Here is a 230,686-nt window from a genome sequence, read left to right as displayed (position 1 = left end):
GACAGACTGAAACCAAAAACTATCTCAAGAAGGCTCTAATCCGCCTACTATCGGAAAAGGATTTTGAAACGATTACTATCTCGGACTTGACCAAGACAGCGGGGATTAATCGCGGAACTTTCTATCTTCATTACTTGGATAAATATGATATGGTCAATCAGATGAAAGAGGAAATGCTGACTCAGCTCTTTAATATCTTACTGCAGGAAGATTTAGATGAGGATCCTAGACCTGTGATAAAAGAGGTGCTTGACTATCTTGTCAGGGATTTTGACTTTGTCTCTGTGATTGCAAAAACTTCTTATGTTAATTTCTCCCAAATCATCAAAGATTTTGTTTTTCAGCTTATTATCAGCTACCCTAACTGGAAAAAGACTATCGCCCAGCATTACGATATTCCGGAAGACTATGCCTTAGAAGTTTACCTAGCCAGTAGTGAAAGCCTCATTACCTATTGGATCAATCAAGGAGCCGACAAAAGTACAGCTGATATGGCTGATATCATCGTAAAAGTACTATTTGTAGATGAACCTATTTAAAAACAGCTCACATTGAAGTGAACTGCTTTTTTAGAGATACCAATTGAAATAAAGATACGCTAGTCTTTTTATATGGAATTGAAATGCATTAACTAAACTATCACACTAATAAGATACCATAGACTAGCAAAACACTGATGATGCTGAATAGGGACCCAATCAGGTAATATTCTGCAAAAGCTTGGTTTTTCGAAATCCTATCGTAACGAGCAATAGATTTAGCCGTAAATACCAGACCTATGGCTGCAAATTGCCCAAACAATAAGAAAATCCCCATAATAAGACGCTCCAACAAACCAATAAGAGCACCAGCACCAGCTACAGTTGGTTCGTGGGGTTCCTCAGAAACTTGATACTTGCTGAAAAAGAGTTTAAACACAATATTAATCGGCTTAGTAATCAAAGTCAAAAATAAGCCCAAACGAATCAGTTCACTATTCTGGCTGATAAGCAATATGGTATCAGGTTTAAAGCAAATATAGGCAGAAAAGATAGCCAAATAATGCAAAATCTGGTCACCAACAAAAATCACTTGCTGCCAGGATTGGCTGTGCATATTTGGTACAAAATAAAACTTAGCACTATCGATAACGACATGGCTAAGCCAAACAACCAAAAGATAGATTCCGGCTGCAGGATTCAAAACAAAACAGACTAACAGAGGTAAGGCGACAATAATAAGGTGCTGCGATAGCACTCGTATACTGTAAGATTTCTGATCAGCCATTCTTTGGCTTTGCCATTGAAAATCTGCTAGAAAATGGGCCAATAAGGTCAAGGTTAGCAAAGGGTTCTCTATGAGGTAGTCCGAGAAAGTTAAAATTTCAAGCATGGTTCTCCTCCTCGCTACTTTTTTGTTGATCATTGCTTCTACTTGCTGCAATAATCAAATGCGCTGCTGCCTTGCGGCTGCGTAAATAATGCTTTAAACCGCTGGCTTTCAGCCGTTTGCTAAAGCCACTGGGTTTAATTCCTAAAGCATCTGCAATCATTTGATGTTCAAATTGTTCTTGATAGCTCTGCTGTTCCAGCAGGGCTTTTAAAATAGCCAGTTGATTTGCAGTCCATTTAGACTTAATAAAATCTCCAGAGGCCAGCAGGCTATTAACACTTTCTTGAATCAGCTGATTATCACAAGACAGTGCGATACGCGCAACCCCATAATCAGTCTTATCATGAACATGGTTGATAGCTTCACGAGCCCGCCAAAAGGCTGGCCCATCCGAACCGATACTTTGTTTCTCATTAATCGGAGTCAGCATCTCCCCTAATCCTAATCCAAAACGAATCTGAGTAGGAAACAGCTCCATCTGTATGCTATCAATAATCTGGAAAATATTATCATTAGGTCGTAACAAAGCCTGAAATTCATCACCCGTTGTTACTGTAAAGGGTGAGACGATTACAGAAGCATAGTCCTTATTAATGACCTGCATCAAATTCAGCAGCTCCTCCTGCACCCGAGCGCGATCTTTGAGTCCTTTAGAATTGATAATATCGCCAATAAGAGCAAGGTAGGTCATGGTCTTCTCCTTTTATTTTTGTCTATTGTAGCAGACAAAAACAAAAATGTCTATCAAAATAGACATTTTATGGATTTTCCCTTATCAACCTATATCTTATTTATCGCTCAGTTGCAGCTGAATTCCATTCAGGGTGATAAATCACTAGGCCGTCTTTTCGGAAGATAAGAATTCCTCTGTCAGCTAGTCCGTAGGCAATAGCATAAAGAATAATAGACAGACAACTGATCACTGAAGCTGCCCAAGCTACGCGAGCCAACTGAGTATAATGGTAGGTTATCTTGATCTCATGAGTTCCCTCGGGAAAATGAATGGTCGTAGCGCCAGCTTTACTAAGGGTTGTCGGAACTTCTTGACCATCAACGGTGACGACCTGTCCCTTATAGCGATAAAAAGGAAGTTCAATCCGCTGTTCACTGCCCGTATCATTAGTGATAACCCCAGTCGCATAGCTATCCCTAAAACGAAATTTGGATTCTAAAAGAACATCACTGTCTTTAACTATAACCTGATGTCCTAGCTTCTTACCAGTATCAGCTACTTCATTTTTTTCTCTAGTCGACCTATTGGCATAGTCTCTGAGTGATATAGCGTTAAGAACCCTTTTTTGTTTATTACGATGAGATAGTTCGCTAAAAATGATCGGTTTATGACTGGACAACGTCTTAAATATAGTTACTGAACTGCTGATATTAATAGCAGACAAAGCAACCAGAACTGCTATAGTCTCAACATAGAAAAGTCGCCGTCTACCTACCGATGGATTTCTAAGAAGAAAAAGTTTGGATGCTAAAAACGTAGCAAAGAGGGTGAGAAAACTATTAACTCGCCAAGCAAACTGAATAACACTGACACTACTATTAGGACTATCAGGCCATTTGATAACCTTGCTCTCCAATAAAATAAGCAACACTATCCAGCCTATGAGATAGTAGTCTTCAATTCTTAATTTTCGAAATTGAAGTAAAATCAGAAGGAGACAGACAATGACAAGAATTCCAGGCACTAACTCCTTAATGGCATTATTAAGGCTAAAGTGAAAAATATCACCGAGCGTTCTGGTAGAATCGTTTAGTGATATCCCCCCAGGATTATCAATACGACTGTAGCGAAACTGCTCTAACATGGTAAAAAACTGAAAAGCACTCAAAGCTAAACTAGCCATCACGGCAATAAAGAAATTCCAACAGCGCTGAAGCCTATTTTGCTGAAAAGCAATTGTTGTGATAAAGATTAGACCAACTACAGCTGAAGCCATAAAAGCCGTTAAAATATGGCTATAAATAAGCAAAGCCATGCCAAAAGTCAGAGGATACCATTTATGATAATTGCCTCTAACGATATTATAAAGCCCATAAAAAGCTAGGGGAAGAAAGCTCATCGCGATAACCTCGCCAGTTGCAAAGCGAATCACAATATTGCCAAGGCGATAGGCCGAAAATACGTAAAATATGGCAAAAATATGTGAACTAAAAGGGTTATGGGTAATTCCTTTGCCTGAATAGTAAGAAATTAGGTATGTTACCGCTGTTAAGCCATAAATATAAAGTATCCAACCACTGTAAAGACTGCCAGTCAACCTATAAAGCAAATAATAAGGATAATAGGTTAAGTAAGGATAGAAAAAATTAACCCCTTGTCCGACCTTATAAAAAGCTTTGAAATTGACTGGAGTTTCATGGATGCTGGCCAGACTGAGGACACGGTTAAGATGAAAGTGCAAATCATCACCATACAAGGCACCGTTGCTCATCATCAAAGGAATGATATAAATCAAACTGATTAATAGAGCTACTAAAAACACCTTTAGCGGATCAGAAGCACGGACTTTAAGATACTTGATTAGCATCTGGCAGGTCTCTTTTAAGATAAGCCATAATTTCCTTAGGATATCTAAAACATTATCCAATTGCTTTCGATTAGAACTGTGATTATTTGGCTGGGGTTGTTGCATTGTATTATTCGTCATTGTTTTCCTGTTATGAGGTGTTATGAGGCTGGGACACCTAGCCCAGCCTCATGTATTTTTATAGTTTTAATTGCAAGAATAGCGTTTTTTCTGACTGTAAACAAATTACCGGTTACTACTTCTTCTTGCCGCGTTTTTTCTTGGCTTTTTTAAGTTTATTGGCCTGACGTTTCATAGCTTGATTAACAGCGAACTGACCAATTTTCCCCTTCAAGCCACCGCCAAGCATTTGACTCATATCGGGCATACCATTAGTACCAGCCAAGGCTGACATATCAGGCATACCTCCTTGTCCCATCATACCCTCAAGGGCTGACATGTCCATACCAGAACCATTTTTAGGCAATTGATTAGGATCCAAGCCCATTTGTTTCATAGCCTTGTTCATATCACCGCTCATAACGCCCTGCATCATAGACTTAGCCTGATTAAAATCCTTGATAAATTTATTGACATCAACAAAGCTATTTCCGGACCCTGCTGCGATTCGGCGGCGACGGCTTGGGTTGAGCAAATCAGGATTCTCACGTTCTTCTGGTGTCATCGATGAGACAATCGCACGCTTGCGAGCAATCGCACGCTCATCTACTTTAAGATTGCTAAGTGCAGGATTTCCAGCCATGCCAGGAAGCATTTTCAGAAGATCTTCCATCGGTCCCATACTTTGCATTTGATCCAGCTGCTCAATAAAATCATTAAAATCGAAAGTATTTTCGCGCATTTTTTCAGCAATTTCTGCTGAGCGCTTTTCATCGTATTCTTGACTGGCCTTTTCAATCAGTGTCAGTAGGTCTCCCATACCCAAAATACGGCTAGACATCCGATCTGGGTGGAAGGTTTCGATGTCAGTAATCTTTTCACCAGTACCGGTAAATTTAATCGGACGGCCAGTAATTTGGCGAACAGACAAGGCTGCACCACCGCGTGTATCACCATCAATCTTGGTGAGGACGACACCTGTGATATCCAGTTTCTGGTTGAACTCACGGGCAACGTTGGCTGCTTCTTGACCAATCATAGAATCAACAACCAAGAGAATTTCATTGGGCTGGGCCAAGTCTTTGACATCCCGCAGTTCCTGCATCAGGGTCTCATCAATCTGCAGACGACCAGCCGTATCGATCAAGACATAGTCATTATGATTTTCCCGAGCTTGAGCCAGACCACTTTTAACGATTTCAGTCGCAGGGACATCAGTTCCCATATCAAAAACTGGCACGCTAATTTGCTGACCTAAGGTTTTCAGCTGATCGATAGCCGCTGGACGGTAAATATCAGCTGCAATCATCAAAGGACGGGCATTTTCTTCTTTGACTAATTTATTAGCCAATTTACCAGCAAAAGTTGTTTTACCCGCCCCTTGAAGACCAATCATCATAATAATGGTTGGAATCTTAGGAGATTTTTCAATTTCCGCCGTTTCAGAACCCAGAATTGCTGTCAATTCTTCATTGACAATCTTGATAATTTGTTGAGTTGGATCCAAGGTGTCAATAATTTCATGGCCAACAGCCCGTTCGCGTACCCGTTTGATAAAATCTTTAACAACTGGTAATGCGACATCAGCTTCTAGCAGAGCCAGACGAATTTCCTTAGTAACCTCTTGGACATCTTTGTCAGAGAGCTTCTTCTTGCCGCGAATATTTTTGAAAACGCCTTGTAAACGTTCAGTTAAACTTTCAAAAGCCATTGTAATTCCTATTCCTTTATTTTACTAATTAATCTCGATTATCAATACTGGTTAAGAGAGAAATATTTTCCTGCAGATACGCATCATTAGGATAGTTCTCTAAAATACTGTCGAAAATCTGGCTACGAACAATATAATCGGAATACATGTGGAGCTTTCGCTCATAGTCTTCCAAAATTTTCTCAGTTCGCTTGATATTATCATAAACCGCCTGACGGCTGACGCCAAACTCATCAGCAATCTCAGCTAAGCTATAATCATCTGCATAGTAGAGCTCAATATAGTTCATCTGCTTGTCCGTCAGGAGTGGAGCATAAAACTCGAAAAGCGCATTCATGCGATTGGTTTTTTCAATTTCCATAAGCCTTATTATAGCAAAAATTTCACACATTTTATAGCCGTTTAGATTTGTCCATACTAGATATTTTCTCTATAATAGCTTTGACTGATTAAAAATCCAATAGGAGGCATCCGCAAAATGATTGAGTATCATGATTCTTATTTTCCAGCTGTTGGTAAGTGGCGAAAATTGCATATTTACCTGCCTGACGATTACTATAATAGTCAGGATACCTATCCTGTTATGTATTTCTTTGATGGACAGAACCTTTTCTTTGACCAGATGGCAACTTATGGCAAATCTTGGGGACTTTACGATTTCCTAGAAAACTGGCCGAAGAAGATGATTGTTGTTGGGCTTGAATGCGGTCACGAAGGCAATGAACGCTTATCAGAATACAGTCCTTATGATATTGACTCAGATTTTTTTGGCGGTCATATTAATGGCCTAGGCCAAGAAACTATGGATTGGCTGGTTAACGATATCAAGCCCTATGTTGACAAAACTTATCGCACCTATGTCTTTCGTGAAGCTACAGCTATTGCTGGCTCCTCAATGGGAGGCTTGATGGCCATTTATGCTCTGGCTAAATATAATCATATTTTCTCAAAGGCGGCCTGCCTCTCCTCTGCCATCTTGGGCGACTTGCAAGCCGATGTTGCAGCAAGCAACCTTGATTCTAATAGCCGAATCTATCTGTCTTGGGGACGCCTTGAGGCTGGTCATACTCATGGTGACCCTTTGGACAGTCCGACAGCTAAGGCAAATCTAGCCATTGAAGCAGCTTTTCAAAGTTACGGTGCTGCTACTTATATTTACTGTCAAGAAGGCGGTCGCCACCGTGAAGCGGATTGGCAGAAGCAAGTTCCCATCTTTATGGATTTCCTCTGGATGCGATGACAGTCATTTCCCCTTGTTTTCCAGAGCGACAGAAATAATACATATATATAATTATGTAAATATTGTATTCCCATAACACTTAAAAGAGCCGATTAATTAAGTCGGCTCTTTTAGTGGTTTTCTAAATAAAATTCAAAACGTCCAGCTACATATTGACTGCGGACAAATTCAAAAGCTGTGCCATCATCTAGGTAGGAGGTCTGCGTTAAGGACAAAATAGCATGTCCCTGTTCAACAGCTAGCTCTTTGGTCAGTTGAGGATCAACAATGTCAGCAGAAATAGTTTGTTGACTCTTCCCAATAATATAACCATGGTCTGTCAATGTCTGAAAAAAATGATTGGTAACTTCGTTTCTCTTAAAGTTGCGAATTAGCCGTTCAGGAATACTGGTTACCTCATAAACGACAGGGATATTATCGGCATAGCGAACCCGTTCCATCCGAATAATATAAGATTTAGGTGTGACACCCAGATGACGGATTTCTTGTTCATTTGGATAAGTTCTTTCATAAGAAATCAATTTGCTCGATGGCTCTTTGCCCTGAGCTTTGATGATCTCTGTGAAACTGGTTGTTCCGCGGATTTTTTCTTGGACTCGTTGGCTGGCCACATAAGTGCCACTGCCTATCCGTCTTTCTAAGATGCCTTCATCAACCAAGAGTGTAACGGCCTGTCGCAAGGTCATCCGACTGACTTCAAACTGATCAGATAAATCCCTTTCACTGGGCAGACGGCTGCCAATTTTCCAAACCCCCTGATCTATTTCATTCTTGATGGCATCATGAATCCGAATATAAGCTGGTAACATAGCTTCCTCCTGCTTAATCTATACCAATATTGTAGCACAAAAAAGCAGAAGAGCTCTGGCTTTTTTCTAATTCGAGAAAAGCACACACAGAGCTTCTGCCCAAGCAAATCTCATATTCAAATACGAAAATAATCTACAACTCCCACTGTCGCTCAACTCCCCAACTAATTAGTTGTGTTGCCATAGACAGACATTGATGAACTTGGTGTAAAATGAATAGGTTTAAACATCCAGTTATTATCTTGATGGAAACGGCTGGTTAAAGTATCAGTAAGCGTGTTTCCAGATACCGTGACATTATTAACATCTCCAGAATGCTGACCGATGCTAGCACCGTAAGCAATAATTTTTCCTGACCCATCCTTATAAGGGATAAAGGAATTATTAGTTACACTGATGTTGCTAGTAACTGCTTTTGTTTGATTGAAATTACCATAATTAGGGTCGATATTTTTCAAGAAATTGCCATCCCATTCTCCCCTATTGTCGGAAGTATCAAACTGAATAGCCTCAGCGTAAATATCATGATCTTTGCTGACTTCCGATAAATCAGTTTTATCAGTCAGCTCTGGTGCATAGCCCTCGAAGGTATTGCCATCAAAACTGGAGTTTTGCAAGCCGCCTAAGTCAAAAATATGACTCCCCATTTTATGAACCATGATAAAGGTATTATTGTCAACAGTCCAGTCGCTACCATGATTAACCATAATCATAAATTGGTTTCCTTTTTTTAAATCTTTGGCTTTGACAGTGATATCTCTCATAGTAAAGTTTTGTACGCCATCTGTTGCACCAGGCCCTGTCGCAAAACCGAACCAATATTGAGCACCATCAACAATGAGATTGGTATTATCACCGCGAATCTGTGTATCTGATGCTAAAGTAATATAGTCTGTTTCAGGAGTCTGTGTTCCGATGGTGAAATCTCCACTTGGAAGACCAAGGATTGTTCCAGGATTCTCTTTGGCGTAATTAAAGGCGTCTTTTAATACCTGATTATTATCTGCTGCAGAATTTTCTTCTTTTAGAGGGACGTGGTAAATATCGTTGACACTGGCTTCTGCGATATTAGAAATATCTGTGCCATCATCCAGCTTAACATCATACTTATAACCGCCGCCAGATGTATAATTGTAGCTAACCTTTTCGACCTTTGCTGCGTCTCCCTGATAATTGCTTAAATCATAACCATCCAAGTCAGATTCTGCTGAATGACTAATCTGGATGGTCGCATCCTTTTTAAATTTAGCATCTGGTGCTTTGGTCAAATCAGATTCCTTAACACCGTTTAGACTATCGCCATTTTCAAATGTAATGGAATAGGTCATGACCGATTTACCATTTTTGGTATCAACCTGATTTTCAGATTTGACCTTACCGATCCAATTGTGATAGTCAGTCAAATCCTTACCGCCGATGGATTGCTTGGCTTTGTCTGAAAGTTGTACGCTTTCATCAGCTTGATATTTCGCTTTTAGATTTTCAGAGCCAATTTGCAGATGGTTGGTAATACTTCGAACATCCCTTTTGAGCACACCAAAACTATGAGTAACAGCTAAAAGGATAATAACAGAAATGACAAGAACTCCTAAAGCGATCAGTTCTTGAGGCCGAAAGAGCCCCTTATGATTTTTCTCCCTGAGAAGAGATTCCTTACGACTTTCTTTTCTTCTTTGTGTGGGTGGCATTTCTTTACGCATAGGTCATATTATAACATAGATTAATCAGCTAGAATAGGGATATGGCAGGAATTTTCACCCTGAATTTCTGGTGCACTTCCACTCAAAGTGTGTTACAATGGATTCAATAATCTGTCGACTTAATCGACAAAATTGGAAAGGCTTATTGATGACTGAATTTAACAATCTTGAAAAGATCATCGTTTTGGACTACGGTAGTCAATACAATCAATTGATTGCTCGTCGAATTCGTGAAATCGGTGTTTTTTCTGAACTCAAAAGCCATAAGATTACTGCCCAGGAAGTTAGAGAAATAAATCCAATTGGTATCATCCTCTCTGGTGGTCCTAACTCTGTCTATGCAGAAAATTCTTTTGGTATTGATGAAGAAATCTTCCAGCTTGGTATTCCAATACTGGGTATTTGTTACGGCATGCAGCTCCTTACTGACCAACTAGGTGGTAAGGTAGTACCAGCTGGTCAAACTGGAAGCAGCGAGTATGGTCAATCCACCTTGCATCTACGTCAGGACTCTGAACTCTTTACTGATACACCTAAGGAACAAGTTGTTCTCATGAGCCATGGCGATGCCGTCACCGAAATTCCTCAGGGCTTCCATCTCGTTGGTGACTCAGCTGATTGTCCCTATGCAGCCATTGAAAATTCCAATCGAAAGATCTATGGCATTCAGTTTCACCCCGAGGTTCGTCATTCAGTCTATGGTAATGATATTTTGAGGAACTTCGCCCTAAATATCTGTGAGGCCAAGGGTGATTGGTCTATGGATAATTTTATCGAAATGGAAATCACTAAGATTCGCCAAACAGTTGGTGAGCGGAAGGTTCTCCTCGGTCTATCAGGCGGTGTCGATTCGTCTGTTGTTGGTGTCCTTTTACAAAAGGCCATCGGCGACCAATTGACCTGCATTTTTGTTGACCATGGCTTACTTCGGAAAAACGAAGGTGATCAAGTTATGAATATGCTAGGAGGAAAGTTTGGGCTCAATATCATCCGTGTAGATGCTTCAGAGCGCTTTCTTAACCTTCTAGCTGGCGTTGACGACCCTGAAAAAAAACGCAAGATTATTGGAAATGAATTCGTCTATGTCTTTGATGACGAAGCCAGCAAACTCAAAGGGGTTGACTTCTTGGCGCAGGGTACGCTCTACACAGACATCATTGAGTCCGGAACCGAAACAGCCCAGACTATCAAATCCCATCATAATGTCGGTGGTCTGCCAGAAGATATGCAGTTTCAATTAATTGAACCCCTTAACACCCTCTTTAAAGATGAAGTTAGGGCTCTAGGTACTGCACTAGGTATGCCTGATGATATTGTCTGGCGACAACCCTTCCCTGGTCCCGGTCTAGCTATCCGTGTCATGGGAGATGTCACAGCTGAAAAATTGAAAACGGTTCGGGAATCCGATGCTATTCTTCGAGAAGAAATCGCCAAAGCCGGTCTTCAACGTGATGTTTGGCAATACTTTACGGTTAATACTGGTGTACGATCTGTCGGTGTCATGGGCGACGGTCGAACTTATGACTACACCATTGCCATTCGTGCCATCACTTCCATCGACGGTATGACTGCAGATTTTGCCAAACTCCCTTGGGATGTGCTACAAAAAATCTCAACCCGCATTGTCAATGAAGTTGACCACGTTAACCGCATCGTTTACGACATTACCAGCAAGCCACCAGCAACTGTAGAGTGGGAATAACAGAAGCAAGTATGTTACTGTTATAAAATCATTGAAAACAGTGGGCTTTATCTATATGTGGAAGAAAAAACTCTTGAGTGATACTATTTTGATACTAAAAGCTAAAAAAGCAGGTTCAAAAGGGAGTTGCTGAATTGAAACCTTCCATCGTTTTGGTGGGATGTTTTTGTGGAAATTATAAATGGTAAATTGGTATGAGCGTATGGACAATAAATATATCAAATTAAATATCTTTCCCATTATTACTGAGGTATTATTTGTATTAGTATGTTTGCTGTTTCAAGGATATTATATATACATCAATTTTTTGTTTTATATAGTATTGGCAATTTGTTTTTGGTTAAGAGAAGATTTTTCCATTCAAGAATGGTTGGATTCCTTTAAAGGAGGGAAAAATTTTTGGAAGCAGGTAGCGTTGACGATATTGTTCTTTTGTCTTGCTTTCGTATTTACAAATATCTTAGAAAATATGTTCCCATATCTTAATACGGGAATGATTAAATTAAAAGCGGATAACTGGTTAAAGCTTATTCTGTTTACAGGTTCTACAATAATATTGCCACCAATCGTAGAAGAAGTGTTTTATAGAAAAAATCTTACATCTTTTAAAAATGGGAAAACTTTAATTTTGACAACGCTATTCAGTATGTTTGCATATGCTTTAGAGCATGCATTTACAATTTGGGGAATTTTCTTATGCATGATATGGGCTTTACCGTTGAGCATTTCCTATATCAAAACCAAAAACATATATGTTGCAATGACAGCACATTTTATATGTAATTTTGTTATAAACGGAATTGCTGTTGTAGAAGTATGTGGTTTCCTATTGCATTGATTATCTGTACAAAAATAATATTGATATTGTTAAAGCACATAACTTTAAGATCTAAAAATCTTTCAGCTATGTGCTTTTTCTGTGTTTATTTTATATCCGGTGGAATCTTAGCGGATATGTTCATATGTTTTTTCTAGACGAGGTTCTGATTATTATAAGATTACTGGAGATAGTGAAAAACCTCTCAAGTATGTATATATTGAGAACGGAAAAGAAATTTTATGTTTTGAGATTCTCCATTATAAAAGGGAGTTCATATTACATAGAGCCTCTTTTTCTACTCTTCTTCCTTCTCCAAGTCTAAAACAGAGAGGAAGTCATAGATAGCTTTGTCTCGTTGTTTGCTGCTCATGAAGTCTGACCAGTTGGTAATGAGGCAATCGTGTTGATAATTTTCTAGGTTCTTCTCATCATTAAAAACAAAATGGCGCATAAAGTAGAAATGATTCCAGCGCTCGTGCTCGAGAGCTGTTAAGAAATTCATAACGGCATTAGCTTCAATGATGTCCACCTGTTCTGCTACTGGTTTGCCTTCTAAATTTTCTCGCCAATCTTTGAGCAAATCTGCCTTAGAATCTACTTGATCAGGTAGTTCGGTAATTTTATCTAGCAACATCTTCTTAATAGGTTGGTGGAAAGCTTGATAGTCCAAATCAATCGTTCCATAAGGCTATTTAAGCCAGCGGGACTTTTGCCAAGCCTAAATCAATATGGCAATAGCCATTTGGATTCTTTTTCAAGTAATCCTGATGGTACTCTTCAGCATCAATAAAGTGACGAAGCGGTTCTAGCTCAACTGCTAGAGGACGACCGCCATGCTCTTGGCTGACCTTTTGCATGATAGCTTCCGCGATAGCCCTATCTGCCTCATCTTCATAATAGATGCCGGTACGGTACTGCCTGCCAATATCGTTTCCTTGACGATTAATCGAAAATGGATCGATGATACGGAAGTAATGGGCTAGAATCTCTAACAAACTCACACGCTCAGGATCATAGGTCACAGCCACTGTCTCAGCGTGATCAGTCGCATCGACAAGTTCGTAAGAGGTAACCTCAGACTGACCATTGGCATATCCGACACGGGTAGCTGTAACGCCATCGATCAAGTCAAAGTATCCTTCAACACCCCAAAAACAGCCACCAGCTAGATAAATTTTTTTCATAAGTAGCACTCCTTCTTTTATTTTAATCATCAAAGAGCTTCAAGTAGTCTGCGTAACCTTCTGTTGCCATATTCTCATAGGGGACAAATCTAAGGGCTGCAGAATTGATACAGTAGCGTAAACCTCCCTTATCAATCGGGCCATCATTGAAGACATGCCCAAGGTGAGAATCTGCTTCTTGACTACGAACTTCAATACGTCTCATCCCGTACGATAAGTCCTTGTGGTTGGTCACCTTCTGCTCTTCAATCGGCTTAGTAAAAGCCGGCCAGCCACAACCTGAATCATACTTGTCTGTCGATGAAAACAGAGGCTGTCCACTAACGATATCTACATAGATCCCTTTTTCAAAGTGCTCATCGTACTCTCCTGTAAAGGCACGCTCAGTAGCAGCGTTCTGTGTCACCTCATAAGCTAGATCTCCGATACGCTGGCGTAACTCTTGTTCATTTTCTTTTGCCATAGAAAGTCCTCCCTCTTTCATAAGATACAAAAGGCGTCTGTGGACATTGCTAAGTCTCTCCCACTAACGCCGTTTGGTCAGCAAGATCAACTAACCAACGTTATACCACTAAGCCATTAAGCGACTCAAAGAAATTTAGGAAGCCTGACAAGGAATCGCTAAAGATTCTAGGAAGACGTACCTAATTTCACAAAGTCCGTAGGCGTGTTCAATCAACAAGATACCAAGCCGTGAAGCGATGCCCCAGCTTGTACTTAGGTTGATCTTGTGGAATCAGTTTAACTCAATCGGTTTTGGATTTCAAGAATTCGGCTCAGAAATTTTTATGAGAAGCTATGGGAGAGTGATACGGAAATTAATCATTCGGAGAATGTGATTGTCCTCGCTTCCTTATTTTAAAACTCAGGTAGAAATCCTTCAGTGAAGGATTTTGACACTTGCTTTGCAAGCTTTATTTCCCAATTAAAAAGGTCTACTAGACCTTTTTAACCCACCTCCGAACAGCTCAAAATGCCCGGGAGACCTTTTAAGGTTGGAAATAAGATGAACAAGGTTCATGGTATTAGATAACTTCTGAATAGTTTCCCAAACTGTTGAGGCTATCACTTGTATGATCCTTAAACAGTCCAGTGAACTGTTTAAGGGGGTGGCTGAAAATGGGACTGCACCCCACCAAGATAAGGAATTCCAATCAGTAGTGGTTCATTGGTGCTGAAGCACCTCATGAACTGTGCAGGGGTAAGACTTCTCGGTAGAGCCAACAAGTCTTGCCCCTAACCACTGCGCCTAGCAAATAAAATTGACCAAATAAATAAGGCTGAGAACTTTTATCTCAGCCTCTAACCATTTATCATCTTAATCAAGAATTTCCAGTAGTCCCTGATAAGTAGCTACGATGTAGGTCGGCTGAGCCTGACTGGTATTCTCCTTACCATTTGGATTGTACCAAACCGTATCAATCTCAGCATTGTTGCCGCCTTGAATATCACTGAGAAGTCCATCACCAATCATCAGTGCTTGCTTTTTATCAAAGCCGTTAATTTGATGAGCAATGCTATCATAGTATTCCCTCTGGGGTTTTTGATGCCCCAGATCATCCGAGATAAACACCTGCTCGAAATAATCTCTGATTCCAGAGCGATCTAAACGGCCGTTTTGGATAAAGGTCACCCCATTGGTCGCAGCAAAAAGACGATAACCACGCGCCCCAAGGATTCCCAGAAGTTCTTTAGCCCCCTCTAAAACCTGTCCCTGCTGGCTGAGGAAGTGCTGATAACGCTGGGCATAATAGCGGCCATCCACATCTTGATTAAAGTGGGCAAATAGTCGGGCAAAACGTGTATCGATCAATTCTTGCTTGCTGATCTGGCCCAAGCTCAAATCATCCCAAAGTCCACGATTCATGGGAACATAGTAGTCCATATAAGCTGCAATATCCGACACTTGCGCCTCAAGCAAAAGCTGGTGCAACGCAAGGCTTTCCGCCGCATCAAAATCTAACAAAGTATGATCAAGATCGAAAAGAAGGTATTTGTAGGGCATGATGGTCCTTTCAAAAGTTTTTAATACGCTTATTATAGCAAAAACTTCAATCGCGGTCTTGACTGTTAATTATTCTAAGTCTTCTCCATTAGAAGCAATAACCTTCTTATACCAGTAGAAAGAGTCTTTTGGTACTCGGTTAAATGTACCATGGCCTTCATCATCTTTATCAACATAAATGAAGCCATAACGCTTACGCATTTCCCCTGTATCGGAAGATACAATATCAATACAGCCCCAAGTTGTATAAGCAATTAAATCAACGCCATTTGCTATCGCCTTTGCCATAGCAGCAATATGATTTCTATGATAATTGATGCGATAATCATCATGAATACTGCCATCTTCGGATACTGTATCGATGGCTCCGAGTCCATTTTCGACGACCATTAATGGAATTTCATAACGATCATAAATTTTTTCAAGATAGTAGGTTAATCCAAGTGGATCTTCTGCCCATCCCCACTCAGAATAAGTTAGGTATTCATTACGAGCCCCAGTAGAATAATTTCCGTCTACCATATCTTTAGCATCTAAATTATGAGTTGTCACATTGTTTGACATGTAGTAAGAAAAAGTATACATATCCACACATCCTTCACGCAACTCTTCTAAATCTTTGTTTGTGATATCAAGCTCCACATCATGCAGCTTCCAAAGGCGCTTAGCATAGGTAGGATATTGCCCTTTCACCTGCACATCTCCACAATAATAAATTCCTTGTTGCCACTTATGTTCATTAGCCAGAATATCATTAGGGTCGCAAGTAGCTGGATAAAATGTAATGCCGCAAATCATGCAACCAATCTTATTTGTAGGGTCAATTTCATGTCCAATTTTAACAGCACGGGCACTGGCCACCAATTGATAATGGAGCTGCTGATAGCCCTGTTGATACATCTCTTTAGTAGCTTTTCTGCCAAACATATTCAACATCATGACTGTATTATTAATTTCATTAAACGTTAGCCAATACTTAACAAGACCTTTGTATTCTGTAAAGATTACTCTGGCATATCTTTCGTAAAAATCAATCAATTGACGATTGTTCCAACCACCATATTTCACTTCTAGATTTAAAGGTGTATCAAAGTGCCAAATTGAAACCAAGGGCTCTATACCATATTTATGACACTCTTCAAATACTTGGCGATAAAAATCTAAACCCTTTTGATTGGGCTCTTGGTCATCACCATTCGGGAAAATGCGACTCCAAGAAATCGACAATCGAAAAATGGAGTAGCCCATTTCAGCAAAGAGCTTAATATCTTCCTTATAGCGATGATAAAAATCGACCCCATCGTGATTAGGATAATAGTAATCCTCCAAAACTGCATAACGCGCTCCTTCTGGAATAACTGCATGGTGACCACGACCCGGTGCCTCACCAGAATTGCCATCTTTATCGAGGTAAGTTGTCATACGAGGAGTATCTTTTGTTCCCCCTGTAGTCACATCGAGTTTGATTAAACCACGCCCATCTTCCTTGTAGGCTCCTTCTGCTTGCGTTGCAGCAATTGCACCACCCCATAAAAAATTTTTTGGAAATTTATTTGACATTCTGAATTCCTTTCTTTAAAACAATTGTTGCATGACTAATTGTGCTATAAGATAAATTACTGGTATTGATATAATACAAGTCACAATCGAGAGACCAATTTCAATAATTGAAAACTCAGGATTTCCTTTGGCTTGGATTATAAATAAAGTAACTAAAGACCCGATTGGACAAGCGAATAAAATGACATTTGCAAAATAGTCTATTCCTTTTATTCCCAGAAGTGCAAATATCAATACTCCAATAACTGGCATCAATAGATTACGGTAAAACACTGTTACAATCATCCAAGGTTTGACAACTTTTCTATCCATCGCTATATTTGCCAAACTATTCCCTATCAAAAACATTGATAAAGGAGTATTGGCACCCGCCAGATATCCCAGACCTTGATTAAGGGGAGTTGGAAGTCTTACACCTGAGAAAAACAGCACCAGACCTACACCTATTGCTATGGTGTTAGGATTTTTAAACATCTTTAGAAGCTTCTCTTTTGAACTTCCGTCACCATTCTCAAAAAGAGTCATTCCGTGTGTCCAGACAAAAGTATTGTAAACCATAATACCAATGGCTGAATAAAACACTCCTCTGTCACCAAATAAAGCACTTGCAATCGGTATTCCAACAAAGCCAATATTAGAATATACTGTTCCCATAATTGCACTACGTTCATGTCTAAAGAGTGTAAATGTGAAAAGCTCGCATTAGATAGCAAAATAGCTATAAAATAGAGAATCACCAGAGCAATAACAACAAGGGCAATTATTTTTAAACTATAGGAACTCCGATCTTGCTGCATTGACTTTAGTATAAGCGCTGGACTTATGACATATAGCAAAATATTGGTTAAATCAGAACCTGTCTCTTTATGAAGAAATTGAATTTTATTTAGTATAAACCCAATTCCAACCAATACAAACATCAAAAATACTTGATTAAGAATATTAGTAAACATTCTTCCTCATCTCTAATCCAAGAAAGAGTCTGAGATATTTCCAGACTCTTATTTTCTTAGTTACTTGACTGTCTTCATCAAGAAATCACCAGAATTAATGGTACCTGCTACTGTCGGCTCAATAGCCTGATACTCTGAAGCGTTGGTAATGACAATAGGTGAAATAACTGACAATTTCGCTTCCCTGATTTCTGACAAGTTAAATTCAAGCAATTGATTACCCGCTCTTACTTTATCACCAGGTTTAACAAAAGACTTGAATCCTTTACCAGCCAATGACACAGTATCCATACCAATACCAATATGGATCAGAATTTCTGCACCGTGCTCAGTTTTCAGTCCAACAGCATGACCAGTTGGAAACACTAAAGTAATCTCACCAGCAGCCGGCGCAACAACTGTACCGTCTGTAGGATTAATCGCAAGACCTTGCCCCATGGCACCAGAAGCGAAGACCTCATCAGGCACTTCAGAAAGTCGAACGACAGAGCCAATCATGGGACTTTGGATTTCTTCTCCAATTGGTTCAACCGCTGAAGTTGTAACTTCAGACTCTTGCTTAACAGTAGATTTTTCATCAGGTGTCCCATATAAATTTGGAACAGGAACAAACATTTGAATAGTAAACGAAATCAGAACGGCAAGAATATCAAGAATGATAAGAATAAACATAGGACGCAATCCTTGGCTAGGGCTGACATAACCAGGGACTCCAAAAATACCGAGCGCACCCATTGCATAATTCTTTAGTCCAAAAAACTGAGTCCATCCACCTAAAACAGCTGAAACAATACAAGAAATCAAAAACGGTGTTTTCATTGGTAAAGTGATACCATAGATAGCTGGTTCTGTCACACCAAATACAGATGAAATTGCTGCGGGCCATCCAAGGGCTCTCACTTTTGATTCTTTAGTTTTAAATAAAATCGCTATTAAAAGTCCTGTTTGAGTAAATACAGCTGCTTGACTTGAAACTAATATATTAGTCCAACCGTTTTGTGCAAATTGCAAGATGCCGAGTGGTACTATCGCCCAGTGTAGACCAAAAATAACTAACACCTGCCATAAACCACCCATCACAATACCATATAGTACAGGGCTAAAATCTAAAATACCAGTAAAAATTTTAGAAAGGATATCTGACAATACATTCGCTACTGGTCCGATAATCATAAACGCTAATGGTACAGTCAAAATCAAAGTCACGAATGGTATTAGAAACATTTTCATAAAATCTGGTGATACTTTTTTAATGATTTTTTCAACATGTGAAGCAAACCAGACAGCCAAAATAATTGGTATTACTGTCGATAAATAGCTTCCAGAAGCTGGAAGGCTAAACGGAATTCCCAAAACACTGGTAATGCCTACTTTTTGAAGAGCCTCAACCCCATCTGGTAAGGTAGGATAGACCATAGCGGCACCAATAGCTGCCGCAGTAAATTCTGACATTTTGAATTTTCTAGCAGCAGTAAATGCTAGGATAATTGGTAAAAATTGATAAAGTCCATCACCAGCTGCATTCAACAAGAGTGCTATGATAGAATTATCTGGAGAAATAGTGAATACGACTTTCATCAAGGCTACCAAACCTTTAATGATCCCAGCCGCTGCCATTACCCCAAGTACTGGTTGGAAAATACCAGAAATTACATCAATCAGTTTATTCAACCAATTAGTATTCGTATCTGCTGTATTATCTGCATCAGTATTTCCAGATACTGTAATGCCTTGTTCTAACACGGCAGCATAAACATCAGGTACATGATTGCCGATTACAACTTGATACTGTCCACTCGCTTGAACTACCGTTACGATTCCTTCTCTCTTTTTGAGATAATCAGTATCAGCTTTGGATTGCTCTTTTAGTGTAAAACGCAAACGTGTAACACAATGGCGTAAATCAATGATATTATCTTTTCCACCAACATGCGCCACAATATCCTTGGCTAAAGCTGAATAATCTTTTGCCATATTTTAGGCTCCCTTCTGTGTTTTTTATACTTTTATTATAGATAAGCACGCACTTGTGTACAATGTCAAAAAGATAGTTGATTACTATCAAAAAGTAAGATAATATAGGGGTATGAATTTTGAACAAGATATAAACTCTTTGGAAAAGCATTTATTTGCCTATACAGAAAATGAAAATTACTATCTTTCCAATCCTAATAGCCTTTCCAAGCGTTATAACAATGGCAGTACTCCCCAGCGAATATTGAATGGAAAAGAAATTTTTGAGATTAACGATTACAAGTTAAGAGTATCACCTCTCCATATTCGTAAAGATTCTCGTTTCACCCCCATGCCCCCTCATATTTATTCCAACATTAATCTTAATTTCATCTACTCTGGCAAATGCACCTATGTTATAAATAATAAGGAGGTAACACTGGAGGCTGGAGACATTTGTTTCTTTGATACACAGGTTATACGTGAAAAAAAGAAACCAAATTATGATGATATTATTATTAATATAGTGATGAAAAATAGTTATCTTAAATCATTACTAACAGTAGATACTTCTAATTTATTGTCTACTTTTATTAGTAAGACTTTATACTCAAATACTAGCCACAATAACTATATTATTTTTAAAACAAAGGACAGTAACAAAATAAGACGGCTATTTCAAGACCTTCTCCTTGAACACTATAGTGATAGAGACTATAAGCACCAAGCTATCCAGTATTATTTTTCGCTAATTTTCCTTGAGTTGCTGCATATTGGGGAACATCAGAATCAAACAGAAATTCATTTCTCAGATGCATTATCCAATAATATTTTTAATATCGTCAATTACATTGAAATAATTATAAAGAGATTAATCTTAAAAAGCTTGCCAAGCTATATGGTTACCACGAAAAGTATCTCTCGAGTCTTTTGAAAAACTCATACGGTAAATCTTTTAAAGAAATACAGATGACTAAACGAATAGCCGAGGTAGAAAATTATCTTGTCAACTCCACATATACTATCTCTGAAATCGCTGAAAAAGCAGGCTTCTCTAACCAAAATCAACTCTATCAGAAATTTAAAGATAGGTATGGTATGCTACCAAATGAATATAGAAAATTAAACCAAAGATAAAGAAATGCCTAACGTTTTCGTCAGGACGAAATTATACACTTATTTGAAAAAATACTGAGTATAGTACAATAAAGCAGAAAAGGAGCTGGACGGCGATCCAACTCCAATGTAGAACTGTTAAAAAATGGCAGCTTGTTTTACAGAATAATTCCGTCCAACTAGCCAAAAGTGGGGGCGGATTTATTTTTTGTCTCTATCTTTGAAGATTTTATAGCACAAGCTAATCAAAGCAATAGTAAGCTACCAAAACCAAGAGTCGTTTCTACGACTTCAAGCTGCCTATTTGGTGGTTATTTAGTTTCAATTCCCCCAGAGAGTATAAGGTTGAGAGGATTTAAAAATAATATATTAGTCAATTATTTAAATCTCCTATTAGAACTCTACATACAATGTCACAAATTTATTATACCCTAAATGCCCCAATAAAACTTTATCACTAACAAGATCTAGACTTTCTTTTGTTTCTTCTTTCAGATTTACAAGTTCTGCAACTGAAGGCTGTTTGTTAAAAGTAATTTCTGGCGAAACCTCTTCATCGTATTGTCCATTATAAAGACGTAAAATATAACCTGAACGCTCTTCTGCTTTTTTAACAACACTGAGAATTCCATCTGAATTTAACTTGAATAACTCGTTCTTAACATCTAGTGTTTTTTCAACTTCAAATTGTGTAAAACGAAGACGCGTATTTAGATAATCTGAATATTGATAAATCTGAACACCTTTAAGATAATCACTCACCACATTTGCCAAATGATAATTATTCATATCTCCTTGATAGTAGATAGCAGAAAATTGATAACTCATGACCTTATGGCACTGAGCATCTGGTGTTTCAATGACTGTTTCACCTGAAGCACGTCCTGGTCTATATAACAAGTTTTCTCGACCCATGTGACCATAGGTTCTAAATAGTGTTAAACGAATGGTATCAAAATTGTCTCCTACTATTTCGTATTCACGAACACCTTTAGGAATAACAGCAACACCTCGTTCATCATCATCTAAGGTGACAAATGACTGACAGGTTTCAATCGCAATTGGAACTTCATTCCATTTCTCCGGCTCTTTTTCCCACAATGCCATGTTATCAGTAATTACTGGACGTTTGATAGCACCGAATTGGTGGTCTGCTTTAGAGAATTTAGAAGCAATTTCACTATTGAATAACACGCACATGCGATGACTATCTACAAAACGATTATCTACCTCAAAGTTAAACTCGATAATTGGTGACTTATCTTTTAGAGTAATATCCAATTTGACTGGCAGATCTGTTGTTTTAAGACCTTTTGCACGCTCTTCAAGATTTCTTGGAACCTTGAAATCATAACTTAAACTCATTGTACTGATTAACTTAGAAACTTTTGTTGAAGCAGCTGGTACAAACTCATTAGAGTTAATGACTAAATCTTCACGTGGTGGAGAATAGTTAAATGAATCTCCACCATCTCCATTTTCTTGTAAAACTGCCTGGTTGCAGTAAAGTTTACCAGATATTTTATCTAAAATATTAACTGTATTTTCAGCATTCAAAGTAATGCTATAATACTGATTTTCAATAGTTGTTGATTGAGAAATTGCTTGTTCCTGATGAGTATCTGCATTCAAATCAAGATAGAAGGACTTATAACCAAAAGATGGTAAATTCTCAAACTTGATAGCAATTTTAACCTTAAAGACTTTTGATGGTTTATAAGTCTCTTTAGTAGAATCTAGAACATTTCCTTGCCCTAGGATGTAGTCCGTTTGGTCTTCGGAAGAAGTAATCGTGTACTCATAACTATTTCCTTCAGCATCTTTAATAGCAAAATGATGCTGAGGTACATAGAATGTTGTCTCGAAAACGCCCGATTTTTCTCTACCTGATAGATTAAACACCGTAGCCGTAATATCTCGGTCAGCATCGATCCTCATGACAATTTCACGCATCTTCAATTCTGCAAGATTTTCAGCTAAATCACGCGCTTTCTTATATCTCAGATAGACATCTTCATTTGTAGTATCGGAAACACAGGAACCAATTGAATCATGAGCTGCATTTTCAAACATCAACTTCCAAATCTCTTTGACTACTTCTACTGGATATTCAAAACCTAAAGATTGAGAAAATGATAATAATGGTTCAAGAACGTTTACGAGGTAGTTTTGTACCTGAGTATTCAATTTTTTTAAGTCAGAGCGAGATGAAAAGATTGACTTATGAATACGCATCAACTTGCCATTTAGTAACTCACCAGCAGCTTCTTCTAACTCAGGATGCTGTTCTTTAATAGCTTGGATATAGTCAGTGTAAGTTGAAATTTTAAATTCAAATTCTCCTTCATAAAATTTCTTCATACGCTCAACTAATTCAACGAGATTTTCCCTAGCCGGCGCTTGATCAAATCCGTTTGGAAAAACAACCTGATCCGTGCTACTTCTTGCCCAAATTCTGCTATAGGGCTCTTTATGTAGGTATTCTTTTAAGCGCTTATCATCTTCTGGAATATCTCCACCGATGTAATAACCTGCTTGAATTTGATAAGCATTAACGGTTGTTCCGTCTTCACCACGCCACTTGAACTCTGATTGCTTGACATCATCATCACTGACACCACGCCAAAACAGAGTGTCTTCAATACCAAATTCTTTATAAATTTGTGGCATTGCTGCTGATTGACCAAAAGAATCTGGGACATAGCCAACATTCATGTAATTACCAAACTCTTTGGAAATATTCATGCCATAGAGCATATTTCTGACAATACTTTCCCCTGAAATAACCATTTGGTCAGTCTGTGTATACCATGGACCAATAATTAACTTACCTTCTTGGACTAATTCTTTAATAACTTCCCTATCTTCAGGACACCAAGCTAGATAATCATCCAATAAAGAAGCCTGCCCATCCAGAGTATAAGTATCATAACCATTTTCTTCTTTTAATAAGGAAATAACTTTCTTTAAATTATTCATCAAATAGATTTTTGAACGACTTGTAGTAAAATACCACTCTCTATCCCAATGAGAGTGAGGAACAATGTGTATAGTTTTTTTCATGATTAAACCTTCCTATTAAAAAAGCACATACCTCTTATGATATGTGCTAATAATACGTATTTACTCGAAACTAATCTCGATATCATCAACACTAATGTCTTCTGTTGAAGTACTTTCTTTAAAGTTGACAAATATTGGGGCTACCAATCCGATAAATGCTGCTCCAGCAAATAGACCGATGAGATAAGCCCATCCATTGCCTACTGTAAAGAAACCATACACACCACCAACTGGAGGCATTTTAGCATACATGCCAAGAGCAATACCGATAGCTGACGCAAGAGCACCGCCAATCATATTAACTGGAACCAACTTAAGTGGGTTTACCAGTGTAAATGGGATGGCACCTTCCGTGATACCAATGAACCCCATCACATAGTTATTGCGACTTGCATCCAACAATTCATCACTCATTTTATTTTTGTGGAAAAGTGAGGCAAAAGCATACCCCATTGGGACGGCACAGATGGCAACATTTACGATAATTGCTGGAAGATAAATACCTTCCGCTAGCAAAACATTACCAGCCATCCAAGATGCTTTGTTGATTGGACCACCCAGATCAGAACCAATCATAGCTCCCATAATAAGGGCCAGAACAACTTTATTGACATCATTTTCAATCATGCCTTTAATCCATGCGACAAGTCCCGTATTAATCGCGCCAAGTGGATCTGCAAGTAGAACTCCCATAACCAAAGCAACGGACATTGTTCCAAAGAGCGGAAAAACAATCAAAGGTAAAATGCCATTATATTTTTCTGGTACTTTGATATGATTTTTACACCAGACAACAACATAACCGGCTACAAAACCTGCAATCATAGCTCCTAAGAAGCCGGCATTTGTTTTTGAGGCAATCGCACCACCGATAAAACCTGCTCCAAGGGCTGCTTTGTCCGCAATTGAGTAAGCAATAAACCCCGCAAGAACTGTATTAATCAGGCCAATACCAGCCCAACCAACCTGTTCAATTTGATATAAATAATGCGTGAATCCTGACGTTTCAGCATAGGGATCTAAGCTTGTAATTCCCATTACAAGAGCAATCATTTTAGGAATTGCTACAACTAATGACGCTCCAATAATCATAGGGAGAGCATAACTAATCCCTGTCATTAAATGACCTTTGGCCGTGTTAAGAAATTTTTTCATCCCAATCACTCCTTTATTTATTCGACCTTAATTACTTTTTTAATACTGCATCTACACATTTGGTTAGTACAGCCTCTGGTGCTTTAATACATGTTGCAATATTTACTCGAATTTGTTTTTTTCCTTCGAAACGTTCTTGATCTACAATTTTTTGGTCCGTCGCTAACAAAACAAACGCTGCTTCAGCAATTTCCTGAGCAGTCAGCTTATTGACTTGTCCCATAGAACCCTGTTGCTCAATACGTACTTTATAACCTAATTTAGAACCAGCTTTTTCCAATGCCTTAGCAGCCATTGGTGTATGAGCTAACCCAGCTGGACAAGAGGTGATTCCTACAATTTTCATTTTAATAAGCTCCTTCCATTGCTTTTTTGATTTGTTTTTCTAATTCATCCTTATCTGATGAATTTTTGACTGAGGTAATGAATTCTTCTTCTAAAAGAGATGTAGCAATTTTACTAATCATTTCTAGATGCAATATGCCTCTGTTTTTACTAGGAACCAGCAATACAAAGACATTTGATACTGGTTTCTCATCAAATGTTTCCCATTCAATGGGTTCCTTTAACTTAAGAAAGAGAACTGTTGGTACTTTTATAAAATCCGACTTTGCGTGTGGTATGGCAAATGAATCTTGCAATCCCGTCGAGACCTCTTCTTCCCTTTCAAGAAAGGCTGCCACTAATGCAGATTCATTATCAATAATATTCTTTTTCCCAGCATACTGAGCAATATAACGAAACAGTTCTAACTTATCTTTAACGTTAACATTTAATAAAATATTGTCTTTTGTAAATTCCATTACTCGACCTCCTTTCATTTTACAGATACATCTTAACATCAAAATACGGAGACGTCACTAACACCTTTTTCCACTTTATTTCCGCAAGAAGCAAAAAATATTTTTTACTTTTTTCAACTTTTTGTTTGAAAAACATCAAAATTTTCAAAAATGATTTTATGATAAAATAAAAATAGCCTAAGAATAAGGAGGTTCTTATGTCTTTTTTTGACTACCAAAGACTTGATGATATCGTGAATCTATTATTGAATAAAAAAGAGGCTGTTCACATTAATGAATTAAGTTCATACTGTAGTGTTTCTGACAGAACCATCCGTTCGGACATCAATACTATCAATGATTATATTAAAGACCATGGTGCGCATGTCATTTTAATCAGGAAAAAAGGATATGTCATAGAATACTTTGATAAAAAGGCCTTTGATGAATTTTGGTCTCACCAAGATACTGGAACATTTCTTTTTACGACTTCTGAAGCCCGACTAACCTTTCTTATTCGCCTATTTTTAACTTCTGAGGAATTTATCAGCCACAACTATCTTCAGTCTGTGTTATTCGTCAGCCAAAATACACTCTACAGTGATTTACGCGCTTTAAGACAATCCCTAACTGGATATAATCTTAAAATTCAAAATAAAAGTAATTTAGGATATAAAGTACTTGGTCAAGAACAAGACTTTAGAAGTGCCATCATAGATCTCATTTTCAAAAATAATTTTACAGAATATCTCACAGCTTCCACTTCTGCCGAGAAAGACGTCTGTAGCAATATCAACTATGATCAATTTAATAAGATTTATGAGGAACAACTTTCTAAAGAAATATTTATTGATTCTGATTACTTCCAAAGAAATATTTTTACAAGCTTATTGTTAACTGTCAGTAGAGTTAAAGCTGGGCATACGCTATCTAAATTTGAGCAAAGTATTAGACTTAGTCAACATTTCAAACCAGTAATTAACCAGTTCATTAAAATCATTGAAAAGCAATTTGATTTAAAGCTATCAGCTATAGAAAGAAGTTATATTAATTTTTGCATAGCTGAAAATTCTCCGCATCTCATCGATGATTCAGCAATCAACGAAAATCAAGAGCTTGCTGAGAATATCCTTGAACTCATCCACAATACTTTACAAAAGTTGACTGATTCAAATTGGATTGATGATCTTACCTTAGAAAACAATCTGCTAGAACATATAAAACTTTTTCTTAAGATTCAAACCATCAAGGGCAATCGAAACAATCCTTTATTGAATACTGTCAAAAATAATTTCCCTTATGCCTTTGATTTAGCAATTGGCTGCAGTAGAGAAATTGTTAAAAGGTACAATATCCATTTTACAGAAGATGAAATTTCATATATCGCTTTGCACTTTGCAAATGCTATAGAACGTAACAGCGCAGAAAACCACAAACAAGTATCTTTAGCTATTATTTGCGGAACAGGACAAACCCTTAGTTCAATCATTGAAGCTAAGATAAAAAGAAGATTTCCCAATACCTTCTCTAGCATTGAAAAACTCTCCTACACTACTTTTTTAACCTATGATAAGTCATCCAATAGATTTGATCTAATTGTGTCTACTATACCTATTAGAGAAAATAGCTCTAAAATTGTTTTTATCGACATTAATGATTTAGATGCCTCAATGACCCAAATTGGTAATAAAATAAACGAGTTAGTGGTTCATTCAATCAACACTCCTGAAGGATTACTTTCAGCTAAATACTTCCATGTTATACATGAGAAATCGACAAAGGAAGATGTTCTAAGTTACTTACATACGGAACTACTCTCTCAAGGATATGTCAAAGAGAACTTTTTAACTGAAATTTATGAAAGAGAAAGTATCTCATCTACCATCATTTCAGACTCTGTTGCCCTACCACACCCACTCGGTGATGCTGTCATAACAAGTACCATTTTCCCTGTAATTGCACCAAAAGGGATTACCTGGGATAGTAAGCTAATAAAATTCGTTTTCTTATTTGCCATAAAGGCAGAAGAACCTGAAAAAATGGAATTCATCTATGAGCGACTTTTAGATTTCATAACTTCAGAAAAGCTACAAGCCAAATTATTAAAAGAACCCACCTTTGACTCTCTGCTTTCTATTTTGGTGAAAAATAAACATCAGTAATCGATTCTTAAATTTCAATTTTCTATTCTGAGTAGGGGGCAATGATGCCTCTCTATTAACCATTTAAAGAATTGATACTTTTATTGTACTAATTTAGACCGACCTCAAAATTAAATTACTTCTTGATAGAGTAAGACAGTAATCAATCGCTATTTCAAAACATCCAAAAAGTCCTTAAAACCGAGCAATTTTAAGGGCTTTTAATTGTTGATTTGTATATCACGTATAGTTGTGGAACAGAGCAATTTATAAATTCAATTGAGAATAACTCCAATAAAAAAGAAGATCTAAGTGACCTTCTCTGACTATTTTACACTTTCTCCTCACTCCGCCACATGTCTATCGCCTAAGAGATAGTCCTTTGGACTTTCAAACATTTGGGCAACTGTAATTGACCGCCTTCCTGTTAGTTTAACAAAATCACTAGCTGCTACATCTAAGAACCCTTGAGTAACAGTCGTACCAAAGCTGACCATTCCTTCAGATGTTGCCTGAATAGGACTCTTACTGAAATCACCATCAGTATCACGAGGCACACCAATACTGTCAAAGTAAGCATAAAGCTCTTCATCCGTGAGTTTTGTATAAGTAATATTATTTTGAGTTGCCTGATTCGCAATATCTAAAAAGCGTTGATAAGACACCGGTTCCAGACCATTGATATTCAAGATTTCTCGGTGTAATAAATCATTTGCCAAAGCACAGCTAGCTGCAAGTGCAGCATCTTTTCTTGAAATGAACCAAACACGACCATCTCCCATATTTTTTGAAATCGTATCTTCACCAGTCTCTACAGCTCGTAGATAATCACTAATAAAGGCTTCCGCGAACAAAGAGTTTCTCAATATAATATAATCTAATGGTGAGTTTTCAATCAATGCCTCTGTATAGCTGTGATCGACATTTTCAATACTTGGATTGAAGGGATGACTTGCTGAAAGAACTGAGGTATAAATCATTTGTTTAACATTTGCTTTTACACAAGCTTCCACCACGTTTTTATGAGCAAAACGACGTTTTTCACCAACAAATGGCATCGATACGAGCAATACCTTATCAGCATTATCAAAGACCTCAACTAAATTTTCCTGAGAGGTAAAATCGGCAACAGCTGTTGCAACTCCTTCACGCTTACACCACTCTAATCCATCTTCTTTGGGTGCTGTAAAGAGTAATGATTCCTTAGGCAATAACTCTAAAACATTTTTGGCAACTTGAGCCCCAAAATTACCGTCAACTCCATTAACCACAATTTTAGTCATCATATTTCTCCTTTAATTAAGCGACAAAAGTGTGCGACACACAGCAAAATAGGAAACCTAACATAGACGCTTGAAGCGGCTAGGAAGTCTTTATATTTTGCAAGAGGTGTTGTCGCTGTATTATTTAATTATCTTGAGAGTGTCGCTCTCCAACTTGGAATTCTGCTTCATGTTCAAACATATACCGAACAGTCAAAGCCTTGTCTCCCGTAAGATTTTCAAAATCATCAGTACAAAGATCCATCTTACCTTCACGAATGGCTTGAGCAAACGTCACCATACCTTCCGATGAATAAGGGGCTTCAGAGTTATCTTTAAAATCACCATCGGTTGTACGAGGGACACCCATAGCATCAAAGATAGCATAATTTTCATCGTCGGTAATTGCTTTATAAGTAATATTATTGCCAGTAACGTCATTACCAATGGCCACAAACTCTGCCATAGTCAAAAGCTCTGGTCCATTAATATTTTGTATAGATTTATGCAAATCATCTGCTAACAAAGCGTAAGCCACTGCTTTTGCACAATCCCTTCGAGAAATATAAGCCATCTTGCCATCGCCCTGGCTATTAGCAAGCGGTGCATTTGCGTGAACAAAGGTGAAATAGTTTGTAATCATGGCTTCAGCATACTGTGAGTTCCGTAAGAAAATATAATCGAGACCAGATTCTTCTATATATTTTTCGGTAAAAGCATGGTCAATCTTTTCCTTACTAGGATTGGTTGGGTCAGATGCATTGACTAAAGAGGTGTAGATAATTTTCTTGACCCCCGCTTCTTTAGCTGCATCTACAACATTTTTATGAGCGGCTTGTCGTTTTTCACCAACAAATGGCATAGAAATAAGGGCCAAAACCGCTACATCTTCAAATTTTTCAGCCAGACCTTTGTGGTTGAAATTCATTTGGCGAGTCTCAACTCCTTGATTTTCATATTTTTCAAGAGCTGACTTGCTATAGCCGCCAAAGATAAGGCTAGATTTTTCTGCTAGGCTAAGCAGATAATCCGCAGCAAGACTACCCAAATTTCCGTCAACGCCTGTTAATAATAATTTGCCCATGTGAATATCCTCACTTTCAGTAGATAAACTTATTATAGGTGAAACGCTCCCAAAATGCCAATTCTGATTTGTGATGAGCTATAAATTTTTATAATATGTAAGTGCTTAACTGCCTTATAAACTGGGCTAATGCTTCATTCTCAGTGTCATCCTTATAGGCTAGCACAAGTTCATAAGTATGCTGACTACTATTTATGGGAATACTCTTGATAATTCCTTTTAAATTATCAAGAGCATACTCATCAATCGCAAATCCAATCAACTGCTCAGTGAGGATATAAAAGAAACCTTCTTCAAAATCATCTACAGTTCTGGCTATATTTGGATAAAAGCCATCTTCCAAGGAACGTTCCCTCATTGTTTGATAAGGCTTTCCCATTTTTTCTTCACTTAGCATAAGCAAAGGATACTTATATAAATTCTCGACATCAATACTATCATATTTAAAAAGATCGTGTCCTTTCGGAACTAAAGCTCTGTAAGTCCCGGATTTAACGATCATTTTTGATATGTCCTCGTTCATAAACTCCTCTGAAAATGATAGTGCCATATCAGCCAATCCTTTTAAAAGATAGTTCTCAATATCCTTGCAGTCAACTTTTTCTAGCTCCACACTGAAAACTTGTGGTTGATTCTTTAGAAAGCTAATAAGAGGTAGCAGTAACTTTATATCACTTAAAGATGTATAAGCTAAAGTAATTTTGGGAATTTGTTGACTTTGGGAACGACAAATAGCCTCTTGGGTTTCTTCATACTGCCTCAGTAATAATTGTGCATGATCATAAAATATTTTTCCTGACTCTGTAGGTCTTATGGGATTTTTAGAACGATCGAAAAATACTGTATCAAACTCTTTCTCTAAGCTAGAAATGTATTGACTAATGGTAGCTTGAGAAATATAGTTTTTTCTCGCCGTTTCAGTAAAGTTTCTACAATCGTATAGGTCAATAAAGTATTTAAGTTTTTCGATGTACATATCTTTCTCCCGTTATAGCACTAAATATTAATAAAACTTTTTCCCAACTAATCTTCTATACTTTCATCATAATCGGATCGCAGAAATAACCTTCTTGTGCCTTCTCCCGTTCTTTCGTTGGTCTGCCTCCATTTCAACACTCGAGTCGATTTTAAGCGTCTCTACTTTAAATCTCATGCGCTTTTTTAGCCATATATTTATAAAGAGCTGCATAGCGGGTAGTATAATTAGGTTTCCAAGGTTTGTCTCGACCAGCAAAGTGCAAAAAGACTGTATTTTCAATGACCCAGTCAATATCCCAATTGCCACTGCTGCGTGCTTGGTACAAACGACTGTATCTGGCATCGTAATTGTAAATCTCATCAGGAACAGCTTGTACTCTGTCTGCATAGAGGCCATTTAAGACATCCTGATCAGGCAAAATCAGCTTGGTCCGATTTTTTTCGATATACTCTAAAATATCCTGACGCTCTACAGTTTGACGAATCATAGGAAGATTCATAAGGAGAACACCTGTATTGAAATAAAAGGACTCCATCTCATAATTCTGAAGGCGCAGCTGATTGATCACATCCATAACTTTACTGTCAGCATTATGACTGGCTGCGGCATAGAGATTTAGCCCCAATTCTTGCTGGTAAAACTCTCTAAAATCATTGAGACAGAGGATATCCGCATCCAGATAGAGAATCTTGTTCATATCTTCCGGTAAAAACGCGTGCGCCAGAAGGCGATAATAAATAGTATCAGGATAGCGATCTGTCGTCGGGGCATCCTTGAAAGGTTGATCCCCTACAATAATAGGATGGTAATGATAATCTAACGTTTGACAAAAACGAGCTAGCTGGTCGTTTTTTCTTAGGAGTGTTTTTTGCAGAAGATAAACATGCACCTCAGCAGCAGATAGATTTCGCTTAACAGAATAGAGCGTTACTTTAAGCTGCTCGACATAGGCATCATCGACAGTGAACAACAAATTGACTGGCTCCATAACTCAATTCCTTCTTTTTAATGCTAGTGTCATTGTAACACGCTCAACCTAAAAATAAAATACGAGTAGAATGATTGCCCAAATGATAGCTACAAAAAATTCTATCCAAACTCGGATAGAATTTTATACAAATCTTGTGTTATTTGGAAGGCCGATAACCACTAATATCTCCCCATGAGTTATACCAAATCTGCAATCCCGCTCATGAGTTTATCCATAATAACAGAAATTGGAAACACATTTTCCATAGTAACTGGCCCCTACTTAAATAAGGAATCTTTCTAGGGGTGTTTTGAGGTATTTATCGACGATAAAGACACCGATGACGGCAATCAAGAAGTTTGAAACACCTACAGAAAAGACGCTGAGGGCAAAAGCCTTGCTTTCAAATGGAATCTTGGTTACGTAAAAAATGACACTTGAAACGACGAGACCAGCTGTTAGGGCGTATAAAAAGCTCTTAAGGTAGGCTGATTTGAAGATTTTATTATAGACGAATAGAGATAGAGTTTGGATGACAAAGCCACCCAAGACATCAATCAGACCGAAACCTGTAAAAAAGTTACTGACCATGACCCCGATCACGAGACCATAAGATAGCCTTGGAAAGAAAAAGGGAACTGCCATCAAGAGTGTTGATAGGCGAAATTGGAAAATCCCACTTGAGATAGGGTTGATGAGGGTCAGCACTAGATAGATGGCTGCGATCATAGTATTTTGTGCGATGAGTTTGGTAGATAGTTTGCTCATGGTTCACTTCCTAATCTTATTCTATAATTTCTGTCACTGCTATTACTTGCAAGCTTATAACTGACAGGATTATTATTGTAACAAGAATATCAGATTAGGTAAAGAACTGTTTATGGGGAACTAGGGCGTCAGCATGTTTATAGCCTTGACTAAACAATAGAATTTTAGCCGGTTTAGCTTCATTTTATGCGGTCATGACCACGGAATGGCCCTTTTGGGATACCCAGTTTTCTTTTTTTGTGATCGCTTTCATCATGTCTAGCGTGTCTGACAACTTGCACAAATCAGCCAGATAGGTATGAAGTCTAGCATTCTCTGTATTCTCCTTAATCTCTTGCAGGGTCGCCTGCAATTTATTGGGATTGCGACCGTGTAAGATAACCTCATGGCCTTCGCTGGCTAGCTTGGCGGCTAAGTGTTTGCCGATACCGTCTGTTGATCCAGTGATGAGGATGGTTTTAGTCATGTGACACTCCTAAGAAATCCTCTAAGTCCTTAGCAAATTGATCAGCATACTGAAAGAGTGAACCATGACCAGCATTGGGATAGATGATCAGCTGGCTATTGCGAATTTTTTTGTGCATGATGTAAGAATTTTCCGTCGGCACCATCATGTCCTTATCCCCATTGGCGATAAGAGTCGGTTGGCTGATAAAGGTTAAATCATCCTCAACAGCCTTGCCCCAGCGTTTGATGGCTTTAAGCTGACGCAGGAAAGACGGAACTGCCATGGCCTTGTCCGTATAAGCCTGATCACGGCTGTCTAAACGACTGAGAACCTTATCCGCCTCTATTTTGCCCTTAGCATCATGCCCGTAAAAAATATAGCGTTTAGGATCTACGCGGTGGAGACCAGCACGCGCCATGTAACGAAAGGTCGTTGCCGTTACTTTATCAATACCGACGCCGCCTCGGTGCCCTGTCCCAACTAGAACGAGTCGGTTGACTAGATTGGGCGCAAGCCGCACGACTTCTTGAGCGACCATACCGCCCATGGACAGTCCCAGTAGATTGATGCTGGTATAACCCATGGCCTTGACAATAGCAATCACCTGCTCAGCCATGCCTGGAATAGTTGGGGCAACCTTACCTTCGCTTGCTCCAACACCTGGTAAGTCAAGTAGGATAATATGTTGTTTTTGAGTCAAAAGGTCGATCAGCTTAGGATCCCAATTATCCATGGTTGCTGCTAAGTGAACCAGCATGACCAAAGGCCGTTCTGACTTACCTTTTGCGATTTCACGGTAGGCGATTTTATTGCCATTAACAGTAATATATTGGTTTTTAGTTGTTAAATAAGCCATGTTTTACCCTTTCATGCTGAGGACTGTTTTACCACGTGAGCGACCATTAGCGATTTTGTCTAAGGCTTTATTGACATCTGAAAAGGCAAAGACGCTATCTATAGACGGCTTGATCTGGCGCTCGGTAAAGATATCTGCCACTTCTTGCAGCTGTTTACCATTGCTTTTCACGAAGATAAAGTCATAATGGACCCCATATTTATCAGCCATTTTATCGAATTTACGACCAGCTTGAGCAAAGAGAAGCTGCTTATATTTGGGAAGGTTCATACGCTTGGCAAAGGCCCCATTGGGCATAGCACGAAGCGACACTAAGTGACCAGCAGGTTTTAAGACAGTCATCTGTTTCTCGGTCTCCGCACCGCCTAGTGTGTCTAAAACCAAGTCAATATCTGACAAGAGCTCGGTATAATCCTGTGTCTTGTAATCCAAAAATTGATCCACACCTAGTGATAGGACACGATCACGACTATCAGCTCCGCCATTGGTGATAACATTTAAGCCTTTAGCCTTAGCAAGAGGGATAGCCATAGCTCCGACGCCACCAGTTCCACCTGAGATAAAAAGGGTCTGCCCGGCTTTGGCATCCATCAGCTCTAAGGCCTGCATAATGGTTAGAGCAGTCAGTGGCACACCAGCGGCTTCTTCATCTGTCAAATAATCTGGAACGATAGCCAAGGCTTCAGCGTTCACTGCCACATATTCGGCAAAAGCACCAATACTATCTAACGGCAGGCGTCCAAAGACACGTTCCCCCTTCTTGAACTGGTTCACATTGCTGCCGACCTCCTCGACAATCCCCACAACTTCATTCCCTGCAATCAAGGGCGTCTTATAAGGAACGATCATCTTGATCTCACCACGAGTAATCATGTTATCCAGTGGGTTAACACCGGCAGTCAATACTTTGATAAGGACTTGGTCTTGCGCTGGTGTTGGCTTTGCGATATCGACTAAGTCAAGGTTGAGATTGTTTTTGTTGTAGGCGTTTAATTGTGCTGCTTTCATGATTTTCTTCTTTCTAATTTTTGGAAATAGCAGAGCTGGGTCTGCTAGTAATTATTGAGGTAATTGTCAACTCTGTCTTGTTCTTGTTTTTAATACAGATACAAGATGGTTTTAATAATTAGCCAAGCTCATCACTTGGCTAAACTCGCTTGTTTGTAGAGGTTGGAAATGACATCTGCCAAGCTTTGACCGGCTAGCTCCTCAGCTAGTTGTCTTTCTGCTTGTTGGAAAACTGGGCTGATGGCCTCTCCGATATGCTTGCCAACAGGACAATCCATATTGGCATGCTGGTGGACTTGAAAAAGCCTGACCTGCGCCACTTCTTGAGTCGCATAATAGATGTCTAACAAGCTAATATCTGAGGGAGCCTTAGTGAGCTCATAGCCGACCTTGCCCTGATGCGAGGTCAATAAATTAGCGTTTTTTAAAAGAGCAATGACCTTTCGGATATAGCTAGCATTGGTTCCTACGCTTGTTGCCAAAGCTTGTGAAGATAAGCTTTCCTTGGTTTCAGCAATCATAGCTAAAATATGGATGGCCACTGAAAATTTCGTATCCATAGCACTCCTTTCATGAAATCCTAAACCATTATGTACTTCAAAGAAGACAAGTCTCTTTTAACAAAAAAAGAAATATCTTCAATTCCACACAATCAGCAAGTTGTTCCTGTTGATGATACAAGTATAACTTATATAAAATAAAAGTCAAGCATATTGGATCGATTTGGCATAATTTTTATGATTCTAAATTCAAGTACAGTTAGCTATTGTTCTTGTCTTTCAAGAAATAATCCTTGCCTTTTCTGAATCTCACAAACTATTGCTACACTAGTGATTGATAGAAATTTATCATAATGTAAAAGTGCACCTATAAAGAAGATAGAAAAAACACTTCTGCTAACATCTAGTAACCTAGAAATCAGAAGTGTTTTTTTATTTGTTATCTCTGCTATATCTAATCTTGCAGAGATCTTTTCTGTTGGCCGTTGGCATCAAAATTATCAGGTGAGAGCCACCGCTCAAAGCGTACTTTCTGAGCAGGCCATTCCTTATCAAGAATGGAGAACCAATTCGTATCACGGCTGCGTCCCTTATAGACCGTGTGCTGACGGAAGGTTCCTTCAAAGGTAAAGCCCAAGCGAAGGGCAGCCTGATGCGAACGCTGGTTGAGGGCATCACACTTCCATTCATAGCGGCGATACTGCAACTCTTCAAAGACATAAGACATGGCCAGATATTGAGCTTCTGTCGCTGCGATGGAATGCTGCAAGACCGGAGAATAAACAACCCATCCCATTTCAATAGTACGGTTGGCAGGATTGATACGCATCAGAGAAAAGAGGCCGACGACCCTATTCCTTGCTTTATCCCGAATGGCAAAGAAATAGGCATCTGTCTTGTACGATAAACTCACTAGCCAATCAGACACTTCTTGACGCGTTTCAAAGGGACCGACAGGTAAATAGGTCCAATCTTGTGGCTGTCCATTGGTAACAGCAAAGTCATAGATATCATCCAAATGCTTCTCAATATCTAAGTGCTCCAAGACAACTGTCCTTCCAGTAAGCACCGCAACATCTGGAAAAGCACCGGGAGTGAAGTTGGGGAGAGACTCTCCGATTTTTTGATGAAATTCATTATAAGGCATAGCAGTCCTCCTTATACTAAGATACAAAGCCGTTAAGCGACTCAAAGGAAAATAGGAAAGTCGACGCAGATGCAGTAGGCATCTAGGAGACCTTATCTTTTTCCACAGAGTCGTAGGCGTGTTCAGTTACTAAGATACAAAGCCGTTAAGCACTCCAAAGAAAAATAGGGAACCTGACGATGAATCACTAAAGATTCAAGGAAGGTGAGTCTTTTTTCGCAGGAGTGTAGGCGTGTTCAGTTACTAAGATACAAAGAAGCGATTCGCTTAGCGAAAATCTCTGACCGAAAAATAGGCGACAGACGCCGTGTCCTTGGACACAAAGAAGTCGGTCTTTTTTCCGAAGAGATTAGCTTCATGTTCAGTTAATTAAGATACGGCAGAGGCTTGTTATCTAAGAGCTTCGCACTTGATACCAAACGCCAATCACTATGGTGAATTGGCTACCTCTCCCACTAACTTCGTTTGGTTAGTAAAATCGACTAGCCAAACGAAGTGTCGCAAAGCCGTTAAGTGACTCAAAGGAAAATAGAGAATCAGCAGAAAGTCCTAATTTTCTAAACCATTTATCTTTTTTATACAGTCTTTAGATCGTATCCGATTTGCTCATCATTATAGCACCCGTTCATTAAAAAAACAAGTAACCTCACTAGAAGCGCTGCACCTGTCTTACATTAAGCAGGCCAAGCTTTTAGGGCAGGCAATGCAGATGGCTAAGGAGAAAATGACTTTTAATCTCTTAGTCGACGCGATACCTTTTAGCCGTTATCAAATGATACTTTTGCTATTCCTATTACTGCTACTATAATAGGTTTTGCAAAGGAAAGCGATCTAAATGAGAGCCGTTTCTTTCTACTACCCCCAAAATTCGTCGAATGACTGTTTTTCCAATCTTTAATAGAGTTCAAACACTGCTTAATCCTACTTTTTTGCCCTTCATCTGGCGGCTTATAATAAACGGCACCCAGAAGAACATTGATGTAATCTGATTGCTATCGATCACATCTGGCGTAAAAATTCACCTTCTCCCCACCAAGTGTGTCTGGCCGATAAAATCTTCCAAAGTCGTTGGAGGAACACGACTGGCTAAGGGGGCCGCTTCCATATCTTGATCAAATAGAGATGTTTGTGCCATTTTGGGCCTCTTCTAATAAAACAACATGTTTTCCAAGATTGTGGCTATCATCCATTTGACGATGAATATCTGGAAGGTCTTCTAAGCGGTGAATTCCCGCTGGCTTGACATCAAGCTGATAATAATCAATGAAAGCAAACAGTTCCTCTACAGTCCCTTCATCAACAAGGCCTGAATAGGCCGTTGACAGATACTTATGATTTTGCAGAGCCATAATGGGATCAAAATCTTCTAAAAACCATTTACCACCGAGTTGGCCGACACTTGAAACAATACCAAAAGGCTGCAAGTGACCGAGGCTATCCATAATCGTTGCGGGACCAACTAGTTCCAGTATTTTGCTGTAGGTTTGCTCGGTCTGCAGCTGACCATCCCTATCCTCAATAATATCTGTAAATCCCAGCTTTTTCAACTGGGACTTTTTGGACAGGACTCTCGTCGTAGCCGTTACGGTCATCTGTGGATATTTCGCCTTAGCTAACTGCAGAAAGGCCAGACCTAAACCGCTCGTACCACCACGGACTAGGACGGCATCCTCAGCCTTTAGCTGTAGATTTTTCATCGCCAGAAACGCGGTATAGTAAGTTTCAGGAACGGCAGCTAACCGTGCCCAGTCTAACCTAGTCTCAATAGGATAGATTTGATGATTAGGGACCAACACATACTCTGCGTAACTGCCATCAAAATCTCTGCCCATCTCACCCATAAGTGATACCACCGTTTGCCCAACTGGTAAACGTTTTTCATCGGTCGTTTGCTCTATTAGTCCGACCACCTCGATCCCTAAAATTCTCGGAAAGGTGACACTGGGTGAATAACCCTGCCGCGTAAAGATTTCTGAGCGATTAACACCGAATCCCTTCACCTTAATCAACGACCAACCCTTCCTAAGTTTAGGCTTGGGAACTTCCTTTAGCTGAAGAACCTCAGGGCCGCCCGCTTTTTCCACAACAATAGCTTTCATAACTTCCTCCCAGTTTAATATTTCTTCTCTTCAGACTCCAGATTATTAAGAATGCGCTGAAGGTAGCCTTCAACAGCCGTAATTTCCTCTTCTGTAAAACCTCGGTAAAAGACATCACTCAATTTTTGACTGACAGATTGGCCAACCTCTTGCTGGCCTAGTCCCAGTGAAGTCGTTTCATAATAACGCTTGCGCTTATCACTGGCAGAGGCAAGGCTTGTAATCAAACCTTGTTCTTCCAAGCGTTTTAACATCAGGGATAAACTGCTGGTAGCTAGTCCTGTCACCCTAGCTAAGTCCGTTGCTGTCTGGGGCTGCCGTTCCCAGAGAGCAGATAAAATTTTCCCTTGTTCTGCCTTATACAGCGCTCGCTGATCCATTGCGAGATAGCGGTTAAACAGCCGCCCATTCAACAATCGTATCTTGAGTGTCAGATATCCCCCATCCTTACCCGGCATTTCCAATCTCCTTTATTTCTATCTAAAACAATTTAGTTGCTTAAAAACAAACTATAAAGACCAGTTTTCTACCATATTTATTTTTATATAAAACTTTCTGTCACCTAAATCATAGTACACAAAAAAAAACTTTGTCAAAGATTTACCCAATAAAATTTCCCATACAATCAAGAGAGTCACCAAAAAGCGGCAAGTTCGTGATATCCTCCTTTTCTCATTTCTGATATAATCTATTTATAGTTACTACCTTACTGTCATCTAAAAAGAACATTTATTTTAGTAAAACTAACCCGTTTAAAATTGTACGGCTTTAAAACAGAACTGTCTTACTTTCCTGATTTTGAGGTTCACTCTCGTCTACCGCTTTATATTCTAGGTAGAGTCTTACTAGATACTTTTTCAGCTAGTGTTCAGTCAACAAAAAACTACCCTTGCTTAAGTTGCAAAGATAGTCTTAGACTAACTCATATCATCTGTGTTGTAAGAGCATGATTGCTTGCCTAGCATTGCTGTTTTTATTTTTAAGGAGTTTACCATGACGTTTGAACAACTGCTCTACGCAGAAATTTTAGCACAGCACCATTCCATGCAAAAAGCTGCGGATGCACTTCATATCAGTAAATCCGGTCTAAGCTTAGCCATTACCCAACTTGAAAACGAACTGGGCGTCAAACTTTTTGAACGAACAGCCAAGGGAACTTACTTGACTAAACAAGGTAAGCAGCTTCTAGCTTCAATTTCAGATATTCTGCGATTTAAAAATAATCTCGAAAGCACTGCCAAACAAATCGTTGCTCGTGATTATCAAAAAGTCACTATTCATTATATGAATACCTTATTAAAGCCTTTTATGACTCCTTTTACCAGGAATTTCCACACAAAGTACAGTCAGATTCAACTGGACATTAGCTGCCATGAATTAGGCTCCATTATCAGGCGCCTGCACAGTCAGGAAATTGATGCTGGTTTTATTGCTGTCCAACAAAGTGACAATGACTGGCTGCAGCATCTGGTCTTTACACCTATCTGCGATACCAAGTTAAAGCTCATCTGCTCTCTTGATAATCCGTTGAGTCAGCTAAAACGACCTATTAGACTGGAGGATTTGAAGTCACAAAAATTTAGCCTTTTTAATGACCGCTTCCACGATATCCTGTTTGAACGTCTACAATTTCAAGGCGGCCCCTTACAGCTTGTTCTACGCGTTGACGATGCTTGGGCTATGAAAGAAGCCATCAGCAAACTCAATACTGTCTGTTTTGGCAGAACCCTGCAAGAAGAGCTCTCCAGCAGTACTGATTTTTCGGAATTCGTCAGCATTGATATCGGACATCTGATTGATGATAATTTTAAACTCGGTTGGCTGACTAATCCCAACCACATGCTATCAAGCAAGGTTCAATATTTAATGGCAGACATCACAGCCGAGATTCAATCTTTTCAGTCTTAAGCCGACCAATAGTCTAACACGCTGAACACAAAAACAGCCGTTCTTTACCAGAGCGGCTGAAACAAAATAAATGGAAGCTAGAAGCCTTATTATCAGCCACCAGCCTAGCTGGTGGTTTTCTTGTTTTTCTCTCTGAGAAAACTGGCTGGAAGCCATGATTTAAAAAGGGAATACAGCCAAAATCAAATTCTTTGCTGCTTGACTGCATTCTCTTTTTGTGTTTTTACAGTCAGCTGAAACCAAGCTGGAACAACCGGCAAAGACCATTGTTTCAAAAGCTGACAATCTAAATTTAGTTCCAAAAAACAGTATTATTGTGTACCATCATGGGTGACAACATCATCAAGGCTGGTTGTTGATAGGGTTTTGAGATAATCAATACCCGGCATAGCAAAGTATTCAGCATTTGCCAGCAGATCAATCAAGCCCGGTGTCAGATGAGAATTTTTAACCGATTCTTCGCTGAATTCCAAGAAAATCTTATCTGCCTGACCGGTCTGCAATTTATAAGCGATTTGCGGATCAATCAGCGTTGCGCGGCCAAGTGATACAATATCCACATAGTTCAGAGCGTCTTCCATTTTTTCAACAGTGTGAATACCGCCGGCAATCAACTCTAAAGTTGGTGCTTGAATCCCTTCGCCCAGCAATTGGGCAAAATTCTTATCCGAATCAACAGGAGTCGACGTATAGTCATTGGTTGAGAGATGAATATAGTCAAACTCAAAGGTTTCCGTCAACTTTTTGACCAGCTGCTGTGATTCATGCCAGGTATAGCCGACATTATCGCCATGGATTTCTTCAGGACTAATACGGTAGCCAACGATAAAGTCTTTAGGTGCAAATTCTTCGGCAGCCTTGAACACTTCACGCGCTACTTCAATAGCAAAATTCATACGTTTGTCCAGCGATCCACCCCAGAAATCTGTACGAAGATTGGAAAAAGCCGAGAAAAATTCCTGATGGAGATAGTGGTTAGCACCGTGAATTTCAACACCGTCAAAACCGCAGTCAATGGCACGTTTGGTCGCAGCACCAAAATCTTTGACAATTTGCCAGACTTCATCTTCAGTCAACTCATGCAAAGGGTAGTCAATCCAAGGAAAATCCATAGCAGATGGCACTTCCACACGACCACCGAGGACATGGCGGTACTGTGCTTCACGGCCAGAGTGCACCAACTGCAAAATCGCTTTGTTGCCATCTTTTTTAAGAGCATTAGCAATTTTAGTCAAACCCGGTTTAAAATCGTCATTGTAAATGGCTAATTGTTCACGGTCCTTTGCCCATGAGCGTGACGGTCCGCCATTGGGACTAACGCTGGTGTACTCCACAATGACCATTCCTGCAGACTGCGAACGTGCTGCATAATAATCGATGGTGTCCTGTGTCACCTTCTCATCCAAACCACTGTTAGTCAGCATGGGGGACTGAGCTGTCCGCGTTTTAATACTTGCGCCATGGCGAAAAGTTACAGTATCTGTCAATTTTTTCATAATGAAAGCGCCTCCTTATTCTGATAAATCAAGTTTAACATTTCACAAGTTATTTAGGAAGTTCACGAAACTTGATACAGTGTTGACTGTAACTAAACACTGAAAGTTACCGTACGATATCATAAAAATAAGACTAGAACCAACACATTTCCAATCCCATTTTACTATTTATTAGTCAGATAAATTTTATAGCACCTAGTCCTTTAAAGGTAAGCTGAGGGTCACTTCCCCTTGCCCCAGAAGCTACTTGGCCTGAAAATAGTCAAGTTTCATATAAGACCGGCTATTGGAACCGTAGGAAATTACTAACTTATATAACCTATCTCTATCAATAAAGATCTGCATTTTAGCAGGGACCAAAGGTAGCTTGAATTAATGCTTCCCCAATGTTACGGTTGTATCAGCCTAAGATTGACTATCAATAATATACAGTTTGTTAAAATCAGCTGAATGTCTTCATAGTCAAAAGCAGTCCAGACATGAAAAAACCTCCATCAGCTATTAAACTGACAAAGGATTTTTAAATATCCCAAAAGGTCATCTTCAGCCTGCAGCATTAATATGATGATCTTCCTATAACCCTAACAGCCGTGTTGTAGCTTTCAGAGCATCGCTAAGCCATTCCTTACTTTTCTCTTAGGAGTAAAAGAGTCTCCCATGTTTTTAATGCCATTATTCTGATTTCAAGAGCGGGGTCAATGTTGCCCATAGCATATAAGTTTGGGTTGGGAAGGACATAATCATACTGTTAAGATCCTTAGCCGTCATTTTCTTCTCAATGATCGGTGTTAACCAATCGAGCCATGAACCAACCTGACTGGAAATGGCTGCTGCTCCTACTAAGTAATTTTCACGATCAAAAATCAAGGTCAGTCCTGAATCTAATTCATGGTTGTTGACCCAGTCATTTAGCTTGCCCCATGGAATTTCAACCAATTTGTATTGCTCAGACTTGGCTGCGGCCTCATCAATAGTCACACCCACTTGTCCGATACGAGGAAGGGTAAAGACTAGATTTGGCACGACGGGATAATCAATTTCAGGTCCTTCAGGATTTAGAATATCACGCCCGATATAATTGGACTCAAACTCAGCTGTCGGAGTCAATTTAGGAATGGTTTTATCGACCACATCACCTGAAGCGTAGATGTTAGGGACAGCAGTACGCATGTAGCTATCTACCTTAATACCGCGTCGGCTGGCTTCAATACCAAGCTCTTCTAAACCAATATTTTCAATATTAGCCACGCGGCCTGTTGCATCAAGAACAAAATCCCCAACGGCACTGATACCATCCTTACTGGACACCCGTAAACCACCGTCAACTTCTTCCACAGAGGATACTGCTTGGTTAAAGTGGAATACGGCACCTTGTGATTTAAATTTGTCGACAATCTTCTTCACGTATTTTTCGGGATAGGCGAGCAGGGGGCGATCAGCATACTCAAAGAATGTCACTTTCTTCCCAGCTAATAAAGCCATAGAAGCAAATTCCATCCCGATAATACCTGCTCCAATCACTATCATGTGATCAGGTAAAACGTCTAAATCTAGAAATTCTGTACTGCCATTCGTTAATTCCTTACCGGGAATATCAAGCTTAGCATTTCGAGCACCTGTACCGATGACAATGTACTCTGCTGAGAATTTCTGATCACCGACGGCCACAGTATGAGCGTCTTCAATACTGCCGCGACCGCGAATAATATCAACTCCCAGTTCCTTAAACATAGCTGCAGAAGCCACTTGAAAGCCTGCCAAAGTCTGGCGCTTATGAGCCATAAGCTTTGTCCAGTCAATCTGAACATCTGCTTTAAGGCCCAAATCCTGATAATTAAGCAGGCCATCTAAATATTCAAATGGCCCATCCAAAAGAATTTTGGCATCACAGCCATAATTAGTACAAACACCACCAATTTTATCCGCTTCGATCATCGCAACCTTTTTACCAGCTGCTGCAAGAAGTCTAGCACCGTGATTATTAGCGTGCCCGCTTCCAATAAATATTACATCATAATCCATGATTATTCCTCCCTATTGCTCTAGTTCAATTACTGGATTAGAGAGTGACAACAAAATCAAGAGGTTGGGCAAAACTTGTCCAGTCTCCCTGTTTTGAAGTACACTCTTGGCGCAGTGGTTGGGAGCAAGACTTGTTAGCCACACCAAGAAGTCTTCCCCCTGCACAGTTCATTAGAGAGTGAGACAGAAGTCAATTGACTTCGTCTTCCCACCTCCGCACAGTTGATTAGGAATTGACATGAACTAACGTTCATAGAATTGGATATCCTCCAACAGTTCCCCAAACAAACTGTTGGAGCTATCACTTGCGGAGCAGTTAAACAGTCCACTAGACTGTTTAAGGGGCGCCTGAAAATAGGAATGCGCCCCGAGATAAGGACCTCCAATCAACCACTGCGTCAAACTGTTATTACTGCAAAAATAGAAGGCTGGAATACTTTTTTTCCAGCTTCAAAGAACCACTGCTAGCTAGTTTTCCTTTTACCACAAGGCCAAAGCGGAAAACTTAAACGAATGTGATAACAGCCTCCATCTCATTTCCAACCTCCAAAGGTCCACCGGACCTTTGGAGCTATGCGGGGTAGGTTAAAAAGGTTTGAGAAATCTTTTTAATTGGGAAATGAAACTCGCAAAGCCAGTGTTAAAAACGCTCTGGCAAAAGACCCTTTCAGGTCACTACTTTAAAACTCGGACGTGGTGAGAGTCAAAATTCTCAATTTTGAGGTTGATCCCACTCCCTACTGATTAGGTCCTACTCTTTGTTCCTTTGCTGAGCAAGAACACCAACGATTTACTAATTAATGCCATATTGTTACCAAACAGACTTAGTCTGCCAAGACGTGATAGCTGTTAACTTTACGAGTAACATGCTGACGAACTTCTTTTACCTCAGGCTTTTGGTGCCTTTGAGCATGCTCAGGACGGTTGAGCCAAGCTTCGAAGTCTTCCTTTTTATTCCATTTTGACACAAGAACGAAGTCAACTGTTCCGTCTTTGACTTCACCCTGCCAGCCTTCGGCAGCAAGGTTGCCTTCCCAGGCTTTCAGTGACGCTACATCGCGTTTAATTTTTTCAAGAAATTCTTCTTGATAATCTTTTTCTACTGTAAATACTGCGGTTTGTACGATTGCCATAATTTTATCTCCTTATTTTTATCTCCTATTTTCAAGGCTGTTAATGACTCGAAATTTTTTATAGATTCTTCAAGGCTTGAGTCAAGGCTTTCAAGTCTTCTTCAGTGCCCACACCATCAAGCTTAGCTAAAACCGGTACCCCGTAAGCCTTACTGATATTGTCAGCCGCATAGTTAAAGGTTGCAGCATGTTTTTCCATAGAACCACTGCCAACGACTGCCTGAACACCGGGATTATGGCTCAAAAACTCTTCAACCGGTTTAGGTGTTTGACCTTTTCCAGTCGAGTAAGTAAAGATCACATAGTCTCCATCAATGCTCTCATTTCCTTTTTCAATTTTTAAGGTATCGGCATAACCAAGCTGATTCACAATTTTTTCGACGTTCCCTGAACGACTGGCATAAACAATTTTCATCTAACTACCTCACTTTCTTTTACGTTCTTGCTGAAAGAAGTCCATCATCTCTTGCAGGGACTGCATTAGGCCATCCACCTCACCCATGCCCTTGAATCCCTTGGCAATTTCTGCCTGAATAGCCAAGGCAGCTGTTTTAAGAGCTTGTCCTTCCTCAGTGATAGTAACCACCAAATCACGAGCATCTGTCTTTGAACGGGCTTTAGTGATGAAGCCTTTATCTTCAAGTTTTTTCAATACTGGTGTTAAAGTACCACTATCCAAAAATACCCTGTCACGAAGATCCCTGGTAATCACTTCTTGCTCCTCCCACAAAACCATCATGACCACATATTGGGTGTAGGTCAAGCCAATTTCGGCTAATAAGGGTGTATAGCGGTTGATAAATTCCCTTGAAGTCACATAGAGTGAAAAACAGAGGTTATTTCCTAATAATAAAGATGACTCCTTTGCGCCAACCAACTCATCCGCCTTACTTTGTATATTAGTAGTCACATCATCCCCCTCTTCAATCAGTTGCTTTTAATCGATTTTATGAGATCAGTTTAGCACAATCGATTTACTCTGACAAAAAATTTGTCTGACAAATATGATGTCAAAAGAAAAAGACCTTTTCAGGCCTTTTCAATTAATTCCCATTCTTCTTGGCAGGAGCGTTGTTTAAATCTTGAGTGTATCTATCACGGCTTCATAAATTCACTAGCTCCTGCTACAACGATCACATGAGTCAACCAAAAATCCTTAGTTGTCCCATACCAGTGTCTGACACTCTAATCCGTTCACCTAGTTTTGGCATCTTCCAGAATTACTTGACTGCCTTAAAAATCATAGTCATTTTGGTTCCCTTACCTTCTTGGCTGTCAACGAGGATTTGAGCATCATGCATTTGTACGGCATGCTTGACGATAGAGAGACCAAGTCCTGTACCACCGACCTTCTTGGAGCGGCTTTTATCGATGCGGTAGAAGCGTTCAAAGATGCGCGACTGGTCCTGTTCGGACATACCAATACCGTTATCTTCCACTTCTAGGATGACTTGATTAGTCTTGGGAGCGATACGGATGTCCACCTTGCCGCCATCATGATTATAGGTAATAGCATTGTCGCAGAGATTGTAAATAATGGATTCCAACAAGGCCGGATTCGCCTTAATCGTGGCTGACTGGCCAATGAGATTGAGAGAAATCTCATGCTCATCAGCCTTAGGCAGGAGAGTCTTGATAACATCTTCTGCCACTTCGTGAACATCCACCAAAGACATTTCCACTTGTTCCCGCTCATCTAAATGGGAGAGATTAATGATGTCTTCAACCAGCTGAATCATTCGTTTGGATTCTTGATAGATTTTCTGAGCAAATTTTGGCACATCCTCTCCCGTGACCAGCCGATTCGCCATCATTTCGGAATAACCTGAGATGACATGGAGGGGTGTTTTGAGTTCATGAGAGACATTAGCTGTAAATTCACGACGCATCCGCTCGATCTGCACCTGATCGGTAATATCAAAGAGCAAGAGGACTACGCCAGTCACCGCGTCGTACTCACCAACCGGCCTAGCTAAGACACGAAAGACGGCCTGGTCCATCTCCAGGTAGCCTTCCCCTTTATGACCATTTAACCCTTTGTCAACTAAATCATTAAGCTGATAATCCCTGCTAACATCTATAATATCACGACCGATACTAGTCTCATCCGTTTCAAACAGATGCTGAGCTGCTCCATTGATACTGATAATCTGACGGTTGCTGTTGAGGAGGATCATCCCCTCTTTAATCCGCGAGGTAATGGTGTCAAACTCCTGCTGACGCTGAGCTAAAAGATTTTCACGCTGACTGATTTCTTGCTGGTGATGGTCAATGCGGCGCAAGAGTGGCGATAACTCTTCATAAGCATCATTCTCAAGGGGGGTCTCAAGATTGAGTTGATTGATCGGTGCTACCAGACGATTGGCTGTCCTGCGGGCTAAAAAGACTGACAAGAATACGGCTACCAATACGACTAAAAAGATCGGTTGACTCATTCGTATCAAGAGTAAGAGGATTGTATGCTGAGTCACAGATAGACGAACCACTGTCCCATTCTCTAACCGCTTAGCTGTATAGAGAGAGCGCTGCGTTAGCGTTGATGAGTATCTGGAACTTTCTCCAGTCCCGTGCGCTAGAGCATCTTTGATTTCCTGACGGTTGGCATGATTTCCCATTTTTGCTGTATCCGTCTCACTATCATAAAGGACTTGGCCTGACTGATCGATCCAAGTCACCCGAATCAAGGAAGTATCCAAGTGCTCAAAGTACTCCGGTCCAGATAAATCGATTCCTTGAGCTACTAAACGAGTCTCTGTGCGCAATTGGTCAAACTGATTTTCAGTGAAATAGCGATAGAGCACACCTGAAATCATTAGTAAAGTCGCTAATAACACCCCTAGAGTGGCCAATAAGGTTGCGCTGAAAATCCTACGTGTCATCTTCTACCTCCATCCGATACCCGATACCTCGGACTGTCTGGATGGAGGAACCACTCTCACCCAGCTTGGTACGCAGCGTTCCAATATGAACATCAACTGTCCGTGTCTCAAGAACCGCTTGCTCTCCCCAGACCGCATCTAATAGCTCCTGGCGGGAAAAGACACGTTTTGGATAACGCATCATAAGCTCTAAGAGGTCGAATTCCTTTCGAGTCAAGGTCAGACGCTGATCATCTACTGTTACCAAATGCTGCTCACTATCAAGACTGATAGCCCCCAGCTTGAGCTTACTTATCCTTGGCTGACTCCGACGCAGCACTGCTTTGATGCGAGAAATCATTTCCATCATGCCAAAAGGCTTAACCAAATAGTCATCTGCTCCCAAGTCCAAGCCTTTAACTTTATCAAACTCCGTCCCTTTGGCCGTCGACATGATAACTGGAATATCCTTGGTTGACGATTTTTCTTTTAGCTTCTTGAGAATACTAAGCCCATCCTCATCTAACATCATGATATCTAATAGAATGAGCTGAGGCTGCTGCAGTTTAAGAGCTGCCCAAAATGGAGCACTGCTCTCAAACCCTTTGGCATCAAATCCTGCTGTCTGCAAACTATAGACAACCAGTTCACGAATGTCATCATCATCTTCCACGCAATAAATCATGCACTATCTCCATCTAACTGTCCTGTAATTGAGTAGAGCACCCACTTGGCAATATTCACCGTATGATCACCGATACGCTCGACATACTTAGCCACCATTAAGAGATCCACAGCGTACTCCCCATCTGCATTCGGCTGAGAAAAGTAGGTGATGAGTTTTTTCTTTATTGTATCAAATTGTTGGTTGACTTTCTCGTCGTCTTGAATAACTTTTTGAGCTTTCTCCACATCCTCTTCGACAAAGGCATCGATACTAGCTGTCACCATTGTACTCACTCGCTTGGTCATATCTTCAAGGAGCTCTACTTCTGGTCCTGAAACAATGTGCTTTTGCGACATGATGGATGCCATTTCACCAGACTGAGCACCAATACGCTTCATATCGTAAACCATCTTAAGAGCAGCCGAGATACGGCGCAGGTCCTTAGCCACCGGTTGCTGCCGCAACAAGAGTTTCAGGCACTGAGACTCAATATCTCGCTCTAAATGATCGATACGCCTAGCTGTCTCAGATACTTGTTCAGCTAAGTGAAACTCATCGTCTTTCAGGATATCTAATGACAGGGTAATAGCTTCTTCACAGAGGGACCCCATAATACTGAGATCCTTATCTAGGTCATTCAACTGATGATCAAATTTACTACGCATTAACCAAACCTCCCTGTAATGTAGTCTTCGGTGCGTTTATCTTTAGGGACTGAAAAAAGTTGGCTGGTTTTGCCATATTCAACCAACTCACCAGATAAGAAGAAAGCTGTCTTATCTGACACCCGCACTGCCTGCTGCATATTATGAGTGACCATGACGATGGTGTAGTTCTTCTTCAACTCCAGAACCAATTCTTCAATTTTGGCAGTCGATACAGGGTCCAAAGCACTAGTCGGCTCATCCATAAGCAGAATTTCTGGTTTAATGGCAAGGGCTCTTGCAATGCATAGACGTTGCTGCTGTCCACCAGAAAGTCCCAGAGCCGACTTATTAAGCCAGTCCTTGACTTCGTCCCAGATAGCCGCTTGGCGCAAAGAGCGCTCTACGATTTCATCTAGCTTAGCTTTGTTATGAATCCCATGCGAACGAGGACCAAAAGCGATATTATCATAGATGCTCTTTGGAAATGGATTCGGCTTTTGAAAGACCATACCGATCTTTTTGCGCAGAATATTCGTATCTACATCCTTATAGATATCTTGCCCATCCAAGGTCACCAAACCTTTAATCCGACAATTTATGACCAAGTCATTCATACGGTTGAGGCTTTTGAGAAGAGTGGACTTTCCACAACCAGAAGGTCCGATAAAAGCGGTAATTTCTTTCTCAGCAATAGCCAGATTAATATTTTTTAGGGCATGATGCTCACCGTAGTAGAGGTTTAATTGATTGATTTCTAATTTATTCCCCATTGATCTTTCTTTCTAGTTGCTTAGCAACAAACTCTGATAGTAAATTGATGACAATTACCAAAACCAGCAAAATTACAGCTGTAGCATAGGTCTGGTTGATATAGAGACCTTCTCCGGAAATGGCATACATATGGACCGCTAAGGTACGGCTAGAACTAAAGAGGCTCTTGGCCACTTCTGCGACCGTACCAGCTGTGAAAATCAGAGCAGCTGATTCCCCGACAATACGGCCAATAGCTAGGATAATGCCTGAAAAGATACCTGCCATTGCGCTAGGCAGAACAATCTGAAAAATGGTCCGAAGTTTGCCGACGCCAAGAGCAAAACTTCCCTCACGATAGCCATCGGGTACAGATAAGAGCGCTTCTTCGGTCGTCCGCATCACTACGGGGAGAACCATGATAGCAAGCGTAACTGCTCCAGATAAGAGCGAGAGGCCCATGTGGGCATACTTAACAAAAAAGAGGGCACCGAACAAACCATAGATAATAGATGGAATTCCTGCCAAAGTTTCCGTCGCAATTCGTATAACTGCTACAAAAGGATTGTCTCGTCTAGCATATTCTGTCAGGTAAATTGAAGCCCCAACAGCCACCGGTACAGCAAAAATGAGAGCTAAAAAGGTCATAAAGACTGTATTAATCATAGCCGGCATGAGACTGACATTTTTCGTTGTATAGGTCATGGAAAAGAGCTCAGGTGTGATATTAGGAATTCCTTTAATCAAAACATATCCTACAATAGTCAAAATAGAGAGTGTCGTTAAAACGATTCCAAGGTGGACCAAAACTGCTAGGATAAGAGAAATCGGATCTTCCTTATAACACAACCACTTCTCCTTCATCTTTTTTGATATTCTTACTGGCTTCATACTCACTCCTCTTTACGCATCAGCGAGAAGCTGACATTGATCAACAATACAAACACGAACAATACCACAGCTGTCCCAATGAGAGCTTCACGGTGAAGTCCAGTCGAATAGCCCATTTCCATGACGATATTAGTCGTCAAGGTTCTGACCCCAGAGGTGACAGATGTCGGGATAACAGCCTGATTTCCCGCTACCATAATCACTGCCATAGTCTCACCAATAGCCCGTCCCAAACCTAAAATAACCGCAGCGAGAATACTACGCTTAGCTGCCGGGACTACGATAAAGAAGATACTGCGTTCATGAGAAGCCCCAAGCGCTAAGCCCCCTTCATAATAGGACTCTGGTACCGCCTCTATCGCTGACTCTGACACCGTAATAATGGTCGGTAATATCATCAAGCCCAGCAAGACTGATGCTGTTAGCACGCCTGTTCCCATACTCAAGGTCTGTTCTCTGACGAAGGGAACCAAGACTACTAGGCCAAAGAAACCATAGACAACCGATGGAATCCCTGCCATGAGATTAATGGCCATCTTGAGTGGCTTATAGATCTTATCCGGACAAAACTTAGCCATATAAATAGCACTCAAGATCCCAATAGGGACTCCAAGGAGTAAGGCTCCAGCAGTCACATAGATAGAGCCGATAATCATAGGAAAAATACCATAGCTATTATTAGCTGGCTGCCAAATCTTGCCAAAGATGAAGTTTCCAAAACCAATTTTAGTGATAGCTGGAATTCCATTGGCAAAGAGGAAGATACAAATTAATAAAACCGATAACACAGAAATGCAGGCAGTCAGAAAGAAGACCGCTTGCATCACTTTTTCTTTTGTTTGGGCCATTTAAGACTCCTTATTTATCAAGTGCACCCCAAGTGCTGGTCTTACCGGTGTAGATAGCTTTAACTTGGTCACTTGTAATATTGTTAAGTTTGTTATTTTTATTGACGATAATAGCAATACCGTCAAGGGCAATAGCTTGTGATTTGACCCCCTTGTCAGTTTCAGACTTATCCAGTTCACGTGAGGCCATACCGATATCACAAGTTTCATCAATGGCACTGGTTACCCCTGTTGTTGAGTCGCTTTGCTGAATCTCGATGGTCACATTCGGATTTTCTTTGACATAGGCTTCCTTGAGTTTTTCCATAACTGGAGTGACCGAGCTTGAGCCAGCAATGACGATCTTACCACTCTGAGCCTGAGACTTGTAAGCACCTGTATTGGAATCCGAGATGTAGCCATTATCTTCGACAATCTTTTGCCCTTCTTCACTCAGGATATAATTGATAAAGTCCTTGGATTGGCTGTTGATATTATCTTTAGTGACGATATTAAATGGACGAGAAATCTTATAACTGCCATCCTTAACAGCCTTAGCACTAGCCTTGGTTCCATCGACTTTGAGAACCTTGACCTTGTTATTGACAGAACCAAGTGAAGCATAACCGATAGCATTCTTATCATCGGCTACAGTGGTCAGCATAACTGCTGTAGAGTTAGTAACCGTGGCTTGTTGAGTTGTATGGTCAACCTTTTTACCATCGCTGCTTTTTTCTTCAATACCGAAAAGTTCAATGAAGGCACTGCGTGTTCCTGAACCATCTTCACGGGTAATGATATTAATGGGTTGATTATTAGAACCTGATTTAGAACCGCCACAAGCTGTTAGTATACTAAGACCAGTCAATCCAGCTAAGGCAATGAGTGAGAGACGAGTAATTTTTTTCATCTGTAAAATTCTCCTTATTTCTTATTTTGACAAGTCTTATTCTAAGTCCCAATTATCAAATCTATCCCCATAGTTTTGTAAAGTTTTTGTAAAATCAGCGGAAGTACAATTTTCAATGATTTTACAGGAATTTGATAAGAACATTGAAATTGATTGATAGAATGTAGTCATCACAATTGAAACGAGGTTTGATATGTTTACACTTAATCGTCACGACAAACGTTTGTTAACCATAACTTATGTTAGTGCTATCTTTTTCCTTATATTGGCTAGTCTTTTTGACCAGCAGATTTCCCAGAACTTTAGTAGCCAAGATTCCATCTTTGGAACACTTTTTCAAAACTTTGGGATGTTTCCTGAACCTTTAGTCCTCTTCTTATCAGCTAATATCTTAGGTTTTGCAGGCTATCAGCGAAGTCGATCCACAGGACTTAAACTTATCCTGACACTGGCAGGATTACTCCTATCATTCTGGGCCATTCTCCACATGGTTGATGACTGGCTTTACTATGGATACTCTACCATGGCCAATATTGATAAAGGACTCCCAATCGCTACTGCTAACAATGATACTGGCAGTGCCATTAGCTACCCTATAAGTTTGAAATACAGTGTCAGCTTGGTCATTTGGGCATTGGGAACTTTCATTCAATTCAAATGGCTAGCCAAAAAAGATCCAAAAGCTCTGCACTATCTAATTTCAGTCGCCATCATGGGAATTGCCTTTCATTTCTTATCTGAAAGTATCATCGATACCATGAAAGAAACGTGGGGACGCTTTCGCCCTTACGAAGTCTTTGGTCATGTCGATGGGGCTCACTTTACCAACTGGTGGCAAATCAATGGGGTAAACGGTCATCGTTCTTTCCCATCAGGACACACACTAGCTGGGATGAGTGCCATGTTCTTCCCGTTTCTTGTTAGCCGTGAGAATATCAAAGGCCAAAAGATCGTAACTTATATTTGCTTAGCTTACGGTTTTCTGATGGCGCTCTCACGTGTGCGTGTACAAGCACACTTCCTATCGGACGTCGCTGTCAGCGCCATGATTACTTTCTTTATTATCTTTGCTCTGGCAAAAGTTATTGGATACAACTTTATTGAAGAGGATTAATGCTAAAAAATTGATGGTTTATAAACCTCCAACTTTTTGCATCTATACATACACAAAATAACACCACCTCAAACGAGATGGTGTTATTTCTCGGTTTTAAACCGCACCGATATAGGACTCACGCGTTTGTGATTTTTAACTCATGGATTTGGCCGATTTTTTAAGTTAAACTGCACAGCTATAATTGCTAGGAAACCAGTCACTATAGCACCAATTACCATTAAAATAGAACTGCTGGCTAGGAAAAGACAACTCAAGATAAGGCCCATCAGCCAAGTCACTGAGCATCTGATAACGAGTTTCCGTGTAAACCGATGACTTGGCTTGTTCACTGATTTCAACTGATAGATTCCTAGCAATAGTGAAAAGACACCGAGGTAAAACAGTGTGACAGCAAAACAATTATGAGCTTTTGCATTGCCCAAAAATCCAAGAGCCACCGTTACAAAGCTCAGACCAAAGATGATAGGATAATGCCAATAGATAAACCGATTTTCATCAGGATTGGAGATATCAGGGTCAATCAGGTGATCAATTTCAACAATTACTATCGATGATTCATTCTCCTCAGATTTCCTTAGCCAATCCGAAGGCTGACCAAGCTTTGGGCCAACCAACGTAGAAAGCGATGTGAGTAATAATTTCTGAAATTTTTTCTTTCGTTACACCATTACTTTTAGCGGTATTCAGGTGATACTTAAGCTGTTCCCAATTGCTGCCTGTGATGAGAGCTGAAGCTGTTACGATAGAACGGATCTTAGGGGATAATTCTTCCTCACGCGACCAGACTTGGCCAAAGAGGACATCATCATTGAGTTCTGCAAACTTAGGGGCGAAATCTCCTAAATTATCACGTCCTGCTGTTTGTTTTTTAGCCATATTAACCTTCCTCCTTATTTGCGGCATCGTATGCTTCATCTGTAACGGGCTCATAAAACTCACTAGCGCCTGCTGTGATAGCAATATGGCTGAGCCAATAATCCTTACTACCTTAAAAATTTATTTGCATTTTAGTTTTAAGATTTAACTTTTACATCTTGACATCTAAGAAAGAAATTGCTAAGCTATAAATGTTCAACGTTGAATAAACAAAGGAGGTTGTTGCGTGATTAAGCTTTTAGTTCTGGCTATCTTAAATGTAAAACCCATGTCTGGTTACGATATTAAATCACTATTGGAGATCAGCGATACACAGAGGTGGGCGGGAGTGCTACCAGGGTCCATTTACAATGCCTTACGGAAACTGGAAAGAGATGGCTACATTGAAATCGAAAGTATCGAAGCTAACGGAAACAGGCAAAAAGCCATCTACAAAATAACGGAATCAGGGAGAAAGCACCAAATTGAACTCATCAAAGAATGTCTGACGGCTAACAAAATTCACTACCCTACTCAACTTTACACTGGCATCTCTTTTGCCGACCAGCTTCCTCTGCAAGAAGCAATAGACGATCTGCAAAAAAACAAGGAGCAGCTTGAAATAGAATATGATATGTTAAGTAAGGGGATGGACAGTAAGAAAAGATCAATGGGCAATCATATTCCAGAACTAACGCAAATTATTTTTGAACATATGTTTGAGACGGTCAGGTCTCAAATCGAGCTAATCGATAAAACTCTGACTATCTTGAGCCGGCAAAAAAATGAGTTATAGACCGGCTTTCTTTTTACCAATATAGTCAAAGTTGATTATACAAAGGAGAATAATATGAATCTAGTAGAATTTCACCATGTTTACAAGCAATTTAGAGATCGCAAAATTATCAAGGATATGAATTTTACCATCAAAGAAAATGAGATCCTTGCCCTACTAGGAAAAAACGGAGCTGGGAAAACAACCGCCATTCGGCTCCTGCTTGGGATTATTAAGCCGGACACGGGGCAGATCAGCTCTGGAATGCCAGACTTTAATAAAAAGGTTGGCGCCCAGCTGCAGACAACACCCTTCTTTGAAGCACTGAATATTGTCGATAACCTCAAATTATTTGCAACCTTTTACGCTGTTTCTTTGTCTGAAGATGAGATTGAGAAGCTACTAAAAGAACACAATCTCTATGAAGCAAGGAAAACCAAGGCTGCTAAATTGTCACTGGGGCAGCAAAAAAGACTGGCGATTATCATTACAACGATTCACCAGCCAGACTTGGTGATTCTGGATGAACCCTCAGCCGGTCTTGACCCAAGCGGACAAAGAGAGGTTCAGCAAATGATTCAACGCTTAAAACAAGATGGGAAGACTGTCCTTTTTGCTTCTCATGATATGATTGAAATTAAGAATACAGCCGATCGCGTAATGTTTCTTCACGAAGGAACCATCTTAGAAAGCGGGGATCCCGATGAGCTAATTAGAAACTATCAGGTCACGAACCTAGAAGAATTATTCTACGAATTAACAGCCAATAAGGAGGACGCTCATGTTTAATGTATTCACCATTTCATTAAAAAACAGCTTAAAGGACATTGTCCTCTTATTCTGGTCGATTTGCCTGCCCTTGGCCTTTATTATCGGACTTCACTATTTTAAAGTCACTCTAGGCGCAGACACTCTCTTTGGTATCATAACCTTTAGTATTTTTTGTCAGGCCTGCATTACACAGTCCTTCTCCATCTTTTCGCAAAGAAAGCGGGGCGTATTTGAATTGCTGTCTGTCACCCCCTTTTCTATCTGGAAGTATCTAAGCGGCATTGTTCTCAGTCAGGCATTGCTGGCCAGCCTCATTGCCTTGCTGCTCTTAACCATTGAGGTTAAATTGTTTTCACTAGCCATAACTTTTGGAAAAATATTGTTCTTCGTTCCTCTATTTTTGACAGAAGCTGTCCTGTTTAGTTTATTTAGCTTTGTCTTGTCACGGTTTCCAAAAGACGAAGCGCATTTAAGTACCTTTACTAACTTAACCATGTTTGCTTTGCTTTTACCAAGTAGTATTTTCTGGTCCTTGAATCATGCTCCCCGATTCGTTCAGGCAATCTCATGGATCAACCCCTTTGAATGGCTCCAAAAAGGCTACCGAAGCATTCTTAGCCATGAATTTTCAGCCTATATGACCATCTTTGGTCTACTGGCTATATCTATCCTGTTAACAGCATGGCTTGCACAGAAGACATTTCGGTTAAAAGAAAGGTAAGGGGCATGACCATGACTGATTAGCAGAAAAAATTAGAGGCGATAGACGGCAAGGGATGGGGCGCATATAAGCAAATCAGTGGGATTTACGCCTATCATGAATTTACCTTCTGCATTGAGCTGGGGCAAATTGATCCCTATACTCAGCCCTCAACCGTTGCTGAGGGCTGAGCGTACGAGTCTCAGTGGCTATTTGCTGACTGTCATTTTTTAGATCCAAAAAAGCGCCATTCACTCTTTTCAATGGCGCTTTTTTCGTTTTATAGTTTTTTAAAATACCTTGCAACCGGCCAAGGTTCAAAGCCAAAAGCTTCGTAAGTTTGGCGGGCGGGTAAGTGTCCCGGATCTCCGCCAGTTTCCACCATAACCATCTTCATGCCAGCTTGAGTGATTTTCTGACAAGCAGTTTCCAGCAGCCTTGTAGCAATCCCCCTACCTTGGTGTTTTGGTGAAACGGCCACAACATAGATTTCCCCCATCCTATCTTCTGGGTGTATGCGATAAGCAAGCCAGCCTGCTAGTTCGTCATCTGAAAAGGCCAGCAGAGTCTGACTGCTTGCTTCATCCAAGACCTGCGACAAATCTGCTGTTTGACGGGATTCCCACCCTTGAGGATAAAAATTATCATAGACAAAAGCCGGTACAGCAGAGCGCATTTGGTAAAAGACCGTTGCCCAGCTTTCAATTGACAGAGATAAGATTGCGTCTTTGTAGCGATGTTGGTAAGGTTTGATGGTAATGGTCATCATATCATCCTCCTCTTTTTTGACGTAAATATGTGCTGGTATTCTATAAAACTTAAGCCGATGAGTTATGAAAAAATGAGACTTTGTCTTCAAACTCAAAAGGCCTACTGGCCTTTTCTATTCTTCCCCCCAGATTTCCTTGGCTAATCCAAAAGCAGACCAAGCCTTGGGCCAGCCGACATAGAAGGCAATGTGGGTAATGATTTCTGAAATCTCTTCCTTAGTGACGCCATTATTTTTAGCCGTATTCAGGTGGTACTTAAGCTGTTCCCAATTGCCGCCTGTGATGAGAGCTGAAACTGTTACGATAGAGCGGATCTTAGGGGATAATTCTTCCTCACGCGACCAGACTTGGCCAAAGAGGACATCATCATTGAGTTCTGCAAACTTGGGAGCAAAATCTCCTAAATTATCACGTCCTGCTGTTTGTTTTTTAGCCATATTAACCTTCCTCCTTATTTGCGGTATCGTAGGCTTCATCTGTAACGGGCTCATAAAACTCACTAGCGCCTGCTGTGATAGCAATATGGCTAAACCAAGAGTCCTTGGTTGCCCCATGCCAGTGCTTGACACCCTTGTCTGTCACGACCACATCGCCTGCTCTCAGATGACGTGCTGGCTTTCCTTCCTCCTGATAGAGCCCTTCTCCGCCTGTCACTAGCAGGATTTGATAGCCATCCAAATGGACATGCCAGTTGTTGCGGCAACCCGGTTCAAAGGTCACATTTCCAACACTGGTTTGTCTATCTGGTGCTTGGGCTAACATAGCCAGATAAGATTGGCCTGTAAAGCTAGCGCCATAAGGGTTCTCTTCACCAAAGGCAAATAAAGGATGTGCTTTTACTTCTTCATGTTTAGCCATGAATTATCACTTCTTTCTCTCAATAGTTATTTTTTACCATTAGTATAGCTCTGTGTAAATTAATTTACAAATACCAAGAACAACTAACTGCCATGCTTAAAAGGCATTTCAGTTGCACGTTACCCTCTGCTTGATAAAGGCTTGAATAAATTAGCCTCTATTAACCAGCATGTCACCAGTCAAGACTTGCAGGGTCTTGTCTAAAACAAGGTTGCTGCTTTTTGCAATATAATCTTTGAAATGGGAGGTTCCCCGATGAGCCTCATAGGCAGCCTCATCTTCATAAACTTCAAAGAAATACCAAGTATTGGGATTCTCAATGTCTCTACCTGCGTACATGACAAGGACACCAGACTCCTTGTCCATACTGGCCTGCATCTCTGGTAAGACGATAGCTGCGAAAGCCTGACTGTCACTGACTGTCACTCTTGCCAGACGCACTGAAAAATCGTTTGGCTCCAAAACTCTCAATGCTGTTGGTTTTTGGAGAAAAATCTCAGGCTTTAATGTCACTACTTCACGGCTGGTGATGGCCTTTTGCGCCAAACCGGCAAAGGCTTTAAAATGCGGTGAGTCTACATGTTTTTGGTAGGCCTCATCACTGGCATAGCACTCAAGAACAACCTGCTGACTCTTATCACTGGGGACATGACTGCCATACATAGCCAAGGTTCCTGGCTCCAGCTCCATTGACTGGGTAAAGTTGTTATAGCCGATTTGGTTAAAATCAGTCTCATAGGACAAATCGAGCCCCAATCTAAATAATCTAAAAATCTCTGTCATATTAATCTTCCAATCCGTATAATTTTTGAGCATTACCCGTGAAAATCTGCCGTTTCTCTTCATCACCGAGCGCAAGAGTTTCAATCGCTTGGGCAATGACCTCCGTCGCACCCGCCGGCAGGATTCCTAAGGGCGCATCTGTTCCAAAGAGAACATGGTCAACACCATAATAATCCACACAGAGTTCGAGGGCTTTAGGATTACCAAGGAGAGCAGTATCCACATAAAACTTCTTAAAGTCAGCGGCCTGATCTTCTGGCAGAATCCGCTCGATACGACCGGCAAAGTAAGGAACCATGGCGCCGGCATGATGAACCAAGATTTTCAAATTTGGAAATGCCTGAAAATAACCAGCCTGTACGATCTCAAGCATGGCTTGAGTCAGCTCGTACTCCCAGCTAAAGATAATGTTATTGTCGGGCTTTCGGGCATCAAAAACAGGATGGAGCCAGATTGGCACATCGTGCTTAGCCGCTGCTTCAAAGACAGATTTAAACTCCTCATCCGCCACAGACTTCCCTAGATGACGGGTAAAGAGCTGAATTCCCAGTATCTCAGGATGGGCTGGGACAAATGCTTCCACCACGCGCACGGCTTCCAGAATATGATTCATGGCGACCATGGCGACACCGCCAGTAAAGATATCGGGATTGGCCTGCACTGCTGCTAACAATTCTCCATTGGCTTCGGTTACTAAGAGGGCCGCCATCTCACCTGCCATATAATCCTCTGGATTGGTATTGACATAGCTGATAATCTGCTTAGTGTCAGCAGGCATGGTCTCACGGCGCTTGTTCAGATCGGTCAGGACTGGATTTTGGATAAAAGGCATCTTCTGTGCTAACGCCTTATCCAGCGTAAGCATTTTTTCATAAAAATTAGGCAAGAGCACATGAGCAAAGGCATCAATTTTCAAAGTCATCTAAGCGCTCCTTCCAGCTGCCGTCTTTATCGAAGATGATCCCATATTCCTCATAGTAGGTGTCTTTATTGAGAATTTCTCCCGACTCGTAGAGACCTATTTTATGGGTCAGGCGATCAATCGAACGCTGGAGATTCCTTTTCTTATTTTCAAGGTTCTCTAACTGCTCACGAAGCAATTCTTCACGTGCCTCGACTGTCTGATCGCCCTGCATGAGCAACTGACAGTAATCTACTAAGACCTCGATAGAAACACCCGAATGACGCAGACAAATGACCATCTCTAGCCACTTATTGAGATCATCTGTAAAATAGCGATTGCCGTTTGCCTGACGAGGAATCTCAGGCAAGAGCCCAATGCGCTCGTAATAACGCAAGGTATTGGGCTTAATATCGTACATTTGAGAAACCTGAGTAATAGTGTAAGTTCCTTCTTTTGGCATATTCGATCACCTTTCAATATATACACATCAGTTTAACTATCTGTTCAGTATACACAATTTTAAACCTTTTGGCTATGATTCTTGTAAACAGCCAACATAATTAGCCGCCTCTTGAGCCAGTTTTTCATTCGATAAATTGAGTACGCCAGATAGAACAAAAGGCTCTTCAAAAACGAGACCCGTATGGTACTTGATGGTCTCTATTGGTTTGAGCAATTCCTGTGTGGTTACATGGAATCGGCCGTTAGCTGTATAATCCTGCGCTCCTGCTCCTTGAGTGACAGCAAGCAGGACTTGCTTGCCTTGGAGGGCGTCACCAGATGAACCATAAGCCCAACCATACTCTAGTATCTGGTCCAGCCACTCCTTCATCAAGGATGGCATAGAATACCAGTACATTGGAAACTGTAAGACAATGCGGTCTGTAGCTGTCAGCGCAGCCTGTTCCTTCTTGACATCAATCTTACCATCTGGGTAGAGGGCATAGAGATTACGTACCTCAATGCCTTGCTCAGCAGCTGCTTGAGCCATGGCCTTATTGGCTCTAGATTGGTCAGGATTAGGATGGAATAAAAAGATTCTTGTTGTCATCTTAGTCTCCTTCGATATCATCTGCTACCAGATTGGCTTTAAATTCGGCCACGTCATAAGTGGCATAGTCTGGGTAATAGGCATCTTTGGCAATCATAGCATCCAAATCATCTCGTGAATCAGCCTTGGCAATGACAATCCCTGCCATGCCACGATCTTTAAGAGGGCCAACAATCTTGAAGTTACCTGCATCAAATTCTGACTTGAACCAAGCTCTGTGTTTGTTCAAGAGTTCATCGGCCTGGTCTTGAGGGACTTGATCGGCTTTGATAGTAATGGTAATTAAAAACATTATAGACTCCTTTTGATTGATATTAGGCTTGACCTTCCCAGCCACCACGTGTATCAACACCTGATTGAGTCGCTAGATTTTCAAGATTAGCCATTTCTCCATTTGTAAGGTACACATGACTAGCCTTAGCAGCATCTTCGACTTGCCCTACTTTTGTCACACCAAGAATTGGTGTTGTGCCGCGTCCAATAGCCCAAGCGGTCGCAATTTGAGCTGGACTGACCTTGTAATAGTCTGCCAAACGCTTCAGCTCAGCCAGTAAATCACTCAAAGCTGGGAACATTGGATTATAGGTTTTACCACGGTTAGAGTCAGCAGGCATTGGATGCTGACTATCATACTTACCAGACAAAGCCCCTTGTTCCAAGACCATGTATGAGAAAAATTGGATATGATTTTCTTTACAGTAGTCAAGAAGACCATCATTGATAGAATGACGATAGAGAAGGCTGAAGTGATTTTGCACGGCTGAAATTTGTACACCAGCTGGTTTCAAGATTTCTTGCACACGTTTAACCTGCTCAAGGCTGTGGTTAGAAACACCGATGCGCTTAACTCGGCCTGACTTGACCAAGTCAGCCAAGAAGGGTGTCCAACGTTCCACGTCGGCAGAATTGTGAATCCAATAAATATCAATGTAATCAGTACCCAGACGTTTGAGGCTGCCTTCCAGCATATCTTCTACAGGATTTTCCTTCGTGTCATCTTGCATACCAGGGGTAAACTTGTCTGATAGGATTACTTGCGAGCGATCATATTGACCAGTAAGTTCACCCAAGATACGTTCAGCTTCACCATTAGCATAGGCATAAGCTGTATCAAAGGTGTTGAGCCCTTCATCCATAGCTGTTTTGAAGACATCCTTGAGATCTGCGGTGTCAAGGCTATTGCCAAAGACTACGTTCCCACCGGCAAATCCGCCAGTTCCCCAAGACCAAGTTCCAAGTACGATTGGTGCTGTTTGGTTAGTTGACATAAAAATTCTCCTTTTTTCTTTATGAGATTACTCTACTACTTCTAGTGAACTGTAAGTCAAGACTTTTTGATCAAACATTAATTTTCTTATCTGAGAACTCCTACAATATGATGTGAGTGGTGTGAAATTTATCTAGATAGACTATCATCGGCTGTAAGAATAGTATCAGAGTGTTTATATAATCATTTAGATAGCCTTCTTTAGTCACACTGACAATAAGCGCAACCACTTCTTTTGTCAAAGCTAAGCTGAGGGATTTTTGCTCTATATTAATGTAACTCCCTTAGTTTAATTGCTTTAGCCAACGTTTCATGGCCGCTGTACTATTCAAGACATCACCTGCAATATGATATTTAGCTGCATATTGGTTAAAGATCGGCTGTGCTTTTACATAGGTTGAACCGCCTGATGTCGAAAAGCTGCCTAGAATTTTGTCGGAAAAGTCCATTTGATCCATAACCGTTTGGACAACCCTTGGGGGAATTCCCCACCAGGTCGGATGGCCGATTAAAATGCGCTCATATTGTGAAATATCTGGCAGATTCCCTGCAAAATCAGGACGGCTGTACTCATCGTATTGCTCAAGATTGCAGCGACTGGAATCATCATACCAATTCCTATCTTGGCTAGTATAAGGGATTTTCGCCTTGATCTCATACAAGTCTGCCCCTAGTTCATGCGCAATAGCTTGTGCACGCTCTTTGGTTGTTCCTGTTTCAGAAAAATAAATAATCAGTGTTTTCATAATAGAACCTCCTGTTAGAAACACACCGTCATACAAGGCGGTATCAGCATAAAATCAACAATGGATTTCAAACCTTTTTACCTTTAGCAACTGTAGTGTATCACTTATAGTCAACTATAAGTCAAGATTTTCCTTCACCTTTTCTAAATTTTTTCCGATAGCTAGCAAAAAATCTGAGCACGTTGTCCCAGATTTTTAAATACTATATATCCCATTCTCTACTAATAATGCCCCAGCTAGCTGGCAAGGGATTCCTTTCAATTACTGTTTTTTACTCTACCGCATTCTTTGCCAGCGACATTGCTTTAGTTTCTACTGGCAGAGACCAAGCAGGGCTAGCTACGACTTACTCTCTTAGAGAATTTCCGATTATACTTCAAAACTTGCCCAATTTATTTAGCTGAGCACATCACGAATTTCTAGAATTTCAACCATACTAAAAGCACTAAAACAGCATCATCTAGGAATTTACAAAATCTTAGCAAACCTCGGGCAAACTGATCTGCATATTGAAATACAGAACCGTATTCAGCCTTGGGATAAAGATCTAATTGGCTATGTTGAATTTTTGCCTGCACCTCCAAGAGTTTTGAGCTGAACCCATACGATCAGCATCTCCTATTAATGATAGTCAAAACCATTCAATTGGTAAATACTAAGCAGGCCATCAACATTGCTATCAAGAGATAGTTTTTGCCCCAAGAAGTCTGAGTAGACTCTGCTAGTCATTGTAAACAATCCTTCATTCACAAAGATCTCTATAGCGGATGTATCTGAGTAAATGACCAAATCAGACAGATTGTCTATCCTTGCCACTCTCTCATTTCTACCATATCCAGATTTGCCAAGACTTAATCGCAAAAGATTATTCTTGTAAGATAGTTTGACACCTTCTCTCAGTTGGACGGAAAAACTTTTAGGATTCTCAGTAAATCTTATTCGCATTTCAAAAGTGGAATTCTCTGTCTGCCATCCTGTAAACGAAGTCAATTCCCAATGATGCTCATCCAACCTGAGCTGCTTAAACTCATCCAGAGGTTTTTGGTAGATATGATGATCTTTATAGACCAACTCTCTTGGCATGGTTAGGGCATGGATCCAACCGTATTCTATTGTCGGTTGGTTGCTATAGCCTGACTCCTCAGGCATCCCCATCCAGGCTATTAAAATGCGTCGTCCCTTATCATCTAAAAAGGTCTGGGGGGCGTAGAAATCAAAGCCATAATCAAATTCTTTGAAGACTGACAAGTCATAATCTCCTAGCCAACCATCCAGCAGGACATAGCCATTTTGAAAAACGTTTTGAAATTTTTCCTTCTGAGCGGGGAGGCCTTGGGGGCAGAATGATAGGACCTTTTGACCGCTCAGTTCGAATAAGTCAGGGCATTCCCACATGTAACCCAAGGGGCTGTCTGTTTCAATGCGGCCAATATAAGACCACTCCCTTAAATTATGAGATTTAAAGCAGATCACACAGCCGGTATCTGCTAGGGTCCTTGCTCCGAGTACCATGACATAGCTGCCATCTACTGGGTAAATTTTAGGATCTCTCACGTGCTTACTGAGATCAGTAGGATAGTCTTCATTTTTCAGTACCGTCTCCTTGACATCAATCTGATAGCCGTCTGGGCTCTGAATATGAATAGTATTTTGCTCACGACCATTGGTGATGTAGTCATACTCTTGATCAAGCAGCTTGACATTCCCCGTGTAGAAAAAATGCACCTGATCATCTTTTTTGAAGGCTGAGCCACTGTAAGCACCGTCACGGTCATCCGCAATATCAGGAAACAAGAAGGGCTCTTCTTCTACATAATGAATCCAATCCTTGGTCGTATAATGCCCCCACGATTTGATTCCCCAGCTCGCCTTAAAAGGCGTGTATTGAAAATAGATATGGTTTCTTCCTTGATGCTGAAATAAGCCATTGGGGTCATTGAGCCAGCCAGTTGGTGGCATGAGATGGAAGGCAAGCCGATTAGGATCTTTATTAACCTTTTCTCTCATATAGGAATACTCTTTGCACTCGTTTAGATAATCTTGTTTGGTATACATGTCTTTCTCCCAAATAGACACAAAGAATCTGAGACAAGCAGTGTCAGATTCTTTTGGTCATTTCAGTTAATACACTTGACAATCAAAATATAGGCCCTTGACTTATCTTGCCTGACGCCAGTACTCTCTATGCCCTATCGCCTAGTTTATTTTTGATTGTCTTTGAGTCTAACGATTAATTTTCTTGTGTTTTATCTTTATGAATGGTACTGAGCAATAGGGTTGCTACTAGACCAGCGACAAATCCGATCAGATGGGCAATAATATAATTAATATAGCCATTATGTGCAGGATCTGCAATGGCAATTCCTGGTACAGCTGTTGTCCCGAATCCTAGGGATGTCAATTTTGAGAAGTAAACATAGACACCTGCTAGCGCTCCTCCAATACAACCCCCGATTAGTGGATAACGGTATCTAAGATTGACCCCAAAGATTGCCGGTTCACTAATGCCAAACAAGGTAGAGGCAAAACTTGGTAAGGTTAATTCACGGACCTTGGTATCTTTCCAATGGGTTACTAGGTAGCCGATCACCGCACCAGATTGACCAATCAATGCCACAGACATCAAGGGATTGATAAAGTTATGGCCGGTGTCAGCCAGTAACTGCGCTTCTACCGCACCGATGATATGATGCAGACCAGTGATAACAAGGAGCTGCTGGACACCTGCAAACAAAGCAAATCCTACAAATCCTAGGTGTGAAGTTGACCATACCAATCCGCTCGTCAAACCAGTTGATAAAAATCGACCTACTGGTCCAACGATAGTAAAGAGCAAGACTGTTGAGATAAAGACAGTGAGCAAAGGAGCAACTAGGAGTTTGATAGAGTTTGGAACTTTCTTATTAAAGAAAATATCGAGCTTAGCCACCACAAAACCAATCATCAAAGCAACTAGAATACCGCCTTGAAAACCAATCATATTGATAGGAAGACCAAATAAGTGAATGGTTTCCACCTTAACCGTTCCCTGTGCTGCTGAGTAGGCATTTGCCAGTGTTGAATCCAGCATAATAGCACCGACCACCATACCAAGTACGGGATTTCCGCCAAAGCGTTTAACGGCTGAATAACAGACAACCATGGGTAAAATCGCAAAGATACCATTGGCTGCTAGGCTTGCCAGTCTATTGATAGCATAGAGAGTATCATTCTCTTTAACCATATCAAAATTACCGAGCACACCTGTAATTCCCATCAATAAGGCTGCCGCTAAGATAGCAGGAATAATAGCAACAAAGACATCGGAAAGGGATTTAATAATCGATTGGAAGATGTTATTTTTCTTAGCACTCTCTTCCTTTAGATCGTAAATATTCATGTCCTTGATGCCAACATAGTCAGAAAAAGCCTCATAGACGTCATTAACCAAGCCAGGTCCAATGATCAACTGAATTTGATCGCCTGCAACAAAGGCCCCTTTGACGAGATCCACTGTTTCAAGTTTATCTATTTGCGCCAGGCTATTGTCCTTTAGCACAATACGCAAACGTGTGGCACAGTGGGCGACACCCACAATGTTTTGACGACCGCCGACATATTTTTCAATATCTTGACACATCTTTTTGTAATCAGCCATAATTGCCTCCAAATTATTTTAGGAACCGGTTCCATGTTGTTTACGCTTTCATTATACCATCAAATAAAAATAATGCAATAGATTTTTTTTGGAACCGGTTTTGTTTATTTTTAAAATTAAGGAATCTGAGACAAAAGCCCAGACTCCTTAACATTATGGTAGGTTTAACCAGATTGATGTAGTGATTGGCAGTCCTTATCTTAGGTGAGGGCGCAGTCCCATTTTCAGGTGCCCTCTTAAACAGTCCACTGGACTCTTTAACTACCATGCAAGTCATAGTCTTTCAATAGCTAGTGGCTATTGAGAACTTAATCAACTGTGCGGAGATGGGTTAAAAAGCTCTGGTTGAGTCTTACTCTCCCTCCTTTTGAACAAGACTAGCACGTTCAAATAGCTCAAAAGGAATCACTTGAATATTGCTCACTGGTTTTCCTTGAATCATTTGAAGAATACTTTCACCACTGATAATACCTGTACTATACCAGTCAAATTTAACAGAGGTTAGAGGCGGATTTAGCAGGGCACTTGTTTCGTACTCCCCAAAACCTACAACTGAAATATCCTTACCAATGGTAATGTGGTAACTCGGTAATACCTTGTAGGCCGCTTGAGCTAGACGGTCTGTCGCACAGATGATAGCATCAGGAAACCGCTTGGGGTCAAGGGAGCTTTTAAGTGACTCAATGGCCTCTCTATAGTCAAATGTCGTATAAACAAATTCCACATCTGAAATCCCTCTTGCACTCAAACCATCCATCACTCCCTGCTTACGAACTTGCCCAACGGCTATATCATGAGGGTCAACCCATAGACAAAGAACAGCCTTGGCTCCTGATTTCCCAACCAGTCCACCTACTGCTCTACCCGCTGCGTAATCATCATTAATGACCGTATGAAGATGGGCATTACTTTGCCCCACAAATAAGACGGGCTGCGCAATGGTTTTAATAATTTCCTCATGTGTTGGTGTAATCCCAGTTGACAGGACGATAATGCCATCAACATTCATTTTACTAAGACGAACAATACTCTTAATTTCTTCATCAGTAGATTGGTCCGTGTGCATCATCAAAGGTGTATAGTCATTTTTCTTAAGATAAGCCACAATCACTTCAACAATTCGTGGCGTTGTCACCGAATTAAAACCAGGTACTACTAAACCAATAATGTGACTATTTTTAGCACTCAATCGTGCAAAGACATTTGGTTCGTAATTATATTCATCCATTATTTTTTGGATGTGTTGTGCCGTTGATTCTTTGACACTGCCACCGTTTAAATATCTAGATACGGTACTCTTAGCGACCCCTGCAAGCTTAGCGATATCATTAATAGTCAATTTATTTTGCATAGCTACTCTCCAAGCCTTTGTTTCCCATTATTATATCATATATCAGAACTTAGACTGGGAACATTTTTCGTGAATCTTACCCCTTCAATACCAGTCCGACCTAGGTAACGATGGACTCGACAAACATGAAGGCCTTAGAATTTCTTGGATTATGCTTAAAGAACAGCCTTATGGTTGGCATTAGTTGGATTGGATCAGTGGTCATCACAAGTCCATTATAAAAACAATTTTCCCTTTGGCATGTTCTTGACAGAGGTAAGCAATGGCTTTTTTTGATCTCTTTAGCAGAGTAGATTTTTGTCCAGCCTTTATCTTACTGTCTGCTAATACTTCGAACACTCCTACCATCTTTCATCAGCTAGACAAAATCTACTGTTTTTAGGGAAATAAAACGTTAGAAATCATCGAAACTAAAAAGCCCTAAGACAAAAACACTGTGAGCTAATACCATAACTCCGTATCCCTATCCCTAAGGCAGGCGGTACCAAACCACTGCAAACTGACCTAAGCCGGTTAGCAAGCCAAAACTCAGCATTAAAATGGGACTATTAGCATAAAGCGTCAGAAGTCCCAAAGGCAGAGCCAGAATGACTAAGTGAGCAGCCAGCCATTTTGGTGTCAACGTTAGATCCCTGCGATTATAAGGAGCCAGCAATTGCAAACTGCCGTAAAATAGACCCAGACCTAAGATAAGCAGATTTTTCATATCATAGAAATAATGTGGATCCCCAGCCATCTCAATCATCAAGGTTGTAAAAAGAATACCGATCAAGAGAACGACATGGACATAAACCATCTGAAGCCCTGTACGCTCTTGGTGATGCTTCATAATGACAGCGGTCTGTGTGATGTAGCCGATAAACATAAGGCCAATCATGGCAAAGCTGATGACTGCTTCTAGGGGATGTGTCGCTAAATCAAATGTTTTGATACTAGCAATGAGCGTTTCTCCAAAATAAATGATAGTAATTAGTTGAACACGCTCCACCAGATGAGGAAAATTGGCTTTATCATCTTCCTTCTTAGCGCGTGTCAGATAAACAAATAGGAAACTCATCCCGTAGAGGAGGTAGGCCCAAAAGATATTCATGTGCGGATTTACTGTCAACCAGATAAACCAGATGATCTGGACTGCCATGTCTACCCCGATATCCTTCATGTGATAAATCATCGTTTGGCTGAAAGCGCCCAACCTTCGAGCACGCAAGACATACTGGAGCAAGACCGAAACATTGCTCAATAAAAAGAGCACATTAAAGGAAACGTAAGTCTTTTGCCAATCCAGCGTCAACTCTCTAGCCATGTAACCAATCACAAACATATTGAGGATAATGGTCACAATATCCATGAGATCACGCTCTCCATACTTATTGAGATACATAGTCTCATGGTACCAAAGTTTAATCAGCATGATAAAGGAGATAATGAATTGCAAGTAACTAAAAAAGGTGAGGTGGACACCTTTTCCGTGCATCATCCCCGTCAATACTGAAACAGCAAAAACAAATACTAAGTCGTAAAAGAGTTCATAGTTAGATACTTTTTTAGGAATAATATTTTTCATAGATTTATCTTACCATTTTCCATTGGTTAGGAAAAGTCAGAGATACTAGCCCATAAAACTTGGCTGAATTAATTGAGTATAAGGTTTACTAAACATCATCAGACACTAGCTCAAAAGAAAAATTTCAAAGCACCAGCATTGGCTTATAAGAAAAGTCCGAATACTAGTGCTTCCAGACTTTCAAGGTTATAGAGGCAGCTTAATGCCGATACATCTTAAATTGCAGATAGAGATCATTGTAGGTGCCCAACCACTTAGGCCCGAGATTATCATAGACTTCCAGATGGCTAATAACCCGATCAGACGGATAAAAAGCCGGATCAGAAGTCACTTCCTTTGGCAGGAGAGCTTGAGCGGCCTTATTAGGTGTGGCATAACCGATATACTCAGCATTTTGGGCTGCATTTTCAGGGTTCAGCATAAAATTGATAAAGGCGTAGGCGGCCTTTTTATTTTTGACCGTCTTAGGAATGACGATATTATCAAACCAGAGGTTAGACCCTTCACTTGGCAACACATAGTGAAGATGGGGATTGGCGTCCAGCATATCTCTGGCTTCACCCGAGAAAGTCACACCTAGGGCAGCATCACCATTTTTCAAATATCCTTTCATCTCATCCCCAACGATGGCCTTGATATTAGGTGTTAACTGGCTTAACTTATCAGAAGCCTGATTTAACTGCCCCATATTCTTGGTATTGAGGCTGTAGTCTAGAGCGTTAAGCCCCAGTCCCATCACCTCTCTAGCGCCATCAACCAGCATGATGGCATTCTGATACCGAGAATTCCAGAGATCTGTCCAATGCTGGGGAGGATTTTTGACCTGCTGATCATTGTAAACAATCCCAACTGTCCCCCAGAAATAAGGAATGGAATAATCATTTTTGGGGTCAAAAGACTTACCCATAAACTGCGGTCCAAGATTGTTCAGTCCCTTAATCTGTGATTTATCCAGTTTAACTAAGAGGTCTTCTCGACGCATTTTATCAATCATATAATCGCTTGGGATGGTAATATCATAACGAGTTCCTCCCTGCTTAATCTTAGTGTACATGGCTTCATTGGAATCAAAGGTTTCATATTGGACATCAATCCCTGTTTCCTTCTGAAACTTTGTAACGAGATCAGGGTCGATATAGTCTCCCCAGTTATAGACGACTAAACCATCGGATTTTGAACTACTGCTACTCTTTTTCTCCATAGTCACCATAAGCACGGCTAAGCCGATAATCATCAGGATAATACCGATAAGAAAGGCATTTAATCTACGCATGCTGATCACCTTCTTCCTTGCTGATGAAATAATAGCCAATCACTAAGAGAATGGAAAAGATAAAGATGATAGTGGATAGCGCGTTAATTTCTAAGGAAATCCCTCGCCTAGCACGTGAATAGATTTCAACTGAGAGAGTTGAGAAACCATTTCCTGTCACAAAGAAAGTCACTGCAAAATCATCAAGGGAATAAGTAAAAGCCATGAAATAGCCAGCGATAATGCTGGGCGTTAGGTAGGGCAGCATAACTTCTTTGAGCATCTGCCAATAACTAGCGCCCAAGTCATAAGCGGCATGAATCATATCCTGATTCATCTCCTTGAGCCTTGGCAAGACCATAAGAACGACAATGGGAACAGAGAAGGCAATATGACTAAGCAATACCGAACTAAAGCCCAGCCGGAAGCCGAGGACCGTGAAAAGAATCAAAAAACTGGCGCCCATCATGACATCTGGCGAAACCATGAGGATATTGTTGAGAGAGAGCAAGGTATTCTGCTGCTTACTTCTAGTTTGATCGATAAAGATGGCGCCCAAGGTACCGATAACTGTCGCCAGCAAGGCACTCAGAAAGGCCAAAAAGAAAGTCTGAACCAGAATCAAGATGAGATGGCTATCGGAGAAAACCTGCTGGTAATGCTCCCAAGTGAAGCCAGAAAAGCCAGCCATGTCACCGCCACTATTGAAAGAATAAAAAATCAAATAAAAAATCGGCAGATAGAGGAGGGCAAAGACCAGTCCCAAGTAGAAATGACTCAACTTTTTCATAAGCTTTTTCTCCTCTCCTTAGTAAGAGCCATAATAACCAGCATGGCTAGGATGAGCACCACACCGATGGTAGAGCCCATACCCCAATTCTGAGTGGTCAAAAAGTGCTGTTCGATGGCAGTCCCCAGTGTGATCACACGATTACCGCCAATTAGACGGGTCAGCATAAAGAGACTGAGACTGGGAATAAAGACCGACTGGACACCCGAGCGCACGCCAGACATAGAAAGTGGAAAAATCACCCGACTAAAGGTCTGCCAGCCACTGGCTCCCAAGTCGCGACTGGCATTGGTTAAATTGACATCCAAGTCATCCAGAGCATTAAAAATGGGCAGAATCATGAAGGGCAGCTCGATGTAGGCAGCGACAAAGATAAAAGAAAAATCTGTAAAGAGCAATTGCTTAGGGCCAAGGCCCACAAAAGTCAAGAAATGATTAACCCCGCCTTCTTGGCCAAAAATCCCCATAAAGGCATAGGCCTTGAGCAGAAGATTTATCCAAGTCGGCAGCACGATCAGCATGAGCCAAAGCTGTTTATGTTTGAGTTTCGTTAAGGCCAGAGCAGTCGGATAACTAAGCAGAAAGGTCACTAGCGTAATAATCCCTGCATAGAGAACAGAATTAAAACTCATCCGGAGATAAGTCCAAGAGCTAAAAAAGGTTTCATAATTGGCAATACTAGCCTGCCCCTGCAGATTGAAAAAAGATTGATAGACAATCAAGACTAGAGGAGCTAAAACAAAAAGCAAGAGCCAGAGAAAGTAAGGAACCGCAAAGAATTTAGTCGTCTGCTTCATGGCGCTCCTCCTCAATGGCATTAATTAAACCATCCTCGTGTTCATCTGTTTCTGCGTATTCTTCGATCCGGGCATCAAACTCTTCCTCGGTTTCATTGAGCCGCATGATATGAATGTCCTCGGGCGTAAAGTTTAACCCGATTACTTCACCTTCAATGGCCTTGCGCGTCGAATGAATTAACCACTCATGATCCAGCTCATCATGGGCAATAATTTCATAGTGGACACCACGAAAAAGCTGGGTATCGACGGTAACCTTCAACTTGCCCTCTTCAGGCAGAGTAATCTGCAGATCTTCTGGTCGAATGACTACTTCTACTGCCTCATTGGGCTTCATTCCACCATCGACGGCCTCAAAACGCTTGCCATTAAATTCAACCAGATAGTCCTCAATCATGATCCCATTGATGATATTGGACTCACCGATAAAAGTCGCCACAAAATGGTTGATAGGTTCGTCATAGATATCTACAGGTGTTCCCGACTGAACAATTTGACCTTCATTCATAACAAAAATCCAGTCCGACATGGCCAGAGCCTCTTCTTGGTCATGGGTGACAAAGACAAAGGTGATTCCCAGCCGCTGCTGTAGGTCTCTCAGCTCATACTGCATCTCCGTCCGTAATTTCAGATCCAAGGCAGACAAAGGCTCGTCTAAGAGAACAACCTTTGGCTGATTGATAATGGCTCTAGCAATAGCCACCCGCTGGCGCTGACCGCCCGAGAGCTTTTTAATGGAACGATTGCCATAGCCTTCTAGTCGCACCATCTTGAGTGCCTCCTGAACCCGCTCCGCAATTTCTTCTTTGGCAATCTTTTTTAATTTTAAAGGGAAGGCCACGTTATCGAAAACAGACATATGCGGAAAAAGCGCATAATTCTGAAAAACCGTATGGACATCCCGCTTGTTGATGGGGACATCATTAATTCGCTTGCCATCTAGATAAACATCACCCGAGCTCACATCTAAGAGACCCGCAATGATATTTAGAATGGTTGATTTCCCAGAACCAGAAGCTCCAAGAAGGGTATAAAATTTTCCTTCTTCCAGTTCAAAATTAATATCTTTAAGAACCTGAGTTCCGCTGTCCTCGAAGGTTTTCGTCACATGGCGAAAGGCAATAATTGGTTTAGTCACACTCGTTTTCCTCCACACAGGCGATAAGAACTAAAAAGAGCTGGCTAAATTCCCTCTAACCAGCTCTACTTGACGGTTTTTAGTTATGCTCGTTTTATTCAGACTTGTAATCTCCAATAATCCGAACTTCTGGCTCCAAACGAACACCTGAATGAGCTTGAACCTTCTCAATGACATCAGCAATTAGGTTTTCATAATCATCAGCCGTTCCATTAGCCACATTAACCATAAAACCAGCATGCTTCTTGCTGACTTCAACACCGCCGATACGATGGCCCATCAAGCCAGCTTCCATAATGAGTTGACCGGCAAAATGATCAACAGGCCGCTTAAAGACAGAGCCGCATGATGGATACTCCAAGGGTTGCTTGAGCTGCCGCAGATGATTGAGGCGAGTCATTTCATTCTTGATTTGCGAATGCACACCTGGCTTGAGGGCGAATTTAGCAGAAATCACCACTTCACCTGTACTTTGAATAGCCGACCGACGATAGCCAAAAGCCATATCGCGGGCCTCAATCGTTCGGATTTCTCCTTCCTTAGACAAAACTGTGGCCGAAACCAAAATATGGGATATTTCACCACCATAGGCACCAGCATTCATAAAGACAGCCCCACCGATAGAACCGGGAATCCCTGCTGCAAATTCAAAGCCGGTCAAACTATGAAATTCAGCAACTTTAGTCGTTTCAATCAGATTAGCTCCAGCTTCTGCTTCGATAGTATAACCATCGACTGTAACAGTACTCAGCTTATCAAACATAATGACAAACCCGCGAATTCCTCCTTCACGGACGATCAGGTTGCTGGCGTTCCCCAAGACCATCCATGGAATGGCATTTTCATTGGCAAACTTGACAATATGGGCCAACTCGTAACGATTGCGAGGAAAAGCTAAATAATCGGCTGGTCCTCCAACCTTGGTATAAGTATAGTGACGCAAGGGTTCATCAATGCGAATATCAATTCCCTTAAGAGCATTTTTCATTTTTTCTAACATTATTTTTTAATTCCATTCTTGTCTAACCAGAAAAGACGCCTCAAAAGCAATAAGGGCCAGTCATCTGGCTGGCCTACCGATCTCATAAAGGTCACAAGACCTTAAAAAATCGGCACAAGGCCGATAATCATTATATCAAAAACTAGGGATTTTGGCGATAGCATCAGCCAGGGAATTTAGCAAATTTAGTAATTTAGCAGAAATTTCCCAGAACGTTCCTGCCCCAAAGCTTCCAAGTAAATGGTACTGAGAAGTGAGGTAAAGAAGTTTAACCCAAAAATTTTTCGATAGCCTCGGTTGACAGTTTGGCTAAATCGCTTTGATAAGCGTGACCAGTTGCTGGATCAAATGCCTTTTCATCTAACTCCAACAGAGGCACCAAGACAAAGGCCCGCTCTTTCATATAGGGATGGGGCAGGATTAAGTTTGGCCCAGCTATTACTTCTTGCCCATAGAGCAAGATATCAATATCTAAAGTCCGAGGACCCCAATGCTGCTGCCGAACCCGTCCTAAATCATTTTCTATCTTCTGGCAGGCTTGCAGTAAATCCAAAGGGGACAAGTCCGTCTCCAAACGACAGGCGAGATTGAGAAAATCAGGCTGGTCTGTCAGGCCCCAAGCCGGTGTTTGATAGATAGAGGAAACAGCTGCTAAGCTCGTTTGAGGCAGTTGGCCTAATCGTTCCAAAGCTTCGTTCAGATAAGTCTTCCGGTCTCCCATATTGGAACCGAGACTGAGAAAAACAGAGCTCATCGGGTGCGCTCCAATTCTACACCAACACTCTCATAATGACCGGCAATGGGGGGATTCTCCTTGAAAATTCGCAACTGGATAGCCTGAACAGGAGGAAACTGTTCAAAAATAGCCTGACAAATTGCTCCTCCCAGCTTTTCCAGCAGTTGATAGGTCTGATTTTCAACTTGATGCTTAATCACGTCAAAGATTAGACCGTAATGAACCGTATCGGCCAAATCATCGCTGACAGAAGCTTGGGTCAGCTCAAGAGAAAGTTCCGCATCCACTACAAAAATCTGGCCCAGCCGGTTTTCTTCTGGCAGAGCGCCATGGTAACCGTAAAAACGGCAGCCCCTCAAAAGTATTTTATCCATCTTCCTCACCTTAATTGACTGATAACCTTGACAATATCACGATTAGCAGCAACATTATGCACCCGAACAATCTGGCAGCCTTTCTCAATAGCATAACCGGATAAGGCAGCCGTCCCCATATCCCGCTCCAGCGGTCTAGTATGACCGCCTAGCAGATAATCAACTACTCGTTTGCGGGAAATACCGAAAAGAACAGGGTAACCTAGGCTAGTTACTTGATCCAAGCCCTTTAAGAGCGCTAGATTTTGCTGCTCATTTTTGGCAAAACCAAAGCCCGGGTCTAGCCAGATATTGTCCTTGTCAACGCCGGCAGCCAAGGCTGCAGCTGCTCGTTCTTTGAGAAAATCACAGACATCTTGAGTAATATCTCCATAAACCTCATCTTCCTGATTGTGCATGAGGACGATGGGAACCTCTTTTTCAGCTGCTAGAGCCAACATCTGACCATCGTAGAGGCCGGCCCAGACATCGTTGAGGATATCTGCCCCTGCCTCTAGGGCTGCCCGAGCCGTTCCTGTTTTATAAGTATCGATACTGACTAAAATATCGTATTTTTCTTTGATAGCCTTGATAACCGGTACAACTCTAGCAATTTCCTCTTCCTGAGAAACAAAATCAGCACCTGGACGCGTCGATTCTCCACCAACATCAATAATAGCAGCCCCTTCTTCAATCATAGCCCCAACCTGAGCTAGGGCTTTTTCAAGTTGGGTATAGGAACCGCCGTCTGAAAAAGAATCGGGTGTTACATTAAGCACCCCCATAATACAGGCTTTTCCCGCAACTTCAAATGATCCGATTTTCATCTTAAAACTCCTTGATCAAGTGCAATAATTCTTGGCGTTGGTCCTTATCTTCTTGAAAGGTACCGCGCGCAACCGTTGTCACCGTCTTACTGCCAGGCTTTTTGATTCCTCGCATAGTCATGCACATGTGCTCAGCTTCGACCATAACAAAAACTCCCTTAGGAGCCAAGGCTGCTTCAAGCGCTGTCGCTACCTGTTCTGTCAGGCGTTCTTGCAACTGGGGCCGCTTACTGGCTACTTCGACAGCCCGGGCCAATTTAGACAGACCCGTTACCTTGCCTTGATTGGGAAGATAGGCCACATGGGCTACGCCGTAAAAAGGCACCAAGTGATGCTCGCACATAGAATAAAAAGGAATATCCTTAACCAAGACGACTTCCTCATGATTTTCGCTAAAGACAGCTGTAAATTGATCCTTGGGATTTTTATCCAAACCAGCAAACATCTCAGCATACATTTTTGCCACGCGCTTAGGGGTATCTATAAGCCCTTCACGCTGGGGATCTTCACCAATAGCTTCTAGTAACTGATAGATGGCTGCTTCTGCTTTTTCTTGATTGATCATAATGTCCTCTTAAACTTGATGCTTTCATAAGATACAAAGGGACGGCTCGCTTTAACGAAAATGCCTGACAGAGAAATAGAGACTTGACGCTGAGTGCTGGCACACAAGAAAAGTCATTTTTCTCCGAAGGAATTAGTCCCGTGTTCAATTCATAAGATACTAAGCCGTTAAGCACTCCAAATAAAATAGGGAACCTGACAATGAATCGCAGAGATTCAAGGCAGGTGAGTTTTTTCACAGGCGTGTAACGGTTTAATTCCCTTCATTATACCCTATTGAAGGGAATTCTTCAAAAGCTCCCTGCGAACTTGGGAGATAAAATAAAGGGAACCTGTTATCAGATAGAAATCTGCTGAATCTTCCTGATAAACCTGATTCAGCCAAGTCTTAAAATCAGCCACCCGCTCATAACCCTGAGGGTAATCAGCTAAGGCTAAACTATTGTGATAAGGAAAGGTTGTCACAGTGATCTGGCCTACTCCGTCTAATTTTTTCAGCATGGTAGCGACTGGTTTGGTATCAATGGCAGCAAAGAGAATCCGAATCTTTCGATCGCCATAACCTTTCTGCAGTAGTTCCACCAGTGCCTGAATACTTTCATTATTGTGGGCTCCATCAATCATTAGATTGGGCCTTAGGAGCTCTGTTCGCCCCAGCCATTTGGCTCTTGCCAATCCTTCACGAATCGCTTTATCATCCAACTTTGGATAGCGATCCTTAAGAAGCAAGGCTGTTTCAATAGCTAGAGCTGCGTTAGCCACCTGATGCTGGCCAGGCATGACTAAAGCTAAATCACTTATAGTCGTCGAGCTATTGCGAAAGGTCAAGGCCTTATCAGACATCATCAACGTAAACTCTTGCTTCCATTCATAAACAGGCGAACCAACTGTTTGAGCTCGCTCCAGAAAGACCTGTCTGGCTTCTTCCTGAGCTACAGCCATGACCAAGGGCTCACCAAGCTTGAGCACACCTGCCTTATTCTGAGCGATTTGGCTATAAGTCTCCCCCAGCACAGCTTGGTGATCCAACCCGATAGAGGGGCAGACAACAGCAAGAGCTTGGAAAAGATTGGTCGCATCATCGCGTCCGCCCATGCCAGCTTCAATAACAGCCAAATCAACAGGATGCAGGCGACCAAAATAAAGAAACATAATAAGACTGATAACTTCAAATTCAGTCGCAGCTTCTAAAGATTCTGGCAAGGCCTCGACAACTGGCTTAACCAATTTTACACAAGTGACCAAGTCTTCTTTTGGCATCAGCTGACCGTCCACAGAAATCCGCTCCCTAAAATCAACAATATAAGGAGAAGTAAAGGTACCGACCCGATAGCCTGCTGCTGTAAAAATATGCTGGAGATTATTGACCACCGAGCCTTTACCGTTAGTTCCGACCACATGAACAGCCTGCAAATTTTCTTGAGGATCTCCCAACTGCTCCAGCATCCAAGCCATCCGCTCGATACCAGGTTTAATCCCAAATTTCAACCGGCTGTGAATCCAAGCTAGTGCTTCTTGATAATTCATCTCTTTCCTTCCTTAAAAGCTTTAAAAGTACAGGGGACACAAGTATCCTCATCGTTTGCCAGTATAGCACAGGGCAACAAAAATCCCGACTTAATCAAGTTTTCTGCCTTTTTAGTAAAAGAATCTGACCGATAACAAAGAGACCAATCGCCAGCCAGATGAACACCAAGCCATAGAGCTGACCCTGACTGAGACTTTCCTTAAAAATAGTCAGGGCAATCAGGAGCTGAATGGTCGGATTGAGATACTGAATAAAACCAATCAAATTCAAAGGGGCTCGCTTGAGACTCTCCGCATAGAGCAAGAGAGGAATGGCTGTGACTATCCCCGATAAGGCCAGAAGGATATTTTCCAGCAGACTGTAACCTGCCAGTGTTTCATGACTGAAAAAAATCAAGTAGACCAGCACAAAAGGCAGAATAATGCCGGCTTCAAACAGCATAGCTACATCGCTGGATAGCCGGATTCCCTTTTTCAACAAGCCGTAAAATCCAAAAGTAAAAGCCAGTAGCAAAGCAATCCAAGGCAGGTGACCGGTCTGCCAGACCAAGACTCCCACCCCCACTGCCGCCATAAGAACAGCCAAGCTAGTAGCTGGTGTCAGACTTTCCTTAAGAATAACGAGGGCCAAAAGCACCGAAACCAGTGGCATCATATAATACCCCAGACTGGATTCAGTCGCATGACCATTGGCTATCGCATAGATGTAGGTCAGCCAGTTGATGGCGATCAAAAAGGCGGTTGCCACAGCTCGATAGAACTGCCGCTTGTCCAGCCAAAGCTCCCTAAACTCATGCCTATAGCGCTGACGGCTCTTGCTAATCAACATATAGACAGCCATAGTCAAAAGGGTCCAAATAATCCGATAAGAAAAAGTACTGTAAGCATTAACCCTAGCCAAGAGTTTCCAGTAGAGAGATAAAAAAGCCCAGAGCAGATAGGCTGATACTCCGAGCAAAAGTCCCTTATGCGTTTTAGTCAAGACGAACACCTTCCTCATCAACTGTCAGGACAAAGGTTTGACCGTCCAGTCCCAAGTCATCTAGGGCAGTTTTTAAGGCCGACCCTTCTCCTTGCGGGACCAAACTCATGACTGTCGGGCCAGCCCCTGATAAGTAGGTTGCATAAGCTCCGAACCCTTGAGCGAGATCCTTAATCGGAGCGAATTCCTTGACTAATTTTTGACGATAAGCCTCATGGAAACGATCCCCTTGGATAGCCTTACCAGCCGTCAGCAAGTCTCCTGTTAAAAGACCGGCAATCGCCACATTGGCGATTGAGGAGGCCGCTACAGCTTCCTTATAAGCCATAGAAGTCGGCAGAACACCTCGGCTGTCACTGGTTTTTAATTCATAGTTGGGAATAAAAGCGACGAAATCGCAGGCAGGAAAATCAGCTCTAACACCAGAAACTTGTCCATTAACATAGGAAGCAACCACTAGCTTGCCGAAGATAGCTGGTGCAACATTGTCCGGATGACCTTCAATCTCTGTGGCTAAACGGAGCTTTTCCTGTTTGGAGAGATGTAACTGTGCTAATTGATCGGCTAGCTCAATCCCTGCTACAATAACTGAACTAGAGGATCCAAGTCCCCGAGCCAGAGGAATATCGGAAATCATCTTAATGCGATGAGGGGTCAAATTAGGGGCGACCTTTAGAGCCGTTTTAACCAAAAGGTTATTAGCATCAGTTGGTATATCCCCCAAATCATGTTCAACTTGCCAGTCAGAACTAGTCTCAAGCACCTCAATAGTCAAATATTTAGAGAGAGCCACTCCCACCGAATCAAAACCCGGACCTAGGTTGGCCGACGTTGCCGGAACTGTAATTTTCATCTTAGTCTCCCAATACCTTAAAGCTGTTCAAGAGAGTAAAATCACTTTGGGCTTTTAATTTTGCCTTGACATTTTCTAATTGGGTCAGACTGAGAGCGTGGGTCACAATAACAATCTGTGCTTTTTGGCCATCTCCTCTTTGTTGCAGAACTTGGGAGAAGGAAACATCTTCGCCATTGAAGATTTCAGCCAAACGCAAGATTTGCCCCTTCTTGTCTGGAACAGTCAAAGAGAAATAATAGCCACTCTTGACATCAGCTGGATTAGCCAACTGAGTTGGACGGCTGAATTCATTGAAAGATTTACCAACATTACCGTCTACAATACGGCGGCCAATGCGGATAATATCTGCTACAACCGAAGTCGCTGTTGGTTTTTGCCCCGCACCAGGACCGTAATACATAGACTCACCGATACCGATGGACTCAACAAAGACAGCATTCATAACACCGTTGACACTAGCCAGAGGATGCTCCTTAGGCAAGAACGTTGGAGACACTTGGGCAGAGATGCCAGAATCTGTCTCACGAACATCACCAACCAACTTGATGACATAGCCTAATTCTTGAGCGACTGCAACATCATCAGGTGTAATGGTGGAAATGCCTTGATGACTGACATCCTCAAAATCAATGGTCATGCCAAAGCCAAACTGGCTGAGAATCACCGCCTTGTAAGCAGCGTCGATTCCTTCCACATCATTGGTCGGGTCGCTTTCTGCATAACCCAGCTCTTGAGCAGTCTTCAAAGCGTCTTCGTAGGTCCAGCCTTCATCAACCATCTTGGTCATCATAAAGTTAGATGTCCCATTGAGCACACCCAAAATGCGTGTCACCTTGTCTGACGTTAAAGAATTAGCCAATGTCCGTAGAACTGGAATACCACCTGCCACGGCCGCTTCATAGTAGAAAGCCAAACCCTTGTCTTTAGCTAGACCAATAATGTCCTTACCGTGGGTAGCAATCAGGTCCTTATTGGCGGAAACCACATGTTTGCCTGCTTCCAAAGCCTTAGTGATAAAAGTCTTGGCTGGTTCAATCCGCCCCATCAATTCAACGACGATGTCAATTTCTGGATCTTTTACAATGTCATCAACATTGGTGACAAAATGATAATCATGACCGGCTGCTAAAAGACGGTTCTTTTCATCATCGTCCTTGACCAAGACCTTAGCAATAACAAACTCATCCTTAGCTGCTGCTGTAATTTTATCCCCATTTTCCTTGAGCAAAAATGGGATCCCGCTAGCAACTGTCCCAAAACCTAACAATCCAATTTTTATAGCCATAATTTTACCTCATTAACGAATATTGATACCTCCCCATTATAACAAAATCCCTTGGGAAGTTACAGAAAATCAGCGCTTATGGTATAATTCAAGAAGAAATGACGAACAAAAAAGAGGACAAACATGGTATCTTGGACAGGATTTGCTAAAAAGAGCCCGCAGGAGCGGCAGCAAGCTCTCAAAAACAATCAGGCATTATCTCAAGCGAGCTTCGAAAAATTAAATAAGGAAGAGCTTCTTCCGCTTGAAACTGCCAATCAGATGGCAGAAAACTTGATTGGTCGGCTAGCCTTACCGATGAGTTTGGCGCCTGATTTCTTAGTCAATGGCCAGACCTATAATCTCCCCATGGTGACTGAAGAGCCTTCTGTCGTAGCTGCTGCTTCCTATGCAGCTAAACTCATTAAACGCTCAGGCGGCTTCACCACCGAGATCCATCAGCGGCAGATGCTGGGGCAGGTTGCGCTTACGGGCTGTAATGATTGGCAGTCAGCCAAAGAAGCTATTCTAGCTCGCAAGGCAGACCTAATTGACTTGGCAAATCAAGCTCATCCTTCCATCGTTAAGAGAGGTGGCGGTGCCAGAGAGCTGACCGTAGAAGAAAAAGAAAACTTCCTCATCATCTATTTAGCAGTCGATACTCAGGAAGCTATGGGAGCCAATATGGTCAATACTATGATGGAAGCCCTAGCGCCCAAACTAGAAGAGCTTTCTGGCGGACAAAGCCTCATGGCCATTCTATCCAATTATGCAACGAATAGTTTGGTGACCGCCCAATGTGCAGTTGACTTACGCTTTCTCAGCCGTAACAAAGAAGAAGCTGAGAAACTAGCTGAGAAGCTGGAGCAAGCCTCCCAACTGGCCCAAATTGACCCTTATCGAGCGAGTACCCATAACAAGGGGATCTTTAACGGTATTGATGCCTTAGCTTTGGCCACTGGCAATGACTGGCGGGCTATTGAAGCAGGCGGTCACACCTATGCTGCTGCTTCTGGCTCCTATCGTGGGCTTTCACAATGGACCTATGATAGAGAGGCAGGTAAAGTTAGGGGAAATCTGACCCTGCCCATGCCAATCGCGGCCAAGGGCGGATCTATTGGTCTCAATCCCAGTGTTAGCGTTGCTTTTGACCTGCTAGGGCAGCCAGATGCAAAAACTCTGGCTGGACTTATCGTTTCTCTGGGTCTGGCTCAAAATTTCGCTGCCCTCAAGGCCTTGGTCGGGAAGGGCATTCAGGCTGGTCACATGAAGCTGCAGGCCAAATCCCTAGCCTTGCTGGCTGGAGCAACTGAAAAAGAGATTCCATCGCTCGTTCAAAAGCTCCTAGCAGCCCAGCATCTTAACTTGGAAACTGCTCAAAAAATTTTAGCTGATATCAGAAAATAACCCCAACGCTAAAAGGACTTAAGCTGTCGCTTAAGTCCTTTTAGTCTTCTTAAAAAGAAGACCAAGCTGGTGTTATTCATTATAAGTCACCCACTACACTTGACAATGAGCCTCTTAAAAATGCTATTTCGAGATAGTATCTGCAATCACCTTGGTATAGGCAACAGCTCCTTGCTCGTTAGGGTGGGTCATATCCTCGCTCAATAACTGACCTTCCTTATCATGAGAGGTGGCATACCAATCAACAATATGTAGGTTATCATACTTTTGATCCGCAGCCGTCAACACTTGGTTAACATCATTGGTCCAGTAGTATTGGGATTTTTCCAAATTGATATTAATCCAGTAAACCTGCCGACCACCTGCAGCCTGCATGACCTGATCAATCTGGTCTGCTGTCAGGGTTCCGCCGTTTTCATCCCGGTTAATGCCAATACCAATAACCAAGGTATCTAAGTCAGGATGATTGGCTACTGCCTCTTGAACCATCTCTAGAGTATGCTGAGGCTTACGACCGATCGCCCCATCAAAGAAGGCATTGGGAAAAACTTCCTGCAAATCATCGTAAGTCATAGCAATCATAGAATCACCCAGAATGCCAACCTTCTTTTGGTTGACAATGTCGTACTCTTCCTGGCTAATTCCATACTTATTGAGAATAGCAGGGTCTGCTGGCGTCCCAGGTGCCTGCTGTGCCTGTCCCTGCTGCTTCATCTTGGCTTCATTTTGTTTGAGGTGGTCAGTAATCTTGTTTTGAGCAGAGGTCTTGTCTGGAGCCGTAAAGACTAAGAAGAGAGCACCGACTACCGCCAAAGAAACGAAGAGCGTGATAGGCCATTTGACAAGGGAAGTCCAAGCATGGCGCTTATCTTGATAAAAGCTCTTAATCTGCTGCCAAGTGATGCGTCGCAGAGGAACTTCTACCAATCGATAAGTGATCTCCGTCAACAGGACAACCAGAACTAGCGCAATCAGAACCGATAGAGGCGACTTGGGATTAGGCAATTTTAATTCTGCAAAGGTCAGAACTGGAATCTGCCAGAGGTACATCCCATAAGAACGCGTCCCCAGATAGCTGGTCACGGGATTAGACAGCCACTTGTTGGCCGATAATTTGGGGTGAACGATAATGGCAATCAGGACACAGCTGAGAAAGGAAAAGAGCCACATACCACCGCGATAAGTGAACCATTCTTGGTCAGGCAGAGCAAAGAAACAAATGGTCAAGACTACCAGAGTAATGATGCCCATACCATTGAAGATTTGACGGTCCCAACTGGAGAGTTTAATCTTTTCAACCTTGTCGCTGGGATAGATAAAGGCCAGAGCTGCCCCCATCAGAATCGAAAAGAGCCGCGTATCTGTTCCATAGTAAATCCTTGTCGGGTCCACATGGGCCTTGTAAAGCAGAGACATTTCCACGAAGGAAAGCAGCAAAATAATATCAAGGACATTAAAAATAAGCGTTCTGTTTTTGCGGAAAATACGCATGAGAACAATAATAATCAAGGGCCAAAAAAGATAGAATTGCCCTTCGATAGACAGACTGTAAAAATGCTCAAACGGTGCCTCAGCTAGTAACTTAGCAAAATAAGACCCCCCTTTAGCAATCTGCCACCAGTTATTAACCGAGAAAAAACTGGATAAGAAGACATGACGCATGCCATTGAGCAGATTGGGCTGGAAAAAGTACATATAAACTGTGCTCAAAAGCATAACGGCAATCATATTGGGGTAGAGCCGCTTAAAACGCCGCAAAAGAAAAGCCTTAACAGTAATCTTGCCAGTCGCTTCGTACTCTCTCAGCAACAGATCAGTAATCAAATACCCCGATAGTACAAAGAAGAGCGCGACGCCAAGATAGCCTCCCTTGAAAATTGCTGGATAAATATGGTAAAAAATGACGGCCAAGAGACCGATGGTTCGCAAGCCGTCAAAACCAGTAATGTAACGTTTTTTCATGTCCCAATCCTTTATGCAAAAGCTGTTGTCATCAAAATATAACATAAAATAGCGGACTAGGCAAATCTGTTTAAGGTTGAAGATCGAAATAACATAAAGCTCTCATATTCTGGCGAGGCTGGACTTTTTATACGTAATCTTCAGAGATTACAATGCTTTGTGGGTGAGGGCTAAGCTATCATGGCTGTTTGTCCCAGACTCCACTGCTGGCTGGTTTTTCTGCTGCCACAAGACCAAAGCGGAAAAACAAATGTGATGGACATCGTTCATCTTATTTCCAACCTCAAAAGCTCCCCACCCCCTTTGAGAGTATGCGGGGGTGGGTTAAAAAGGTCTGGGAGACCTTTTTAATCGGGAAATGGAGCTTGCAAAGCAAGTGTCAAAAACGGTCTTGAGAGAGACCGTTTCAGGTCACCACCGTAAAATTAGATCGTGGTGAGAACTAAAATTTTCAATTTTTGAGTTGACCCCACTCCCATCCTAATAATGAGTCACTTTTCATTCTGTTCTGGCTAACGCAAAAGATAAAGCAGTCAGTGCTTTTTATCATCCAACAAATTCCTCGGCCTCTCATGCTCAGACATTTTTCAAAGACCTTATTCACTAGTAGGCAGAATCTCCATCTTCTACGGGTGTGACGACCGGCTGGCCGTCCTTATCCAAGAGAGGCGTCAAACCACCGCCGGAGCTAGCACTGTGCCATAGATAGTTGACACCTGTCTTGCAATCAATCCAAATCTCAGTAATGTTATTCATCGCGGCCCTTTCTGAGAATATCTTCTTAAACCGCTTATCTTTGCTAGATTTCATTAGAACACCTCCAATTTTTATACCTATTATAACAGAAAGCTCCTCTGCATAATTTTAAATGGCTATTAAAAAATCATTTGCACACTTTTTAGTTGACCTTCGTTTTTTATAAATGTATAATCTAGTTATCAAGACTAGATGACAGGGAGTAGTTAAACAAATGACAAGCACTTATCCTAAATGGACTGATTTGCCCCAGCTGGACCTCTACTTAGATCAGGTCCTGCTCTACGTCAATCAAGTCACTAAGCCGTTAGCAACAGCAACAGACAAGGGACTGACGGCTTCTATGATTAACAATTATGTCAAGCACGGTCTGGTCGAAAAGCCTGTCAAGAAAAAATACAGTCGCAAGCAGCTGGCCCGTCTGATTGCTATCACGACTTTTAAGCCTGTCTTTTCTATTCAGGAGCTCAGTCAAGTTTTGGAACAACTAACAGCTAACGATCAGTCGCAGGCATGCTATGACGCCTTTGTCGCCTGTATGAATGAAGAAAAGGAGCAAGACATTCCTGAATTGATTGTCTCGGCCTGTCAAACTCTGAAACTCTACCACTATACTCATAAACTTGCCGAAAATCTTCAAGGAGATCACCATGAACACAGCAACTCTAAAACTCAGTAAACAATTAACTTTCGGTGAAGAAGTCGCCAATGCTGTAACCCACGCTGTCGGTTCGGCAGCTATGCTGGTCCTGTTACCGATTACGGCTTCTTACAGCTATCAAGTCTTTGGACTTAAGGCAGCGGTTGGCATGTCGGTCTTCGTCATCAGCCTCTTTCTCATGTTCATGTCCTCGACCATCTACCACTCCATGCAGTATGCCTCACCGCAGAAGTATGTCCTGCGAATTATTGACCACAGCATGATCTATATTGCCATTGCTGGCTCCTACACTCCCGTGGCCCTCTCCTTGGTTGGTGGCTGGTTAGGCTATCTCATTATCGTCCTCCAATGGGGGACCACCATCTTTGGCATTCTGTATAAGATTTTTGCTAAAGTCATCAATGAGAAGTTTAGTCTCTTGCTCTACCTACTCATGGGGTGGTTGGTTATTTTCATCATCCCAGCCATCATCACCAAGACTGGCCCGCTTTTTTGGAGTCTCATGTTAGCAGGCGGCCTTTCTTATACAATAGGTGCCTTCTTCTATTCCCGTAAACGTCCTTACGACCACATGATCTGGCATCTTTTTATCCTGCTGGCATCGGCCCTGCAATATATTGCTATTGTTTACTGTATGCTTTAAATACAGAGCACTCAAAAGAGCTAACGAGAAAATCGTTAGCTCTTTTTCTATATGGATAAGTCTAAACTCCTTCGTAAGCCGACCAATCAAAATCGACAAAGGTTGGAAAGAGTTCACCGTAAGTTCCATGAAAATCAAGATCTTTTCCCTTGTAAGTGACACTCTTAACGGGATAGTACTCCGGTACAGTTGAACAGCCCATAAGAACTCGGATAAAATCACTCGGATTTTCAAAGCTCTGCTGACGTTCAATATCATAGGCATCTCTAAAGGTCATTTCAATCATGAGATCATCTCCTTTGCCTCTAGTCTAAAACTTTTTAGCCCAGAGGTCAAAGATTCTGACTTTTCTGCTAGCCTCTGAATTCAAGAGTTAGCCTGAGCCAATTTGCCATAGAGCAAATAATCAACCTGTCTCAAATCAGCAATAGTACGACAATTAAGGGCACACATCAGCAGCCGCAGGTCCTCCTTCCAGCCATTGACGATAGCGATGGCCTTATCCAGAGGGTAGCGCTCAACGAGCTCAAGCATGGTTCGAGAAAGGCCGACTGCTCTGGCTCCCAGGACCAAGGCTTTAACCATATCCAGAGGATTTCTAACCCCACCGCTGGCCAAAATTTCAGCTTGCTCTCTAAGGTCACCTAGATTTAAGAGGGTTTGGACCGTAGATTGGCCCCAAGTGTTCAGATAGGATCGGTCCTGCTCGGCTCGCTGATTCTCAATATAGGCAAAACTGGTGCCGCCGCGTCCTGAGATGTCAAAGGTCTTAAGCCCCAAATCAAGACCGGCTTGAACAGCCTTCTTATCCATTCCAAAGCCAACTTCTTTGAGAACGAGCGGCACCGAAATAGTTTGGGCATAATCGGCTAGATTAGTCCGCCAAGATTTAAATGCTCGCTCCCCTTCTGGCATCAGCAATTCCTGCATGAGATTGACATGAAGCTGCAAAAGTAAGGGCTGCATGGCTTCCACAGCCTTTTGTCCCAATTCAACAGGCTTATCAAGGCCGATATTGGTTCCCAAAAGAACATCGGGAGCAGCTGACCGGACAGCATAAGAATCATCACTAGGATTTTTCAGGGCCGGGCTATAGGAACCCGTGATAAAAAGCAGACCACAAGCCGCCGCCACTTGGGCAAGTTTTTGGTTGACGGCCTTAGCCTTGGCAGAACCACCAGTCATGGCATTGATATAAAAAGGAAAATCCCAGTCCCGTCCAGCAAAATGAGTTTTCAGATCAATCTCCGCCAAATCATACTTGGGCAAGGAAGACTGAATCAGCTCAATGTCATCAAAACTATTGTAGGGGGACTGATAGGCCAGAGCGTGCTTGATGTGCTGGTCTTTTCGATTTGTCATAAAGATTCTTGGCAAAATAGTAGCTCAATACCAGCTACCTGCCACCTTTCTATAAGTTTTTGACTGTCATCTGAATTGAATGATAGGGCAATACCACAATCGCCTCCGCCTGAACCTGAAGACTTGGCGACAGCATCTAAATCTTGTACCGCTCCTTCTAAAACCAAAAGTTCCTCGGTATAGATGGCAGGGTGCAATTCCTTCAGCAGATGACTGGCTCCTTGCAAGGACGTCTTGATAAGCTCCTTATTCCCAGTTTCCAGACCACTGGCTGCAGTCTTGACAGCTGCTTGTGTTTGCTCTAAAAAATCAGCAGTGATGGCTGATTTAACGTGCTTAATCATATCCTTGGAAATTGCAGGCTGACCAGTCCAGCCGACGAGGAAGTCAACAGCGAGAGCAGGTTTAATGATCTCAATCTGGTAGCCCCAATCTTTAGCCAGAACGTCCACCAGACTTTCCTCTGCAATCCAAGAACGTACCTGAGCTCGGTCAAAAGCTTTAAAGAGGACCAAATCCTCATAGGCAATACAGGCCAAGTCCCCCATCGAACCGTTATCGCCACGCTTAAGAAGAATATAGGTCGCTAATTTAAAAATCAAATCAACTGACCAGTCCTGTTCATAAAAAGCAGCTAAAGCCTTAACGACTAAGATGGTCACACTGCCGCTGGAGCCAATGCCAAACTTCTTGCCATCTTTTTCGAGCTTGCCTGTGATAGACAGACGAAAGGGATGAGGCTCGAGCCCCTGACTCTTAATAAAGTCGTGAACAACTGCGATAGTTTCCTGAATCAAGCTGTAGTTATCATCTGTTTCCAAACCAACCGCATAGTCAAACATATCCGAATAGAGCTGATAGTCTCTTGCTGTCTCGATTTCCCCCGTTAGATAAATGGGAATGTTTTTAATCAAGGCCTGCTGGCCAGGTGTCAAGATAGCGTATTCACCGGCCAGATAGAGCTTGCCACCAGTTTTAACAGCATACTTAGTCATGGGCTGGGTCCTTGGTCTTTGATACAATGGTGCGGTAATGCTGCCCCAAAATTTGAGCCAGCCTATCCAAATCTTTGGTCTGACAGAGAACCTTAACATTAGGTCCTGCATCCATGGTGAAATAACAATCATATCCCTGCTCACGCAGACTTCTAACGAAATCCATAGCCTGATAGGATTCTTCTGTCAAATAAGAAAAAGGCGGATGGGCTGACCTTGTCGTCGCATGCATTCTCAGAGCATTTTCTTCTGCCAATTGGCCAACCTTGGAAAAATCATTAGCAGTCAGGTAGCCCAGCATGGCCTGATAATCAAGGACCGACTGCTCTACCCAGTCTTGAAAATCGCTCGACGTTTCTGCACAGCGTTTCATCCCTTCTCGGCTGGAAATCGTCTTGGGCTGATCATTGAGCACCAGCATAATCATGGCCAAATCCAAATCGGTCTTGACCTGGTAAATTTCACCCGAGTCCTTGTCCCAAGCAGACAGCGGTCCAAAGAAGGACCGTGCCGAGGAGCCAGAAGCAAACTTGGCATACTGAGCTAGTTCCTTTTGACTGAGACCAAAGTCAAAGAGCTGGTTGCAGGCCTTGACCAAGGCCGAAAGGCCGCTGGAACTTGAGGAAAGTCCTGCTGCTGTTGGCATATTATTGCTGGTTTCAATCTTGACAAAGGGCTGACCCTCCTTGCGGAAAAAGTCAATAATCGTAGTCATCTTAGCATGTTCCTGCGGGCTTTGCAGGACTCCGCCGATATAAAATTCATCGCCTCGAGCTCCCTCGGGTAAAAAGGACAGGTCGGTCTTGGTGTACATATTTTCCAAGGTCAGCGAGATACTGCTGGTCGCTGGTATCATCTTCTCCGCATCAGCTTTCCCCCAATACTTAACAATAGCAATGTTGGCATAGGATTTTACACTTACAGATTTTCTATCCACGTGTTTACGGCTCCTTCTTTTTCGAGTTCTAAGGCTAGAGTGTCAGCCTGCTCTTGATTACGGCAGAGGGCAATAATACAGCCGCCCAGACCACCGCCAGACATCTTAGCTCCCATAGCTCCTCGGCTTTGAGCAACTTGGACCAGATGGTTGGCCTCTGGGCTAGAAACCCCCAGCCGATCCAATTCTTGATGGGCGCGGTTCATAGCCTGGCCGATAACGCTGAGGTCTTTAGCCAGAATCCCAACCTCGATAGCATTGGCTAAGTTCCCCAAATGATGCAAATAAGGCAAGGCTTTCTCTTCCAACTCACGAACCTTGGCTACAGCCTCTCTGGTATGCCCGTGAATTCCTGTATCGGCAATCACCAGACAGGCACCCAGATCAATAGCCATTTCTGAAAAACCCAGATTGCGAATGAACTTAATCGCTGTGTCACTGAGACACGTCTTAGCGTCCAGACCGCTGGGATTTTCATGGGCAATAATTTCCGCTTGATTGGCCAGCATTTCCAAATCTAAAATAGATAGGGGCTGATCAAAATAATCAAAAACCGCCCGAATAGCTGCGATGGCTACTGCTGCTGACGACCCCATCCCCCGCTTAGCAGGAACATTAGACTCGATCTTGACTGAAATATTTTGATCCGAGCGGTCCAAAAATTCCAATGCGGCCAAAACCGCTGTAGACAGAGGGTCGTCAATGTTAATAGTCAAGGGGGCTTCGGAAGCCTGCACCTGACAGACCACTTCAATATTTTTGAGAGGAAGTGCAATAGCTGAATAGCCATATACCACTGAATGCTCACCGATTAAAATAATCTTGCTGTGAGCTCTTCCAATTCCAATTTTCTGCGTCATCATCAATTTCTTTCGTTCTATTTCTTCTAATATTTTAGCTTAAAAAAGCAAAAAAAGCGACCTCAAGCTCTAAAAAGCTTCGGTCGCAAGGAGGAAATTTGCGCAGCACAAGGGAACTGGAATCTGTCAAGTGATATTGACAGAGCCCTCAAATACCCTTATAATGATGACTAGAAAGGAATTTTACATGAATACTAATACAAAAACTAAAACACTGGCCACGATTAATGGAATCGTTGGTCTTGTCGCTGGTATCTTCCTCCTCTTTGCCATTTTGTTTATCATTGGTGCTGCAGGTGCTGAAGTTGAGAGCGATGTCCCAACAGTAACAATTTTGGTGACGATTTTTATTTACATCGTCAAATTGGCTGTCCTCATCCTCGGTATCGTCGGAGCCGTTTATTATAAAGATGACAATCGTGTTTCGGCAGCACCAAGCGTTCTGCTTATTGTTGGCGGTGCCATCTCTCTCATCCCTTTCTTTGGATGGATCGGCGGTATCCTTGCTATTATCGGTGGTTCTATCTATCTGGCAAGTTTGAAGAATTTCAACCTACCGACATCGGGACAATTTTAATAGAAGCATTTTAGCATCAAAAGGAGGCTGGGCAAGACATCCATGATGGCTCCGCCCTCACCCACAGAATAATGAAAACGGACACACAGCCCTCACTAGGTGTATAATCTTAGTGAGGGCTTTGTGGTTGACGAGTTAATGATTCTAGTAATCGAGGGCAAAACTGATCCACTCTACTGACGAGCACCCCAAAATATGCGATAAGCATGAGTATAAAAATACGACTAAAATTCGGTAGATAAGCTCTCTTATTTTAGGAAGGAGGGAATTGTCATGGATGTTCTCTATCAATCTTGTGCAGGTATTGATGTCCATCAAGCCAATATTGTTGTTTGTATTTTACATGGGTCACTCACCTCAACTCGTCCAAAGCGTGAGATGGCAACTTTTGATACAACAACTAAAGGCCTACGTGCTTGCCACGATTTTCTTAGACAATTTCATGTGGAAGCCGTTGGTCTGGAAAGCACCGGTGTTTATTGGCGACCTGTCTGGCATGCTCTATGTGATGACTTCGAGTTGATACTCGCTCAACCAGCTCACATGAAGGCCATTCCGGGTCAGAAAACCGATAAGAAAGATGCTCACTGGATTGCTAAATTAACACGGATTGGTCTGCTTCCTCGGAGTTTCGTTCCCGATGAAACCATCCAAGAATTGAGAGAGTTGACCAGACAACGAAAACATTATGTGGAAAGCCGTAATCGTGAAACCAATCGTATTCATAAAATTCTTCAGTCAGGCGGCATTAAGATAACGACGTATATCGAAGATATTATGGGTGCTTCTGGTCGTCATCTCCTTCAACTATTGATTGATAAGACGCCTATTACTCCTCGCATTGTCCATCAATCAGTTTATACCACCTTGAAGAAGAAAGTGCCACAACTTCTGGAAGCTTTGGATGGTTATTTCTCTGACCATCATTGCTTTATGTTAAAGCAGTCCTTGGAGATTTATGATTTTTATCAGAAGCAGATTGAGTTGTTGGAAGAGCGAATCAATAGCTATCTATCACAATACGAGAAACAAGTAGAAGTTTTGGATTCTATTCCTGGTATCGATGTGATTACAGCTTCTGTCATCATTTCTGAGGTTGGTGTTGACATGAGCCAGTTTCCAACTGCTGGACATTTAGCCTCTTGGGCAGGACTTTGTCCTGGTAATAATGAGAGTGCTGGCAAGAAACGCAGTACCAAGATTCGACATGGTAATTCCTATTTGAAAAAATGCTTATGTCAAGCCGCTTTTGCCGCTAGGAATCAAAAAGGAAGTCCCTTAGTGGAACGATTTTATCAGATTCAAAATCGGCGTGGTCCACAGAAAGCAACAATTGCCCTAGCACATCAATTATTAAAAATAGCCTATATCCTCTTAAAAGGACAGATGACTTATTCTGAATTTTTAGCACAGAAAAAGACTACTAGGGACGAGCTAGTAGTCTAAATATAATTTTTTTCGCTTTGATTATATCATAGGGAGGGAATTTTTGCATTCTTTGTAGTTTTCGTATAAAAACTCGTCCAGCATTCCTGTTTTAAAATTAATTCTTGGCGCAGCGGTTAGCTGGTTTTCCTTTTGCCACAAGGTCAAAGTGAAAAATCTAAATGAATGTAACGAACACATTCATCTTATTGCCAACCTCAAAGGGTCCCCTCAGACTTTTTGACCTGTGGGGGTAGAAAGGTTTCCCCAGACCTTTTTAATCGGGAATAAAGCTTGCAAAGCAAGTATCAAAAACGCTCTTCTCCCCAGAGACCGTTTCAGGTCACCACCTTGAAAACTAGGGCGTGGAGAGAACCAAATTTTCAATTTTTGGTTCTCTCCACACCCTTTTTCTATGCTATTTTATATCGGTTAATTGACCTGATAATACGCCAACAGCTTAAAAGCCGATTCAACAAAGTAATGGACAGCAACAGACAGGGCTTCGTCTTTGACAACAAAGTCATCGTGGTGCCAGTCGGGTGCCTCTGCTTCACCATTGGAGCCAATAAGGGCAAAGACACCGGGAATCCGTTCCTGATAGGCCGCAAAGTCCTCTCCACCAGTCGATGGCAGGGTTTCAACCACTTCTGCAAAAGATTTGGAATGCTCAATGATTAGCGGTGTAATAGTTTTATCATTGAAAGTCACTTTAGGCGAATTCCCCCATTTGATAGCTACCTGAGCACCAAATTGTTCGGCAGTCGTATACACTACCCGCTCAAATTTTTCAATAACATCCAAGCGAACTTGGGGGGCAAACGTTCGTATAGTCCCTTCAAAGAAACCCTTGGCTGGCAGAACATTCCAAGTCGTTCCAACATCAATATGGGTAACAGACAGAACAGCTGAGTCAAAGGGAGAGACTGTTCTAGCAACAATAGCTTGGAGATTATTGACCATAGTCGTTACCGCTAAAACTGTATCCACACCCAAATCCGGCCGTGCGGCATGGGAGGAGACTCCCTCAACAGTCACTTCAAACTGTTCGACACCTGCCATGATGGCACCCGTTTTTAAGCCCAGCTGACCGGGCTTAAGATGAGGATAATTATGATAGCCAATGATGGCCGAAACATCATCGAGGCCGCCAGCCTCAATCACCTGATAGGCGCCTTGGAAGTTTTCCTCAGCTGGTTGAAAGATCAGACGAACAGTCCCCTTCAATTCATTTTCACGCTTCTTCAAGATTTCTGCTGCTCCCAATAGGCTGGTCTGATGGAAATCATGACCGCAGGCGTGCATGGCACCATTGTCACTGGCATAACCGAGACCAGTATTTTCCTGAATCGGCAGGGCATCAATATCTGCCCGCAGAGCAATAATGGGGTGACCAGAACCAATCTCAGCAATCAAACCCGTTTTCAGAGGATAATTCAGCGCTTCAATCCCCAAATCTGCCAGATAGGATTTGAGAAAGGCTGTTGTCTCATACTCCTGTTCCGAAATTTCTGGGTGAGCATGGATATAATGGCGGGTCTGGGCTAATTTTTCATAAAAATCTGATGACATAAAATCCTCCTTCAATAATATTGGATGACCGACAGCCTCGAAAAACCTTGCATGTCTGGAACAGTCTGCTTGACTGTACTTACCTAATCAATATCAATTAAAAATTTTTGCTCTGGCGTTTTTGACAGATAGTGCCGATTGTGTGGTTGAGACCACTGAGCATCGAAATCTATATCATCAGCAAAGCGGGAGTTAAAATCGACAAAAAGCTTCTCCTTCTTGGTATCCCAGCCACGCGCAATATCGTGAAAATAGGTATTGTTCTTAAAAGCTGGGATTTCATACAAATCTCTTGCATAACCCCAGATATTTGGGTAATCAACAATCCGATGCTTGATTGGACCTAAATTGCGATAATAATGGGTATCAAAGCGCGCCAGAGTCACATAGAGACGGACATCCGAATCGGTGACATAATCGCCAAAAAGAAAACGCTGGGTGGCCAACCGCTTTTCAATAATGTCCAGTGTATTAAAAAAGTCATCAAAAGCCTCTTGATAGGCCACCAAGGATTGGGCAAACATCATTCGATAGACCCCATTGTTAACAAAGGGAAAAAGGACCTGATCATTAAAGTTATTGATAGCGTCTCTCAAGGATTCTGGATAGAGATTAGGCGCATCTGGCTTTTGGAACGGCTTGAAAGCCACTTCAAAATAGTTGGTCAAGCGATGATAGTCGTTATTGACGACTTCCTGCTTATCGACATCAATCAGGGCAGGAACTGTTGTCCGGCCCGCATAGTCAGGATCTGCCCGATAGTAAAATTCAGCCAGATACTCGGCACCAGTAACAGGATCTCTGCCATCAGCATCATAGGCGAATTCCCAGCCATACTTACGGCGGTCGGGATCGTCCGTGTGGCCGACTTGATTGATGGAGATAGCGTCCTCTAGGCCTAGGAGCTCACGAACAATTGACGCCCGATTGGACCAGTGACAGCCCCGAGCCCAGAAGAGACGGTATTTGCCAGCCTGTGCTTTCAAATCATCAGGACCATCACCAAAAGGGCGGGTGAAATGATTAGGCTGGCGCTGGAAGGCACCGCGCTCATCTATTTCTGACTTCGTTTCAACTGGACGAATTTTTAGAGTAACGGGTTTGATTGGTTTCGTATGTTGTGTCATAGGTATAGCCTCTTTTTCTAACGGTAACGTCTGATCGCACGATCCTGTGGTTTTAGCCACTCCGTCGTATCTGGTCCTTTGGGAAGAATCTGATGCGGATTGTCAATAGCACTGAGATGGTAATGCTTTTTAATATGGTCGAAATGGGTGGTTTCCTTAAAAGCAGGCTGACTGTACAAGTCTCTAGCATAGGCCCAGAGGTTAGGAAAATCAATCAATCGATTGCGATTGCAGCGAAAGCCGTTGTAATAAGCAGCATCAAAGCGAGCTAGGCTGACATAGAGGCGAATATCTGTGTCTCTAATCTGATCACCAAACAAGAATCGAGAATGGCTCAGGCGTTCTTCTAAGTCATCCAACCGTTCGAAAAGTCGGTCATAAGCCGCTTCGTAAGCAACCTGGCTGCCCGCGAAGCCCGCCTTATAGACACCATTATTGATATCATGAAAAATCACTTCATTGAGAGTGTCAATCTCACTTGCCAGCTCAGTCGGATAGAGGCCTGGAGCCCCCTCCTTGTGCAAAGGCCGCCAGTCAGTCTCCCAAATCTTGAGCAGTTTGTAAAAGTCGTTATTGACCAATTGCCCAGTTTGTAAATCAACTAGGGCTGGCACCGTAAAACGTCCCTGATAGTTAGGGTCTGTCCTCAAGTATATCTCACTCAGATAGTGAATCCCTAAGACAGGATCCTTACCATCAGGATCTAAGGTGAAAGCCCAGTCCGTCCGCTTAACATCTGTCGGCCGAATAGGATCTACGACTCCGACACTGACAGCATCTTCCAAACCCAGTAACTTGAGCGCAATCAACTGCCTATGGGCCCAAGGGCAAGCATAAGAGACCAACAGCCGATAACGATTTTTCTCGACAGGTAACTGATCTGGTCCAATGCCAAAAGGTCTGGTAAACTGAGTCTTTTGACGGTGGAAATTTCCCTCTTTATCAACTTCTTTAGCAACAAAACTAGTTGGCATAGGCTTCCCTCCTTGGAATTTCTGGAATTTGACCAACCAAGGACTCAGGTACATCCTGACCGTAGCCCATGGCCTGCAATTCTTGGAAAGTGAAGGCCAGCCAAGTCTGGTCTAAGATTTCTCCACCATGTTGTTTTAAATATTTTTTTAAAAGCGGCATCCTAATACCTCCCCACTTCACTTTCAAAACGGTAGCCTTCGGGTAAAAAGAAGCCCTCATCTTCCATCCACTGACGGCCTTCCGGACTGCTGTGTTCAAAATGCGCAAAGGCCGTCTTGTTGCGGCGAAAGCCATATTTTTCATAGAGCTTGAGGGTCTGCGGATGAGTGTATAGGATGACATTGATACCTTGGAGGCGCTCCAAAAGTCCTGTAATAATGGCATGTCCTACCCCTTGGCCCTGATAATCGGGAGCAACAGCCACGTTATAGATGGCCCCTTGAGAAACAAAGTCCGTAAGCGCTCGGCCGACGCCAATCACCTTTTGACCGTCCTTTATAAAGATGGTAATATCGCTGTTTTTAAAAGCTTTTTCATGCTCTTGGCTGCCCGATTGACTGAGACCAGCACTTTGCAGGACAGCTGTCACTTGGCCGTAGTCAACTGATTGAGGATCGGTTTCAATCTGATAGTTAAATGTCATACCAAACGCCTCCTACTTGTAGCTGGGTGAGTAGTCTTCACCGAAATATTTTTGATTAATCTTTTTCGAAGTACCGTCTTTAATGACCTCCTTGATAGCCTTGTTGACATCCTTTTGCAGCTGTTTTTGATCCTTAGCAAAGACAAAATAACTATAAGGTTCGGCCAGCAGCTCCTTTTGCAGGGAACCAGTGACAGGTTTACCGACCAGCTTGAGTCCCAATTCTTTTTGATAGTACTCAAACATTGGTTTATCCATAAGCAAGAAATCGTACTTGCCAGATTCAACGCCTTGCAGCTGGCTTGATAAATCCTCCTCGCTGTAGTTTAGATTAATCCTCTTGTCAGGATGCTTCTTGTTAAAATCTTCGATAGCCGTTGAGGTATTAACACCCGTAGCTCCCACCGTTGAATGGCCAGCCAGATCATCCCAAGAATCAGCCTGCTTAGCCTCTTTACTGTCGGACTTGTAGATAACCACATAAGCATTCTTGAACATAGGGTCGGAAAAGAGATAGTTCTTCTGCCGCTCTGAATTCTTGGCAATATTATTAACCCCCATCTGATAGCGGCCAGAATTAAGACCAGAGAAGATTGAATCAAATTCCGTCTTCTCGAGTTTTAGCTTGTATTGGGGCAACTTTTTAAAAACTGCCTTGAGCAGTTCGATATTCTGCCCTGTCAGCTGGTCCTTGTCATCAGTATAAGTAAAAGGTTTGGGACCGCCAGAGGTTGCTACAGTCACTGTCGTCTGCTTGACTGCCTGCTTATGGTGGTTGACTCCCTTTAGGGAAAATATGCTAAGCAACAGCCCTAAAACAATCAAAACCGCTATAGCGATTGTCCACTTCTTTTTCCTTGTCATCCTAACACCAACTTCCTAAGCAATGATTTCCCCTATCTTACCGCAATCTAACAGACTTGAAAAATCACTCTTTTTTATAGTGAGCCATAAAAAAACTTTATAGATACAGGAGCTTCCTAATCATGATTTTTGATGTAAGATAGTAGATAAAATTCAACAAGTTTGACTTGGGGATAGCCACTGCCATCAAGACCTTCTGTTCAGAGTCCGATTGCGTAATATCCCCCTAAAGTCGGACCTAGCCATAATTTAGGGAGGACGCTATGCCAAATTGGAAAACCTTACTAGAAAGCTATAAAGAAAACTTTTTGCGGGATTTAGCAGGATTGATTGCCATTCCATCTGTCAAAGACGCTGCCAGTGCTGATGAGAGTGCTCCTTTCGGTCAATCAGTCAAAGATGCTTTAACCTACATGATGGCCCTGGGAGAACGGGACGGCTTTAAGACGAAAATCATAGATAATGTCGCTGGCCATCTGGAAGTCGGTCAAGGGCAGACGATTTTTGGTATCCTCTCCCACTTAGATGTCGTCCCAATTCAAGAAAACGACTGGCAAACAGCCCCTTTCAATCTGACCCAAAAAGATGGTTGGCTCTACGGCCGCGGAGTTTCTGATGATAAGGGCCCCACCCTAGCGGCCTATTATGCCTTAAAAATGATTCTCGACGCTGGTTTATCACTCAACCAGCGGATTCGCCTCATCTACGGAACCGATGAGGAAAACGACTGGGACGGTGTCAAGGTCTACTTTGCCAAGGAAGCTATGCCTGATTTTGGCTTCGTTCCCGATGCTATTTTTCCGCTGATTTATGCTGAAAAAGGTATCATCTCCTTTGATTTTCACAAGACCTATTCCGAACAGGCCCCTTCTTCCCTAATTTTTGAGTCTGGTCAGGCTTATAATGTTGTTCCGGATTGGGCTCAAGCCCGCCTGACCGGCCAGACAAATCTCCAGAATGATTTTCAAGCCTACCTCAAACGATTTAATCTTGAAGGAAGCTGGCAGCGCCAAGGCCAACAGCAAACGCTCAGTCTGAAAGGGCTGGCTGCCCACGGTGCTGGTCCTGATAAAGGTATCAATGCTGCCCTCTACTTAGCCCACTTCCTAAGAACCCTTCCTCTCGACCCATCTGCCAAGGATTATCTAGACTTCATTGTCAGCTACTTCTTTGCAGATAATAAGGGAGAGAAACTAGGAATCGCCTACAAGGATCAAGAATTGGGACAAGTGACCGTTAACCCAGCTGTCTTCTCATTTGAAAAGGGACAAGCCCGAATCGGAGTCAATCTCAGGTATCCGCAATCCGTCATCTTTGCTTCTCTACAGGAAAAACTTAACCAGCTTGCCCAGCAAGCAGGCTTTGAAATACGCGAGAAAAGCCACCTTCTGCCAAGCTATACCGCTCTTGACGACCCTAGGATTCAGACTCTGCTTAATGTTTATCAGATGGAGACTGGCGACACCAGCCCAGCACTGGCCATTGGCGGCTCAACCTATGGCCGTCTCCTAAAAAACGGAGTCTCTTTTGGTCCCGCCTTTCCTTGGTCCATCCATACACTCCACCAGCCCAATGAAGGCATAAAATTAGAAGAGCTCTGGCAAGCTACCATTATTTATGCCAAAGCCCTCTACCGTCTCTGCACGGTTGAAGGCACTAAGATCAGGGCGGACTGAGATCTCCCTAACATCAGCACTCATCAAACTTCAAGTTGACCTAAGCCCATCAGCCTCAAAATCCAGCGCTAGCATCGCTAGCAGGACTGGACTGTCAAGCCAAAACCAGCCCCACACAGACAAAAACTGCCCGCTTCCTTCAATCCGGACAGTTTTTTTATTGAATATTCAGCTCATTTCAATTCAAAAATCCATGGTGGTTAAAAAGGTCTGAGAGACCTTTTTAACCAGGAAATGAAGCTTGCAAAGCAAGTGTCAAAAACGGTCTTGGGAGAGACCGTTTCAGGTCACCACCTTAAAACAGGACATGGTGAGAACCAAAATTTTCAATTTTGGAGTTGAGCCCACTCCCACGGCGGGAACTGGCAGACTATGTACAGTTTGTACAGTTCATTACTTAGACTTATTGGGGACGACTAAATCCTTACTGCTTGGAGCATAGTCGCCGCCTAAGAATTTCTTATTTAATCGATCCAATGTGCCATCCTTTTGCAAGGCTTTAATGCGTTTATTGACAAAGGCCTGTAAGTCTTTGTTATCACTGGTGAAGAGGTAATAAATATAGGGTTTTTCCGAAGATTTTAAATCAATCGTTTTGAGATTAGTGAGCCCCTGAGACTTGATAATACTATTGACGGATGGGGCATCGAAAATCTTGAAATCATACTTGCCATCGTTGAGCCCCGTCAGCATCTGGGTAATATTTTCTTCGCTGTACTTTAATTTAGCTGGGTTATCTGGATGCTTCTTATTAAAATCCTCCAGCTGACTGGCCCCCGTAGTTCCTTGAACAACAGGGCTGGTGTGGCCTCCGATATCATCGAAAGACTTGATCGCGCTGTCCTTAGGGACAACTAAAACCGAAGGAGTTGCAGCCGTTGGATAGGAATAGAGATACTTCTTGCCCCTCTCCTTAGTATAGCTGAGATTATTGCCGACAAAATCAAATTTGGCAGAATCCAGACCGGAGTAGATATTATCACCCTCAATCTGCTGAATTTTCAATCGATAGTCCTTAGACCCCTTGAAGATCTCTCTGGCTAACTCAACATCGAAACCAGTTAACTTGCCCTGTTTATTTTGATAAGAAAAGGGCCGAGTAGTCCCAACGGTCGCAAAGGTAACAGTCCTCTTCCCTGAGGAAGCTTTTGAGCAGCCGCTGACGATGAAAACCAATGATAGTCCCAGACCGACAAGTCCTAATAATTTTTTAAATCGCATAGAATACTCCTTCTTCTAATTCTTCAGCAAGATGACATGTGAAAATGGCTTAATCACCACACAGCCATCAAAAACCTTGCAAACGTGTCTGGATTGCTTTCCAAGCTAGAGTTCTTGGACAAAGTAATCAAATAGAGCCTGCTGGCTTGAGAGGCCACCATCCAATAAAAATTCTGGATGCCACTGGACACCGATGAGTTTGGTGTTATCATTGGACTCTACAGCTTCAATCACACCGTCTCCGCTCCAAGCTGTCGCTTCCAAATGGGAAGCCAAGTCTTTGATAGCCTGATGGTGAACTGAATTAACCAGACTGCCATCAGCCAGTAAGCGAGACAGACAGCTGCCCTCCTTAATCTCAATCGAATGGGCTAATTGGGTCGGGGGCTGACCAGCATGCTTGGGGATGTCTTGATAAAGACTGCCTCCCTGAGCAACATTGTAGAGCTGAAGACCGCGGCAGACTGCAAAGATGGGTTTAGCCTGACTCAGAGCCTCTTTGATTAGAGCTAGTTCCCAGCGATCCCGTTCGGGGAAATAATCCTGACTATCCGTCACCTTTTCCTCTCCGTATAATTCAGGACTAACATTCTGACCGCCTGTCAAAATCAGTTTATCAATAGCTGCAATGTAATCAGCAGCCAGCTCCTGCTCACTCATGGGGATGTAGAAAGGCAGGCCGCCAGCCCGCTTGACTCCGTCACCAAAATTTCTGGAGACATTCAGATGAATGATAGGCGAATCTGAGCTAATAGGCTTCTCATTGCTGCTAATTCCAATAATCGGACGTTTCCCCACAGCTACCTCCTTGAAAAATAAGTTTATGCTATCATCATACCCTAACCTGCCGGCTCTGCATAATCTATATTTTTTATGGTAAGTAATAACCTTATTTTATGGAGTGATAGTTATCTGGGAACATCTAAAAAACAAAGAAAATCAAAAATAAACAAGGCGGTGCAGGACAGGCAATATCTAGCGAAGGCAACAAGACTTCGTTTTGCTTATCAAAAGTATGCTTTACTTTAATAGCCTGAATGGCTAAAAGAACTTCAGCTTTTCCGCCATTTTTCCAATAAAAAACTTCTAGCAGAAAACCACTAGAAGGTCAATGTATCGTTGCAACTGAACGTCTTGAATTATCAGGTCGCAGGGAACCCAGAAGACCCTAGGAGGCGGCCAAATGATAGGGTTAGCTTCTGCGAAAGACTCTATCCTCTCTCGCTAACTAAATACAAGTAACACTGATCTAAAACTAGCCAATATCGGCTATATAAGTTTGGGTTCTATCAATGCTTGTGTATAGCTTAATTCAGCCTCAAGATTATCTTCTTGAGGCTTAGCCTTATTATCTTCTGAATACTGGTAAATCGTTTTACGCAAGGCTTTTGAGCACTCCCGAAAAACTTCATGCGGTTTCTTGTGATTGTAATGAGCTCTGGTATGAGTCGCCTCCATAATGAGAATCTTACTGGTAATCAAATGGTGTTCAATGGCGATTTGAACGGATTTATGGATTAATAAGTCAAGTAAGTGTCCATCTTTGATCCGAAGTTTCCGGAATTTTGTCAGAGAGGACGGTTCAATGACAGAATCCTCTAGGACTAAACCGAGAAAAACATTTAAAGGCCATATCTGAAGACGAGCGCTCCACCACATCGAAATCGAACAACTTATAAATGTCTTTTAATAAGAGATATTTAAACATCATGATTGGTAATTGCGTCCAAAGTCAAGACGATAGTTCTTTTCCAATTCATTATAAATAAAACTGAAATCACAGAGCTCCATTAATTGGCGTAAAAAAATGAGTCTTTGGAACAACGATATCATAGAGTTTGAAATAGGGACTAACTTCTAAAGTTAACTGATTATCAAGCATACAATCGCCTAAACTTTAGTATAGAAAAAAAGCCATCAATTGATGACTTTTTCAGTGGGCTCAACTATACCTCGTGGTTTGTTGTCTTTTTTACTCTACTAAAATTGCTAAGTATTCATCTAAACGTTCGTTGACGTACTTAGCAAACAAATCTTCCATGGTAGACACTTGACCTTTGGCATGAAAGTCATCAAAAGCTTTATAATAAGATAGACGATCTGTAAATTTAATATCAATCGGTGGCAATCCTGCTTTCATCAACTCAAGATTAACCAAAAGCCGGCCTGTTCGGCCGTTGCCATCAATAAAGGGATGGATACTTTCAAAATCGATATGAAATTTGGCTAGCTTGGTAATGATTGAGCTTGAATCCTTTTGATAATCTTGCAGAAGCCGCTCTATCTTAGGGCGTATCATATAAGGCGAAGTGGGTTCATTAGCAGCTCCCATGATTCTAACAGGAACTTTTCTATAGACACCTCTATCTTCCTTTTTATCTGACAGAACAAGGTAATGAATATCTTTAATGACTTGCTCCGTTAAGAGATGGTTTTCTGAAACCAGTGTTTGCACAAATTGAAAGGCTTCCTTGTGACCAATGGCCTCAAGGTGATCCTTCAAAGGTTTCTGATCAATGGTCAACCCTCTTAGCACCATATCGGTTTCCCGAAGGGTCAAGGTATTTCCTTCAATCGCATTAGAATTATAGGTGTACTCTACAAGAAATTCCTCATTTAGCCTATCTAGCTCACCACTAGTCAAAGGCCTCCTTGTTGCTAGGAGTGACTTTTTCTCTTCAATCACTGATAGTAAACTAGAAGCCTTTTTATAACGACCATCACTTGGCTGTGCTGCATCCGCTGGTATTCTCCAAATTTTCCCATCGCGATAAGCGCCTTCAATTTTCCCTTGAACACACAAGGTTCGCACGCGCCTATCAGAGATTCCCCAACGTTCAGCAGCTTCTTTTGTTGTAATGTACATCTGCTCTACCTCTTTTCTGACTTCAATTGTAGCATTTTCGGAACAATAGGTCTATTTGCGGAATAACATTAAGACATTTGCGGAACAATAGTGGCTTTTATGTTATCATCTAAAACTGCATGACGATATTCTCCACCAATATATTAGGGTATGGTTCTCCTTGTTGGTTTAAGTGTAGAACACTTTATAAATTCTGTCTAGTTTAGTGTAACCTATTCAATCCTACTTTCTTCTGTGATATATGGCTCCATGCTACACCTCTATTATTTCTTTTTATGATAAAACCTACATTTAATTTAACCCAATCTATCTTTCAGTTCTTATCTCTTCATGTGAACATACTTATTTTATGGTACAATAGAGACACTGTTATACAAGGAGGTGTGCTATGACCCTTGATGTAAATAAGGAAGAATTAACAATTTTAGGGATTCCTTTTGATAACTTTACAGATTTTGATACCGTCTGGTATGCCATTGGTTCATCAATGATTGAAAATTATGAACCGACTGTTCAAGATGTGATTGATTTAAAAGCTTATGTTATCAACAGGCGAAAGGAATTGAACCTTGGTTAAAAATCAATACGAAGGCTATGAGTACATTGACCCTAATAATCAATACACCTATCCAAATTCTACAGTCTTAATCAACAAACAAAACATTACAAATATTGAAGAAGCCTATCGAAACGAACATTTATTCGTTACTAGAAGGCTCGCAGACTTGCGATTAAAGGCTATTGAAGTCAATTCTATTAGGGAGATTTTAGCTATCCATAACTATTTATTCCAAGATGTTTATTCTTGGGCAGGGCAATATCGTAGAGTTAATATTTCAAAAAGTGGTAATCCTTTTATGCCATTACAATCTTTTAACACTGCTGAAACCTATATGAACCAGCTTATTCATACCTATCATCAAACGGCTAATTCAAAAGATGAGATTATTAAACAATTAGCAAAAATCCTTGATAACCTTAATTATTTCCATCCTTTTCGAGAAGGTAACGGACGAACTCAACGAGAAGTTATTCGTTCTTTAGCACTATCAAAAGGATATTCGGCACAAATACGCGTTGAACAAGATGATGACATTTATAATCTTTATATGGACGGAACAGTCTATGGAGATTTAGGGAAGTTAGAAGAACTACTTGGTAAAATACTTGAAAAATTGTAAATTAGTTTGCTTTCTTATCTGCTGTTATATTTAATTAATTCCACTTGAACGTACGCAATAATATTCTATTGATGGCATCCTTTATAAAAAAATCCTTTTGTCATCTGCTATATGAACGGCACCCCAAAAGTTAGATTTTGTGTCTAACTTTTGGGGTGCTTTTCTTATAAAATTAAGTTACGACGATAAATGAATATATGAGCTAAGAAAAACTGGGGGACCTTGTTCCCAACTTAGTAAAGAATATGATGACAATATTGCCATCATTGATTCCTTTTATAAAAATTTTGTACTAAATTCTCAAATTTTTGTCTTGATAATAGCGGCTAAGAACCTCTTTGAATTCTATCCCATCATAACTGATTTCAGTATGATTTTGGTATTTTTTAACCGTGGACAGAGGGCGAGCAAACTCCTTTAGGCGATAATAACTAATATTTTTTAGTTTATCAATATCACCTTTATGGACAATCATTCCTCTACTTTTGAAAAGGTCTAACTGTTCCTTCCATGAAAGTGCAACTGGTTTATCACTCATTTTTTCTCCTTTACAACAAAAAAAGCCCCACGTCAGACGTATCTGTCCATAAGGAAGTGGGGGGGTTGTCATCTTATGCATATATTAACACACGCACTGCGTGTTTGCAATATAAAAGTTAAAATAATTATTTTTAAAATCTAATATACTTAGTCGGAGCAACAAAGAAATTGAGAAATTTCACCTTATTGAAGAGGTAGGCGATAAAGAGGCTAATCAGCCAACCGCCTGCAATTCCAATCAGGACATGGAGGAGCATGCTTTGAACTCCAAGCCGCAGAAGCATAATCCGAATGGCACTGAGTACTGGTGAATGGAAGATATAAATGATCAGGCTGGATTTTCCCTTATCCGCAAAATAGTTGAAAAAGCCATTGTGAGGCAGACGCGGATAAAGCAAGAAAGCCAGAAAAACACTAAGAACAAAGACCAGTCCTTCTGGGCCAGGGGTTAGGTAGCTGACCCCATTTTTGAAATCAAACTGGATCCACCAGAACAGGTAAAGAGCTATTAAAGCCGAGATGACTAAAACTTTCTGAGTTAGGTGGGTGGCTAATTTTTCCAGTGATACTTGACTCAAGAAATGTCCCAGACAATAGATACCAGACCAGAGCAGGGTTCCTTGCAGGAGGAAGATCGAAGAATGTAAGGGATAGCTAAGAATACTGGTAACAGCAGTTACAGTCAAGAGCTTCTTCTGATCCTTGATGAAAACTGAGAGCAAACCAACGTAGAGGCTGACACCCCAGAGCACATAAAGGTACCAAGAAACGGCAATCGGCCGCTTATAAATAGCTAATAAATCCGCCAGCGAAGTCCCCTCTCTAACGCTCCCACCACCTAATTTCTGGAAAAAGAAGTAAGTCACACAAAAGAGAAGATAGGGAATCAGGAGATTCAAGGATTTCTTGAGAACATACTTGGGATAAGCCTGCAGATCTTTGACCGGCTTAAAGAGGTAACCTGATAGGGCAAAGAAAACCGGTATATGGAAGATATAAAAACACTGGATAATAAATTGAAAGCTGTTATGATAGGCCTCAAAAGCCCCTGAGGTTTGCATCCCCTTAAAGACATGGCCAACCAGCACCAAAAAGATAGTAAATCCCTTACCAAAATCCAACCATTGAATACGTTTCATGTAAGTCTCCTCTTATCATTGAATAACCACTTCCACCGCTGCTTGAGCAGCCTTGATGGTGTAGTAGCCATTTCGCAGCTGTTTCCCCATAGACTTGCAATTAGCTTTCATCTGGTCATAATCACCTTGACTCAATTGAGCTAGTCGGTTATCTAAGTCTGCCAGAGAATCTAGGGTTAAGCCCAAACCATGCTCCTCGATAAAGGGAGCTAGAGCCGCCTCTTTCCAGATGATGACTGGCAGGTTAGTGCTGAGATAAAGTGAAACCTTATGAGGATTGTTATAGCGCATATAGTCCCCAAAAGGTCCTTGACAGGAATCCACCGCAGGACCATCCCAAACAAGACCAAAACCGTATTGACTGATCATTGATGGAATCTCCGTAGATGTCTTTGACCCGCAGTAAGTCAAGTTTTCCGAATAAGGCTGGGCATCACTCTTGAGACCGTAGAGGTAAAAAGGTGTTTGCGTATGAAGTTCTCTCAAAAATCCACTCTTATCCAGATTTCCTGCAAAGACCACCGTTTTCCAATTCTGGACAGACTTCTCTGGCAGGTCGACAGGCTGGGCATAGTCAAAAACTTCTAAGGAAATCATCGGCACTTCAAGCTCTTGATTACGCAACCAATTTGCCATCTGATCATTATGGACAATCAGGCACTGGGCTTCCTGCAAGAGAGCTAGTTCTTCTGCAATTTCACTAGCTCCCTTTTGCTCCCGCAGGGTTTCAATATCATGAATGAGAAGAATCTTATGCCGATTAAAAGCTAATTTTTTGAAGAGCTTTTTCAAAGAAGGGCGGCCAAACATGGAATACTGCAGAAAACAGATGTCGTCAGCCTGAATCCCTTTGATTTTCTTGGCTAAGATATAGTCTTCACCTAAAATCTTAACAGCTCTGGGAAGACTCATGTCGTAATTAATTCCTAAAAATCCCATCGTTTTAAGAAAACTGCTGATATCACGCTCAGCTTTAGAGGCCGCAGTATTGGTATCGTCTCTGATAAAATCTAATAAATATTTTTTTGTCATTTTTCATTCACTGTGTTAAAAAGTCGGCTGCAATGGCACAAAAGTTATCAATCGTTCAACCTAGCGACCGCCTCACCTACCGCTTGTTTAGTATAGGAACCTGAGCGGAGGTCATGACTGAGTCGTAAACTATTTTGGGCAAAGCTCTGGTAGCTAGCTTGAGTTAAGCCAGCAAAGTATTTTGGCAAATCCTGCAGACTATCGACAACCAAGCCAATGCCTTGCTCCTGCACAAAGCCAGCCAGAGCTGACTGACTCCAAACAATAACTGGCAAACCAGAGGCGATATAGAGGGATAGTTTGTGAGGATTGTTATAACGCAAGTAGTTTCCAAAAGGACCATTGCATTCATCAATCGAATTCCCATCCCAGACCAGACCAAACCCCTGTTTTAACTGACTTGGCAACTGATCAGGAGGAAAGGAACCATGGTAACAGACCTGATCCTTGGCTTCCTGTTCCACATAGTTTGGCCCGTACAGATCAAAGCTCAAACTATTGATGTCAGCAAGTTTTTCAATATAAGGACTCTTGTACGAGCTGAGATTTCCAGCGATAGTCACTGACTTAGAAAATTGGGCTTCTGCAGGCTCAAGTTCGGTTAGATAATCAAAGATTCCCAGCACCACTAGTTTATCCTCAGACAGGCCCTTAGACAAGAAGAAGTCCTTCATAACTTGATTATGGACAATCAGCTGATCGACCAGCTCTAGCATGCAATCAAATTCCTTTTTATGCTGGTCATTATTGAGATAAGCTACATTTCGGAGCTCTTCAACATCGTGGACTAAACAAATGAAACGAATCTGTTTCTTTTTCTTCAAACGGCGCAAAAACTTTTCCCGTCCCAACTGACGATGATGAAAAGGATGCTGTAAAAGGACAATACTCCCCTTTTCAATCCTCCGATAAGCTTGTTTCCAATCCTGATAAAAAGTGATTTGATTAACCAGCTTGATCAAAAAACTAGACTTTTGCGACTGCAGTCGAATGTGCAGAGTCTCAAAACCTTGCGGTTCTACAATCTTGGCAACATCACTTGTTGCCTTACTGCCAGCATGCTGCCTATCAGCGCTGCGCACTTCAACAATTTGATATTTTTTCATCGTTTATTTTCTGTTTTATTTCTCAAAAGAAGACTTGTCAGGGAACTTTTCTGCTAAGATTTTACTAATCCAGGCATTCTCTGCTTGAAAGTCAACAGAACTTTCATCATCATTGATACAAACCATCTTATAGGCCGACTGACGAACGAGTCTAGCAATCTGCTCCTTATCAGCAATCGGAATATACTTACCAATTTTTCGGGTTTGCGGATAAAAGCGATTGGTCTCAATGTTCCAATAACTCATAGCCCAATGGTTGATATCCTGATTGCTGCGGATGCGATTGCGGCACATCTCGTCTAAGTAGGCAGCTTCCTTATCCCAGACCTCAGCATAGGTTGATTTTAGCGAGGGCAGTCCGACATGGACATTTTCGTAACCCATAATTCCTGAATAAAAGAGACTTAAGAGGTTATAGAGATTAAACTTACCATAGCGATAATTAAAATATTTGCCTAAATGTTTTTTAAAATTAGGCTTGTGATAAAAATACTTGTTAATCAGACGGCCATTATTAACCTCAATATGATTAAATTCACCCCTAGGAATGATCGGACGATAGATGGCCTGCAGCCTTGGCAGACCTCTATGGAAGAAATCATCCGGCTCAACAGGACGATTGATAAACATATCATCACCAAAAAGGACAAAATGCTCACTCAAGTCAGGAATACGATGCAGATTGAGTTCGATTACATTGGAATTAAAGGTTGGTAAGTAATCCTTTGGAATATAGTCCTCATGCCGGACCAAGCGTAACTTTGGGTGGCTGGTATCCAGCCAATCAGGAACATGACCATAGGTGACAAAGAAAATTTTATGAACCCAAGGAGCATAGGCTTCAACCGCCCGAAACCAGTAGTTAAAAGCAGACATTTCTCGATAACGGTTAACACTGTCTGCCTGAGGCGCCTCCACACTGGGGCCAGTCTCATACTTGGTCTTGTTCTTGAGCCAGTCGGGATCACTACCATCCACCCAAGGAACTACAAAATCAATTTTGGGCATCATTATTTTCTCTCCCTCTTTGGGTAAGCATTTTCAGCAGATTGTTTTCTAACTCTTGAGCAGCATGGCGGATATCATAACCAGAGTCTTGAAAGTGTTGGACAGTTTCCTGCTCAGGCAGACGACTTTCCTGCTCAGATAGCTTTTCGATCAGCTCTGCCCATTCCTTAGGTGATTTTTCTAACGAAGCAAAATAAACGTTAGGATTAATCTTAATCTCCTGAGGTACCCCTTCTTCTGACACTAACACTGGTAAGCCATTGGCCTGAGCCTCAAAAGGCGCTAAGGGCAAACCTTCAAACTTGGACGGGAAGAAAAAGAGGTCAAAGACACTGAGCCATTCGGAAACATTCTTTTGCACACCGGCGAAGATTACCTTATCAGCCACGCCTAACCCGTCAGCCAAGGCCTTGAGCATGGCTTCATCATCTCCTTGACCAATCAAAACCAAACGAGCTTGAGACTTAACTTTAACCAGTTCAGCAAAAACACGAAGGATAAACTCTTGATTCTTCTGAAAATGCAGGCGGCCGACATGACCAATAACATAGGCATCTTGGAGCCCATACTGCTGACGAATAGACTGACGGGCTGTTTCAGAAAAACGACTGGCCTCAATATCAATGGCATTGGGAATAATCTTAGCCTGCCTGAGGGCTTCTCCCTCATAGAACCAAGCCGCAGCCCTATCCGAACAGGCCCAAAAGTCTGTTGTCCACTTTGAAATCCGCTTTTTATTATAGTTGTGAAGCTTTCCCCGTAAGCGGCTGTCCATATTTTGACTATTATGGCTGTGAACAATACGTACGGGAATCCCATATTTCTTAGCCTGCTTAAGATAGTCAATATTAGCAAGGCTATTGATATTGACCCAGAGGGCATCATAGTCCTTGGCATACTCCTTAAAGAAATGACGGAGCTCACCATAGTATTTGAAGGGATTTTGGCTGCGAGCCGTAATATGAAAAATGCTTGCTCCCCTTTGAACAAGCTCTTCTTCATAGGCGATGGGATTCATAGAATTACACAAAAAATCAACATGAAGTTTGGTTTGATCAAATCGCCTAACATAATTCATCAAGAAAGATTCGACCCCGCCAGGGTTCTCATTCATGCCAAAAATCAGAACTTTTTTCACAGATTTACCTCTCCTTACGAGCATTCTGTTTGACCCTAACCAGGTAGACGAGCGAGGCCAAACGATAAGCATGATACTTGATTAACCAGAGGGGGATATCACCCAACCCCTTGACTTTTTTCAGACTCATACCAGAAAAAGCGGCGGCAAAGAGTTCTGAACGACTGAACTCCTTCAGTCTAGCAAGTTTCGCCTTATAAGACTGCGGATTATTTTGGTGAAAAACCTCCCGCACCATTCCTAGATTGAACTGAGCCAGAGTATAAGCTGTAAAAGCCTCTTGCAAGACTGTGGATTGGTCCTTGATAATGGTTTGAGCCCGAGTCAGGGCTGCCAAATACCCATCTAATTTAGATTGATCAAACGTTCGCATGGTTGACGGACTATCAATAGAATAGTGGTAAAGCAGATCAGGTGAGGTTGAAATAGCCTGAGCGTGCAAAAGCGCTTGCAGGAAGAAATGACTATCCTCAGACACTCGCAAACTAGGATCAAATCGCAACCCTTTAATGAAACGAGCTCGGAAAGCTTTACTCCAGACTGTCATATACCGAGTTGGCTGATGAAGACAACGGCTGATAAAAGCTTCCCTTTCTTCCGGTCGGCGGAAATCCTCAACTACCTCAAAAAGTTCAACCAGATGCCCTCCTTTGTGGAAATTATAGGTGATGATGTCACTCTGACTGGATTTAAGTTTGTCTGCGATTTTTGCCAGATTTTCCTTGAAGAAAAAGTCATCGGCATCCAAGAAGAAAATCCATTCACCGCTAGCCTGCTCCAGCCCTTTATTACGGGCATTGGAAACTCCCGGAGCTGACTGAAAGACCTTGAGGCGGTTATTCTCCATAGCATAATCACAGGCTAGCTGGTAGGAATGATCCGTTGAGCTATTCTCAACTAAAATGATTTCACAGTCGGGAAAAGCCAAACTGTCCAGCGCACGCAAAAGTGTCGTCTCGGCATTATGGACAGGAATAATCACGCTGATAAATGGTTCGCTGCTAGTTGGCATCTGCTTCTCCTTTCCGCTATTTTAAGACTAAATATCAAGACTGTGAGTCCCTTGATTTAGAAATTCTTCGGACTAATGGCAGGAGCATCTCCTAGCCCGGTCGGTTCAACGCCCTCATCCCTAGAACTTAGACGGTAATGCTCAATATAAAGCATACCTAGTAGAATCGGGAAAATACTATAGTGCAAATTTGAAATCAAATCATCAATCAAGCCATGGAAGGCTAAGCTGATGAAAATGATATAAAGATACATAGCTTTCTGACGATAAAGCTTATACATCAGCACTGTCATACCTGCCACAAAGGCTAGGGTGATAATCAGACCAAAATTCTGCAGAAACTGCATATAGAGGTTATCCACGTAAAGGTACGATGAATGCGTCACTCGCCCCAAATCATTCAAGCCATTACCGACCCAAGAAATCTTCTGACCTGTCAACTTAAATCCATAGAGCCCCATGGACTTGTGCATAAGATAGAGCCGCCCCCCCATAACATTATTGAGATAAAGCTGGAAGGAAGAGACTTGCGAATAGTTGAAACTAAACCAGAGGCTGGTTAAAAAGGTGAAGGGATAGGATAAGATGAAAATGGACAAAATTGGCCGAAACTTGGCCATGAGTTGCGGATAATATTTAAGAACTCCCCAGATTAGCAAGAGCAAAATAGCGGTAAAGAAGGTCAGCCGTGAGTCAGTCTGCCTAAAAATCCAATAGTTAGCCAACAGCAAAACAGCCAGTTCATAGAGTTTAACCCCATTTCGCTTGAGGAAAAAGCGAATCAAGCTGATATTGAGCATGACCGTTGACGGAAAAAGGGAATAGCGAAAGCCGATATAATGACGAACCCGCCCTTCATTGGCTTCCAAGTAGTTCGGAATAAAACCGATACGACTGCTAAAAATGACCAAAAGCAAGGCAAAAACACTGCTGACACAGGCCACTTTAGCCACACTTTCTAATGGCTGCCGCCGATAAAAATAGCTAAAGAGGATAATAATCGAAACATTAGAAAAAATGCCAGCAACCTTATAAGAAATAGCGAAGAGTACCAAAAGAACAGGAATAGCAAAGATCGTTCGACGCGTGTAATTCAAATTCAGCACTTCAACAAATACCATGGCAGCTAAGGCTGTGTAGTTGACCAGATTAAACAAAGCCCCCGGAATATGTTGGACAAAAAAGCTGGCATTAAGAATGGCAAAAAAGATATAGGCTGCCAGAACAGCATAAAGAATAAAATCTGAAATGGATTCCTTGTCAATTCTAATTTTCATGGGCTTCCTTCTTGTGGTAAAAATAGGGGTCAATTAGCAAAAATTGAAACGGACTTGTTTTTAATCTTCCTGAGCTAATCGAGTGATGAGCTCTTGTGAATAAGCAGTGTCAAACTTGCGGGAGAAAAAAGCCCCGCTATTTTTGATGGCTGCAAAATCTCGCTCATCGAGAATAGCTGGATAGGAACCGTGCTGCTCTTCCCACTTGATATAGCGATAGTATTCGCCTACTATTCTGTCCGAAAATTTAGATTCATTGTAAATCATAGTTGGCAGCCAAAATTCATCCGAACAAAAGCTGGTCTGCAACATCTTGACATAGTTAGGATGCTGAACCATAAAGTCCAGACAATACTGGGCAACATCTCTCGGTAAATCACACCAAGCAGGTCCAGAATAGATTTCTTGTTGGATGTCTAGTTTTTTAAATTTATTGACACGCAAAAGCCTTTGAAGCACGAGCGAAATACGGTGATAAATCTTACCAAAGGTTGAACGGCGATTGATTTTATCATAATTAAAGTAGAATTGTTGCCACCAAATCAAACGTTCGCCCGATTTAGTTTCCGCTCTGGCAGGCTTAGCCATCAAATAAATTCTGTCATTCTTTTCATAAAATTCCCTAATCCGACTGGGCTTCTGCACTGGCCAATCTTGCCCTGAAATAAAGTGAACACATTCAACCTCAGGATTTTTCAGGGCCTCTTCCATCAGACGATACATAGCTTGAGTAACTGTCCATGCTCCCCAATGAACATCGATCTCTGAAATATAGTGAATGCCCACCAGTTCTAATTGGTTCTTTTGCGACTGGCCTAAAGGCATCTTGGTATCAAAATGAATATAAATCTCAAATTCAGAATGTAAATACTGAGCCAGCTGATAAACTTGGTCAAAGTTCTGATGAGCTAAAATCAAAATTGCTTGCAAAGACTTATTCTCCTACTTCACTTCTCACGCACTGCAGGGCGGCGGCGATGACTTGATGCATGTCATAATAACGGTAGTGTCCGAGACGGCCGCCGAAGATAACCTGACCTTCTTGGTCAGCTAATTTCTTGTATTCCTTGTAGAGGTAGTTGTTGCGATCGTTGTTGACGGGATAGTAGGGTTCATCTCCACGGCTCCATGTCTTAGAATGTTCCTTGGTGATGATGGTTTTAGGCTGAGTACCAAATTCAAAATGCTTGTGCTCAATGATCCGTGTGTACGGTGTCTCTGCATCCGTATAGTTGACCACCGCATTGCCCTGATAATTTTCCATATCGAGGGTTTCTGTCTCAAAGCGCAGGCTGCGGTATTCCAGCTCACCCAGTTGGTAATCAAAGAACTGATCAATCATACCAGTAAAGACAATCTTAGGGAAGTTTGCCAAGTATTGGTCCTTTTTAGCGAAGAAGTCAACGCCTGTCTCCACATCAATATTAGCATGATCCAGCATCTTCTCAACAATCTGGGTGTAGCCCCCGATTGGGATCCCCTGATAGGTATCATTGAAGTAGTTATTGTCATAGGTCAGGCGCACCGGCAGACGACGGATGATAAAGGCAGGAAGTTCCGTCGTTGGCTTGCCCCACTGCTTCTGTGTATAGTCCTTAATCAGCTTTTCATAGATATCGGTTCCGACCAGCGAAATAGCCTGTTCCTCGAGATTCTCAGGTTTCTTACCACCTAAGACAGCCCGCTGCTCATCAATCTTAGCCTGAGCCTCCTGCGGTGTCACCACACCCCAGAGCTTGTTGAAGGTATTCATATTGAAGGGCAGATTGTAGATTTCCCCCTTATAATTAGCAATGGGACTGTTGGTGTAGCGGTTAAACTCTGCAAACTGGTTGACATAATCCCAAATTTCCTTGTCAGACGTATGGAAGATATGAGCCCCGTACTCATGTACTTGGATCCCTTCCACTTCCTTGGTATAGATATTGCCAGCGATATGGTCACGCTTTTCAATCACCTTGACCCTCTTACCCTTGAGGGCCGCTTCGTGGGCAAAGACAGCCCCAAACAAACCCGCACCAACAACTAAATAATCATATTGTGACATCGTATTCTCTCTCTTACTTAAAAATCATTTCATCTACTATGATAATCTCTTGACAAAAGGAAGCAAGCTCCTAAAAGTGATTGCTTTTTAAAAGCTGGCTCCGTATTTCTTACCAAAGAACTTGGCTTGCAAGAAGAACAGCCCCTTCTTCCACAGGTTGACCTTTTCCATGTAGATAAAGGGCACTTCTTTAACGGTGAGATCCTGCTTATCCAACCAGACATTGAAGAGGATTTCACTGACTCGGCCAAAGAGACGGGCTTCAAAGGCTGTTAGAACCGTGGTATCGATCCTTTGGTAGAGCTCTTGCAAGATCGGAAAAAGCCAAGCACAGTAGGCATCCGAATTTGCCTTAGACATGAGATACATATTAAACATATAGCCTGAGCGCTGCTGCATGACGCGGTCAAAGGCCGCCAGATAGTCTGGCTGAATTTGCTCGATAATGGCCCTTGCCGCATCCAAATGCCCCCCGTCAAAGGTGTGGTCATAGTGGGAATAAAGGGTTTCGATATAGTATTTACGGCGCTTGGGAACAATGACATCAGCCTGCTCCAAGAGCTTCTCGCAGTCAGCCTGCGTGAGAATGGCCTGATTGATATTCAGACCTTCCTTATAACGCACCCCATCTTTAGCAAAATACCGCCGATAGTGTACCAGCCCCAGATAATCACAATCAAGATTCTTCCAAGCCCAGTAAAGGCCCGTCAATTCACAGAAATAAGGATTGAGCTCAGAGATATTATCGCCGGTATTATCCGGAGTATAGCCGATAGGCGCCTTTCCTTGAGCACCCACATGCACAGGCAGGTAGAGCCGGCTATCGTCGGGCATGACGAAGGACTTGTGGGTCGCTACGATAAGTTGAATGTTCTTCACCTTGTCTCCTTGTTCTTATTTTTTATAATAACTAACGAAATACAGCAAGAAGGCATCCTTGAGCAGGAAGCTGACGAGCAGATAAACCAAGCCAAAAACCGCTGCTGATGCCACTAACACCAGAAAGCTGGACAAACTGGTTAAGCAGCTAGCGTAGAGCATACAGGCAGCTAAACTCGCTAAAACAGTAGCCAAGATATTTTTATAGATCCGAACCTGAGGCAATACCTCTTTCAAGAAATCTCTTAGGACAAAAATCTGATAGGCAACAACAAAAAATTCAGCTACCAGCGTGCCAAATGCAGCCCCTGCTGCCCCGAATCTCGGAATAGCCATAACATTGATGATCAAATCAACAAAAGCTCCGAGGATAACCGATTTCAGCACCTGATTTTCCCGCTCCATAGGAACCAGAATTTGGATGCCTAAAAGATTAGATAGACCGATGAAAAAGAGGGTCGGCATAATGAGCTGCATAGGCAGAACAGAGCCGGCATAATCCGGTCCAGATAAGAAATCAATGCCTTGTTTAGCAAAGAGAGTAAAGTAGGCCCAGAGGGGAATGGCAATAAACCCAATAAACTGCAGGGAGCGCACGGTCAAAACTCTGAACTCCTCCTTCTTACCATGCTTGACATAGTAAGAGAGACGAGGCAGGAGGACACTTCCCATAGACGTCACTAAGCTGACCAAAATCGTCTTAATCTTGACCGAAGCATTGTAATAACCGACGGCTGTATCATTCTTCATAAAGCCCAGCATGACCGAATCCAAATTGGTATAGATGGTAGTCGCTACTGTCATCATAAAGAAACTGAAAATCGGCTGAATATGCTGCTTGAGATCCATGCCACTGTACCACTTGAGATTGAGGTACTTGCGCAAATTGATAAAGTTAAAGAAATTAGACCCAACACTAGCCAAAATGGTAATAGCACCGTAGAGGACATAGTCTCCCTTTTGACGTACCACCAGAAACATAAGAACCAGCGAGACAAATTTCAAAGCGACAGAACGAACAGTGATGTAGGTATACTGCTCTAAGGCCTTGTAGAGCCACTCACAGCCAATCAGATTGAATACCAGCGTAGCAATATTAATCATAAAGAGGGTGCGATCCTGAGCCATCCTCGGAACAGCCATAATGGCCATGATATAAGTCACCAAGGATAAGGTCATAGCCACAGTGTTGATGACCATAATTTCCTGAACCGTCTTAGACAGTTTATCCTTATCATCGCGCACCTTGGCACAAGCCCGAATCCCATAGGTTGGAATACCCAGCATCCCTACCATAGCAAAATAAGACACGATAGAGGTGGCAAAGGCTACCTTACCAGTCCCGACAGGCATCAAGACCCGAGAGACATAAGGAAACGTTATCAGAGGAAAAATAATATTAGAAATCGTCAGCAGGAAGTTCATGATGATGTTCATCTGAACAGAAACTTTTTTCTGAACCATCAGCAATTCCCCAATCCCTTCACAACAAAAAGTCTACACATCAATGAGCTCCTTCTCCCCGAAGCACCTGCTTGATCGTTAAAAAGAAAATTTTAACATCTAAGCCAAAGGAAAAATTTCGCGGATAATAGAGCTCCAATTCACAACGCTCTGGATAATGGACATCACTGCGCCCAGAAACTTGCCACCAACCAGTCGCTCCGGGCTTAACAGACAAGAGCTTTTTTTGCTCCCGCTCAGTATATTCTTCTAATTCCGCTGCCAAAATCGGCCGCGGTCCAATCAGACTCATATCCCCTTTGAGAATATTGATAAACTGGGGAAATTCATCCAAGCTCGTTTTACGAATGAAGGCGCCAATCTTAGTCAGGCGAGGATCTTGGCCTTCCGGAAACTTGTATCCGTGAGCAACGTAGGTTTGATAAAGTTTTTCGTCCCTCTCCAAGAGCTCCTCAGCATTAACCACCATGGATCGAAACTTCATAATCTTAAAGCTTTTGCCATGTAAGCCCATCCGCTCCTGTCTGAAAATGATAGGGCCCCTATCTTTTCCAAAAAGGTAAAAGACAGCAATAATCAAAGCCAAGGGCACGAAAAAAACAACCGTCCCAACTAGGCCGACTAAAATATCCAATAAACGCTTGATAAATCGACTGTAAATACTTGTTTGAACTTTGTGTTTATAGGTTCTACCATTGAACACAGGAACATCTCTCCATCTAAATCCTACTCTTCCGTTTAAAGACACGGCTGTATCTTCAATCGCTCTCCCAAATAGCTTAAAACACACGATAAAGTAGCTTAATTTTATCATTTTTAGACTTCTATTTCAATGGTGTTAACTTAAAATGTCAGCCCTTGTAAAGCTTCTTAACTTTTCTTTAAGAGCGCACTCAAAAAGCGGACTGAGCATCAATACCACTCAATCCACCTTGACTATCAAACCTCTCAAAGAGATGACTATTTTAAACTGCACTCTAGATAGCATAAACCGACCTTGCTATTAACATATCAAGCCAGCCAGAACAACGAGTCCTATGCCCAACCACTACGTCAAACTGCTCTATCTTATATCATAAAGTTAAATAGGAGGCCAGACTTTTGTTCCATTCTTGACAGTACAAAAAGCTGAAATCAAAATACAAGAAGCATTTAAAAAACTGTATAAAAATAGCGCTTGATGCAAGGCCATTAACTGAAAGGCTCAGGGAAAATCTTATCTATTATCTCAGAAACGTAGGCGTGTTGAATTTGCAATGACCTATCGCTTGATTTTAAAGCTATTAGCTTTTCGTTGACTACTAACACTACAGTCGGTATGAACCTTTATTTGTCGCCGGCCACTGTGAAGGGAGCATACAGCCATACCACGTTTGTCTGATTAAGCCCTTGTCAAAATATGCCGAAGCTGCACAGCACTTGGAGAAACAATCGGCAAAAAAGCTCCTTCATTCCAGCGACGGATAAAACCAGAGGCAGACCCTTTAAGATAACCTCTGCCGCCGCTTGCCTGCAATTCTAACAGTAAGCTGTCAGCGACAATATCAACAATATCAATACGCAGCTGAAAGAGCTGACGAGGATCTTCAATAAAGTCCTTTTCTGATTCCAGACCTGTAAACAGGCACTGCCGAAGAGCTGTTAGCTTGTCCTTGGTATCATCGTACTCCTGCTTAAGGACTGAACGATTGCTGCTTAGGCTTTGCGCTACCTCATCCAATGAGCGCTCTATTAAGCCAAAGGCCAGACCGAATTGATAGCCCAAAAATTCCGGACGCGTCTGAGCCAAAAAGCTTCTAGCATCACCAGATAGTATCCAACTATCATCCAAAGGCACATTATCAAAGCTTAAGGCTGCCGTGTTAGAACCTTGCAGGGCTACAAATTCTAAATCAGTTGACCGCGATAATCCAGCTGCTTCGGAAGGAATGACCAAAACGATAGGTTCTTTGCTGCTGTCTTCAAATTGAGCCGCAAAAACAGCCGCAAAACGATCTGAACGCAGATTCGTTACCCAAGGAAGCCTTCCTCTCAGATAGTATTTCCCATCTTGTTCTACCAAGGTAACATTGAGCTCTTCAATCTTTGATAGAAATTTAGTAGCATTTGACAGAGCTGTTCCGGCGGCCAGCTTCCCTGTCAATAAATCCGGCAGCCAAGACTTTTTCAGAAGGTCATTGCTACTAGCAAGAAGCATTTCAATAAAGGTCCGATGGCCCCACGATATAAAGGAAGCCGTCAGTGAATGCTGAGCCAGCTCTGACAAAAATTCGACGACTTCTGTCTTGCTGCCGCCTTGACCGCCATAGATTTCAGGCACCGCAATACCAAAAACACCTTCTGCTGCAATGCGCTCCAAGAGCTGATCAGCCAGTTCACCGGACTCTTTGTCAATCTGATCGGCATGGGCATCCAGCCAAGTTATAAATTTTTCTGAAAAGTAAGCCATCGTCATCCCCCCTTTTTTCCTCATGCGGAACTATTTTGCATATTGCTGCAATTCTGGATTAATCGGTGTATCCGCCATATTATTAGCATAATTGCAGAGCGATGCTAGGCTAACCCCTAAGACAACATCAAGAGCATTTTCTCGAGTATAACCCGCCTCCAAAAAATCAGCAAAGGCTTCATCTCCGACACGTCCCTTGGTGTTAATCACAGCAATGGTAAATTTAGCCAGCGTATCCAGCTTGGGATCGCTGTCGATAGGCGTACTGTTGCGCAGAGCTTCCAAAAGATCAGGGGACATTTGAATTTGCTTAATCGAAAAGGCCGTGTGACCGGCGACACAAAAGGCACAGCCATTAGTTACAGCCGCAGTAATCTGAACAACCTCCCTCTCTGTCGGTGTCAGAGAATTGCGGCGGTTAATAGCTCCAACGGTGCGGTAAGTTTCCAGTGCTGTCGGTGCATTAGCCAATAACCCGATAAGATTAGGAATATAACCGCCGTTATCCTTTTCAACCGCGCGCAGGGTTTCTTTGACTTCCTCAGGTGCAGTGTCAATGGTATGTATAGTAAATTTAGACATAAAATAACCTCGATTCTTTTTATATTGCTGATAGGATACCATCTCCCGCGCACTCTGCATAGTCTAAATTTTTTATGGTCAGCCATAAACAATCTATATGGCAAATATGAGGACAAGCATTCAGAAAATAAGCAAGGTACAGTATACTCACCTCGAGAAACAGCAAAAAGCCTCCCCGTAAAATAACGAGGAGACTTCGGTATTTCATTGCCTTAACACTAACACGAAAAGGCTTTAAAACTCGGCTTTCTGTTTTAAACAATCAGTAAATGATTATTTAAGAGTAACAGTAGCTCCAGCTTCTTCAAGTTTAGCCTTAAGTTCTTCAGCTTCTGCTGCTGCAACGCCTTCTTTAAGAACAGATGGTGCGTTATCAACAAGACCTTTAGCTTCTTTAAGACCTTCGCCTGTGATTTCACGAACAACTTTGATAACAGCAACTTTCTTGTCGCCACCAGCAGTCAATTCGATATCGAATGAATCTTTAGCTGCAGCTTCTTCTCCGCCAGCAGCACCAGCAGCAGCTACAGGAGCAGCTGCAGTTACGCCAAATTCTTCTTCGATAGCTTTTACAAGGTCGTTCAATTCAAGGATTGACGCTTCTTTAATTTCAGCAATAATGTTTTCAATGTTCAATGCCATTGTGATTTCCTCCAAAAATTTTATTGTTTAATGGTTTGCAGCACTAAGCTGCGTCTGAAAAGCGACTGATGATACTTATGCCACTTCGTCTTTGCTGTCGGCAACAGCCTTGACAGCGTAAGCAACGTTGCGTACAGGCGCTTGAAGCACAGAAAGGAGCATAGAAAGCATACCTTCGCGGTTTGGCAGAGCAGCCAGAGCTTTGATTTCTTCGACTGAAGAAACAGCACCCTCAACGGCACCACCCTTAATTTCAAGTGCTTCAGCTTCTTTAGCAAAATCGTTGATGATTTTTGCTGGGGCTACGACGTCTTCGTTTGAGAAGGCTACAGCAGATGGTCCAACAAAAAGGTCTTTCATATCGTCAAGACCTGCTTTTTCAGCAGCACGAGTCAAGATTGAGTTTTTAATGACTTTAAATTCAACACCAGATTCACGAAGTGAACGGCGAAGATTGGTGTCTTGCTCAACTGTCAGACCGCGTGAGTCAACGACAACGATAGACGCAGCAGCTTTCATTTTTTCGGCAACTGCATCAACCAATTCAGCTTTTTTAGCAATAACAGCTTCACTCATTAAGTTTTACCTCCGTTTTTATTTTGTCTGGAAACGAAAAAATCGCATCCAAACCTAGACACGAAAGTACAAATACGTTTATAGACTAGCCAAGCAAGTTGGCCAAGATTTTACGTTTTTGTGCCTCGGCAGGATGTTTATGAGTTGAACTCCCCTGCTGTCTTAGGTCGGTTTTTTAAACCGTAACTATATTAACATGCCAATCCCTTCCTGTCAAGACTTTTATTTTAAGTAGCTGGCACTTTTCTTTATGACGACTCACCTGTATAAATACAAGATAGCATGTGTTATGGAGTAGCTTACCTTTTATAACATACTAACGTTGAAGTTTGCGTGAGGAGATGAAAACTCCTATAAGATTTGATATGATGATAGTAAATTTATTACGAAAGGTATTCATCATGAAACAAAAACGCATCTGGATAGTCGTTGGTCTAGTTATGCTGGGGATTGTCATGCGCTCACCATTTACCACTATCCCAACTATATTATCTAATATCGCTAAGAGTTTGGAGGTCCCTGTTAGCTCTTTGGGAGCTTTAACCTCCATACCGCTGTTGATGTTTGCCTTCTTTTCATCCTTGGCCCCTAAGCTGGCCCAGCGCTTTGGCCTAGAGCGTTTGATGGCAGTCATCTTGTTTCTTATGGCGATAGGCTCTGCCCTACGGATTATTGCTCTACCGACTCTCTACCTAGGAACAGTGGTCGTCGGGGCCACTATTGCCTGTGTCAATGTCCTTTTGCCTAGTATCGTGGCTCGCTATTTCCCGCATAAGGTTGGGATTTATACGACTCTTTACACCAGCGTTATGGGCTTATCATCTACAATTTTTACCTCATTGGCTTCTCCTATCACTCACATCATCCGTTGGCGCGGCTTTATTCTTTGCCTATCTGCTATCGTTTTATTGGCCTTTATCCTATGGCTGCCTAATGTCAGCAAAAATGCTCAAGTCCAAATGGAGACTAAGACAGCAGAGCCTTCCCAGCAAAATCTCTGGACAAATAAATATGCCTTAGCCCTTTTGATTTTTGGTGGCTTGCAATCGCTGCTTTTTTATACCGAGATGACCTGGCTTCCTACCTTGTCTCAGGCCGCTGGTTTCTCAGCCAGTCAGGCTGGATCGCTCCTAGGGCTCTACAATCTGGTTAGTCTGCCTATGTCTTTGACAATCCCAAATCTGGTTACAAGTCAAAAGAGGCAGCAGCGCACTTGGACCATGTTAGGATTTGCCGGTTTGACCTTTCTTGGGATTGCTATTCTCCTTTCTGCTCCAAAAACCTATTTCTTTTGGGCTCTTGGGCATGTCAGCCTAGGATTATCCGTCGCGGCTTTATTTCCCTATATGCTCGTTAGTTTCAATCTTAAAACGACCACAGCTCAAAACACCGCACGCTTATCAGGTATGGTGCAAACAGGCGGCTACCTTTTAGCAGCCATCGGTCCATTCCTCCTGGGATATAGTCAAGAACTTTTTGGATCTTGGGAGGCTCTGCTCTGGATTTTAGCGCTAATGGCTGGGATAATGGGACTTTCCTTGGTAGCTTTTGAAAAGACTGATAGCATTTTATAAAATGAAGCAGTGAGGCTGAGATAAGAAGAGTTTCATTGCTGCTTGATACAAAAAACGAACAAAATTAGAATTCTCATCATTGGAAATCTGACTTTGTTCGTTTTTTAATCTTGTTGTCGGACTTTTATACATCATCTTCACAGGTGAGAGCACAGCCCTCATGTCTGTCCGCCCCCCCCTAATAGTAAGGAGATAAGATACTAGGATGTAAATAGACTTAACAGCCAACAGCCTATCTTAAGCGACTGGATAGGATTTGAATATCGCTCGGTCTGGTCCGGCAGCAGCCACCGACCACTTTGGCTCCCAGCTTCTGCCATTCCAACGTATTTTCCAAGAGGGTGTGTGAATGGTCTGGATCCTTGGTCCAAGTCTGACTAGCGCCATCGTAGACCTCACCAGAGTTAGGATAGGTTACCAAAGGTTTCTGGCTATAGTTTCTCAGTCCCTGCAAAAAACTTGGGTAAACACTGGGAGAACTGCAATTGAGACCAAGTGCTAAAATCTGCCGACTGTCATCAACTAGAGGAGCTACTTCTGCAATAGGTGTTCCATCTGAAATAGACAAACCGTCTTGAGAAGTAAAGCTCATATAAGCTTCCATGCCCGGAAATTCGCTAGCCAACAAGTCGACCAGAGCCTGAACTTCTAGAAGATTAGGTATCGTTTCTAAAGCCAGCAAGTCCACTCCCTGATCCTGCAAAATAGCTATCCGAGGGCGATGAAAGTCCATCAGTTCTTTCTTGGTGACAGAGCCATAGGCACCGGTATACTCTGAACCATCAGCCAAATAAGCAGCATAAGGACCGATATCTCCAGAGATTAAAGGATAGGGACGCTTAGCCTGTTCTTCTTCTGCCAGTTCAGACCAGACTTGATCTCGGGCAGCCTTGGCAATACTGACTGTTGAAGCGATAACCGCCTTAGCTTCCTCTTCAGACAAGCCATATTCTTCAAGTCCCGGTAAGGTTGCTTGATAGGAGGCCGTAGTGACAATGTCACTGCCTGCCCGCAAATAAGTTTCGTGAATATCTTGAATAGCCTGTGGATCTTCCAAAAGGTACTTGGCTGACCAGAGTTTACCAGAGACATCATAACCACGGTACTCCAACTCTGTTCCCAAAGCCCCATGCAAAATCAGGTTGTCTTGACTGGTCAATAAATCCTTAAATCTTCCCATGAATTTTCCTCCTCAAAACAATGATTCGAACTGTTATCAAAACTTTTTATAACGCCAATAATGATAAAGGTAACAGAAAGCAACAAAAGGAAGGCCGAAATATAGCCCAGCCCGCTGCTCCTTATCCCAAGCAATGCCGATGATAGATAGGCCTAAAAGAATAATAGTGATATAAGGCAAAATAGGATTAAAAGGCGTTTTATAGTCCAGATCACTGTCGCTGTGATCTTTGAGCCAAACCTTGCGGAAATTTATCTGAGAAACCGGAATGGATAACCAGACTGCAACCACGGCAAAACCGGCAATAGAGACCAAAGCCAGATAGACCGTTGAGGCTGCATAGAAACTAGCAAAGAGCGACAAACCAGCCCCCAGCATAGACAGTAACATCGCCCGCATAGGAACACCGTGTTTATTGATTTTGACGACCCGCTTATCCAACATGCCTTCGTTAGCCAGTGACCAGAGCATCCGGCTGGAAGCATAGAGACCGGAATTCCCAGCCGACAGAATAGCCGTCAGGATGACGAAATTCATAATATCACCAGCATAAGGAATACCCATCTTGTCAAAGACCAGCACAAACGGTGCATCTGTTACACCCGCTTCCTTCATAGGCAAAAGGGAAGCTAAAACTAGAATAGTCAGGACAAAAAAGATAACCAAACGGCCGATAGTCGTCTTGATAGCCTTTGGTACAGCCTCCTTTGGATTGTCCGTTTCCCCCGCTGCAATCCCGATCAGCTCAGTTCCTGAAAAGGCATAGTTGACATTGAGCATGACAGAAATCACTGCAATAAAACCTTTTGGAAAGGCACCTTGAGCCGTTAGATTCTCAAAGAGAACAGGATGATGGTGCCCATTGAAAGAAACCAAGCCCAGCATGGCTCCCAAGCCTAGCGCAATAAAAACGACAATAGCTAGTACTTTAATACTAGAAAAGAATGATTCTGTCTCAGCAAAGGATCGCACTGAAAGAGCATTGATAGCAAAAACAACTAAGGCAAAGAAAGCCGCCGATATCCAAGCTGGTATGGAAATCCAGCGTTCGACCAGCATACCAGCTGCGAGGAACTCTGTCCCTAAGGCCACCGTCCAACAAATCCAATAGAGCCAGGCTACGGTAAAACCAGTCCCCGGACTAATAAATTTAGTAGCATAAGTGTGAAAAGAGCCTGTCACCGGCATAGCTACTGCCAGCTCCCCTAAGGAGAGCATGACCAGATAGACCACTACCGCCCCTACTAAATAAGACAGCACAGCGCCCAGTGGCCCTGCTTGGGCAATGGTATAGCCTGAACTCAAGAACAACCCAGTCCCAATAACCCCACCTAGGGAGAGCATAAAGAGATGGCGACTGGTCATCTTACGCTGAAATTTTCCTTGGTTTTCAAAATTATGATTGTCCATACTACCTCCAAGTAACAAATTACTATCTATGATAACACGAATCAGCAGCTCTTAGGACATAGTTATTTCCTATGAAGTCATATAAAAAATTAATTGGGCAGTTTTGATTGGGCCAGTGAGTTTCTAGTTTTTATTTTACATAAATATATTTACGCTCATAAAAGAAAAACAGAAATAAGTGGAAGCTAGAAGCCTTATCAGCCACCAGCTTAGCTAGTGGTTTTCTTGTTTTTCTCTCTGAGAAAAACTGGCTGGAAATCATAAACAAAAAGCCAACCTTAGCGGTCAGCCCTTTAAAACCTGATTTATAGATTTTCTAGAATCGTATCCCAAGCTTGATTATAGCCGTCCTTAGTTTCTGATGAAAAAACGATAAAACTGTCTTGGCTATCAAAGTTGAGTTTCTTCTTAATCAAAGCTTCCTGCTTATTCCACTTGCCGCGTGGCACCTTGTCAGCCTTGGTTGCTACAATAATCACAGGAATTTCGTAGTACTTAAGGAACTCATACATCTGCACATCGTCAGCTGTCGGTTCATGACGCAGATCCACCAAACTAACCACAACCCGCAGGTTATCGCGGGTGACGAGGTACTCCTCAATCATCTTCCCCCATTTAGCCCGCTCGGTCTTGGAAACCTTAGCATAGCCATAACCAGGCACATCGACAAAGCGCAGTTTATCATCAATATTATAAAAATTAAGCAGTTGGGTCTTGCCAGGCTTACTAGAGGTCCGAGCCAACTTTTTACGATCCAGCAAAGTATTGATAAAACTAGACTTGCCCACATTAGAACGACCTGCCAAAGCTACCTCCGGTAAGTCGTCTTGTGGGTAATGGGATTTGTTTGCAGCACTCAGGAGAATTGAGGCATTATGGGTATTCAAAACTTCTTCTGCCATCATTAACCTCTACGCTGTTTTCAAGATGGGTTTGTCTGTCCCTTCGACCGCAGCCTTGGTCACACGCACACTAGTCACTTCTTCTTGACTTGGCACTTCAAACATAATATCCATCATGGTTTCTTCGATAATCGACCGCAAACCGCGGGCACCAGTCTTGCGTTCGATAGCTTTTTGAGCGATTGCTTCAAGAGCTTCTTGGTCAAATTCTAAATCAACCCCATCGTAGGAAAGGAGGGTCTTGTACTGTTTGACTAGGGCGTTCTTAGGTTCAGTCAGAATCCGTACCAAATCGTCAACCGTCAACTGCTCAAGGGCAGCCAAGACAGGCAAACGACCGATAAATTCAGGAATCAAGCCAAATTTTTGAATATCTTCTGAGATAATTTGCTGCATATAAGAAGCATCATCATCCAATGACTTGTTGTTTTGGCCAAAACCGATGACCTTCTCACCTAAGCGTTGTTTGACAATATCTTCAATCCCGTCGAAGGCCCCGCCAACAATAAAAAGAATATTCTTGGTATCAATCTGAATCATCTCTTGATTAGGGTGCTTGCGGCCGCCTTGAGGAGGAACACTGGCGACGGTTCCTTCAACAATTTTCAGGAGAGCCTGCTGAACTCCTTCACCAGAAACATCCCGAGTAATAGAGACATTTTCGCCCTTCTTGGCGATCTTGTCGATTTCATCGACATAGATAATCCCTCGCTCAGCCCGCTCGATATTGAAGTCGGCTGCCTGAATTAGTTTTAGCAGGATATTTTCCACGTCTTCTCCGACATAACCAGCCTCGGTTAAAGCCGTTGCATCTGCAATAGCAAAAGGCACATTGAGACTTTTGGCCAACGTTTGAGCCAAAAAAGTTTTACCCGAACCTGTCGGACCAATCATGAGAATATTGGATTTTTGCAAATCGACATCCTCATCTTGAGAACTTTCGACGAAGCTAATCCGTTTGTAGTGATTATAAACCGCAACGGCTAAGGCCCGTTTAGCCCGATCTTGTCCGATGACATAGTCATCTAAAATCTGCAGGAGCTCTTTGGGTTTGGGCACTTCTGTCAAATCAGCCAAAACTTCTTCAGCTAACTCTTCGTTGATAATTTCTTGGGAGAGAGCCACACATTCATTACAAATGAAAACCCCGTTTCCGGCAATAATCTTTCTGACTTCGGTTTGGTTCTTGCCACAAAATGAGCAATAGACCATTACATCATTATTGGTATTATCTGTCATAGTCGTTTACAATCGTCCTATTCTTAAAAAAGTGTGCCATAGAAGGCATGAATGGTATTAATAAGGTTGGTTAAAGCATTGAGGAGAAAGAGAGTCCCGAGGCCATAACGATTCTTACGAAAGGCGGGGAGAGCACAGAGCACACAGATAATGGCTAATAGTGCCGTAAACACCCCAAAAATACTTCTTTGCATGAAAGTCTTCCTTATCTTATCTTGTTAAGTTTTGAAATAGTAAAGTTATAGGGATTCTTCTGGTCCTTGGAGAAATCCTCCTGCTCAACCAGCTGATAATCCTCTAAGGGAATCTCTGGGAAGTAGGTATCTCCTTCAAAGCAGGCATGGATGGTTGTCTTCACCAAGCCATCATAATAATCCCTGAATGCGGTATAAACACCAGAGCCTCCTGCAATATAGAGATCCTTATCCTGCTGACTGAACCATGTTAAGACTTCTTCCGGACTAGAGACTGTCTTAACCCCATCAACCTGATAAGTCTTATCGCGAGTCAAGATGAGAATTTCTCGTCCTGGCAAAACCCGACGCCCCATACCATCAAAAGTTTTTCTTCCCATCAGAACTGCTTGACCCATAGTCGTCTTTTTAAAGTGAGCCAATTCAGCCGGCAAGTGCCAAGGCATGGTTTGCTTGCTACCGATGAGGCCAGACTCGTCCTGAGCCCAGATAGCAATGATTTTCTTCCCTTTTTTAACGTTGTCCATACTGATTTCATTCTATCAGAAATTAAGAAAAAATGCATTTGAAAAAATTCAAACACATTCTTAATAATCGGTAATAAAGGCGGATCAAATCGCCAAGTCAAACTTAAGCTGGGGTTTAACAGACTCATAATCCAGCAGTTCGAAATCTTCTGGCTTGATGTCGAAAAAATTCGTCCCATCTGGAACATTGAGCACTAAGTGAGGCTGACAATCGGTTGCCTGACGTTTCAGCAATTCCCGAGCCTGTTCGAACTGATTATCGTAAATATGAAGATTATTGACAAAATAGAAAAATTTACCAACCTTCCAGCCAAAGTGTTTAGCAATCATCATCTGCAAGGCCACATACTGCATGGCATTGATATGATGAGCCACCAGCATATCATTGGAGCGCTGGGTCAGGGTGGCATCTAAATAGATATCCCCATCTACCCGACGAACATCAAACATAGTCTGAAAGGCGCAAGGAAGCAGCCCTTCCGATTCCTCAAACGCTTCATAATCCCAAAGAGAGATGACATTGCGACGATTCCAAGGATTGGCTTCTAGCTGCTTGAGAATTTTATTGATGATGTCGTGCTTTTTTACAACAGCACCGTAACGCTGCCCAATAGTCCCAGTATTACCGACTTCCCAGTCATTCCAGTATTTAACCTTGTACTTATCATTCAGAAGCCCTAAATCGTTAGACTGGTCTTGATAAATCCAAAAAATTTCCTTGATAGCCGATTTAATAGGAATGGGCCGCAAAGTCGTAAGGGGAAACTCTCCTTTGGCCAGATTGTACTCAGCAAAGGAACCTGTGATATATTTTGAGTTGGCTGTTTGGCCATTCTTATATTTAGGCCGAGCCTGTTCAGACCAGACCCCTTCGTCCATAATTTTCTTGATATTAGCCTTAAAAATAGCATCTGCTTTAGTCATGAAAGTACCTCTCTTGGTAAATCTTATTGCCTCTTATTCTAGCTAATTTTTTTGGAAAATGCTAATGCCAGCCCTTGGCAAAAAAGTGAAGAGGACTTTCCGCTGCTCTCAAGACGTTTGAAAAATCGACTAAAAGTCGCTGCTGTCCACCATCTTGATGGTTTTATGAAGTCAGCCGTAGGACTGATTCAACAGCCTTTGGAGTTGATTTCAGTTTTTTTAGCAGGGCTTTCATGACATTTATGTTACAATGGAACTATATAAATCACTTAACAGAAGGTATCTTATGTCTATTGGAATTGATAAGATTGGTTTTGCTACAGCTAAATACCAGTTGAAGATGGCAGATTTAGCTGCGGCCCGTGACACTGATCCCAATAAATACTCAGTCGGATTGATGTTAGACAGTCTCAGTATCGCCCCAATCACTGAAGATATCGTGACGCTGGGGGCTGCTGCTGCTGATCAAATCCTCACCAAGGAAGATAAAGTCACTATTGATATGGTCATCGTCGCAACGGAATCTAGTATTGACCAAAGTAAGGCAGCGGCTGTTTTTATTCACGGTTTGCTAGGTATCCAACCCTTTGCCCGCAGTCTGGAAATGAAAGAGGCCTGCTACAGTGCGACAGCAGCCTTAAACTACGCTAAGCTCCATGTCGCCGCCAAACCTCACTCCAAGGTTCTGGTCATCGCCAGTGATATCGCCAAATACGGTCTCAGAACTTCTGGCGAACCGACTCAAGGAGCTGGAGCTGTGGCTATGCTCGTAACCAGTCAGCCTCGGATTTTGGCTCTCAACGATGATAATGTGGCCCAGACCCGTGATGTCATGGACTTCTGGCGTCCTAACTACTCAAATACTCCCTTTGTTCAAGGGATGTTTTCAACCAAACAATACCTAGACTGTTTAAAAACAACATGGGCTGAATATCAACAACGCTATGACACGAATCTAAAAGACTTCGCTGCCTTTTGCTTCCATATTCCTTATCCTAAACTGGCCAGCAAAGGACTTAATAAATTATTGGATAAGTCGCTGCCAGATGCAAAGAGGGAACAAATTCAGCAAAACTTTGAGGCTTCTATTCATTATAGCCGCCAAATCGGAAATATTTACACGGGTTCGCTTTACCTGAGTTTTTTGTCTTTATTGGAAAACGCTAAAACCTTGAAGGCTGGCGATAAGATCGGTTTCTTTAGTTACGGCTCTGGGGCGGTATCAGAAATTTTCAGCGGTCAGTTAGTTGCTGGTTTTGAAAACAGGTTAGAAAAGAACCGTCAGGCTCAGCTGGAGCAGCGGCAAACGCTGTCAGTCGCTGACTATGAAAAAATCTTCTTTGAAGAAGCCCAGCTGGATGATCAAGGTAATGCCGACTTTGACGGCTATGATACCCATAGTTTTATCCTAGATCGCATCGACCAACATCAGAGACTTTATAAGAGGAATTAGACTTTATGACTGCTAGGAATCAAAAGCCCACACAGCCCAACCACACTATTCGCAATCTACTGGCCATCATTGGTTTAGTATTTGTCATTGGGGCCTTAGCTTTTATGTTTAAGAACCACAGTTTCAAGCCCAGCCAATTATTAAGAGCAGAAAAAACCAGTCAAACAGTTAAGAAGACAAAGCAAAGTATAAACACTAAATCCAGTAGCAGCAAGAAAGTCAACTGGGAAAAGCAAGATGAAACAGTTAAGGTACCCATTCTTATGTACCATGCTATCCATGTTATGGATCCGTCAGAGGAAGGCAGCGCCAATCTGATTGTCAGTCCTGATACCTTTGAAAATCACATTAAGGCTCTCAAAGACCAGAACTACTACTTCCTGACACCTGAGGAAGCCTACAAGGTCTTATCAGAAAATGTTCTCCCTGATGGAAATAAAAAAATTGTCTGGTTGACCTTTGATGATGGTGATGCCGATTTTGTCAATGCAGCCGCTATTATGAAAAAATATGGCGCAGTCGGCACCAATAATATTATCACCAGTTATGTTGATAAGGAAGGATTCTTGTCAAGTGATCAGATTAAAGAGATGGCTAAGGATGGTATGTCCTTCCAAAGTCACACTGTCAACCACCCAGATTTATCAACTCAATCCAATGATAGTCAAAACACCGAGCTGGGAGAATCGAAATCTTGGTTAGACAGTTTACTCAAACAAGATACCCTAGCCCTTGCCTATCCTTCCGGCCGCTTCAATGACAGTACCAAATCACTGGCTGAGCAGGCCGGCTACAAGATGGCCGTGACAACTAATGAAGGTCTGGCCAGTGCAGATGATGGCCTCTACGCCCTCAATCGGGTAAGAATTCTGCCAAGTACTACTGCCGATGATTTGCTCAATACTATTGCTTGGTAAACATAATAATATTAGAAAGTCCAGCCCTTTGGTGGGGCCGGACTTTTTGGTTGTCTATCTTATCTATAAATTTAGTTGAAGGCTTTTCCTTTAATAGCCTTAGCCGAACTCTGAAGTTTTTGTTTTTCCTCTTCACTTAGAGCTAAAGGTACGCGCTCCAGCACTCCCTGACGGCCGATGATAGCTGGATAGCTAAGATAGATAGCATTGTCTCTATCATAATTGGAGACCGGCAAAATTTGATGACTATCGGTCAGAATAGCTTCTAAAAGCAGGTGGGTGGAGCTGGCAATAGCAAAATTGGTATAGCGTTTACCGTTAAAAACTTGCTGACCACCTCGACGTACAGCCGCTTCAATATGTTCCTGTTCAACTGAACCCAGCTGGTCCAGATTGACCGTTGACCAAGCCGTAAACTGACTATCTCCATGTTCACCCAGAACATAGCCTTGGATCGACTGAGGTGCCAGTCCTGTTGCCTTGGACAATTGATTTTTAAGCCGGCTGCTATCCAGCAGGGTACCAGTCCCCATAATTCTGTCCTTAGGATAGTCCAACTCTCGCTGCAAGACCGTGGTAATGGCATCACAAGGATTAGAAATCACAATAATTAAACCAGAGAAATGCGTTCTTTTCAAACGCGCAGCAATTTCTTTAGCATTGGCAATATTAATAGTGAGCTCGACCCAACGATCGGGATTGTCACCAAAATAGGCCTTGATATCACCGACAGCGACCACCAAGACATCGACATCATCTAAAAGGCTATCATCATTGGCGGCAATCTTGACATAATGAGGACTCGTTGCCAAACTATCCTCGAGATCTAATTGATCAGCAAATAATTTGTCTTCTCGCTTATCAAGAAGCACCAGCTCATCGGCAAGACCTGAACGGACCAAGTTACCAGCCAGTGTACTGCCAACATTTCCCATTCCAATAATTCCAACTTTTCGAGCCATAAAATTACCTCCTCTAATTTACAGTCAGCTTACCACTATTGCCTAAGCCTGTAAAATAGTTAATGCTTATAAGACCTTATAAATTTAAGCAAGATAGCATTGGTGAAAGGTATGATGGGTTTAAGCTTATCCTGAATCGCTTGGCAGCAACTTGAGCTTTCCCTTAAATATTAGTCTCTCAGATACTTTCTAAAACAGAAAAAAATGAACCAGCGTCCAGCGCATCAGTCCATCTTTCATTCCCGCTTAATCCAGCAATCCCAATCTTTCAAAAGCCTTGTAAAGGCCATCATCTTCTACATCAGCGGTCACTAAGTCAGCCATAGCTAAAATTTCAGGCCCACCGTTGCCCATGGCAACCCCCAAAGCACAGTAGTCCAGCATAGGAATATCCACCTTGGCATCACCAAAAGCAATAGTATCAGCTTTATCCCTTCCCAGATAGTCTAAGAGAACATCAATAGCATGAGCCTTATCAATATTGGCAACGCCTAAATCACCAAAGAGAGCCGTTTCACCACGACCGCCCCAAGTACCAGCCTTAAGCTGGGGGAAGGCTTCTTTAGAGTCTAAGTGGTCTTGATAAGATTTGAGGATAAAACTAACTTTATTGAGGTCCTTGCGATAAAGATTACCACCATAGACCAAACCATGCAAAACATCTTCTGCTTCCATATTCTTAACTTGGGCTTCTTTGGCTCCTTTGGTCAGAACGTAAGCCCGCATAACTGGTCTAGCAGCTTCTTTGAAATGCTCACTGGCAAAGAGACCACTATTGCTTTCCAAGTAAAATTCCAGCCCGCGCTCATGCAGCCAATCAACAATAGCCCGACTATCTTCCTCAGAAATCACTTGGTGCATAAGGACTGTTCCTTGATGCTCTACATAGGAACCATTCCCACCAATCATCCCATCTAAGCCCATGTCCCAGAGTTCAGGCTGGACTTCAGCATGGCTGCGGCCGGTACAGATATAGACTAAATGCCCATTGGCTCTAGCCCTTTGTACAGCCTCAACAGCAGATTGAGGCAGATGATTTTCATAATCCACCAAGGTGCCATCCACATCTAAAAATACAACTTTTTGGGTCATCCTGATACCTCCACTTCTTTATAATGTTATTATAAAGAGCTAACGCCAGAAATGATGCCTTTTTTCTTCGAAAAACTGATACTATCCTATGCTAATCCCAAAATTTGCAATCTAGGAGTCTAACCGTTATGATAAAGACATGACATCTATTAAAACAATCATGAACCAACTTCCCAATAAATTAGCCTTTTATGATAAAAAGGGTCTGCCTCTCTACAATAATGGTCAAGCCGACGGCAGTCTCTTGCCAGACCAAGAAGCTCATCCCTTGGAAGATTGGTTGCTAAAGAAACTTACTGAGAATCCCACCAAATCTTTAAGCTTTCAGGTACCTACTCAAGCCTTTGACCAGATTTTAATGCAAACTTACCAGGCAGCCTTGGATGAACAGGGACAGATTATCGGTATTATGGAAACCATCACCGATTTCAAAGAGCCCCTGACGACCTATCTGGAAGATAGCGCCCAAGCCTTAGTTGGCTGGTCCGATGCCACTTCTGGCCCTTCTATCAAAAGCGAAGACTGAATTTCCATAAAATACCCACAGCAAAAAGCCTCCAGCCAAATAGATTCTTCCTAGCTTGGCTAAAGGCTTTTTATATTAGACAGGCGACTGACTAGATCGTCATAACTTCTTTCGCTTCCCTCTATTCGTCCCGTTCAACTGGCTGAGGACCAAAGCTCTGCGAGGTCGGCATGATTTCAATCCGATTAACATTGACATGTTTAGGCTGCTGAGCCAGCCAAAGAACCGTATTGGCAATATCTTCTGGCCTAATGGCATGAGCGCCTTTATAGAGGTCGCTAGCCCGTTGGTCATCGCCTTTAAAGCGGATATTGGAAAATTCTGTTCCCTCACAAAGACCCGGTTCAACATTAGAAACCCGAATCTTGGTACCGGCTAAATCTGCCCGCAGATTCAGCGAGAACTGTTTCACAAAAGCCTTACTAGCACCGTAAACATTGGCACCTGGGTAGGGAACCGTGCCTGCCGTTGAACCGATATTGATGATATAACCAGACTTGCGAGCCACCATTTGCGGCAGAACCTGCCGTGTTAGATAGGTCAAACCAACAATATTGGTTTGAATCATGGTAGTCCAATCGTCAACATTTGCCTCGTAAGCTTTATCTAAACCCAAAGCCAGACCAGCATTATTAACCAGAATATCAATGGTTTGCCAATCAGCCGGCAGGCTAGCCAAAGCAGAATCAATAGCTTCCTGGGATGTCATATCCATCTGCAGGGGATAAAAATGAGCGCCCAGTTCTTGAGCAAGTTTTTCTAATTTAGCCAAACGACGACCAGTCCCGATCACCCGGTAGCCTTCCTTAACAAAGAGCTCTGCCATGGCTAAACCAAAGCCTGCTGTTGCTCCTGTAATCATTACTGTTTCAGTCATTGATACCTCCTATTTTGAAGAACGTCATTGTCATTAATAGAAAAGGGAAGGAAATAGCCTATTATAGACTACTGCCTTCCCACCTCCGCACAGTTGATTTTCAGCTTTTTCACCCCCCACCAGACTCATCGCTTGCCTAGAAAAGGAGAGTCAGACTTCCTTCTGCCTTAGCTGTCAGATAAGAGGCTAAACGCCAGCTCAGATCTATCCCCCCTTGCTTACTGTTTTAAAAAAATATAGGGGGAGAGTTTTTATCCTTCTACTGCTTGTGCAGCTGTAATAATAGCTAATTTATAGATATCTTCGGCACTCGAACCGCGAGACAAGTCATTGACCGGCATATTGAGACCTTGTAAAATTGGCCCAATTGCGTCAAACATTCCTAAGCGTTGAGCAATCTTATAGCCAAGATTACCCGACTGCAAATCAGGGAAGATGAAGACATTGGCATGTCCGGCTATATTGCTGTCTGGAGCCTTAATAGCCGCAGTCTCTGGCACAAAGGCTGCATCAAATTGCAGTTCCCCATCCAAAGCTAGCTCAGGAGCCAAGTCCTTAGCTAATTTAGTAGCTTCTTGGACCTTTTCAGCCTGAGGTGCCTTGGCACTCCCCTTGGTAGAGAAGCTCAGCAGCGCAATTTTAGGATCCAAGTCGAAAATCTTAGCTGTATCAGCCGTATTTACCGCAATTTCAGCTAACTCTTGAGGAGATGGATCAATATTGATAGCACAATCAGCAAAGATATAACGCTCACTGGTGTTTTCCCGATTCATCAGAAAGACACCAGATGTTCGAGAGATGCCAGGTTTCGTCTTAATAATTTGCAAGGCAGGCCGAACCGTATCAGCTGTTGAATGAATGGCACCTGAGACCATGCCATCTGCCAAGCCCATCTTAACCAGCATAACGCCGAAATAGTTGACATCCCGCAAAAACCTATCAGCATCTTCTGCCGTCGCCTTTTCTTTACGAATTTCCAAGAAAAGTTCCTTCATCTTAGCAAAATCCGCATAAGTATCAGGATTGATGATCGTATAATTTTGGTCAGCAAAACCAAGTCGTTTAAGGAGATTCTTAACCTGCTCAGCTTCACCTAAAATAATCGGATCAACCAGACCTTCAAACTTCAAACGAGCAGCCGCCCGAACGACTCTTTCATCATTTCCTTCTGGAAAAACAATTTTAATACCTTTACCAGCAATCTTACTGCGTAATTCCCCAAATAAGCTTCTTATCATAGGATAAACCCTCTATTCTAAATTATGTTGTAGATTCATGATAGCGCTTTCGAAATCATCTGTCAAGCCAGATTCATAGATCCGTTCTTGACCCGTAAAAGGATCGGTTAAACATAGAGAATGACAGTGGAGAGCCTGACGTTTCATTCCATAATCCAAGGAGCCGCCATAGAGGTCATCTCCAAGGAGAGGCTGACCAATGTGCGAAAAATGTACTCTAATTTGATGGGTTCGACCAGTATGCAGCTGAATATCCAGCAACTTCACCCGACCGAAACGCTCTAAAACCCGATAGCTAGTATGGGCATACTTGCCTGAGGAATGTACTTGACGGGTAATAATACTATCCGATACTCGAGCAATAGGGGCAATAATTTCTCCCTGATCTGGTAGGTCCTCCTGTCCAGCTACCAAAGCATAATAGCGCTTCTCAATGGTTTTGGCCTGCAGGGCCTTGTCCATACGTGAATGGGCATAGCCGTGCTTAGCAAAGAGCATGAGACCGCTCGTATCCTTGTCTAAGCGCGTAACAATGTGGACCTGCTGATTTTCATAACCTTTTTCCTGATAGTAAGCCTTAACAAAATTAGCGATAGTTTCCGAATGAAGGATGCTAGGGATACTAGCATACCCCGCTGGTTTATTAACCACTAAGAAATTATCATCCTCAGCAATGATAGTCAAAGGGTGATGAATAGGCAGCAGATTAGGGCTTCCCACTTCTGCTGGAATATCAACTGCTACCTTATCTCCTTGAGTCAATAAATAAATGGCATTTCGTTCAATGCCATTTACCCATATATGTCCGCCCTGATATTTTATCTTAGCTAAAAGACCCTTAGAAATATCATGTCCCTTGAGGAAGGTCTTGATCTTGCAAGAGCGATCAGCGATAAATTCAAATCTCACGTTTCTACCTCACCGATAAAGGCATCCTTAACCCGCTCCCAGAAACCCGTATGATGGGGGGTTGACAGAAAACTAATTTTCTTATCATCCAGACAAAATTCCATCTTAGCCACATTGCGATAACTATAGGATTTATTATCAAAGGAGACTGTATAGGAGCCAACGCGTTTAGGTTCGATGGTCACGGTTTCCCCCTTAGGAATAATAGCTGAACTCCCTAAGGTCCGATAGACACGGTTGTTGAGACTAGCAATTTCCGTCATCTGAAAAGCCTCTACCGTTGGATGGAGGACCGCTCCGCCAATGGATTTGTTATAGGCTGTGCTACCTGTCGGTGTTGAGACCGTAATCCCATCACCGCGGAAACGTTCCAGAGGCGTGCCATTGATAGAAACATCCGCTACCATGGTTTTTTCCAAACGACGCAGGCTAGCTTCATTAAGAGCCCGAGCCGTCACCACTCGACCATCGGCCATAGTTACAGTCACTCGCAAAAGGGGATAGGAAATCTTCTCCCCTTGGTTTGACCGAAGATTTCTCAAAAAGGTATCCACTTCAAAGTCCCGATAATCAGTATAAAAACCTAAATGACCGGTGTGAATGCCAACAAAACGCACCTTATCCAAAGATTTCTCATACATGTGAAAAGCCGACAGAAGCATGCCATCGCCACCAATGGAAATCACAATATCAGGATTGTCCTTACTGAGATAAAAATCCCGATCGGGCTTGAGAGCCGCAAAAATTTTGGAGGCGACTCGTTTGCTTTGGTACTTACCGTTAGCAATAATGGCCACCCTAGTCTGAGGCTTACCTGTATAATTCATCTGTGTCATCACTGTTTCCTACACCATCACTTAGTTTTCTGCTAACAGGATCATACAGAAGCTGAGCTTCCTTGATATCATCCCGAATTTTTCGCATTTCTTCATCCAACTCACGCGCAATCCTAGAGGTTACCTCAAGCCGCTGCTTAATTTCTTCCGGGAAATCCCCTTTATATTTGTAATTAAGTGAGTGCTCAATGGTAGCCCAGAAATTCATCGCCAGTGTCCTAATCTGAATTTCGGCCAGCACGTTTTTTTGTCCGTCAATCGTATCAACTGGATATTCAATAATCACATGGTAAGACCGATAGCCACTGGCCTTACGATTATTGATATAGTCTCGCTCTTGGACGATTGTCATATCATGACGCTGACGAATTAATTCTAAAACCTCTTGAACGTCATCAACAAACTGGACCATAATACGCACACCAGCAATATCTTGCATATCCTCGGCCAAATGCTCTTCCTTAACACCACGAAGAAGCATTTTTTCCTTGATACTTTCAATTGGCTTAACCCGACCGGTCACAAATTCAATAGGCGAATGGCGATTCTGCTTGCGGAATTGCTTACGAATGCCTCGAAACTTAATTTTCAATTCACCAACAGTCTGAATATAGGGGTCTAAGAAGGCTTCCCATTCCATATTTGTCTACTTTAAACTCCTGTTTTTCTAGGCTTATGACTAATCAACAGTCATGCCTTGTCAATTAGTCCACATTTTTATAAAATTAGTTTAAGTAAAATTATACCATAAAAAGGGCTACAGAAGGAAAATCAAAATGAATCATTTGGAAATCGAATACAAGACCATGCTTAATAAGGCTGAGTTCAATCGAATGGAGACCCTCTTTTCACACATTCCGGCTATCACCCAAACCAACTACTACTTTGATACCGATGACTTTATTATGCGAAAAAAGCGTTTGTCTCTGCGTATTCGTACCTTTGACAAGGGAGCCGAACTAACTCTGAAAATTCCTAAAGAGGTGGGCACCTTGGAACACAATATTGATCTTAGCCGCCAAGAAGCGAGACAGATTATTGAATCTTGTCAATTTCCTGACAATGCCATTAAGGACCTCATTCATGAGCACGGTGTTGACTGCGACCAGCTTAAAAATTTAGGCCACTTGACAACCGTTCGGCGGGAAAAAGAATCTCCCATTGGTCTCATGGCCCTAGATAAGAACAATTACGCAGGCCGAATTGATTATGAACTAGAGCTTGAAGTTGAGGAGCCTGATAAGGGCAAAGTCGATTTTGAAGCCTTCTTATTAGAAAATAACATTGATCTTAAATATGCTAAAAGTAAAGTAGCACGCTTCTGCTCAACCTTAAAACAAAATGATAGATTTTTTAAATAGCGATAAAAGGCTGGAAAAATCAGCCTTTTTTGGTACAATATAAAAGGAAAATTCTAAGATTTCGAGGCCTAAAACTAGGGAAACTCCTCCCCTCAGTCACCCTTGATTTTCTTACACACTCAATAAGCCTCTGAGCTTATCGCTTATTCAAAGGAGAATGACACTGTCATGGTAGAAACTAGCACCCCAAAATTATTTTCGCTGACATCTAATACTGCTATTGCAGAAAAAATCTCACAAGCAGCTGGAATTCCGCTTAGCAAATTAGCTTCTAAGCAATTTTCCGACGGTGAAATCATGATTAACATCGAAGAAAGTGTCCGTGGCTATGATATCTACGTCATCCAGTCGACTAGCTTTCCTGTTAATGACAATCTCTGGGAACTCCTAATTATGATTGATGCCTGCAAGCGGGCTTCGGCTAATTCAGTCAATATCATCATACCTTACTTTGGTTACGCTCGCCAAGACCGCATTGCTCAGCAGCGCGAACCTATCACAGCCAAGCTGGTCGCTAATATGTTGGTCAAAGCCGGAGCTGACCGTATCCTAACGCTTGATTTGCACGCTGTTCAAGTACAAGGGTTCTTCGATATTCCAGTTGATAACCTCTTTACGGTTCCTCTCTTTGCGGAACGCTATGTTCACATGGGACTCAAGGGTTCTGATGTCGTTGTCGTCAGCCCCAAAAACTCAGGTATCAAACGAGCTCGTAGCTTGGCAGAATACCTAGATGCTCCAATTGCTATCGTTGACTATGCTCAAGACGATACTCACCGTGAAGAAGGGTACATTATCGGAGAGGTCGCTGGAAAAAAGGCTATCTTGATTGATGATATTCTCAATACCGGTAAAACCTTCGCTGAAGCGGCTAAAATTGTCGAACGTAATGGTGCTTCTGAAATCTATGCGGTTGCCAGCCACGGTCTATTCGCCGGTGGAGCCGCTGAAATTCTCGAAGCAGCTCCTATTAAAGAAATTCTAGTGACTGACTCTGTAGCTACCAAAGAAAGAGTCAGCAGCAATGTTACCTATATCTCAGCTAGCGGGCTGATTGGTGATGCTATCACTCGCATTCACAACCACAAACCACTCAGTCCACTCTTCACTTATACTGCCGAAGACGAGGATTAAGAGATGATTTATCTTGATAATGCTGCGACAACTCCTTTAATTCCAAGTGTTATCGACGCAATGACAGCGGTTATGACCGACAATTTTGGCAATCCGTCCAGTATCCATACCTATGGACGTCAAGCCAGCCATCTCTTGCGGGAAAACCGGCTTACTATAGCCAAGACTTTAAAGACTCAGCCTAGAAATATTATCTTCACATCTGGAGCCACCGAAAGCAATAACATGGCCATTCAGGGCTACGCTCTAGCCAATCAAGATAAGGGCAAACACTTGATTACCACTGCCATTGAGCACCATTCAGTCCTCCATGTTATGGACTATTTGGAAAAGCGATTTGGTTTCCAAGTGACCTATCTCCAGCCTGATGCCAACCATCAGTTCACTGTAGAGGCGCTCAAAGCTGCCCTTAGAGAAGATACCATCCTAGTCTCGACTATGATGGCCAATAATGAAACCGGAGATCTTTTCCCTATAAGCGACTTTGCCCAGCTTTTGGCTGACCATCAGGCAGTTTTTCATGTTGATGCTGTCCAAGCCATGGGCAAAATGGCTATTCGGCCCGAAGAACTCGGTGTTGATTTCCTTTCTGCTTCTGCTCATAAGTTTCACGGTCCTAAGGGAACGGGCTTTCTCTATGCCAAACCTCATCACATGGACAATCTCCTGCACGGTGGCGAGCAAGAGGATAAAAGACGGGCTAGCACTGAGAATATGATTGGCATTACAGGTATGGCTCAAGCACTCAAAGAGGCCGACCAAAACTTAGATGGGAACTATCAAAAAGTAGCTCACCTCCGCAATGTCTTCTTAAAAGAATTGACTAAGCAAGGCCTAGACTACTATCTCAACGGGAGTGATAACAGCCTTCCCTATGTCATCAATATCGGTTTTCCGCGAAGCCATAACAATCTTCTCCTAACCCAATTAGACTTAGCAGGATTCGCTGTATCGACGGGTTCTGCCTGTACCGCTGGTACTGTTGACCCCAGTCATGTTTTGGAAGCCTACTACGGGAGCGACTCCTCTCGCTTGGACGAGTCCATTCGCATCAGCCTGTCAGAACTCAATACCCCTGAGGAATTAATCAAACTCGCAAAACAATTAAAAGAAATTATAGGATGATACCATGGCATTTGAAAAATCTATTCACTTGGACGACTGTAAGTATACCTATACCATCAGTCCTAAGATTAAAAAATATACACTGAGAGATACAACTTTTGAACCAAATAAACTTGGTCATTACGAACTTAACCGTCTTCTGGAAGAGGTTCCCAATTCTGGACAAGGTTTCCCTGTTAAAATTACTATTCACAAGGATTTGTCTTCCTTTAAACTCAGTATCACCGACCAGTCTGGACTGCGCTTGGTCAATATCTTTAAATCAGACAAAACAGCTATTATTCAAGATAAATTTTACTTTTTGATGGATAGCTTGGTCGAGCGAGATATTTTTACGAAAACAGAAAATGACAGTCCAAATCTTTGATTTCGATAGAAGAATCCTATGCTAACATAGGATTTTTTTATCACAAATTTGTTGCAGTTTTCACAATCTTGTTCTACAATTAACTTAGAACTATTGACTTTAAAATAGATTGGAGATAGTCAATCATGGTTATTGATAAATCTATTCCAAAAGCGACAGCCAAACGCCTATCGCTCTATTATCGAACTTTTAAACGCTTTAATGCAGGGAATATTGAAAAGGCCAGCTCCAAGCAAATTGCTGAAGCTATCGGAATCGACTCAGCCACTGTTCGCCGAGATTTTTCTTACTTTGGTGAACTAGGGAGACGGGGATTTGGTTACGACGTTAAGAAGTTGATGAATTTCTTCGCTGATATCCTTAACGATCATTCTATCACTAGTGTAGCCCTAGTCGGCTGCGGGAATATGGGCCGAGCCCTGCTCCACTACCGTTTTCATGAACGCAATAAGATGCAAATTATAATGGCATTTGATACGGATGATCATGAACTGGTTAATACTAAGACAGACGATGGCATTCCTATCTACGGTATTTCGACCGTCAAAGAGCATCTCAAAAACTCTAATTGCCAGACGGCCATCCTGACTGTTCCCAGTCTTAAAGCCCGGGAAGTCGCTGATCAGCTAGTAGAGGCTGGTATCAAAGGAATACTGAGCTTCTCTCCAGTCAATTTGCACCTGCCTGAGGGTGTCTTTGTGCAATACGTCGATCTGACCAGTGAACTCCAGACACTTCTCTTCTTTATGAATCAGAATCACTAAAAGTATTAAAGTTCAATAAAATTGAAGAGCATGTAAGATAGATGCTTATAGATTTTTTTCTAGGTCATCTTATGAGTTAGCGATACTGTCTATTATATGCCCTTTCAACTGCCTTATGCTCCTCTTCAAAGATTAGCACAATGTGTGGGGAGGCAAGTTTCCGTCCCATCTCTTTCTCAATTCATATTTTACCACCTAGGAGGTTTTCCTTAATGAAGCAAAAACCAATCATTGGTATTACAACAAATGAAAGGCCTAACAGCGATAACATCACCACTAGTTATACTCCCAAAGGATTTGTCCAAGCGGTTCAAAGGGCTGGTGGAATTCCTCTGCTCCTGCCTATTGGTTCCATCGATGATGCTATCGAGTATGTTGGTATGGTGGATAAAATTCTATTGATTGGTGGACAAAATGTTGATCCTGAATTCTATCACGAAACAAAACAGGCATTAGATGATGATTTTTCTCACCGCCGAGATATTTTTGAATTTGCCATTATCGATGAAGCTATTCGTCAAAGAAAATCTATATTCTCCGTTTGCCGTGGTACCCAACTAATGAATGTGGCTCTGGGAGGTAACCTCAACCAAGCCATTGAAAATCACTGGCAGGAGGCTCCGACTGACTATCTCTCCCATGAAATGACGATCAAAGCCAATACAAAATTAGCTGAAATCTACGGCTCTGAAACCACAATCAACTCCTTCCATCATCAGAGCATTAAGGAACTCTCTCCCTATCTTGATGTTATTGCTGAGGATCCTAAAGATGCAACCATCGAAGCCGTTGCTTCCAACCATCCTGATATCCATTTTTTAGGAGTCCAATGGCATCCAGAGCATCTGATTGGCAGTCGGCAGGAAGATCAAGAGCTCTTCAACTATTTTGTCAACGAACTATAGGCATGAAAAAAGCGATTGAAAATTAAGAGGCTGCTATCCTCTCATATCATTAAGCAGCTTCCCAAGAGCTAAGCTACTTACTTATCATTTTGACCAGACAGTTTTCTACTGCCTGGTCTTTTTATTAGCAAGTTAGTTTCAATATTTTCAGCTGGGCAGATCAATGATAATATCTGTTTTTTCCCGAAAACTATAATAATGATCATAACCAACGATAATATGATCCAAAAAGGCCAAACCAAGGTCATCACAGCAGCGTTTGATTTTCTCTGTAAACACAATATCATAACGGCTCGGATCAGGCTGTCCTGAAGGATGGTTATGAACAACGATAACTGATGTTGCCATAACTCGACAAGCGTAGTGGAGAATCTCTCGTGGTTCTGCAATAGAGCGCTGAACGCTACCAATAAAAATAGTTTGCTTTTTAATCAGGCGATTCTGAGTGTCTAAATAGAGAGCTATCAAATGCTCCTGTCTTTTATCCCGCAACTCTGCTATCATTTTCTTGGCCAGACGGTCACTGGAAATAATCCTTTCTGACTTCTCAGGCAATGTTTGATTGATGCGCTTAGAGAATTCTAAGGCCGCTTTCAGCTCAATGGATTTAACCCGACCGATTCCTGGAATAGCTTGCAACTCCTCCAAGGATAAACTGCGAAAATCTGCTAAGCTATCAACTGTCTCCAAAATATTATTGGCCAGAGTTAAAACGTGGTGCCGTCGAGTTCCCGTCCGCAAGAGAATGGCTAATAGCTCTTGATTGCTCAGGCTCTCTGCACCAAGACTAATCAGGCGTTCTCTGGGTCTCATAGCTTCTTCATGAATTTCTACACTATACATGTTCTACCTCCTAACTTTATATTCGTAGGCCAGTGGCAAAAATGCTATTTTTCCGCAACATTTTAAAAATTAAAAATCCCTCCAGTTAAATGAATAACTGAAGAGATAGATGTCATTTTTGAACATTAAGTTAAGCATCTTGTTCCTTACGGAGAGCACCGAAGATGATACCCGATACAACTGCTCCGATGGCAACAAAGATCAGATAGAGCCACCAGTTTGTTGTCAAAGCAACAACGAAGATACCGCCGTGAGGAGCTAAAAGCTTGATACCCGCAGCACCAACTAAAGCTCCTGTTAAAGCTGAACCGACCATAAAGCTTGGAATAGCACGACCTGGGTCAGCAGCACCAAATGGGATAGCCCCTTCGGTAATAAAGGACAAGCCCATAACAATATTGGTCAAACCGGAATCGCGCTCTTCCTTATTAAACTTCTTAGGGAAAAGACGAGTGGCTACAAAGACTGCCAACGGCGGAACCATACCACCGGCCATAACTGCTGCCATAACAACTGTACCACCATGCGCAAGAGCATTAGGATCTGCCAACGTACCTGTAGCGAAAACATAAGCTGCCTTATTGAATGGGCCACCCATATCGATAGCCATCATGGCACCAACAATCAAGCCTAGAAGTACAGCCGAACTTCCTGATAAACCTTCCAAGAAGCTACTTAAAGCTGTGTTGATAGCTCCCATTGGTACATTGACTAAAAGCATTAACAAGCCTGTGATAGCAACACCAAGCAAAGGCAAGAGCAAGATAGACTTGATCCCTTCCAAAGAGCGAGGGACTTTGACATATTTTTTCAGCATCAAAGCCACACCACCAGCTAAGAAACCACCGACTAAAGCACCGAGGAAGCCGGATGGAATTAGCTTACTTTCATCAACACCAATCATATTGATGGCATAACCAACTTTGGCAATATAACCAGCCGTAACACCGGCTACTAAACCAGGCTTTTCAGCAATTGAATAAGCGATGTAGCCAGCCAAGATTGGTAACATGAAGAAGAAGGCGGCTCCTCCAATTTGATTAAATAGAGCTGCAGCAGTATGATAGTGACCTAGGTCTGACAAGTGACTTTGCGGAACACCCATAAAATTATCAATCAAGAAAGAAATTGCAGTAATGATACCGCCACCGATAACGAATGGCAGCATTTGCGAAACACCGCTCATCAAATGTTTGTAGAAGGCGGCTCCAAGGCCGGTCTTTTCACCAGAATCAGCGGCAGCTGAGCTAGCTTCTCCTGCGGCCGCATGGTAGGTTTCTGCCTTACCATCCAAAATAGCATTAATCAATTCCTCTGGTTTTTTAATACCTTCAGCGACTGGGCGAGAAATCAATGGTTTGCCATCAAAACGAGGCATTTCAACGGCCTTATCCGCAGCAACAATAACACCCTTAGCGCGTTTAATTTCATCAGCTGTTAGGGCATTACCGATGCCTGAAGCACCATTGGTCTCAACTCGAACATTAACACCCATTTCCTGTCCTTGCTTAATCAGTGCTTCTTCTGCCATGTAGGTGTGAGCAATACCAGTGGTACAAGCAGTAACCGCAACGACCAGTGGCTGGTCATCGTCAGCGGCTGGAGCAACCTTAGCAGCAGCTTCTGCCTGATTTTCTTCTTCTGCTGCATCAAAGGTTGCTATGACTTCCTCAGGAGTGGTTACTTGACGTAATTTATCAGCAAAGCCATCCTTCATTAAATACTTAGATAATTCAGCCAAGGCAGCCAAGTGAGTATCATTGGCACCATCTGGAGCTGCAATCATAAAGAAGAGGTCGGTTGGCTGACCATCAAGAGCTTCATAATCAACACCCTTAGCTGATTTAGCAAAGAGTACCGTTGCCTCCTTAACAGCAGCATTTTTGCTGTGAGGCATGGCGATACCATCACCCAAACCAGTTGAAGTTTGGGCCTCCCGATTCATGATACCTGTTTTGAAGGTATCAAAGTCGGTAACAATTCCCTTGTCAACCAAGGAAGAAATCATTTCATCAATTGCAGCTTCCTTAGTAGTTGCCTGCAGATCCATGATCATGACTTCTTTTCTCAAGACATCTTGAATTTTCATAGTTTTTCTACCTCTACTTTTTGATAAGTTTCTTTGATAAAATCGACACTAGCTAGATCATCGGAAAAGGCGGTCGATGTCCCGCAAGCCACACCCCATTTTAGGGCTTGGACTGGATCACCAGATTTGACAAATTCTCCTGTGAAGCCAGCAACCATTGAATCGCCTGCACCAACCGAATTTTTAACTTGACCTTTGATTGGTTTAGCAAAATAAGCAGCTTCTGGTGTTACCAACAAAGCCCCCTCACCTGCCATAGAAATGATAACGTTTTGAGCTCCCTTGGCTAGAATCTCTCTAGCATATTTTTCAACATCTGCCAAGCCGCTGAGCTGGACATCAAAGATAGCCTCCAGTTCGTGGTTATTAGGCTTAACCAAGAGCGGTTGATAATTCAAGGAATCTAAGAGAGTTTGCCCTTCAAAGTCACAAACAACTTGAGCGCCTGCTTCCTTAGCGACAGGAAGCAAACGATTATAAACTTGGTTGCCTAAATTACTTGGGGCAGAACCCGCAAAAACCACAGTATCATCGTCCGAAAGGCCTGCCAGAATGGCTTCCAAATCAGCCAACTGCTCTGGACTAATTTCAGGACCAGCACCATTGATTTCTGTCTCATCATTTGCCTTTATTTTGACATTAATTCGAGTATCTTGATCAACCTGAACAAATTTTGTTGGGATGTTTTCAGTCTTGAGTCCATCTTCAACGAACTTGCCAGTGAAACCGCCCAAGAAACCTGTTGCCGTATTAGGCACACCTAAGCGTTGCAAAATTCGACTAACATTGATGCCCTTCCCCCCAGAAAACTTATCGTCGCTGTCCACGCGATTGACACTGCCGAGAACGACCCTGTCCAGACGAACGATGTAGTCGATAGATGGGTTGAGGGTTACGGTATAAATCATACTTCAATCACCTTCGTTTTTTCCTTTATAGTAGTGACAATTGGTTTAGAGGAGCGATTAATGACCAAGGTAACCTCTTCCAGTTTAGCAAACTTAGCAAAGGCTACCTGATCCAGCTTAGTAGCATCAGTCAGTACAAAGGCTTCCTTGCTGCTGGCAATGACTGCCTGCTTAATGGTTGCCTCATAAATATCGGGAGTGGTTAGATTCTCACCATCAATCCCATTAGTTCCCAAAAAAGCCTTATCAAAATTGAGCTGGTTAATCTGCTGAAAGGCGATAGGCCCAATATTAGCGTCAGTAGGAATCTTAACATTCCCCCCAATCATAACCGTAGGAATCCCCTTTTCAACAAGCTTGATGCCATGATGGATAGAATTCGTCACCACCGTCAAATTTTGACTCGTTAACTTGTCCACCAAAAGTTCATTGGTCGTCCCGGCCTCAATAAAAATGACTTCACCATCATCAATCAGGTCCTTGGCTTTCTGAGCAATCAGTTTTTTCTCTTGAACATTTTTGATAGCCTTTTGCTGGTTGCTCAGCTCTTCTTGAAGGTTGGAAAGCCTTTCTGCCCCGCCATGAATGCGGTGTAGTTTTCGCTCAGCCTCAAGTTCGTCCAAATCACGGCGGACTGTCGATTCGGACGTTTCTAACAGAGATACTAAACTGTCTAAGGTCACAAAATCATACTGGCTGATTCGCTCCATAATCAGCTTTTTACGCTCTAACTTAAGAATAGCAACACCCCCTCTGCAATCGTTTACAATCTTTATTATAAGCCAATTTCTTCCAATGTCAAGCACTTTCTTCCAAAAACAGTCAAACCCTTGCCCCATCGATAGAAAAACCAAGCAGCAACTACCGCTTGGTCTATATTACAACTATCTAAAAACCTTTGAGTTTCCAGCTGCCAACTGCCAGAAAGGAAAGTAAGACTAACAGAATCCAGCTAGGGATTCAAGTCTAAACTAGTCATTATCTAAAATTGGCAGACAACCAGCATCAGATTAGTAAAGCCCTGATGAGGTTAGATTCATAACTAGATAAAATTTATCTCACAAAATTAGACCAGTTGTCACTAAGGCTAATGAATGAAAGGACACAAATATCTCAGTCTTTGATTAGGGAAGTCGAGTGAACGGCTCGATTATCACGATCAGGATAAATATACTTGATAGCATGATTAACGGCAGTTGGAGCTTCGCCAAAGCCTGTAGCAATCAGGTCAACCTTGCCATCATAGTCAGCGGCATCACCGATTGCATAGACACCTTCCTGACTGGTTTGAAAGACCGGTGACACGGCGATATTGGTCCGCTTGTAGTCAATCCCCCAGTTACGCAAGTTCTTATTATTGGTTGAGAAACCAAAACTGACAATCAAGGCATCTAGGTCCAAATCTACCACTTCTTCTGCCTTCACCTTTTGAATGGACAGCCCAGTCACAGTTTTACCATCTCCATGTAAGCTCAAAGGGATATAAGGCGTCATAATCTTGACCGAGGAAGCATTCAAAAGTTCCACACTATGTTCATGAGCCCGAAAAGCATCCCGCCGGTGAACAATGGTCACACTCTCAGCGATTGGCTCCAGATGCAGGGCCCAATCAACCGCTGAATCGCCGCCGCCGCAGATGACCACCTTCTGGCCAGCAAATTGGTCTAGCTTATGAACATTATAGAAAAGATTATTATCAGCATAGACTTCTTCACCTTCAAGCCCCAAGGTTCGCGGAGCAAAAGCTCCATTGCCGCAAGCGATGATAATAGCTCGGGATAAATGTTGTCCTTTGTTGGTTTCAATAGTAAAGAGCTCGCCCGTCTTTTCAAAACTCAAAACTTCTTCCTTGAGGCAAATCTCAGTCGTCTCCTTAAAACGGTCCAGCTGTGCCAACAAATTTTCGGTCAGCTCAACCCCATTGGTCTTAGGATAGGCAGGAATATCATAAATAAGTTTTTCAGGATAAAGCACAGCTGGCTGCCCACCTAGTTCAGACAGGCTTTCAATGATTTTAACAGACATACCACGTAGACCGGCATAAAAAGCAGCGAAAAGGCCAACCGGCCCGCCACCGATAATAGTAATATCAGCAATCTTTTGTTCCGTCATTTGTTTCCTCAATTTCTCTATTTTCTTTTTTAATTTTTTCCAAAAGCTCTACTTCTTCAGTACCCAACTGGTACTGCTCCAGCAAGTCAGGCCGCCTTTGCCAAGTCTTGCGCAAACTCTGCTCCAACCGCCAGCGACGAATATTCTCGTGGTGACCACTCATCAGAACATCAGGAACCGTCATCCCTTGAAAGTCATACGGACGGGTGTATTGAGGATATTCTAAGAGACCGGATGAAAAGCTATCATCCTGATGGCTGGATTCCTTACCCAAAACCTCAGGAATAAGGCGAACAGTCGCATCGACAATGGTCATAGCTGCCAGTTCACCACCTGTTAAAATAAAATCACCCAGAGAGACCTCATCGGTCACCAAGGTCTTGATGCGTTCGTCATAACCCTCATAATGACCACAAATAAAAATCAACTGGTCTTCTTGAGCCAGTTCCTCAGCATAAGCCTGATCAAACTTTCGGCCGGCAGGATCCAAGAGCAAAACCCGAGGCTGCTGGTTCTGAATATCAATTTTTGCCATGGTATCAAAAATTGGCTGAACCCGCAGCAGCATACCTTGGCCGCCTCCATAGGGTTCATCATCAACGTGGCGGGATTTTTGCGCATTTTCACGAAAATTATGGTAAGTGATGTCTAAGAGCCCCTTCTCTTGAGCTTTGCCAACAATGGAATATTCCAAAGGGGCAAACATTTCAGGAAAAAGGGTCAGAATATCAATCTTCATCGTCATCTAACCCTTCTAAAAGCTCAACCTCGACACGTTGATTGGCCAAATCAACCTTCTTAACCACCGATGGAATATAGGGCAAGAGTAAGTCCCGTTTGCTTTTTCGCTTAACCACCCAGACATCATTGGCTCCGGGTTGAAGAATTTCTTTAATGAGACCAAGCTGCTGATTGTTTTCATAGACAGGTAGACCAATAATTTGGTGATAATAAAATTCACCTTCAGCCAAATCTGCCAAATTTTCCTCCGCTACTTTAAGAGTGTGGCCCTTAAATTTTTCAATAGCATTGATATGGTACATATCTTTAAACTTGATAATATCGAAATTTTTATGCTTACGATGGCTGGCAATAGTTACCACTTGAACAAATTGATCCTTATCATCAAAAAGGGCCAATTGACTCCCCTTTTGAAACCGCTCTTCCACAAAATCAGTTACCGATAGGACCCGCATCTCCCCTTGAAGCCCTTGAGTATTGACAATAGTCCCAACTTTATAATAGTTCATATAACTTCCTTATATTATTTTAGTCATTTCTTAGTATTTTACCACTCTCTAACCACTAAAGTAAAGAGTGAAATCCCTTAATCAATCATCTAAGAAGGCTAAAAATATCAGTCAAGTCCCCTTTAAAAATTACCTTAATCAAGCCATCAAAAATGAGTCTGGGACAAAAGTCCAGACTCGTTAACATTATTCTAGATTTACTGATTTTTGTCCTACTCTCTAAGGATGCACCCTAGAGAATTCGAACCTCTAACCGCCTGATTCGTAGTCAGGTACTCTATCCAGTTAAACCAAGGGTGTTATTAAATCACATACAACAAATCTAAACCAATAAGCGACCCTTGAAGCATTATTCTAGGCTCGACTTATCAAGTAAGATCCTAATACCGGTGGCCGGGGTCGAACCGGCACGTCCATGAGGACACTGGATTTTGAGTCCAGCGCGTCTGCCAATTCCGCCACACCGGCCTAGAAGCAAATAAAAAAACTGGGGTAGCTGGATTCGAACCAACGCATGAGGGAGTCAAAGTCCCTTGCCTTACCGCTTGGCTATACCCCAATACAACTTATATTTTACTGAAAAATGAGAAACTTGTCAAGCAGCTTAGGAAAGAAAATTCCAAAGATAAATCCTAAAATCTTCCGACCGGCGAAGGCAGTCCGTTAAACCCGTTCAGCTTATAAGTCACTGATAGAGCAATCCACAGTATTGTATGCTAGCGAATCATAGACAGCCATCAGTCATCATTAGAAGTTCTGCCTAAATGAACACGCCTACGACTCTGTGAAATTAGACTCGCTTTCCTATGATCTTTAGGGATTCTTCGTCAAGCTCCCTAAATTTCGTTGGGTCACTTAACAGCTTAGTATCTTGTATAAGGCTTTTCCAAATAGGGAAAGGATCTAAACAGATAAAAAAGTAACAGACACTTCTGCTACTTTTCATCGATAATGATTCTAACTTTTTTGGTCTCAACGGGTACCGAATAGACAATCGACCTTATCGCTGTGATAGTTCGACCTTTTTTGCCGATAATCCGACCAATATCCTGAGGGTCCAAATCCAGATGGTACTCCATAAATTCAGGACCATCTTCAATTTTGATACTGAAGCTATCTGGCTTTGAAATCAAAGGTTTTACGATAGCGATAATAAGATTTTCAATGGTATCCATAAGCTAAGGTCTTATTTTGAGTATTTAGAATCGTGGAATTTTTTCATAATACCTTCACGTGAAAGGATATTACGAACAGTGTCAGAAGGTTGAGCCCCTTTAGACATCCAGTCAAGGATACGGTCTTCCTTCAAAGTTACTTGATTTTCAGCAACCAATGGATTGTAAGTACCGACTGTTTCGATGAAACGGCCATCACGCGGTGCACGTGAATCAGCAACATTGATACGGTAGAAAGGTTTCTTCTTAGAACCCATACGAGTCAAACGAATTTTTACTGACATGTTTAAGTCTCTTTTCTATAATAATTCTTGCTTAGCCATAGCTTCTCCCATGACTTTACGTGAACAGTATAGCAGAAAGAAAACAGGCTGTCAAGAAAAAATCTTGACAGCCCTAAAAATTAGTCAGCCGAAATCTCAGCGCTTCATCATTGTCTCAGACAAAATATTAGCGTGAAATAAATTTTTGAAGCATTTTTCCATTAGCAGACCAAGAATGTGCTTGGTCAGGCGAATCAGGAAGCGATGGCCGAATCCTAGGTAATAAATTTATTGCACCTTTAAGCGATAAGCGATTTGACTCACTGCTGCGGTGTAATTTCAACTCTTCTGAAAGGATTATTGTCCGCAAAATCTTGCGAGGAGACAGAGTCACCGCTACTGTCTCCAAAATTCATGGCAACAAGGGCCGGTTAAATTTTTGTAATAGGAACGCCTGTTCCTTTTAAATCAACTCGAAGGCCTCTGACAAGACCGTAAATAAGATTTTTGCCAACAGTAAAGCAGAGTATGAGTCGCTGCCCCACTTCAATAGAGAATATATTCCCTTGATTTTTAACACTGACAGGTAAAAAGGCCTGAGTAATTAGAGTTGCCGTCATAGCATTGGTCACCACAGCTCGCTCAACAGTATCTAAAGGAAGACCGTCAACCAAACCATTTGCCGCCATAGCCAACATGATTAATCAAACTATCGATCTTCAGCTCCAAAACCTCAACCTGCTGGATACACTGGTGAATCTCTTCGATTGTTGATAATTCAGCACTAATAGTAAAAACTTCAAGATTAGCATTTCAGGCTTCCAAGGTTGCTTTAGCCTGAGATAATCTTGTTTAATTTCAGGCAATCTGAAATATCCGTCTGGCTTCTTTGGCGAGCAGTTTAGCTAGCTCTAATCCGATGCCCGAGGTTCCACCTGTAAGAATAATTGTTTTTATTGTTTCCTCACTTTCATACTAACCTCTAGCCCTTATGATTTTGAAAAACAATTCTATAGAAATAACCGTTTTTCAAAATAAATTGCCCCATTTAACGATCAGGTTTTACTAGCCTATCTGGACGTTCCATCACAATTTTTTCAGCAATATATTGAATGACTTCAGGATTGCTAGGCAAATCAGAATGGCTAGCCTCGTCTCCTGATACGGTTACTTGAGTATAGTGTTTAGCCGTCTTTTGAAAGATGTATTTCCCAGTCTCTACACTGGCAAAAGGGACAATTTTATCCCCATCATAAGACGTCGTACCTGCAAGGTTATAAACCGTCAAATTTTCTGGAATCAGTTCTTTTGCAGCCATCAAATCTTTAAGCATTTGGGTCTTGTTGGAAATATTAGTTTCTTCAAAATTATAAGGAGTAGCAATCGTCAGCAGGGTTTGTATTTGAAAATCCTCCTTGCTGTAATACTTCTCAAGAAAAATGGTCCAGTTGAGTCCACCATTAGAATGACCAATAGCATTGAAGCGCTTGAACTTATACCTATCCTGCAAGGTTGTCAGAGCCAAGTCAAGCCACTCCGCCTGCTTCTTAATATTGGCATAGCCGTCCTGATTATTTTCAAAAGCAATAACGATAAATGGATGTTGATCCTTGCTATTAAGCTTGCCAGAATAAGTGATGGACGCGTCCTTTTTAACAGTTAGTTTTAGAATACTATGGCTTTGACCACGCTCATTCAGACTAGCTAGCAGTCCATTGAAACGCTCTTGAGTCGCATCTGAACCTGGCACTAAAATCGTTGGAATCATTTGCGAATTATAAAGCTTGGTCTTGTGTCTGGTTACTTCATTAACATAGGCTTTTCCCAAAATTGTCATGACTATTAAAAGAAGAGCAACGAGGGAAAAAGCCAGAGATTTCAGGTGCTTTTTCATGAGTCCACTCTTTCTATCCATTCAGCAGCTTGATGTTCTCTTTTCAAGACAAGTCTGACAAAGGGTAAGTAGATCAATACTGCCAGAATCAAGATCAGAGCAGTGACCAAGAGGTAACGCCAGTCCCCATTGGATGCCAAAAAACCGAAGAGTAGACTGGGAGTGCCATTAGGTACTGCGTAAACTGCCGGATTTAACCAGCCTATTTGTAAGCAAAGGGCACCTAAGCCTTCTGCTAAAAGAGTTGTTAAAATCATAGGAAGCAACAAAATAGGTTGCAAGATAACTGGCAGCCCTAAAAGGAAGGGAAGATTTTGATCAAAAATTACAGGAACAAGAGTCCATAATGCTAATTGACGGTAGTGTGAACTGGCCCTTTTACGACTTTCAATCAACACAGCAAGTAAGAGAGCCAAAAGGAGACCAATTCCGCCAAACATGGCAAAACTATCTTTTAAGGTATAAAGAGTAAAAAGATGGGGAATCTTGTCAGTTGCCTGACTTAGGGCTGCATCGAGATTCTCCCCTACAACTGTTAATTCAGTATAAGGGTGCAGGAGGGCATTAGGAACCAGAAAGCCAAAGTTCAACATAAAAATTGCCAATAAAGACCAGAACAGGACCTGCCACAAATGACTAGGACCACCCCCCAACCAATTCGAAAAGCCCATCTGCAAGAGATATTCTGGTTTAAAGCTGGGGAAGCGCTTCAAAAGATTGGAACCGAGACAAATCAAGAGAAGCACTCCTCCTAAACCCACATAAGACAAAGCTGAAGATTTAAAAGGCCAAATCTTAACCCCAAGAAGAAATACAAAAGCAATAACTAACAAAAACAACCAAAATGGCTGACTGGGACCGAGAAGATCCACCCCCTGCCCCATCCTAGCTAAAAAGAGCCAAGTGACCAGAAACCCTAATAGACTAGTCAGGTAGAATTCTCGCTTCATAAAGCTTAAATGACGTCTAATAAAACTGGCCACAAAATAAGCGGCTATAAAAATCATCAAGAACCGCAAAACATTTCCCAGTGTCTGAGATAAAAACAGCCACCACTCTTGCAGATAAAAATCCCATTGACAGGTCTCTGCCAAAAAGGAATTTTCTGAAACAAAAAGATTTTGACAAATGGCCAGCCAGGCATAAATCATCGCAAAAGGAAAAACATCACTAAAGCTCTGATAAAGTTGGTAGCTAAACCTCAGAGAACGCTTAAAATGAGCATCTTTCATAAAATTAACCTTCATTTGCTAAGCTTTGAAAAAGCAGTCAACGTAAAGCACAATCGAATGATAAAACCATTATATCACTTATACAGTAAGAGCAAAAAAATAACATAGCATACAGCCAATGGAGAAAAGTTTCTCGCTGAATGGCTAAGAACTATTTGAAGAAAAAACGAGCAGTGCAGTCTCAAAGTCTATCTTTTACTAAGATATGCTTCATGAATTGGGCTGAAAACACATATAAATGAATTTAAAATCGAATGGCCTCTTAAAAAAACTTTCCTGCAACTGATGTTATCACCAATCTGAAAAACGTCATTGCAAACCGAATACACCTATGCTGCTGCGAAAATAGAACTGTTTTCCTTAAGCCTTTCAATTAACGACCCTGCGTCAAACAAACTTCCTAATTTTCTTTGAAACACTACTTAAGGACTTTGCATCTTCTTTCAGTTTGTTGTACTTTTGTGAAAAGTTTCGTTTTATCCATTTTTTGAGTTATCCGCACCTTGTCACGATAAGAACTGTAGCAATCAATGCTACTGCGGTAGCTGGGTTAGAGAATGGGAAATTCCTTTGCGTATAAAAACAAGGTTGGAACGATCATACCAACCTTGTTTTATTCTTTTTTTAATCTCTCAAGCAATGTAAAGATTAAAGTACATCCTCCTCATCACCTTCTCTTCTTTTTCCGGTAGCAAAGAATGTTAAAGCTGACAGTAAGAAGATAACACCCACTAAAGGTAAATAATTATTCGAGTCTCCTGTCTTAGGCAAGTTCGCTTCCGAAGAAGATCGATTGATAGTTTGATGCGATTGAGCAGTGTCATTTGGTTTAAGAGCCTTCTCAACACTTGTATTGCCAACAGGACCTTCAGTATCCTTGTCTTTCGGATGTTTATCCTTATCATCTGGAAGGCCGTCATTATCATCATCCGAGTCATCGACATCAGGAATGCTATCGCCATCCGTATCGCGCTGAACCGTAATGGTGATTTCTTTAGTGCTTTCATTGCCAGCACCATCGGTAGCCTTGAGTGTTACAGGGTAAGTGTGGGCTTCATCTTGATCGTTTGACCAATCTTCTTGATCAGCAGAACCTGAAATCTTACTACCAGCCTCATCAAAATTAACACTCTTAGGTAGACCGGTGACCTCAGTAACCTTAGCCTCTGGATCATCATTATCGGTTACACTGACAGGAATTTCAAATGGTGTCTTTTCTGTGACCGTCTTATCGTCGGCTGTGATAACTGGACCTTCGGCATCCTTCGATTTTGGATTTTTATCCTTATCATCTGGAATACCATCATTATCATCATCTGGATCAGTCACGTCTGGATCTCCGTCACTATCACTGTCACGCTGAACTGCAATCGTGATTTCCTTAGTGCTTTCGTTACCAGCACCATCAGTAGCCTTGAGCGTTACTGGATAAGTGTGCACTTCATCTTGACCGTTTGACCAATCTTCTTGATCGGCAGAACCTGAAATCTTACCACTAGTTTCATCATAGTCAACGCCTTTTGGTAGGCCTGAAACGTCTGTTACTTTGGCATCTGGATCATCATTATCAGTCACACTAACTGGAATCTCAAATGAGGTCTTTTCGGTTACCGTCTTATCATTGGAACTAATGACTGGATCTTCAGTGTCCTTGCTCTTCGGATTCTTATCCTTATCATCTGGAAGACCATCGTTATCATCGTCCGAATCATTGACATCAGGAATGCTATCACCATCCGTATCGCGCTGAACTGTGATCGTAATTTCTTTAGTGCTTTCATTGCCAGCACCATCGGTAGCCTTGAGTGTTACAGGGTAAGTGTGGGCTTCATCTTGATCGTTTGACCAATCTTCTTGATCGGCAGAACCTGAAATCTTTCCAGTATCGGAGTCATAGTCAACACCCTTAGGCAGACCTGTGACCTCGGTAATCCTAGCCTCTGGATCATCGTTATCGGTGACAGATACAGGTACTTCAAACGGTGTCTTCTCAGTTACTGTCTTATCGTCGGCTGTGATAACTGGACCTTCGGCATCTTTCGATTTCGGATTTTTATCCTTGGCATCTGGAAGACCATCGTTATCATCATCTGGATCAGTCACGTCTGGTTCTCCGTCACCATCACTATCACGCTGTACCGTGATGGTGATTTCTTTAGTGCTTTCATTGCCGGAACCATCGGTAGCTTTAATCGTTACAAGGTAAGTGTGGACTTCGTCAGTATCACCGCTCCAAGTTTCTTGGTCGGCAGAACCAGCAATCTTACCACCGGCCTCATCAAAGTTAACGCCCTTAGGCAGACCAGTTACCTCGGTAACCTTAGCCTCTGGATCATCATTATCAGTCACACTGACTGGAATTTCAAACGAGGTCTTCTCGGTTACTGTCTTGTCATCTACCGAGATGATTGGAGATTCAGTATCCTCTGATTTTGGATTATTATCTTTATCGTCTGGAAGGCCATCGTTATCATCATCTGGATCATTGACATCTGGTGTGCCATCGCTGTCCGTATCACGTTGCACCGTAATGGTAATTTCCTTGGTACCTTCGTTACCAGCATCATCAGTAGCCTTAATCGTGACGGGATAAGTGTGGACTTCATCAGAATCGCCACTCCAATCTTCTTGGTCAGCAGAACCTGAAATCTTACCACTAGTTTCATCATAGTCAACGCCTTTAGGTAAACCTGAAACGTCTGTTATCTTGGCATCTGGGTCGTCATTATCGGTAACAGATACAGGTACTTCAAACGGAGTCCTTTCCGTAACTGTCTTATCGTCGGCTGTGATAACTGGACCTTCGGCATCTTTCGATTTCGGATTTTTATCCTTGGCATCTGGAAGGCCGTCATTATCATCATCTGGATCGGTCACATCTGGATCTCCGTCGCCATCACTGTCGCGCTGTACCGTGATGATGATTTCCTTGGTACCTTCGTTGCCAGAACCATCAGTAGCTTTAATCGTTACTGGGTAAGTATGAACTTCGTCAGAGTCACCACTCCAAGTTTCTTGGTCGGCAGAACCTGAAATCATACCAGTATCGGAGCTGTAGTCAACACCCTTAGGCAGACCTGTGACCTCAGTAACCTTAGCGTCTGGATCATCGTTATCCATGACAGAAACCGGCACCTCGAATGGCGTCTTTTCTGTGACTGTCTTATCGCCTGCCGTGATAACTGGACCTTCGGTGTCTTTCGATTTTGGATTTTTATCCTTATCATCTGGAAGATTATCGTTATCATCGTCCGAATCATTGACATCAGGCATGCCATCGCTGTCTGTATCGCGCTGAATAGTAATGGTGATTTGCTTAGTGCTTTCATTGCCGGAACCATCGATAGCTTTAATCGTTACAGGGTAAGTGTGAACTTCATCAGAATCACTGCTCCAAGTTTCTTGGTCGGCAGAACCAGAAATCTTTCCAGTATCGGAGTCATAGTCAACACCCTTAGGCAAACCTGTGACCTCAATAACCTTGGCATCTGGGTCATCGTTATCAGTCACACTAACTGGAATTTCAAACGATGTCTTCTCAGTCACTGTCTTATCATCGGCTGTGATAACTGGACCTTCAGTATCTTTCGATTTCGGATTATTATCCTTGTTATCTGGGAGGCCATCGTTATCATCATCGGGATCAGTCACGTCTGGTTCTCCGTCACCATCGCTATCACGTTGTACCGTGATGGTGATTTCCTTGGTACTTTCGTTGCCAGAACCATCGGTAGCCTTGAGCGTTACTGGGTAGGTGTGGACTTCATCAGAGTCACTGCTCCAAGTTTCTTGGTCAGCGGAACCTGAAATCATACCAGTATCGGAGCTGTAGTCAACACCCCTAGGCAGACCTGTGACCCCAGTAACCTTAGCCTCTGGATCATCGTTATCAGTCACACTAACTGGAATCTCAAATATGGTCTTTTCTGTGACTGTCTTATCATCAGCTGTGATAACTGGACCTTCAGTATCTTTCGATTTTGGATTCTTATCTTTATCATCTGGAAGGCCATCGTTATCATCGTCCGAATCATTGACATCAGGCATACCATCGCTGTCCGTATCACGCTGTACCGTGATGGTAATTTCCTTGGTGCTTTCATTGCCAGAACCATCGGTAGCTTTAATCGTTACAGGGTAAGTGTGAACTTCGTCAGAGTCACCGCTCCAAGTTTCTTGGTCAGCGGAACCTGAAATCTTGCCATTTTCCGAATCATAAGTTACACCCTTAGGCAGACCAGTGATCTCGGTAACCTTAGACTCTGAGTCATCGTTATCAGTCACACTGACAGGAATTTCAAACGGTGTCTTTTCTGTAACCGTCTTATCATCGGCACTAATGACTGGACCTTCAGTATCCTTGTCTTTCGGATGCTTATCCTTGTTATCTGGAAGACCGTCATTATCATCGTCCGAGTCATTGACATCAGGTGTGCCATCACCATCCGTATCGCGTTGTACCGTGATGGTGATTTCCTTGGTACTTTCGTTGCCAGAACCATCGGTAGCCTTGAGCGTTACTGGGTAGGTGTGGACTTCATCAGAGTCACTGCTCCAATTTTCTTGGTCGGCAGAACCTGAAATCTTTCCAGTATCGGAGTCATAGTCAACACCCTTAGGCAAGCCTGTAACCTCAGTAACCCCAGCATCTGGATCATCATTATCAGTCACACTAACTGGAATTTCAAACGGTGTCTTCTCAGTCACCGTCTTATAATCAGCTGTGATAACTGGACCTTCGGAATCTTTCGATTTTGGATTCTTATCCTTATCATCTGGAAGGCCGTCGTTATCATCATCTGGATCAGTCACGTCTGGCTCTCCGTCACTATCACTGTCACGCTGAACTGTAATCGTGATTTCCTTGGTGCTTTCATTGCCAGCACCATCAGTAGCTTTAATAGTAACAGGATAAGTGTGCACTTCATTTTGATCGTTGGGCCAATCTTCTTGGTCAGCAGAACCTGAAATCTTTCCAGTATCGGAGTCATAGTCAACACCCTTAGGCAAGCCTGTAACCTCAGTAACCCCAGCCTCTGGATCATCGTTATCAGTCACACTGACTGGTATTTCAAACGGAGTCTTCTCGGTTACCGTCTTGTCATCTGCCGAGATGATAGGAGATTCCGTATCTTTCGATTTTGGATTTTTATCCTTATCATCTGGAAGACCATCGTTATCATCATCTGGATCATTGACATCTGGTGTGCCATCGCTGTCCGTATCACGTTGCACCGTGATGGTAATTTCCTTGGTACTTTCGTTGCCAGCACCATCGGTAGCTTTAATCGTTACAGGGTAAGTGTGCACTTCATCTTGATCGTTTGACCAATCTTCTTGGTCAGCGGAACCAGAAATCTTACCACTAGTTTCATCATAGTCAACACCTTTTGGTAGACCTGAAACGTCTGTTACTTTGGCGTCTGAATCATCGTTATCGGTGACAGATACAGGTACTTCAAACGGTGTCTTCTCAGTTACTGTCTTATCGTCGGCTGTGATAACTGGACCTTCGGCATCTTTCGATTTCGGATTTTTATCCTTGGCATCTGGAAGGCCGTCATTATCATCATCCGAGTCATCGACATCAGGAATGCTATCACCATCCGTATCGCGCTGTACCGTGATGGTAATTTCCTTGGTACCTTCGTTACCAGCATCATCAGTAGCCTTGATCGTGACGGGATAAGTGTGCACTTCATCCTGGTCGCTGGACCAATCTTCTTGGTCAGCTGAGCCTGAAATCTTACCGCTTGCCGAATCATACGTCACGCCTTTTGGCAAGCCAGTGACCTCAGTAATCTTAGATGCTGGATCATCGTTATCAGTCACACTGACTGGAATTTCAAATGGGGTCTTTTCTGTAACCGTCTTATCATTGGCACTAATGACTGGAGCTTCGATGTCCTTGCCTTTCGGATTTTTATCCTTATCGTCTGGAAGGCCGTCATTATCATCGTCATTATCATTAACATCAGGCGTGCCATCGCTGTCCGTATCACGTTGCACCGTGATGGTAATTTCCTTGGTACTTTCGTTGCCAGCACCATCGGTAGCTTTAATAGTAACAGGATAAGTGTGCACTTCATCTTGATCGTTGGACCAATCTTCTTGGTCAGCGGAACCAGAAATCTTACCACTAGTTTCATCATAGTCAACGCCTTTTGGTAGACCTGAAACGTCTGTTACTTTGGCATCTGAATCATCATTATCAGTCACACTAACAGGAATCTCAAATGAGGTCTTTTCGGTTACCGTTTTATCATTGGCACTAATGACTGGAGCTTCGGCATCTTTCGATTTCGGATGCTTATCCTTATCATCTGGAAGACCGTCATTATCATCGTCTGAGTCATTGACATCAGGCGTGCCATTACCGTCCGTATCGCGTTGTACCGTGATGGTGATTTCCTTGGTACCTTCGTTACCAGAACCATCAGTAGCCTTGAGTGTTACTGGGTAAGTGTGAATTTCGTCAGTATCACCGTTCCAATCTTCTTGATCAGCTGAGCCTGAAATCTTACCGCCAGCCTCATCAAAGTCAACACCCCTAGGCAGACCAGTGACCTCAGTAACCTTGGCATCTGGGTCGTCGTTATCGGTGACAGATACAGGTACTTCAAACGGCGTCCTTTCTGTAACTGTCTTATCATCAGCACTAATGACTGGAGCTTCGGTGTCCTTGTCTTTCGGATTCTTATCCTTATCATCTGGAAGACCGTCGTTGTCATCATCTGGATCGGTTACGTCTGGATCTCCGTCACCATCGCTGTCACGCTGTACCGTAATGGTGATTTCCTTAGTGCTTTCATTACCAGCACCATCAGTAGCCTTAATCGTGACGGGATAAGTGTGCACCTCATCTTGATCAGTTGACCAATCTTCTTGATCGGCGGAACCCGAAATCTTACCACCAGTCCCATCAAAATCAACGCCTTTAGGCAGACCTGTGACCTCAGTAATCTTAGCTGCCGGATCGTCGTTATCGGTGACAGAAACCGGCACCTCGAATGGCGTCTTTTCTGTGACTGTCTTATCATCAGCTGTGATAACTGGACCTTCGGCATCTTTCGATTTTGGATGATTATCCTTATCGTCTGGAAGGCCATCGTTATCATCATCTGGATCAGTCACGTCTGGTTCTCCGTCACCATCACTATCACGCTGTACCGTAATCGTGATTTGCTTGGTGCTTTCATTGCCAGCACCATCGGTAGCTTTAATCGTTACAGGGTAAGTATGAACTTCGTCAGAGTCACCGCTCCAAGTTTCTTGGTCGGCAGAACCTGAAATCTTTCCAGTATCGGAGTCATAGTCAACACCTTTAGGTAGGCCTGAAACGTCTGTTACCTTAGCTGCCGGATCGTCGTTATCCATGACAGAAACCAGCACCTCGAATGGTGTCTTCTCAGTCACCGTCTTATCATCGGCTGTGATAACTGGTCCTTCAGTATCCTTTGATTTTGGATTATTATCTTTATCGTCTGGAAGGCCATCATTATCATCGTCATTATCATTAACATCAGGCGTGCCATCGTTGTCCGTATCACGTTGCACCGTGATGGTAATTTCCTTGGTACTTTCGTTGCCAGCACCATCGGTAGCTTTAATCGTTACAGGGTAAGTGTGCACCTCATCTTGATCGTTTGACCAATCTTCTTGGTCGGCAGAACCTGAAATCTTGCCATTTTCCGAATCATAAGTTACGCCCTTAGGCAGACCAGTTACCTCGGTAACCTTAGCCTCTGGATCATCATTATCAGTCACACTGACTGGAATTTCAAACGAGGTCTTCTCGGTTACTGTCTTGTCATCTGCCGAGATGATTGGAGATTCGGTGTCCTTGTCTTTCGGATTCTTATCCTTATCATCTGGAAGACCATCATTATCATCGTCATTATCATTAACATCAGGGATACTATCGCCATCCGTATCGCGTTGAATGGTAACAGGCACATTGACAGTAATGGTTTCGTTAGTTGAATTACCATTTGGACGAGTAACTTGCAAGGTTACTGTAACAGAAAGATTAAAGTTTCGCTCTTCATCTTGATTACTGTTCCAATCCTTAACATCAGCCCGCCCCGCAAGATGACCATTGCTATCTACCGACAAACCATTGATCACAGCACTTGGCCTAATTACAGCATCTTCTTTATTAGGAGTTACAACCACCTTATCTCCAGCATCGGTTTTATCAGTGAGGATATTAGGATTTACCACATCAGCAGCCAGCTTTTCGGTCCAAACTGCATAAAGCGTCTGATTATTAACTGGGATCTTGGCACCAGTCGCATATTGCTCATCCCCTTCTTTGGCTCCTTCCTTGGTTGACCAACCAATGAGGTTATAACCGGGGCGGGAATAGCCTTGATTTCGAATATAAATGGGACTATTTGTCTTGTGATGTTTACTAACAACCGAACCATTGCCCCCATTAGGATTATAAGTTACCGTTGCAAAATCATAGTCTGGGTTTTTACGCCATTGTGCATAAAGGGTCAAACTGTCTCCAGAAAATTGGTTGAAGCCAAGAAGATCTTTTGGACGGTAGGTCTTACCGCTACCATTTGCCTGTGTATTCCAGCCCGTAAAGACATACTCTTGGCTTGGAGCAGCCATCTCACCTTGTTCAGCAATAATAACATTCCGCATGAACTCCAGATCTTCAGTTGCAGGCGGTTGGCTGCCGCCATTAGCATTGTACGCAACCCTCTTTGTCTTGTACTCCCAGACTGGCACCAAAATTGTACCAGGATCGATAATTTCATCAGCTAAGTTAGCTTTTTCCAAACGGCCATTCACCAATTTGTACCAAATTGGCTCTAGAGTTGTTCCATCATAATTAGTCTTATCGTTAACGTCCAACTTACCGTTAAAGGTCTTGCTATTGTCAACGATCGGACTATTATTTTCATCCTTTTTCGAATGACCATCAGCATCTATTTGGGCATATTTGTTATCGGTATTGAGAACATTATTACCCGAGCTGACCAAAAGAACATATTTATCCTTGTCATCCTTATCCAGAGTAGTATCACGATGAACCGTCACTTCAACATATTCCTTAGTCCAGCCAGCATAATAAACCAAACCACCAGCAGGCACCGTTACATTGGAGAAATCAACAGGATTACCGCTAGTTGCTGCATTGTCATACCATCCAGTAAAGACATAATTAATACCATGGTCATCAGTCTTCTTAGTAACATAAGGAGTCATATTGGTTGGGACCAAAGTTGTCACACTAGATTTATAAGGAACCATGGTATGACTGTCTGGGATATCACTGTCTGTGATGAAAGCCACATTGTAGGTCTTCTTTTTAAAATAGGCCCAAATATCGCTATCGCTAACAATTAATTGTCGAACACCTCGTGGCTGACCAGCAAAATTAACAAAGTCATAGCCTTCCACATTTGATGACAGATTTAAAGTCGCCCCGATATTAGAATTAATTTGCTGCTGATAGAAGGTTTCCCCTGTATCAATATCGATATAGTACATGTTAGGACGGGCCGAAAATCTTCGACTAGTAGCTCTAACCGTAGTATCCATGGCTGGCATTGGATAGTTGGTCCGAGCTAAAAGGCTTCCTCCTGGACTATCACGATTATACATACTCCAAGAAGGAACACCTTTATTTTCCAGATACTGTGTTAAGGGCTCTCCCCATTTTACCTGATAAACAGTAACAGCACCAAAATTATCTACCGTAAGATCATACTTACGGCGCTCATAATAGACATTAAGAGTAGCTTGACCATCTCCACTAATCTTCACCACACCTACTTCAGGCTGGTAGTCCGATAAGGTATAGGCAGAAAAGAAATCTGGCTTTGTATAAGTAGCCAGCTCATCAGTCCTTCCGGTTTCGTTAGTAATCGTCCCGACCGTATATTGAATACCATTTACCTCATGCTGACCGGTCGGGTTTTCAATCCAATGGACAACCATGTAAGGTGTATCAGTTTTAGCCTCCCATTGAGCTTGCAGACGATAGTCACGGGTAATATCGGTCGTCTCATCAATGTTCTGACCAGTCTTGCTATCCACCCAACCTTTAAAATTATACCCTTGACGAGTTGGTACGGGCAGACTGCCTAGATTATCAGCTAAACTTCCCGAATCAACATAAACATTATTAACAGGTGTCCCCCCATTAGAATCAAAAGAAATCGTTTTTTGATTCTTAATCACAGCATAAAGAGTAGTATCCTTGTTAATTGCAGTTGAAAAATCAAAAGCATCACTGCCGTTAGGTGATGTTGACCAATGTGAAAAGATAAAGGAATCCTTAGGCGACAAAATGGCTACATCATTAGCGTTAGTCCTTGACCCTGTTGGAATTTCCTTAACAGAAACAATAATCCCATCATCATTTTTGAAGGTGACACGAACAGTATCAGAATAATTGGCCGTGACAGTGACTTCTTGACCAACCGGAAAATCTACTGGTTTAGTGAAATCCAAAATTTGGCCATTATAAAGCCAGCCCTTAAAAGCCTTATCCCCTGATTCAGGAACATTTGGCTCTAAGAGGTAATCCCCCGATTTAACGTACTGTGTCGAAACCAGTTCATCTTCATTGTAGAAATTAACCTTGCTAATGCCAGTTCCTGAAATATCAGCAACTTCCTCTGGATCTGAAGGCGTTTCAGCATCTGCTGGATTCCCCGGGACCGTTACCGCATCATCAAGGCTATTAGCAGCAACCATAGAAGCTCGCAGCAAATCACGAACTAAGGGCTGACTTTCCTCAGGACTCAGTTCAACAGCCGGTTTAGCCACTTCTGTTGCATCTGATGGATTTCCTAACTGATTTGAGGCAGCTTCACTCTGTGCTGCAGGCGTTTGGTCTGCAGATACTGTTTGCTTCTCATCATTAACATTAGATACCGAGGCAGGCACTGTCGCAGACTCTGAATTCTGGTCAGAGTTGGCTTCCGTCACCTTATTTTCCTCTGCTGTCTTTTCCTTCACCTGTACAGTTACAGTATTGTCAGCATTCTCAGTAACAACTTGACTAGTTGGACCAGCCGCTAATTCATAATTGACCAAAGCAGAGTTAGCCAAATCTGCCGAACCATCCTCCGTAACCGTCAAGCTAGCAGGACTATCTCCCTCAATTGTAATTGTTTTAGTCTTGGTTGTACGATAAATTTCCTGACCCGACCCATTAACATAAACAACGGTATAGGTAATCGTTACCGTTCTGGCCTTACTTTGTTCAGCATCTGACTTCTCTGGTTGGTTAGCGTTAGCGGAAGCATCGGAAGCAGATTGATTATCTTCAGTAGGACTAGCAGCTGGACCAGCTACAGGATTCTCTGTAACTTGAGCAGCAGAGCTAGAATTACCTTCCCCCATCACATCATCTGACTGAACCTGTCCCCCTCCCAGAGACATCATCAGCAAGGTCAGTCCTAAAAGAACTGAGCCCGCTCCGACGTGTTTCCGTTTTCTGATAGAAAAACGCTGTTTTTCCTTAATAGAATGTTTCATAACAGCTATCATACCTCTTTCTAAAAATCAGCAACTAACTCTCTCCCAAATATTCGTTAATTACGAACAAAAAACTGAGATTATCTTGCTAAAATTAAAGTTAATATAAACATTCTACTTCTTTTACGAAGAGACTGTCAATCAATATGCAATGGCTTTGTTAACTTTTTGACAGTTATCATAAAAATATATAATAGTCCTATCAACAATACAAAATAAGCTTTTAAGAATAAAATAGTTTTATCATTAAAATCATCTTCTTAACTTTCTAAAAACTGAGTCCATCGCCATTATTCAGTTAAAAATTCCAAAAGAAAACGACCTCTAAGAGATCGTTCAATACCGTTTTAGGATAAAATGTTCGGCTATTCATAACGCAGTGCTTCAATCGGATCCAGCTTGCTGGCCTTATTAGCTGGTAGAATACCAAAGACAATACCGACAAATACCGCAAATAAGATACTTGTTAATACAGTCCTAAAAGCAATAATAGGCTTACCTATTTGATTGACTAGGCCTTCTGAATTTCCTAATAGACCAACTAAGCCATAGGCTAGAACAAGTCCGATTATACCACCAATCAATGTTAACATAATAGATTCTATCAAAAATTGAAGCAAGATATTCTGACGAGTAGCACCCAGTGCCTTACGCAGCCCTATTTCTCGTGTCCGTTCAGTTACAGATACCAGCATAATATTCATAACACCAATACCACCTACTAGAAGAGAGGTTCCGCCAATAATCCCAATAAACAAAGTAATTCCGGCCAACTGAGCATTAGCACTGGCAATAACCTTCTTGAGATCAAAAGTCTTAAAGTGACCCTCCTTAGCACCTGACAGCTTGGTCAGTTGTTTAGCTGCTTCTTTACCAGATGATGAAGAATTAATAACATCAGGTATGTGAACATAGACACCGCCAATTTCATCAACATTAAATTCTGAAGCTAACTGAGTATTAGTTAAAATAGCATTACCACCTGAATTCATTCCATAAGCAGATGAACCCGCATCGGGATCTTTATAAACACCTACAACTCGATATTGTTTCCCACCAACATCAATAATATTATTAAGAGCAGCATCGTAAGTTGAAAATAGTTTCCCAGCTAAAACTTCATCAATCATGATGTAACGAGAAAATTGCGTATAATCAGATTTTTCTAAACGCCTACCAGCAACAACCTTATATTTTTTTACATCAAAATATGTCCTGCTAACTCCTGTCAGTGTTACTGATTTTGCTTTTTTACTGCTATAAGAAACATCGGCATTAGTCGTATTCGTTACATAGTATCCACTGACACCATCAACATTTTTTGATATTGTTTGAAGCCATTCTTCTTTAATTTTTGGAGCATTCTTACTAGCTGAATCAGTTCCAAAACCTTCATCTTGATATTGATCCTCATCAGAAGAATAATAGATTTGGACATCATGCTGATATTTACTAATTTGGTCGCCAATAAAATTTCGCATGCCTGTCCCGATGGCCATAACAACTGACACTGACGCCACTCCGATGATAACCCCCAACATTGTCAGAAAGGAGCGCATCTTGTGCCCCATGATTGAACCAAGGGCGAATTTCCAATTTTGCATCATAAACCTCCCTAATCAATCCGGACACTTTCGGTCGTGTCTTGGGTAATCTCACCGTCACGAATAACAATCTTACGCTTGGCATAGTCAGCAATTTCAGGCTCGTGGGTAACCATGATAATAGTCTTGCCTTCCTCATTGAGCTGAGATAAAAGTTCCAAAATCTGATTGCTAGTTTTGGTATCCAAAGCTCCTGTTGGTTCATCGGCCAAGATGATTGACGGATCGTTTACCAGAGCTCTGGCAATAGCCACCCGCTGCTTCTGTCCGCCTGATAACTCAGATGGCAGGTGCTTGCTGCGATCAGACAATTCAACCTTTTTCAAATACTGCTGGGCTAATTTGCGTCTTTGAGAACCACCAACTCCTGCATAAATCAGAGGCAACTCGACATTATCTTGAGCATTAAGCTTGGATAAGAGGAAAAACTGCTGAAAGACGAATCCCAACTCCTCGTTGCGAACGCGGGCCTGTTCCTTAGGAGACAATCGTTCAACAGCCTGTCCAGCCAGAGTATACTCACCTGAGGTTGGCTTGTCCAGAAGACCGATGATATTCATCAAGGTTGATTTCCCAGAACCCGAAGGGCCCATAATGGCCAGAAATTCCCCCTCCTTAACAGTCAGGTCAATGCCTTTCAGGACCTGAAGTTCTTGATCCCCGTTCTGGTAAGACTTGGTGATTCCTGTGAGCGCCATTAAAACTTTTTGATCAGCCATAGTCCTCACCCCTTATTAGATGATGCCATATCTGATTGAGACAACTTTTGTCCATCCTTGAAGTCCTTGCTTGGATTAGCAATGACTGTTTTACCTTCGTCAAGACCAGCAACAATCTGCTGTTGCTTAGCGTCGGCATTACCCAACGTTACTTGAGTTTTAGAAATCTTACCAGATTTCTTATCGTAAACCCAAACATAAGACCGATCGCCAATTGTCGTCACGGCTTTGACAGGCACTAAAATAGCTTCACTGTCACTCTTAACTTCAATCGATGTTGAAAAACCTTGCTTGAGATCACCAATATCGCTGGTAATATCGACCTTATACTTATAGGTTGAACCTGAAGAGGACGATGAACCTGAACTAGAGCCTGACTGACTGTCACCGCTGCTCGAATCAGACTTTTCATTTGGGTAGTTTGAAATATAGCTGATGGTACCAGTCCACTCCTTATCAGGATAAACCTTGGACTTAATGGTAACCTCCTGACCAACCTTGACATTGGCCAAATCATATTCGGTTAAGGTACCTTGAATCTGTAACTGACCTTCACTAGCCACATGAACCAAAGTTTGGCTGGTTTGGCTAGAAGGATTAATGCTTTCGGCTACCTCAACGACCGTTCCGGAAACATTGCTGAGAACTGTTGTTGAATCTAGAGCCAGCTGAGCTTTAGTGACCACAGACTGAGCATCCGCATAAGCATCATTGAGAGCCTGCAGCTGACTGTTATAGTCTGCCGTTCCAGCTACAGCAGCATTAGCATTTTTAAAGTTTTGAATATCAGCAGCGGCCTTGTTAAGCGCACGAACAGCACTATCATAGTCAGCCTGAGCCGCTGTTGCATCGTACTGAACCAGAGCCTGACCAGCAGAAACTTGATCGCCTACATGCACCGGAATGGTAGGATTACTGCCCTTGCTTGGCTCGTAATAGACATATTGCTCAGATACAGACTTAACTTTACCAGACAAAATAGTTGCAGAAGCTAGACTGCCCTTGTTAGCCTTGGCTGTTTTATATTGGGTCGTTTGAGCACCGCCCCCCAAGAAGGCCTTAACGATCATAAAAGCAATAACCAGAGCTCCTAGAATGGAAACCCCTATCAGAGACCATTTCTTCTTTTTAGACATGGCCTTTTTCTTCCGTGTACGCGTCATTTGATTACTCCTTTTCTAAAGATGCGAGAGAAAGCCCAATCAGTTCATGAAGTTCCATGATCTCGATAGAAATCCTCTAGAGTTTAATAGACTGGTTATCAGGTCTTCCAAACTTCTTGACTATCTCTGAAGCAACTGTAAAAACATTAAACGACTAGATGTTCTCAACAAGAACTTCCTAAGTCAATTGTAGCAATAATACTCAAGTCTTCCCTTACAGTTTTGTAAGATTATCTATTTGTACTATTCTCATAATATAAGTATAATACATCAGCAAAAATCCGTCAACAAGAAAACGTTGTCATCCTGAATTTAAAGGCTAAAAATTACTTTAAAGTTCAAAGCTTTCTTGTACTACCTCTCCTATTTCTAACCTAGGGAGACAAGCTCACTAAAATGAATACCTTCATTATAGACTATTTTAAATAGATTATGAGACCAATGTCATGAAAGGGCCAAAATATGTCATGAACGGTCATTCCAGCCATTATGATTCTTAAAAAAGAGAAGCCGAGCCTCTCTTTTCATTAACCAACCTCATTAAGCTGTTTAGCCTTGAGATAGGTAAAGACAATGATCACTGCTTGGACAAGATAAATAGCTACTGCCAGCCATCCAAAGCCAGTTATCATTTGAGTAATAACCGGCAGAATCAGGAAACCTAAACTCAAGTAATAAGGCCAATAGCTAATATAGTCCTTATTCTTAATAGCCTTGTGATTCTTAAAGAGCAGATAAATAATAACGGCATTGAGAACGAGGGCGAGTAAATAGCTAGCCAAAAACCATGGTGCCACAGCTTGACGCGCCTGCTCGATCTGCTGACTGGACAGTCCCGCCTTTTCGTAAGTCCCGTTCTTTAGGGAAGCTATATTGGTGTAGTAACCAATAATTCCAAAGACATCGAAAACAAGGCTCAAAATCTTCCAGACAAACACCGTCATGTTTAAAGATTTGAGGGTCGTTTCAAGTTTTTCAATTGAAATCATAAATGTCTCCTTTTCTATTTGGGGTAGAATACCCATTTTTATTGTAGCCGACAGCACAAATTTTACACTATTACTATACCACTTTTATAAACCTTCCCAATCTTTATATCATGAAATGGCCATATTTTGTCGTGAACGGAAAATTTTGACTGGACAATTCAAAAAACTATCTTGAATGGACACCTTTGCGAGTGATAGTTTAAGCTCTAAACTTGACCAAGAGCCTATCAAAAAGTGTCAAAACTTTATTGATAACCTTCGTTAAAGTATTCGTATCTAACTTTTCTGATTTCACCACTTCTTTTGTTTGCGATTGGTCACTGGTCTTTGATGAGGAATCTGCCGCTTTCACAGTTGCATCGGTAGTCTGTTCAGCTGCTTTCTCATTCGCTGTTGGGGACTGCTGGCTAGGTGTAACTTCCTGAGAGGTATCGGGCCTAGTATCTGTAGATTTAAATACCTTGTTATACAAGTCTTGAGCCGTACCGCCACTGCCTAACTGACCAGAAACGATTTGTCCTTTTTCAAGATGGAGTACCGTTGGTGTCACAAAAACGCCGATTTTACTCCTTAGAAATTCCTTAGCAACTGAGCTAAAATCCGTGCTGTCTGTATTGTAGTAATAGACTTGCCCGCCAGAAAGACTATTAAAGTCCTTGATGACAGGTGAGAATTTCCGACAATAGATACAGGTTGGGCGGCCTAAATAGAGGGTATAGCTGCCGTCCGGGTCATCAAACATGTGATAAACGTCTGCCATTGTAACCTGTTTAAGGCCGGCAACATTTGCCTCATATTCTTCCGTTGAAATATCAGGGGCCTCCTGACCTTCTTGACTATCACTATCTGCTACAGTACTAACATCAGCTGTAGATTCCGTAACTTGTTGATCCTGATTAGCTGATACTTCCTCTTGATTATTAGAGCGAGTATCTTCTTCCTGCTTAGCCGTAGAATCCTGTGATTGTGAAGTTTCTTCGGAACTTGTCAGCAGCTGTTCCTGTTGATTTGTTTCAATTTGGTTGGACTGCTGATTAGCTGTAGCTTGTTGACTAGCTTGGCTATCAGCTTGCGCAGTAGCTGCAGGTACTTGCCCTTGGTCAGCATTTTGACTCACTTCATCAGCGTAAGTTGTACCTCCCACTAATAGCAAAGCTGTTGCTGAGAATAGTAATAATGATTTATAACGATTCATAAGTAACGTTTCCTTTCATCTTTTTTGTTTAATTTAATTAAATATAAGGCACCTCTAAAAATAATTTGTTTCACTAAATTCCTTGTAGGTTGCAAAGTATGAGTAGATCTATAGTTTACACTAAGTGACTACTTAGTATGTATACACCCTTCATCGCTAATGGTTACATAAGAAAACAGAGGCACATCGATTATAACAAAGATTTTTTGCCGCAATTCAGTTGAATAAATCGCCACGTTTATCCAATAAAAATTGCTACTACAGCTAAAATCCTTATACTCTTGATTGCATATTTTTAAAACGTCTATTCAGGACAAAATTCGACCCATTTTAAAAAATGAAATATTATAAAACAGACTAAGGCCACATTAGATTCTATATTTAACCTCACTTAGTAGCAATACCATAATTTCTTATTGATTCATAAAAGCGAAAGTTGAAATCTTCCAACTTTCGCCCAACTGTCTTACTGTCTATTTTTTCTTAAAATAAGCTTATACAACAAAACCGCCAGAACATAAACTAGGGCAACAAGAAAACCAATTTTTTCTCCCCACAATCCAAAAGTCACTCCTATTACTCCTCCCCCTAGGTATGCTAGATTACCGAAGTCTGAGTAGAACACTTCATAATTATTGGCTCCTTTTACTTATCTACTAAGAAACTTACAACTTTTGATACCAATTCCATCCAATTAGTATGTTGTACTTAACCTGAGTGTAAAGACAATCTTGCCAATGTTTACCACCATTGATAAGTTATGAATTTTCTGATAACAATGACAATTTTTTGTGTACATCAAAATTAAATTCTATGAGAGGGTTTAATAATAACCATATCTTATATAAGACAACTTTCTTATAGAATCTAACTGCTCCCTCACCTTATTGTTTAGAATAATATTGCTATTCCTAAGTGCCTCAGATAGCTCTATATTAAAACGGCTAAGAATTGTTGGGATCGGTGCCTTTTGCTTTTCAAGCTCTTCCTTATAAGCTAATAAAAATTTTTGTAAGGATTCACTACCGTCTATCTCTCTTAGTTCTATAATTATAGACTCAAGTAAGTCCAATGCATTATCCCGTCTTTCTTTTCCACCAGAAAACCACTTTAATTTAGACATAAAAAACCTTTCTACTTTAAACAAAACATTTTATATTTGATCAAAAGATATGTTGGGATTCGGCAACAAGAAAACCAATTTTTTCTCCCCACAATCCAAAAGTCACTCCTATTACTCCTCCCCCTAGGTATGCTAAATTACCGAAGTCTGAGTAGAACACTTCATAATTATTGGCTCCTTTTACTTATGCTACTAACTGTTGCGAAAGCCTAAGTGATACACTTGAATTAAGCCACTATTAAAAGACAATCTTATTAACAACTACCTCTTTAACTTTTCACTAAGCCAGTCTACTAATGAACCAATAGATATTAAAAACATTAAAATAAGATATATATTAATAAAGTGGTTATCTTTTACTATGTATAGCCCAAAATCTATGATAGCTAACACGATAAAGCCAATTAGAAAAATTTTTGCTAATAGTCGCCTAGTATGCAAACGACTAGCTTGCAATTTTATTTTCTTCCTAGAAATCCATTCTATTAATAAACAACAAAATAAAACAATTTCAAAAGCATCATCAATCAAACTTGTGTTTTTTTGCATACTAATATAAGCTTTTGCAGCCATAAGAGCAAAAAGCAAAAGTAACATAAGCACTAAGACTTTACTCCTATCTAAAAAGAAGGAGGGGCTTAAGCTTTTTCTATCTTTTATCATTTTTAATCCTCCATATTCAACTTAACAGTTAGGATATTAGCAAACAGGGAGAGCTGTAGCTCCCCCTTGTTTGTTTAATCAAATAAATTAATGAGTCAAATTATAAACTGTCTGACCAGCAGCATAACCCAAACCGTAGGCTGTTAAGAGACCTCCCCAGGTAAGAACACCACCTGCTCCTCCACCTTCAACAGTGGCAAGGCCTCCAATATTCATTACATCAAATTTTTCAATTGCCATTGTATTATAACAAACTCCTTTTTCAGTTTTATAAAATTAAGACTTTGCTATAAGCTTTATCGTCCAAATGAGAAAAACTCATTTAGACGGTAAAGCCGATAGAGATTGGCTCTATTTTTTTATGAAGGCTTGCTTTCCAGTAGCTACTACTGTTGATATCAATAATAATAATCCCAAAGGATGAGAAAGCTGATTAATCAATAGTCGAGCTACTAAAGCAACTGAAAAGAAAGTGAAAGCAGAGCACCAAATTATTCGTTCACTATTTTTCATTTTCACTCCTAATATTATTGATCATACTATTTGAAAACTGAAAAAATGTTAAGTGCTGCCATACCAAGCCTTGATTCTGTCTTACCAATGTTATAGGCCGTACTATGACCACCAGCGATTGTTGCGAGTTTACTTTCGCTTACTATTTGATAAGTCTTACTATCCATTGTTAACATATTATTTACCTCTTCTACTCAACAATTCCGTCCCATAATCCACGAGTATAGCTACCGTAAAATTTACCAATTTTATAAATAATATTCCCTCCACCTACGATAGATTCTAACTCTTTATTATTTAAATTGTTACTTTCTGTTATTTTTTTCAATGTAATCACCTCATTATTGTTATTTTGATATCCAACCATCAGCAAAGCCACGAGCAAATTGATAACCAATGTTAATAATCGCTCCACCTTCAACAGTGGCAAGGTCTTCAATATCCATTACATCAAATTTTTCAATAGCTTGTGTTTTCATTTTGCTACCTCCTTAAACATTGTTATTAAACTAGCTAGCTAAACCAGTCTATTAACATAATAAATTTTTGTAAATTGATTAATCGCTTTACGGTTATTATCTTACCATTAAAATCTAGTCTTTCCTGATATTCTCAAATATGAAATTAATTTTTTTATATTTTCAACTTTCTTATGTTTGAATGTTTTAGATATATAATAACCTCAAAAGGATAAACCTACTTCTGCATTGAGAAGTTTGTAGCTTCTAGAGTTAAATTTGCTGAAAAGTATCTGGCTAATCAATTCCAGATAGCTTTCTTTTTGTCTCTTGCAAGCGACACCTATAGGATACCAAAAATTTTTAGCTGTGCACGTTTATGTCGTGAAACGGCCAAAATATGTAGTGAACGGGCATTGCTTCAAGTTAGTCATAGTTTTATTTTCCCGTTCACGACAAAATAAGGCCGTTTCATGACTTGGATAAAATTTTAGAGAGATTTTATGGCACAATAATTCTGATTGCGCTCCTCATTAAACACGAGCTAAAAAAGATAAACTTCCTTGTGCTTTAGTGGCACTGTGTCAATTTCCTATTTTTATATAGGTTTGTTAGCGCTCTTTATATCTTAATAAAGGAGTTTTTATGAACTTTTACAAATTTATTCCCCAGATTGATGCTAGAGATTGCGGAATAGCTGCTCTGGCATCCGTTGCCAGATATTATGGCTCTAACTATTCCTTAGCGCACTTGCGAGAACTGGCTAAGACCGATAAAGAAGGAACGACAGCTCTGGGGATTGTTGAAGCTGCCAAAGCTATAGGCTTTGAGACCCAAGCTGTTCGAGCTGATATGAGCCTCTTTGACGAAAAGGATATCCCTTTTCCTTTTATCGTCCATGTCAATAAAGAAGGAAAACTGCAACACTACTATGTAGTTTACAAGGCCAAGAAAAATCACTTCATTATTGGTGATCCTGATCCTACAGTCAAGGTTACCAAAATGAAGAAAGAAACCTTTGAAAAAGAATGGGACGGTGTTTCCATCTTCTTAGCTCCAGAACCTGCTTACAAACCTCATAAGGATAGGAAAAATGGTTTACTGAATTTTATCCCCCTTATCCTGAAGCAAAAGGGACTTATCTTTCAGATTAGCCTTGCTAGTCTTTTAGTAACCCTAATTGATATTCTAGGTTCCTACTACCTCCAAGGTATTTTGGACAACTATATCCCCAATCAGATGCTGTCGACTCTGACTATCGTTTCGGTAGGTCTGGTCATTACCTATATTATCCAGCAAATCATGGCCTTCTCACGGGACTATCTCTTAACTGTCCTCAGTCAGAGACTTAGTATTGATGTGATTTTAGCCTATATCCGCCACATTTTCTCTCTCCCTATGTCATTTTTTGCGACTAGACGGACGGGTGAGATTACCTCACGTTTTTCGGATGCTAATGCCATCATTGATGCTCTCGCTTCGACCATCCTTTCCATCTTTCTGGATTGTTTTATCTTGATTATTATTGGGGCTGTCCTCTTTCTTCAAAATACGAATCTCTTTCTCTTGACCTTGCTGTCGATTCCAATCTATACCGTTATCATCTTTGCTTTTATGAAGCCTTTTGAAAAGATGAACCAAGAGGTTATGGAAGCTAACAGTATGGTCAGCTCTGCTATTATCGAAGATATCAATGGGATGGAAACCATTAAATCGCTGACCAGCGAAGACACGCGCTATCGCAATGTTGATAACGAGTTCGTTGACTATCTTGACAAATCTTTCAATCGTCATAAGTATGAAGTGCTGCAGACAGCTTTGAAAAAGGCTGCTCAGCTTATTTTAAATGTCACCATCCTCTGGTTTGGCTCTAAACTAGTTATGTCCAATAGGATCTCTATCGGTCAGCTCATTGCCTATAACTCGCTTTTAACCTACTTTACCAATCCATTGGAAAATATCATCAATTTGCAGACAAAACTGCAGTCAGCTAAAGTAGCCAACAACCGACTCAATGAAGTTTATCTTGTGTCATCGGAATTCGATAAAAAAACAACTAAGGTGGATCATTCAGCCTTAGATGGCAAGATCGCTTTTTCAGATGTTTCCTATAAATATGGTTTTGGCCGTGATACTCTGACAGACATTAATCTTACAATTAATAGGGGCTCAAAAATCAGTTTAGTTGGTATCAGTGGCTCCGGTAAAACAACATTGGCCAAACTGATTGTCAACTTCTTCCAACCATACAAGGGAGAAATCACCATTAATGGGCTAAATACTAATCTCTTGGATAAGAAGCTATTGCGGCGCTATATCAATTATCTACCCCAACAACCTTATATCTTTTCTGGCAGTATTTTAGACAACCTGACTCTAGGAGCAGATGAATCTGTTTCACAAGAAGATATTATGAAAGCCTGTGAATTGGCTGAAATCAGAAGAGATATCGAGCAGATGCCCCTTGGCTATCAAACGGAATTATCTGATGGAGCCGGTCTATCTGGCGGTCAAAAGCAGAGGATCGCACTGGCCCGCGCCCTACTGACCAAGTCTCCGATTATGGTTTTAGATGAAGCTACCAGCGGGCTGGATGTCTTAACTGAGAAAAAAGTCATTGACAACCTGATGCAGATGACGGAGAAAACAATTATCTTCGTGGCTCACCGACTTAGCATTTCCGAGCGAACAGACAAAATCGTTGTTCTTGATCAGGGAAAAATCATAGAATCAGGTTCTCATCAAGATCTACTAAAAAAACAAGGTTTCTACTATCAACTCTTTAATAAATAAAAAAGGTGCTAAACCGTTAAACAAGTCACAGAAAAATAGGGGACTTCTGAGACGGTGCGAAGCTTCTGAGCACCAGAGAGATTTACACCTAAAGGTAGTCTTAGCTGTAATTTGGCAAAATCAAAACAACTACCTCTCTTTTTCAAAGACCTGCAGGTGAGTCCAATTACGAGGAGGTTTTTATGGATCAAAAATTATTAAGCAGTTCTGAATTTTATCGCAGACGCTATCAAAATTTTGCGACTCTATCTATTATCCCGATTACTCTACTGGTTATTTTTCTAATCGTCTTTTCAATGTATGCGACCAAAGAAATTGTTGTCACGAGCACAGGCGAGTTAACACCAGCTTCGAGCCTTGTTACCATTCAATCAATCAGCGATAATGCGATTACAACCAATAACTTAAAAAATAATAAAACCGTCAGAAAAGGCGATATCTTGCTCAAATATGAGAAACCCAGTCCAGATACTCAAACTCAGCTCTATCTAGAAGAGACGGGCCAAACCAGTCAGGTAGAAAAAGCTCCAGAAATCAAGGCTTCAAGAGATGGCATTTTACACTTAGAAAAAGATTATACCGGACAAAAGGCCATCCCAAATGGGACTGCAGTTGGAGAAATTTATCCCAATCTCCAAAACGAGAAAACGATCAATCTAACCTACTACGTTGATTCTAACTACATTGCCAGCATTAAGACTGGCCAGTGGGCACGACTCACCTTAAAAGGTGGCAATAATAAAAATCTTTTTCTAAAAGGAAAGGTCAGCCACATTGATAAAACAGCAACCACAACAAAACAAGGTAATGTTTTCAAAATAACAGCTAAGATAAAGCTCAAAAAGCAAGATAAAAGCTCTCTCAAATATGGTCTACAAGGTAAGGTGACCAGCATCGTGGCTAAAAAAAGTTATTTTGATTACTACAAAGAAAAGGTACTCGCAACCTTTAACTAAGCTAGCATGCGAAAACTCCCAAGTCTAACAGATTTGGGAGTTTTCATATCGTTCACACCTCTACCTCTAGCTGTTGAGTGAAGAGACCATTTTGACTGCTGGTTTTTAGGACAGCATTAGGATAGTTTGCCAAAATCTGCTTGACAATAGCAAGGCCGATCCCCCTATCATTTCCCTTAGTGGAGACATCCAATTGGAAAAGATCCGCAATGTTTTCTGTGGTTGACTGAGTACTATTGACCAGAATGAAAACAAAAGCGCCACCGTGTTTAAAATAAGACAAGGAGAGCTGTCTAGCCTCAGACTCATCAGCGGCTTCGATAGCATTATCCAGTAGATTCGATACTAATCTGACGAAGTCAAGAGTACTAAAGTCAGTCGGCAGTCCTATTGGGTCGGCAATCTCTATCTTGACATCCAACTCTAAATCAATGGCTCTAGATAATTTGGAAGACAGGACACTCTTAAGAGCATTATCAGTAATATTGGAGAGGTTGGCCATTTCAAACTTCTGAGCATCAAGAATTTCACGTGATTCCTGGCTAATCTCATCCAGGGTCTGACGAATACTGGTCAGGTCCTCGTTGTCGGCGCTGTATCGGAGACTGGCTAGGATATTGCTGTAGTCATGACGAAAGGAGCGAATCTGACCATAAAGCTCTTCAATCTGATGATTGTAGTTAGTAATATATTTGAGTTCATTTTCCTTTTGAAGTATCAAGCGTTTTTCATAAATCATCGAAACACGATAATTAAATGCTGAAATAAAGGACAAGAGAGACACCATAAACAAGGTACTTGTATTGACACGATAAGTAACACCAAAATTAGTAGGTGTAATCAAATAGCTCAGCCATAAAGTTATGAAGTAGATGATAAAGAAAATATTATAGTAGATGATAGAAGACTTGACACTCCGATCGTCAATTAACTCATTAATTTGCAGAAAATCCATTTTTAAATAATGAAGAATTAATTCATTGGCCAGAAGGGATAGAGTTGCCTGAATCAGGATTGATAGCACAGGAAAATAATGATGAGTTAATTGAGGGAAGAATGGGTAGATAACCATAAACATCATAAATCTAGCAATGATATCAATACCCAACTTGACATAAAATATAAAGAAAAGCCTTAACGAGAAATCTTTAACTTTATCGCTAAACTTAAAGATGAGAAAACTGATTAAAGCTAATTCCCAAAATTGATTGCTAGCATAAAAATCTTTTAACCAGACATAAGGCAAACTATTTAAGACAAGGAAAGCCAATTGATAAGCCCAAGGGATGCGAATCTTAAAAGAACGCTGCATGATAAATAACTCAACAACCGACCAAAGAAACATTTGAAAAGTCCGATTGATATACAATAAAGATAACATCACTACCTCCTATGCAATTTCTTCAGAGCGCTAGCTAAAGCTCGCATCTTAGTTTTGGCAATGACACAGGTTTCGCCATTGGGAAAATGGGCTAATCGCTGGATTTTATCGACCTTAGCAACATTGGCAGGATTGAGACTGATAGACCGATGGACTCGAATAAAGCGATCCGTTGCCTTATCAACCTCAGCTAGACTACCATAAAACTCCATATAATCCTTACGACCATGCAAAATAATCTTATGAGGACTAGATGAGGCTTCAATAAAATAAATATCACTGTAAGGCATTTGGATACGGAACTGCTCATTCTCAAAAAGGAAGGAATCCTCTGACAGATTCTTACCAAGATTTTCCTGAGCATGACGTAAAATATTACCCAACCGCTGCCGAAATGCTTCTTCTGGTAATTCTTTATCGATAAAATCCAAGGCAGAAACCTGATACTTAAAAGTCAAGGGCATAAAATTGGAATGGGTAGTGACAAAAACAATCAGGGCCTGACTATCCCTAGCTCGAATAGTTCTTGCCACCTCAAAGCCCTTCTTTTTTTCGCCATTTAAATCAATATCTAAGAAGAAGATATGCTGCTCCCCTTTACCTTTAATACTCTCCATCAATTGGTCAGGTTTGCCAGAGACTAAAAATTCATAATCTAAATCCCTTTCTTCTGCAATATTCCGAATGGCACGTTCAATTCTAGCCTGTTGCTTAAAATTATCTTCTAAGGCATAAATATACAGCAAAGACAAACCTCCTTAACACTTATGATAAAAGAAACCCATTTTTACTTATTATACAAAAAAAGACAAGCTAAAAGTTAGCTATGTCGTGAAATGGCCTTAATTTGTCGTGAACGGACAAAATTAGAGAAAAATGAGAAGCAAAAGTCCAGCTAGGACACCGGTGAAATAACCTAGAATAACGTCTCTGGGATAATGGACTCCCCCTAAGACTCGACAGAGAGCTAGAATAGCTGAGAAGACTAGGCAAAGAACACTAATGCGAGGACTAATTTGGTAGAGACAAAGGCTTATCATAGCTGCTGAAAAGACATGTCGGCTAGGTAAGGAATTCCCCTTGGAAGCCTTATCAATCAGAGGACTAATTGCCCAAGTCTCATAGGGTCTGGGGAGATTAAGCCGCATTCGAAAGTAACTAAGTCCTGTAAAAGCCAGACCAGGAATAAAGATGGTTAAACCTAAGTCGTAAAACTGTTCCCGCCCAAGCAAATCAAGCAACAAGAGGGGGTATAGAACAGCCATGAGCTTGGTTAAAATCCAATTGCTTACGCGTAATATTTTTATCATCCAAGGACGCTCTCGTAAGGGAGCCGTTAGACGGCTATAAAATTCAGTATAGTCTTTGATCACTTACCTACTGCTCCTCCCTCCTTTATTTTTCTAAATCAGCCTACCGTATGACTTAATTACTTAGTTTAAACTAATTTGCATCATTACTCCACATCGTCAGCAAAGCTAGCCCTTTTTTGATAGGCATTGGTTAAAAGGATAGATATTGCAAAACATCAAGCTTGGCCATGACCTTCTCCTTGCAAATAGGCCTTTAATTGAGGCATCATTTTTTGAGCATCCGTCAGACCAATATTGTAAATCTCATCAAACTTCTCAGGATCTGTTTCCAGACGGCCAATATCCAAATCTTTCTCAGGACGAATAGCAAATAAATCTCCTGCCTCTTCAAGCTTTATAACCTCTTCTACTTCTCGATTATAAGTTTTCCAGCGTTGACTGGCAGCTTTAACAAACTCGGGATATTTGCGATAAAAGAGCTGATAAATCCGCCCTCTAGATGGTTTCTTGCGGTAGTTCAACGGACGCGTCAAAACGACAACGAGTTTATCATAACCCAAACTTCTGGCAAATTCAACTGGAATAGAATCCGACAGACCGCCATCTAGGTATTTTTGTCCTTGCCAATCAACAATTCTGGAAACCAAGGGCAAGGCCGAACTTGCCCGAAAGATTTCCATCTCCTTAAATACGTTTTTGACAGGAAGATAGGCCGGTTGACCTGTCTCAACATTGGTTGCAACAGCATAAAACTCTGCCCCCGATTCTTCAAAAGTTTCTTGGTCAAAGACATCTAACTCCATCGGAACTTTGTAATAGGTAAACTCCTTATTGACAAAGTTCCCTGTTTTTAGCCAAGACCAAAAACTCATATAATTCTTCTGACCAATAAATCGTTTATTATAACGCAGGCCACGCCCTCTCTGTTTGGATAAGAGGTTAACACCAAATAGAGCCCCAGCAGAAACGCCAACTACACCAGCAAATTTAAGATCTTCATCTAAAAAAGCATCAATGACTCCTTGACTATAGAGCCCTCGCATGCCTCCACCTTCCAGTACCAAGCCAACTTTCATAAATAAAATTACCTCCAACAAATTAAAATTATTATAACAAAAAGCTGGGAGCGATTGAGTCCAACAGCATTAAATTAGACAAGGAAGGAGAAATGTCTAAAAACTCCTAAACGCTACTGAGTCTTACAGCCAACTCCAGCAAATGTGAGCAACGCTCCAAGTGCTAACTTTTTCCTACCTTAAAAACCAACTAAGCCCACAAGGCTTTCCCAACAAGAAACAAGAGAGCATTGGCTTACCGTAATGTTAACTTGACCGATTACTAAAAAGTTCTGTCTAATACCCCATAACCAAATACAAAAATTCCTGAGTTAGAAAAATCTGACCTCCAAAAGCCCTATTCTAGGTGCAGACAGCCCAGAGGGGACAAATAATAGTGAACAGCCAAACTACCGAATTAAACAAAAGTAGAACTGGCGATCAAGACAGATCTTGCTTTGGATCAGCAAAAAATAGAACTGGGCAGGCAGTGCCAGTTCAAAAGATACTACCAATCCATAAAGGAAGCTGCCATTGCCCCAACAGGCGCCCTGTTCCCAACGCCATCACCTGATTATATGAACGATTGTCAGTGCCAGACAGCGATCTCATGATTAACTAGACTCAAGTTTTTATACGTAATCTTCAGAGATTACAATACTTTGTGGATGAGGTTAAAGCCATCTGTCCCAAAAGCTTTTTAACGGAAAAACTCTACAATAGAATCCTATAGAAGCACTCATAAAACTAGAAACATAGCTGGCTCTTCCCCTAAGAAAATGCTGTAGCCCCCTGCTTGATGGGTGAGTAATAAAGCCTTTTATAGTTAATAGCCATGGGTTTAGTCTAGCAGAAATTTCACGAAAGTGCCAAATACAATCACGATAAAGAGAGTGAGATCAACCAAAAATTGAAAATTTTGGTTCTCACCACGCCCTAGTTTCAAGGTGATGACCTGAAACGGTCTCTCCCCAGATTGTTTTTGACACTTGCTTTGTAAGCAAGCTTCATTTCTAATCTCAAAAGATCTCTCAGACCTTTTGAGATTGGAAATAAGATGAACGAAGTTCATCATCACATTCATTTAAGTTTTCCACTTCGACCTTATTGCAAAAAGAAACCTAGCCAGCAGTAATTCATTGTGCTAAAGTACCTAATGAACCATGTAGGGGTAAGACTTCTTGGCTTAGCCAACAAGTCTTACTCTCAACCACTGCGTCCATCTAGTAAAAATCTAGAGCAATAACAAAAGAGGCAGGACTTCTGTCCTAACCTCTGATGGGTTAGCAATTATTATTGCTATTAATCATTCGAAATACCAGCGCCATAACCATATTTATAACTCAAATGGTAAGTATCACCATCATCATTTGTTGTGAACTCCAATGAAATACGTTGAGCATGAGAATCATCAGCATCGAAATCTTCATATTCGATTGTCAAACCTTTTTCAAGCTCATCTGCGGAATAAGTTCTTACCGTATAGTAAGCTGCTGAGGGTTTGGCATGCTTGCTTTTAACGTCAGACCAGCTGGCACCACCAGCACCGGTTTCATCATCCCCAACTTTAAGGGCATCAAAGTCGGCCTTGGTCCAATCAGACTTATAAGAAGCATTGGTATCAATATCATTTGCCTCGAAAATCCCATCAATATAGGAGATAACCCAAGTGCCATCATATCCTTTTTCAAAAGAGACTGTAACTTTCTGTTCGGTATCTTCTTTTGATTTATCTTCGTAACGCAGGGTTAACTCATCACCAGAAATTTCTGCTTCAGTGGCTTTACCATGCTTCTTAACAACATCAGCGACTGTGTCACTTTCAACTTTCAAATCTGAAACATCATCTTGTTTCCATTCAAATTTATAGTTCTTATCAGTATAGTCATTGACATCTGTACTATTATCTTTGACCTTACCGTTCTTATTGCTAGTCACTGATGATGAATTATCAGACTTAGATACAGAGTGGCGAGAATTACTAACAACAAGGCCAACAATGCTAATCAGAACAGCCAAAAGAGCGACAGCACTAGCAATGATTGACAGCAACTTTTTGCCCTTAAGATTTAAAATCAAAAGCACAATAGCAAAAATAAGACCAAGCACCGAAAGACCAAGAAAGACTGGTGCAACTACTGTAAATGAGAAGGCTGCGAACAAAACAGATAAAACCAAAGATACAATTGGCAAAATCAAATCTAAAACTTGATTGGAATGATTTTGCCCCGACTGTACACCAGAGAAAGCCTGCTGTTGGAAATTCTGGGGCTGACCAAATGCTCTCTGTGACTCATTTCCTTGTGGCATTTGCCCTACTTGAGCTTGTTGTTGTGACAAATCATTTGGTATTTGTTGATTAGGTATAACCGCTTGATCTTGAGATGCCTGTTCAGTCTGTCCAGCTGGAACTCCTTGAGATTGGGTTGCTTCATCCTCAGTCAAATTTGCTTGATTCATAACTTGGGCATTTTCTGTCGCTGCTGTTTCAGGGCTTACGCCTACGTCTGAAGCTTGAGCATTCGCTTGATTAGCATTTATAGATGCTGTCAATTGTTCCAAATTAAAGTCAGTTTCTTTAGCTTTTGCAAATTCCTCAGCTGTTGGTTTGCGACCAGTCAAAGCTTCAAACTGTTTGACCCACGCCTCTTTATTATTCATTGTTAACTCCTTTGTTTTAGCTTTTTTCAATAATGAATACTAATCTATTTTAACACGTTTTAAGTTTATGTAAAGGATTTTGCTCAATTTATTTGAACTCTTCCAAATCCGTTTACAAACCACAACAGCGGTCGAGCTCAAATTCCAAAATAAAAAAGGAGAGCACACTCCTTTTTTACTTATTTCACTTTTTCTTCTTGATAATCACAGTCGGCATTGCTGCAAATAACCTGTTTGCCGCCACCACGGACCTTCTTTTCAACAAGATAGTGATCACATTTGGGACAGGAACGTCCAACTGGTAAATCCCAAGAAGTAAATTCACAATCAGGATAGCGGTCACAGCCATAGAAAATCCTATTGCGCTTGGTCTTGCGTTCGATGACTTGCCCTTGACCGCAGGTCGGACAAGTCACACCAATTTCCTTAGTGATAGCCTTGGTATTGTGACATTCTGGAAAATTGCTGCAGGCATAGAACTTACCATAACGGCCAAGTTTGATAACCATTGGATGGCCGCAGACGTCACAGTCGAAACCGGCAGGCTCATCCTTGATTTGAATTTTTTCAATACCTTCTTCAGCCTTTTCCAGTTCCTTTTCAAAAGGCTTATAGAATTCATCAATAACCCTCTGCCACTGCTCCTTACCAATCTCAACGGAATCTAGCTTGTCTTCCATCTCAGCTGTAAAGGCCACATCCACAATATCTGGGAAAAATTCGACAATCAGATTATTGACAATTTCTCCTAATTCGGTTGGTTCAAAGCGTTTAGCTACCAGACGGACATAGTAACGCTTCTGGATGGTTTCAAGGGTTGGAGCATAGGTTGATGGCCGGCCAACACCATTTTCTTCCAATGTCTTAATCAAGGTCGCTTCAGAATAACGGGCAGGCGGCTGCGTAAAGTGCTGCTCAGGACTAGTAGATACTTTCTTGACCGTATCCCCCTGTGCCATATCTGGCAACATCTTATTTTTATCAGAGTCGTTGTAAACAGCTAAATAACCGTCAAACTTGACCTGACTTCCGTTGGCTGTAAAGGTGACACCATTTTGATCCAAACTCACCTTCATGGTATCAAAAACTGCTGCAGTCATCTGACTGGCCACAAAACGATTCCAAATCAAGGTATAGAGTTTGAGCTGATCCTTGTTGAGGTACTTAGCAATAGACTCTGGTGTATTGAAAACACTGGACGGTCGAATGGCCTCGTGGGCATCCTGAGCACTAGAACTATTGCGAACTTTACTCCCATGCTTAGAATACTTAGCACCAAAACGATCCGTGATAAAATCAGCTGCATCATTTTGCGCTACGGGACTGATACGCGTTGAATCCGTACGCATGTAAGTAATCAAACCTTGCTGACCGCCACGCCCCAAACTGATTCCTTCATAGAGCTGCTGGGCCACCATCATGGTTTTACGGGTTCTAAAATTAATTTTATTAGCAGCATCCTGCTGCATAGACGAAGTCGTATAGGGGAGGGGAGCATTGCGACGTCGCTCCTTCTTTTCAACCTTATCAACGTTAAAATCATCACTGGTAATCTTAGCCAGAACCTTTTTGACATCATCGTTGGTTTCCAGCTTTAACTTCTTACCATCAAGGCCATAAAAATTAGCTTGAAACTTCTTGTTGCCCTTCTTGAAAGTCCCGTCAATGGTCCAATATTCTTGAGGTTTAAATGCCTTGATTTCATTTTCGCGATCAATAATCAGTTTGAGAGCAACAGACTGAACCCGACCAGCAGACAGTCCTTTCTTGACCTTCTTCCACAAAAGCGGAGAGATAGAATAACCAACAATACGATCTAAAACCCGACGGGCTTGTTGGGCATCAACCAAATCCATATCAATAGCCCTTGGCTCAATGAAGGCATTTTTGACAGCATCCTTAGTAATTTCATTAAAAACTACCCGATTTTTGTCTTTTTCATCCAAGTCCAGAATGTGGGCTAAATGCCAAGAAATAGCTTCTCCTTCACGATCCGGGTCACTAGCCAGAAAAACTTGTTTGGCCTTCTTAGCTTCTTTTTTTAAGTCATTAATCAGCGGACCCTTGCCACGAATATTAATGTATTGCGGTTCATAATTATTGTCAAAATCAATGGACATGGAAGACTTCTTCAAATCCCGAATATGTCCAACAGAAGCTACCACTTTGTAGCTTCGCCCCAGATACTTCTCAATGGTTTTAGCTTTGGCCGGCGACTCAACAATAACCAAGTTTTTCTTGGGGGTTGCCCGCTTCCTTCCTTTACTAGTAGCTTTTTTGCTTGTTGTTTGTTTGCCAGTTTTAGCCTTGGTTGCTACTGCCATCAGCATCACTCCCTCAATTTTCGAATAAACTTCTAGCATGATAACTTACTTTTTAGGGGCTGTCAATAAAAAACTTTCTCCTATAGGAAAATGCAAAAGGTCAACAGTTTAACCAAGAGAAAAGAAAAGGCGCTCCTTAAGGCAAAACGGAGCCTACAAACTAAATTAGAAACGACTAAAACCCAGTTACTACAAAATTCTATTTTTTGAATATTAAAAGAGACAAGTCAAAACCTGTCTCCTTTAATCAAATTCTTCCAAAATATCCAAACCAGTCATGATGCACTTGGCTCCTTCCTGAATCAGATGATGACAACCGTCGGAACGCCCATCCAGAATATTACCTGGTACAGCAAAGACATCGCGCCCTTCTTCCATGGCCCGTTCGCAAGTAATCAAACTACCCGATCTTTGCTTGGCTTCAACAACAACCGTTCCTTGAGAGAGACCTGCAATAATCCGATTACGCTCGGGGAAATGGAATTTCAAGGGCTGCTGGCCAGGTTCATATTCAGTCAAGACTAGATGGTGTTTGGCCAAATATTCCTGCAAATCATGATTTTCTTTTGGATAGAAAATATCCAATCCCGTCCCGATAACAGCAATACTTTTCCCACCATTTTTCAAGCAGGCAATGTGGGCTCCTGTGTCAATACCCCTAGCCAAGCCGGAAACAATGACAAAATGATTTGCCAATTCTCTAACAATTTTTTGGACAGACTTAGTCCCAAGATTTGTGCAATCTCGTGACCCCACAATAGAAAGCTTGGGAGCGTCCAAAAGGGTTAAGTCCCCCTGGTAAAAGAGGAGGACAGGCGGATTGTAGATTTGGGCTAAATTTTCAGGATATTCCTTATCCAAAATAGATAGGGAAGGAAATTGATTAAACTGTTGGCGAAGGTATTTGAGGTCTAAATGCTTGTAACTTTCCATGAAATGACCTGCCTTGCTGGTTTGGGAGACGACAGCCATATCCCGCAAGGACAGAGATTTGCCAACTTCTTTTTGATAGTCCAGAATATTGATAATCTGCAGATTAGTCAAACCAGCCTGTTTGAGTTTAAAGAGCTCAAAATTATTCATAAAATCACCTCTACCTATTAATACGAAAAGAGGTTGGGAAAAAGTATTCCAACCTTCTATTTTTTGCAGTAATAACAGTTTGACGCAGTGGTTGATAAGGTTCTAAGCCTTACTCTGCAATGGCTAGCGGCCATCCTAATCAACTGTGCGGAGGTGGGTTAAAAAGCTCTGGTAGAGCTTTTTAATCGGGAAATAAAGGGAAATAAAACTTGCAAAGCAAGTGTCAAAATGCTCCAGTGGACTTTGGCAGTCTGGGGATAGACTGCTAAAGCCTGCCACCTAAAAAACAGGAGAGTGGCAGAGCTCTGAGCCTTAAAATGGAAGAGCGAAGAAAATCAAAGTCGTGATTTTATCACAATTTACGATTTTTATACGTAATCTTCAGAGATTACAATGCTTTGTGGGTGAGGGCTAAGCTATCATGGCTGTTTGTCCTACTCTCTAAAAACCATATACATATTAATAGAAAAAAATAATAGTTTGGCTTTGTGAAATAAGAGCTTTTACTGCTATTTTCGATTGGCCATCAGGTGAAGGTAAGCACCGATGAGATTGGCATCATTACCATTAACAGCTGCTTCAATTTCTAACTGTTCAAAATGCTGGAAGGCAAGAACACTGGTGAAGAGCTTATCATATTGCTCATTGATCGTCTTAACTAAAAGTGGCTGTCTACTGATTCCGCCACCGATGGCTAAGTTTTCCACCTTAAGGAAAGTCTGGAGGTTGAGCACAAGATAGGCAATGTCTCGACAATAGGTTTCAAAAAGTTCCTGCAAAGCTCCTGACGGTTCTTCTTCCAAAGCTTGGAAAACTTGTTTACCATCAGCCTCTTTAAGCCCCAACAGTCGGCTAGCGTCCTCAACAAACTTAACCGCTGAACCAGCATTGGAAAATAGGCTCTCAATCCCAATCCGATTAAGCTCTAAGGTATGACTGATCTGACGCCAGACTGACTCATCGTTAGAACGAAAGTCTTGGGCACTAGGCCGCAAATCGCGTGACGGAAAAGTCACCAGATGATTCTCAGAAACCACACCTAAACCGACACCAGTTCCTAAAACAAGAATCGCCCCGCAAGAACTGTCTTTGAGAACACCTGACTTGGTCTCTGCCAGAGCAGCTGCATTGGCATCATTGAGAACTGTCACTGGCATTGAAAATTGTTCAGACAGGTGTTTGGCTAGGGGAACATTTTTCAAATAAGGAATAAGACCGCCACGATAAACCCGACCATTCTTACTAATTTCTCCCGGGCAAGAAATGGCAATGGCCTTAATCTCATCCTGATATTGCTCAACAATAGCTGTCAAACTGGTCCAAAATTCTTCCAAACTAGCCGGTGTTGGTACTTGTCCTTCTTGCGTAAGAGTCAGCTGCTCATCAATCAGAGCGTGCTTGATAGCACTGCCACCGATATCAATGGCCAAACAACTCGTTTCTGTCAAGTCCTTAATGACCTGAGCCGGATTTCCAGCGATAACCACATTGTCACCAAAAGATTTGGTGACCACAGAACCGGCTCCAACAACTACATTATCTCCTAAGGTCACACCCGGTAGAATGGTCGAACCGCCACCGCACCAGACATTATCACCAATGGTAATTGGACTGCCAAATTCCTTACCCTTGATACGTTCTTCTGCCTCTAATGGATGAAGGGCTGTCAGAAGCTGACAATTGGGGCCAAACATGACATTATCGCCAATTCGAATTTCACAAACATCTAAAAAGGTACAATTATAGTTGGCATAAAAATTTTCCCCAACATAAATATTGCTACCGTAATCACAAACAAAGCGCGGATTAACAGTGATATTTTGCCCTGTTTTGCCAAAGAAAGTCTTGAGCAGGGCTTGAGCCTGCTCCTCATCTTCCTCGGCATTGAACATCCGCGTAATGACCCTAGCCTGCTGACGTAAATCAACTAATTCTGGGTCGGAGGCATCATAGAGTCGCCCCGCCAACATTTTCTCACGTTCCGTTACTGTTCCCATACTATTCTCACTTCATCATCAAGCCTGATTCGCCTTACTCATTTAATCTTCTCGCTCGATTTTTTTAATGTGCCGAGCTGGTACGCCGCCAACAACCGTATTCGCAGGAACATCTCGATTTACCACAGCTCCCGCAGCAATTACTGCTCCATCCCCGATGGTCACTCCTTGCGTGATTGTAACATTGGACCCAATCCAAACATCTTTGCCAATCTTAATAGGAGCTAGGTAGAGATTCCCTCTACGACTGGGCTGCAAATCATGGTTAAGAGTCGCTAGAACCACATTATGACCAATTAGACAATTATCGCCAATGCTAATACCACCCTGATCTTGAAAACGACAGCCAGCATTGATGAAGACATTTTGTCCAAATTTAATATTAATACCACAATCCGTTGAAAATGGCGGAAAAATCCGCAAATTATCCGGTACTGCTTGTTCCGTCAACTCCTTCATCAAAGTAACAATCTCTTCTGGCTTGTGATAGGAACCGTTCATCCGACTAGTGATGGTTAAAGCCCGTTGACCATAAGCGTGAAATTCTGCAGCTAATTCAGATCCCGCCTGAATAATGGAACTTTCATTTAAAGCCTGCCGAAACTCTTCTATATCCATGTGCACCTCCAAAATGAGAAGCAATCTGCTTCGTAAAAAATTATAGATTTATCATTGATTTAACTGGTTCAAAACTATGCCGATGAATGGGGCTTATCCCCAATTTCTGCAAGCCTTCCAAGTGGGTCTGAGTACCATAACCCACATTGTGAGCAAAGTCATAACCTGGAAATTTCCTATCATAATCCGCCATCAAGCGGTCTCTAGTGACCTTAGCTACAATCGAAGCCGCAGCGATAGACAGGCTATTGGCATCTCCCTTAATAATTGAAGTCTGAGGCAAGGCTAAATCCAATTGCATAGCATCAATTAACAGGTGTTGAGGTTGTTCCTCTAGCTTAGCTACTGCTTCTTTCATGGCCAGCTTAGTCGCCTCATAAATGTTGACCTGATCAATAACCTGATTGGATTTAAAACCAAGACCGACTGCCAAGGCTTGTTCCATGACTTGGTCATAAATTTCTTGGTGTTTCTTTTTAGGAATCTTTTTACTGTCATTTAGACCCTTGATTTTACAATTCTTCGGTAGGATAACAGCAGCCGCCACAACAGGCCCAGCCAGAGGACCGCGGCCAACCTCATCAATGCCAGCAATCAACTCAAGACCACGCGCATAGAGCCTTTTTTCATAAGTCAGCATAGCTTCCAAACGTTGATCTTCAGCTAAGTCAGCCCGAATTTCTCGCTGACGTTTTTCGATAGCAGCCTGAACGCCAACTCGCTCATCTTCGGCCAAACTAGCAAAAAAAGGGCTGGCTAGGTCAGTCACCCCAGCTAATTGAGTTTGAATTTCTTTAATGGTTGCCATTGCTATCACTAACCTTATCTAGCGTGTAACGCCCCAACTTGCCATCACGAACTTCCTTGACAAAAAGGTTGTAAAAGCGATCATAATCATCACGAAAGCCTAATTTTTGGGTCAAGTCCATAATCATCTCAGGCACTTCTTGCTCCAAATCAAGTCCCTTGAAGCGGTCTTTTAAACGCTCAGGGTAGTTTTCTTTGAAATAGTTAAGACCAAAGATCGTGACCTCATCCATAGGCAATAGATTATCCTTAATAGCGCCAGTCAAGGCTAATTTCAAGCCGACTAACTGGTCCTCAAACTTGGGCCAGAGAATCCCCGGCGTGTCTAGGATTTCCAAATCTTTATTAGACTTGAGCCACTGCTGGCCCTTGGTAACACCTGGTTTATTACCAACTACAGCAATCTTCTTGCCCGCCAGCCGGTTCATCAGCGTTGACTTACCTGCATTAGGAATACCAATAATCATGGTTCGCAGGGTCTCTTTATTAATTCCCTTCTTCTTCAATCGTTCCAACTTATCCGCCATCAGACTCTTGGCTGCTTCCGTCACTTTTTTTACCGTCGACTGATCTTTAGCATTGATCAGCAAGGTTTTAAGATCCTGATTTTCAAAATAAGTTTGCCACTCCTTGATTAGAAGCGGATCAGCTAAATCAACCTTGTTTAGAATCAAGAGCTTGGGCTTATCACCGACAATCTTATTGAGCATAGGATTTTGGCTGGATAAAGGCAGACGGGCATCAACCAAAACCGTTACAAAATCTACAAATTTGAGATTTTCCTGGACCTGCCGTCTCGCCTTTGACATGTGACCAGGAAACCATTGAATAGTAGCCATGACTTCCCTCGAATAATTTTAATAATAGTCATATTATATCATGGAATTTAGACAAAAATCCTGACAGACAACTTTAAAATCATGTTAAAAAAAGAAGTGATCCTTGAAACAATCACTCCTCCTATTTCTCACTCAATTTTCCCAAGCCTGCTTAAACATAGCGACAAATCGAGTATGGTAGTAAATAAAGTAAACAATTAAGATGGACAAAACAACTGCCAGACTGTCAAAAGGCAACTTCAAAAGAGCTGTCGGCAGATTGGCATAAAGAAAACTCCGCCCCAGAAAATAACCAATTACATTAAGGATACCACCCAAAATCAGACCTGTAAAAAATCGGCTTTTAGACAACTTCTCATACGACTGCTTGACTAAAAGACTGATAACCAGAACCTGAAAACTGTGACTAATCAGGGTTACAAACATTGGAGTTGGATAAAAAAGAAAGTCACCAATAAAGGAACCAATTCCAGCAACTATGACACTCTCAGTCGGTGGGAAAAGCAGACCTACCAGACAGATCACAATACCATTAATATAAAAATGACCGCCAGGAACTGGCACTGACAGATAGGACGAGCTCAAAATAATAACCAAAGCCATAAAGAGCGCTGCAAGTGTAATTCTTTTCGTTGACATCAGCATCACCTCATTTGATAAAGGACCTCATTATCGTGTCCCTCTTAATGTTTCCCATTGTAAGACAAGCACAATTAAGTTACAATAGTCTTATTCTAAAACTGTATGGGGACAGATTATGCCTAGTAAATTTCAAACTCTTTACCAAAGCCTAGCCCAAGCCATCAGAAGCGGACAATTCAAAAAGGGCGAGAAACTGCCCTCGATCCGCAAACTGAGTCAAACTTACGGCTGTAGCAAGGACACAGCCCAGCGAGCCCTCCTTGAACTCAAATACCAAAATCTGATTTACGCTGTCCCAAAAAGCGGCTACTATGTTTTAGAGGGTAAGGATCAAGACGGCGACAATCTGGCGATTAGCCTTGCGGCCTATAATAAGCTAGCCTACCAAGACTTTAAAATCTGCTTATCTGAAACTCTTGTTGGGCGAGAAAATTATCTCTTCAACTACTATCAGCGTCAGGAGGGGTTAGCTGAACTGTTAAGATCCCTGCAGAACCACCTTCTTGAACAGGATATTTACAGCAAGGTGGAAAATCTAGTAGTTACCTCGGGAACTCAGCAAGCCCTTTATATTCTAACTCAGATGGCATTTCCCAACCAAAAATCAGTTATTCTTCTAGAACAGCCCACTTATCATCGAATGAATAGTCTAGTGAGAGAGCAAGGCTTGCCTTATCTAACAATTGAGAGAGATTTTTCTGGCCTCGACCTAGAGCAACTAGAAAAATTCTTTCAAAGCCATCCTATCAAATTTTTTTATACTATCCCAAGAATCTCCAACCCTCTAGGCCTCTCCTATAGTTCCCAAGAAAAACAAGCTCTAGTTGATTTGGCCCAGCGCTATGATGTCTATATTATCGAAGATGACTATATGGGCGATTTTACAAAATCTGAAAATCTACCTTTACATTACTACGATACCCATGAGCGTGTTATTTACCTCAAATCTTTTTCAACTACCCTCTTTCCAGCTTTGCGATTAGGGATGTCCGTTTTGCCACAAAGGATCATGAACGATTTCCTTGCCTACAAAAAATTGATGGATTACGATACTAGCCTGATAATGCAGAAGGCTCTATCCCTGTATTTAGATAACGGTATGTTTGCTAAAAATCTTAGTCAGCTCAAGAACTTCTTTGATCAACGTCTGGATCAGGCCACAGCGCTCTGTCAGAATTTACCTGATTATTTAAACTGCCAAATTGGTCCTAAGCATATTAGTATTGAACTACCAAAGAAATTCAAATTAGGACGTTTTAAAGAAAGAGGCATCCAAACGCTGGATTCATCCACAAGAGTTGACCAGCATGAGCTCCCCTATCTTTATCTAGCCAATAATCAAACACTAGTGGGAGAAATCAAGAAGATTAAACAAATACTCAAGACTTTGTAAAAAAATCACATTTTTTCTCCTACTTAATCATCCAAAAAAGAGTGGGAAAGAACCAAAAATTGAAAATTTTGGGTTCTTTCCCACATCCTAATTTTAAAGTGGTGACCTGAAACGGTCTCTCCCCTGACTGTTTCACTCTCACCCCCGCACGGTTGACCAGGTTTTCTGCTTTGACCTTGCGGCAAAAGGAAAATCTGTCAGCAGTGTTCACAGCTAATGAACTTGCAGGGGCAAGACTTTCTTGGTCTAGGTCTAGCCAAGAAAGTCTTTCTCCACCCACTGCACCAAAAGTTTACTCTAAAACAAGAAGACTGGACAAGTTTTTATCCAGTCTTTTAAACGTTATTTCAATTTTTCAAAACGCAAGTGAACTGCAATTTGATTCCCATAACCATTGCGTTCCAAATCTCTTTGTAAACGGTAGGAAATATAATGCTCCGCAATATTAATATAACCGGCATCCATGAGACGATTTTCAACTTGAGATTGCACCATCGAGATAGTTGGACGGTCAGCATGAGCTTCCTCCAAATCAATCACAACCTTCTTGGTGACTTCTGCCAACTCTTGACGAAGCTTATCATCAAGGACAAAGACAGATTGAGCCGCCTTGAGAATAGCCTGATAAATTTTATCTGGATCAAATTCAACAACTTGACCGCTGCGTTTGGTAATTTGCATGAAATTGCCTCTTTTCTATTCAGAAATTCAACTCTTAGATAACTCGAAGCTTTTAAAAGCTGGGAAGAAAACTGACAGACAATAGAATACTGAACTTCCTTCCGCAAATAATAGAGGAAGATATCTGAGTTTAGACACCCTCACTACAACCATTATCCTTGGCTTAGTCACTTTTGTCAAGCTAAGTGTCCGTCAGTTCTAAGTCGCTAAAGCCCAGCATTAGTAATCTGGACGCACAACACCTGTCACCGTTTGACGAGTGGCTTCGATGTCTTCTTCTAAGACTACCTTGATAATGCGTTTTTCTTCTTCTGGTGTGCAAGATACTAGAGGTAAGCGTAAAGGGCCAACGTCAAAGCCCAGATGATTGAGAACAGCCTTGACAGGAGCCGGACTTGGAACAGAAAAGAGAGCATTAACTTTAGGAATGAATTTACGTTGAATACCAGCAGCTCTCTTGATGTCATTCTGCTCAATAGCCTGCAACATTTGATACATTTCTTCCCCATTAGAATGACTAGCCACTGAAATCACACCATCAGCTCCGATATTCATGGCATGGAAAGCTTCACCATCTTCACCAGTATAAATCAAGAAATCATCAGGCTTATGTTCAATCAGATAAGCCATATTATCCAGACTAGTGCACTCCTTAACTCCAATGATATTAGGATGTTCTGCCAAGCGCAGCATAGTATCTGGAGCCATTTCTACCACGACCCGACCCGGAATATTATAAATAATAATAGGGAGGTCACTGGCATCTGCAATAGCCTTGAAATGCTGATACATTCCTTCTTGGGAGGGTTTATTATAATAAGGGACGATAGCTAAACCAGCTGCAAAACCGCCAAAGGCAGCAACTTCCTTGGCAAAATCAACAGAATCTCGGGTATCATTAGTACCCACCCCAGCGATTAGAGGCACACGTCCATTGACAATTTTTTGCACTGCCTTAAAAAGCTCCAATTCCTCATCGTGAGTCAAAGTAGGACTTTCGGCAGTTGTCCCAGCTAAAAGCAGACCTTGAGTGTGGTGGGTCAAGAGATGTTCAACTAAATCAGGCAAAGCCTCAAAGTTGATAGAGCCATCAGGATTAAAGGGCGTAATCATTGCCGTAATAAGTTTCGCATGACGCAGTTGTTGGATGGATTCTTGCGCAGTCATAATAACCTCCTAATTATGCTTGAACCAAGGTCATTCCCCTCAGTAGGGTTCGACCAATATTTTCATTATAAAAAGAGGGCTGGAGACTCCTGTCCCAGACCCCAGTGTAGCTAGATAGTCAGAGAAAATTGAAATGAGACAGAGTTAGAACTTATAGGCTTGCATTTAACGATTGTTTTGTTTGGCCAATTGACTTTCTAAAGCTCTTTTCTTTTATATGATACCTCAAGTACAACTTATTTCAATTCAAATTTTAAATCCTTTGTTGGACGAACCAGGCCTTTTTCATGGAGCGTTTCTGCAATTTGCACAGAGTTCCAAGCTGCTCCTTTAAGCAGATTGTCAGAAACGACCCACATGTGAATACCTTTTTCGACATCTAAGTCCTTACGAATCCGACCGACAAAGGTTTCTCGTTTACCGACAGCATTGACTGCTTGTGGATAAACTTGATGGGCCACATCATCTTCCAAAACAGCCCCTGGAAAATTGGCGATAGCTGCCTTTACCTCTTCAATCGGTGCGACTTCCTTGGTTTCAATATAAACAGATTCTGAGTGAGCCAAGAGAACAGGAATCCGCACACAAGTTGCTGAAACAGCAATCGAGTCATCTTCCATGATTTTCTTCGTCTCATTAGTCATCTTCATTTCTTCATAGGTGTAATCATTAGCAGTGAAGACATCAATCTGGGCCAATGCATTGAAAGCGATGGGATAATGTTTCTTATCGCCACCTGTTGGCAAAATATCTGCCTCGATGTCTTTAGGATCCTTACCATCATTGAGGACTTCCTTGAGTTCACGTTCAGTTTCATTGATAGCTGATTGACCGGCACCTGAAACTGCCTGATAGGTAGAAACAATGACACGTTCTAAGCCCCATTTTTGCCGAATAGGCTCCAAAGCTACCATCATTTGGATTGTTGAACAGTTAGGACAAGAGACAATCCCATTGTGAGCTTCCAAAGCATGAGCATTGACTTCTGGAACAACTAAAGGGACATCAGGATTTTGCCGGAAATAAGAGGTGTTATCCACAACAACAGCTCCTGCTTTAACGGCATAGGGAGCAAACTTAGCTGAGACAGAACCACCTGCAGAAAAGAGAGCAATGTCAACCCCTGCAAAAGAATCCTCTGTCGTCAATTCAACTGTTATATCCTGTCCCTTATAGTTAAGAACCTTACCTGCTGAACGGCTGGATGACAAAAGGCGCACTTTATCAATCGGCAGACTGGACTGCTCCAATTGTTGAATCATGCGAGTTCCAACGGCACCTGTGGCACCAACAACAGCTACTGTGTATCCCATAGTTTAGACCTTCCTCATAGAATGTTCGTCAAAATTTTCTAAAAATTTATAATAGATTCATTATACACCTTTTTAAGAACCTTGAAAAGTCCAAACCAGCTTTTATCAAGAAATACAAAGATATTAAAAACCTCAGAACCCCCTGATAAGTGCTAATATGTTAGAAAGAAGGGTTCCTTACTTTAAAAGGCAGTCTGATGTATAGTAATCTTTCATCACATTTTGATAGCTTTTTGAATTGACACAAAAAACCTAGACTCTCGCCTAGGTTCAAGGGCACTTATTCAGTGTGATAGAAAGGTTCACACAGACTATCAAGGTCCGCTCCTGCGTTAATGACCTCCCTGCGCAATTGGCCTAAAAGACCAAATCGACTCATCGCATAGTCACATTGTAACATAGGACAGATTCTAAAGCAAGGGAGCAATGGCCTTAACGACTGCTCCAATTGCTTTGACTGAAACTGGCAATTCCTTAAGACTTTGCTCGGTTACTTGACGACAATCAGCCAAAGTCTTCTGGAAGTCTCGCTCAATCTTAGGAATTTCCGAAGAATGATAAAGGTAGGCAGCACACTCAAAATGGTGGTAGAGGCTGCGGTAATCTAGGTTAATAGTCCCGACAACCGAACGACTATCATCAGCTACAAAGACCTTGGCATGCACAAATCCTGGGCTGTATTCATAAATTTTCACCCCCGAAGCCATCAATGATTTGTAGTAGGTTTTAGCCAAATAATATGGCACCTGCTTATCAGGAATACCCGGCATAATAATTTTAACATCCACACCCCGCTCAGCTGCAAACTTGAGAGCATGCTCCATTTCACTATCTAAAATGAGATAAGGCGTCATGATATGCACGTAATCACGCGCCTGATTGAGAATATCGATATAAACATTCTCGCCAACTTTTTCATTATCCATAGGCGAGTCACCAAAGGGAATAATAAAGCCATCAGTCGAGAGCTTATTGGCATGTTGACCTAAATAGGCTTCTACTTCTGTTCCGTCATCTTTAATAGTTTTCCACATTTGTAAGAACAGAATCAAGAAAGTATCAACGGCATGTCCACGAACCATAATAGCCGTATCTTTCCAATGACCGAAGCGTTCAATTTCATTGATATATTCATCGGCCAGATTGACCCCACCAGTGAAGGCAACTTCACCGTCAATAACGACAATTTTACGGTGGTCACGGTAGTTGTAATAGGTTGATAGGAAAGGTGATAAAGGAGCAAAGGCCCGTGATTGAATCCCCAAACGTTCAAGTCGCTTGCTGTAATCAAAGCTCAAGGTAGTCATTTCGATCATACCGTCATACATCACTCGAACTTCAACGCCTTCAGCTACCTTCTCTTCCAAAATGGATAGAATTTCACCCCACATCAGCCCCTCATCAATGATGAAGTATTCCATAAAAATGTAGTGCTTAGCCTGACGCAGTTGCTTCTTGAGTTCAGCAAATTTTTCCTCCCCAGATGAGAAATAGGTAACTTGGCTATTTTTATAAACCGGGAAATGATTATCCCCAAAGCTGAGATACTTAGCCAGATTAAAAGCTGTACTGTGAGAGGTCTTTAATTCGGCTAAGACTGAATCATTTTGACGGAGTAAGGGAACGGTCTTTTCAACATTCCCCTTTAACTGTCGCTTCATGCCATTATAGCCCCAGTCAATCTTAGTGTAGAGCAGGAAGAGACCTCCCAAAACTGGCATGGGTAAAACAACCAGCATCCAGGTCAGCTTAGCCGTACTATCCATATCACTATTAATTAAATAGAGAACCGAAGCAACAGCAATAAGTAAGCCAGCAATTTGAATATGAATTTGGTATTGTTGAAACCACACATAACCCGATGCAATCACGTAAAGTTGCAAAATCAAAAGCAGTACAATGACCGTTGTCCGGCTAAAAATCCCCCGCAGTAAGCTCCGTTGACCTCGTTTTAAGAGCCGCCTTGTTTTTGTTTCTTCGTCTATGACAATCTCCTCCTTCATAGATTAGTTTCCTATCATTATATCACAAGATTAAGGTAAAAAAGTTGAGACAGAAAAAATATTTTTCCTGCCTCATTTGTTAAAAATTAAAAAGATCATTCAAATTTTCAGCCATCGTTGGATGCGTGAAAATTTGCTTTTGAAAATAAGTATACGGAACCTGATTATCCATAGCCATAGTGATAAGATTGATTAACTCTTGCGATTCTGCTCCAAAAAGAGTCGCTCCCAAAATAAGCCTGGTATTAGTATCCACCACTACTTTGAAAATACCGCGCAAGTCAGCATTAACATGAGCACGCGGCATACCCGCAACGGGCAGAACGTTAGCCTTATAAGGCAAGCCCTGTGCTTTAGCTTGAGCCTCATCAAGCCCCACACGCGCAAGCGGTGGATTGATAAAGGTCGTATTTGGAATATGGTGCCGGTTCTTATTAGAATAAGACTTATCCCCATTTAGATAATTCCAGACAATACGAAAATCATCTAAAGAAACATAGGTAAATTGCAAACCGCCTGTCGCATACAATACAGCATCGAAGGAATAAGTTCCGTTTTGTGTCGTAATAAGGACTGACTTTTCTTCATTAGAAACTTGTGAAATATTCGAACCTAGTTCAAATCTCACGCCTGCTTCTTCCATATACTTTTGTGCAAGAGCAGAAATCTCCTCTTCTTCACGACTAAAAATGCGTGTCAGAGGGTCAAAACAGTCACTTCAGAGCCGAGTTTAGCGTATAGACTAGCGAATTCTAAACCAATATTGCCCCCACCGATAATTCCCAAACGCTTAGACTGCTCTTTCAGAGTTTGAATACCCGTAGAATCATAGACTTGCTTGCTTTCGGTCAGACCAGGGATAGGAAGAACATTAGAAACAGCGCCTGTATTGATAATAATAACTTCTGCTGTTAGTTTCTCAGTTTGATTATCCGATGAAATTTCCACAACTTTATCAGCAAGAAAGCGCGCTTTGGCATTGTAAACATCCGCTGTTGCCGCATTGTCTAACATAGCAAAATTCTTAGCACGCAGACGAGAAGTTACCACTTCTCTTTCTGCCATTGCTGATTTAAAATCATGCCCTGTCTCCGCAGCATGAATAAGAACCTTGGTTGGAATACAACCGATATTGATACAGGTACCGCCGTACATCGTCGCATCTGCTTCAATCATAGCAACAGATTTTCCCTGAGCGGCTGTTTTAGCAGCCAGTGTCTTACCAGCTTTACCAAAACCGATAACAATCATATCATAAGTTTTCATGGTATGGCTCCTTTTAGTGATAGTAATTATTATAGCAAGGCTTATGACCACTTGTCAGAAATCTGCTACGAAAAAAATCACAGAAGGAAATCTGCGATTTTTTTGTATGTGAGACGCATCAACTGATGCACAGATTAAGTTTTAACAATACCACCTGCTTAAAAATCCTTGGTAATGTTATTAACAGAGAATTTCACCTGATCAGAACAATCCCAAAGCTGTGCCATCTTCGTCAACATCCATCTTAAGAGCGGCTGGTTGCTTAGGCAAGCCAGGCATAGTCATGACATTGCCAGTTAGGGCAACAATAAAACCTGCACCCGTTTTAGGAACCAACTCGCTGATAGTAATGGTGAAATCATTAGGTGCCCCTAGTAAATGTTGATTATCTGAGAAAGAATACTGGGTTTTGGCCATACAGACAGGTAGCTTATCCCAGCCGTTAGCTTGAAATTGCTTGAGTTGCACCTTAGCCTTAGCTGTAAACTCGACTCCCTTTCCACCATAGATTTCTTTGACAATCGTCGCAATCTTTTCTTCCAAACTAGCTCCGTTATCATAGAGACGGTGATAGTCGCTGGTTTGGTGTTCGACTAGCTCAACTAAGCGTTTAGCCAAAGCTTGTCCTCCCTCAGCACCATCTGCCCAGACACTGGTCAATTCAATGGGTACAGCCATTTGCTCACAAAGCTCTTTAAGGGCTGCAATCTCCTCTTTAGTATCCGAAACAAATTCATTGATAGCTACGACAAGCGGCAAGCCAAATTTACGAATATTCTCCACATGGCGTTTGAGGTTAGCAAAACCAGTCTTAACCGCCTGAACATTTTCCTTCATTAAATCGGCCTTAGCAACCCCACCATGCATCTTGAGAGCCCGTAGAGTTGCCACAATAACCACAGCATCTGGAGACTTTGGTAGATTTGGTGTCTTGATGTCGAGGAATTTTTCCGCTCCTAAATCAGCTCCAAAACCAGCCTCAGTAACAGCATAGTCCGCTAAAGCAAGAGCCGTAGTCGTCGCCAGTACTGAGTTACAGCCATGTGCAATATTCGCAAATGGACCGCCATGAACTAGAGCCGGTGTTCCATAGATAGTTTGGACTAGATTCGGTTTAATAGCATCTTTCAAAATCAAGGTCAAGGCTCCCTCAACTTTAAGGTCTCGAACATAAACCGGACTACGATCATAGCGATAACCAATAACAATATTTGACAAACGCTCCTTGAGGTCCTTAAGATCTGTTGCCAGACAGAGAATAGCCATGATTTCCGAAGCCACGGTGATATCAAAACCGTCTTCCCGCGGAATCCCATTGACTGGACTGCCTAAGCCAACAGTTACATGGCGTAGGGCACGATCATTCAGATCCACAACCCGTTTCCAAATAATCCGCCGCTGATCAATGCCCAGCTCATTGCCTTGATGGAGGTGATTATCAATTAGAGCAGATAAGGCGTTATTAGCCGTTGTGATGGCATGCATATCACCAGTAAAGTGGAGATTGATATCTTCCATGGGCAGAACTTGAGCATAACCGCCCCCAGCAGCTCCTCCTTTGATTCCCATTACCGGACCCAAAGAAGGCTCCCGTAAGGCAATCATGGTTTTCTTACCCAGTTGATTAAGGGCATCAGCTAAACCGATGGTCACAGTCGATTTCCCTTCACCCGCTGGTGTTGGATTGATGGCTGTTACCAAAATTAATTTACCAGCTTCCTGATTTTTCAAACTCTTGATTTTATCAAAAGAAATCTTAGCTTTGTGCTTGCCATACAATTCTAAATCATCAGTCTCAATGCCGACTTTCTTAGCAACTTGAGCAATAGGCTGGAGCTTAACATCCTGTGCAATTTCAATATCAGACTTCATGAAATACCTCGCTTTTAATAGGATAAAACCATTATAACAGACATTATAAAAAATACGCATGTTTCCTATAATTTATTTTTTATCGTTCGGCTTTAATACCTTCAATAAGTCCTATAAAGATTGTTATCCTTAGCCTATCAAATCGTTTACTAAAATAGGACTTTTTAGTATAATCGTCCTATGAAAATTCTAATCACATCGGGCGGTACATCTGAAAAAATTGACCAAGTCCGTTCGATTACTAATCATTCTTCAGGTAACCTAGGCAAAATGATAACGGAACTCTTCCTGCAAAATGGCCATCAGGTTACTCTTGTTACAACCAAGGCTGCAGCGAAACCCCAGAAGCAAGATGGCCTGACTCTCAAAATTGTCAGTGACGTTGCTAGCCTCCAAGCAACTTTGGAACCCTTGGTGAAGACGCATCAGGTCTTCATCCATTCTATGGCAGTTTCCGATTATACTCCTATCTACATGACCGACTTGACTGAGCTTCAGAAAACTCGCGATGTGAACCAATTATTAAAGAAAAGTAATCAAGAAGCTAAGATTTCATCGGTAGCGGATACACAAGTGCTCTTTCTTAAAAAGACACCAAAGATTATCAGTCTGGTCAAGAAATGGAACCCTTCTATCCGTCTGGTGGGCTTTAAGCTCTTAGTTGATGTTCCTAAAGAAGAGCTTATTGCAGTTGCTAGAGACAGTCTCAAACGTAACCAAGCCGAATGCATCATCGCCAATGACTTGACCAATATTAATGACCAGCAGCATATCGCTTATCTGGTTGATGAAAGTACAGAAGGACTGGCTCACACAAAGGCAGAAATTGCTCAGAAAATTTACGAAAGGATAATCGCACATGACTAAAAACATCCTACTTGCTGTAACGGGGTCTATCTCAGCCTACAAGGCAGCAGATTTAACCAATCAGCTCAGAAAATTAGATTACAGCGTTCAAGTTATCATGTCCCAGGCAGCGACAGACTTTATCACTCCACTGACCTTACAGGTCCTTTCAAAACAGCGCGTCTACCTCGATGTCATGATCGAGGAGCAACCAGATCGCATCAACCATATCGACCTAGCTAAGGAAGCCGATCTTTTCATCGTTGCCCCTGCTTCTGCCAATACCTTAGCCAAATTAGCTAATGGCCTTGCGGATAATCTAGTAACGGCAACTGCCCTAGCTCTTCCTAGTGGCCTGCCAAAACTAGTTGCCCCCGCTATGAATACCAAGATGTACGACAATCCTCTCACCCAGCGGAATCTATCAATACTTAAAGAAGTTGGCTATCAGGAAATCGAACCGCGCTCCAGCCAATTGGCCTGCGGAGATACCGGCCGCGGTGCCCTTGCAGATCTTTCAACGATTGTTAAAAGAATCGAGGAGGTTCTAAATGAATCGTAGAAATAAGTCTCAGAAAGTTGCCCAAACTGCTCTTCTCTTAGCCACCATGGTCGTCATTGAATTTGTCAGTCAAATTATCTTTGCGACCTTTGCTCTTCCCATCAAACCAACTTTGACAATGATTCCTGTCATCATCGCCTCTATTATCTACGGTCCTCAGATTGGTGCCAGTCTAGGCGGCTTTATGGGAATAATGAGTATCATTAGAAATTCAGTTATCCTCTTACCAACCAGCTATCTCTTTTCTCCATTTGCTCCCAATGGTTCTTGGAAGTCTTTGATTGTTGCCCTTGTTCCGCGGATTTTGATTGGGATTTTCCCTTATTTCATGTATAAAACAATAAAAAATAAAGCAGGATTGATTCTATCAGGCATTGTCGGCTCCTTGACGAATACCATTTTTGTTTTCTTAGGTATCTATCTGCTTTTCTCTGGGGTTTACACTGGTAGTATTCAGCATTTATTAGCTGCCGTATTTACCACAAATGCTCTGGCTGAAATGATTATTGCTGCTCTCTTGACAACAGCCTCTGTTCCAGTCTTGCAACGTTTGAAAAAATAATCCTCAGTTAAATAGCTCTACAAATGCTGAAAAATAGCCTCTCTGGCTATTTTTTTGCGATCATCGTCATCCCCGTCCAAGCTTGAAGCTGTCTTAATGATATGGTATAATGAAAGCGTTTAAAAGATAAAGGAGGCACTCATGACTTATACTGAAAACTATGAAAAATGGCTCAACTATGCGGAACTCCCCGATTATCTCCATGACGAACTTGTCAAGATGGATGAAAAGACCAAGGAAGATGCATTCTACACCAACCTCGAATTTGGAACAGCTGGTATGCGGGGTATTATTGGTGCTGGGACTAACCGTATCAATATCTACGTGGTTCGCCAAGCAACTGAAGGTTTGGCGAAATTGATTGAAACCAAAGACCAAGCGATTAAACAACGTGGAGTAGCCATCGCTTATGACTCCCGTCACTTCTCTCCTGAGTTTGCCTTCGAATCAGCTCAAGTCTTGGCTCAACACGGTATTAAATCCTATGTCTTTGAAAGTTTGCGCCCAACACCTGAACTATCCTTTGCTGTTCGCCATCTGGGAACTTTTGCCGGTATCATGGTAACCGCCAGCCATAATCCTAAACAATTTAACGGTTACAAAGTCTATGGTGAAGATGGTGGGCAAATGCCGCCTCACGATGCCGACGCCTTGACAGACTTTATCCGATCTATTGATAATCCTTTTGATATTCAACTAGCTGATTTAGAAACCGCAAAAGAGGCTGGTCTTATTACTGTTATTGGTGAAGATGTTGATAAGGAATACCTCAAAGAAGTCAAAGGTGTGAACATCAATCAAAAATTGATTGATGACTACGGTAAAGACATGAAAATTGTCTACACACCGCTTCACGGTACAGGTGAAATGCTGGCTCGTCGGGCTCTAGCTCAAGCTGGCTTTGATTCCGTCCAAGTGGTTGAGGCTCAAGCAGTCGCTGACCCCGACTTCTCAACCGTCAAATCTCCAAACCCAGAAAATCAATCAGCCTTTGCTCTTTCTGAGGAACTGGGACGCCAAGTAGATGCTGATGTCTTGGTGGCAACTGACCCTGATGCTGACCGTCTCGGTGTTGAAATCCGTCAACCAGATGGCTCTTACCTCAACCTTTCAGGTAATCAAATCGGTGCACTGATTGCTAAATACATCTTAGAGGCTCACAAAACAGCAGGCACTTTACCAGCCAATGCGGCTCTTTGTAAGTCTATCGTTTCAACCGAATTGGTAACCAAGATTGCCCAAAGCTACGGTGCAACCATGTTCAATGTTCTAACCGGTTTCAAATTCATCGCTGAAAAGATTCAAGAGTTTGAAGATACAGGCAATCATACCTATATGTTTGGTTTTGAAGAAAGCTTCGGCTATCTCATCAAACCGTTCGTTCGTGATAAGGATGCTGTCCAAGCTGTCTTGATTGTCGCTGAAATTGCAGCCTACTATCGCTCTCGGGGTATGACTTTAGCCGATGGCATCGCTGAAATCTATAAGGAATATGGCTACTATGCTGAAAAGACAATTTCAGTAACCTTATCTGGTGTTGATGGTGCCTCTGAAATTAAGAAGATTATGGACAAGTTCCGCAATAATGGTCCTAAGGATTTCAATAAGACAGCTATCGTCAAAATCGAAGACTTCTTAAACCTAACTGCCACTAGCCAAGATGGTAACGTTGAAAAATTAACGACACCGCCAAGCAATGTGCTCAAATATCATCTGAGCGATGATTCTTGGATTGCTGTACGTCCATCCGGTACCGAACCCAAAATCAAATTCTATATTGCAACGGTTGGTGATTCTGAAGCTAATGCTAAAGAAAAAATTGCAAGTATTGAAGCAGAAATCAATGACTTTATTAGCTAATGAATGCAACACTTAAATAACCAAAAAGGAGCCCCATTTCAGGAGCTCTTTTGATTTTGCAACAAAATTTACTAGGGAGATAGACAGATCAACTGAAGACCAGGTCCTAAGAGCTTGTATAACACCTACTGTGTTACAGTCTATACAGTCTAGAGAACCGTTGAATATGAACAATTGAGCAAATATAATGGGTACTGCTTCTCCTTCAGTTGTAAGCGATTTTTCATTTTTCAAGATATCCTAAAGACTCGAATTCTTGGTACTATGGAAATTTTGTCTTTGACACTTGAACATCACTAAGTGAATGATAAAAATCGCCAGCTTTTCTAAAAAATGTTCAAAATATCAGAGACTATGAAAGAGACTTGATGATCTCTACTCTTGTAATCACCCCATCTTTCATACTGTCAACCCGCAAGGCGACATCATTTAAATAAACAGCTGCACCAATCGTAACATGCTTTTCCTCAGCCTCCAAATGACGGGCAACAAAATCTCGCAATAACTCACCCTTTTCACCAACTAAATTAACACGCGCTAAAATATTAGCAATCTTAACCTTTTGACTTCCTCGGACAATAATATTAGCAGAATCATCAAAATTAGTGAAAAGATATTTACGCGTGGCAAAAAGGGCCACAATCGCCAAAATACTCCATAGAGAATTCAAACCGCTGCTTTGATCGACAACAACATGCCTCGCTATGGCAAAGAGTAGAACCTCAATGACAGTCGCCGAAGTATGCTTACTCAGCATTTTGATTAACTCAACACCAATAGCAATACTCATGGCTTGATTGAGAAAATGCTGTAGATAGTCTTCAATAGGCCCTTGAGAATGAAAAACCCCCATAATATTCATAGCCAAAGAACCAGTCGCAAGGATAAGAACAATCATTAAAATAAAGGAAATCAAAATTTCGACATAAAACGCCATTTCATAAAAACTTACCTGCAAAAACTTCCGCATAAAATCCCCCCATAATCAATATTGAGTTACACATAGCTGTTTCTCTATTATAACCTATCTCAAAAAGAAAAGGTAGCTTCGAAAAATTATCAGTATAGGAAGAAATTTTGGATTCTCTACATCTTATTCTACCACATAATGTCTGTAGACATTGAGCCATGACTCCTTAGCTTTACCAAACGAAATCAAGTATCATAGTTACACATACAAGTTATAAGTCATGTCCCAATCTAGTTTTCAGGTTACAAATTTCCTAGCTGGCAGAACCAATCAACAGAGCAGTTATAACTCCTTAGCCAGTATGTATTAGTTAGAAGCTCGACATCTAATGTTTGAGAAAAATTCAAGAAAATTATTAATCTTTTTACAGAATAGTTAATCTCTCTTAACGAATAACCTTTTCTCTTGAAATTAATTTAAATTATATTAAAATGAAAGTATATTCAACAAATGAGTTGGTACCACTCGCTTTGGAGGATATAAGAGATATTTTAAATAGAGGGAGTATTATAATGAATACTTTGGCGTTTGAACAATTTGATGCAGTGGATACTGAAGTGCTTTCTACTGTAAAAGCGGGTGATTCTTGCACTAATGGGACGATAGGTTCTGTTGGTATATGGGCACTTGGTGGTGCGGCACTTGGAGCAACAATCGGTTCTGGTGTTGGTCCTGAAGGTAGTGTTGCTGGTGCCGTTGTTGGTGGTGTTATTGGTGGCATTGGCGGGGCTATCGTAGGTTATATAGACGGTAGACACGATTATTGCCGTGCAGCTGGCTAATTAGCTCTTGCTACCCAATTTAGTGGAAGTTTGAATGATTAAAAGGAGTCTTAGATTATGGATATGCAAGCCTTAGAACAATTTGACCTAGTAGATACAGAAGCCCTTGCTACTATAAAAGCTGGTGAGTGTGAAGATAGAACGGGTGCTTTGCTTGGTCTAGGTGAAGGAGCACTAGCTGGTGCTAGTTTTGGTGCTACAGTAGGTAGTATGGTTCCCGGTGTAGGAACAGTAGCAGGTTCCCTAGTAGGTCTTCCCTATGGTATGATATTTGGTGCATTTAAGGGTAGTGCTGATGGACAATGTCACGCTTAAGTTATTAGGCTTAAGAGCTACCAAAACAGTAGTTTAATTATAGTTAAAGAACCTGCCCTTCTCTTTCAGTGGGCAGGTTCTTGTTTATAAAAAATCAGCTTTTGGTGTTCTGCCGGAAGCTGATTTTTCCATTTACATAGATAATTGGTTGTACGAGCGATTAAAGGCATCTAACATTCTTTGTGAAGCCTTATCATAGACTACCTCTTTCTTATAATTAGCTGAGACAATGATCCGATGACTAGCTTCTGCATCATCACAGGTAACCAAGGTTAAGGTCTTAGAACCTGGCGTATCGTCGATAACGGCAACATCAGATGGATCAACCGTCTTAACCTCTGTAATCACATAGGTATAAACTTTATTTTTATCGGTCAGATAAATATCCATCCCATTTTTTGCATGATCCAAAGGAGAAAAGAGCATTTTGGAAGCACCAGTGACACCAAAAACGTGGTGACTAGCCAGAGCATAGTTATTCTCACCGCCCATGACTTGGTTTTCCTTCATGGTGCCAGCCCCGTAAGAAAGCTCAGTATTCCCCAATCCCTTAAAGATTGGCAGATTTAACTCTAAATCAGGAATAGCAATTCCGCCGATAACCGGCAAATCTTGAGCATCCATCTGAGAACTGATAACTGACTGAGCTGAAACTGATTCAACCGAATCAAAATCGTAATTCACCTTGGCCTTTTTATTCTTTTTCAGAGTCTTCTCATCCACCTTAGAAACTTGATATTTATTGGTATTCCAGGCAATCAGCGAATTCCGAATAGAACGATTAAAAACCAGAGCAAGGCCGACTACTAACAGCAAAACAACTAAAATTGTTCTCAGCCAATGATGCTTTTTCTTAGAAGAATCCCTCTTCTTATGGTAATCTGACTGCCGAGATTTAGCTGTCTTCATTTACCTCTTGCTCCTTCTCTTCCTCTTTACTATCTTCTTCATTTTCAATGAGGGCAAATGTCACAATCTTAGCACTATCATCCAAGCGCATGACCTTAACTCCCATGGTGGAACGACCAGTTTGAGAGATATTAGAAACACCAGTTCGGATAATAATACCGGTATCCGTCATGATCATGATGTCTTCATCACCATGTACAGTTACTAGACCTGCTAAAGAACCGTTCTTATCGGTGATATTAGCAGTCTTAATGCCTTTACCACCACGACCCTTAGTTGGGTATTCACTGGCAAATGTTCGCTTACCGTAGCCTCTTTCAGTGATAACCAATACTTCTTGAGCATCAGTAATAACTGAGGCACCGATAACTTGGTCACCATCACGCAAGGTAATTCCCTTGACACCTGTCGCACCACGCCCCATATTCCGAACAACCTCTTCTTTAAATCGAACAGAATAACCAAATTGGGTACCGATGATAATATCATCTTGACCAGTTGTCAAAAGGACATTGATCAATTCATCACCATCCTTAAGATTAAGAGCTCGCAGACCATTTTGCCGAATATTAGCAAATTCCGAAATGTTGGTCCGCTTGACGACTCCCTGCCTGGTCGTAAAGAAGAGAGACTTTTCAGCAATCTCCTTTTGATTAAGACTGATAATGGTTTGAATAGTTTCTCCTTCAGTCAATTTCAGGAGGTTAACAACCGGCAAACCCTTGGCTGTCCGTCCATATTCTGGAATTTCATACCCTTTGAGGCGATAGACACGGCCTTGGTTGGTAAAGAAGAGAACCACATCGTGGGTACTGGTTGAAACCAAATCTCGCACGAAGTCGTCATCATTAACGCCTGTTCCTTGAACACCACGGCCGCCACGTTTTTGAGCTCGAAATTCATCCTGAGCTAAACGTTTGATATAGCCCTTATTTGACAAAGTAATGAGAACGTCCTCTTCTTCGATTAGGTCTTCATCTTCTAGAGAAAGGACTTCACCAACCATGAGCTCCGTTCGACGAGGATCAGCAAATTTGCGCTTGATCTCATCCATCTCATCTTTGATAATGGTCACAACCCGCTCTGGTTTAGCTAAAATATCAGCCAAGTCAGCAATCAAAGCCAAGAGATCATTGTATTCATTTTGAATCTTGTCACGTTCCAAACCGGTCAAACGGCGCAGACGCATATCGAGAATAGCCTGACTTTGGCGCTCGGATAATTCAAAACGAGACATGAGCTCGGCTTGAGCTTCAGCATCAGTCTGGCTGCCCCGAATAATAGCGATTACTTCATCCAAACGATCTAAAGCAATCAGCAAGCCTTCTAAAATATGAGCTCTAGCTTCAGCCTTTTCCTTATCAAAACGAGTCCGGCGAACGATAACTTCTTTTTGGTGCTCAATATAGTTATCAATGATTTGTCGCAGTGACAAAATCTTTGGCACACCTTTTTCAATGGCCAGCATATTAAAACTAAAGTTCGTTTGCAAGCTGGTTAATTTGAACAAATTATTGAGGATAACATTAGCAGAGGCATCGCGGCGGACCTCAATAATAAAACGGACACCTTCACGACTGGATTCATCACGAACAGCTGTAATGCCTTCCACGCGCTTTTCCTGAGCCAAGCGCACAATATGCTCATGCACCTTAGTCTTATTGACACCGTAAGGAAACTCTGTCACAACGATACGTTCTCGACCCGATTTAGTCGTTTCAATCTCGGTGCGTGAGCGCAAAACGATAGACCCCTTACCCGTTTCATAAGCGCGATGAATACCCGATTTTCCCATAACAAGAGCACCTGTAGGAAAATCTGGACCGGGCATAACCTCCATAATATCTCTAGTTGTAGCATCTGGATTATCCATCACTAGCTTCACGGCATCAATCGCTTCACCTAAATTATGTGGTGGAATATTAGTCGCCATCCCAACAGCAATCCCTGTTGCACCGTTGACCAGCAAATTAGGAAAACGAGCCGGCAAAACCAGCGGCTCCTTTTCACTACCATCGTAGTTATCTTGAAAATCGACGGTATTTTTATTGATATCACGGAGCATCTCCAAGGCTATTTTGGACATACGGGCTTCGGTATAACGTTGAGCCGCAGCGCCATCACCATCCATAGACCCAAAATTCCCATGACCATCAACCAACATGTGACGATACGACCACCATTGAGCCATCCGCACCATGGCTTCATAAATAGAGGAGTCCCCGTGGGGATGGTATTTACCCATGACATCCCCAGTAATCCGAGCGGATTTTTTATGGGGCTTGTCCGGCGTGACTCCCAGTTCATTCATCCCGTAGAGAATACGACGGTGAACCGGTTTGAGACCGTCTCTAACATCTGGCAGGGCCCGAGCGACAATAACACTCATGGCATAATCAATGAAGCTGGTCTTCATTTCACTGGTCAGATTCACATCTACTAGATTATTATCTTGCATTAAATCTGTCTCTTTCTTGTTTAAGTATACCATATCATTATAGCATATTTGGGGGATTCTTTCAGCAATTTCACCTATGAAATCAAGCTTTCACGGGTTTGCAAAGTTTACATTTTCCAACCATTAGCTAGTGACATTTACGATAAAAGGTGGTAAGATAATACTGTATGGGCTTAAGCCTAAAAAAATTAAGGAGATGTTTAGACATGACTGCAACTAAACAACATAAAAAAGTCATCCTCGTTGGTGACGGTGCCGTAGGTTCTTCTTACGCATTCTCACTTGTCAACCAAGGAATCGCTCAAGAGCTTGGTATCATCGAAATCCCACAATTATTTGAAAAAGCTGTTGGTGATGCTCTTGACCTCAGCCACGCCCTTGCTTTCACTTCACCTAAGAAGATTTATGCTGCTAAGTACGAAGACTGCGCTGATGCTGACCTTGTTGTTATCACTGCGGGTGCTCCTCAAAAGCCAGGTGAAACTCGTTTGGATTTGGTTGGTAAGAATCTTGCTATCAACAAATCAATCGTTACAGAGGTTGTTAAATCTGGTTTTAACGGTATCTTCTTAGTTGCCGCTAACCCAGTTGATATCTTGACTTATGCAACTTGGAAATTCTCAGGATTCCCTAAAGAGCGCGTTATCGGGTCAGGTACTTCACTTGATACAGCCCGTTATCGTCAAGCTTTGGCAGACAAAATTGGTATTGATGCACGTTCTGTCCACGCTTACATCATGGGTGAACACGGTGACTCTGAATTCGCTGTTTGGTCACATGCTAACGTTGCCGGTGTTAAATTGGAACAATGGCTACAAGATAATCGCGATGTTGATGCAGAAGGCTTGATTAGCTTGTTCGAATCTGTTCGTGATGCTGCTTACACTATCATCGAAAAGAAAGGGGCAACTTTCTATGGTATCGCCGTTGCCCTTGCCCGTATCACTAAAGCTATTCTCGATGATGAAAATGCTGTCTTGCCACTGTCAGTCTTCCAAGAAGGCCAATACGATGGGGTTTCAGATTGCTTTATCGGTCAACCCGCTATCGTTGGGGCTCACGGTATTGTGCGTCCAGTAAACATCCCTCTTAATGATGCAGAACTACAAAAGATGCAATCTTCAGCTACGGCTTTGAAAGCTATCATTGATGAAGCTTTTGCCAATCCAGAATTCCAAGCTGCTTCTAGAAACTAAGCAGACTAAAAACGAGATAAAGAAAAAAGGTTGAAAAGTTCATTTTTCAATCTTTTTCTTTTACTAGACTTATTTGATAACCAAAACTGGTATGCTAAACTCATGAAAGCCGCATACGAAAAGCCCTAAAACCTTACTCAGCACATTTAAAATGGTTAAGCTAAGTTGATTTGTGGCATTATCAATTAGGAAAGGCGTTAGTTTTCGAGCAAATTTACTGATTATTATATCCTAATAACGCGTCGACAACCACATCTTTTATTTTGGCAAAATTGTGTTCATGAAAAGCAAAAGGCCGTTGATGCTAAAGACATCAGCGGCTTTTTCAGGATCTATTTCTCTGCTCCAAGAGCTGCCATTGTAATATAGTTATATGGCTTGTTGAAATGTGGGAGGAAGAAAATATCGGTCAAGGCTAATTTATCAATAGTGACGCCTTCTTGAATAGCCAATGAGAACATGTGAATCCCCATAGAAATATTTTCCCTAGAAGCCATCTGAGCCCCTAGAACTTTGCGGTTATCCTTATCGTAAACAATTTTGAGAGTAACAGGCTCATTAGCAGTTTCCATAAATTCAGGCTTCTGTAAATCAGTAAATTCAGTTACTGCTGCATTAAATCCTAACCGCTTGGCTTTCTCCAAGGTTAAACCAGTCGAAACCATGTTGAAACCATAGATTGAGATACCATTAGATCCTTGGACGCCAATACCTTCTAAATCATGTCCAGCAGCATTATGAGCTGCTACGATACCAGTTCGAACAGCATTAGAAGCTAGAGCAATGTAGTTTGTATCTCCAATAGCATTATCATAGATGGTTGCACAATCCCCGATAGCATAGACATCCTTGATACTAGTCTCTTGCTTTTTATTTACAATCCATGCACCATTGCGGAAGGTATCTAAACGACCTTCCCCAAGAGCAGTATTTGGTCGGAAACCAACTGCCATGATGACCATATCTACATCAAATTCGGCCTTATCGGTAATAATCTTTTCAACCTTATGCTGACCAGCAATTTCCTTAACAGTTTGGCCAAAGGCTAACTGGATACCGTGATCCGATAAGTTCTTAGCCATATTGTCAGTCAAATCACGATCGTAGTATCCTGCCATACAGGTATCAGCGACATCAATTAAGACGACTTCTTTCCCCTTGCGTTGGAAAGCTTCAGCTAATTCAACTCCGATATAACCTGCACCAACTACAGCGACACGGCTAATATCCTTATCTTTCAAACGTTCAATAACGTCTTGAGCATTTTGGTAAAGCTTAACAAATTGTAAGTTCTCTAAAGTTGCTTCAAACTGACGGGAACCTTCTTTGAGAGCGGCCCCCTTAATTGGTGGCAAAATAGGTTGCGAACCTGTTGCTAAAATTAATTTATCAAATGACTCTTGATGTTCCTGACCATCAACCAAAGCTGTCACAATCTTTTTATCATAGTCAATATGGGTAACAGGTGAGTTCATATAAACCTTGGCACCAAGGCTTTCAAGTTCTTCTTTGTTTGAATAAAATAGACCATCACCAGTCGAGATTTGGTCACCAATCCAAAGAGCCATACCGCAGCCTAAGAATGAGATATTTGAGTTCTGATCAAAAGTAACAACTTCATTTTCAGAACCGTAATTGGTCAGAATCGTTTTGATAGCTGCTGTACCAGCATGGTTCGTTCCGACAACAACAATTTTTGCCATAAGTTTTCCAACTTTCTATTTTGGTTACTTCTAAAGCCTATCATAATTTGTAAGCGATTACAAATTATATGCTCACAGCTTTCAGAAAAAACTGAGAAAATCAGGAGGCCTAATTGATAAAAACTACTGAACTCATGAAAAAACGGCTCATTGTCAACTGTAGTGGGTAACTCTGAGAGGTGATATACTCGAGAAAAAAAGAGATCTTATCCCAAACTTGGAATAAAATCTCCTAGCTTAATGACATTGGACTTCCATCTAATCTTTTATTCTAAACAAGCCTACTTTTGTAGTTCCCAAATTTCCTTAGCATACTGAGTAATTGTATCATCAGCAGTAAACCTATGCGATTTGGCAATATTAGTCAAACTGATGCGAGCCCATTTATCTTTATCACGATAAAGAGCTTCAATCTTTTCCTGTGCTGCTACATAAGAATGAAAATCCTCTAGCAAAAAGTACTCGTCATTATGTTGAATAAGGGCTTCATAAATTTCCATTCCTTCGCTTTGAATGTTTGGAATGGTACCGTTAACAAAACTGTCAATCACTCGGTGAATGGTTGAGTCATTTTCATACAAATCCCAAGAATGATAGTCATTAGCATGGTAGTGTGCATAGACTGCATCCTTATCCATACCAAAAATAACAATATTGTCGTCCCCTACTTCATCCTTGATTTCAATATTTGCGCCATCAAGTGTCGCTAAAGTAATAGCTCCAGTCATCATGAACTTCATATTTGAAGTACCAGAAGCTTCCTTCGATGCTAGGGAGATTTGCTCTGACACATCCGCAGCAGGAATAATCAATTCAGCCAAGCTCACATTATAATTTTCCAAGAAGAAAACATGGAGCTTGCCTTGCAAGCTTTCATCGTTATTAATCAAATTAGCTAACTCATTGATAACCTTGATAACCGACTTAGCAAAGTGATAGCCGGGTGCTGCCTTAGCTCCAAAAATGAAAACTCGAGGAACCATATCTTTATTAGGATCATCTTTTAAATCCCAATAGAGCTTGATAATATGAAGAACATTGAGCAGTTGACGCTTGTAAGCATGAAGACGTTTAACTTGAACATCAAAAATAGCATCTGTTGACACTTGGAAACCTGTTGTCTCCCTAATATAGTTAGCTAAACGACTCTTAGCATCCTTTTTAACTTGATAGAAGGTATCAAGAGCTTCTTGGTCATCAAGATAAGTTGAGAGGCCTTCCAACTGGTGGATATCACTGCGCCAACCATCACCAATAAATTGGTCAATAGCACTGGATAATTCTGGTGCCGCAATCTGTGTCCAGCGACGAGGGATAATACCATTCGTTTTATTGTTAAATTTTTCAGGATAAAGCTTATAGAAGCTCCGCAAGGTATCTTCCTTCAACAGTTCCGTGTGCAGCTTGGCTACCCCATTGACAGAGTGACCACCAATAATGGCTAAGTTGGCCATGTGGATTTGATCATCTTTTACAATACGAGTATTATTGACAACATTTGCATCGTAGCCTGCCTTACCAAGCTCTGCGACAAAGCGATTATCAATTTCCAAGATAATTTGATAAACACGTGGCAAAACTTTCTTGAAGAGCTCAGCATCCCATTTTTCTAAGGCTTCAGACATGATAGTATGGTTAGTGTAACTCATGGTCTTGACAGTTGCCTTCCAAGCGTCATCCCATTCTAAGCCATAATCATCAACTAAGAGTCGCATAAATTCTGCTGGAGCAACAGCTGGATGAGTATCATTGATATGAACAGATACCTTCTTGTAAATATCCTCCAGCGGAGATCCCTGCTTGAGATAATACTTGATAATCGTTTGCAATCCAGCACTAGTCATAAAGTACTCTTGGACCAAGCGCAATTGCTTACCTTCTAGAGTAGAATCATCAGGATAAAGAATTGCTGTGATATCACTAACAGCCCGACGAGATTCTACCGTTGGATAAAGAGCTTCTTGATCAGCCGGAATCTCAACATCCCAAAGACGCAAATTATTAACATTACCATTTTGAAAACCAATTTGTGGCACATCATAAGGTACTGCACGAAGAACCTGACTGTTATGGTAAGTTGGAACAAGGTTTCCTTCTTCATTCTGCTCTAGGAAGACGTCCCCGAAAAGACGGACATCCACAGCATCGTGATCTTTTCGGATTTCCCAAACATTACCTAGGCTGCCAAACCAATCATCAGGCAATTCGACCTGATGACCGTCAACAATCTTTTGTTTGAAGAGGCCATAGCGATAACGTAACCCATTACCGAAGCCAGGATAACCAGTTGTTGCCAAGGAATCCATAAAAGCTGCAGCTAAACGTCCCAAACCACCATTTCCCAATGCCATGTCATGCTCTGCATTTTTAACATTTTCAAAATCAACACCAAGTTCAGCAAAACCTTCCTTAACAGTATCCAAAATACCAAGATTAAGCAAATTAGTTTCCAGCATCCGGCCTGGTAAGAATTCAATCGAAAAGTAATAAGCAATTTTTTCCTTATTGACTGTTAGATTACGATTACGTTCCAACCATAAAGGAGTGTAATACTTCCGAATCACCTTAGCTAAAGCTGAGAAAAGTTCTGTAGGGGTAGCATCTGGAACCTTGATTAACTGTTCTTCATGCAAAGTATCTTTAAAATCGCGAATAAATTGATCTTTTGTTAGTGTCATGATAAATAACGCCTTCTTATCTATTATTAGTAAGTTTAGAAAAGTTCATGATAGAGATTAACATAAGCTTGACTAGCTGTATCCCATGAGAAATCTCTCGTCATAGCATGATTTTGCAGAGCCTGCCAATCCTCTGAACGATTTTGATAGACTTCCAAGGCCAATTTTATAGTATTGGTCATAAGATAGCCTGAAAAACCGTGGAAGGAGAATCCTGTACCGGACTGATCATGTTCATTGTAAGGAATGACAGTATCTTTTAAACCACCTACTTCATGCACGATTGGCAGACTTCCATAACGCATAGCCATCATTTGTGAAAGACCACATGGTTCAAAAGCAGAAGGCATAAGAAAGAGATCACTAGCACCGTAAATTTGTTGAGCTAAGCCCAAGTCAAAAGTTATATTAGCCGATAACTTGTCAGGGTACTGGCTGGCAAACCAAGAAAAGCCATTTTCATAGTCCGCATAGCCTGTTCCCAGAACAACAACTTGCAAATCAAACTGTAAAATATGTTGAAGCTCACTAACAACCAATGAAAAACCTTTTTGGTCGGTCAAGCGAGATACAATTCCAATCAGAGGAACATCTGCCTTAACTGGTAGACCCAATCGCTCTTGTAATTTTGCCTTATTAACAGCCTTACCAGATAAATCATCCGCCGAGAATGGGGCATCCAGATATTGGTCAGTAGCTGGATTAAAGAGTTCCGTATCAATCCCATTAACTATGCCTGAGATCTTGCCAGACTCCATCCGCATGACCTGATCGAGCCCCTTACCAAACTCAGGTGTCATGATTTCTTGAGCATAAGAAGGAGAAACAGTGGTCACTCGATCAGCATAAAGTACTGCTGCTTTCATCCAGTTTAAACGGTTATTCCAACGGAGTGTCCCATCAGCATAGCGCTCATAGCCAACTCCAAAAAGATCCCAAAGCATTCCAGAATCAAACTGTCCTTGAAACTCAATATTATGGATGGTAAAGACTGTTCGAATGTTTCGGTAGGCGTTAATCCAACGATACTTTTCCTTGAGCAAGAAAGGAATCATTGCAGTGTGATAATCGTGTACATGCAGGATATCTGGGATGAAATCGATCTTTTCCATCAGTTCAAGAGCTGCTAGTTGGAAGAAGGCAAAGCGCTCACCATCATCCCAGTCACCATAAACATGACCACGGAAGAAATAAGATTGATTATCCAAAAAATAAAAGCTAACCTTGTCCTTGACCAGTTTCTTAACACCAACATATTGATGACGCCAACCAACATTGGTGAAGTAATACATGACATCTTCAACCTGATCCCCAAACTTGTTATCTACTGCATCATAATAAGGTAAGACAACCGCAACCTCATGACCTTTTTTGACAAGGGATTTAGGTAGGGCCCCAATAACATCCCCCAGACCTCCAGTTTTAGCAAAGGGTGCACCTTCTGCTGCTACAAACATGATTTTCATTGAACAATATCTCCAGTAACTTCTTGACCTTTACCGATAACTAATGGCTTTTCCGCACTGCCTCGCAGGGTTACGCCAGCTGGGACTGTGACTCCCTTATCAACAATCACATGCTCAAGTTGAGCTCCTTGACCGATTTTAACCTTAGGAAAAATGACAGAATCACTGACTGTTGCTCCTTCTTCAACATAGCAGGAACGCGATACAATGGAATGGTGCACAGCTCCCTTGATAATGGAACCAGATGCAAATTGAGATCGTTTGACATCGGAGCTTGGGGCAAAGTAACTGGCTTCTTCATTTTTAACCTTAGTATAAACCTTCTGATTGCTATAAAAGAGAGCATAGAACTTTTGCGAATCCAACATATCCATATTAGCATCATAGTAAGATTTAACTGAACTAATATTAGAAAGGTAACCAGTATGCTCAAAAGCCAAAGCCCCAGTATCAACCAAAAGATCGCGCAGAAGATAGCGAATCTTTCTTGGTCGCTCTTGCTTAGCTTCTTTTTCCAACTGCTCGATTAACCATGGTGTATTAACAACAAAGATATCGGCAGACATTGGTACAGGTTCGTCAATATTTTGCAAGTCGAGTTTACCCGTAACATGATCTGTTTCATCAATTTGCAAAATCTCATTAGCATCTGAGATGTGCTCACTCGAAACTTTCTTATAAACAACAGTGATATTACGATGGTTAACATTATGCAGATGAAGCACTTGTTGCAGATTGATATTGCAAAGTATATCACTAGACATATAGACAGTTTGGTCCGTATCTGCTCGTTTAAGATAGGTTAAAATTTGTTTATAATAATTCGAATCTGAAATATGTGTTTGATCATCGCTTTCATAAAAACCAAGGAAATAATGACTCAAGAGAGTATTAAGTCCCCACTCACGACCTGAACGGATATGGTCAAAAACTGAACGGATATTTTGGCCACGGAAAATACCATAGACACTGCGGATACCAGCGTTAGCCAAACTAGATAATTGAAAGTCCAAAAGACGATATTTCCCGTCAAAAGGCAGACTGGCCAAAGGTCGATTTTCAGTCAATTTTCCCATATCATGGTAACCGACTGCATTTCCTAAAATGGCAGAATATTTATCAATCTTCATTTGGAACCCCCACTACTTCATTATAACCAACAACTTGAACCTCATCGCTACCATCAATAACGACATTTTCACCGATAACAGCTCCTTCACCAACAATTGCTCGGGTAACCTTGGCCCCCTTCTTAATTGTCGCACCGCTCATGATGAAACTATCTTTAATTTCAACACCTTCCTCAACTTTAACGCTGGTTGAAAGAATAGAATGGTCAACTTTACCAGAAACCACACACCCATCAACAATTAAGGAATCCACTACTTGAGCCTGCTCCGTAATAAAGTTTGGTGGAGCAATCAGATTCTTAGAGTAGATTTTCCAGTTACGATCACGACTATGAAGAGCATTATCTTCACCAATATACTCCATGTTAGCTTCCCAAAGAGACTCGATTGTACCAACATCCTTCCAATAACCCGAGAAATTATAAGTATAAACAGGCTCACCTTGTTCCAAGTAGGCAGGAATAACATTTTTACCAAAGTCAGACATATCAATATCGTTCTTTTGAGCATCAAGAAGCATTTCTCTCAACTTCTTCCAATCGAAGATATAAATTCCCATAGACGCCTTCGTTGATTTAGGCTGTTCAGGCTTTTCCTCAAATTCAACAATTCTATCATTAGTATCGGTGTTCATAATACCAAAACGACTAGCTTCTTTGAGAGGGACATCAATCACCGCAACTGTCAGACTAGCCATATTATCCTTGTGAGTTTGCAACATATCATCATAGTCCATCTTGTAGATATGGTCCCCAGATAGAATCAAAACATACTCAGGATTCATGCTATCGATGTAGTCAATGTTTTGATAGATAGCATGACTGGTCCCTTGGAACCAACGATTTCCTTCAGTTGCTGAATAGGGTTGCAAAATGGTGGCACCGCTGTCAATGCCATCTAACCCCCAAGCAGAACCATTTCCAATATGGCTATTTAGTGCCAGAGGCTGGTATTGGGTAATCACGCCGACATTGTTGATGCCAGAATTAGCACAGTTAGAAAGGGCAAAATCGATAATCCGATAGCGACCTCCAAACTGGACAGCTGGTTTAGCAATGGATTGAGTCAATTTGCCCAAACGTGTACCTTGACCACCTGCCAAGATAAGTGCTAACATTTCATTTTTCATGTAAAAACTCCTTCCGATAAGATGTTAAGCTATTAAAATCGACGAGGCAAAAAACCTCCATCTATTTATTCGGTTTTGTTCGTTGATGTCTCTTCACACGCCAAATACTTGCACCAAGAGCTGGCATAGTGAAAGTCAAAGTTTGTTGATAATCTTTCCACAAACCAGACTGCGTCTTGGTTGATGGATTAGATTTTTTCCAGACACCCCCGAATTCTTCCAACTCAGTATTAAAGACTTCTTCATAGAGACCAGCGACAGGAACACCAATCGTAAATTCCTTACGTTCAACCGGGGCCATATTAAAGACACAAATCAGAAGGTCTCCTTTTCTGTCTCGGCGAACAAAGGATAGGATAGATTCTGCAGTATTATCAGCATCAATGATTTCAATACCATCATAAGAATCATCAATTTGCCAGAGAGCCTTGTGTTCCTTATAAAATTGATTAAGTTTTGCTGTATAATTCTGCATTTGATGATTAAGTTTATCTTCCAGATTGGTCCATTCCAACTGATAGTCATACTTCCACTCCAAAAACTGACCAAATTCAGAACCCATGAAAAGCAGCTTTTTACCAGGGTGGCACATTTGATAAGCATAGAGACAACGCAGACCAGCAAATTGATTATAGCGGTCTCCCCACATCTTGTGCATCAGACTCTTCTTGCCATGAACGACTTCATCGTGGGAGAAAGGTAGGATAAAGCTCTCAGAAAAAGCGTACATAAAGCTAAAGGTAATTAAATTAAAATCATACTGGCGATAGATTGGATCTTCCTCAAAGAACTTGAGCGTATCATTCATCCACCCCATATTCCACTTGTAATCAAAAGCCAGTCCACCCGATTCAATCGGGGACGTGATTGGCGTAGCTGCAGTCGATTCCTCAGCAATCATCATCACATCAGGGTGGTGATAATGAATAACACCATTTAATTTTTGCAGGAAGTTAAAACCTTCCAGATTACGATTGCCACCAAAGACATTAGGAGTCCATGGACCATCATCATAATCGCGGTAAAGCATGTTACTGACAGCATCTACTCGCAAGCCATCAATGTGATATTGTTCAATCCAATAGAGAGCACTGGACACCATAAAGGACTGAACCTGATTTTTGCCGAGATCAAAATTCAGAGCGCCCCAGCGTCTATTATGAGCACGATCGCTATCGGCATATTCAAAAGTTGGCGTACCATCATAGTAAGCCAAAGCATCATCATTCTGAGTAAAATGCCCTGGTACCCAGTCTACAATAACTCCAATGTTATTCAGATGACAAGTTTCAACGAATTCTTGAAAGTCTTCTGGCTTACCGTAAGTATGCTCAAAAGCAAAATAACCCATCAGCTGATAACCCCAAGACATGCCCAAAGGGTGAGCCATTAATGGCATAAACTCAACATGGGTATAATTCATTTTAACCAAATAAGGAATCAATTCCTTAGTCAGTTCCTTAAAGGTCAAGAGTTGACCATCAGATCCTAGCTTCCAAGAACTCGAGTGAACCTCGTAAATATTGATAGGACGCTCCTTGAAGCCAAAACGTTTCCGCCGTCCCATCCAGAGTCCATCTTTCCATTTCTTTTCTTCAAAGGTCTTAATAATGGCTCCTGTTCCTGGACGTTCTTCTAAGTAGAGAGCACAAGGATCAATTTTTTCAACAATCTGACCACCGCGACGTTGAACCAAAAATTTATAAATTTGACCTTCTTGGGCTTGATCGGTCCTAGCCTCCCAAACCCCTGCGTGATTCAAGGCCATATCCAGAGGATTGTCAAACCAACCTGTAAAATCACCAATAACTTGCACATGCTCGGCATGTGGAGCCCACACTCGAAAACTGTACTCTCCATTTTCTTCACGATGAACACCTAAGTAATCTTGCACATGAAAATTTTCGCCAGTCCCGAAAGTATAAAGCTCTAATTCTTTTTCCATATAACCACCTACCTTTTTTGAATAATATCACTGTCAGCCATAGACAATTTGATAAAACAAAGAGCAGCCCTAAACTTAAGGCTACCCGAATTGTCAATGACCTAAGTAAACATTTAAAATGTTAGCGACCTTATTAACCACCTTTATTTTATCATAAACTGATAGCTTTGTCAGGTCATTTTCAAGGAAATTTCTTGGTTATTAAAAATGAAATCGCCTTCTTTTGATGAGATTTCTACAATCCCCGAATGATAAGCATTGCTCTTGATAGTAATATTTGCATATATATCCTCAAACCTTCTTTCAGAAAATTCTCGTCCGCTTTTCTTGCAAATAAGCAATTTTTTAATTTTTTCCAATAAATCTTGATGCTCCGTTACTAAAGTCCAGTCAATAGCATTAACTGAATCTGGCGCATTATAACTGTTGCTAGCCCGTTTTAAATCTTCTGTTGTCACTTCACCATTTTGACCTGTCGGCTGAATCTTCGTCCGCATAAATTCCTGTCCCAGCTGCATAAAGCAGATACCCTGCATGGATAGATTTAAGGCGTTAGCCAAATAAACTCTCGCTTTACGCGTCTCCAAGCTATCCTCAGGATGGAGAACTGCCAATAAATCATTGAGATTATAGTTATCATGAACCTCAACATAGTTTAAAACCTGGCTTGGAGCTGAATAAGGTGCAAAAGCCTGACTACCCAGCAATGCTTGCGAAACTTCCCATTCAAGCGGTGCCCCTGAAACATAGCCAGCCTTGATATCACCATAAACTTCTGCCCCTTTGACAGCATCTCTAGCATTATCATTAAAAAAGGCAACACGCGGCATCACATCAGCATTGATCTTAGCTGCCTTCTGCCTTTGAGGCAGACCAGTTCCCATATCCCAGCCTTCACCATAAACCAAAATCCGCTCGTCAATGCTATCCAAGAAATCACGAATAAGATTTATAGTCTGGGTATCATGGAGGCCCATCAAGTCGAAACGGAATCCGTCGATATTATATTCCTGTACCCAATAACGTATGGAATCCATCATATACTTGCGGAACATTTCCTTTTCACTAGCTGTTTCATTACCACATCCTGAGCCATCTTGGAAGGAACCGTCGGCATGCATTCGGTAGTAATAATAAGGACAGGATAACTGGAAAGGAGAATTGTAAGAGGAATAGGTATGATTATAGACAACATCCATAATCACGCCGATACCGGCATCGTGATAGGCTTGAATCATCTGCTTGAATTCAAGAATTGGTGCCAAGGGATTAGACTGATCAGCAGCAAACTGGCGATCAGGAACATTATAATTTTCAGGGTCATAACCCCAGTTATAGAGGAGTTCTCCGTTCTTTGAATAAGTTTTATGATGGTCAAAAACCGGCTGCAATTGAATGTAAGAGTAGCCCATATTCTTAATATGTTCAAAGGCTGTCGGATGACCACTAGGATTTTTCACAGCAACCTGACTAGCTCCTAAAAAAGTCCCTCTAAGTTCTGGACTGACTCCTGAAGAGACATGATTTGTAAAATCACGCAAGTGTAATTCACTAATAACAGCCGAACAGGCATTATTAGTTCGCCAATAGGCATCTTTCCCCTGTTTAACTTCAAATCCCTCTGGTCGCAAATCTTCATCTGGGACAATCAGAGATTTCTTATTATCTAGACTGAGGACCGTACTGTAGGGGTCTCTGGTATCTTGATAAAAATTGGCCTCATGATAGATTCGGTATTGGTAGGACCAGCCTTTCAAGTCTTCATTAACCGTCACCGACCAAACACCATGATTATTTAATTCGTGGTGGTCTGTATTAAACTTATGTCCTCTGTTCATAAGAATCAAGCGTGCTGGACTCTGAGCATCCTTATAAAGCAAGAGATAAATCCTATCGGCCAAGGGAGACCAAATTTTAAACTTTGTCTGATCAGCTTGATAACGGAAACCAAGCCAACCTTGGTAACCCCAGCGGCGGTCAAAGTCATTAGCATGAATTCCCATGTCAAAAGCCTTGCCGTCCTGACCAGTATAAAAGGGACTAGTTTTAGCTACCTGTTTAGAATAATAAACTTGATCATCTCCTGCAACCAACCAAATGTTGTTAGGCGCATCTCCTGAAAAACGCCGAACGGTATAATCGCAAGTCTGTGATGACCAATCAGCTGTCTTAACTAAAAGATGAACCTGACTAGCAAAACGTTCAAAGGGATAACTAATCTTCCCCACAAGGCCAAAGTCGTCTTGATTATCAAATTGAGCATCTTCGCCCCAATAGCCATCCAACCATTTCCACATGCTATAATTATCATAATTTCCCTGACGGTTATGAAAATGAACCGTCAATTGATTTTCTATCATACGAACCAACTCCCAAACATTAGAATACACTCCCTCACTAGTATTCTATCACAGTTCAAACTTCTTGGATAGCTAAACAGGCTAGAACCTTAGGTTCTAGCCTGTTTAGCCATATGCAGCACGCTTATCAGTTATAAATCTATAGATACCTACCATAAGTCTCTGCTCAAAATGATTATAATTACTTAGTCTTAATATAATTGACACCATCTGCTTTAGGAGCAACAGCTTTGCCGAAGAAAGCTGCCAAAACAACAATAGTCAAAACATAAGGAGCAATTTCCAAATAAACTGATGGTACATGGGTCAAGCCAGGAATCTTATGGCCAATAATAGCCAGAGATTGGGACAAACCAAAGAAGAGACTGGAAAGCATAGCACCGATTGGATTCCAACGACCGAAAATCATAGCCGCCAAGGCAATGAATCCTGGACCAGCAATAGTGGTGACCGCAAAACTATTAGAAATAGCTTGAGAATAAACAGCACCGCCAATCCCGCCAAAGAAACCTGACAACATAACCCCAGCATAACGCATTAAATAGACATTAATGCCAAGAGTATCCGCAGCTTGGGGATGTTCACCAACGGAACGTAAGCGCAAACCAAAACGTGTTTTAAAAATCAGGATATAGGCAAGAAAGGCTACCAAAATAGCCACATAACCAATCAATGACGTGTTTTTAAAAAAGATATCACCAATCACTGGAATGTCCTTTAAAATAGGGAAAGAAAAGCGCCCGAAGGATTGGCTGATAGTATCAGTTTCTCCTTTACCATACATGACACGACAAAGGAAAACTGCCAAGGCAGGAGCAATCAGATTCAGAACTGTCCCAGAGACAACATGGTCTGCCCGAAAATTAACAGTCGCTACTGCGTGAATAAGGGAATAAACAAGGCCAACGAGACCAGCTACCAAACAAGCTACCCAAGGAGTCGCCTTCCCTAAGCTATCTGCAAAGGCTAGGTTAAAAACAACGCCAGAGAAAGCCCCGATAACCATAATTCCTTCCAGACCGACATTGACAATACCACCGCGCTCAGAGAAGGTTCCACCAATGCTGGTGAAAATAAGGGGTGTTGAATACTTGAGAGCCGAAGAAACTAAAAGAACTAAAACTGCAAGTAGACCCATCTTATTTACCTCCTTCCGCTACGACTTTTTTAGCATTTTTGGCCGGTTTAATAAAGCGACGAATAATATAGTTACTGCCAACAAAGAAGATAATTAAGGCAGAAACAACATCAATAACTTCAGATGGCACATCTACCATACCAGTTTTACCGACTGATAACACACCAAAGAGAAGGGCAGCAAATGGGATACCGATTGGACTGTTAGAAGCCAAGAGGGCAACAGCCATACCATCCCAGCCAATTTGTAGGGAACTGGTTTGAACATAGACATTTTCATACGTTCCCAGACCATCAACAGTTCCTCCCAGTCCGGCTAAGGCACCCGAAATAACCATTGACCAAATAATGACTTGTTTAGAAGACATACCGGCATACTCAGCTGCATTGGGATTGAGCCCAACTGCTGTGATTTCATAACCAGTTTTAGTCTTTTTCAAGAGGAACCAGATAATAAAGACAGCCGCTAAAGCAATAAAGAAACCGAGATTGAAACGAGAATTGTCAGTGAGACTGGACAAGAAATTAGTTTGATAGGACGCAGAATCCGATACTTTAATACTAGCTGTTGTGGTTCGCATCACATCCTTAGAGATACCATCGAGAATAATAGCCTTAGAAACGTAGAGTACCACATAATTCATCATGATGGTAACAATAACCTCACTGGTTCCTAAGTAAGCTCGTAAAATCCCAGGAATGGCTCCAATGATGCCACCAGCAATTAAACCAATTAGAACCGTACAGATAACAGAGACTGGCTTTGGCAGATCTGGGAAAGATAAGGCGAACCAAACTGACATCAGCCAACCAGCTAGGGCTTGACCTGGCAAACCAACATTAAAGAAACCTGCCTTAGAAGCCACAGCAAAACCTAAGCCAATCAGAATCAAAGGACCCATAGCCCGCAGAATTTCACCAATATTTTTAATTGAACCAAAAGCAGAATAAAGCAAATCATTGTAGGCCCAGAAAGGGTTGTAGCCAAAAATCAACATGATAATGGCTCCAGCAAGCATCCCCAGCAAGACTGCAATCAGGGGCACTGCCCAATTTTGCGTTTTCTTAGACATTTGCGTCCTCCTTCTTCAAATAGCCACCAGCCATCAAAACACCTAATTCTTGTTTATCAGTTTTGGCTGGGTCCAAGATACCTTGAATTTTACCATCATGGATAACAGCAATCCGGTCTGACAAGTCGAGAATTTCATCCAATTCAAAGCTGACGACTAAAACTGCCTTACCTTTGTCGCGTTCCCCGACTAAACGTTTACGAATATATTCGATGGCACCAACATCCAACCCTCGAGTTGGTTGGCTGACAATCAAGAGATCCGGATCACGATCGACTTCTCTAGCAATCACTGCTTTTTGCTGATTACCACCCGACAAAGAACCAGCAGAAACTTGTTCACTAGCAGCTCGAACAT

The 230,686-nt window shown here is 41.7% G+C and carries 211 protein-coding genes, 3 tRNA genes, 7 pseudogenes and 1 other annotated feature (2 of these 222 running past the window's edge); of the genes and pseudogenes, 42 read left to right on the top strand and 179 right to left on the bottom strand.

From position 1 onward, the window contains the following. Positions 1–539, top strand: the 3' portion of a protein-coding gene (locus tag ACFSN5_RS05125) for a TetR/AcrR family transcriptional regulator (protein WP_165211072.1). It extends 13 nt beyond the left edge of the window; 539 of the gene's 552 nt are visible here — the last part of the coding sequence; its start codon lies off the left edge, out of view; the stop codon is at positions 537–539. A gap of 100 nt (positions 540–639) precedes the next feature. Here ACFSN5_RS05125 and ACFSN5_RS05120 read toward each other — a convergent pair whose 3' ends face one another. The 5 genes from ACFSN5_RS05120 to ACFSN5_RS05100 form a co-directional block, all read right to left on the bottom strand. Beyond that, positions 640–1,371, bottom strand: a complete 732-nt coding sequence (locus tag ACFSN5_RS05120) for a DUF3307 domain-containing protein (protein ID WP_165211075.1) — start codon at positions 1,369–1,371, stop codon at positions 640–642. Continuing rightward, complete coding sequence (locus ACFSN5_RS05115) at positions 1,364–2,062, bottom strand: SatD family protein (RefSeq protein ID WP_165211078.1); 699 nt, start codon at positions 2,060–2,062, stop codon at positions 1,364–1,366. Before ACFSN5_RS05115 ends, ACFSN5_RS05120 begins: the two co-directional genes overlap by 8 nt. Before the next feature lie 100 nt (positions 2,063–2,162). Next, positions 2,163–4,031: a YfhO family protein gene (locus tag ACFSN5_RS05110; RefSeq protein ID WP_241154200.1), complete on the bottom strand. Its 1,869-nt coding sequence runs from the start codon at positions 4,029–4,031 to the stop codon at positions 2,163–2,165. A gap of 115 nt (positions 4,032–4,146) precedes the next feature. Further along, positions 4,147–5,721 (bottom strand): signal recognition particle protein, encoded by a 1,575-nt coding sequence (gene ffh, locus ACFSN5_RS05105; RefSeq protein ID WP_165211081.1) that lies wholly within the window; start codon positions 5,719–5,721, stop codon positions 4,147–4,149. A 28-nt stretch (positions 5,722–5,749) separates the two neighbouring features. After that, the gene (locus ACFSN5_RS05100) at positions 5,750–6,082 is read right to left on the bottom strand and encodes a putative DNA-binding protein (RefSeq protein WP_004229497.1); all 333 of its coding nucleotides are present in this window, start codon (positions 6,080–6,082) and stop codon (positions 5,750–5,752) included. 117 nt (positions 6,083–6,199) lie between these two features. Between ACFSN5_RS05100 and ACFSN5_RS05095 the strand changes: the two genes are divergently transcribed. Then, positions 6,200–6,961 carry an alpha/beta hydrolase gene (locus tag ACFSN5_RS05095; protein ID WP_165211084.1) on the top strand — a complete coding sequence of 254 codons (762 nt, stop codon included), beginning with the start codon at positions 6,200–6,202 and terminating at the stop codon, positions 6,959–6,961. 110 nt (positions 6,962–7,071) lie between these two features. On the opposite strand, the gene ACFSN5_RS05090 is transcribed toward ACFSN5_RS05095, so the two are convergent. Together ACFSN5_RS05090 and ACFSN5_RS05085 are read right to left on the bottom strand one after the other, a co-directional pair. After that, positions 7,072–7,770 carry a GntR family transcriptional regulator gene (locus ACFSN5_RS05090; RefSeq protein WP_165211087.1) on the bottom strand — a complete coding sequence of 233 codons (699 nt, stop codon included), beginning with the start codon at positions 7,768–7,770 and terminating at the stop codon, positions 7,072–7,074. A gap of 164 nt (positions 7,771–7,934) precedes the next feature. Beyond that, on the bottom strand, positions 7,935–9,470 hold the full coding sequence (locus ACFSN5_RS05085; protein ID WP_004227451.1) for a hypothetical protein: 1,536 nt from the start codon (positions 9,468–9,470) through the stop codon (positions 7,935–7,937). 148 nt (positions 9,471–9,618) lie between these two features. Here ACFSN5_RS05085 and guaA point away from each other — a divergent pair, with 148 nt between their 5' ends. Both guaA and ACFSN5_RS05075 read left to right on the top strand, forming a co-directional pair. Then, positions 9,619–11,172 (top strand): glutamine-hydrolyzing GMP synthase, encoded by a 1,554-nt coding sequence (guaA, locus tag ACFSN5_RS05080; RefSeq protein ID WP_165211091.1) that lies wholly within the window; start codon positions 9,619–9,621, stop codon positions 11,170–11,172. Positions 11,173–11,353: 181 nt separating this feature from the next. Then, on the top strand, positions 11,354–12,010 hold the full coding sequence (locus ACFSN5_RS05075) for a CPBP family intramembrane glutamic endopeptidase (protein WP_241154201.1): 657 nt from the start codon (positions 11,354–11,356) through the stop codon (positions 12,008–12,010). Between the two features lie 277 nt (positions 12,011–12,287). Here the strand turns inward: ACFSN5_RS05075 and ACFSN5_RS05070 are convergent, their stop codons facing one another. The 7 genes and pseudogenes from ACFSN5_RS05070 to ACFSN5_RS05040 all read right to left on the bottom strand — a co-directional run bounded on the left by ACFSN5_RS05070 (position 12,288) and on the right by ACFSN5_RS05040 (position 19,668). Then, a complete protein-coding gene (locus tag ACFSN5_RS05070; RefSeq protein ID WP_165211094.1) occupies positions 12,288–12,626 on the bottom strand; it encodes a hypothetical protein in 339 nt (112 codons plus the stop codon). Positions 12,627–12,690: 64 nt separating this feature from the next. Continuing rightward, positions 12,691–13,176: pseudogene (gene msrA, locus ACFSN5_RS05065) on the bottom strand (peptide-methionine (S)-S-oxide reductase MsrA); the annotation flags it as partial. A gap of 22 nt (positions 13,177–13,198) precedes the next feature. Further along, the gene (gene msrB / locus ACFSN5_RS05060; RefSeq protein WP_165211097.1) at positions 13,199–13,639 is read right to left on the bottom strand and encodes a peptide-methionine (R)-S-oxide reductase MsrB; all 441 of its coding nucleotides are present in this window, start codon (positions 13,637–13,639) and stop codon (positions 13,199–13,201) included. An 855-nt stretch (positions 13,640–14,494) separates the two neighbouring features. After that, complete coding sequence (locus tag ACFSN5_RS05055) at positions 14,495–15,181, bottom strand: YjjG family noncanonical pyrimidine nucleotidase (RefSeq protein WP_165211100.1); 687 nt, start codon at positions 15,179–15,181, stop codon at positions 14,495–14,497. Between the two features lie 69 nt (positions 15,182–15,250). After that, entirely contained in the window at positions 15,251–16,741 is a 1,491-nt protein-coding gene (locus ACFSN5_RS05050) for a family 1 glycosylhydrolase (RefSeq protein WP_165211103.1), read from the bottom strand. A gap of 15 nt (positions 16,742–16,756) precedes the next feature. After that, positions 16,757–17,395, bottom strand: coding sequence for an AEC family transporter (locus tag ACFSN5_RS05045; protein ID WP_165211106.1), 639 nt, complete (start codon positions 17,393–17,395; stop codon positions 16,757–16,759). A gap of 359 nt (positions 17,396–17,754) precedes the next feature. Continuing rightward, complete coding sequence (locus ACFSN5_RS05040; protein WP_165329256.1) at positions 17,755–19,668, bottom strand: beta-glucoside-specific PTS transporter subunit IIABC; 1,914 nt, start codon at positions 19,666–19,668, stop codon at positions 17,755–17,757. A gap of 112 nt (positions 19,669–19,780) precedes the next feature. Here ACFSN5_RS05040 and ACFSN5_RS05035 point away from each other — a divergent pair, with 112 nt between their 5' ends. Both ACFSN5_RS05035 and ACFSN5_RS05030 read left to right on the top strand, forming a co-directional pair. Next, complete coding sequence (locus tag ACFSN5_RS05035) at positions 19,781–20,581, top strand: AraC family transcriptional regulator (protein ID WP_241154253.1); 801 nt, start codon at positions 19,781–19,783, stop codon at positions 20,579–20,581. Beyond that, complete coding sequence (locus ACFSN5_RS05030; protein ID WP_241154252.1) at positions 20,578–20,784, top strand: helix-turn-helix domain-containing protein; 207 nt, start codon at positions 20,578–20,580, stop codon at positions 20,782–20,784. The genes ACFSN5_RS05035 and ACFSN5_RS05030 overlap by 4 nt, the downstream gene beginning before the upstream one ends. A gap of 372 nt (positions 20,785–21,156) precedes the next feature. Here the strand turns inward: ACFSN5_RS05030 and mngB are convergent, their stop codons facing one another. From mngB to ACFSN5_RS05010, 4 genes are read right to left on the bottom strand one after another with little or no spacing between them, the layout of a single operon-like run. Next, positions 21,157–23,826 (bottom strand): mannosylglycerate hydrolase, encoded by a 2,670-nt coding sequence (gene mngB / locus ACFSN5_RS05025; protein ID WP_165211115.1) that lies wholly within the window; start codon positions 23,824–23,826, stop codon positions 21,157–21,159. Between the two features lie 60 nt (positions 23,827–23,886). Further along, on the bottom strand, positions 23,887–24,981 hold the full coding sequence (locus ACFSN5_RS05020; protein WP_165211118.1) for a PTS fructose transporter subunit IIC: 1,095 nt from the start codon (positions 24,979–24,981) through the stop codon (positions 23,887–23,889). Positions 24,982–25,012: 31 nt separating this feature from the next. Then, positions 25,013–25,327, bottom strand: coding sequence for a PTS fructose transporter subunit IIB (locus ACFSN5_RS05015; RefSeq protein ID WP_165211121.1), 315 nt, complete (start codon positions 25,325–25,327; stop codon positions 25,013–25,015). A 1-nt stretch (position 25,328) separates the two neighbouring features. Beyond that, positions 25,329–25,784, bottom strand: coding sequence for a PTS sugar transporter subunit IIA (locus ACFSN5_RS05010; RefSeq protein ID WP_165211124.1), 456 nt, complete (start codon positions 25,782–25,784; stop codon positions 25,329–25,331). A gap of 197 nt (positions 25,785–25,981) precedes the next feature. Here ACFSN5_RS05010 and ACFSN5_RS05005 point away from each other — a divergent pair, with 197 nt between their 5' ends. Continuing rightward, positions 25,982–27,925, top strand: a complete 1,944-nt coding sequence (locus ACFSN5_RS05005; RefSeq protein ID WP_165211127.1) for a BglG family transcription antiterminator — start codon at positions 25,982–25,984, stop codon at positions 27,923–27,925. 323 nt (positions 27,926–28,248) lie between these two features. On the opposite strand, the gene ACFSN5_RS05000 is transcribed toward ACFSN5_RS05005, so the two are convergent. The 13 genes and pseudogenes from ACFSN5_RS05000 to ACFSN5_RS04940 all read right to left on the bottom strand — a co-directional run bounded on the left by ACFSN5_RS05000 (position 28,249) and on the right by ACFSN5_RS04940 (position 39,483). Then, a complete protein-coding gene (locus ACFSN5_RS05000) occupies positions 28,249–29,190 on the bottom strand; it encodes an NAD(P)H-binding protein (protein WP_241154202.1) in 942 nt (313 codons plus the stop codon). Positions 29,191–29,311: 121 nt separating this feature from the next. Continuing rightward, the gene (locus tag ACFSN5_RS04995; protein WP_165211130.1) at positions 29,312–30,250 is read right to left on the bottom strand and encodes an NmrA family NAD(P)-binding protein; all 939 of its coding nucleotides are present in this window, start codon (positions 30,248–30,250) and stop codon (positions 29,312–29,314) included. Positions 30,251–30,338: 88 nt separating this feature from the next. Next, positions 30,339–31,226 (bottom strand): LysR family transcriptional regulator, encoded by an 888-nt coding sequence (locus ACFSN5_RS04990; RefSeq protein WP_165211133.1) that lies wholly within the window; start codon positions 31,224–31,226, stop codon positions 30,339–30,341. Positions 31,227–31,392: 166 nt separating this feature from the next. Beyond that, positions 31,393–32,217, bottom strand: a complete 825-nt coding sequence (locus ACFSN5_RS04985; protein WP_165211135.1) for a glycosyltransferase family 8 protein — start codon at positions 32,215–32,217, stop codon at positions 31,393–31,395. Between the two features lie 264 nt (positions 32,218–32,481). Beyond that, positions 32,482–32,967: a QueT transporter family protein gene (locus ACFSN5_RS04980; protein ID WP_165211137.1), complete on the bottom strand. Its 486-nt coding sequence runs from the start codon at positions 32,965–32,967 to the stop codon at positions 32,482–32,484. Positions 32,968–33,151: 184 nt separating this feature from the next. Then, the gene (locus ACFSN5_RS04975; protein ID WP_165211139.1) at positions 33,152–33,433 is read right to left on the bottom strand and encodes an SDR family NAD(P)-dependent oxidoreductase; all 282 of its coding nucleotides are present in this window, start codon (positions 33,431–33,433) and stop codon (positions 33,152–33,154) included. Then, entirely contained in the window at positions 33,426–34,271 is an 846-nt protein-coding gene (locus ACFSN5_RS04970; protein ID WP_165211141.1) for an alpha/beta fold hydrolase, read from the bottom strand. Before ACFSN5_RS04970 ends, ACFSN5_RS04975 begins: the two co-directional genes overlap by 8 nt. Positions 34,272–34,274: 3 nt before the next feature. Then, positions 34,275–35,279 carry an NADP-dependent oxidoreductase gene (locus tag ACFSN5_RS04965; protein ID WP_165211143.1) on the bottom strand — a complete coding sequence of 335 codons (1,005 nt, stop codon included), beginning with the start codon at positions 35,277–35,279 and terminating at the stop codon, positions 34,275–34,277. Between the two features lie 131 nt (positions 35,280–35,410). Further along, positions 35,411–35,839, bottom strand: coding sequence for an Rrf2 family transcriptional regulator (locus ACFSN5_RS04960; RefSeq protein ID WP_165211145.1), 429 nt, complete (start codon positions 35,837–35,839; stop codon positions 35,411–35,413). Positions 35,840–36,233: 394 nt separating this feature from the next. Further along, a complete protein-coding gene (locus ACFSN5_RS04955) occupies positions 36,234–36,926 on the bottom strand; it encodes a GNAT family N-acetyltransferase (RefSeq protein ID WP_165211147.1) in 693 nt (230 codons plus the stop codon). A gap of 958 nt (positions 36,927–37,884) precedes the next feature. Beyond that, positions 37,885–38,061 (bottom strand): annotated as a pseudogene (locus ACFSN5_RS04950) (replication-associated recombination protein A); the annotation flags it as partial. Continuing rightward, positions 38,039–39,025: an alcohol dehydrogenase catalytic domain-containing protein gene (locus tag ACFSN5_RS04945; RefSeq protein WP_165211149.1), complete on the bottom strand. Its 987-nt coding sequence runs from the start codon at positions 39,023–39,025 to the stop codon at positions 38,039–38,041. The gene ACFSN5_RS04945 and the pseudogene ACFSN5_RS04950, both read right to left, overlap by 23 nt. Before the next feature lie 14 nt (positions 39,026–39,039). Next, on the bottom strand, positions 39,040–39,483 hold the full coding sequence (locus ACFSN5_RS04940) for a MarR family winged helix-turn-helix transcriptional regulator (RefSeq protein ID WP_165211152.1): 444 nt from the start codon (positions 39,481–39,483) through the stop codon (positions 39,040–39,042). Positions 39,484–39,759: 276 nt separating this feature from the next. Between ACFSN5_RS04940 and ACFSN5_RS04935 the strand changes: the two are divergent. Together ACFSN5_RS04935 and ACFSN5_RS04930 are read left to right on the top strand one after the other, a co-directional pair. Beyond that, a pseudogene (locus ACFSN5_RS04935) lies at positions 39,760–39,894 on the top strand (MurR/RpiR family transcriptional regulator); the annotation flags it as partial. A 124-nt stretch (positions 39,895–40,018) separates the two neighbouring features. Beyond that, positions 40,019–40,933 carry a LysR family transcriptional regulator gene (locus ACFSN5_RS04930; RefSeq protein WP_165211155.1) on the top strand — a complete coding sequence of 305 codons (915 nt, stop codon included), beginning with the start codon at positions 40,019–40,021 and terminating at the stop codon, positions 40,931–40,933. A gap of 311 nt (positions 40,934–41,244) precedes the next feature. Here the strand turns inward: ACFSN5_RS04930 and ACFSN5_RS04925 are convergent, their stop codons facing one another. From ACFSN5_RS04925 to ACFSN5_RS04870, 12 genes are all read right to left on the bottom strand, one after another. Beyond that, positions 41,245–42,429, bottom strand: a complete 1,185-nt coding sequence (locus tag ACFSN5_RS04925; protein WP_206221352.1) for an NADH-dependent oxidoreductase — start codon at positions 42,427–42,429, stop codon at positions 41,245–41,247. A 672-nt stretch (positions 42,430–43,101) separates the two neighbouring features. Next, positions 43,102–44,451 (bottom strand): dihydrolipoyl dehydrogenase family protein, encoded by a 1,350-nt coding sequence (locus ACFSN5_RS04920; protein WP_165211158.1) that lies wholly within the window; start codon positions 44,449–44,451, stop codon positions 43,102–43,104. Positions 44,452–45,275: 824 nt separating this feature from the next. Further along, positions 45,276–45,584: an antibiotic biosynthesis monooxygenase family protein gene (locus ACFSN5_RS04915; protein WP_165211161.1), complete on the bottom strand. Its 309-nt coding sequence runs from the start codon at positions 45,582–45,584 to the stop codon at positions 45,276–45,278. A gap of 58 nt (positions 45,585–45,642) precedes the next feature. Further along, the gene (locus tag ACFSN5_RS04910) at positions 45,643–45,999 is read right to left on the bottom strand and encodes a class Ib ribonucleoside-diphosphate reductase assembly flavoprotein NrdI (protein ID WP_165211164.1); all 357 of its coding nucleotides are present in this window, start codon (positions 45,997–45,999) and stop codon (positions 45,643–45,645) included. Between the two features lie 9 nt (positions 46,000–46,008). Further along, positions 46,009–46,494: a MarR family winged helix-turn-helix transcriptional regulator gene (locus tag ACFSN5_RS04905; RefSeq protein WP_241154203.1), complete on the bottom strand. Its 486-nt coding sequence runs from the start codon at positions 46,492–46,494 to the stop codon at positions 46,009–46,011. 310 nt (positions 46,495–46,804) lie between these two features. Then, complete coding sequence (locus tag ACFSN5_RS04900) at positions 46,805–48,463, bottom strand: sensor histidine kinase (RefSeq protein ID WP_165211167.1); 1,659 nt, start codon at positions 48,461–48,463, stop codon at positions 46,805–46,807. Next, positions 48,453–49,127, bottom strand: coding sequence for a winged helix-turn-helix domain-containing protein (locus tag ACFSN5_RS04895; RefSeq protein WP_165211170.1), 675 nt, complete (start codon positions 49,125–49,127; stop codon positions 48,453–48,455). Before ACFSN5_RS04895 ends, ACFSN5_RS04900 begins: the two co-directional genes overlap by 11 nt. Then, on the bottom strand, positions 49,124–49,774 hold the full coding sequence (gene phoU / locus ACFSN5_RS04890) for a phosphate signaling complex protein PhoU (RefSeq protein WP_165329255.1): 651 nt from the start codon (positions 49,772–49,774) through the stop codon (positions 49,124–49,126). Before phoU ends, ACFSN5_RS04895 begins: the two co-directional genes overlap by 4 nt. Then, on the bottom strand, positions 49,774–50,526 hold the full coding sequence (gene pstB / locus ACFSN5_RS04885) for a phosphate ABC transporter ATP-binding protein PstB (protein WP_165211176.1): 753 nt from the start codon (positions 50,524–50,526) through the stop codon (positions 49,774–49,776). The genes phoU and pstB overlap by 1 nt, the downstream gene beginning before the upstream one ends. Next, positions 50,516–51,397: a phosphate ABC transporter permease PstA gene (gene pstA / locus ACFSN5_RS04880; RefSeq protein WP_165211179.1), complete on the bottom strand. Its 882-nt coding sequence runs from the start codon at positions 51,395–51,397 to the stop codon at positions 50,516–50,518. The genes pstB and pstA overlap by 11 nt, the downstream gene beginning before the upstream one ends. Before the next feature lie 2 nt (positions 51,398–51,399). After that, entirely contained in the window at positions 51,400–52,245 is an 846-nt protein-coding gene (gene pstC, locus ACFSN5_RS04875) for a phosphate ABC transporter permease subunit PstC (RefSeq protein ID WP_165211182.1), read from the bottom strand. 10 nt (positions 52,246–52,255) lie between these two features. Next, positions 52,256–53,134, bottom strand: coding sequence for a substrate-binding domain-containing protein (locus ACFSN5_RS04870; protein WP_165211184.1), 879 nt, complete (start codon positions 53,132–53,134; stop codon positions 52,256–52,258). A 193-nt stretch (positions 53,135–53,327) separates the two neighbouring features. Between ACFSN5_RS04870 and ACFSN5_RS04865 the strand changes: the two genes are divergently transcribed. Then, complete coding sequence (locus ACFSN5_RS04865; RefSeq protein WP_165211187.1) at positions 53,328–54,248, top strand: phosphatase PAP2 family protein; 921 nt, start codon at positions 53,328–53,330, stop codon at positions 54,246–54,248. 567 nt (positions 54,249–54,815) lie between these two features. Here ACFSN5_RS04865 and ACFSN5_RS04860 read toward each other — a convergent pair. Beyond that, positions 54,816–55,127 carry a carboxymuconolactone decarboxylase family protein gene (locus tag ACFSN5_RS04860; protein WP_165211190.1) on the bottom strand — a complete coding sequence of 104 codons (312 nt, stop codon included), beginning with the start codon at positions 55,125–55,127 and terminating at the stop codon, positions 54,816–54,818. Between the two features lie 226 nt (positions 55,128–55,353). On the opposite strand from ACFSN5_RS04860, the gene ACFSN5_RS04855 reads away from it, so the two are divergent. The 4 genes and pseudogenes from ACFSN5_RS04855 to ACFSN5_RS04840 all read left to right on the top strand — a co-directional run. Beyond that, positions 55,354–55,902, top strand: coding sequence for a PadR family transcriptional regulator (locus ACFSN5_RS04855; RefSeq protein WP_165211193.1), 549 nt, complete (start codon positions 55,354–55,356; stop codon positions 55,900–55,902). A gap of 54 nt (positions 55,903–55,956) precedes the next feature. Next, a complete protein-coding gene (locus tag ACFSN5_RS04850) occupies positions 55,957–56,670 on the top strand; it encodes an ABC transporter ATP-binding protein (RefSeq protein ID WP_165211196.1) in 714 nt (237 codons plus the stop codon). Next, a complete protein-coding gene (locus tag ACFSN5_RS04845; protein WP_165211199.1) occupies positions 56,663–57,373 on the top strand; it encodes an ABC transporter permease in 711 nt (236 codons plus the stop codon). Before ACFSN5_RS04850 ends, ACFSN5_RS04845 begins: the two co-directional genes overlap by 8 nt. 38 nt (positions 57,374–57,411) lie before the next feature. Further along, positions 57,412–57,543 (top strand): annotated as a pseudogene (locus ACFSN5_RS04840) (ABC-ATPase domain-containing protein); the annotation flags it as partial. A gap of 89 nt (positions 57,544–57,632) precedes the next feature. On the opposite strand, the gene ACFSN5_RS04835 reads toward ACFSN5_RS04840, so the two are convergent. The 28 genes and pseudogenes from ACFSN5_RS04835 to ACFSN5_RS04700 all read right to left on the bottom strand — a co-directional run bounded on the left by ACFSN5_RS04835 (position 57,633) and on the right by ACFSN5_RS04700 (position 82,390). Then, positions 57,633–58,121 carry a GNAT family N-acetyltransferase gene (locus tag ACFSN5_RS04835; protein WP_004225781.1) on the bottom strand — a complete coding sequence of 163 codons (489 nt, stop codon included), beginning with the start codon at positions 58,119–58,121 and terminating at the stop codon, positions 57,633–57,635. A gap of 114 nt (positions 58,122–58,235) precedes the next feature. Next, positions 58,236–58,559, bottom strand: a complete 324-nt coding sequence (locus tag ACFSN5_RS04830; RefSeq protein ID WP_165211202.1) for a carboxymuconolactone decarboxylase family protein — start codon at positions 58,557–58,559, stop codon at positions 58,236–58,238. Position 58,560: 1 nt separating this feature from the next. Continuing rightward, positions 58,561–58,980 carry a cupin domain-containing protein gene (locus ACFSN5_RS04825; protein ID WP_165211205.1) on the bottom strand — a complete coding sequence of 140 codons (420 nt, stop codon included), beginning with the start codon at positions 58,978–58,980 and terminating at the stop codon, positions 58,561–58,563. Between the two features lie 150 nt (positions 58,981–59,130). Next, positions 59,131–59,763, bottom strand: a complete 633-nt coding sequence (locus ACFSN5_RS04820) for a putative quinol monooxygenase (RefSeq protein ID WP_165329254.1) — start codon at positions 59,761–59,763, stop codon at positions 59,131–59,133. A 1-nt stretch (position 59,764) separates the two neighbouring features. Then, positions 59,765–60,685 (bottom strand): amidohydrolase family protein, encoded by a 921-nt coding sequence (locus tag ACFSN5_RS04815; RefSeq protein WP_165211211.1) that lies wholly within the window; start codon positions 60,683–60,685, stop codon positions 59,765–59,767. Beyond that, complete coding sequence (locus ACFSN5_RS04810; protein ID WP_165211214.1) at positions 60,669–61,127, bottom strand: MerR family transcriptional regulator; 459 nt, start codon at positions 61,125–61,127, stop codon at positions 60,669–60,671. The genes ACFSN5_RS04815 and ACFSN5_RS04810 overlap by 17 nt, the downstream gene beginning before the upstream one ends. 72 nt (positions 61,128–61,199) lie before the next feature. After that, the gene (locus tag ACFSN5_RS04805; protein ID WP_165211217.1) at positions 61,200–61,718 is read right to left on the bottom strand and encodes an NAD(P)H-dependent oxidoreductase; all 519 of its coding nucleotides are present in this window, start codon (positions 61,716–61,718) and stop codon (positions 61,200–61,202) included. 1 nt (position 61,719) lies between these two features. Further along, positions 61,720–62,010 (bottom strand): YciI family protein, encoded by a 291-nt coding sequence (locus ACFSN5_RS04800; RefSeq protein ID WP_165211220.1) that lies wholly within the window; start codon positions 62,008–62,010, stop codon positions 61,720–61,722. Between the two features lie 22 nt (positions 62,011–62,032). Beyond that, entirely contained in the window at positions 62,033–62,986 is a 954-nt protein-coding gene (locus ACFSN5_RS04795) for an aldo/keto reductase (RefSeq protein ID WP_165211223.1), read from the bottom strand. Between the two features lie 283 nt (positions 62,987–63,269). Continuing rightward, positions 63,270–63,734: a flavodoxin gene (locus ACFSN5_RS04790; RefSeq protein ID WP_165211334.1), complete on the bottom strand. Its 465-nt coding sequence runs from the start codon at positions 63,732–63,734 to the stop codon at positions 63,270–63,272. A 618-nt stretch (positions 63,735–64,352) separates the two neighbouring features. Beyond that, the gene (locus ACFSN5_RS04785; RefSeq protein WP_165211226.1) at positions 64,353–65,786 is read right to left on the bottom strand and encodes a glycoside hydrolase family 32 protein; all 1,434 of its coding nucleotides are present in this window, start codon (positions 65,784–65,786) and stop codon (positions 64,353–64,355) included. A gap of 175 nt (positions 65,787–65,961) precedes the next feature. Next, on the bottom strand, positions 65,962–67,368 hold the full coding sequence (locus tag ACFSN5_RS04780) for a PTS transporter subunit EIIC (protein WP_165211229.1): 1,407 nt from the start codon (positions 67,366–67,368) through the stop codon (positions 65,962–65,964). A 352-nt stretch (positions 67,369–67,720) separates the two neighbouring features. Next, positions 67,721–68,596, bottom strand: a complete 876-nt coding sequence (locus tag ACFSN5_RS04775; protein ID WP_277423762.1) for a trehalose repressor — start codon at positions 68,594–68,596, stop codon at positions 67,721–67,723. Continuing rightward, positions 68,582–68,722 (bottom strand): annotated as a pseudogene (locus tag ACFSN5_RS04770) (LacI family DNA-binding transcriptional regulator); the annotation flags it as partial. The pseudogene ACFSN5_RS04770 and the gene ACFSN5_RS04775, both read right to left, overlap by 15 nt. 466 nt (positions 68,723–69,188) lie before the next feature. Continuing rightward, positions 69,189–70,283 (bottom strand): low temperature requirement protein A, encoded by a 1,095-nt coding sequence (locus ACFSN5_RS04765; RefSeq protein ID WP_165329253.1) that lies wholly within the window; start codon positions 70,281–70,283, stop codon positions 69,189–69,191. A 199-nt stretch (positions 70,284–70,482) separates the two neighbouring features. Continuing rightward, the gene (locus tag ACFSN5_RS04760) at positions 70,483–71,556 is read right to left on the bottom strand and encodes an ABC transporter substrate-binding protein (RefSeq protein ID WP_165211238.1); all 1,074 of its coding nucleotides are present in this window, start codon (positions 71,554–71,556) and stop codon (positions 70,483–70,485) included. Next, a complete protein-coding gene (locus ACFSN5_RS04755) occupies positions 71,549–72,325 on the bottom strand; it encodes an ABC transporter permease (protein WP_165211241.1) in 777 nt (258 codons plus the stop codon). The genes ACFSN5_RS04760 and ACFSN5_RS04755 overlap by 8 nt, the downstream gene beginning before the upstream one ends. Beyond that, on the bottom strand, positions 72,322–73,122 hold the full coding sequence (locus ACFSN5_RS04750; protein ID WP_165329252.1) for an ABC transporter permease: 801 nt from the start codon (positions 73,120–73,122) through the stop codon (positions 72,322–72,324). The genes ACFSN5_RS04755 and ACFSN5_RS04750 overlap by 4 nt, the downstream gene beginning before the upstream one ends. Beyond that, positions 73,106–74,260, bottom strand: a complete 1,155-nt coding sequence (locus tag ACFSN5_RS04745) for an ABC transporter ATP-binding protein (RefSeq protein WP_165329251.1) — start codon at positions 74,258–74,260, stop codon at positions 73,106–73,108. Before ACFSN5_RS04745 ends, ACFSN5_RS04750 begins: the two co-directional genes overlap by 17 nt. Before the next feature lie 94 nt (positions 74,261–74,354). Continuing rightward, positions 74,355–75,260, bottom strand: a complete 906-nt coding sequence (murB, locus tag ACFSN5_RS04740) for a UDP-N-acetylmuramate dehydrogenase (RefSeq protein WP_165329250.1) — start codon at positions 75,258–75,260, stop codon at positions 74,355–74,357. A 268-nt stretch (positions 75,261–75,528) separates the two neighbouring features. Then, positions 75,529–76,014, bottom strand: a complete 486-nt coding sequence (folK, locus tag ACFSN5_RS04735; protein ID WP_165211250.1) for a 2-amino-4-hydroxy-6-hydroxymethyldihydropteridine diphosphokinase — start codon at positions 76,012–76,014, stop codon at positions 75,529–75,531. Beyond that, complete coding sequence (gene folB / locus ACFSN5_RS04730; RefSeq protein WP_004225575.1) at positions 76,011–76,370, bottom strand: dihydroneopterin aldolase; 360 nt, start codon at positions 76,368–76,370, stop codon at positions 76,011–76,013. The genes folK and folB overlap by 4 nt, the downstream gene beginning before the upstream one ends. A 5-nt stretch (positions 76,371–76,375) precedes the next feature. Further along, positions 76,376–77,176, bottom strand: coding sequence for a dihydropteroate synthase (gene folP, locus ACFSN5_RS04725; protein WP_165211253.1), 801 nt, complete (start codon positions 77,174–77,176; stop codon positions 76,376–76,378). Between the two features lies 1 nt (position 77,177). Then, a complete protein-coding gene (gene folE, locus ACFSN5_RS04720; RefSeq protein WP_165211256.1) occupies positions 77,178–77,741 on the bottom strand; it encodes a GTP cyclohydrolase I FolE in 564 nt (187 codons plus the stop codon). A 272-nt stretch (positions 77,742–78,013) separates the two neighbouring features. Further along, positions 78,014–79,267, bottom strand: coding sequence for a bifunctional folylpolyglutamate synthase/dihydrofolate synthase (locus tag ACFSN5_RS04715; protein WP_165211259.1), 1,254 nt, complete (start codon positions 79,265–79,267; stop codon positions 78,014–78,016). Between the two features lie 94 nt (positions 79,268–79,361). Further along, on the bottom strand, positions 79,362–80,249 hold the full coding sequence (rarD, locus tag ACFSN5_RS04710; RefSeq protein ID WP_165329249.1) for an EamA family transporter RarD: 888 nt from the start codon (positions 80,247–80,249) through the stop codon (positions 79,362–79,364). Then, positions 80,242–81,102, bottom strand: coding sequence for a homoserine kinase (gene thrB, locus ACFSN5_RS04705; protein WP_165211265.1), 861 nt, complete (start codon positions 81,100–81,102; stop codon positions 80,242–80,244). Before thrB ends, rarD begins: the two co-directional genes overlap by 8 nt. 1 nt (position 81,103) lies before the next feature. After that, a complete protein-coding gene (locus ACFSN5_RS04700) occupies positions 81,104–82,390 on the bottom strand; it encodes a homoserine dehydrogenase (protein WP_165211268.1) in 1,287 nt (428 codons plus the stop codon). Positions 82,391–82,513: 123 nt separating this feature from the next. Between ACFSN5_RS04700 and ACFSN5_RS04695 the strand changes: the two genes are divergently transcribed. After that, the gene (locus ACFSN5_RS04695) at positions 82,514–83,776 is read left to right on the top strand and encodes a hydroxymethylglutaryl-CoA reductase, degradative (protein WP_165211271.1); all 1,263 of its coding nucleotides are present in this window, start codon (positions 82,514–82,516) and stop codon (positions 83,774–83,776) included. 123 nt (positions 83,777–83,899) lie between these two features. Here ACFSN5_RS04695 and ACFSN5_RS04690 read toward each other — a convergent pair whose 3' ends face one another. Continuing rightward, entirely contained in the window at positions 83,900–85,738 is a 1,839-nt protein-coding gene (locus ACFSN5_RS04690) for an acyltransferase family protein (RefSeq protein ID WP_165211274.1), read from the bottom strand. A 603-nt stretch (positions 85,739–86,341) separates the two neighbouring features. Then, complete coding sequence (locus ACFSN5_RS04685; RefSeq protein ID WP_165211277.1) at positions 86,342–86,548, bottom strand: DUF6440 family protein; 207 nt, start codon at positions 86,546–86,548, stop codon at positions 86,342–86,344. Between the two features lie 160 nt (positions 86,549–86,708). Between ACFSN5_RS04685 and ACFSN5_RS04680 the strand changes: the two genes are divergently transcribed. Beyond that, the gene (locus tag ACFSN5_RS04680) at positions 86,709–87,173 is read left to right on the top strand and encodes a DUF1836 domain-containing protein (RefSeq protein WP_004225821.1); all 465 of its coding nucleotides are present in this window, start codon (positions 86,709–86,711) and stop codon (positions 87,171–87,173) included. Beyond that, complete coding sequence (locus ACFSN5_RS04675) at positions 87,145–87,798, top strand: PAQR family membrane homeostasis protein TrhA (protein WP_165211280.1); 654 nt, start codon at positions 87,145–87,147, stop codon at positions 87,796–87,798. The genes ACFSN5_RS04680 and ACFSN5_RS04675 overlap by 29 nt, the downstream gene beginning before the upstream one ends. A gap of 61 nt (positions 87,799–87,859) precedes the next feature. Here ACFSN5_RS04675 and ACFSN5_RS04670 read toward each other — a convergent pair whose 3' ends face one another. The 5 genes from ACFSN5_RS04670 to mvk form a co-directional block, all read right to left on the bottom strand. Then, complete coding sequence (locus tag ACFSN5_RS04670; RefSeq protein ID WP_165211283.1) at positions 87,860–88,084, bottom strand: DUF4649 family protein; 225 nt, start codon at positions 88,082–88,084, stop codon at positions 87,860–87,862. 80 nt (positions 88,085–88,164) lie between these two features. Beyond that, the gene (gene fni / locus ACFSN5_RS04665; protein ID WP_165211286.1) at positions 88,165–89,160 is read right to left on the bottom strand and encodes a type 2 isopentenyl-diphosphate Delta-isomerase; all 996 of its coding nucleotides are present in this window, start codon (positions 89,158–89,160) and stop codon (positions 88,165–88,167) included. Beyond that, the gene (locus ACFSN5_RS04660; RefSeq protein ID WP_165211289.1) at positions 89,157–90,155 is read right to left on the bottom strand and encodes a phosphomevalonate kinase; all 999 of its coding nucleotides are present in this window, start codon (positions 90,153–90,155) and stop codon (positions 89,157–89,159) included. Before ACFSN5_RS04660 ends, fni begins: the two co-directional genes overlap by 4 nt. Next, positions 90,148–91,092: a diphosphomevalonate decarboxylase gene (gene mvaD, locus ACFSN5_RS04655; protein WP_165329248.1), complete on the bottom strand. Its 945-nt coding sequence runs from the start codon at positions 91,090–91,092 to the stop codon at positions 90,148–90,150. The genes ACFSN5_RS04660 and mvaD overlap by 8 nt, the downstream gene beginning before the upstream one ends. Next, positions 91,074–91,952: a mevalonate kinase gene (gene mvk / locus ACFSN5_RS04650; RefSeq protein WP_346773313.1), complete on the bottom strand. Its 879-nt coding sequence runs from the start codon at positions 91,950–91,952 to the stop codon at positions 91,074–91,076. Before mvk ends, mvaD begins: the two co-directional genes overlap by 19 nt. Before the next feature lie 187 nt (positions 91,953–92,139). On the opposite strand from mvk, the gene ACFSN5_RS04645 reads away from it, so the two are divergent. Continuing rightward, positions 92,140–92,529 carry a hypothetical protein gene (locus tag ACFSN5_RS04645; RefSeq protein ID WP_165329246.1) on the top strand — a complete coding sequence of 130 codons (390 nt, stop codon included), beginning with the start codon at positions 92,140–92,142 and terminating at the stop codon, positions 92,527–92,529. A gap of 273 nt (positions 92,530–92,802) precedes the next feature. Further along, entirely contained in the window at positions 92,803–93,975 is a 1,173-nt protein-coding gene (locus ACFSN5_RS04640; RefSeq protein WP_398600534.1) for an IS110 family transposase, read from the top strand. A 411-nt stretch (positions 93,976–94,386) separates the two neighbouring features. On the opposite strand, the gene ACFSN5_RS04635 is transcribed toward ACFSN5_RS04640, so the two are convergent. The 6 genes from ACFSN5_RS04635 to ACFSN5_RS04610 form a co-directional block, all read right to left on the bottom strand. Continuing rightward, on the bottom strand, positions 94,387–95,526 hold the full coding sequence (locus tag ACFSN5_RS04635; RefSeq protein ID WP_165213078.1) for an amidohydrolase: 1,140 nt from the start codon (positions 95,524–95,526) through the stop codon (positions 94,387–94,389). Between the two features lie 83 nt (positions 95,527–95,609). Then, positions 95,610–96,653, bottom strand: a complete 1,044-nt coding sequence (locus ACFSN5_RS04630; protein WP_165213076.1) for a glutathione S-transferase C-terminal domain-containing protein — start codon at positions 96,651–96,653, stop codon at positions 95,610–95,612. A gap of 17 nt (positions 96,654–96,670) precedes the next feature. Then, positions 96,671–97,627 carry a glutathione S-transferase family protein gene (locus tag ACFSN5_RS04625; RefSeq protein WP_165213074.1) on the bottom strand — a complete coding sequence of 319 codons (957 nt, stop codon included), beginning with the start codon at positions 97,625–97,627 and terminating at the stop codon, positions 96,671–96,673. Beyond that, positions 97,617–97,787, bottom strand: a complete 171-nt coding sequence (locus ACFSN5_RS04620; RefSeq protein WP_165213072.1) for a hypothetical protein — start codon at positions 97,785–97,787, stop codon at positions 97,617–97,619. The genes ACFSN5_RS04625 and ACFSN5_RS04620 overlap by 11 nt, the downstream gene beginning before the upstream one ends. 1 nt (position 97,788) lies before the next feature. Further along, entirely contained in the window at positions 97,789–98,271 is a 483-nt protein-coding gene (locus ACFSN5_RS04615) for a GNAT family N-acetyltransferase (RefSeq protein ID WP_165213070.1), read from the bottom strand. A gap of 12 nt (positions 98,272–98,283) precedes the next feature. Next, complete coding sequence (locus ACFSN5_RS04610; RefSeq protein WP_165213068.1) at positions 98,284–99,135, bottom strand: transporter substrate-binding domain-containing protein; 852 nt, start codon at positions 99,133–99,135, stop codon at positions 98,284–98,286. A gap of 263 nt (positions 99,136–99,398) precedes the next feature. Between ACFSN5_RS04610 and pepV the strand changes: the two genes are divergently transcribed. Next, the gene (gene pepV / locus ACFSN5_RS04605) at positions 99,399–100,811 is read left to right on the top strand and encodes a dipeptidase PepV (protein ID WP_165329385.1); all 1,413 of its coding nucleotides are present in this window, start codon (positions 99,399–99,401) and stop codon (positions 100,809–100,811) included. A 393-nt stretch (positions 100,812–101,204) separates the two neighbouring features. Here the strand turns inward: pepV and ACFSN5_RS04600 are convergent, their stop codons facing one another. The 4 genes from ACFSN5_RS04600 to ACFSN5_RS04585 all read right to left on the bottom strand — a co-directional run bounded on the left by ACFSN5_RS04600 (position 101,205) and on the right by ACFSN5_RS04585 (position 104,898). After that, the gene (locus ACFSN5_RS04600; protein WP_165213064.1) at positions 101,205–102,032 is read right to left on the bottom strand and encodes an amino acid ABC transporter substrate-binding protein; all 828 of its coding nucleotides are present in this window, start codon (positions 102,030–102,032) and stop codon (positions 101,205–101,207) included. Positions 102,033–102,137: 105 nt separating this feature from the next. Beyond that, positions 102,138–102,830: a gamma-glutamyl-gamma-aminobutyrate hydrolase family protein gene (locus ACFSN5_RS04595; RefSeq protein ID WP_165213062.1), complete on the bottom strand. Its 693-nt coding sequence runs from the start codon at positions 102,828–102,830 to the stop codon at positions 102,138–102,140. Between the two features lie 471 nt (positions 102,831–103,301). Next, positions 103,302–103,691: a hypothetical protein gene (locus ACFSN5_RS04590; protein WP_241154231.1), complete on the bottom strand. Its 390-nt coding sequence runs from the start codon at positions 103,689–103,691 to the stop codon at positions 103,302–103,304. A 313-nt stretch (positions 103,692–104,004) separates the two neighbouring features. Continuing rightward, complete coding sequence (locus ACFSN5_RS04585) at positions 104,005–104,898, bottom strand: DNA-binding protein (protein WP_165213060.1); 894 nt, start codon at positions 104,896–104,898, stop codon at positions 104,005–104,007. Positions 104,899–105,286: 388 nt separating this feature from the next. Here ACFSN5_RS04585 and ACFSN5_RS04580 point away from each other — a divergent pair, with 388 nt between their 5' ends. Then, on the top strand, positions 105,287–105,475 hold the full coding sequence (locus ACFSN5_RS04580; protein ID WP_165213058.1) for a hypothetical protein: 189 nt from the start codon (positions 105,287–105,289) through the stop codon (positions 105,473–105,475). Next, a complete protein-coding gene (locus ACFSN5_RS04575; protein ID WP_165329386.1) occupies positions 105,468–106,079 on the top strand; it encodes a Fic/DOC family protein in 612 nt (203 codons plus the stop codon). Before ACFSN5_RS04580 ends, ACFSN5_RS04575 begins: the two co-directional genes overlap by 8 nt. A 292-nt stretch (positions 106,080–106,371) precedes the next feature. Here ACFSN5_RS04575 and ACFSN5_RS04570 read toward each other — a convergent pair whose 3' ends face one another. The 17 genes from ACFSN5_RS04570 to rplJ form a co-directional block, all read right to left on the bottom strand. Continuing rightward, positions 106,372–106,617: an Abi family protein gene (locus ACFSN5_RS04570; RefSeq protein ID WP_165329387.1), complete on the bottom strand. Its 246-nt coding sequence runs from the start codon at positions 106,615–106,617 to the stop codon at positions 106,372–106,374. A gap of 133 nt (positions 106,618–106,750) precedes the next feature. Continuing rightward, positions 106,751–107,758, bottom strand: a complete 1,008-nt coding sequence (locus ACFSN5_RS04565) for an acyltransferase family protein (protein ID WP_165329388.1) — start codon at positions 107,756–107,758, stop codon at positions 106,751–106,753. 15 nt (positions 107,759–107,773) lie between these two features. Further along, positions 107,774–108,790 (bottom strand): sugar transferase, encoded by a 1,017-nt coding sequence (locus ACFSN5_RS04560; RefSeq protein WP_165329389.1) that lies wholly within the window; start codon positions 108,788–108,790, stop codon positions 107,774–107,776. A 47-nt stretch (positions 108,791–108,837) separates the two neighbouring features. Then, a complete protein-coding gene (locus ACFSN5_RS04555) occupies positions 108,838–109,896 on the bottom strand; it encodes a sugar transferase (protein ID WP_165329390.1) in 1,059 nt (352 codons plus the stop codon). A gap of 15 nt (positions 109,897–109,911) precedes the next feature. Beyond that, entirely contained in the window at positions 109,912–110,904 is a 993-nt protein-coding gene (locus ACFSN5_RS04550; protein ID WP_165329417.1) for a stealth family protein, read from the bottom strand. Then, entirely contained in the window at positions 110,891–112,042 is a 1,152-nt protein-coding gene (locus ACFSN5_RS04545) for a glycosyltransferase family 1 protein (protein ID WP_165329391.1), read from the bottom strand. The genes ACFSN5_RS04550 and ACFSN5_RS04545 overlap by 14 nt, the downstream gene beginning before the upstream one ends. A 4-nt stretch (positions 112,043–112,046) precedes the next feature. Next, a complete protein-coding gene (locus ACFSN5_RS04540) occupies positions 112,047–113,054 on the bottom strand; it encodes a glycosyltransferase family 2 protein (protein WP_165329392.1) in 1,008 nt (335 codons plus the stop codon). Positions 113,055–113,110: 56 nt separating this feature from the next. Next, entirely contained in the window at positions 113,111–114,331 is a 1,221-nt protein-coding gene (locus ACFSN5_RS04535) for a hypothetical protein (protein WP_165329393.1), read from the bottom strand. 60 nt (positions 114,332–114,391) lie between these two features. After that, positions 114,392–115,261 (bottom strand): beta-1,6-N-acetylglucosaminyltransferase, encoded by an 870-nt coding sequence (locus tag ACFSN5_RS04530; RefSeq protein WP_165329394.1) that lies wholly within the window; start codon positions 115,259–115,261, stop codon positions 114,392–114,394. Positions 115,262–115,265: 4 nt separating this feature from the next. After that, on the bottom strand, positions 115,266–116,378 hold the full coding sequence (gene glf / locus ACFSN5_RS04525) for a UDP-galactopyranose mutase (RefSeq protein WP_165329395.1): 1,113 nt from the start codon (positions 116,376–116,378) through the stop codon (positions 115,266–115,268). 87 nt (positions 116,379–116,465) lie between these two features. After that, a complete protein-coding gene (locus tag ACFSN5_RS04520; RefSeq protein WP_165329396.1) occupies positions 116,466–117,257 on the bottom strand; it encodes a DUF4422 domain-containing protein in 792 nt (263 codons plus the stop codon). Between the two features lie 15 nt (positions 117,258–117,272). Further along, a complete protein-coding gene (locus ACFSN5_RS04515; RefSeq protein WP_165329397.1) occupies positions 117,273–118,721 on the bottom strand; it encodes a flippase in 1,449 nt (482 codons plus the stop codon). Between the two features lie 40 nt (positions 118,722–118,761). Beyond that, positions 118,762–119,424: a sugar transferase gene (locus ACFSN5_RS04510; RefSeq protein ID WP_165329398.1), complete on the bottom strand. Its 663-nt coding sequence runs from the start codon at positions 119,422–119,424 to the stop codon at positions 118,762–118,764. A 678-nt stretch (positions 119,425–120,102) separates the two neighbouring features. Continuing rightward, a complete protein-coding gene (locus ACFSN5_RS04505; RefSeq protein ID WP_165329399.1) occupies positions 120,103–121,170 on the bottom strand; it encodes an acyl-CoA dehydrogenase family protein in 1,068 nt (355 codons plus the stop codon). A gap of 30 nt (positions 121,171–121,200) precedes the next feature. Further along, on the bottom strand, positions 121,201–121,752 hold the full coding sequence (locus ACFSN5_RS04500) for a carboxymuconolactone decarboxylase family protein (RefSeq protein WP_040804930.1): 552 nt from the start codon (positions 121,750–121,752) through the stop codon (positions 121,201–121,203). A gap of 273 nt (positions 121,753–122,025) precedes the next feature. Next, positions 122,026–122,394, bottom strand: a complete 369-nt coding sequence (gene rplL / locus ACFSN5_RS04495) for a 50S ribosomal protein L7/L12 (RefSeq protein WP_002262825.1) — start codon at positions 122,392–122,394, stop codon at positions 122,026–122,028. Between the two features lie 75 nt (positions 122,395–122,469). Next, a complete protein-coding gene (gene rplJ, locus ACFSN5_RS04490) occupies positions 122,470–122,970 on the bottom strand; it encodes a 50S ribosomal protein L10 (protein ID WP_004228562.1) in 501 nt (166 codons plus the stop codon). Between the two features lie 26 nt (positions 122,971–122,996). Further along, positions 122,997–123,155 (bottom strand) — a sequence feature (ribosomal protein L10 leader region). A gap of 216 nt (positions 123,156–123,371) precedes the next feature. Here rplJ and ACFSN5_RS04485 point away from each other — a divergent pair. Further along, on the top strand, positions 123,372–124,544 hold the full coding sequence (locus ACFSN5_RS04485) for an MFS transporter (RefSeq protein WP_165329400.1): 1,173 nt from the start codon (positions 123,372–123,374) through the stop codon (positions 124,542–124,544). A 232-nt stretch (positions 124,545–124,776) separates the two neighbouring features. Here ACFSN5_RS04485 and mmuM read toward each other — a convergent pair whose 3' ends face one another. The 7 genes from mmuM to ACFSN5_RS04450 all read right to left on the bottom strand — a co-directional run bounded on the left by mmuM (position 124,777) and on the right by ACFSN5_RS04450 (position 130,920). Continuing rightward, entirely contained in the window at positions 124,777–125,724 is a 948-nt protein-coding gene (gene mmuM, locus ACFSN5_RS04480) for a homocysteine S-methyltransferase (RefSeq protein ID WP_165329401.1), read from the bottom strand. Between the two features lie 36 nt (positions 125,725–125,760). Then, a complete protein-coding gene (locus tag ACFSN5_RS04475; protein ID WP_004227644.1) occupies positions 125,761–127,134 on the bottom strand; it encodes an amino acid permease in 1,374 nt (457 codons plus the stop codon). Between the two features lie 305 nt (positions 127,135–127,439). Then, positions 127,440–128,036 carry a ribosome biogenesis GTP-binding protein YihA/YsxC gene (yihA, locus tag ACFSN5_RS04470; RefSeq protein WP_206222666.1) on the bottom strand — a complete coding sequence of 199 codons (597 nt, stop codon included), beginning with the start codon at positions 128,034–128,036 and terminating at the stop codon, positions 127,440–127,442. 9 nt (positions 128,037–128,045) lie between these two features. Next, positions 128,046–129,275 (bottom strand): ATP-dependent Clp protease ATP-binding subunit ClpX, encoded by a 1,230-nt coding sequence (gene clpX, locus ACFSN5_RS04465; protein ID WP_004226719.1) that lies wholly within the window; start codon positions 129,273–129,275, stop codon positions 128,046–128,048. Between the two features lie 23 nt (positions 129,276–129,298). Continuing rightward, positions 129,299–129,469, bottom strand: a complete 171-nt coding sequence (locus ACFSN5_RS04460) for a hypothetical protein (protein WP_004227880.1) — start codon at positions 129,467–129,469, stop codon at positions 129,299–129,301. An 11-nt stretch (positions 129,470–129,480) separates the two neighbouring features. After that, positions 129,481–129,996: a dihydrofolate reductase gene (locus ACFSN5_RS04455; RefSeq protein WP_004228382.1), complete on the bottom strand. Its 516-nt coding sequence runs from the start codon at positions 129,994–129,996 to the stop codon at positions 129,481–129,483. Between the two features lie 84 nt (positions 129,997–130,080). Beyond that, positions 130,081–130,920 carry a thymidylate synthase gene (locus ACFSN5_RS04450; protein WP_165329403.1) on the bottom strand — a complete coding sequence of 280 codons (840 nt, stop codon included), beginning with the start codon at positions 130,918–130,920 and terminating at the stop codon, positions 130,081–130,083. 286 nt (positions 130,921–131,206) lie between these two features. Here ACFSN5_RS04450 and ACFSN5_RS04445 point away from each other — a divergent pair, with 286 nt between their 5' ends. Further along, a complete protein-coding gene (locus ACFSN5_RS04445; RefSeq protein ID WP_165329404.1) occupies positions 131,207–132,373 on the top strand; it encodes a hydroxymethylglutaryl-CoA synthase in 1,167 nt (388 codons plus the stop codon). Between the two features lie 5 nt (positions 132,374–132,378). Then, positions 132,379–133,290 carry a polysaccharide deacetylase family protein gene (locus tag ACFSN5_RS04440; protein ID WP_165329405.1) on the top strand — a complete coding sequence of 304 codons (912 nt, stop codon included), beginning with the start codon at positions 132,379–132,381 and terminating at the stop codon, positions 133,288–133,290. Between the two features lie 71 nt (positions 133,291–133,361). On the opposite strand, the gene ACFSN5_RS04435 is transcribed toward ACFSN5_RS04440, so the two are convergent. Next, positions 133,362–134,252: a lactate/malate family dehydrogenase gene (locus ACFSN5_RS04435; protein ID WP_165213008.1), complete on the bottom strand. Its 891-nt coding sequence runs from the start codon at positions 134,250–134,252 to the stop codon at positions 133,362–133,364. Positions 134,253–134,498: 246 nt separating this feature from the next. Then, positions 134,499–135,344 carry a Cof-type HAD-IIB family hydrolase gene (locus tag ACFSN5_RS04430; RefSeq protein ID WP_165213006.1) on the bottom strand — a complete coding sequence of 282 codons (846 nt, stop codon included), beginning with the start codon at positions 135,342–135,344 and terminating at the stop codon, positions 134,499–134,501. Between the two features lie 139 nt (positions 135,345–135,483). Here ACFSN5_RS04430 and ACFSN5_RS04425 point away from each other — a divergent pair, with 139 nt between their 5' ends. Then, positions 135,484–135,870 carry a sodium transporter gene (locus tag ACFSN5_RS04425; protein ID WP_165213004.1) on the top strand — a complete coding sequence of 129 codons (387 nt, stop codon included), beginning with the start codon at positions 135,484–135,486 and terminating at the stop codon, positions 135,868–135,870. Positions 135,871–135,991: 121 nt separating this feature from the next. Here ACFSN5_RS04425 and ACFSN5_RS04420 read toward each other — a convergent pair whose 3' ends face one another. From ACFSN5_RS04420 to ACFSN5_RS04400, 5 genes are all read right to left on the bottom strand, one after another. Continuing rightward, a complete protein-coding gene (locus ACFSN5_RS04420; RefSeq protein WP_165329406.1) occupies positions 135,992–136,747 on the bottom strand; it encodes an SDR family oxidoreductase in 756 nt (251 codons plus the stop codon). Between the two features lie 251 nt (positions 136,748–136,998). Beyond that, positions 136,999–137,985: a phosphate acetyltransferase gene (gene pta, locus ACFSN5_RS04415; protein ID WP_165329407.1), complete on the bottom strand. Its 987-nt coding sequence runs from the start codon at positions 137,983–137,985 to the stop codon at positions 136,999–137,001. Positions 137,986–137,997: 12 nt separating this feature from the next. Continuing rightward, entirely contained in the window at positions 137,998–138,894 is an 897-nt protein-coding gene (locus ACFSN5_RS04410; RefSeq protein ID WP_165329408.1) for an RluA family pseudouridine synthase, read from the bottom strand. Further along, on the bottom strand, positions 138,891–139,730 hold the full coding sequence (locus tag ACFSN5_RS04405) for an NAD kinase (protein ID WP_004228404.1): 840 nt from the start codon (positions 139,728–139,730) through the stop codon (positions 138,891–138,893). The genes ACFSN5_RS04410 and ACFSN5_RS04405 overlap by 4 nt, the downstream gene beginning before the upstream one ends. Continuing rightward, on the bottom strand, positions 139,705–140,370 hold the full coding sequence (locus ACFSN5_RS04400) for a GTP pyrophosphokinase (protein WP_004229525.1): 666 nt from the start codon (positions 140,368–140,370) through the stop codon (positions 139,705–139,707). Before ACFSN5_RS04400 ends, ACFSN5_RS04405 begins: the two co-directional genes overlap by 26 nt. A gap of 136 nt (positions 140,371–140,506) precedes the next feature. Here ACFSN5_RS04400 and ACFSN5_RS04395 point away from each other — a divergent pair, with 136 nt between their 5' ends. From ACFSN5_RS04395 to ACFSN5_RS04370, 6 genes are all read left to right on the top strand, one after another. Next, positions 140,507–141,091 (top strand): CYTH domain-containing protein, encoded by a 585-nt coding sequence (locus ACFSN5_RS04395; RefSeq protein WP_165329409.1) that lies wholly within the window; start codon positions 140,507–140,509, stop codon positions 141,089–141,091. Between the two features lie 168 nt (positions 141,092–141,259). Then, on the top strand, positions 141,260–142,225 hold the full coding sequence (locus ACFSN5_RS04390; RefSeq protein WP_165212990.1) for a ribose-phosphate diphosphokinase: 966 nt from the start codon (positions 141,260–141,262) through the stop codon (positions 142,223–142,225). A gap of 3 nt (positions 142,226–142,228) precedes the next feature. Then, positions 142,229–143,350 carry a cysteine desulfurase family protein gene (locus tag ACFSN5_RS04385; RefSeq protein WP_165212988.1) on the top strand — a complete coding sequence of 374 codons (1,122 nt, stop codon included), beginning with the start codon at positions 142,229–142,231 and terminating at the stop codon, positions 143,348–143,350. Positions 143,351–143,354: 4 nt separating this feature from the next. Then, positions 143,355–143,717 (top strand): DUF1831 domain-containing protein, encoded by a 363-nt coding sequence (locus ACFSN5_RS04380; RefSeq protein WP_004227302.1) that lies wholly within the window; start codon positions 143,355–143,357, stop codon positions 143,715–143,717. Positions 143,718–143,842: 125 nt separating this feature from the next. Further along, a complete protein-coding gene (locus ACFSN5_RS04375) occupies positions 143,843–144,481 on the top strand; it encodes a redox-sensing transcriptional repressor Rex (RefSeq protein WP_165212986.1) in 639 nt (212 codons plus the stop codon). Positions 144,482–144,693: 212 nt separating this feature from the next. Continuing rightward, positions 144,694–145,386: a gamma-glutamyl-gamma-aminobutyrate hydrolase family protein gene (locus tag ACFSN5_RS04370; RefSeq protein WP_165212984.1), complete on the top strand. Its 693-nt coding sequence runs from the start codon at positions 144,694–144,696 to the stop codon at positions 145,384–145,386. A gap of 147 nt (positions 145,387–145,533) precedes the next feature. On the opposite strand, the gene radC is transcribed toward ACFSN5_RS04370, so the two are convergent. The 28 genes and pseudogenes from radC to ACFSN5_RS04230 form a co-directional block, all read right to left on the bottom strand. Continuing rightward, positions 145,534–146,229 (bottom strand): RadC family protein, encoded by a 696-nt coding sequence (gene radC, locus ACFSN5_RS04365; protein ID WP_165212983.1) that lies wholly within the window; start codon positions 146,227–146,229, stop codon positions 145,534–145,536. A gap of 130 nt (positions 146,230–146,359) precedes the next feature. Continuing rightward, positions 146,360–148,318 carry a PTS fructose transporter subunit IIABC gene (locus tag ACFSN5_RS04360; protein WP_165212981.1) on the bottom strand — a complete coding sequence of 653 codons (1,959 nt, stop codon included), beginning with the start codon at positions 148,316–148,318 and terminating at the stop codon, positions 146,360–146,362. Next, complete coding sequence (gene pfkB / locus ACFSN5_RS04355; RefSeq protein ID WP_165212979.1) at positions 148,315–149,226, bottom strand: 1-phosphofructokinase; 912 nt, start codon at positions 149,224–149,226, stop codon at positions 148,315–148,317. Before pfkB ends, ACFSN5_RS04360 begins: the two co-directional genes overlap by 4 nt. After that, a complete protein-coding gene (locus ACFSN5_RS04350) occupies positions 149,223–149,966 on the bottom strand; it encodes a DeoR/GlpR family DNA-binding transcription regulator (protein WP_346773316.1) in 744 nt (247 codons plus the stop codon). Before ACFSN5_RS04350 ends, pfkB begins: the two co-directional genes overlap by 4 nt. 373 nt (positions 149,967–150,339) lie before the next feature. Further along, on the bottom strand, positions 150,340–151,338 hold the full coding sequence (locus ACFSN5_RS04345; RefSeq protein WP_165212975.1) for an NAD(P)/FAD-dependent oxidoreductase: 999 nt from the start codon (positions 151,336–151,338) through the stop codon (positions 150,340–150,342). Next, a complete protein-coding gene (trmD, locus tag ACFSN5_RS04340) occupies positions 151,316–152,077 on the bottom strand; it encodes a tRNA (guanosine(37)-N1)-methyltransferase TrmD (RefSeq protein ID WP_165213080.1) in 762 nt (253 codons plus the stop codon). The genes ACFSN5_RS04345 and trmD overlap by 23 nt, the downstream gene beginning before the upstream one ends. Next, entirely contained in the window at positions 152,067–152,588 is a 522-nt protein-coding gene (rimM, locus tag ACFSN5_RS04335) for a ribosome maturation factor RimM (RefSeq protein WP_165212973.1), read from the bottom strand. The genes trmD and rimM overlap by 11 nt, the downstream gene beginning before the upstream one ends. A gap of 226 nt (positions 152,589–152,814) precedes the next feature. After that, positions 152,815–152,887, bottom strand: a tRNA-Arg gene (locus ACFSN5_RS04330). Positions 152,888–152,972: 85 nt separating this feature from the next. Further along, positions 152,973–153,056, bottom strand: a tRNA-Leu gene (locus ACFSN5_RS04325). A gap of 19 nt (positions 153,057–153,075) precedes the next feature. Next, positions 153,076–153,147, bottom strand: a tRNA-Gln gene (locus tag ACFSN5_RS04320). Positions 153,148–153,523: 376 nt separating this feature from the next. Continuing rightward, positions 153,524–153,763: a KH domain-containing protein gene (locus ACFSN5_RS04315; RefSeq protein WP_004229971.1), complete on the bottom strand. Its 240-nt coding sequence runs from the start codon at positions 153,761–153,763 to the stop codon at positions 153,524–153,526. 11 nt (positions 153,764–153,774) lie between these two features. Next, a complete protein-coding gene (rpsP, locus tag ACFSN5_RS04310) occupies positions 153,775–154,047 on the bottom strand; it encodes a 30S ribosomal protein S16 (protein ID WP_165212971.1) in 273 nt (90 codons plus the stop codon). A 410-nt stretch (positions 154,048–154,457) separates the two neighbouring features. Then, positions 154,458–154,724 carry a hypothetical protein gene (locus ACFSN5_RS04305; RefSeq protein ID WP_241154230.1) on the bottom strand — a complete coding sequence of 89 codons (267 nt, stop codon included), beginning with the start codon at positions 154,722–154,724 and terminating at the stop codon, positions 154,458–154,460. Positions 154,725–155,074: 350 nt separating this feature from the next. Then, entirely contained in the window at positions 155,075–155,920 is an 846-nt protein-coding gene (locus ACFSN5_RS04300) for an alpha/beta hydrolase (protein WP_165212969.1), read from the bottom strand. After that, a complete protein-coding gene (locus ACFSN5_RS04295; RefSeq protein ID WP_165212967.1) occupies positions 155,917–157,152 on the bottom strand; it encodes a PTS sugar transporter subunit IIC in 1,236 nt (411 codons plus the stop codon). The genes ACFSN5_RS04300 and ACFSN5_RS04295 overlap by 4 nt, the downstream gene beginning before the upstream one ends. A gap of 648 nt (positions 157,153–157,800) precedes the next feature. Then, positions 157,801–168,657: a putative Ig domain-containing protein gene (locus tag ACFSN5_RS04290; protein WP_165329410.1), complete on the bottom strand. Its 10,857-nt coding sequence runs from the start codon at positions 168,655–168,657 to the stop codon at positions 157,801–157,803. A 365-nt stretch (positions 168,658–169,022) separates the two neighbouring features. Beyond that, complete coding sequence (locus ACFSN5_RS04285; RefSeq protein WP_004228084.1) at positions 169,023–170,261, bottom strand: ABC transporter permease; 1,239 nt, start codon at positions 170,259–170,261, stop codon at positions 169,023–169,025. Positions 170,262–170,272: 11 nt separating this feature from the next. After that, complete coding sequence (locus ACFSN5_RS04280; protein WP_165212845.1) at positions 170,273–170,980, bottom strand: ABC transporter ATP-binding protein; 708 nt, start codon at positions 170,978–170,980, stop codon at positions 170,273–170,275. A 5-nt stretch (positions 170,981–170,985) separates the two neighbouring features. Continuing rightward, complete coding sequence (locus ACFSN5_RS04275) at positions 170,986–172,143, bottom strand: efflux RND transporter periplasmic adaptor subunit (RefSeq protein ID WP_004227085.1); 1,158 nt, start codon at positions 172,141–172,143, stop codon at positions 170,986–170,988. Positions 172,144–172,670: 527 nt separating this feature from the next. Further along, entirely contained in the window at positions 172,671–173,132 is a 462-nt protein-coding gene (locus ACFSN5_RS04270) for a hypothetical protein (protein WP_165329411.1), read from the bottom strand. A gap of 199 nt (positions 173,133–173,331) precedes the next feature. Next, entirely contained in the window at positions 173,332–174,327 is a 996-nt protein-coding gene (locus ACFSN5_RS04265; RefSeq protein ID WP_165212839.1) for a thioredoxin family protein, read from the bottom strand. Between the two features lie 823 nt (positions 174,328–175,150). Next, on the bottom strand, positions 175,151–175,450 hold the full coding sequence (locus ACFSN5_RS04260; protein WP_165329412.1) for a bacteriocin immunity protein: 300 nt from the start codon (positions 175,448–175,450) through the stop codon (positions 175,151–175,153). Positions 175,451–175,711: 261 nt separating this feature from the next. Beyond that, positions 175,712–176,113, bottom strand: a complete 402-nt coding sequence (locus ACFSN5_RS04255; protein WP_165329413.1) for a hypothetical protein — start codon at positions 176,111–176,113, stop codon at positions 175,712–175,714. A gap of 87 nt (positions 176,114–176,200) precedes the next feature. Then, a complete protein-coding gene (locus tag ACFSN5_RS04250; RefSeq protein ID WP_165212833.1) occupies positions 176,201–176,353 on the bottom strand; it encodes a class IIb bacteriocin, lactobin A/cerein 7B family in 153 nt (50 codons plus the stop codon). A gap of 111 nt (positions 176,354–176,464) precedes the next feature. Continuing rightward, entirely contained in the window at positions 176,465–176,626 is a 162-nt protein-coding gene (locus ACFSN5_RS04245) for a hypothetical protein (RefSeq protein ID WP_165212831.1), read from the bottom strand. Positions 176,627–176,652: 26 nt separating this feature from the next. After that, positions 176,653–176,802 carry a hypothetical protein gene (locus tag ACFSN5_RS04240; RefSeq protein ID WP_165212829.1) on the bottom strand — a complete coding sequence of 50 codons (150 nt, stop codon included), beginning with the start codon at positions 176,800–176,802 and terminating at the stop codon, positions 176,653–176,655. 14 nt (positions 176,803–176,816) lie between these two features. Further along, the gene (locus ACFSN5_RS04235; protein ID WP_165212827.1) at positions 176,817–176,954 is read right to left on the bottom strand and encodes a bacteriocin; all 138 of its coding nucleotides are present in this window, start codon (positions 176,952–176,954) and stop codon (positions 176,817–176,819) included. Positions 176,955–177,036: 82 nt separating this feature from the next. After that, positions 177,037–177,105: pseudogene (locus ACFSN5_RS04230) on the bottom strand (ComC/BlpC family leader-containing pheromone/bacteriocin); the annotation flags it as partial. 624 nt (positions 177,106–177,729) lie between these two features. Between ACFSN5_RS04230 and ACFSN5_RS04225 the strand changes: the two are divergent. Beyond that, a complete protein-coding gene (locus ACFSN5_RS04225; protein ID WP_165212824.1) occupies positions 177,730–179,877 on the top strand; it encodes a peptide cleavage/export ABC transporter in 2,148 nt (715 codons plus the stop codon). A 182-nt stretch (positions 179,878–180,059) separates the two neighbouring features. Continuing rightward, positions 180,060–180,833, top strand: coding sequence for an HlyD family efflux transporter periplasmic adaptor subunit (locus ACFSN5_RS04220; RefSeq protein WP_165212823.1), 774 nt, complete (start codon positions 180,060–180,062; stop codon positions 180,831–180,833). A 52-nt stretch (positions 180,834–180,885) separates the two neighbouring features. Here ACFSN5_RS04220 and ACFSN5_RS04215 read toward each other — a convergent pair whose 3' ends face one another. The 12 genes from ACFSN5_RS04215 to ACFSN5_RS04160 form a co-directional block, all read right to left on the bottom strand. Continuing rightward, positions 180,886–182,214, bottom strand: a complete 1,329-nt coding sequence (locus tag ACFSN5_RS04215) for a sensor histidine kinase (RefSeq protein ID WP_165212822.1) — start codon at positions 182,212–182,214, stop codon at positions 180,886–180,888. Between the two features lie 2 nt (positions 182,215–182,216). After that, positions 182,217–182,960, bottom strand: coding sequence for a response regulator transcription factor (locus ACFSN5_RS04210; protein ID WP_165212821.1), 744 nt, complete (start codon positions 182,958–182,960; stop codon positions 182,217–182,219). 120 nt (positions 182,961–183,080) lie between these two features. After that, complete coding sequence (locus ACFSN5_RS04205) at positions 183,081–183,584, bottom strand: phosphatase PAP2 family protein (RefSeq protein ID WP_165212855.1); 504 nt, start codon at positions 183,582–183,584, stop codon at positions 183,081–183,083. Positions 183,585–183,742: 158 nt separating this feature from the next. Continuing rightward, positions 183,743–184,603: a patatin-like phospholipase family protein gene (locus tag ACFSN5_RS04200; protein ID WP_165212820.1), complete on the bottom strand. Its 861-nt coding sequence runs from the start codon at positions 184,601–184,603 to the stop codon at positions 183,743–183,745. Between the two features lie 1,281 nt (positions 184,604–185,884). After that, positions 185,885–187,243, bottom strand: coding sequence for a phage holin family protein (locus ACFSN5_RS04195; protein WP_165212819.1), 1,359 nt, complete (start codon positions 187,241–187,243; stop codon positions 185,885–185,887). Between the two features lie 179 nt (positions 187,244–187,422). Continuing rightward, positions 187,423–189,567: a type I DNA topoisomerase gene (gene topA, locus ACFSN5_RS04190; protein ID WP_165212853.1), complete on the bottom strand. Its 2,145-nt coding sequence runs from the start codon at positions 189,565–189,567 to the stop codon at positions 187,423–187,425. A 243-nt stretch (positions 189,568–189,810) separates the two neighbouring features. Beyond that, a complete protein-coding gene (dprA, locus tag ACFSN5_RS04185) occupies positions 189,811–190,650 on the bottom strand; it encodes a DNA-processing protein DprA (RefSeq protein ID WP_165212818.1) in 840 nt (279 codons plus the stop codon). A 509-nt stretch (positions 190,651–191,159) separates the two neighbouring features. Beyond that, on the bottom strand, positions 191,160–192,647 hold the full coding sequence (locus ACFSN5_RS04180) for an ROK family protein (protein ID WP_165212817.1): 1,488 nt from the start codon (positions 192,645–192,647) through the stop codon (positions 191,160–191,162). Between the two features lie 42 nt (positions 192,648–192,689). Continuing rightward, positions 192,690–193,271 carry a DapH/DapD/GlmU-related protein gene (locus tag ACFSN5_RS04175; protein WP_165212851.1) on the bottom strand — a complete coding sequence of 194 codons (582 nt, stop codon included), beginning with the start codon at positions 193,269–193,271 and terminating at the stop codon, positions 192,690–192,692. Positions 193,272–193,305: 34 nt separating this feature from the next. Further along, positions 193,306–194,073: a ribonuclease HII gene (locus tag ACFSN5_RS04170; protein WP_165212816.1), complete on the bottom strand. Its 768-nt coding sequence runs from the start codon at positions 194,071–194,073 to the stop codon at positions 193,306–193,308. Continuing rightward, positions 194,060–194,911, bottom strand: a complete 852-nt coding sequence (gene ylqF, locus ACFSN5_RS04165) for a ribosome biogenesis GTPase YlqF (RefSeq protein ID WP_165212815.1) — start codon at positions 194,909–194,911, stop codon at positions 194,060–194,062. Before ylqF ends, ACFSN5_RS04170 begins: the two co-directional genes overlap by 14 nt. Before the next feature lie 132 nt (positions 194,912–195,043). Beyond that, positions 195,044–195,550 (bottom strand): ECF transporter S component, encoded by a 507-nt coding sequence (locus tag ACFSN5_RS04160; protein WP_165212814.1) that lies wholly within the window; start codon positions 195,548–195,550, stop codon positions 195,044–195,046. A gap of 118 nt (positions 195,551–195,668) precedes the next feature. On the opposite strand from ACFSN5_RS04160, the gene ACFSN5_RS04155 reads away from it, so the two are divergent. Further along, positions 195,669–196,946, top strand: a complete 1,278-nt coding sequence (locus ACFSN5_RS04155) for a PLP-dependent aminotransferase family protein (protein ID WP_165212813.1) — start codon at positions 195,669–195,671, stop codon at positions 196,944–196,946. Positions 196,947–197,288: 342 nt separating this feature from the next. Here the strand turns inward: ACFSN5_RS04155 and ACFSN5_RS04150 are convergent, their stop codons facing one another. From ACFSN5_RS04150 to ACFSN5_RS04125, 6 genes and pseudogenes are all read right to left on the bottom strand, one after another. After that, a complete protein-coding gene (locus ACFSN5_RS04150; protein WP_004229942.1) occupies positions 197,289–197,627 on the bottom strand; it encodes an ATP cone domain-containing protein in 339 nt (112 codons plus the stop codon). Between the two features lie 219 nt (positions 197,628–197,846). Continuing rightward, entirely contained in the window at positions 197,847–198,794 is a 948-nt protein-coding gene (gene dapA / locus ACFSN5_RS04145) for a 4-hydroxy-tetrahydrodipicolinate synthase (RefSeq protein ID WP_165212812.1), read from the bottom strand. A 236-nt stretch (positions 198,795–199,030) separates the two neighbouring features. Continuing rightward, entirely contained in the window at positions 199,031–200,107 is a 1,077-nt protein-coding gene (locus ACFSN5_RS04140; RefSeq protein ID WP_165212811.1) for an aspartate-semialdehyde dehydrogenase, read from the bottom strand. 410 nt (positions 200,108–200,517) lie between these two features. Continuing rightward, positions 200,518–202,038 (bottom strand): cardiolipin synthase, encoded by a 1,521-nt coding sequence (cls, locus tag ACFSN5_RS04135; RefSeq protein WP_165212849.1) that lies wholly within the window; start codon positions 202,036–202,038, stop codon positions 200,518–200,520. Between the two features lie 151 nt (positions 202,039–202,189). After that, positions 202,190–203,376 (bottom strand): annotated as a pseudogene (locus tag ACFSN5_RS04130) (FAD-dependent oxidoreductase). Between the two features lie 201 nt (positions 203,377–203,577). Then, on the bottom strand, positions 203,578–205,248 hold the full coding sequence (locus ACFSN5_RS04125) for a formate--tetrahydrofolate ligase (protein WP_165212803.1): 1,671 nt from the start codon (positions 205,246–205,248) through the stop codon (positions 203,578–203,580). 180 nt (positions 205,249–205,428) lie between these two features. Between ACFSN5_RS04125 and ACFSN5_RS04120 the strand changes: the two genes are divergently transcribed. From ACFSN5_RS04120 to ACFSN5_RS04105, 4 genes are all read left to right on the top strand, one after another. Next, positions 205,429–206,115, top strand: coding sequence for a phosphopantothenate--cysteine ligase (locus tag ACFSN5_RS04120; protein ID WP_165329414.1), 687 nt, complete (start codon positions 205,429–205,431; stop codon positions 206,113–206,115). Beyond that, entirely contained in the window at positions 206,108–206,656 is a 549-nt protein-coding gene (gene coaC, locus ACFSN5_RS04115; RefSeq protein ID WP_165212799.1) for a phosphopantothenoylcysteine decarboxylase, read from the top strand. The genes ACFSN5_RS04120 and coaC overlap by 8 nt, the downstream gene beginning before the upstream one ends. Continuing rightward, positions 206,646–207,218 (top strand): ECF transporter S component, encoded by a 573-nt coding sequence (locus ACFSN5_RS04110; protein WP_165212798.1) that lies wholly within the window; start codon positions 206,646–206,648, stop codon positions 207,216–207,218. The genes coaC and ACFSN5_RS04110 overlap by 11 nt, the downstream gene beginning before the upstream one ends. A gap of 141 nt (positions 207,219–207,359) precedes the next feature. Then, complete coding sequence (locus ACFSN5_RS04105) at positions 207,360–209,078, top strand: phospho-sugar mutase (protein ID WP_165212796.1); 1,719 nt, start codon at positions 207,360–207,362, stop codon at positions 209,076–209,078. 352 nt (positions 209,079–209,430) lie between these two features. Here ACFSN5_RS04105 and ACFSN5_RS04100 read toward each other — a convergent pair whose 3' ends face one another. Further along, the gene (locus tag ACFSN5_RS04100) at positions 209,431–210,048 is read right to left on the bottom strand and encodes a phosphate-starvation-inducible PsiE family protein (protein ID WP_165212794.1); all 618 of its coding nucleotides are present in this window, start codon (positions 210,046–210,048) and stop codon (positions 209,431–209,433) included. A gap of 512 nt (positions 210,049–210,560) precedes the next feature. Here ACFSN5_RS04100 and ACFSN5_RS04095 point away from each other — a divergent pair. Then, a complete protein-coding gene (locus tag ACFSN5_RS04095) occupies positions 210,561–210,830 on the top strand; it encodes a Blp family class II bacteriocin (RefSeq protein WP_165212792.1) in 270 nt (89 codons plus the stop codon). Between the two features lie 57 nt (positions 210,831–210,887). Then, positions 210,888–211,145 carry a ComC/BlpC family peptide pheromone/bacteriocin gene (locus ACFSN5_RS04090; RefSeq protein ID WP_165329415.1) on the top strand — a complete coding sequence of 86 codons (258 nt, stop codon included), beginning with the start codon at positions 210,888–210,890 and terminating at the stop codon, positions 211,143–211,145. Between the two features lie 132 nt (positions 211,146–211,277). Here the strand turns inward: ACFSN5_RS04090 and ACFSN5_RS04085 are convergent, their stop codons facing one another. Together ACFSN5_RS04085 and gyrA are read right to left on the bottom strand one after the other, a co-directional pair. Next, entirely contained in the window at positions 211,278–212,054 is a 777-nt protein-coding gene (locus ACFSN5_RS04085) for a class A sortase (protein ID WP_165212788.1), read from the bottom strand. Then, complete coding sequence (gene gyrA / locus ACFSN5_RS04080; protein WP_165212786.1) at positions 212,041–214,512, bottom strand: DNA gyrase subunit A; 2,472 nt, start codon at positions 214,510–214,512, stop codon at positions 212,041–212,043. The genes ACFSN5_RS04085 and gyrA overlap by 14 nt, the downstream gene beginning before the upstream one ends. A 206-nt stretch (positions 214,513–214,718) precedes the next feature. Here gyrA and ACFSN5_RS04075 point away from each other — a divergent pair, with 206 nt between their 5' ends. Beyond that, on the top strand, positions 214,719–215,708 hold the full coding sequence (locus ACFSN5_RS04075; RefSeq protein ID WP_165212784.1) for an L-lactate dehydrogenase: 990 nt from the start codon (positions 214,719–214,721) through the stop codon (positions 215,706–215,708). A gap of 332 nt (positions 215,709–216,040) precedes the next feature. Here ACFSN5_RS04075 and nox read toward each other — a convergent pair whose 3' ends face one another. The 10 genes from nox to ACFSN5_RS04025 form a co-directional block, all read right to left on the bottom strand. Beyond that, positions 216,041–217,411: a H2O-forming NADH oxidase gene (nox, locus tag ACFSN5_RS04070; protein ID WP_165212782.1), complete on the bottom strand. Its 1,371-nt coding sequence runs from the start codon at positions 217,409–217,411 to the stop codon at positions 216,041–216,043. 281 nt (positions 217,412–217,692) lie between these two features. After that, the gene (locus ACFSN5_RS04065) at positions 217,693–220,089 is read right to left on the bottom strand and encodes a glycogen/starch/alpha-glucan phosphorylase (protein WP_165329416.1); all 2,397 of its coding nucleotides are present in this window, start codon (positions 220,087–220,089) and stop codon (positions 217,693–217,695) included. A gap of 35 nt (positions 220,090–220,124) precedes the next feature. After that, entirely contained in the window at positions 220,125–221,555 is a 1,431-nt protein-coding gene (gene glgA, locus ACFSN5_RS04060) for a glycogen synthase GlgA (protein ID WP_165212778.1), read from the bottom strand. Then, positions 221,552–222,685, bottom strand: a complete 1,134-nt coding sequence (gene glgD, locus ACFSN5_RS04055; protein ID WP_165212776.1) for a glucose-1-phosphate adenylyltransferase subunit GlgD — start codon at positions 222,683–222,685, stop codon at positions 221,552–221,554. The genes glgA and glgD overlap by 4 nt, the downstream gene beginning before the upstream one ends. Then, positions 222,675–223,814: a glucose-1-phosphate adenylyltransferase gene (locus tag ACFSN5_RS04050; protein ID WP_165212774.1), complete on the bottom strand. Its 1,140-nt coding sequence runs from the start codon at positions 223,812–223,814 to the stop codon at positions 222,675–222,677. Before ACFSN5_RS04050 ends, glgD begins: the two co-directional genes overlap by 11 nt. Positions 223,815–223,875: 61 nt before the next feature. Next, entirely contained in the window at positions 223,876–225,759 is a 1,884-nt protein-coding gene (glgB, locus tag ACFSN5_RS04045) for a 1,4-alpha-glucan branching protein GlgB (RefSeq protein WP_165212772.1), read from the bottom strand. 170 nt (positions 225,760–225,929) lie between these two features. Beyond that, positions 225,930–228,119, bottom strand: a complete 2,190-nt coding sequence (gene pulA / locus ACFSN5_RS04040; RefSeq protein ID WP_165212770.1) for a type I pullulanase — start codon at positions 228,117–228,119, stop codon at positions 225,930–225,932. Positions 228,120–228,300: 181 nt separating this feature from the next. Continuing rightward, the gene (locus tag ACFSN5_RS04035) at positions 228,301–229,257 is read right to left on the bottom strand and encodes an ABC transporter permease (RefSeq protein ID WP_004227041.1); all 957 of its coding nucleotides are present in this window, start codon (positions 229,255–229,257) and stop codon (positions 228,301–228,303) included. Position 229,258: 1 nt separating this feature from the next. Further along, entirely contained in the window at positions 229,259–230,329 is a 1,071-nt protein-coding gene (locus ACFSN5_RS04030) for an ABC transporter permease (protein WP_165212768.1), read from the bottom strand. Further along, positions 230,322–230,686, bottom strand: the 3' portion of a protein-coding gene (locus ACFSN5_RS04025) for an ABC transporter ATP-binding protein (RefSeq protein ID WP_165212766.1). Its footprint extends 1,171 nt past the window's final position; the window shows 365 of its 1,536 coding nt (coding positions 1,172–1,536); its start codon lies beyond the right edge, outside the window; its stop codon occupies positions 230,322–230,324. Before ACFSN5_RS04025 ends, ACFSN5_RS04030 begins: the two co-directional genes overlap by 8 nt.

Source organism: Streptococcus tangpeifui (genome assembly GCF_044503215.1).
Classification (GTDB): Bacteria; Bacillota; Bacilli; order Lactobacillales; family Streptococcaceae; genus Streptococcus; species Streptococcus tangpeifui.
This window is presented reverse-complemented; position numbering and strand designations above follow the sequence as displayed.

Coding starts and splice junctions, on each gene's coding strand:
- ACFSN5_RS04780 (WP_165211229.1), bottom strand. CDS start 67,368: ATGGCTGATTACAAAAAGATGTGTCAAGATATTGAAAAATATGTCGGC.
- ACFSN5_RS05120 (WP_165211075.1), bottom strand. CDS start 1,371: ATGCTTGAAATTTTAACTTTCTCGGACTACCTCATAGAGAACCCTTTG.
- glgA (WP_165212778.1), bottom strand. CDS start 221,555: ATGAAAATCATGTTTGTAGCAGCAGAAGGTGCACCCTTTGCTAAAACT.
- ACFSN5_RS04090 (WP_165329415.1), top strand. CDS start 210,888: ATGGATATGCAAGCCTTAGAACAATTTGACCTAGTAGATACAGAAGCC.
- ACFSN5_RS04555 (WP_165329390.1), bottom strand. CDS start 109,896: ATGAAAAAATATCAAATTGTTGAAGTGCGCAGCGCTGATAGGCAGCAT.
- ffh (WP_165211081.1), bottom strand. CDS start 5,721: ATGGCTTTTGAAAGTTTAACTGAACGTTTACAAGGCGTTTTCAAAAAT.
- ACFSN5_RS04220 (WP_165212823.1), top strand. CDS start 180,060: ATGGATCAAAAATTATTAAGCAGTTCTGAATTTTATCGCAGACGCTAT.
- coaC (WP_165212799.1), top strand. CDS start 206,108: ATGACTAAAAACATCCTACTTGCTGTAACGGGGTCTATCTCAGCCTAC.
- ACFSN5_RS04290 (WP_165329410.1), bottom strand. CDS start 168,657: ATGAAACATTCTATTAAGGAAAAACAGCGTTTTTCTATCAGAAAACGG.
- ACFSN5_RS04600 (WP_165213064.1), bottom strand. CDS start 102,032: ATGCGATTTAAAAAATTATTAGGACTTGTCGGTCTGGGACTATCATTG.
- folB (WP_004225575.1), bottom strand. CDS start 76,370: ATGGATAAAATACTTTTGAGGGGCTGCCGTTTTTACGGTTACCATGGC.
- rimM (WP_165212973.1), bottom strand. CDS start 152,588: ATGAACTATTATAAAGTTGGGACTATTGTCAATACTCAAGGGCTTCAA.
- ACFSN5_RS04065 (WP_165329416.1), bottom strand. CDS start 220,089: ATGACACTAACAAAAGATCAATTTATTCGCGATTTTAAAGATACTTTG.
- ACFSN5_RS04245 (WP_165212831.1), bottom strand. CDS start 176,626: ATGAAAAATAGTGAACGAATAATTTGGTGCTCTGCTTTCACTTTCTTT.
- ACFSN5_RS05075 (WP_241154201.1), top strand. CDS start 11,354: ATGGTAAATTGGTATGAGCGTATGGACAATAAATATATCAAATTAAAT.
- ACFSN5_RS04215 (WP_165212822.1), bottom strand. CDS start 182,214: ATGTTATCTTTATTGTATATCAATCGGACTTTTCAAATGTTTCTTTGG.
- ACFSN5_RS04270 (WP_165329411.1), bottom strand. CDS start 173,132: ATGATTTCAATTGAAAAACTTGAAACGACCCTCAAATCTTTAAACATG.
- ACFSN5_RS04620 (WP_165213072.1), bottom strand. CDS start 97,787: ATGCCGCTTTTAAAAAAATATTTAAAACAACATGGTGGAGAAATCTTA.
- ACFSN5_RS04640 (WP_398600534.1), top strand. CDS start 92,803: ATGGATGTTCTCTATCAATCTTGTGCAGGTATTGATGTCCATCAAGCC.
- ACFSN5_RS04955 (WP_165211147.1), bottom strand. CDS start 36,926: ATGCCTTATAATGAATTTCATCAAAAAATCGGAGAGTCTCTCCCCAAC.
- ACFSN5_RS04775 (WP_277423762.1), bottom strand. CDS start 68,596: ATGGATGAATATAATTACGAACCAAATGTCTTTGCACGATTGAGTGCT.
- ACFSN5_RS04565 (WP_165329388.1), bottom strand. CDS start 107,758: ATGAAACGTATTCAATGGTTGGATTTTGGTAAGGGATTTACTATCTTT.
- folE (WP_165211256.1), bottom strand. CDS start 77,741: ATGATCAATCAAGAAAAAGCAGAAGCAGCCATCTATCAGTTACTAGAA.
- pstB (WP_165211176.1), bottom strand. CDS start 50,526: ATGGGGAATAAATTAGAAATCAATCAATTAAACCTCTACTACGGTGAG.
- ACFSN5_RS04970 (WP_165211141.1), bottom strand. CDS start 34,271: ATGGCTTATTTAACAACTAAAAACCAATATATTACTGTTAATGGCAAT.
- phoU (WP_165329255.1), bottom strand. CDS start 49,774: ATGCGTAGTAAATTTGATCATCAGTTGAATGACCTAGATAAGGATCTC.
- ACFSN5_RS04445 (WP_165329404.1), top strand. CDS start 131,207: ATGTCTATTGGAATTGATAAGATTGGTTTTGCTACAGCTAAATACCAG.
- ACFSN5_RS05005 (WP_165211127.1), top strand. CDS start 25,982: ATGTCTTTTTTTGACTACCAAAGACTTGATGATATCGTGAATCTATTA.
- ACFSN5_RS04645 (WP_165329246.1), top strand. CDS start 92,140: ATGAATACTAATACAAAAACTAAAACACTGGCCACGATTAATGGAATC.
- ACFSN5_RS04820 (WP_165329254.1), bottom strand. CDS start 59,763: ATGACAGAGATTTTTAGATTATTTAGATTGGGGCTCGATTTGTCCTAT.
- ACFSN5_RS04680 (WP_004225821.1), top strand. CDS start 86,709: ATGACAAGCACTTATCCTAAATGGACTGATTTGCCCCAGCTGGACCTC.
- ACFSN5_RS04585 (WP_165213060.1), bottom strand. CDS start 104,898: ATGTACATTACAACAAAAGAAGCTGCTGAACGTTGGGGAATCTCTGAT.
- ACFSN5_RS04305 (WP_241154230.1), bottom strand. CDS start 154,724: ATGTTGGCTATGGCGGCAAATGGTTTGGTTGACGGTCTTCCTTTAGAT.
- ACFSN5_RS05050 (WP_165211103.1), bottom strand. CDS start 16,741: ATGTCAAATAAATTTCCAAAAAATTTTTTATGGGGTGGTGCAATTGCT.
- ACFSN5_RS04845 (WP_165211199.1), top strand. CDS start 56,663: ATGTTTAATGTATTCACCATTTCATTAAAAAACAGCTTAAAGGACATT.
- ACFSN5_RS04610 (WP_165213068.1), bottom strand. CDS start 99,135: ATGACAAGGAAAAAGAAGTGGACAATCGCTATAGCGGTTTTGATTGTT.
- ACFSN5_RS04255 (WP_165329413.1), bottom strand. CDS start 176,113: ATGATAAAAGATAGAAAAAGCTTAAGCCCCTCCTTCTTTTTAGATAGG.
- dprA (WP_165212818.1), bottom strand. CDS start 190,650: ATGAATAATTTTGAGCTCTTTAAACTCAAACAGGCTGGTTTGACTAAT.
- ACFSN5_RS04930 (WP_165211155.1), top strand. CDS start 40,019: ATGACGTTTGAACAACTGCTCTACGCAGAAATTTTAGCACAGCACCAT.
- ACFSN5_RS04195 (WP_165212819.1), bottom strand. CDS start 187,243: ATGAATAATAAAGAGGCGTGGGTCAAACAGTTTGAAGCTTTGACTGGT.
- ACFSN5_RS04615 (WP_165213070.1), bottom strand. CDS start 98,271: ATGACATTTAACTATCAGATTGAAACCGATCCTCAATCAGTTGACTAC.
- ACFSN5_RS04420 (WP_165329406.1), bottom strand. CDS start 136,747: ATGACTGAAACAGTAATGATTACAGGAGCAACAGCAGGCTTTGGTTTA.
- ACFSN5_RS04540 (WP_165329392.1), bottom strand. CDS start 113,054: ATGCCAACTAGCAGCGAACCATTTATCAGCGTGATTATTCCTGTCCAT.
- ACFSN5_RS04125 (WP_165212803.1), bottom strand. CDS start 205,248: ATGAAGTCTGATATTGAAATTGCACAGGATGTTAAGCTCCAGCCTATT.
- ACFSN5_RS04635 (WP_165213078.1), bottom strand. CDS start 95,526: ATGTCATCAGATTTTTATGAAAAATTAGCCCAGACCCGCCATTATATC.
- ACFSN5_RS04505 (WP_165329399.1), bottom strand. CDS start 121,170: ATGGCTTACTTTTCAGAAAAATTTATAACTTGGCTGGATGCCCATGCC.
- ACFSN5_RS04755 (WP_165211241.1), bottom strand. CDS start 72,325: ATGAAAAAGTTGAGTCATTTCTACTTGGGACTGGTCTTTGCCCTCCTC.
- pstA (WP_165211179.1), bottom strand. CDS start 51,397: ATGAAGCCAGTAAGAATATCAAAAAAGATGAAGGAGAAGTGGTTGTGT.
- ACFSN5_RS04995 (WP_165211130.1), bottom strand. CDS start 30,250: ATGGGCAAATTATTATTAACAGGCGTTGACGGAAATTTGGGTAGTCTT.
- ACFSN5_RS05110 (WP_241154200.1), bottom strand. CDS start 4,031: ATGACGAATAATACAATGCAACAACCCCAGCCAAATAATCACAGTTCT.
- ACFSN5_RS04285 (WP_004228084.1), bottom strand. CDS start 170,261: ATGCAAAATTGGAAATTCGCCCTTGGTTCAATCATGGGGCACAAGATG.
- ACFSN5_RS04265 (WP_165212839.1), bottom strand. CDS start 174,327: ATGAATCGTTATAAATCATTATTACTATTCTCAGCAACAGCTTTGCTA.
- ACFSN5_RS04960 (WP_165211145.1), bottom strand. CDS start 35,839: ATGGATACGAAATTTTCAGTGGCCATCCATATTTTAGCTATGATTGCT.
- ACFSN5_RS05035 (WP_241154253.1), top strand. CDS start 19,781: ATGAATTTTGAACAAGATATAAACTCTTTGGAAAAGCATTTATTTGCC.
- mmuM (WP_165329401.1), bottom strand. CDS start 125,724: ATGGGAAGATTTAAGGATTTATTGACCAGTCAAGACAACCTGATTTTG.
- ACFSN5_RS04435 (WP_165213008.1), bottom strand. CDS start 134,252: ATGGCTCGAAAAGTTGGAATTATTGGAATGGGAAATGTTGGCAGTACA.
- ACFSN5_RS04360 (WP_165212981.1), bottom strand. CDS start 148,318: ATGAAAATTCAAGATGTCTTGAGAAAAGAAGTCATGATCATGGATCTG.
- ACFSN5_RS04785 (WP_165211226.1), bottom strand. CDS start 65,786: ATGTATACCAAACAAGATTATCTAAACGAGTGCAAAGAGTATTCCTAT.
- topA (WP_165212853.1), bottom strand. CDS start 189,567: ATGGCAGTAGCAACCAAGGCTAAAACTGGCAAACAAACAACAAGCAAA.
- ACFSN5_RS04920 (WP_165211158.1), bottom strand. CDS start 44,451: ATGGATTATGATGTAATATTTATTGGAAGCGGGCACGCTAATAATCAC.
- ACFSN5_RS04700 (WP_165211268.1), bottom strand. CDS start 82,390: ATGGCTATAAAAATTGGATTGTTAGGTTTTGGGACAGTTGCTAGCGGG.
- ACFSN5_RS04260 (WP_165329412.1), bottom strand. CDS start 175,450: ATGTCTAAATTAAAGTGGTTTTCTGGTGGAAAAGAAAGACGGGATAAT.
- ACFSN5_RS05010 (WP_165211124.1), bottom strand. CDS start 25,784: ATGGAATTTACAAAAGACAATATTTTATTAAATGTTAACGTTAAAGAT.
- ACFSN5_RS04580 (WP_165213058.1), top strand. CDS start 105,287: ATGACCCTTGATGTAAATAAGGAAGAATTAACAATTTTAGGGATTCCT.
- ACFSN5_RS04405 (WP_004228404.1), bottom strand. CDS start 139,730: ATGACACAGATGAATTATACAGGTAAGCCTCAGACTAGGGTGGCCATT.
- ACFSN5_RS04370 (WP_165212984.1), top strand. CDS start 144,694: ATGAAGCAAAAACCAATCATTGGTATTACAACAAATGAAAGGCCTAAC.
- pepV (WP_165329385.1), top strand. CDS start 99,399: ATGCCAAATTGGAAAACCTTACTAGAAAGCTATAAAGAAAACTTTTTG.
- ACFSN5_RS04560 (WP_165329389.1), bottom strand. CDS start 108,790: ATGACAAAAAAATATTTATTAGATTTTATCAGAGACGATACCAATACT.
- ACFSN5_RS04250 (WP_165212833.1), bottom strand. CDS start 176,353: ATGGCAATTGAAAAATTTGATGTAATGAATATTGGAGGCCTTGCCACT.
- ACFSN5_RS04075 (WP_165212784.1), top strand. CDS start 214,719: ATGACTGCAACTAAACAACATAAAAAAGTCATCCTCGTTGGTGACGGT.
- ACFSN5_RS04475 (WP_004227644.1), bottom strand. CDS start 127,134: ATGGACAATCATAATTTTGAAAACCAAGGAAAATTTCAGCGTAAGATG.
- ACFSN5_RS04795 (WP_165211223.1), bottom strand. CDS start 62,986: ATGTCAACTAACCAAACAGCACCAATCGTACTTGGAACTTGGTCTTGG.
- ACFSN5_RS04095 (WP_165212792.1), top strand. CDS start 210,561: ATGAATACTTTGGCGTTTGAACAATTTGATGCAGTGGATACTGAAGTG.
- ACFSN5_RS04140 (WP_165212811.1), bottom strand. CDS start 200,107: ATGGGATACACAGTAGCTGTTGTTGGTGCCACAGGTGCCGTTGGAACT.
- folK (WP_165211250.1), bottom strand. CDS start 76,014: ATGAGCTCTGTTTTTCTCAGTCTCGGTTCCAATATGGGAGACCGGAAG.
- ACFSN5_RS04425 (WP_165213004.1), top strand. CDS start 135,484: ATGACATCTATTAAAACAATCATGAACCAACTTCCCAATAAATTAGCC.
- ACFSN5_RS04940 (WP_165211152.1), bottom strand. CDS start 39,483: ATGCCGGGTAAGGATGGGGGATATCTGACACTCAAGATACGATTGTTG.
- pta (WP_165329407.1), bottom strand. CDS start 137,985: ATGATAAGAAGCTTATTTGGGGAATTACGCAGTAAGATTGCTGGTAAA.
- ACFSN5_RS04275 (WP_004227085.1), bottom strand. CDS start 172,143: ATGACGCGTACACGGAAGAAAAAGGCCATGTCTAAAAAGAAGAAATGG.
- ACFSN5_RS04085 (WP_165212788.1), bottom strand. CDS start 212,054: ATGAAGACAGCTAAATCTCGGCAGTCAGATTACCATAAGAAGAGGGAT.
- ACFSN5_RS05040 (WP_165329256.1), bottom strand. CDS start 19,668: ATGGCAAAAGATTATTCAGCTTTAGCCAAGGATATTGTGGCGCATGTT.
- murB (WP_165329250.1), bottom strand. CDS start 75,260: ATGTTAGAAAAAATGAAAAATGCTCTTAAGGGAATTGATATTCGCATT.
- ACFSN5_RS04985 (WP_165211135.1), bottom strand. CDS start 32,217: ATGGAGCCAGTCAATTTGTTGTTCACTGTCGATGATGCCTATGTCGAG.
- gyrA (WP_165212786.1), bottom strand. CDS start 214,512: ATGCAAGATAATAATCTAGTAGATGTGAATCTGACCAGTGAAATGAAG.
- ACFSN5_RS04550 (WP_165329417.1), bottom strand. CDS start 110,904: ATGCCCAAAATTGATTTTGTAGTTCCTTGGGTGGATGGTAGTGATCCC.
- ACFSN5_RS04155 (WP_165212813.1), top strand. CDS start 195,669: ATGCCTAGTAAATTTCAAACTCTTTACCAAAGCCTAGCCCAAGCCATC.
- ACFSN5_RS05020 (WP_165211118.1), bottom strand. CDS start 24,981: ATGAAAAAATTTCTTAACACGGCCAAAGGTCATTTAATGACAGGGATT.
- ACFSN5_RS04400 (WP_004229525.1), bottom strand. CDS start 140,370: ATGGAATGGGAAGCCTTCTTAGACCCCTATATTCAGACTGTTGGTGAA.
- guaA (WP_165211091.1), top strand. CDS start 9,619: ATGACTGAATTTAACAATCTTGAAAAGATCATCGTTTTGGACTACGGT.
- mvk (WP_346773313.1), bottom strand. CDS start 91,952: ATGACGCAGAAAATTGGAATTGGAAGAGCTCACAGCAAGATTATTTTA.
- ACFSN5_RS04515 (WP_165329397.1), bottom strand. CDS start 118,721: ATGGTTCAGAAAAAAGTTTCTGTTCAGATGAACATCATCATGAACTTC.
- yihA (WP_206222666.1), bottom strand. CDS start 128,036: ATGGCAGAAGAAGTTTTGAATACCCATAATGCCTCAATTCTCCTGAGT.
- clpX (WP_004226719.1), bottom strand. CDS start 129,275: ATGACAGATAATACCAATAATGATGTAATGGTCTATTGCTCATTTTGT.
- ACFSN5_RS04500 (WP_040804930.1), bottom strand. CDS start 121,752: ATGTCTAAATTTACTATACATACCATTGACACTGCACCTGAGGAAGTC.
- ACFSN5_RS04630 (WP_165213076.1), bottom strand. CDS start 96,653: ATGACACAACATACGAAACCAATCAAACCCGTTACTCTAAAAATTCGT.
- ACFSN5_RS05000 (WP_241154202.1), bottom strand. CDS start 29,190: ATGATGACTAAAATTGTGGTTAATGGAGTTGACGGTAATTTTGGGGCT.
- ACFSN5_RS04815 (WP_165211211.1), bottom strand. CDS start 60,685: ATGACTTTGAAAATTGATGCCTTTGCTCATGTGCTCTTGCCTAATTTT.
- ACFSN5_RS04385 (WP_165212988.1), top strand. CDS start 142,229: ATGATTTATCTTGATAATGCTGCGACAACTCCTTTAATTCCAAGTGTT.
- ACFSN5_RS04395 (WP_165329409.1), top strand. CDS start 140,507: ATGAATCATTTGGAAATCGAATACAAGACCATGCTTAATAAGGCTGAG.
- ACFSN5_RS04850 (WP_165211196.1), top strand. CDS start 55,957: ATGAATCTAGTAGAATTTCACCATGTTTACAAGCAATTTAGAGATCGC.
- ACFSN5_RS04715 (WP_165211259.1), bottom strand. CDS start 79,267: ATGAATTATCAAGAAGCACTAGCTTGGATTCACAGCCGGTTGAAATTT.
- ylqF (WP_165212815.1), bottom strand. CDS start 194,911: ATGGCTACTATTCAATGGTTTCCTGGTCACATGTCAAAGGCGAGACGG.
- ACFSN5_RS04910 (WP_165211164.1), bottom strand. CDS start 45,999: ATGAAAATTGTTTATGCCAGTCGTTCAGGGAACGTCGAAAAAATTGTG.
- ACFSN5_RS04835 (WP_004225781.1), bottom strand. CDS start 58,121: ATGATGACCATTACCATCAAACCTTACCAACATCGCTACAAAGACGCA.
- ACFSN5_RS05090 (WP_165211087.1), bottom strand. CDS start 7,770: ATGTTACCAGCTTATATTCGGATTCATGATGCCATCAAGAATGAAATA.
- ACFSN5_RS04945 (WP_165211149.1), bottom strand. CDS start 39,025: ATGAAAGCTATTGTTGTGGAAAAAGCGGGCGGCCCTGAGGTTCTTCAG.
- ACFSN5_RS04915 (WP_165211161.1), bottom strand. CDS start 45,584: ATGGCAATCGTACAAACCGCAGTATTTACAGTAGAAAAAGATTATCAA.
- glgB (WP_165212772.1), bottom strand. CDS start 225,759: ATGGAAAAAGAATTAGAGCTTTATACTTTCGGGACTGGCGAAAATTTT.
- ACFSN5_RS04975 (WP_165211139.1), bottom strand. CDS start 33,433: ATGACTAAAACCATCCTCATCACTGGATCAACAGACGGTATCGGCAAA.
- ACFSN5_RS04440 (WP_165329405.1), top strand. CDS start 132,379: ATGACTGCTAGGAATCAAAAGCCCACACAGCCCAACCACACTATTCGC.
- ACFSN5_RS04345 (WP_165212975.1), bottom strand. CDS start 151,338: ATGACGGAACAAAAGATTGCTGATATTACTATTATCGGTGGCGGGCCG.
- ACFSN5_RS05085 (WP_004227451.1), bottom strand. CDS start 9,470: ATGCGTAAAGAAATGCCACCCACACAAAGAAGAAAAGAAAGTCGTAAG.
- ACFSN5_RS04120 (WP_165329414.1), top strand. CDS start 205,429: ATGAAAATTCTAATCACATCGGGCGGTACATCTGAAAAAATTGACCAA.
- ACFSN5_RS04625 (WP_165213074.1), bottom strand. CDS start 97,627: ATGCCAACTAGTTTTGTTGCTAAAGAAGTTGATAAAGAGGGAAATTTC.
- ACFSN5_RS04765 (WP_165329253.1), bottom strand. CDS start 70,283: ATGAAAAATATTATTCCTAAAAAAGTATCTAACTATGAACTCTTTTAC.
- ACFSN5_RS04295 (WP_165212967.1), bottom strand. CDS start 157,152: ATGAAAGATGCTCATTTTAAGCGTTCTCTGAGGTTTAGCTACCAACTT.
- ACFSN5_RS04860 (WP_165211190.1), bottom strand. CDS start 55,127: ATGGCTAAAAAACAAACAGCAGGACGTGATAATTTAGGAGATTTCGCC.
- ACFSN5_RS05055 (WP_165211100.1), bottom strand. CDS start 15,181: ATGCCCTACAAATACCTTCTTTTCGATCTTGATCATACTTTGTTAGAT.
- ACFSN5_RS04830 (WP_165211202.1), bottom strand. CDS start 58,559: ATGGCTAAAAAACAAACAGCAGGACGTGATAATTTAGGAGATTTTGCT.
- ACFSN5_RS04200 (WP_165212820.1), bottom strand. CDS start 184,603: ATGAAAGTTGGCTTGGTACTGGAAGGTGGAGGCATGCGAGGGCTCTAT.
- ACFSN5_RS04685 (WP_165211277.1), bottom strand. CDS start 86,548: ATGAAATCTAGCAAAGATAAGCGGTTTAAGAAGATATTCTCAGAAAGG.
- ACFSN5_RS04800 (WP_165211220.1), bottom strand. CDS start 62,010: ATGTTTTTAATTACCATTACTATCAAAGCCGATCAAGTCCCTCAAGAC.
- ACFSN5_RS04485 (WP_165329400.1), top strand. CDS start 123,372: ATGAAACAAAAACGCATCTGGATAGTCGTTGGTCTAGTTATGCTGGGG.
- ACFSN5_RS04110 (WP_165212798.1), top strand. CDS start 206,646: ATGAATCGTAGAAATAAGTCTCAGAAAGTTGCCCAAACTGCTCTTCTC.
- ACFSN5_RS04030 (WP_165212768.1), bottom strand. CDS start 230,329: ATGTCTAAGAAAACGCAAAATTGGGCAGTGCCCCTGATTGCAGTCTTG.
- ACFSN5_RS04180 (WP_165212817.1), bottom strand. CDS start 192,647: ATGGGAACAGTAACGGAACGTGAGAAAATGTTGGCGGGGCGACTCTAT.
- ACFSN5_RS04050 (WP_165212774.1), bottom strand. CDS start 223,814: ATGAAAAATGAAATGTTAGCACTTATCTTGGCAGGTGGTCAAGGTACA.
- ACFSN5_RS04315 (WP_004229971.1), bottom strand. CDS start 153,763: ATGGATACCATTGAAAATCTTATTATCGCTATCGTAAAACCTTTGATT.
- ACFSN5_RS05095 (WP_165211084.1), top strand. CDS start 6,200: ATGATTGAGTATCATGATTCTTATTTTCCAGCTGTTGGTAAGTGGCGA.
- ACFSN5_RS05045 (WP_165211106.1), bottom strand. CDS start 17,395: ATGGGAACAGTATATTCTAATATTGGCTTTGTTGGAATACCGATTGCA.
- ACFSN5_RS04965 (WP_165211143.1), bottom strand. CDS start 35,279: ATGAAAGCAGCACAATTAAACGCCTACAACAAAAACAATCTCAACCTT.
- nox (WP_165212782.1), bottom strand. CDS start 217,411: ATGGCAAAAATTGTTGTTGTCGGAACGAACCATGCTGGTACAGCAGCT.
- glf (WP_165329395.1), bottom strand. CDS start 116,378: ATGTCACAATATGATTATTTAGTTGTTGGTGCGGGTTTGTTTGGGGCT.
- ACFSN5_RS04810 (WP_165211214.1), bottom strand. CDS start 61,127: ATGCCAAAAGAAGGAACTTACACTATTACTCAGGTTTCTCAAATGTAC.
- ACFSN5_RS04870 (WP_165211184.1), bottom strand. CDS start 53,134: ATGAAAAAAATTACTCGTCTCTCACTCATTGCCTTAGCTGGATTGACT.
- pstC (WP_165211182.1), bottom strand. CDS start 52,245: ATGGCCCAAACAAAAGAAAAAGTGATGCAAGCGGTCTTCTTTCTGACT.
- ACFSN5_RS04660 (WP_165211289.1), bottom strand. CDS start 90,155: ATGACTAAGTATGCTGTTAAAACTGGTGGCAAGCTCTATCTGGCCGGT.
- ACFSN5_RS05100 (WP_004229497.1), bottom strand. CDS start 6,082: ATGGAAATTGAAAAAACCAATCGCATGAATGCGCTTTTCGAGTTTTAT.
- ACFSN5_RS04675 (WP_165211280.1), top strand. CDS start 87,145: ATGAACACAGCAACTCTAAAACTCAGTAAACAATTAACTTTCGGTGAA.
- ACFSN5_RS04300 (WP_165212969.1), bottom strand. CDS start 155,920: ATGAAAAAGCACCTGAAATCTCTGGCTTTTTCCCTCGTTGCTCTTCTT.
- ACFSN5_RS04100 (WP_165212794.1), bottom strand. CDS start 210,048: ATGCGGAAGTTTTTGCAGGTAAGTTTTTATGAAATGGCGTTTTATGTC.
- ACFSN5_RS04535 (WP_165329393.1), bottom strand. CDS start 114,331: ATGAAAATTAGAATTGACAAGGAATCCATTTCAGATTTTATTCTTTAT.
- ACFSN5_RS04900 (WP_165211167.1), bottom strand. CDS start 48,463: ATGACACGTAGGATTTTCAGCGCAACCTTATTGGCCACTCTAGGGGTG.
- ACFSN5_RS04170 (WP_165212816.1), bottom strand. CDS start 194,073: ATGGCAACCATTAAAGAAATTCAAACTCAATTAGCTGGGGTGACTGAC.
- ACFSN5_RS05070 (WP_165211094.1), bottom strand. CDS start 12,626: ATGTTGCTAGATAAAATTACCGAACTACCTGATCAAGTAGATTCTAAG.
- ACFSN5_RS04990 (WP_165211133.1), bottom strand. CDS start 31,226: ATGTACATCGAAAAACTTAAATACTTTATTGACCTATACGATTGTAGA.
- ACFSN5_RS04225 (WP_165212824.1), top strand. CDS start 177,730: ATGAACTTTTACAAATTTATTCCCCAGATTGATGCTAGAGATTGCGGA.
- ACFSN5_RS04690 (WP_165211274.1), bottom strand. CDS start 85,738: ATGAAAAAACGTTACATTACTGGTTTTGACGGCTTGCGAACCATCGGT.
- ACFSN5_RS04760 (WP_165211238.1), bottom strand. CDS start 71,556: ATGCGTAGATTAAATGCCTTTCTTATCGGTATTATCCTGATGATTATC.
- ACFSN5_RS04460 (WP_004227880.1), bottom strand. CDS start 129,469: ATGCAAAGAAGTATTTTTGGGGTGTTTACGGCACTATTAGCCATTATC.
- msrB (WP_165211097.1), bottom strand. CDS start 13,639: ATGGCAAAAGAAAATGAACAAGAGTTACGCCAGCGTATCGGAGATCTA.
- ACFSN5_RS04895 (WP_165211170.1), bottom strand. CDS start 49,127: ATGATTTATTGCGTGGAAGATGATGATGACATTCGTGAACTGGTTGTC.
- thrB (WP_165211265.1), bottom strand. CDS start 81,102: ATGAAAATTACAGTTCCGGCAACGTCGGCCAACCTAGGTCCGGGTTTT.
- ACFSN5_RS04980 (WP_165211137.1), bottom strand. CDS start 32,967: ATGAGCAAACTATCTACCAAACTCATCGCACAAAATACTATGATCGCA.
- ACFSN5_RS04455 (WP_004228382.1), bottom strand. CDS start 129,996: ATGGACAACGTTAAAAAAGGGAAGAAAATCATTGCTATCTGGGCTCAG.
- dapA (WP_165212812.1), bottom strand. CDS start 198,794: ATGACTGCGCAAGAATCCATCCAACAACTGCGTCATGCGAAACTTATT.
- fni (WP_165211286.1), bottom strand. CDS start 89,160: ATGACAAATCGAAAAGACCAGCACATCAAGCACGCTCTGGCCTATCAG.
- ACFSN5_RS04570 (WP_165329387.1), bottom strand. CDS start 106,617: ATGAGTGATAAACCAGTTGCACTTTCATGGAAGGAACAGTTAGACCTT.
- ACFSN5_RS05115 (WP_165211078.1), bottom strand. CDS start 2,062: ATGACCTACCTTGCTCTTATTGGCGATATTATCAATTCTAAAGGACTC.
- ACFSN5_RS04380 (WP_004227302.1), top strand. CDS start 143,355: ATGGCATTTGAAAAATCTATTCACTTGGACGACTGTAAGTATACCTAT.
- rpsP (WP_165212971.1), bottom strand. CDS start 154,047: ATGTCAGTAAAAATTCGTTTGACTCGTATGGGTTCTAAGAAGAAACCT.
- ACFSN5_RS04805 (WP_165211217.1), bottom strand. CDS start 61,718: ATGACAACAAGAATCTTTTTATTCCATCCTAATCCTGACCAATCTAGA.
- ACFSN5_RS04240 (WP_165212829.1), bottom strand. CDS start 176,802: ATGTTAACAATGGATAGTAAGACTTATCAAATAGTAAGCGAAAGTAAA.
- pulA (WP_165212770.1), bottom strand. CDS start 228,119: ATGATAGAAAATCAATTGACGGTTCATTTTCATAACCGTCAGGGAAAT.
- ACFSN5_RS05015 (WP_165211121.1), bottom strand. CDS start 25,327: ATGAAAATTGTAGGAATCACCTCTTGTCCAGCTGGGTTAGCTCATACA.
- ACFSN5_RS04925 (WP_206221352.1), bottom strand. CDS start 42,429: ATGAAAAAATTGACAGATACTGTAACTTTTCGCCATGGCGCAAGTATT.
- ACFSN5_RS04390 (WP_165212990.1), top strand. CDS start 141,260: ATGGTAGAAACTAGCACCCCAAAATTATTTTCGCTGACATCTAATACT.
- ACFSN5_RS04375 (WP_165212986.1), top strand. CDS start 143,843: ATGGTTATTGATAAATCTATTCCAAAAGCGACAGCCAAACGCCTATCG.
- radC (WP_165212983.1), bottom strand. CDS start 146,229: ATGTATAGTGTAGAAATTCATGAAGAAGCTATGAGACCCAGAGAACGC.
- ACFSN5_RS04695 (WP_165211271.1), top strand. CDS start 82,514: ATGGTATCTTGGACAGGATTTGCTAAAAAGAGCCCGCAGGAGCGGCAG.
- ACFSN5_RS04670 (WP_165211283.1), bottom strand. CDS start 88,084: ATGATTGAAATGACCTTTAGAGATGCCTATGATATTGAACGTCAGCAG.
- rplJ (WP_004228562.1), bottom strand. CDS start 122,970: ATGAGTGAAGCTGTTATTGCTAAAAAAGCTGAATTGGTTGATGCAGTT.
- ACFSN5_RS04150 (WP_004229942.1), bottom strand. CDS start 197,627: ATGCAAATTACCAAACGCAGCGGTCAAGTTGTTGAATTTGATCCAGAT.
- ACFSN5_RS04105 (WP_165212796.1), top strand. CDS start 207,360: ATGACTTATACTGAAAACTATGAAAAATGGCTCAACTATGCGGAACTC.
- ACFSN5_RS04430 (WP_165213006.1), bottom strand. CDS start 135,344: ATGACCCAAAAAGTTGTATTTTTAGATGTGGATGGCACCTTGGTGGAT.
- ACFSN5_RS04865 (WP_165211187.1), top strand. CDS start 53,328: ATGTTTACACTTAATCGTCACGACAAACGTTTGTTAACCATAACTTAT.
- ACFSN5_RS04590 (WP_241154231.1), bottom strand. CDS start 103,691: ATGTGGTGGAGCGCTCGTCTTCAGATATGGCCTTTAAATGTTTTTCTC.
- ACFSN5_RS04450 (WP_165329403.1), bottom strand. CDS start 130,920: ATGACTAAAGCAGATGCTATTTTTAAGGCTAATATCAAGAAAATTATG.
- mngB (WP_165211115.1), bottom strand. CDS start 23,826: ATGAAAAAAACTATACACATTGTTCCTCACTCTCATTGGGATAGAGAG.
- rplL (WP_002262825.1), bottom strand. CDS start 122,394: ATGGCATTGAACATTGAAAACATTATTGCTGAAATTAAAGAAGCGTCA.
- ACFSN5_RS04280 (WP_165212845.1), bottom strand. CDS start 170,980: ATGGCTGATCAAAAAGTTTTAATGGCGCTCACAGGAATCACCAAGTCT.
- ACFSN5_RS04160 (WP_165212814.1), bottom strand. CDS start 195,550: ATGTCAACGAAAAGAATTACACTTGCAGCGCTCTTTATGGCTTTGGTT.
- ACFSN5_RS04035 (WP_004227041.1), bottom strand. CDS start 229,257: ATGGGTCTACTTGCAGTTTTAGTTCTTTTAGTTTCTTCGGCTCTCAAG.
- glgD (WP_165212776.1), bottom strand. CDS start 222,685: ATGAAGATTGATAAATATTCTGCCATTTTAGGAAATGCAGTCGGTTAC.
- ACFSN5_RS04750 (WP_165329252.1), bottom strand. CDS start 73,122: ATGAAGCAGACGACTAAATTCTTTGCGGTTCCTTACTTTCTCTGGCTC.
- trmD (WP_165213080.1), bottom strand. CDS start 152,077: ATGAAGATTGATATTCTGACCCTTTTTCCTGAAATGTTTGCCCCTTTG.
- pfkB (WP_165212979.1), bottom strand. CDS start 149,226: ATGATTTATACCGTAACCCTCAACCCATCTATCGACTACATCGTTCGT.
- ACFSN5_RS04825 (WP_165211205.1), bottom strand. CDS start 58,980: ATGGCTAAACATGAAGAAGTAAAAGCACATCCTTTATTTGCCTTTGGT.
- folP (WP_165211253.1), bottom strand. CDS start 77,176: ATGAAAATCGGATCATTTGAAGTTGCGGGAAAAGCCTGTATTATGGGG.